The organism is Paracoccaceae bacterium, from assembly GCA_033344815.1.
GTDB lineage: Bacteria > Pseudomonadota > Alphaproteobacteria > Rhodobacterales > Rhodobacteraceae > Roseobacter.
The window spans coordinates 2,421,272-2,651,957 of the sequence record JAWPMR010000001.1; the positions used below are offsets into that span (position 1 = coordinate 2,421,272).

Sequence of the window (230,686 nt, forward strand, 5' to 3'; positions counted from 1 at the left end):
AGCCCCATCTTCCTTGCGGCAGTGATTATGAAGGCGGCCGCTGCGGCTTCACCGATCGACAGAGAAGTCACGCGTGCCTCGAGCGCATCTATCGTTGCTACCTTCTCAAAAGGCGATGAAAGCTCTGATATCTTCTGTTCGATTTGCTGATACGCCTCGGCCATGCTGATATCGAGCGCCTTCTCGGTCAAGCTTTTCAGATCTGGTCTTCCCAAACTATCAGGGTCGAATATGCGTGGATTGGGCCTTTTTAGCTCATCTATCAGGTCTTCCAGACGTTGTGCCTCTGGGGAGCGTTCTATTTCAGGAAGCCCCAGCCTATTCGGCAATTTCCCAGACCTCAGGAATTCCTCCATGTAGAGTTCGAAGTCGTTTGCTTTTAGCGCTTGTTCAAGCGCATTCGTTGAAGGACGCGCCAAGAGACGGGCCTTGCCCAACTCGACAAGCTTGGTGTTCCATTGCCCGGCGAACTTGGCTTCGGCCAGTTTCCTGAGCTGTGCGAGCCTGAGCGTCACATCCTTCTCGGCCTGACGTTCCAAGGTTTCGTGCCAAGTGCGGGTGCGTTCCAGAACCGTCTTTTCGGCATCCATTTGTTGGGCAACACGCTTTGCCTCTTCTTTCAAAGGCCCGGCCAAACGGACCGATAATTTTGAGCGAAGAGCAGCTACGCGATTCTGAATCCATGCATTTGCGCTTTCGGACTTGCCTTGCAGTACATTGAGCGGCAATCGAAGGGTCTCCCAATTGCGTTCTGTAGCCAGGTCTCGTGCAATGCTGGAAACTGCATCGATCAGCAGCGCGGATAGCGGCAGTTCCGCGGCTACAGACTCAAGAACTGTCAAGCGGGTTGGATCAAGGCTTGCCTCTGCAGATGTCTCAACCAATGCCCGGTAGAGGTACTCCGAAGGTTGCAGTGAAGGCGTCGGGATACTTTCCAGGGACTTTCGACTAAGCGGTCTGGTAGTCGCTTCCCCTTTCATGGAAGCGTTCAAGGTGTTGGCGGCCTCATATCTCAGGATATCGATCTCTGCATTTGTTGTTTCGGCAAGGGAACGATCCCTACCGCGCAAATCTATCCGAATTTTGCTTTCATTGTTTGACTGGGTTTGCACAATGACCGGATTGCGCAAAACGCGCTTTCGATCAGACACGTCGTTTGAGTGTTTTTGTCCAAGAGTGCGCTTAGATCGGTCTTCGCTCTCCTGCTCTCTTACCCACTCCAATACAGTATCCTGACTGCGTGCTTGTGGGGGCGGGACTAAATCAATCAGTTTTCTGATCTCAATGAATGGTTGCCTTGGCCCACCCGGCCGTTTTGACCACCGGCGAGGTTGTGGATGGCTTGGCGAAATCTCGTCCAATTCTTCATTGATCTCGGCCAAAAGTGCTATCCGAACCGCAATTTCCTCCAAAGCTTCATGTGCTTCGACGAGACCCTGGTCTGCGCGGGCAATTTCGGCTTTGGCGATATCGCTAAGGGGCGCCGCTTGCGTCCCAAGGAAGGTAAAGCTGGCGAGAACAAGAAGAATGATCTTTGCTTGCGAAAGTCGGCGCCGATATGTCCCGATGGCCTTTGCGATCTTCACAATAAAACTGTTGTTTGCGCTTCCCTCGGTGGCTGTCGTACCCGCAATAATCTGGCACAGCGTCATCGAAAAAAGCATTACGAAAACAGCAACGTAAACCCAAACACTTAGGGCAAATGATACGGCATATGCGTTCCATCTATCCAGCATGGCTTCAATTTCGATGATCTTTTGAATGCGTGTTTGAGAACTCGAAACGTAGGAGCTGATAGTCCAGTGAATGGCGACCAAGACTGCCAATGCAAGACTCACCGCCCCGAACAAAGAGGCCAGTTCATCCAGTACGATTTGTTTGTATCGCCCAGTTTTCGTGTCGATGTTGTTCGGCCAAAATCTGGCAAAACACCAGCAACCAACAAAAATCAGCAGAAAAAGAATCAGTGACATATACAAATCCTATACAAACAACCGGCAGGTGTCCTGTGACCGCGTTTCAGCGGCACTGGGCGGCTGGTGACTAAGCCAACGTCAAAGAAGGTAGCTGCTTCAATTTTGAAGCTTTGTCGATTGGGAAAACTAAGTTTACGGAACGGCCCGATCCGGAGGTTAAACTACCACTCAAGATGCTGCAGCGCAGCCCGTCATTGCTGCCGCTCGGCGCGGGGCGCACGCATGTCTAAGGAACACCCGCGACTTCAGGTCTTGTAACAAAAGTCGACGACTTCTGAAAATGCGGCTTCCTCACCTGACAAACGCGCTTCCAGTTCATCCAGCTGTTCTACGCTAGGCAATTGTTCGTTCGCTTTAACTCTCACGTCATATTGGGCGCTGAAATGCTTCCCAACTCGTGTAAGTTCCAAGCCCAACTGTTTCAGAATGTCGTCTCTGAGTATGAGTTGGTTACGACGAAATCGAATAAGTCGATGGCAATCGAAGAAATCTGAACGCTTAGACCCATCATGCTTTCGACCGTTCCATCCTGTTGCTCGCGTTGCTCGGTACAACGCAAGATCTTGAGCATTTCGCCAAACGCTAAAGTCGAAGTGGTTAGTCGGATTAGGATTTTCGTGTGTCGCCTGCGGATGCAGGTTGATTGTTCCGTGTTGATGTTTGTCCAGCACCGCCAACGTTTTGTTTTGCCTAAACAACATCTTGCGCAGCACTTTTGGCATTTTGAAGCGGAGGAGCTTGCGCCTATCGAGAAAACGGATTTCTCGCGACTTTTCTTCATCATCGCGGTCCCAGTGTCGTTCAGTACGGCGCGGCAACCACTGGAATGTTAGGCCGAATACCGTCGAAACACCACTAGGCCCAAATGAACTAATGTGAACATCGTCGGATTCCGGGTCCTCTCCAAGATGATAGAATGCTTTGCCAGCCCAGATAAGTGAGTTGGCAATTTCTTCTGTCCACTCGCGAATGGTCTCATCGAGGTTATGCGGTCCATATTGTGTGTGAACGTTTGCGAAAAGTCGCTCGGTCAAGCCTTCGTTGTTGGTGGTAAGTTGGAAGAGATCTCCTCCATTGCGGTTGGAATAATGAAAAATCATGGAAAAGTCTTCGTCAAACATTCGCCGATTGAAATCAGGCCCTTCCCTTTCGTTCCCAACGAAAATGCGATCAAGGAACCCGGTCTGCGCGTGGCTATTATGAAAATGAACTAGCGGTTTTGATCTAGTGAACTTCATCTAGGACCTCTTCATCTTCTTGCTCGAGGCGGCGAACAAGGCTGGCGATCTGATGCTCTACTTCGAAATCGGAATCGTCCAGGTCTGGCATGATGTGCTGAGCGAAGAAGAGATGTGACGCGTCCGCGTGCGTGTCTAAAAACGAACGTACTGTGTTGTTCGGATGTGGCTTCCCACAGCTCATCCCCATTCGACTTCCAAAACCATCTTGCCGCGCCATTCCTTCAAACAAGATTTTCCAGCTCGTACGGATCAGCCCACGAGGAGACGCACTCATACTGAAGGTACGAGGGTTGGAGATCAGCACCATTCTTCGGAGGTATAGCTGCTTGTCTTCGGCACGCGCTATCCACTCATCAAACTTAGCCAACGCGCCGTTGGCCAACGCATCATTCTCGAAATACGCGCCATAGAGAATAGCAAATCCCAAGACCGAGGTTAGGTCATTGATCACGGTGGAAATGAGATGAAGCCGAAATTCGTCGTTAATCTCCAGCGACGGATCAACAAACCTATGGTCCGCCGCCAAGAACGCGAGCGTCATGAACATTAGCAAAACCTTGTTCAATTTTGCTTCGTCATTCTGCTGAAGCGCATTGATACAAGCTTCAGCGAGTTCGAAGTAGATCTGGCCGAAGTGATCCGGTAGCTCTTCGCTTCCGGGCGGTTCAAAAATGTGTGCCACTGTCGCGCCGTCCGCAAGCGCAGCCAAAGCCTCTTCGTGTGCTGCCTCGATCTTCTTGACCAACTCACTAGGATCGGACTTAGGAAGCGAATATTGCTCTTCCTTATGGTGTTCAAACGCCTGGTAACGTTCCGCCAATGCAGCTATTTGGTCGAACCAACGTGGGAGTTTCCAGTGGCTATGCAGGCTTCCTAGAACGACCTGTGTTGCCGCCTCCGTCATTTTCAACTTCTTCAAAGCGGCGACGAAGTCTGGGATCATTTCGTGATGGAACTCACAGATTTGAGGCAAAATTTTCTCATAGTGTTGAAGCAGTTTCTGCACCGCCAACTGTTGAACATACTTGGGCTGGGAAAGACGCCGTCCTTCGACCGCGATTTCGAAATCAATTCGTTCGACTATGAACGCCAGATCCACTTGCAGAAATGCTGGAAGCTTGTGGAGCGCATCTTCACTCCAGTCATCTGCATCAAAGAAGCTTTTCAACTCCTTCTCAAAGGTGATCATCCGGCGAAGAGTCTCTAAACAGAGATTGCTGCCAAGAGCGGCCCATGTATCTGCAAGACCAATGCTTGTCATGTCCGCCAGCTTCTCGTCCCCCTCGACCGGTGCAGACAAAGCCGCCTCGATCAGAGACTTGAATTTCTTGAGCTCCCGCATGCCAAGGTGGAACTGAAATTGATCTGCGTAGGCAGATGCGCGTACGGCAAAACGGCCAAGCAAACGTAAGGCAAGATCGTAATCACGCACGATGAAAGCGGCCTCAACGTGGTCCGCCAGTTTCTCTACAATTTCGTTCTCCAACCACTCATGGTTGGTTTTTTCTTCGACCAACATTTGCTGGCTACTGGTTTGGAGTGCCATTGATGTTGCACTATCATCCGCGAAAAACCACTGCTTGTGGTGGCTTTTCCGTGGAAACCAATAGCTATCGCCATCAATTCTGTGCTTCTGGCCGAGGTAGTGCAAAAGCAGACTGGTGTAGTCGCTGGTCAGAGCTGGCAGATTGTCTTGAAGGCTTTGTCTGTCAGCCTTTACGCGATCATCAATATACGAAAGCTGTTCCAGCGATGTTCGAGCAGACATCGAATGATGATTTGCCAGAGATCGCGACTTTTTGGGGTTTGCTGCACCTTCGATGTGACGTGCGATATCAGGAAGTATTTCGCTGTGAACAAGTAAGTTGAGATCAAAGAAATTGAATAGCCGCTGCCCAAGTGGGAACAGCGCCATTGCACTTAGTAAGGTTAAAATTGTCCCAGCAATGTAGACAAATAACCCTGGCTGAAATCCAACCATAGGCAAGGTCGTTGCCGCCAAGCAGAACATCGCGGCCAACACAAGCACACGAGCATATACACTACCCACCTGCTCATTGGTGAGCATATAAATGATGTCGCGCCGTAGCTTGGTGTACCCCGCACTTAGAATGATTCCGATCGTTGCAAAATAGATCGAGAATATCGCGGTCAGTATCTGCGCATAAAGCCTAAGCTGTTCGATGTTGAAGTCTCTGTCATCCGAACTCAATGGGCGCAACCAAGTTCGACTGTTGCGGACGAAATCCTCAGTCGCTATCAATGCACCCAGAGCCAAAACCACCCAAAACAGGCTTTTGGCACCAATCCAAGCGAACGCCCCCAAGATACGGGTGTTGGCCGTCGTCTTGGAAATATTCACGCTTCGTTTGTAGGCGAAGCGCTCAATGAAGAAACTGAGCTTTCCAAACCTAGTCCGTAGCTTCCAGTACCACGGCTTCGAACCAGCCCAAATCTTAAATCGGTCTATCAAATTTACCCGCCTCTTGCCTCCTAAACACAACATATAGTTGTTGGATCGTCGAATTACGATAGGTCCTGTGCGATTGACTGCTTCAACATTAGTTAAGTTAAGCTACTCAGCGTGCAGTAGCGCGCAAGACTGACAGATTGAACGGACTGACTTCTTCATCGCTGCGCTTGCTTGCTTGCTTGCTTCGATGTCCGCTTTGATTACGATTTGGCCAAAGGATGCTGTTGCAGCGAATGACTGTTTTCCGCCCCTTGAGCAATAACCCCTGAGCCGCCTAGTTGCCGGACCGGTCAGGCACTCCAAAAACGCTCGAAAATCAGTCAATGGCCATAGTTAGTGACCCGAATGACCAAAAACTTGACCAAAATGGTCAAACATCACGAGTCGTCACAATAAGGTGTTATTGGTGAGCCCGTCCGGGTTCGAACCGGAGACCTACTGATTAAAAGTCAGTTGCTCTACCAACTGAGCTACAGGCCCACTAAGCGGCTTACTTAGAAAGGAGCAGTGGCAGGGTCAAGTCCTTATTGAGCATTTTTGCAACGTCGCACTGGATAGTTTCAACACATCAGCTTATACGGCCCGAATGTGCGCCAAGGATCATATCGGTTTGCCTTTCATGAAAATGCATGGGCTTGGAAATGACTTTGTCGTTCTGGATGCGCGTTCGGAAAGAATAGTTGTCACACCGTCACTGGCGCAGGCTTTGAGTGATCGACATCGCGGTGTTGGCTTCGATCAGATGGCTGTTATGGCGCAGGTCGAAGACGATCTGCATCTCACTTTCTACAATGCGGATGGTTCTTTTTCGGCAGCTTGTGGGAATGCAACGCGCTGCATTGCACGGCATGTCATGCAGGAGACAGGGCAGACCGCCTTGCGACTGAACACTGCACGCGGAGTTTTGCAGGCACGCGATGCTGGTGACGGCGCAACTTCTGTCAATATGGGGCATCCGCAGGTTGGCTGGAATGACATACCGCTGAGCGATGAAATGGACACGCTGGCCCTGCCCATAGAAGGGGCACCGGTCGCAACCGGGATGGGTAATCCGCATTGCACCTTCTTTGTCGACGACGTGATGGCGATTGATTTGACAGCATTTGGATCGGCACATGAACATCACCCACTCTTCCCTGAACGTACGAATGTTCAGGTGGCACAAGTCATTGAACCGGACCGTATTCGAATGCGCGTCTGGGAACGTGGCGTCGGTATCACGTTGGCTTCGGGTTCATCGAGCTGCGCCACCGCCGTTGCAGCTGCGCGGCTTGGGCTCACAGGCCGTACTGTTCAGATCGATCTCGACGGGGGTACCCTTCTTGTTGATTGGTGCGAGGACGGTGTTTGGATGACCGGGCCAACGGCGCATGTATTCTCGGGTACGCTGACACAAGATTTCCTGGACGGTTTGACATGAGTGTACCTGTCTTCTCCACAATGGGGTGCCGCCTGAACGCCTATGAAACCGAAGCCATGAAAGAGCTTGCGGCTTCAGCGGGATTGGAAAACGCAGTAGTGGTAAACACCTGCGCAGTCACTGCCGAAGCGGTGCGCAAGGCACGTCAGGATGTTCGCAGACTACGGCGTGCAAATCCTGATGCGCGGCTTATTGTGACTGGCTGTGCGGCGCAGACAGAACCTGAAACTTTTGCCAATATGGTCGAAGTTGATGCGGTCATTGGCAATACTGAAAAGATGACGAGGGGGACTTGGCGAGGACTGGCGGCTGATTTCATCGGCACGACGGAAAGAGTGCAGGTCGACGACATCATGTCCGTGACTGAAACAGCAGGCCACCTAATTGATGGGTTTGGCACCCGCAGCCGGGCCTATGTACAAGTCCAGAACGGCTGCGATCACCGTTGCACCTTTTGTATCATTCCATTTGGCCGCGGAAATTCCCGTTCGGTTCCGGCCGGTGTCGTGGTGGACCAGATCAAACGCCTGGTCGATACCGGATACAACGAGGTTGTGCTGACAGGCGTGGATTTGACCAGTTGGGGGGCGGACCTGCCCGCCGCGCCCAGACTCGGCGATCTCGTCATGCGCATCCTCAGACTTGTTCCGGATCTACCCAGATTGCGGATCAGTTCGATTGACAGCATTGAAGTTGATGACAATCTGATGTTGGCCATCGCCACGGAACCACGGCTGATGCCGCACCTGCATTTATCTCTTCAACATGGCGATGACATGATCTTGAAGCGGATGAAACGGCGGCATCTGCGCGATGACGCCATTGCATTTACACAAGAGACACGCAAACACCGCCCGCAAATGACATTTGGCGCTGACATTATCGCAGGTTTTCCGACTGAAACCGACGCAATGTTTGAAAATGCATTGAATTTGGTGACGGAATGCGACCTGACGTGGTTGCATGTGTTTCCGTATTCAGCGCGGGCGGGGACGCCCGCCGCCCGCATGCCGCCCGTAGACGGAAAATTGATCAAGGAACGGGCGAAACAACTGCGCGCGGCTGGCGCAGCGCAGGTCCTGAGACATCTAAAGCAACAAGTGGGGCAACAGCATCAAGTTTTGATGGAGAACCCCTTTATGGGGCGAACAGAACAGTTTTGCGAAGTCCGCTTCGAGCAACCCCAACGCGAAGGGGACATCGTTTCAGCTGTCATCAAAGGTCAAGCCGATGGCGTTCTATTGGTTTGATGCTGTGAAAAGCATTTAATATCAGCGTCCCAAGAGAGGCGGATTGGGCGGATGACCGCCCCATCCAGTCTGAGCCTCAGAGATATTGACGGGAAACCATTGTGATTTCTGTGTCGCACCACATCCTCTACGTATCGTTGTCCTTGTTGGAAAGCGTTATTCTCTGGAAGAACGGGGACTTGAAAGGTTTCCCGCATACTATTTTAGGCGGCTTCAGAAACCGAGAAGATGAGCCAAACGGGTGTTCAGATCCCTTTGGACCTTTGAAATAGCCGTTTCAATTGTAACCCTGTCATCGACAAGTTACTCTTACTGTCAAGCTTGATGGCCGCAACCGGAAGAGGGTAAGATGGAAACCGTAACACTGCCAAAGACCGGATTTTTGGCGCATGCTTCCAAAAATCTATCAAACCTCATGGCCTCGGTGGCAACTGAGGTAAAGCTCACCGAAGGCGAAGTGCTCTTCGAGCAGGGCGACAATGGTGACACACTCTATGCGATCATTTCTGGGTCGCTGGAGTTCAGCGTTTTGTCACGCGAAGGGCGTAAGCTGTCATTGGACGTCATGCGACCGGGCGCGCTCTTCGGGGAAATCGCTCTTTTTGACCCTGGAACCCGAACTGCGACTGTCACCGCGCTGGAACCGACGCGCCTGCGCGGTGTGAAAAACGCGGACATGTTGCGTGCCATTCGGGCAGCGCCAGATCTTGGCATCGACATGATTCAGCTGGCGGGTGAGCGTATGCGCTGGATGAGCAGCCAACTGAACGAGCAAGTGTTTTTGCCGATGCCGGCCCGGTTGGCGCGGAAGATCCTGTATTTGACGATAGATGGGTCAAAACAGTTATCGACCCTGACCCTTTCGCAAGCGGAACTGGCCGAATTTGTTGGCGCAACCCGCGAAGCTGTATCAAAGACACTCGCGCTCTGGAAACGTGCAGGGGTTATCGAAGCCACGCGTGGCGGCGTCCAGGTTATCGATCGGGAAGCGTTACAAGTGATGGCAGATTTACATCAGATTTAGAAGCGGCCTGTGAACAGCTTCACAGACCATGATTCGATTTTGCGTCATGTTGGGTGCATTCAAGGACACGCCGTCCAAACCTGACATCTCCAGTATTTTCTGGAAAAGACACGCAGAAAGCGCATCATTATGACTCGCGACAAGATACACGACGTCGACCGTTCGAAGACCTCTCAACCTACGTCCAAAGTAAGAGCCGTTATTGCTTGGCTCATTGAGGCTGATCGCGAATTTCGGGTCACCCAATCTCTGGTCGATAAAACACACAACCGGTTTTGAGGTCAGGCAAGTGGTTAATTACGCAAAACTCAGAATTCGGATCGGTTCCTTTGTGACGGAGGCCAGATTGGGATCCGTGCGTCAAAAAGAATGCGCGGCACCTGAAGCCAAATCACCAACCAATGTGATCCAGTTCACATACCGCGATTCGTTATTCATATAGTGTTAACTTATTAGTAGTGACCAATAACAAGTGACTGCCTTTTATTTTGAGGCAAACGATCTGGTAGAAGCAATTTTTACGGCAGGGTATAAAAAAGTTCACGGCAAAAGACGCTTTAGCTGCCAATTAACCGTGAGCCTATGGACCACCCTTTTCACACTCTCCCCAGGGTCTGTCATTAGCCTTCGTGACTGAGGCGCAGACAGAAAACCCCCCGCGCTGATGCACGGGGGGTTTTTTCAACTGTCGAAAACTAAAAAGATCAGCTGGTTTCTTTGCCTTTTACGGGTGCCCAGAGGCGTTTGTTCGTCAGATACAGCAGAACAGACAACAATGTCAGGAACACCACGCCAACAAAACCGGCTTGCTTGCGCGCCATCATCTTGGGTTCAGCGGTCCACATCAGGAAAGCCGAAACGTCCTCGGATATATGGTGCAGGTCATTTGCGTGACCATCTGCAAAATCCACGTCTTCCCCGTAAAGTGGCGGGGCCATCGAAATCCACCCGCCCGGGAATGCTGTGTTTTCGTAGAGCGTCACGCCCGCTTCTTCTTTTTCTTCACCTGTATATCCGGTGAGCAAAGACGCAATGTACTCCGGACCGCCGATGCCCTTGAAGAACTGGTTGATCCCCAATCCGTAAGGTCCATGGAACCCGGCCCGGGCTTTTGCCATCAAGCTCAGATCTGGTGCATTTTCGAGCCCAGACTCGGGGAAATGATCGGCCGGACGTGCCGTACGAAAATCGTCAAGTTCCGCGTCAAATACTTCAAAGTTCTCAGCATATGCGCGGATCTGATCCTCTGGCATGGCGGGGCCGCCCTCTTCGGACAACGACCGTATGGGCACGAACTTGAGACCGTGACAAGCAGAGCATACTTCAGTGTAAACCTGCAGACCGCGCTGCAGTTGGTTCTGATCGTACTTCCCGAATGGACCCTCGAACGAGAAGTCAAAGTCCTCGATGTGCGTGTCGTAGGCACCCGCTGCCAGACCCGCCGTGGCCAACCCGAAAGCCGCCACAGCACTAAGTGTGATTGTTCTGAACATAATCATTGGTCCTTTATTCAGCAGGCGTGGCGTCGGAAGTCTTGGGGTAATGCGACGTAAAGTCTTCTTCGATCGTTTCCGGTTGCGCTACTGGTTTCTCGAAAACTCCGAGAAGCGGCAAGACGACGAGGAAATACGCAAACCAATACGTCGACGCTATCAACGAAATTGTATTGTACGGTTCTTCGGCCGGTCGCGCACCAACCCACATCAACACAAAGAAATCGACGACCAATAGTGCAAACCACCACTTAAACATCGGACGGTAACGGCCAGAACGGACCGACGAAGTGTCCAGCCAGGGCGCCAGCGCCATCACAACGATCGCACCAAACATCGCCAAAACCCCAAAGAACTTGGCATCGATGATACCGGCGGTCACGAATGACGCAATTTGAACAACCCACACTTCGTCCGTGAAGGCGCGTAAAATCGCGTAGAACGGAAGGAAATACCATTCGGGTACGATGTGCGCCGGCGTTACGAGAGAGTTCGCTTCGATGTAGTTATCCGGGTGACCGAGATAGTTGGGCATAAATCCAACGACCGCAAAGAAAACAGCGAGGATCACGGCCAATGCAAACAGGTCTTTTATCACGAAATAGGGCCAGAATGGCAGGGTATCTTTTTCTGCCTCTTCCTTGGATGTGCGCCGCACTTCCACGCCTGTCGGGTTGTTGTTCCCGGTTGTGTGGAATGCCCAGATGTGCACGACTACGAGCCCTAAAATCACGAAGGGCAGCAGATAGTGCAGTGAAAAGAAACGGTTCAGCGTGGCGTTATCGACCGCCGGACCACCCTGCAGCCACGTCAAAAGCGTATCCCCAATGAAAGGAATGGCGCCAAACAATCCAGTGATCACTGTCGCACCCCAGAAGGACATTTGCCCCCAAGGCAACACATAGCCCATGAACGCGGTGCCCATCATCATTAGATAAATGAGCATTCCAATAATCCATGTGATCTCACGCGGCGCTTTGTATGAACCGTAATAAAGGCCACGGAAAATATGCGCATAGACGGCGACAAAGAAAAGAGACGCGCCGTTTTGGTGCAGGTATCGCAGCATATAGCCACCGTTCACGTTGCGCATGATGTGCTCGACAGACGCAAAAGCATGATCGACATGCGGCGTATAGTGCATTGCAAGTACAATGCCGGTGACAATTTGCAACACCAGTACAAAGGTCAGGACGATCCCCCAAATCCACATCCAATTCAGGTTCTTCGGAGTTGGGATCATCAAGGTGTCATACATCAAGCCAACGATGGGAAGACGGCGGTGTAGCCATTTTTCGCCATTGGTTGCCGGCTCGTAATGGTCGTGAGGAATTCCAGCCATAAGGTTTCTCCCTTAACCGAGTTGGATCGTGGACTCGTCCACAAAAACTGCTGTTGGTACGGGCAAGTTACGCGGGGCAGGCCCCCTGCGAATACGCCCGGACGTATCATAGTGTGACCCGTGGCACGGGCAGAACCAACCACCGAAGTCACCGGAGTTACCAAGAGGAACACATCCGAGGTGCGTACAAACGCCCATCATGACCAGCCATTCGCCAGTTTCATCCAACGAACGGTTCTCGTCAGATGCATCAGCATCCGCGCTGATATTCGCATTTTCCGCATTCTGATCTGGCAAATCGCTCATTTCCACATCACGTGCGGCAGAGATCTCTTCTTCTGTGCGGCGACGAATGAAAACCGGTTTCCCAAGCCATTTGACAGTCAACTGCGTGCCGGGTTCAATGCCGCTTATGTCCACGCGGATGGACGAAAGTGCGCGCACGTCGGCGGACGGGTTCATTTGGTTTACCAGCGGCCAAACGGCTGCGCCGGTAACGACGACCCCTGCGCCGCCGGTTGCATAATAAAGGAAATCCCTCCGGGTGCCTTCGTGATCTTCTGCGTGGGACACGGGTTTACTCCATTTTCAGGGCCGGTGATCGGCGAAAAAGATGTCTAGGCCACGCAAAGCGCAACCGAACTCTCTGCGGTATGTAGCGCCGTGCTGGCGCGCAGTCCAGTGAACAAACACGCGCAAACCGTCGCAGGCACACCAAGAATCAGCGTTTTCTATGCCTATGTTCCGTCTAAACCGTTAACCCCAGTCTTTTTTATGCCACTGGTGGTTTCGTCGCCTGCATGGAGGGGCGCGAATCAAACGCGCTATGCCACTTCGCCAGCGCGTCGTTTCCTGCACGCCAATTGCGCGCGCCATGACGCAAATCCACGTAGGAAAGCGCACAAGCCACAGAAACATGGCCCATATCCACGGGGCCAGACAAATGGCTGATCCAGCGGGCATTCAACACTGACAGGGCGCGCTCAATCTTGCTCCATTGCGCCTCGATCCACGGACCATATTGCATGTCTTCGGGGCGCAACCGGGCCTCGTAGGCCATAGAAACAGCGCAATCCATGATCCCGTCACCCGTTGCCTCAAGCGTCAGCGTTTCCCATCGTGAGGAGCCGCTTGGGTACATTTTTCCACCGTGCAAATCGTTCAGAAACGCCGTGATGACCCGACTGTCATAGAGGGTCGTACCGTTGTCGCGCACCAAAGCTGGCAGCTTTGCCAGAGGGTTGCTGGCAACAAGCGCGGGATCGGAGTCAAAGGCGGTCGTTGTGACGCCAACCAATTCAACCTCCTCGGCTTTTTCAAGCTCATGCAGCAAAACGACAACTTTACGCACGAAAGGCGAGGCAGGCGAATGAAACAGTTTCATCGTGATTTCCTTTTACGATTCGTCTCGAACCTAGCAGAGCCAGCCGCCCTGTCTATTGTGCGCTCCGCATCAGGGCGGCCAATACGGCAAGGTCCGTGCCCTGACCACAGGCCTCGACATGATCTGCCGCGCGCAGACGTACATCATCCGGCTTGTTCTGGTTGAGCTTCCAGGTTCCATCGATGCCGCTGACCGCCATTCGGCAGGGCACGATCGAACGCATCATTTTTTCCATGACGCCTTCCGACATTTTGGGTGTGGTCCAAGGAGGCTTGGGCAAGAGGCGTTCTTCAAAGAATGCGGTTTGGCGATCCAACACGTCGCGCAACTCTTCTTGTGGACGCAATTCCAGCGTTCCGGTCAAGTGAACCGCAACATAGTTCCAGGTTGGCACCTGATCGATCACGCCGTACCAGTCAGGGGACACATACCAGTCAGGGGACACATAACTGTCCGGACCAGACACAGCGATCCGTGCTGGCAGGGATACTTCTTTCAGCGCCCGCGCAATTGGATTGGATCGCAACAGATGCAACCAAAGTGTTTCGCCGTCCTCGTCCAATAGAAATGGTATATGAGACATCCACGGCGCATCGGACCCGCTCACGGCCAAAACCCCAAATGCCCGCTCCCGCGCATAGGCAAGATTTGTGGCATCTTCTTGTGTGTGGAAAACCGGGTTGGGATGCATCGTTTTGACCTTGAAATATGTCGCATTTCCTCTTGCAGCCTTTATCAGCGCTTGGCAAGTTGCACCTAATTCTCAGGGCGGGGTGAAATTCCCCACCGGCGGTATGAGGGCGTTGACCCTCGAGCCCGCGAGCGCATTAGGTTTCCGCGGGGAAACACGGTGGTCTAGCAGATCTGGTGAGATGCCAGAGCCGACGGTTATAGTCCGGATGAAAGAGAATGCGGATGCACGCGAGGGTCAAGGCCTCGTGCGCAGTCGTGATCGCCTTGGGTGGACGTGTCTGAACACCAAAGGAGATCACTATGACACACACCCGTTTCGCCTTCGTCAAAGCGCAGTGGCACGCAGATATCGTGGACCGCGCCTATGAAGGGTTTATCCAAACAGTACCATCCGCACAGGTGGATGTTTTCGATGTGCCAGGGGCATTTGAAATGCCACTCATGGCGCGCGATCTAGCCGCAACCGGTCAATATGATGCGGTCATTTGTGCCGCTTTCGTCGTGGATGGCGGTATCTACCGTCATGATTTCGTGGCACAAAGCGTCGTCGATGGGTTGATGCGCGCAGGTTTGGACACAGGCGTGCCAGTCCTATCCGTTTCCCTGACGCCGCACCATTATCAGGAAACCGATCATCACAACGCCATTTACCGCGCTCATTTCATCACGAAAGGCCGAGAGGCCGCAGATGCCGCCCTTTGCATCCTCAAGGCACGCACAGGGCTGCGCGCTCAAGCCGCCTAGCCCAGATAGGCTTGCAAGGCCGGTGGCGGGTTTTCCAAAAGCGCCGCCGCCGGTTGCGGGGCAGCGGCGCGCCCGCCTTCCACAAAGATCACATCATCCGCGATACGCCGGACATCTTGCGGATCATGCGTGACCATTAACAGCGTTGCGCCCGTCTCATCGCTCAAATCATGCACTAGATCCAGCATTTCATGACGCAGGGCAGGCCCAAGAGCCGCGAAGGGCTCATCCAGCAAAATAACTGGTTTATCCTGTACCAAAACCCGCGCCAAAGCCGCCCGGCTTTGCTGCCCACCAGACAACTCGCCCGGTTTGCGTTCGCCCATATCGCGCAGCCCGACGCGGTCCAATGCACGCTCAAGACGGGCGTGTTCCTCACCGGACAGTTTTAAGTCAGGGCGAATCCCCAAGCCGATGTTTTTCGCGATGCTAAGGTGCGGGAACAGGTTGTTGTCCTGAAACAGCATTGCCATCAGACGCTCCCCCGGCACGGCTTGCGTAATGTCGACATCCTCCCACAAAAGCGTCCCATCGCCCAGATCCAAAAACCCGCCGATCGCACCGAGCAGGGTGGATTTACCAGACCCCGAAGGACCGATAACCGCGGTTTTGCGACCATGTTGTATCTCAAAATCAGCCTTCAGCAGAAAGTTGCCCTGCGAAATTACGATGTCTTTAAGCTTCAGCACGCCAACGGCCTCCTTTGTCGCAGAGCCAGAACAGCCCAAGTGCCATCGCCAGCAACACCAAGGCCGCTCCCGCCGCCGCTTCGGTGCGATAGGCCCCCATCAGACGGTACATCTGGAGTGGCAGTGTCGCGCGATCCGGGTCGGCAAACAGAGCGATAACACCCAAATCGCCGACAGACAGCGCACCTGTCAGACCTGCTGTGAATCCAATTTGCGCGCGTAGACGCGGGATCACCAGCCAGCGCCAGGCCGTCCAGCCGCGCAACCCCAATGAGCGGGACAGTCGATCAAAGGTATTCAACACATCGCGCATGGGCGGCACCAAAATGCGCAGTGCGAAAGGCAAGGCCATCAGGGCATTGATCAGGGCGGTTACCGGCAGGGCCAGAGGCACGGGATCCGCGACAGGGTTGATCAGAATGAACCAACCGGTGCCGATCATCAGGGGCGAGGCAGACAGGCCAATCAGGCCGATCGCCTCGGCACCGCCGGCGCGGCGTGTGCTGATCCAGCCTGCCATGGGCAGCGCGACGGCCAGCAGGACGGCAATGCTCAACACCGCAACACCCAGCGAGTTACCCGCTGTCTTCCAGACCCCAATTGGCATTTGCGGCAAGCCATAAAGCCCCGCGAGCACAATCGCAAAAAGAGGCAACAGCAGAAAGGCGCTTCCCAGCGCGATCACCGCCGCATCCTGTACGCGTTGAAACCCACCTCGTGCGTCCCATCGGCGCAATTCACGATCCAACCCTGCACTCATAGCGATATCGGGGATGATCCACAAAGCAATCAGTGCGGCACCCCCGGCCAGAAACAATTGGACAAAAGACAAAAGCGCGGCGCGTGACAGATCAAAATCAAATCGAAAAGCCTGATAGATGGCCAGTTCAATGGTGGTCGCGCGCGGTCCACCGCCAAGCGTGAGCGCGACGGCGAAGCTGGTCAGGCAGATCACGAACACAAGCGCTGCCGCACCGGGTACGATCTGCAACAGCAAAGGCAGTTCCAGCGTGCGCTGCACCATTTTTGGCGGCAGATTGAGTTGTGCGGCCAGCCGGAAACGCTCTGCCGGGATGCTTTGCCAGCCTTGCAGCAAAAGCCGCGTCGCCAGTGGCAGATTGAAAAACACATGTGCCAACACGACCCCGTGCAATCCGTAGATCGACAGCGTTGGCAGGCCCACCGCCTCCAGGACCACGTTGACCCAACCAGATCGCCCGAACACGGTCAGAAGCCCCAGAACGGCGACGATAACAGGGAGGATGAATGGGGCGCCCAGCAGGGTGATCAAAAACCCACGCCCCAAGAATCTGCGTCTTGCCAAGGCACGGGCCAGAGGAATCGCGCAGGCGACAGAAATCAATGCCGAAAGCGCCGATTGTACCAGAGTAAATCGGATCGCGGCCCATTCGGCCGGACCAAACCCGCGTCCAACATCGGCGCGAACCGCGATGCCGATGAAAGCCAGCAGGACCACCGCAACGACGAAACCGCCTGCGATGATCCCAGTTTTACCGATTATTGGCTGAGCGCGTTGCGCCATGTTTCAATCGCTTGTGCCTTGAGGGCTTCGGCCTCGTCTTCAGAGTAAAACAACACCTTTTCCGGAAGCGGCAGTTGCGACCAACCTTCGGGCCACTGATCCGCTGGCAAAGCAGATGGCAGGGACCAGTTCGCCGTTGGGATCATCCGCTGGAAGTCGTTGCTAAGCACATACGCCATGAAAGCATCCGCCAGTTCCGGCACTTGCGTTTGGGCGATTTTGCCAACGGTTTCGACCATGAAATAGTGACCTTCCGGGAAGATTGCCGCCTTTTTGGTGAAATCTTCTTCCGCAAACATGTGGTAGGCGGGAGATGTGGTGTAGCTCAGCACCATATCGACTTCACCATCCGTAAACATGCCATAGCTCGCAGACCAATCCTTGGTCACGGTCAGAATACTGGGGGCGAGTTTTTTCCAGACATCGCCCGCCTCTTCGCCGTAAACGGCCTGCACCCAAAGCACCAAGGCGAGGCCTGAAATCGAGGTGCGCGGATCCTGAATGACAATCTTTACGTCATCGGGCAGGTCCAGAAGGGCATCAAAACTGGCCGGAGGCGCGTCCATTGTTGTTTCGTTGTAGATGAACGCGGTGTGCCCATAGTTGAACGGCAGGAACGTGTCATCCGTCCACTCAATCGGCAGCGTAAGGGCGGTGTTGTCCTGCCCATGCGTGGTGAATAGGCCTGTCTCGCGCGCCTTGGCAGTCACATCGGATGTCAGCCCGATCACGACATCAGCTTTGGTGCGTTCCCCCTCCAGAAGCAGACGAGGGAGAAGATCGCCCGTCGCAAATTGCAAATCACAGGCGCAGATTTCTTCGAACCCGGTCTCAATCATCGGGCCGGGGCCCCATTCGGATGTGAAATAATCGCCCGCATAAACGGTCAGCACGGGGGTTTCTGCCCCTGCCTGTGTGGCCAACAGCAGCGTGGTGGCAAATAGAGTTCTTCGCATGATCAATCCTTTCAAATGCGTCGAACGGCGAAAGAGGATGATCAGCTCACCTTCCCTCCGCCGGTCTTAACCGGTTCAGGTTCTACGGGTCCGTGTGCAACACATCTCAGCCGGAATGGCCCCCCGAGGTACGCGTAGCGATAATGGCCCAGGCAGGCCTTGGCAAGCGATAAGGTCTTGAGGCGACCCGCCTGCCCCGCTAAGCACCCTGCTCAAGGGAGCATTTGCAATGTCGATCAACAGCTTTGGCCATCTTTTCCGCGTCACCACATGGGGTGAAAGCCACGGACCAGCGCTGGGTGCGACCGTGGATGGTTGTCCGCCCGGTGTGGCCATTGATGAGGCGATGATCCAACAGTGGATGGACAAGCGTAAACCGGGCCAGAACAAATACACGACGCAGCGGCGCGAAGCAGATGAAGTGCGCATCCTTTCCGGTACGTTTGAAGGCGTAACCACGGGGACGCCGGTGCAGCTGTTGATCGAAAACACGGACCAACGCTCAAAAGACTACGGGGATATAAAGGACAAGTTTCGTCCCGGTCATGCTGATATCACCTACTTTCAGAAATATGGTATCCGCGATTATCGTGGCGGCGGCAGATCAAGCGCGCGCGAAACTGCGGCGCGGGTTGCAGCGGGTGGTCTTGCGCGCGCGGCACTGTCCAGCCTTGCTCCGGGCGTCGTGATCAAAGGGTATATGACGCAGATGGGTACTCATCAGATTGACCGGGGCCAATTTGATTGGGAACAGATTGATCAGAACCCTTTCTGGGTGCCGGATGCCACAGCCGCCAAAGACTGGGCAGCGTATCTCGACGGGTTGCGCAAATCGGGCAATTCGGTAGGCGCCATCATCGAGGTTGTCGCACGCGGTGTTCCTGCGGGCCTCGGCGCACCAGTTTATGGTAAACTTGACACAGATCTGGCAGCCGGGATGATGAGCATAAATGCCGTCAAAGGCGTGGAAATCGGTGAAGGCATGTCAGCCGCGATGCTGACGGGTGATTTGAACGCCGATGAGATCAGCATGGGGCCAGAAGGGCCGATCTATTCGTCGAACCATGCCGGTGGTATTTTAGGTGGCATTAGTACCGGGCAGGATATTGTCGTGCGCTTTGCAGTGAAACCGACGTCCAGCATTCTGACCACGCGGCGAACGATCACCAAGACTGGCGAAGACACTGAAATCATCACCAAGGGTCGCCATGACCCTTGCGTGGGCATCCGCGCGGTTCCGGTGGGAGAGGCTATGATGGCCTGTATTCTGCTGGATCATCTACTGTTGCACCGCGGTCAGGTTGGCGACAACCAAGGGCACATCGGATAGATCAAACGGTCAGGCAGGTTCCATCCCCAAAAGGTCGGCAACGCTCTGGACACTTTGCTCGACAATATCAAGCGACATGCGAGACCGCGCCAAAACCCGCAGACCGATGTATTGTGTGAGCAGCGTATTCGCCAAGGCGCGCAAATCATCTTTTGGCAGGCGTGCATGTGCCGGTGAATCGCGCAGGGCTGCTTCCAGCGCGTTCCGCATGGCGCGCATGCCTTTTTCCACCGCAATGGCGATGTCAGGGTCAGACATCTCAAATCCGGCTGCCGCAGAACACAAAAGGCATCCGCGCGTGTCCCCCGCCGCCACAGCCGCGGATAGCGCGTGAAAGAGACTGAGTATTCTGTCACGCCCATCGGGAACGCATGTGTTTGTCAAACGCGCCTGAGCCGCGCCGACAGCCTCTTCTTCGTAATGCGCCAAAACCAACAAATAGAGGTTTTTCTTATCCTTGAAGGCTTTGTATAAACTGCCCCGGGTCAAGCCCATCCCCTCCAGCAAATCTGGGAGAGATGCTTCCTGATACCCTTTTTCCCAAAAAACTCCGGTTGCCCGCTTAAGGGCATCAGCTGGGTCGAACTCTCTGGGGCGTGCCATATGCGTCTCCTATTTTGGGACAGATATAGTTCGGAACCAACTGTTACACAACTCACGCGAACGTGTATTGTACTGATCGGTTCCAAACCCTACATTGGCAGCATCAAGACACGCCAAACTCAAACAGAAAGACCGACCTCATGAAACTCCTCATCAATGCCTTCCTCGCTATCGGCCTCACCGTTCTTGCCACTTTTGGCGCATCCGCCGGAACCTCTGGCAGCTTCATCGGCAAAAGTGACCACATCACAACTGGCGGTGTGACCATCGTCAAAAACGCCGACGGCACCGCAACGGTTACACTGGACGAGAACTTCTCCCTGGATGGTGCACCCGATCCCCGTGTCGCCTTTGGCAAGGATGGCAGCTATGCGCCTGAGGCAGACCTCGGCGAATTGAAGAACCTGAACGGCAAACAAGTCTACACCGTGCCTGCATCCGTAAACATTGACGATTACAACGAAATTTACATCTGGTGCCTCAAATTCTCGGTTCCCCTTGGCGTCGCTGCCCTGAACTGAGCCCATTTAAAGAGGACGCGCGATCCACCCTGCGCGCTTGATCTTTCCCCGCCACGGGCGCAAGAAACGCTCATGGCCCAAGACCTTACCCAACACCAACCGGGCCGCGCAATTGCTTTGAAGCTTTGCGCGGTCTTTTTGTTTATGGTCATGGCCGCCATCATCAAAGGTGTCTCAGGCAAGGTCCCGCCCGGCGAGGCCGTTTTCTTTCGCTCGCTTTGCGCCATGCCGGTCATTCTATTGTGGCTTTGGCAACGGGGACAGCTACGTCAGGGATTGATCCCCTCCAACCTCATGGGCCACGTCTGGCGCGGCGTTTTTGGCACGACAGCCATGGGACTGACTTTCGCGGGCCTGGGTCTTTTGCCTTTGCCCGAGGTGACGGCAATTGGCTATGCTACGCCCATGTTTACCGTTCTGTTTGCCGCGCTTTTCCTTGGCGAACGTGTCCGAATTTTCCGCCTTTCCGCGGTTGCGCTGGGATTGATCGGCGTCATGATCGTCATGGCCCCGCGCCTGAGCATCGGAGCTGATGAGGTTTCGCAAGCCGCCACACTTGGGGCGGTCATGGTTCTGGTTGCTTCTATCCTGCGCGCGCTGGTGCAAATCCATGTGCGTCGACTTGTGAAGACCGATCACACCGCCGCAATCGTGTTTTATTTCTCAGCCACCGCAACATGTCTGGCGTTGCTCTCCGCCCCCATCGGCTGGGTCGTGGACCATCCTTCCTTTGTCTGGCTCTGGCCAGAGCCATCTATCTTGCTGTGGCTTGTGTCGGCCGGTCTGGTGGGCGGTGTTGCACAGATTATGGTGACCTCCTCCTATCGGTTCGGCGGGGCTTCCATGCTCGCACCCTTCGATTACGCCTCCATGATCTTTGCAGGCATCATTGGTTACGTCGCCTTTGATGAAATTCCAACCGGTCCGATTATTCTGGGCGCGAGCCTTGTGATCGCCGGCGGTGTTCTGATCATTTGGCGCGAACGTCAATTGGGACTGGACCGCAGCAAGTCAAAGCCCAATATGACACCTCCAGGGGCCCCATAATAAAGAGGATCATTCGATGAGCGACGCCAAGACATCCCACAAAGAAGACATGAAAAAAGTGCAGGCAAAGCACAGGGCCAAGGTTGCTGAAGCACAAGATCCGGAAAAAGGGCTGGTGCTGGTCCATACGGGCAACGGCAAAGGCAAGTCTTCCAGCGCCTTTGGTGTCGTGATCCGTGCATTGGGCTGGAAACAGAGCGTCGGCGTCGTGCAATTCATCAAAGGCAAATGGATCACTGGCGAAAAACGGTTTTTCGACCAGTTGGGTGATGTCACATGGCACACCATGGGCGAAGGTTTCACATGGGACACGCAAGACAAAGACCGTGATATTGCCGCGGCCGAGGCCGCTTTTTCCAAGGCCGTCGATATGATGAACAGTGGTGAATACGATCTTGTCGTGTTGGATGAAATCAACATTGCGCTGCGGTATGATTATTTGGATATTCATAAGGTTATCGAACACCTCGAAGGTCGCAACAAACGCACCGGCGTGATCCTGACAGGCCGAAATGCCAAACCCGAGTTGATGGAATACGCCGATCTTGTCACCGAGATGACCGAGGTAAAGCACCCTTACAAATCGGGGATCAAAGCCCAACGCGGCGTTGATTTCTAAGCCTCTGGTTTCCATTCCACCCGGCCATTCGTTTGGCCGGGTTTTCGTGTGTTTCAGATCGCAAAGAAACGTTGTAGTTGCTTGCTTGATGAAATTGTCAATGGTGGCGAAATTCGCCTCAGCCATTGCGGGCATCCTGGTAAAACGAACCTGCGCATGGTTGCAATCGCCCGTTTGCCCCCACAGCAATCTTACGGGTTGAAAAGGAATCTTCGGGCCTTGCGCGGTCGGTCTCGGGCCGCTCAAATCTCAAAGAAAGCTCAAAAGTAGAGGGAAGTACATCCGAGCCACCCGGACCGCTTCGTTTGGATCATCGGAATAGACAAAACAGGTCGATGAGGTGAGCTGAAACCTTTCCCTGCACCACAATTTGGATGTCACAAAAGCCAGGGACACATGCCAATCTGTATAAGCGCAACCCATCCGGTGCTTGTGTAAACGGGGACTGTCAAGGCTCAGAATTGCAACATGCCGCCCGAATGACGGGCGGCATGAACAGACAGACCAAATGCCCCGGTCAAAACGTCAGATTCCGGCGCCCTTTGGGTCCAGAGTCACCGTGTAGAGTTCTGTATCCGCGCGATCCATCAGGCGAACCTTCATCTGCCGGGTTTGCGCGTCGATGTCCACGAGGCCAAAAAATTGCAAGCCCATGGACGGTGGCAGATTGATACCTTGTTCCTCGCTTGGGGCTTTGACGAATTTCACTTCGGCGCCAAAGGTCGCATCCATCGCATTCGGCCCGAATGTCCCTGCATGCAGAGGCCCGGACACAAATTCCCAGAACGGTTCAAAATCCTGAAACTGCGCCTTGTCAGGATTGTAGTAATGCGCCGCCGTGTAATGCACATCTGCGGTGAACCAGACGGTGTTGTCGATCTTGGCCGTCTTGATGAAACGTAACAGCTCCGCAACCTCGACCTCGCGCCCCATTGCAGGACCGCTCTGACCGTCCGCGATCCCTTCCGCACCTGCCTGTTCGCGAAAGTTATCCCATACAATCAGACCGATGGGTTGATCCGAAGCAATCACCTTCCACGTCGCTTTTGAGGCCGCCAACTCGCGCTTCAGCCACGCCATCTGCGCGGCACCCAAAACGCGTTGGTCATCGGTGAGTTCCGTGGTTGCGGTTGCCGTATTCGGCCCGCGATAGCTGCGCAGGTCCAGGAAAAACACGTCCAGCATCGGGCCATAGTTGATCTTTCGGTACACCCGGTTTGGCTCCTGGGGCGTGATCCGCAACGGCGTCATCTCATGGAAGGCCCGTGTGGCCCGTGCCTGCAAAAGGTGCACGGATTTTTCAGTGTATCGATCATCGCCCGTCAGGTCCTTGCTGTCGGACCAGTTGTTCACCACTTCATGATCGTCCCATTGCATGAAGGTTGGCACGGTCGAATTCATTTCTTGCACGTGCTGGTCCAGAAGATTGTATTTCCATTGGCCGCGGAATTCATCAAGCGTTTCGGCAACCTTGCGCTTTTCATCCGGCAGAACGACATTTTTCCACAATGTGCCGTCTTTTAGTGCCACCTCATCCTGCATCGGGCCATCGGCATAGACTGTATCACCGGAATGGATGAAAAAATCCGGTTGATGCCGCGCCATGGTGGCATAGGTCGCCATGCCCTCATCATCAATGCCCCAGCCCTGCCCGGCCGTATCACCCGACCACGCAAACCGGATGTCGCGACGGGCCGTCGGGGCCGTGCGAAAACGTCCGACCAATGGATCTGAAACCGCGTTGATGTCGTTGAGGTCGGCGGCCGTGAAACGGTAGAAAATATCCTGATCAGATGGCAAATCCGCAACCAAGCGCTTGATCGCCATGTCACTGGAGGGGATCGCGTCCAATGAGGCGAGGCGGCGCGCATCGGAGAAGCTTTCGGTGGTGGACACCTCCATGGCGACGCGTGCAGGGCGATCTGTGCGGGTCCAGATCATGCCTGAAGATGTGTTCACATCGCCTGACTGGACGCCATGCGTGAAGGTAGGGCGCGACGCGGCGCGACTGATGGCGGGCAGGGCAAGGTTGGCGGCAAAGGCAGTGGAACCGGCCAGAACAGCGCGGCGGGTCGGGCGAATAAGACGTGTCATAAATGCTCCATGTGGCGTTTGGCTACCGCGACATAGGACTGTCTTATTGTAACGCTCTCTGAACACCCGTGTAACGGTAAAGACAAGGTTTTGTGACGCCCGGATTAAGCTTGGAGGCGTGTATCCGAGCCGCCCAGATGCGCTTGGGTGACGTAAGTGAGGGGGCTGTTTTCCAGCGCCAGGGAAAAACATGGCTTTTGATCAGAGCCTTCGGGGCCATTTCCAAAAGTACCAGTAAAGGCTGTGTCCCGATGCGGCTTTCACAACATCGAGACAGAAATCAACAGTGGCTGTGAAGAAACAGATCCGTTGGACAAACCCGCTCCTAGCGCTCGCATGAACCCCCATCGTGTTCCCGAATTGTCGCTAAGATCACTTGAAGCAACGCCATCGGATCAAACGCCACATCAGATGAAAACTTCAACTCGGCATGGGGCATGGCCCACCTCTTGGATCAGCTGCGCACCAGGGTTTCGTAGCCCTGCGCAATTTCTCGGGTAATGCCGCCAACCTCGAAGTTGAAATCGCCAATCTGGCCGACCGGCGTGACTTCAGCCGCCGTGCCTGTCAACCAGCATTGCTCAAACCCTTCAAGCTCTTCTGGCATGATGTGACGTTCGTGCACTTTGATTTGACGGTCCTTGAGCATGCCAATCACTGTCTGGCGAGTGATCCCATTAAGGAAACAATCCGGGTCAGGCGTGTGCACCTCACCGTCCTTGACGAAAAAGATGTTGGCGCCTGTCGCCTCGGCCACATAGCCACGATAATCAAACATCATGGCATCCGAACAGCCTTTGGCCTCAGCGGCATGTTTGGACATGGTGCAGATCATATAGAGACCCGCCGCCTTGGCATGGCTTGGGATGGTTTCAGGGCTGGGGCGTTTCCACTTGGAGATATCCAATCGCGCGCCCTTCATTTTAGCGTCCCCATAATAGGCGCCCCACTCCCAGGCAGCGATGGCCAGTTGGACAGGATTGCGTGCTGATGCGACGCCCATGTCTTCGCCTGCACCGCGCCAGGCAATGGCCCGCACATACGCATCCTGAAGACCGCTCGCGGCCAAAACTTCAACCTTCGCGGCTTCGATTTCATCCACAGTATAGGGGATTTGGAAATCAATCATCTCAGCTGAGCGCTTGAGCCGTTCGGAATGCTTCCGGCTTTCGAAAATCTTGCCGTTGTAGGCGCGTTCACCCTCAAAAACCGAGGACGCATAATGCATGGCATGGGTCAGAATATGGACATTGGCATCGCGCCACGGGGTCATCTGACCATTCATCCAGATCATGCCGTCGCGGTCGTTATATGCGCCTGCCATTGTTTTTCCTTCCCAAATACACCGTGTGCTTTTCAAATATTGCGCAGATTACGTCCGATACGGACATAAAGTTGCGCAAAAGATGCGATTCGATATCCCTTCGCTCTTGGAATGTCAACAACACTGACATATGCTGCCTCGGAACAAACTGAAAATACCTGAGGCATGTTATGGCAGACGGGCGCAGCACGACGGCCCATAGTGGTGAAAACCTTTTGTTTCTGACCGATGAGCAATTGCGGCAGGGTATTGAGGCGATGTTTTTTGCCTATCGCGGGTTTACGGCTGATCCGGACCGTATTTTGTCCGAAATGGCTTACGGAAGGGCGCATCACCGTGCTGTACATTTTATCAACCGTGCGCCGGGAACGACCGTCAATAACCTGCTCAACATCCTGGGTGTAACGAAACAATCTCTCAACCGTGTCTTGCGCACCCTGATCGAGGATGGTCTGGTAGAGAGCAAGGTTGGCAAGCTCGACAAACGCGAGCGCCATTTGTTTTTGACCGAGGAAGGCGAGGCGTTGGAACAGAAACTATCAGATGCTCAGCGTGCCAGAATGCGCATGGCTTTTCGTGACGCGGGACCCGAAGCCGTCGCTGGGTTCCGGCAAGTGCTTGAAGCCATGATGGATCGCGAAATGCGGTTTGCCTATACACGGCTGAAGGATGGCAGCATATGAGCGATATGGATGCGCACCTGCTGATTGTTGATGACGATGAACGCATTCGCACGCTGTTGCAGAAGTTTCTGATGCGAAACGGGTTTCTGGTCACCGCGGCGCGGGACGCAGATCATGCGCGCCGTATTTTGTCCGGTCTGGATTTCGACCTGATTGTGCTGGACGTCATGATGCCCGGCGAGGATGGACTGTCGCTCACCAAATCCCTGCGTGAAACGCGCAGCACGCCAATCTTGTTGCTCACGGCCAAAGGCGAAACCGGCAATCGCATCGAAGGTTTGGAAGCGGGTGCGGATGACTATCTGGCCAAACCCTTTGAACCCAAGGAATTGCTTTTACGCATCAACGCCATACTGCGCCGTATGCCCGAAACCACCGACGACCACACTACTCCCAAGGTGCTCACGCTCGGGACCATAAGATATGACATGGAGCGCGGTGAAATGTGGCAGGGCGAAGATCTTGTGCGCCTGACAGGAACGGAAATCCTGTTGATGAAGATATTTTCCGCAAGTTGCAATGAACCGATCAGCCGCGCCAAGCTTGTGGAAGAATTGGGGCGAGATCGTGGTCAGGCGCAGGAACGTGCCGTTGATGTACAAATCACGCGGTTGCGGCGCAAGATCGAAGATGATCCCAAGCAGCCACGTTATCTGCAAACGGTGCGCGGCGCTGGATATATGCTGGCACCCGAATAGATCGCGAGTGGTACAGGGGCTGTCCGGACCCGGCCCTGATGGGGCCTCCCCCGAGAGTATTGCCAGCCAAAAGAAACCGACTGCGGGCTGGCACAGCACTCGGAAAAAGACTAAAAGCGCCATGGTGGAACACAGGAAGTGACAGCGATGACCGACAGCCCCGTGGAAGAGATGAGTTTTGAACAGGCCATGGCGGAACTTGAAAAGGTGCTGGGGCAATTGGAACGCGGCGACGTGGCCCTGGATGAGAGTATTGCGCTTTATGAGCGCGGTGCGGCATTGAAGGCGCGCTGTGAAACCAAGCTGAAGGAAGCCGAGGAAAAAGTTGCCGCCATTACTTTGGATGGCGATGGCAATCCGACAGGTGCTGCGCCGGTCAAAGGGTTCTGAACATGTTTGCCGACCGTCTGAACGCGTCCGCTCAGACCATCCAACAGCATTTTGATACGGTCCTCGGAGCACTTGACGACCTGCCCGTGGTACAGGCGATGGCGCATGCGACCCATGGCGGCAAGCGTCTGCGCGGTTTTCTGGTGATGGAAAGCGCGCGTCTGCATGGGATTGATCCGTTGCACTCGATCTGGCCTGCCGCCGCGATAGAAGCCCTGCATGCCTATTCGCTGGTGCATGACGATTTGCCTTGTATGGATGATGACGACCTGCGCCGGGGACAACCCACAGTTCACAAAAAATGGGATGATGCCACTGCGGTTTTGGCGGGTGATGCTCTGCAAACGCTGGCCTTTGAGATGGTGAGCCGTCCGGAAGCCAGCCCTCATGCAGAGGTGCGCGCGAATCTTGCCCTGCGGCTGGCGCGCGCCAGTGGGGCGCAGGGCATGGTTTTAGGTCAGGCGCTCGATATCGCCGCCGAAACCGCAAAAACACCCCTGTCGCTGGAACAGATCACCGCTTTGCAACGCGGCAAAACCGGGGCGTTGATCGAATGGTCTGCCACTGCAGGAGCTTGCATGGCAAAAGCCGACACTAGCGCATTGCAAGCTTATGCGCGGGCATTGGGGCTCGCCTTTCAAATCGCGGATGATGTACTGGATGTGACCGGTGACAGCGCCACTGTCGGCAAAGCCGTAGGCAAGGACGCAGGCGCAGGCAAGGCGACCTTTGTTTCCCTTTTAGGCCTGGAGGCTGCGCGAAAACGCGCCGCTGAACTTGTGGAGGAAGCCTGCGACAGCCTGGCAGGTTACGCAGAGGACGGCGAGACCCTAAAAGATGCGGCACGCTTTGTTGTAACGCGCGCCCATTGAAAGATCCGAAAATGACGTCAGAAACGCCCCTGCTGGACACGGTGCATCGCCCCGCCGACATGAAGCACATGTCCGATCATCAGTTGACACGTCTGGCGCATGAACTGCGCTTGGAAACTATATCCGCCGTATCCGTCACCGGCGGCCACCTTGGCGCGGGCCTTGGTGTTGTCGAATTGACCGTGGCGTTGCATGCGGTTTTTGATACGCCGCGCGACAAAATCATCTGGGACGTGGGCCACCAGTGTTACCCGCATAAAATACTGACCGAGCGGCGCGACCGCATTCGTACACTGCGCATGAAAGACGGCCTCAGCGGGTTCACCAAACGCGTCGAATCCCCCTATGATCCTTTTGGTGCGGCGCATAGCTCAACGTCGATTTCCGCCGCTTTGGGGTTTGCTGTTGCGCGCGATCTGGGCGGTGTGGTGCCGGAAGGTCTCGGTGACGCCATCGCGGTGATCGGGGATGGTGCCATGAGCGCGGGCATGGCCTATGAGGCGATGAATAACGCGGGGCACTTGGGCAAACGTCTGATCGTGATCCTGAATGACAATGAAATGTCGATTGCCCCACCCGTCGGTGCGATGTCTGCCTATCTCAGCCGCCTCTATGCAGAAGAGCCATTTCAGGACTTCAAAGCCGCAGCGAAAGGCGCGGTCAGCCTGCTGCCTGAACCTTTACGGAAAGGTGCCAAGCGCGCCAAGGATATTCTCAAAGGCATGGCCGTGGGCGGCACCCTTTTTGAGCAGTTGGGGTTTTCCTATTTGGGGCCTATCGACGGGCATGACATGGATCAGCTGCTGCCCGTCCTGCGCACTGTCAAAACCCGCGCGACAGGTCCGATCCTGATCCACGTGCTGACTAAAAAAGGCAAAGGATACGCGCCTGCCGAGACCGCGCGTGACAAGGGACATGCCACTGCAAAATTCGATGTACTCACCGGCGCCCAGAAAAAATCGCCCTCCAACGCGCCCAGCTATACCCGCGTTTTTGCCGACAGCCTGCTGCAGGAGGCCGGCAAGGACGACAAAATCTGTGCCGTGACCGCCGCCATGCCGGACGGGACCGGGTTGAACCTGTTCGCAGAACGCTATCCCAGCCGGTGTTTTGATGTGGGCATTGCCGAGCAACATGGTGTGACATTCTCTGCGGCCCTCGCGGCGGGGGGGATGAAACCTTTCTGCGCGATGTATTCCACATTCCTCCAACGCGGATACGATCAAGTGGTGCATGACGTGGCGATCCAACGCTTGCCTGTGCGCTTTGCCATTGATCGCGCCGGATTGGTGGGGGCAGACGGCGCGACGCACGCAGGCGCGTTCGATATTTCCTACCTGACGAACCTGCCCGGATTTGTGGTGATGGCCGCAGCTGATGAGGCAGAGCTTAAGCACATGGTTGCCACGGCCGCCGCCCATGACGCGGGGCCCATCGCTTTCCGGTTTCCACGTGGTGAAGGTAAGGGGGTCGAACTGCCCGAACACGGTGAACCTTTGGAGATTGGCAAAGGTCGGATCCTCTCGCATGGAGCGCGTGTGGCACTGCTGTCCTTTGGTACTCGTCTTGCAGAAGTCGAAAAAGCCGCTGAGGCGCTGAGCGCGCGCGGCATCACGCCAACTATTGCGGATGCACGTTTCGCCAAACCGCTTGACCGTGACATGATCCTGACTCTCGCGATGGAGCATGAGGCCCTGATAACAATTGAAGAGGGCACTCTTGGGGGCTTTGGCAGCCATGTGGCACAGCTTCTGGCCGAAGAAGGCGTTTTTGATGGCGGGCTCAAATACCGCTCCATGGTACTGCCGGATATCTTTATCGATCAGGCAAGCCCTGCTGACATGTACAAAGTCGCTGGCATGAATGCCGCCGAAATTGAAACTAAAGTACTGGATGTTCTGGGCGTGGCGCAAATCGGCGAAGCAAGGGCCTAATATCAGCTTTGTCCAGATACTGTTGGACAAGTTGGTTGATTGGATCGTACAGCCCTGGTTCACTTGTTTTGAGACGGTAGAATTGGCGATGATAGGACCGTGGCAGGTGGCGCAAGGTGCGTTGTTTTATGAGTTTTCAATCGAAGAGTTTGTGCCGCAGGGTCATCCGATGCGTGGGATTGTTCGTTTTTGGATCTGACAAATGTGCGGCCTCTTCTGGCCCCGTGTTATAACGCGCATGGCCGCCATTCGATTGATCCTGAGCTACTGATCCGCATGCTGTTGTTGGGTTATTGTCAGGGCATCCGGTCCGAGCGGCGGCTTTGTGAAGAGGTACATTTGAACCTGGCCTATCGCTGGTTTCTTAAGGTGGGCATGTTTCGTCAACTCCTTTTTGTCTTCTTGGGATTTGGTTGCGCCCGAAAGGGTTCAGGCTTCTTTTCGTGCTCGACGCCTGACGACGTCGACGGACAGGATGGGGTATGAAGGGTCGGACGGCCTAGCTTTGCCGTGCAATTGGTAGTGAATTTCCCACCGTCGCAACCAACGATGCGGGCTCATCTGCCCCTCGCACCCTCCCGGGCGCAACGTTCCACCAGAAGGCGGATCTCAGTGTCGTGTATTTAGACGACTGCCATTGTGTGTTAGGCGATTGCGGGTCCGACCAGCGGAAGTCTGTGCCGTCAGACCACATGCAATGCATGACGACAGCCAGTTTGCGTGCGAGAACAACCTTGGCCGATTTCACGCTACGGCGTTTTGCGATCCGCATGGCCCATGCCCGCAATGAAGACCACCCGCCATGATGCATCAGGACATGTGCGGCCTGATAAAGCGCCGTCCGAACCATCTCGTCTCGACATCGGCTGATCCTCCCATCATAGTCAATTTGACCCGAGCTCCATCGTTTCTGGGTCAGTCCAACATGGGCGCCCACATCACGTGATCGTTTGAAGCGCTCCGGGGCGTCCACGCCAGTCACATAAGTAAGCGCGACAATCACACCCACTCCCGGAATTGTCATCAACCGCCGACAAGTCGGGTCACGTCGAGCAAGCTGGATGCAAAGACGGTCGAGGCGCTCAAACGCCTCTAGGATGGCACGTCTTGCACGTAGCAGCGGCTTCACAAGCGCAATCAGGCTTTGGTCACCCGTGACAAGTTCAAGGGTACGACCTTCAAAACCGCTCTTCGTGATGGCACCGGTTCTGAGCCCAAAAAAACTTTAGGGACCGGACTCTTGCTCACTTTCTGTGCGCTGCAATGCAGCTTTCGCCTTGCGGCCAGTCGTTAATCGCGCAGCATTTTCGCCTCGGCAGTGACTGGGTGGCGGGCGAAGCGGGTTTTCGACGCGGTTTAGTCAATGACCGCTTTCTTAGTGAAGACTGCAAAGGCATCGCTTGCCAGTTGTACCTGCCCTATTGTTGATCCAAGCCAAGGGATGCCACAAACATCTGCGCTGCCCTTCCCGGCATTCGATCACGAAAATGGGTTTTTAGATCGATTGAACCGAACTTGAAATCTGGCAGCACCTCGACCAATGCGCCACTGGCCAATTCAACCTCGACCGATCCTCGCATCACCATCACGGCACCAATGCCTGCGCGTGCCAAAGCCAATGCTGCGGCTCTGCTCGTCACCCGAAGAGTCTGGGTAAATCTCAACGGCAGCACTCTGCCATCCTGCGCTGTTGCGAGTAGTTTCCGGTCAAGCTGGCTATCGATCAACGGAATTGAGACAGCGCCAGTGGAGTCGACGTCAACTGCGTTTTTCGCGACAACAACAAGTGGCAGGTTTTCAGATGAGCGACTGCGTTCACCCGGCGCAATGTAGTCAGTTCGGATGGCGACTTCGATCATTCCGGCGTGCAAGTCGATCACCGTATCTGTAACGTCGATGTCAAATACAACTTTTGGATGGTCTTTTTGAAAGGCTAGTATCTTCTCTGGGAGCCAAAATCCGGCCAGTTCGACAGGCAAGGTGATCCCAAGTGTCCCGACCAGAGGTTGTTCTTCGGATGTAAGACTACTCAGACCGCTAGCCGTAGCCAGAATCTGTTGCGCCGCGGAGTGGGCCTGCACGCCAGCTTCAGTCAGGGCAAAGCGCCGTGTTGTTCGCGTTGCCAACGATATGCCCAACTCTTCCTCCAACTCGGACAAGGCTTCTGACAAGACGGGCACGGACAGGTTCAGCCGTAGTGCGGCCCCACGGATTGATCCAGCTTCTCCAATCGCAGCGAAATATATGAGCCGACGCAGGGTTTGATGGGAGATCATTTTATTAGATTTTTCCAAACAGTATATTTTGTCGTTCATATCTACCGAACAATCTATCCGTGGACCATCGTGAATTCATTCAAACCTGATGAGGACTTCACCATGAGAACATTCCCAACACTGATTGCTGTCACCGCGATCGCTTCAACCGTGGTTCCCGCATTTGCTGACAACATAGATACCGTGCGCAGTTTCTACACGGACTTGCTGACAACACCCGCAGATGCCACGTCAGAAGCCGTTCGCGCCGTTGTGGCAGAGGATTGGAAATCCACGCCGACACCTTTGGGCGGTCCGGGCGCGGAAGGCTTTCTTACCACGCTTGGCGCCTTTGGGGGGCTGATCCCGGACCTGAAGTGGGAGGTGCAGGAAATCTGGCAGGATGGTGATACCTACATTGTGCGGGGCATAGCCACCGGTACTCCGCAAGGCCCTTTCCTTGGCGTTGATCCGGCAACCGGCAAGAGCTTTGAGATCATGTCGATTGACGTCCACCGGGTAGAGGGCGGCCTTTTGAAAGAGTCCTATCATATCGAAGAATGGCTAACTGCAATTGGTCAGCTTACGGCCGAATAGACAACTCAATGCGTCCGAGCTATTGTCCCGGGCGCTCCCCCAAAATCGACATTCGCGGAGTGCGCAGCATCAGCTAATCTGGGCGGGACCCTCCTGCGGAAACTTCAATGCGCCATGCCGTCCAGAATGCTGACAGCAGCAGGAACCCGAGAAGGTTGAGGTTGAACTGGTCCGGCCACTCCATCTTGAGAATGTCACCAAAAGAAGCGGGCGGCAGGTTCTGGCCATGATTGGCGACTACCAAGGCCGTGTACACTTTGGCAATCGATACAATGGGCACGAGAAATATCCTGAATGCCGTCATCCTGTTTCACCGGCGATATTGCGTGCGATGGACGATCAGGCGTGAACGCCAAGCAAAAGCCTGCGTGGATCACCATTGCATTGGCCGATCAAATAGATCAGGTAGGGCGCGAAAAAGAGGATGCCCAGCGGTGGTGCACAAACACCAAGGACTACTCCTGTGCGTGTGAACCCGCTGCGCCAGGCCATCCAGAGGCCGGACAGAACAAGATAGGTTGCAAAATCCACGTTGAATTGACCCTGCCAGGTCAGCGCTAAGATGGGACTGAGAAACGGCGTGAACAGATTGAACCCCCCGTCCACAATTGCCGTGATCGTAAACAGGATGATGATGCCAGTCATGGCGATCAGAACAATACGGAGTCGAGCCATTCGTTTTCTCCTTTCAGGGTGTTTCTAGTCATTTGCCGGTCGCCACATCGGGCCGATGATCAGCAAAAGAACAAGGATATTCCAAAGCGCGTTTGGCCAGTGTCCCGATGTGATTGATCCCGCACTGTCCAGCACAAACCACGACAGCGTGCTGACCAGCAGGGTGCGTCGCACGCCTTCAGGGGCTTGATCGTAAACCCAGATCGAAAGGCACCACACCATGACGCCCCAACCCAACAGAAATCCACCAGCGAGTGCGGACAGAAACCAGATCTCTCGCGACCGGTAGGACGGGAAGCCATCAAGCGGCCATGACAGAAGATCCAGACCCCAACGCGCGGGTTCGTTCAGCGTCGGCATTGTTCCTAAAAACAGGACGGGTCCGAAGCCAGCGATGACGAGCGCTGAAATCTTGAGCCAGAATTTGTGAAAAGCCCTGGTTGCCATCCTCGTCGCCCTGTTTCGCTTCCTTTGTGTGAAGTGCTACGATCCGGCGCTGCACCAAAGCAATTACCTTGGAGGTAAGTGAAATCGATAAAAGCCCGTGCTAGAACGGGCCATGACCGAATTCACCGAGACTTTGAAATCCTGGCGCAAAATGCGCCGCTACAGCCAACTTGATCTCGCGATCGAAGCGGATATTTCGGGGCGGCATCTTTCGTTTCTCGAAACCGGTCGGGCGAGGCCAAGTCGCGGAATGGTGCTTCGGCTCAGTGAGGCGCTGCAATTGCCGCTTGATGCGAGCAACCAATTCCTGACCCAAGCCGGGTTTGCCGCCAAATACGGGGACCACAAATGGTCGGATGATCAAATGGCGCCAATTCGCCAAGCTGTTGAAAGAACACTGTCAAATCACATGCCCTATCCGGGCCTCGCCCTGAATCGCATGTGGCGCATCGTTCAGGCCAACGAGACGGCCACACGTCTCTTTGGTCAGTTCGGGTTTGGCGTCGGAGATAGTTTGATCGACCTTATGGTATCCGACATCCTACCTGAAATTGTGGAAAACTGGCCCGTCGTGGCGCAGGCTGCCGCCTCACGCCTCCGCGTTGAAAGCCTGGCCCAAGGGGGCGTTCCGGAATTCGACAGGGCGTCCGCACATCTCGCGCAATTCGGTACGCAGGCAGAGCGCGCCAAAAGCCCGGTGATCCCAACCATCGTCACCATCGGAGGTTTGCGGCTGTCTATGTTTGCGACCATCGCCCAGATCGGAACACCAGAAGACGTCATGCTCGACGACTTCAAGATCGAGCTCTATTTTCCGATGGACCACGAAACGGGCGCTGCTTTTGAAACAATGAGCGCAGGTTGATCATCATTGGGTTCTTTGATGGCTCAAGGGCGGGACAAACCTGCCATCCTGTCAGCTGTGCCTGCGCCCGCTTGCCTTGAGCCTTGCATTTGGACGCCTTTTTATTTCCGCTTTTGAAGGTCGCAGAGGGTGATACCTTCCCCAATCGCTGTGAGGGCGTCATCCATCTGGCGCTTCTCCGTAGGCGGCGTTTTTGCCGACATCACATGATTGGTGAACATGCGCTTCTTGCCGGCTGTCAGCTTGTCCCACCGCGCGCTCACCTGCGCATCGGCAAAGACCGCCGCTTCCAACGCTTTCGGGGCATCCACGAAGTCCTGGTCATCGACACGAAACCGCATCTCAACCTCGTCTCCAACGTCTAGACCGGTCTGCGCCTTGATCTCAGGCGAGACGATGAAGTATTGCCATCCGTCGCCGACCGGCATCCACGCACCGGAACGTCCGCGATTTCGCCTTCAACGCGCAGTCGAAGATATGTCTTGAACGGTAACTCGGCTTCAAAGCGTTACGGCATGAACAACACCTTGTAGGTGATGACGCGAGACTTCCCCACGCCATGCAGGGAAATCTCGCCACAAATTTCATGGGTGAAGTAGCTCATTCTTGGATCATGCGGCCTGCTTTTTGTGCTTGAATGGGTTTGTTCCTTGCGGTGGGCGACCCACGACCTGTCCGCTCATGTCCCGATAAGCGGGCCCAGAGAATGCCTTGAGGCCAGCTAAATCCTTGCGATGTATCTCCCGCGTCCATTTCGACAATCCGGTAAATTTCCAGATCGCATTGAACGGGCGGGGCAGTTCATTGACGAAAGAGGGGCCAGAACTTTCGTGAGATTTTCACCAATCGCCTGCAATTCAAAGGTCAGTCGCGGGTGATGGGGCAGGCCGGGACCGACGAGAGTGAGGGCGACCTCCTCGTTTTCCTTGAGGCTGATCCCCTCCAGATGCCCCACGCGATTGCCCTTGGTGAAGAACGCTGATTTCGCGCCGACCTGACCGTACGGTCCCTCAACGGTGCAGGTCGATTTGGTGTCTTTCGGCCATGTTGACCAACGCATCAGATGCTCTTGCAGGCGGATGTCATCATAGACATCCATGATCGGAGCATCGACCGTGATCCTTTCAGTGTATGCGACCCGCGTGGGCGCGATCAGAGACAAGATTCCGACCAAAACAACGAAAGCCAGACGGCTGTACACAATGCTTTCCATTCAGGAAACTTCTCGATCCTTGCGTTTCGCTGTGTGTTGCGTGACGATCTATATCAAGTACCTTGATTGCCAAGCTATTTTGGTACACATGACACAACCCAAAACGACACGAAACCGGAAGACCTTGTGGTGGCCTGTGAGCGGCTCTAAGTATCCATCGACCGGCTTGATACAAAGGCCGCAAATACGGTTGGCGTCAGCCGGAAAGATTTCAAATGTCTCAACATACTTGCGGAAGAGCCTGCGAAACCAGACATCATCGCCGCCGAGCTTGGACTCACAACAGGGTCTGTCACGACCCTCCTGGATCGGCTTGAAAAGCCCGTTTGGTGAAACGGGAACGGGATCCGACGGACCGTCGGGGTGTGGGCGTGCATCCAACCCCTTACCTGTCCGGGACACTTGGGCCGCTCTACCGTTCTGCTGCGGGCGAAATTGAACGCATTGCAGATACCTACTCTCAAAAGGAACGCTCCGCGGCAGTAAAGCACTTTCTGGATGCGTCATCGGCTTACGATCTGGCATTGGATTGTGAGCAGACGAGGAGCGGCCAGTCGTGCGGGTCGCGGCATTTAGCACTTTGGGCTCGAAACGGGCATCTATCCGTTGCCTTCACATCTCTCGCGGCCAATCGGGATGGAACTGGCGCAGGAATGCCCTAATCAATCTTTGACCCTTGAAGCATCATCCCCAGACCTGTCCGATAGTCTGGGTATTTCAACACCACGCCCAATTCACGCTTGATCAAATCGTTCCGCACTTTTTTGCTCTCGGCATAAAAACTGCGCGCCATCGGGCTCATATCTGCCGTTTCAAAATCAACCTCGGGGGGCAGGGGCAGGCCCAATAGCTCTGCGGCATAGGCAATGACATCCTGTGGGGGGGCCGGATCATCATCACAAAGGTTGTAGATCGCGCCTGGATTGGGTTTGCGTAGAGATGCCTCAAGCACCTGCGCGATGTCTTCTACGTGGATGCGCGAAAACACCTGCCCCTTTTTGATGATCCGGCGCGCGGTGCCATTGCGCACCTTGGCGAAAGGCCCGCGCCCCGGTCCATAGATACCGGCCAGACGGAAAATATGCAGATTGAGGCCCGCAATCGCCTGCCACTCCGCTTCGGCTTCAACCCGCGCGAGACCGCGTTTTGTGGAGGGCGTCAGCGGTGACGTTTCATCGACCCACCCGCCCTGATGATCACCGTAAACACCCGTGGTGGACAGGTATCCAACCCATGAAAGGTTCGGTGCCGCAGCAACGATTTCCGCGCGCAGGGCGGCAAGAGTCGGATCCCCCTCCGGCCCCGGTCCGGCAGAAACAAGCAGCGCATCGGACTGCGCCAGCGCCTCTGACAGGTCCGTTCCGGGCCAGATTATTGGCTCAACACCCGTCGCCATGATCTGGGCTGCCTTTTCATCGCTGCGGGTTGTGCCGATGATGCGCCACCCCTTTGGCAGCAAAAGCTGGGCCAAAGCACGCGCCGAAAATCCATGACCGATGGAGAGGAGTGTTTTCATTCCACCAAATTGGACGCAGCGACCGGGAGGTTCAAGCCCCGTGGCCTCTTTTGCCTTAGCGGCCCTTCCAGACGGGATCGCGTTTTTCAGCGAAGGCGCGCGCGCCTTCCAGTTGGTCTTCGGATGAATACAACCGATCCACCGATGCCAACTGGCGTTTTGTGATCCGGTTCATCGCATCCTGAAACTTGGCGTCCTCAGCATCACGCACGATTTCCTTGATTGCAGCATAGACGAGCGGCGGTCCCGAGGCGATCAGGTCGGCCAGCGCCCATGCCCGATCCATCAATTCACCGGCTCGGACGATTTCGTTCACCAGACCCCAGCCCTTGGCCTCGGATGCGTCAAACCAACGCCCCGTTAACAGCAATTCCATCGCAATATGATAAGGTATGCGTTTGGGCAGCTTGACGGAGGCTGCATCTGCAACCGTGCCTGATCGTATTTCCGGCAAGGCAAATGTGGCGTGATCCGCCGCCAATATCATATCCGCGCTCAGCGCCAGTTCCAGCCCGCCGCCACAGGCGATCCCGTTGACCGCGGCAATTACCGGCTTGTTCAACCCGCGCAGCTCCTGCAAACCGCCAAAACCCCCGACACCGTAGTCACCATCTACTGCATCGCCGTCGGCAGCGGCCTTGAGATCCCAGCCGGGGCAAAAGAACTTCTCGCCTGTGCCGGTCAGAATGGCCACGCGCAATTCGGGATCATCCCGAAATTCCGCAAAAACCTCGCCCATGATCCGCGAGGTCGCGAGATCAATGGCATTGGCTTTGGGCCGATCCAGCGTGACCTGCAAAATAGCACCTTTTCGACTGGTTTTAATCGGATCCATCTACATTTCCTTTTGCATTGAAGGGGCGGCCATCGTGATGAGAGCATCAGCAGCGACAGCACTGTCTGACGTGCAGATCAGCGGATTGATCTCAATCTCGTGAATTGTGTCTGCATGCGCAACGACACAAACCTGCAGCGCCAGAATCGCAGAAGTAATGGCCGCAATATCAGCGCGCGGTTTACCGCGATAGCCGGTCAGCAACGGATAGGTTCTGAGCTGTGCCAGCCCGTCCGCGACGTCCGCCGCCGTGACCGGCAATAACAAGGACACCGAGTCCTGCCAGAGTTCGGTCATCACGCCGCCGGCGGCGATCGTCAAAAGAAATCCATGCGCCGGATCGCGCGTGACCCCGACAAGCAACTCAGCAACCACCCCGAGAATCATTTCCTCAACCAGAAAACTTTCGGCTGCCATAGGCTCCGCTGCATGAGCAAGACAGTCATGCGACAGGTTTAACGCCACGGCACCCGCCTCAGACTTATGGGCAAGACCGCGCCCTTTGAGCGCCAGCGGCGGCGACAGATCGCCTGCCGGTCCCGGATCATCAAAAGAAGCCAATACAACGCCCCTGGGCACATGAACGCCATGCGCCTTCAACAGGTCCTTGGCCTCGGCTTCGCCCACCAATGCAAGGGGTCCGGCAGCCTTGGGAACTAAAAGCGGCAAACGATGTGGCGTGCCCATGTTTGCAGCCGCCTCCGCAGCCATCATGGCCTCACGCAACCCGCAGATCGGGGTCACGCCTGCCGCCAGAAAACGCGCGGCAACAGCGCGTGGCATCAATTCGGGCAGTGTCGCCACCACAGCAACGGGTCTTTCGCTGATCCGGCGCAATGCAATCGCGGCTTGGGTGGCGCAGTCCCAGGCGCTGGCATCGGTATGCGGATAATCTATGATCAGCATCACCAAACCAATGTGATCTGCGGCCATGGGCAACCATGCGGCCACCATCCGATCCGCATCACCCCAAATATAAGTGTGGTAATCCAGCGGGTTGGACAACGCAACCAAAGACCCCAAAGCATCATGGAGCGCGGCTTTCTGACAGGCGCTGAGCGATGGCAGACTAAGCGACAAACCCTCCGCCGCATCAGCGACAAGACTGGCCTCCCCGCCGGAACAACTGATGCAGGACATCGCGTTGCTCTCCAACGCGCCCGTAACGTGCAGCAGTTTCAGCGTCTCCAGAAAGCTTGGCAAATCATGCAGACGCGCAATTCCGAGCCTGCGCAAAAACGCTGAAGCCCCGGTATCACTGCCCGCCAGCGAGGCGGTATGCGACACGGTTGCCTGTCGCGCCTGTACCGACGCGCCAACCTTCAGCGCCACCAGCGGCACACCCTTGTTCCGCGCCTTGAGCGCCACCACATGCCACTGCGTCCCATCGCCAAATCCTTCGATGTGCAGACCAATCGCAGTAATGCGGGGATCATCCAGCAGCGCCAGCGCTATCTCTGCCTGACTTGTCTGGGCCATGTTGCCGCAAGTCACGACACAGGCAATGGGCAAGCCGCGCAGCTGCATCGTGAGGTTGATGGCGATGTTGGAACTCTGGGTAATTATCCCAACACCGCTTTCTACGGGCGCGCACCCATGCTGGTCCGGCCACAAAAGCACCCCATCAAGGGCATTTATGAAACCATAGCAATTGGGCCCAAGGATCGGCATGTGACCCGCTGCCTTCACCAGAGCGGCCTGCAAGTCAGATGCTGTTGCGTCTTCGCGTGACGCTTCGGCAAAACCAGAGGCAAAACAAACCGCGCCACCCGTACCCGCCTCGGCCAGCGCTGCAACGATGCCAACACTGAGATGCCGGTTCACAGCAACATATGCCGCATCCGGCACGCCGGGCAAATCAGCCACAGAAGGCACCGCGGCAATCCCCTCTATCGGGGCCGGGTCGGGATGCACGCGCCAGATATCACCGTCAAAACCCATCGCTTTCAACTGCACCACCACCTGCGCGCACCATGCACCTCCGCCGATCACAGCCACAGAGCGGGGGCGCAACAATCGGCTCAAATCACGGCTCACCTGGCGCCTCCGGCACTTCTTTTGGCTGGAAATACTCTCGCCGAAGGCATTTATCTCTTAAGCCCCCAAGGCGCGCAGCAAATCGCGGCTGATGATATGGCGTTGAATTTCTGACGTTCCGTCCCAGATCCGTTCCACCCGGGCATCGCGCCAAAACCGCTCCAATGGATAATCATCCATCAACCCCATCCCGCCATGGATCTGGATCGCCGCATCGGTCACGCGCGCCAGCATTTCAGAGGCATAGAGTTTCGCACTGGCGATTTCGCGGTTCGCAGGCAGGTCGCGATCCAACCGGTCCGCCGCCGCCAGGGTCAAAAGATCGGCAGCATCAATTTCCGTGATCATATCCGCCAGCTGGAAACTGACGCCCTGAAATTTGCCGATCTTCTGGCCGAATTGCTCACGCTCCGCGGCATAATCCAACGCGTAATCAAACACCCGTCGCGCGCGACCCACGCTCATGGTTGCGACCGTGATCCGCGTCGCATAAAGCCAAGTGTTCATGACATCAAACCCGCCATCCACGTCACCCAAAACCTGGGCGTCCGGCAAGCGACAATCGTCAAAATCGAGGATCATATTCTTGTATCCCCGGTGGCTGACGGATTTGTACCCATCACGAATGCTAAACCCGGGCGTGCCACGATCCACCAGAAAGGCCGTGATGCGTTTTTTCGGCCCTTTAGGTGTCTGATCCTCTCCGGTTGCAATGAACACAATGATGAAATCGGCGTGATCCGCGCCGGATATGAAATGCTTGGTGCCATTCACCACCCAATCCCCGCCGTCGCGCATGGCGGCGCATTTCATGCCCCGCACGTCTGATCCCGCACCGGGTTCAGTCATGGCCAGCGCGTCCATCCGCTCCCCGCGCACAGCTGGCATCAGATACCGTTCCACCTGCTCGCCCTCACAGGCCATCAGAATGTTTTGCGGGCGGCCAAAGAAGTGATTAAGCGCCATCGACCCGCGCCCCAATTCGCGTTCCACCAGCGCAAATTCCAGATGGTTCAGTCCCGCGCAGCCAACACTCTCTGGGAAATTGCAGGCGTAAAACCCAAGCTCAAGTGTCTTGCGCTTGATCTCATCCGCAATTTCCTGTGGCACCTCACCCGTCCGCTCGACCATCGCCTCATGAGGATAGATTTCGTTTTCAACAAAACTGCGGACCGTCTCCGCGATCATCTGGTGTTCGGCGTTCAGCCCAAAATTCATGTATACATCTGCTTTTTGCGCGCGCGGGTTTCATCCGTGGCGGCGGCTGACCCATCATGATAGCTGCCGAACCAACGATCCCATGGCATTTCGACGGTGCCATAGTTGCATTCGAAATAACGGTGATGCAGTTGATGGAAAAACACACCCATCTTGGCCTGCCGCTGGTCTTTGACCACAAGTTCCTCAAAACCGGAATGCGAAAAAACCGGGTGCGTGGATTGCACATATCCGTGAAAAAGCACGTGTATCGGGTGGCTTGGTACCACGAAGTGGATCAGGAAGTTGGTGTAAAACAACAGATGTTCGATCGGATGCATCGAGATGCCCGACCAGGGCCCCACATTGATGTTCCGGTGATGCAGGGAATGCGCCATTTTATAAAGCGGCGGCCAATGCAGCAGCCTGTGAATCCAATAGAAATGGAAGCTTGACCAGATCGGCACCAGCACAAAAAACGCCACAAACCACACCGGATTGCCCGGGAACAGCATCACCGGCGCATAGCCATTTGCCATGCCCCAGAACACCAGCACCTGGGCGGCGCTCCACAGCGTGATGCCGCTGGCGATATGCCAGAACATGTTGTCATGGACCTGATTGCCAAAGGTGAAACTCCCGTTATCGCGCGCCTGATCGCGCGGATCGTATTTCGTGCACTCCCCCTGACCTTTGCGCATGATGAGCCAGTAGTGCAGCGTGCCTGCGCAAATGACCTGCGGCACCAGATTGGCGATCCAGACCTTCAATACCCAACTCCAGGCCAGCACCTGCATCTCGGCGAGATCCGGCAAAATCACGAAATACGCGCCCAGCGCGATCACCAGACAAAGGGTTGTTGTCGATATCTCCAACCAGAACGCCGCATACCACTTGAAAATCGCGCGAGGCCGGGGCGGCCATTGAAACAACGGATTCTGCGCCAGCGGTGTCTGGGGTCGAAAGTTCCAGCGCCCCGCTTCGCGCGCCTCTGCATCATTGGGCATAGGTTGACCCTTCCTCGTCTAATATGGCTTTGAGTTCGGCCAGATGGCGCAGATCCTGTTCAGGGTATTCTTCGATTTCTCGGGCGGTCTTTTCGGCCACATCGTCAGGCAGAACACGCAAGGGTCGTCCGGTCTGCAGGGCCAGCAGATAGGTTTGGCAGGCGCGCTCGAAATAGAACATACGGTTAAAGGTATCCGCCACCGTATCGCCGATCACCATGATGCCGTGATTGCCCATCACCATGACTTTTTTCTTCGGATCATCAAAGAGTTGCGCACAGCGCTCGCCCTCTTCTTCAAAGGCCAGCCCACCGTAATGTTCATCTACAACCACCCGGTCAAAGAACATGCAAGCGTTCTGATCCACCGCTGGCAGGCGGCTGTCTGCCAAAGCCGCCAGTGCCGTCGCATAGGGCGAATGGACATGCATCGCGCAACGCGCATGGGCGCAATGCCGGTGCATCCCCCCATGCAGCCCCCAGGCGGTCGGGTCCGGCGCATCGGGCCCTTCCATCGCTGCCGGGTCATCCACATCCACCACAATCAGATCAGACGCCTTGATCCGCGAAAAATGCATCTGGTTGGGGTTCATCAGGAATTTCGTGCCTGATTCATTGATCGCAAGGCTGAAATGGTTTGCAACAGCTTCGTGCATATTCAGCCGGACGGTCCAGCGGAAAGCTGCCGCAAGATCGACGCGTTCCTGCCAGTTATCCAGATTGGGGCGCATTTCAGTTACGGACATCGGTCACTCCTCTGATCGGTTTGCGCGTATCACAACACCCCCGCCCCTTGTTTGACCAACAAAAAAAACGTAAGTCAGGCATAAGTTACACTAATGGATGAGTTATAGTGGCCGAGCTGCCCCCCCTGAACTGGTTACGCGCCTTTGAAGCCTCCGCGCGCAATCTCAGCTTCACTGGCGCGGCCCGGGATCTCAACATGACGCAGAGTGCCGTGAGCCAGCAGATCAAATCCCTTGAAGGATTTCTGGGGCGACCCTTGTTTCATCGCCGCGCGCGTGCGCTGGAATTGACCCAGACCGGCATCAGTTACCTGCCCGTGGTGCGTGATGCTTTTAGGACGCTGGCCCATGGCACCCGCGCTCTGACGCGCAATGAAAGTGATGTCCTGCAAATCCAGTGCAATCTGACCTTCGCCATCCAATGGCTTGCGCCCCGGCTGTCCCGCTTTCGCCACGCGCATCCCGGGGTTCAGATCAACCTCATGACGGAGCTCTGGGAAGCGCGCGACATGGCCGAAGGTGCTGATGTCGAAATCCGCTATTCGCTGCGTCCCTCCGATCAGGTGCACGCCGAACTTCTGGCAACGGACCACTATTACCCGGTCTGTGCCCCAAATTATGAGGTAACGCTCGAAACGCTTGCGGATCAACCGCTCTATGATTGCTCAAACATGATGGGCACCTGGGCGGTTTGGGCTGAAGAACAGGGATTAGAGTGGTCCCCGCCACCCGTTACCTATGCCACAACTTATTCCATTCCTCTGTCTGTTGCCGTGGCTGGCGGCGGCATGGCACTGGGGCATGACATCATTGTGCAAGGCTTGATCAAAGCCGACCATCTTGTCGTGCCGTTTGCGCACCGCGCTGAAATGCAGGAGGCCTATTACCTGATTCAATCGCCGCGTGCCCAGGCCATGCCCGCCGCTCAGGCATTTACCAATTGGCTTCGACAGGAACTCACCACAAAGGTGGCCTAAAGCCCACCCTACGATGGGCGCCGTAGGGTGGGCTTTACGCCACCTTTGCTTTCGCTCACAACGGACGACTCGGCACCCATGCATAACCATCCGCGCATAGGATGTAGGCTTCCCTCAGGCCGTGAGGTTTGTCCGTTGGGGCATGCAAGATCATCGCGCCCAGTGCTTCCGCCTTTGCTACGGCCTCCTCGGGATCGGTATCATAAAACCGGATCTCGATCCCGGCCCCGCGTGGCGGGTTTTCCGGTAGCAGCCCCAGCAGAGGGTTGGCTCCATAGGTGCCATCACTGTGCAGTTGAAACACCTCCGCACCGTAAGTGATGATCGCGAAATCCTCGCTGAGCCGGTGCACCCCCACATCGAACACGCCCGCCAGAAATGCGGCGGTGGCCCGCACATCCCGCACCAGCAGGTTCAGCCCGATACCACGCAAGCTTTTGCCGAAATCCTCTGCTGATACGGTTTCGTAGTCCATCAGATACTCTCCATACTTGAACATCCCCGAAACCCGTGGCACCTAGGGACATGACGATAGCTTCTTTTCCCACATGGCCCGATACCGCAGCGCAGCTCATCGCCGTTGCCACAGGCCGCGCGCCCGCTGATACCGTTATACAGGGCGGTAAATGGGTCAATGTCCATACCCGCGAGGTGCTGGACGCCCACGATATTTCCATTTTCGCGGGGCGCATTGCCTGCGTTGTGCCAGATGCCACCCATTGTATGGGTCCGGACACCCGCATCATCAACGCCCAAGGGCGCTATATGATCCCCGGCCTGTGCGACGGGCATATGCATATTGAGAGCGGTATGCTGACCCCTGCGGAATTTGCCCGCGCCGTGATCCCGCATGGTACAACATCGATGTTCACCGATCCGCATGAAATCGCCAATGTGCTTGGGTTGGAGGGCGTGCGCATGATGCATGACGAAGCCCTGATGCAGCCGGTCAATATTTTCACCCAGATGCCCTCCTGCGCACCCTCCGCGCCGGGGATGGAAACCACCGGCTTTGAAATCACACCCGAGGACGTGGCCGAGGCAATGGGGTGGCCGGGCATCATCGGGCTGGGCGAAATGATGAATTTCCCCGGTGTGTCAAATGCCGATCCCAAGATGCTCGCCGAAATCGCCGCCACCCAGAACGCGGGTAAAACCGTTGGCGGGCACTATGCCTCTCCGGATCTTGGCCCCGCCTTCGCGGGCTATGTGGCGGGCGGTCCTGCGGATGACCATGAGGGCACCTGCGAGGCGGACGCCATTGCGCGGATGCGGCAGGGAATGCGTTCGATGATCCGGTTGGGGTCGGCGTGGTATGACGTGGAAACCCAAATCACGGCCATCACCGAAAAGGGTCTGGATCCGCGCAACATGATCCTGTGCACAGACGATTGTCACTCTGGCACGCTGGTTAATGAAGGGCATATGAACCGGGTTGTGCGCCACGCTATAGATTGCGGGTGCGACCCGCTGATCGCCCTGCAAATGGCGACGATCAACACCGCGACACATTTTGGGTTGGAGCGCGAGATTGGCTCGCTGACACCCGGACGTCGTGCGGATGTGATCCTGACTTCTGACCTCAAAACCCTGCCCATTGAGACAGTGATGGCCCGCGGGCAGATCATCGCTGAGAACGGCGTCTGTCTGGTCGAATGCCCGCATTATGACTGGCCCGACACCGCGCGCCAGACCGTCAACATGGGCAAAACGCTTGTGGCGGATGATTTCGCCGTGCCTGCGCCCACCGGGGCCAATGCGGTGCGCGCCAATGTCATCGGTGTGGTCGAAAACCAAGCCCCCACGAAAGCGTTGCAATTTGAGTTGCCGGTGACCGAGGGCCGCGTTCAGGCCACCGGCGATGTGGCCCAAATCGCGCTGGTTGAACGTCATCGCGCCACCGGATCCGTAACAAACGCCTTTGTGTCAGGTTTTGGCTATGAAGGCCCGATGGCGATGGCCTCCACCGTCGCCCATGACAGCCACCACATGATCGTTGTCGGCACGGACGCCGTACACATGGCGATGGCCGCCAATCGCCTGAACGATGTCGGCGGTGGCATTGTGATCTTCAAGGACGGCGTGGAACTGGCCCTGGTGGAATTGCCCATCGCGGGGCTGATGTCCGACCGGCCCGCCACAGAGGTCGCTGCCAAAGCCGATCGGATGATGCAAGCCATGCGCGACTGCGGTTGCACGCTGAACAATGCCTATATGCAACACTCCCTCCTTGCCCTCGTGGTCATCCCTGAACTGCGCATTTCCGACCTTGGACTGGTCGATGTGCGCAGCTTTGAATTCATTCCAGTAATCGAGCCCCTGTCATGACCAATATCAACACACCTAATGCGCCAGCCACGGAACAGTTTCATGATGCGAAAGCTGCCGTTGCCAGGTTGGAAGAACTCTACACCCAGGCCACGCAATTCCTGTGCAAGCACTTCATCGAAGCCCTTTCCCACGGCGCCCCGGATGAGCGCATCCGTGCGTTTTACCCCGAAGTTCTGTTCAAAACCTCCAGCTATGCGCAGGTCGATACCCGCCTCAGCTTTGGTCATGTTTCAGCCCCCGGCAGTTTTCGCGCCACGATCACGCGCCCGGACCTGTTCCGCAGCTACCTGATCCAACAGATTGGCCTTTTGATAGAAAACCACGGGCAACCCGTCAGCATCGGCCCCTCAGATACGCCAATGCCGGTGCATTTCGCGGTCGCAACAGACGCAAGCATCACCGTGCCTCAGGAGGGCGCGGCTGAGTTCACCCTGCGTGATGTGTTCGATGTCCCGGATCTGTCCACGACCAATGACGACATCGTCAATGGCACCTATGTCTCCCCCGATGGCATCGGCCCGCTGGCCCCGTTTACCGCACAGCGCGTAGATTATTCGCTGGCGCGGCTGTCCCATTACACGGCGACGGATGCAACGCATTTCCAGAACCACGTGCTCTTCACCAACTACCAGTTCTATGTCTCCGAATTTGAAGCCTTTGCCCGGACGCAGTTGGATGACCCGGGCTCAGGGTATACCGCCTTTGTCTCCACCGATAATGCGATCATCACCGCCGGGGATCAGCCCCTGGCCGATCCAATCAAAACACCGCAAATGCCGACCTATCACCTCAAACGCGCCGATGGCTCCGGCATCACGCTGGTGAACATCGGCGTTGGTCCCTCGAATGCCAAAACCGCCACCGATCACATTGCGGTGCTGCGCCCCCATGCCTGGCTCATGGTGGGACACTGTGCCGGTTTGCGCAACTCTCAGGCGCTCGGGGACTTTGTGCTGGCCCACGCTTACCTGCGCGAGGATCACGTGCTGGATGATGACCTGCCGCCCTGGGTCCCGATCCCCGCTCTGGCCGAAATCCAGATCGCGCTGGAACAATCCGTGGCGCAGGTGACCAATCTGGAGGGCTATGAGCTCAAGCGGATCATGCGCACCGGGACGGTCGCCACCTATGATGATCGCAACTGGGAGTTGCGCGACCAATCCGGTCCGGTGCAGCGTCTCAGCCAGTCCCGCGCCGTCGCGCTGGACATGGAAAGCGCCACCATCGCCGCCAACGGATACCGGTTTCGTGTGCCATATGGCACACTTTTATGCGTCTCCGACAAGCCCCTGCACGGCGAGTTGAAACTCCCCGGCATGGCATCAGACTTCTACAGAACACAGGTTTCACGCCATTTGATGATCGGAATTCATGCCATGGAACGCCTTCGCACCATGCCGCTGGAACGCATCCACAGTCGGAAATTACGCTCCTTTGAGGAGACAGCCTTCCTCTGAGGGGCCAAAACCCAATAAAATAGGTTAATTTTGCACCTTTTTCCTTGCATTACTCTACTAATCGTTGTGTTCATACACAACATCCGGGTAGATTTCGGACATGAGGCCCTACTGTTCGGGCAGCGAAGGAGAATAAGAACATGGCAAAACCAATGACAAAGACACAGCTCGTCGCGGCCCTGGCCGAAGAGATGGGTAGCGACAAGAAATCCGCAGGCGCGGCACTGGAAGCAGTTTGCAACCTGATCACCACGGAAGTTTCCGGCGGCGGCGCGGTCACTCTGCCCGGAGTCGGCAAGATCTACTGCCGCGAGCGTCCGGAGCGTATGGTACGCAATCCGGCCACAGGCGAACAATTCAAAAAAGACGCGGACAAGGTGGTCAAAATGACCATCGCCAAAGCGCTCAAAGACAGCGTGAACGGCTAATCGCCTCTCATGCTAGACTTCAAAGGGTCGCCTTCGGGCGGCCCTTTTTTATGGCCTGAACCGGACCCTATCGCTGCGCTGTGAGCAATCGGATCGCAAGCGCCGCGAAAATACCCCCTGCAATCCTGTTCATCACCACCTGCGCGCGCGGCGTGCGTGCCAGCCATGCCCCCAGAAATCCAGCCGCCCAGGCAATCGCGCCAAACACCACCAGCGCGCATAAGATGAAAAAAGCCCCAAAGAGGAATATCTGCGGCGTCACGGCGCCCCGTGCGGGGTCAGCAAACTGTGGCAGAAAAGCCAGGAAAAAGATCGCGACTTTGGGGTTCGTGACATTCATGATGACACCGCGACCCACAAGCTTGGGATAGCTCATATCGAGCCCCTTTTCTGTGCCAATTGCCGACGGTTTCGCGCGCACCGCTTTCCACGCAAGATATAACAGATAGCACCCGCCCACGATCTTCAGGGCCAAGAACGCCGTCGCGGAGGTTTGAAAGATCACCGCCACGCCCAGCGCCACCAGCGTGGTGTGCACGGCCACGCCAATACACAGCCCCAAGGTCACCATCACACCCGCCATACGCCCATAGAGCGCAGATTGTGTCAGCACGAATATGTTGTCCGGCCCCGGTGCAAGCGACAAGGCAACAGACGCGGTAATGAACACAAACAAAACATCCGGTGCGATCATTTCAGGCCCTCTGATGGAATTTAATAACTGGCAAGCACTGCCTAACTGCCCGAAACACCGCTGACCAGTACCCGATTAACAATTACCAACCACGACAACACCGCCACGGCTTGCCCTTGCCCTGAATTTGCGAAAGGGTCGCGCCGAATGGGCAAGGCAAAGGCACGGGCATAAATGGACATACGCGCAATCCTTGCAGGCCTTGCTTTTGCGCTCATGTGGTCTTCGGCCTTTTCTTCTGCACGCATCATTGTCGCGGATGCCTCGCCCCTTGCGGCGCTGACGCTGCGCTACCTGATCTCCGGGTTGTTGGGCGTGGCGATCGCCCGCATGCTGGGTCAGTCCTGGCACCTGACGCCCGCGCAATGGCGTGCCACAATCGTCTTTGGCGTATTGCAAAACGCCGTCTATCTCGGCCTGAATTTTGTGGCCATGCAAACCATCGAGGCCTCGGTGGCGGCCATCATCGCCTCCACCATGCCCCTGCTGGTGGCCCTTGCCGGTTGGGTCTTCCTCAGCGAAACCTTGAAACCGCTCAGCATCGCGGGGCTTGTTGCCGGGGTCATTGGCGTTGGGCTGATCATGGGCGCCCGCATCACCGGCGGCGTGGATCTGTTTGGGTTGATGCTGTGCGGTATTGGCGTGCTGGCTCTGACCATCGCCACGCTATCGGTGCGCGGGGCCACGTCGGGCGGCAATTTCCTGATGATCGTCGGCTTGCAGATGCTGGTTGGTTGCGCAGCCCTTGCCATCGCCACCGCGCTCTTTGAAACACCGCGCCTCAACCCAAGCTGGCCTCTGGCGGCGGCCTTTGTTTATACCACGCTGGTGCCGGGATTGGCGGCGACATTTGTGTGGTTCTGGCTGGTCAACCGCATCGGGGCCACGCGTGCCGCGACGTTCCACTTTCTCAACCCGTTTCTGGGTGTTGCCATTGCCGCCTTGTTGCTGGGCGAAAGCCTGGGGGCGCGCGATGTCCTTGGTGTGGCAATCATCGCATTGGGCATTCTGGCCGTTCAACTGTCGCGACAATCCAAAGCATAGTTTTTACTATCCAATGCGGCACGTCTGTGGCTAGGGTCATGATCAGCCCGCCCAACAGCCAGCCTTGGACCTAGACCACATGACCTCACAGGACGCGCCGAAACCCTATGCATTTGTGCTGGTGCCCGGATTTTCGCAACTCGGGTTCGCCTGCGCGCTCGAAGCGCTGTCTCTGGCAAACCGGCATCCCGGCGCGGAGCCCTATTACCGCTGGCGGTTGCTCAGCGAGGACGGCGCGCCCGTGCCTGCCTATAATGGCGTGATCACACAGGTTGACGGGCCATTGGATACGCTGGAACGCGATGAGACCATAGTCATCTGCGCGGGCGAAAACGTCAGCACAAACGCCAGCAAAAAGCTCATCAACTGGCTGCGGCGCGAAGTGCGGCGCGGGATGGATTTTGGCGCGCTCTCCTCGGGCACCTATATCCTTGCGCTCGCCGGTCTGGTGGCGGGCAAGCGCGTCACGACCCATTGGGAGTATCGTTCTGCCCTCACAGAGATCCTGCCCGATGTGATCATGGAGGATGCGATCTTTTCCATCGACGGGCGGGTATTTACCACCGCGGGCGGTGCCGCGTCCATGGATATGATGCTGGAACGGATCAAGTCCGACTTTGGCACGGAACTGGCCACCTGGGTCGCCGATCAGATGGTCTATACCGACCCGCGTCTGCCCGATCACGCGCAGCGCATGACGCTGCAACGGCGCACGCAGGTGCGCAACGGCAAGCTCGCCCTGGCGATGCAGATCATGGACAACAACATCGAAGATCCACTGAGCCCGGACGAAATATCCGACATCGTCGAGATTTCCACGCGGCAATTGGAGCGGCTGTTTGCCAAATACGTCGGGCTATCGCCAAAACGTCACTACATGCGGCTGAGGCTGGAAAGGGCGCGCGATCTGTTGCGCCAGACCGACTTTTCGGTAACGGACGTTTGCGTCGCCTGTGGGTTCAAATCCCTGTCGCATTTTTCCAAAAGCTACCGCGCCGCCTTTGGCATCAGCCCCGGATTGGACGGTGGGTCCAGCAAATTGGTGTGGCGCGGCGGGATCTGACGCGCGCTACTGGAGCAGCGCGTCGATCTCGCGGGTGATCTTGGGCGATTGCGGTTTGGTGCCTGATCCCCATGTGCCCACGACCTCGCCTTCCGGACTGATCAGCACTTTGTTGAAATTCCAGCGCGGCTTGAACCCGGTGTCCGCCGCGACTTCGCGGTAAAACGGATGCGCCTCTGGGCCTTTAACGGGGGTGATATCCGTCATCGGCAGATCAAGACCAAAGTTCATTTCGCAGAACTCCTTGACCTCTTCCGCACTGCCCAACTCCTGGTTGAAATCATCAGATGGCACCGCCAGCACAACCAATCCCTGATCGCGGTATGTGTCATAAAGCGCCTGCAACCCGGCGTATTGCCCGGTAAATCCACATTGCGACGCGGTATTGACCACCAGCACCGGCTGCCCGGCCCAATCCCCTGTATTCAAGGTGCCGCCATCAATGGAAGGAAAGGAATGAGACGAGATGCCACCAGCCGCCGCTGTGGCCACCATCCCGCCTGTGAGCAGTGCAATAAGTCGTATCATGAAAATGCTCCTCTCTCGTTTGGCCGTAACATAGAGCCGTGCGGACCAAAGGCACGTGAACGTGACCACAATCGTTTTGCCCTTTTAATTGCCCGGATTTGTCCCATCTAATAGGCAAAGGTCAAAAGGAGCGTTTCATGCCCAAATATGAAAAAACCGATGCGGCGGTCTCAAAGCTGTCACTCGAAGAATATCGCGTGACCCAGCAAAGCGGCACCGAACGGCCCGGCACCGGCAAACTTCTGAAAAACAAAGAGCCCGGTATCTACGTGGACATCGTGTCAGGTGAGCCGCTGTTTGCCTCAGCGGATAAATACGAGTCCGGGTGCGGCTGGCCCAGCTTTACCAAACCGATTGAACCCGCGCATGTCACCGAATTGCGGGATGTGACCATGGGCATGGTACGCACCGAGGTCCGCTCGACCCATGGTGACAGCCATCTGGGACATGTGTTTCCCGACGGGCCACAGGATCGCGGGGGTCTGCGCTATTGCATCAACTCAGCGTCCTTGCGGTTTGTGCACCGCGATGACATGGCCGCCCAAGGATACGGCGATTACGTAGATCAAGTGGAGGATGTGGCATGAGCCATCAACGCGCAGTACTGGCAGGGGGTTGTTTCTGGGGCATGCAGGATCTGATCCGCAAGCGCCCCGGCGTGATCGCCACCCGCGTCGGGTATACCGGCGGAGACGTGCCGAATGCCACCTATCGCAATCACGGCACCCATGCCGAGGGGATCGAGGTCATCTTTGACCCTGCCGTGATCAGCTTTCGGGACGTCTTGGAACTGTTTTTTCAGATCCACGACCCCACCACGCTGAACCGTCAGGGCAATGATCGTGGTATGAGCTACCGCTCCGCGATTTATTATGTGGATGACGACCAACAGAACGTCGCGCGCGATACCATCGCGGATGTGGAAGCCTCCGGTCTCTGGCCCGGCAAAGTGGTCACCGAAGTCGAACCTGTCGGCCCCTTCTGGGAAGCTGAACCGGAGCATCAGGATTATCTGGAACGCGTGCCGGGGGGCTATACCTGCCATTTCCCGCGCGCGGATTGGGTCTTGCCGAAACGGGCCACGCAGGCGGCTGAATAGAAAACGATCGCGCGCGTCGCTCGCCCCTTTGGCAGGTGACGCGCGGTTTCTGCAGGAACCGCGCTGCGCCCCTTACCCGGTCGCGGCAACCCTCGGACGACCCGTGGCCTCAACGCTCACATGGGCTTCGATGAACACCTCACGCGCTTCTACGCCTGCCATGCGAACGTCCCGGCTCACGCTCACCTGAACATCCGCCGCGCCAGCTGCCACAGCCGCCGAACGTGCCGCTTGCTCCAACGTGCTTTCCAGCAGCGCCATGGCCTCCGCCTGTGACGCGAAATCCTGCGGTCCGGCCTCCAGATGCACGCGGAATTGCCCTTCGCCGGGGGATGTGACCGTGCCGCTGCGCCGCATCGTGACACGCCCGACAACCGCGCCAATCGCGTTGGCCACATCCGCGTGGCGCGGCAAAATCATGTCACTTCCCAGCGCTTCACCGACCTGCGGATAATAGCTCGACGCTGAGGCACCCAACCCAACCACTGGCACATTCAACCCGGTGTTGATCCGCACCAAGTCACTGTCTCCCGACAATCCGCGCTGCATCAATTCATGCCCGGCCAGAACCTCCGGCGGGTCCTCAAACGGTATGTCTTCTCCAGCGAATGCCGCCTCCAGCAGGGCCAGTTGCGTCTGGTGCCGCAGTTGCGCCACGACCTGTTGCGCCATCTCCTCAGCGCCCCCGGCCAAAGAGTTGCCAGACCCCGCGCGTTTACGTGCCAGAAGTTCCAGCGCCTTTTGCGCCGCAGCCCCGTCCCAAGCCTCGGACAATCCCAGGACATGACAGGCATCAGAGGGCGTCACGCCACTCACCTGCACCAACCCGCGCCCCACAAGCCGCGCCAAGGCACTATGCTCCAGACGGGCGCGCAAGATCTCCGCCAGCGGATGAACACCCGCGCCAATGCGTTCTAAAACCACCGTCTCGCGCGCATCAAGGCCCTCGCGCGACAGCCCCATAATGGCCCGCACGAACCGCGCATCAAACTCACTTGGCACCGTGTTGCGCAACTGTTTGTCCAAGGCCGCGTGCACCACGTCGGGGGCTTCCATCGCCATCAAGGACACCGGCAAAACCCGGCGCGGCCCCAGAACCAAGCCCCCTTGCAGCCCCTCGCTCACGGGGTGAACCTCGCTGTCTCCGCCCAGACCGGTGGTGCGCATGGCGACGGCCTCGACCATAGTGCGAAACCCGCCAACGCGCGCCCCACCCTGGTCAATCATCGGCTTGCCGTCCTTGAGCAGCGCAATATCCGTCGTCGTCCCGCCGATGTCGCTGACAAGCGCACGATCAGCCCCCGTCAACCAGCGCGCCCCGACGATGGAGGCCGCAGGACCACTCAGGATCGTCTCAATTGGACTCGCGCGGGCCTGCGTGGCGGAGATCAACGCCCCATCGCCGCGCACCACCATCATGGGCGCGCTGACGCCAAGGTCGATCAACACTTGCTCCGCGCGTCCGATCAACCTGTCTATCATACCAATCAGCCGCGCATTCAGCACCGCTGTCACCGCGCGTTTAGGCCCATTCAGGCGCGCAGACAATTGATGCGAGGCGGAGACCGGTCTGCCGATGATTTTGGCAATCAACGCGGCAGCACGCTGTTCATGCGCGGGGTTACGGGTAGCAAATTGCGCCGCCACGGCAAAACCGCTGACCCGGTCCCTTTGCGCTTCCAAAAAGGCGCGGATCGCAGATTCATCCAAAGCATGCGCTTCGCTTCCGGCATGATCATGACCCCCGGCGCAAACCAGATAGGGGTCGCCCTTCAGCGCATCGCTCAATCCTTGGGTGGCCAAATCGCGCTCGCGAAACCCGATATAGATCAGCGCCACGCGCCCACCCTGCCCCTCCACCAATGCGTTGGTGGCAAGGGTCGTGGACAGTGACGCCATGGAAATATCAGAGGCCGGGATTTCAGCAGCCTCCAGAACTGCGCGCACCGCACCGCCGACGCCAATCGCCAGATCCTCGCGGGTTGTGAGCGCCTTGGCGGATGCGATGACCTCGGTTTCATCACGGATCAGCACCGCATCGGTATAGGTCCCGCCCGTGTCCACGCCCAATAGAACCGTCATGATGCGTTCCGTCTTTCAGGTTTGCGGTGTCTGGTTCGTGGCTTGAACATCATGTCACATCCAATTGCGCCACGGCCCAACGCGCGGCATCCGCCACGACCGGGTCCGGATCCTCACTCAAACGCATCGCAACATCGCGCAGATCGGGCAGACCAGAATTGCCAATCGCATAAAGCACGTTGCGCACGAACCTGTCTCGCCCGATGCGCTTGATCGGGGAGCCAGAAAACAACGCGCGGAACGCAGCATCATCCAATTGCGCCAATTCAGCCAGCCGCGCATCTTTGAGTTCCGGTCGCGCAAGCAATCGGATGTCGCGCGCCGTTTCGGCGAACTTATTCCACGGGCAAATTGCGAGGCAATCATCACACCCATAGATGCGATTTCCCATACGTTTGCGTATGTTTTCCGGAACCACACCTTTGTGCTCAATCGTCAGATAGGAAACGCATTTACGCGCATCTAATTGATAAGGTGCGACAAATGCCTCTGTCGGACAGATATCCAGACAGGAACGGCATGATCCGCAATGATCAACCTCTGCAGCATCCGGGGCCAATTCAAGCGTTGTGAAAATCGCGCCCAGAAATGCCCAGTTGCCCCAATCCCGGCTCACAAGATTGGTGTGTTTGCCCTGCCAGCCGAGGCCGGCCGCAGCCCCCAGTGCCTTTTCCGGCACCGGGGCCGTGTCCACAAACACCTTGACCTGCGTGGCGTCCCCCGTCTCGGCAATCAGCCAGCGCGCCACCCGTTTCAACCGCTTTTTCACCACATCATGATAATCGCGCCCCTGCGCATAAACCGAAATCGCGGCGCGCTCAGGATGACCCAAAACCTCCAGCGGATCATGCTCGGGCGTATAGCTTTCGGCCAACATGATCACCGAACGCGCCTCCGGCCAAAGCGCTGCGGGATTGCCACGCCATGCCATGCGTTCCGCCAACCAACTCATCTGCCCGTGATAGCCCGCCGCGACAAAGGCCTCTAACCGCGCGGGCACCTCAGGCACTGCATCAGGGCGGCAAATCCGACAGGCCACAAACCCCTCCGCCAATGCCTGATCAACCAGCCGTGTCTTGAGCGCGGACGTCATGCTTCATTGTTCCGCAAATATGCATGCACGCCGTCCGCCTCAAAAATCGAGGTCATTATAATGCCGCGGCGGTGGAAACCCCGACACCTGATCGGCCAAAATCGACCGGAAGGCCGGGCGCGACTTGATCTTGGCGTACCAGTCCTTGACCACATCCGAACGGTTCCAATCCACGTCGGAAATATAATCCAGCGCACTCAGATGCGCAGCGGCAGCGAAATCAGCCAATGTCATATTGTCCCCCGCCAACCAGCGGCGGTGGTCCAGCAACCATGTCATGTAATCAAGGTGATATTTGATCGCCTTGGCCCCGGCCTTGACGTTGCCACTGTCGGGATAACCCTTGCTCATGACCTTCTTGTTGACCCGCTCATAGAGCAGCTTGGACGTCACCTCATGGTGGAATTTATCATCAAACCAACTCACCAGACGGCGCACTTCCTGCTTGGCAATCGGATCGCTTGGCATCAAGGCCGGGTCCGGGCGGGTTTCTTCGATGTATTCACAAATCGAACTGCTCTCGGCCATCATGATCCCGTCGAGCTTAAGCACTGGCACCTTGCCCGCCGGATTGCGGCGCAGGAAATCGGCGTCCTCTTCCCAATAACGTTCCTCGACGAGTTCGACCTCAATCTTCTTTTCCGCAAGGCTCAGGCGCACCTTGCGACAAAACGGCGATAGAGGGACATGAAACAGGCGCGCCATGGGAACATCCGGGTTATTCGAGGTCATCCTTCAATGCCCGCAACCGACATCAAATTCAACTCTCGAAACATCTCGATCGACCATCTTTGCTGATTGTTGCTGCCCCGGACAGAATGGCGCGGGTGCGTTTGCGCACAAAATCAGACGGGCGACTTGCAGAGCGCCCTTTGGGGTCAGGCAAAATCGCCGCCAGACGCGCGGCCTGAAGATCGGACAGCTGATCGGGGGAGACGCCGAAATAATGCTGCGCCGCGGCCTTCACGCCAAAAACGCCTGTGTCGAATTCGGCCACGTTCAGATAAACCTCGACAATCCGCCGCTTGGACCAGATCGCCTCCATCACCGGGGTCAAGATGGCCTCCAGCGCCTTGCGCGTGTAATTGCGCCCATGCCAGAGATAGACGTTTTTCACCACCTGCTGGCTGAGGGTGGAGGCCCCCCGGTTGCTGCCCTCGGCGATGGCCTGTTTGATTGCAGGCAGATCAAAACCCCAATGATTGCAGAAATTTGCGTCCTCTGCGGCCACAACGGCACGCGCCATGACCGGGGCAATCGCTTCCATTGCGACCCACTCCTGAGACACACCGCCCAATTGGCGCGATTGAGCGGCCATATAGGGCGTGGTCGGCGGGTTCAGCACCGCCCCCAAGGCGATCAAAACAAGCACGATAGCCACCACGGCCAACATCCCGCGCAGCAGATAGCGCCGCATTTTGCGCAGCCCTTCCCGCCACCGGGACGTCGTTTTACGAGACTTCTTTTTACTGCGCGCTGCCATATGCCAAGCTATAGGGCGACGCGGTCCTGTTGTGAACCAAGGATGATAAATTACGCAGACACCTGAACCGCCAAACCCGATGGCATCCGGGATACCACAGATAAAAAAGGGCCCCGCAGGGCCCTTTATCTATTCCGCAGGCATCGCCTGATTTTCAATCTCCAGAGGGGCTGGCAAATGCACCAGCATCTCCTTGGGGCATACTTGCAGGAAGTGGTGTTTCTCACTGTCCCAATGCTGCAGGATATCGGCCGCATGTCGGCTGCCCGTCTCGCGCAGATGCGCCTGCAGCAGCTCTTCAAGCTCCTGCATCCAGTGATCGACGGTGACCGGACAGGTGACCAGCGTCTCCATGTTCATCAGCGCGGGCGCTTTGCCCTCAGGGTCATAAAGATAGGCCATACCCCCGGTCATGCCGGCGCCGAAATTGGCCCCGATATCGCCCAGAATGACCGCCACACCGCCGGTCATATATTCACACCCGTTGGATCCGCAGCCCTCGATCACCACGTGGGCACCGGAATTGCGCACCGCAAACCGCTCCCCCGCGCGCCCGGCGGCAAACAGATATCCGTCGGTCGCGCCATATAGCACCGTATTGCCGATGATGGTATTCTTGGACGCCTCAATCGGCGAGGCCATGGGTGGGCGTAAAACGATCATGCCGCCCGACAGACCCTTGCCCACATAATCATTGGCATCCCCCGACACCTCAAGCTTCAGGCCCGGTGCAGCAAAGGCACCCAGCGATTGCCCGGCAGAGCCACTGAGTTTTACCGTCAGGTGGTCAGGCTGCAACTTGTTGCGCATGCCAAATTTCTGGACGATATGGCTGGAGGTGCGCGTGCCGACCGTACGATGGGTGTTTTGCACCGCATAAGACAGCTGCATCTTTTCGCCATCCTCCAGGAAGCGCGCCGCATCCCGCACAATTTCCGCATCCAGTGTGTCCGGCACGGGATTGCGCGACTTTGCCCGGTCATAGACGATGTCCGCCGCCCCATCCACGGTGATCAACAGCGGGTTGAGATCCAGATCATCCAGATGCGCTGACCCCCGGCTGACCTGCGCCAGCAGATCCGCTCGCCCGATCACATCGTCCATACTGCGCGCCCCGATCGAGGCCAGGATTTCGCGCACCTCAGACGCATAAAATGTGATCAGGTTGACCACCTTATCCGCATTGCCAGTGAACTTCTCGCGCAGGGATTCATCCTGCGTACAGACGCCCACGGGGCAGGTATTGGACTGGCACTGGCGTACCATGATGCAGCCCATCGCGATCAGGGCTGCGGTGCCGATGCCATATTCTTCGGCCCCCAGCATCGCCGCCATGACGATATCGCGCCCGGTGCGCAAACCACCGTCGGTGCGCAATGTCACCCGGCTGCGCAGGTTGTTCATCGACAGGACCTGATGCGCCTCGGTGAGACCCATTTCCCAGGGTAGGCCAGCGTATTTGATCGAGGTCGCAGGGCTGGCTCCAGTGCCGCCGTTATGACCCGAAATCAGGATCACATCCGCTTTGGCCTTGGCCACCCCGGCGGCAATTGTGCCGACCCCGGAGGACGCCACAAGTTTCACCGTCACCTTGCAGCGCGGGTTGATTTGCTTGAGGTCATAAATCAGCTGCGCCAAATCCTCGATGGAATAGATATCGTGGTGGGGCGGTGGTGAAATCAGCGTCACGCCTTTGGTCGAATGACGCAGCCGCGCGATCAGGTCGGTGACCTTCATGCCCGGCAATTGCCCGCCCTCACCGGGCTTGGCGCCTTGCGCGACCTTGATCTCCAGCTCCTCGCACATGTTGAGGTATTCCGCCGTGACGCCAAAGCGCCCTGACGCAACCTGTTTGATCTTGGCGCTCGGGTTGTCGCCATTGGGTTCCGGCACGAAATGTGCGGGATCTTCACCGCCCTCACCACTGTCGGATTTCGCCCCGATCCGGTTCATCGCCACGTTCAGCGTTTTGTGCGCCTCGGGGCTCAGCGCCCCAAGAGACATACCCGGAGTGACAAAGCGCTTGCGAATGGACGTGATGCTTTCGACCTCCTCCAGCGGGATCGATGTGCCCAGCGGTTTGATCTCCAGAAGGTCCCGCAGATGGATCGGCGGGTTGCTTTGCATCTTGGAAGAATACTGTTTCCACATCGCATAGGACGCCTTGTTGCACGCCATCTGCATCATGTGCATTGAGGTGGCTTCCCATGCATGGGTTTCGCCGGACTGACGTGCCTTGTAAAAGCCGCCGATGGGCAGAACGGAGGAGGCAGCCCCCCATGCCTTGGCGTGAACTTCCTCAGCCTTGCGCTGAATGCCGATCACACCAATGCCCGAAATCCGGCTGGTCATGCCCGGGAAGTATTCCGCCACCATCGCACGTGACAGGCCGACGGCTTCGAAATTGAGGCCACCGCGATAGGAGGAAATCACTGAGATGCCCATCTTGGCCATGATCTTGAGCAGACCCTGATCAATCGCCACGCGATAACGATCAATCGCTGTGGTCAGGCTCATGTCCAGCAAGCCCCGCTCAATCCGGTCCGCCAGAGAATCCTCGGCGAGGTAGGCGTTCACGATGGTCGCGCCGGCCCCGATCAGCACGGCAAAGTAATGCGGGTCAACGCATTCCGCCGAACGCACATTGATAGAGGTGAACGTCCGCAATCCTTTGCGCACCAGATGGCTGTGCACAGCCGATGTGGCCAGAATCATCGGCATCGCGACCTTATCTGCATCCGACATCTGATCGGTCAGGACGATATGCCCGGCACCGGAACGCACCGCGTCCTCGGCCTCCGCACGCAGGCGCTTTAACCCCGCATCCAACGTCTCTTGACCGGGCTTGAAGGTGCAATCGAGCGTCACCAGATCGGCGTTGAAGTGTTTGGTCAGCTCGGCAAACTGCGCATTGCCCATGAACGGGCTGTCCAGAGTCAGAATCTCGGTCTGGCTGCTGTTCTCATCCAGCACGTTCTTGAGGTTGCCAAACCGTGTCTTCAGGCTCATCACTCTGAATTCACGCAAGGAATCAATCGGCGGGTTGGTCACCTGACTGAAATTCTGGCGGAAAAAATGGCTCAGGGGCCGGTATTGCCCGGACAAGACCGCAGAGGGCGTATCATCGCCCATGGAGGCAAGAACCTCTTTGGCGTCTTCCGCCATCGGGGCCAGTATCTGCTCCAGTTCTTCAATGGTATAGCCCGCCGCCACCTGCCGCTTGCGCAACTCGGCGCCGGTGAAAATTGGCGCCTCGGTCACATCACCCAACGCCTCTTCGAGGTCGTTGATCTTGCCGACCCAATCGCCGAACGGCTGGGAAGCGGCCAGTTTGTTCTTGATCGCCTTGTCGTGGAACAATTCGCCCTTTTTCATGTCCACGGCCAGCAATTGACCCGGACCCAGCGCGCCTTTTTCAACGACATTTGCCTCATTGAGCGGCACCATTCCGGTCTCTGATCCCGCGATCAGCATCCCGTCATTGGTCACCACATAGCGCATCGGGCGCAGCCCGTTACGATCCAGCCCCGCACAAACCCAACGCCCGTCGGTCATCGCCAAAGCCGCCGGACCATCCCAGGGTTCCATCACCGAATTGCAATAGGAATACATGTCGCGCCAGGCCTGCGGCAATTCAATCGCCTGTTTCGACCAGCTTTCCGGCACCAGCATGGTTTTGGCCATCGGCGCATTACGTCCTGCGCGCACCAGCACCTCGAACACCGCATCCAAAGCCGCACTGTCGGATGATCCGGCGGCCACAATCGGTTTGATATCTTCAGCCATATCGCCAAAAGCACCGCTCGCCATGCGGATCTCGTGGCTCTTCATCCAATTGAGGTTGCCTTTAAGCGTGTTGATCTCGCCGTTATGCGCCAACATGCGGAACGGCTGCGCCAACCACCACTGCGGAAAGGTATTGGTCGAATAACGCTGGTGATAAATCGCAAAGGCGCTCTCGAACCGCTCGTCCATCAGGTCGGGATAGAATTCCGCAACCTGCTCGGCCAGCATCATACCTTTATAAATGATCGACCGGCACGACATCGAGGCGATGTATAATGTCGGGACCTGCGCGGCCAAAGCGGCCTTTTCGATGCGCCGCCGGATCACATAAAGCTCGCGCTCGAATGTGTCCTCATCCACGCCCTTGGCATTGGAAATCAGGATCTGTTCGATCTCGGGCCGGGTCGCATTGGCCTTTTCGCCGAGGCAGGAAATATCCACCGGCACATGACGCCAGCCATAGATGTAATAGCCCATGCGCAACACTTCGGTTTCTACTATGGTACGACATGTTTCCTGTGCGCCAAAATCGGTGCGCGGCAAAAACACCTGACCCACGGCGATCATCTCGCCTGTGCGCGGGTCATGCCCGGTCCGCTTGACCTGATTGTAAAAGAAATCGACCGGAATTTGCACGTGGATGCCCGCACCGTCGCCGGTTTTGCCGTCTGCATCCACCGCGCCCCGGTGCCAGATCGCCTTCAGCGCCTTGATGCCGTTTTCCACGACACCCCGGCTCTTTTCGCCGTCAATGGACACGACAAGACCCACACCGCAGGAAGAATGTTCCTCGGATGTGTCATAAAGACCGTTTTCAGCCATGTAAGCGCGTTTTGCTTCTTCGCGCGCGACCCATGCGTCATCATATGTGGTCATCAGTTATCTCCTTCAACGAATGGATGGGCCGCCTGCACATCGGCCCGCGTCTTGCGACGATGATCGCCTTTCAGGCAGACATAGTCCGGTGCGAGGTCGGTATAGATTTCAGAGATCAGCGCAAAATTGGCTGCCTCTTTGAAGCTGCCCGGAAAAAGCTCGATCTCTTCTTCATCGGGATCGGTGGACTTCAACCACACGGCGCTGCCGCAGGTTGTACAAAATCCGCGTTCCGAAAAGGACGATGACGCATAGCTCGACACCGGCCCCGTGACATGCACGGCCTCCGCCGCCGCGACGAATGATCCGAAAAGCATCCCGTTCCACCGCTGGCACATGATACAATGGCACGCTCCGATGGCCGCGACATAGTCTCCATCAACCGCAATTGTGACCTCTCCGCACAAGCAACGGCCTGACAGTCGGCCAGTCCGCTTGTAGGGAGCGATGATCGCCTCGCGGGCTGCGTCTTCGCTCATCCGCCCTCTCCCTCGAACATCGCAATCGTTTCGGCGGTGCTTAAACGGCGATGATCACCTTTGAGGCCGTAGCCTTGCGGGCATTGATCTGCGAAAAATTCCATTTTCATGTCACCACCGGCGGCGTTTTCAAACAATCCGGCGGCCAGATGGCGCGCGCCGTCATGTACGGTGCCATACCAAAGCGTTGATCCGCAGGTCTCGCAAAAGCCCCGTTCGGCCCACTCGGAGGAGCGAAAGCTCTTGGCCGGGCCTTCAATGATCATGCTGTCCTGTTCGGTATCGAGCGAAATGAACATACCACTGGTATGCTGGCGGCACATGTCACAGTGACAGGCGCGCAGACGCGGGTTGGGCGCGTGCGCTTTTACCGTGACCGCCCCGCAAAGGCAGCGTCCTTCAATCAGTGCTGCATCGCTCATGGCCTGTGCTGCCTCGGATAGGTCAGCGATGCCGCCCTATTGGCGGAGGCCCGTATTTGGCCGTGCACCAGATCAGTGTACAGGCTGTGTACAGGGTGTGTACAGGCTGTGCGTCTCATTCCGCGGCCAGTGCTGCGGCGCTAAATCGGCTCAGGATCGCATCTGCGCAGTCACGACCATCGCGAATGGCCCAGACCACCAGCGACGCGCCGCGCACAATATCCCCCACAGCATAAACCCCGTCGAGGTCGGTGGCTCCGCTGGTGAATTCCGCCTTGATCGTGCCCCAGCGGGTGACCGGCAAATCCGGTTCATCCCACAAGGTCGGCAGGGCTTCTGGCTCAAAACCCAGCGCCATGATCACGATGTCCGCGTCCTCGATGTAATCCGCACCTTCGATCACTTCGGGGGCCTGACGTCCGGTGGCATCGGGCGCACCGAGGCGCATTTTCTGCACCATGACGCCCGTGACCGGATCGCCAACAAACCCTTTGGGCGCGGAGAGCCATTCAAAAATTACGCCTTCTTCTTCGGCGTTTTGAACCTCGCGTTGCGAGCCCGGCATATTGGCACGGTCCCGGCGATAAAGGCATTTCACTGACGTGGCTCCCTGACGTACAGAAGTGCGCACACAATCCATGGCCGTGTCGCCGCCACCGATCACGACAACACGTTTACCTTCGGCGTTCAACTCGCCGGAGTCGAACTCAGGCACAGCGTCGCCAAAGCTTTTGCGATTGCTTGCGGTCAGGAAGTCAATGGCCCGTACAAGCCCTTTGGCACCGACACCCGGCGCTTCGATTTCCCTTGTTTTATAGACACCTGTGGCGATGATCACCGCATCATGTTTGGCGCGCAAATCGGCAAAACTGATGTCTTCGCCAACATTTGTGTTCAACTCGAACGTGACGCCGCCCTCTTCGAATTGGGCGTTGCGGCGCATCACGATGTCTTTTTCCAGCTTGAAACCGGGGATGCCGTAGGTCAGCAATCCGCCCGCGCGATCATAGCGGTCATAGACAGTGACCTGCACACCCGCCCGGCGCAAAACATCCGCCGCCGCCAGACCACCTGGTCCGGCGCCAATGATGCCAACCGACTCCGCGCGCTCCTGTGAAGGGGAGATCGGCAGCACCCAGCCTTTGTCAAACGCCGTGTCGGTAATGTATTTCTCCACCGCGCCAATGGTCACGGTGCCATGCCCGGATTGTTCGATCACACAGTTGCCTTCGCAGAGGCGATCCTGCGGGCAGATACGGCCACAAATCTCGGGGAACGTGTTTGTTGCCTGGCTGACCTCATAGGCCTCCTGCAAGCGCCCCTCCGCTGTCAAACGCAACCAATCGGGGATGTTGTTGTGCAGGGGGCAATGGCTCTGACAATAGGGCACACCGCATTGGCTGCAGCGGCTGGATTGCTCCTGCGCCTTGGCTTCAGCGTACTCTGCGTAGATTTCATTGAAATCTTCCCGGCGCATATCTGCAGATCGTTTCTCGGGCATATCCCGATCCACGGTCACGAATTTTAACATGGGCTGTCCGGACATCGATCAACTCCTCCACAAAAGTCAGAAACGCACCCTTACGCGAACCTAAACAGGAAATAAAGTCAGCAGTACTTACCTATATACGGAAATTTGCAATTGGGAATCGTCAATTTTTGAAATTTCACGGATTTTTAAATCCGATTCGGACCTATATTGGCGCTTTTCTTTTGATTCCCTCGCTTTATACCACAGAAACCTGCGCCATACCGGAGCCTTTTAGATGACGCTTTTCCAGCTCTTTCTCGTCGCCATGATACAGGGGCTTACCGAGTTTCTTCCGATCAGCTCGTCGGGGCATCTTGTGCTCCTGCCGGCTCTTACCGGGGGGGATGATCAGGGGCTGGCCATTGACGTCGCCGTGCATGTCGGAACGCTCTTTGCCGTGGTTGCCTACTTCTGGGCGGACGTCAAAATAGCGCTTTTGGGAACAACCCGTCTGCTGCGGGGGCGTGTGGATACGCAAGGGGCTTTTCTGGCCCTGTGCTTGGCGATCAGCACCGTGCCTGTGGTTCTGGCGGGCGCCGCCATTAAGTTGAGCGGACTGGATGAGGCCATGCGCTCTGTTACCGTCATCGGATGGACGATGCTAGGATTTGGTATCGTTCTCTATTGGGCTGATAAAACAGGGAAAACGGATCAAAAAGCGTCGAATTGGTCCTTGAAAGATGCGGTTCTGATGGGCCTTGCGCAGGTTCTGGCGCTGATCCCGGGCACATCTCGATCAGGCATCACAATCACTGCGGCGCGCCGCCTTGGATACGCACGCGAAGACGCCGCAAAACTTGCAATGCTGATGTCGATCCCAACCATTGCCGCATCCGGCATGCTGCTGGGCGTTGACGTAGTTCAGCAGGCGGACTGGAGCATCGCGCGCGACGGCCTCATCGCGGCGGCGTTCGCCTTTGTCGCAGCCCTCCTGGCGCTGACCCTCATGATGCGCCTATTGCGCAGCGTCAGCTTTACGCCCTACGTTATTTATCGGGTGGTATTAGGCATTATCTTGCTGATCTACGCCTATTCGTGAGCGCGGAGGTTTTCTGCTGATTTCTTGATCGCGTCATACTGACCTGACGGACGAAACCGCCACAGATAGTCAGGCAATACAGACGCCAATGATACTGGCGTTATACCCAGATCTTCAAAGGTTCTGGCACCATCGCTGACGATGTTGTCATTGGCAAGATTTCGCACCTGATCTCGTGTGATCAGAGAATTGCTAAACAGTCCGAGCGTCAGTGTTTGCAGCAAATCAAATCCGGCACCCATCAATCTGGCGACAAAAAATGGTGTGTTAACAATTAGCTTGCGCCGATGGATCACACCCAGCATTTGCTCCATTAGCGCTCGGAAACTGGCTACATCCGGACCACCAAGCTCAAAGACGCCCGCGTCGACATCGCCCGTCAATGCATGTTCCGCCGCTTGAGCGACATCATCTACATACACAGGTTGAAACAGCGTCTCCGCGCCAACAACCGGCAAGATTGGCCCCAGGCGGCTCATAGAAGCGAAGCGATTGAAGAACTGGTCCTCTGCGCCAAAAACGATTGAAGGCCGCAGGATTACAGCTTTCGGAAAGTGTTCCTGGACGCCTGCTTCGCCCAAAGCTTTGGTCTGGGAATAGTCGCTGTCTGAGTCAGGGTCCGCCCCGATGGCGGAAATATGCACAAGTTTGGAAACGCCCTGTTCACGGGCAATCCGGGCGATACGCGTGGCCCCTTCAGCCTGCACTGCGCCAAATTTATTCTTCCCCGATTCAGCCAAAATTCCCACGCAATTTACGACAGCGTCCGCGCCTGCCATCACAGCCTCGACTGAGGCATCGTCCCTGACATTGCACAGGACAGGCTCGACCTGACCCACAACACCGTATGGCTTTACAAATATCGCTTCATTGGGACGGCGCACGGCAACCCGAACACGCCAACCGGCTTTTGCCATCCGACGGGCAATGTATCGCCCGACAAAACCCGAACCGCCATAGATCGTGACCAGTTTTGACATAGCTCGCTCCATCCAATCGCCTGCAATCGATGTAGCGCTGCGAAGACCGTGAAACAAGGTACAATTACGAGTGCGCACGTTTCGCAAGGGGCAGAGTTGATCGCGGTACAGTGTGGAAAAATCTTTCAGCGAGCCCGCCAAAGACAAGCCGGAAATTCCTTCAATTTCCGTTTGACAGATCTCTAGCTTGGCCTTAAACGCAACGCTCACGACACCTGCCCAGGTGGCGGAATGGTAGACGCGCTAGCTTCAGGTGCTAGTACTCGCAAGGGTGTGGAGGTTCGAGTCCTCTCCTGGGCACCACTTATCCTTCAAAAATTCCTTATATAGCTGTTTTTACTTGCCTTATCGACTTGAGATGATGCGGTTTCACATACATTATCGCATACAAAGCACATACAATCACGGCTCTATCAGTGGAAATTAAGCACGTAACCAAACTCAAAAATGGCTCCTATCTGTTTCGACGCAGGCTTCCGGTTAAAGTCTTCAGAGCCACCGGGCATGAGTTCTTTGAAATTACAATGCGGAGTAAAGACCTGTCCTCTGAGAATTTCATGAAGGAACATGCCCTGCTATTGCGAGAGTGGAAAGCGCTGTCGGATACCTACAAAGCGTCCATAAAGGCGACAGAGCTTTCACCTCAGCAAGCCTACAATGAAGCTCTCAAGAAGCGCGCAGAGTTGCTGAATGGAGTTGTCGGCCTGTCGGAGGCAGACGCAGTATCGGTCATCCTCGAACATAGCGGAGATCAGTTCGAAAGTTTGACGCGGCGCGTATTGGCGGACCCAAAAGGCGCAAAGCCTGCCTACACGTTGGCAGACGCCTGCGTGAAGTATGTGAAGGACAAAGGCATTGGGTCCAATATCAAGAAGATGCAGCGCATTGACAGAGCCTTTGACCGACTGGAGGAAGCGATAGGTGCCCCAAAGGAAATCGCATTGGTGGACCTCAAGAAGAAACATGGAGAGAAGTGGTTAGATACTCTGAAGGATTATCGACAAGCTAACGGGCAACCCTATGCAGTCGACACCATGAAACGCATGACGAACGATCTGAAGGCCGTTGTGAATCATGCAATCACCTACGTGGACTTTGACAAACCAGTTTCAAACCCGTTCACGAAACTTCCCTTCCCCTCAGAGGAACAGATCAAGGCTGTAGAGCGAAAGGCATCTACGCCAGATGACATGATGCATTCAATAACTGCTCGAATAGCCCAGCGCGCCCGCGTCCCAGATTTATTGACAATATGGAAGATGCTCACTGTAACCGGATGTAGGCTCTCTGAGGTTGGCTTCCTCCAGATGAAAGACATCGACCTCGACGGAAGCCAAAGTGGAGGTATTCCAGTGGTTCATGTTAGGCCGAATGAATTCAGACGAATAAAAGACTTGGCCACAATGCGCACCTTGCCGCTTGTTGGAAGAGGCCTTGAAGCTGCACGCCAACACGAAGCCAAGAGGTCTGCTGAGGGTGCTGGACCGGGTGATGCTCTCTTTCCCGCATACGCAAAAGTGAAAAATGATGAAAACGCTACAGATACGGCGGCTTCTAATCTTTCACAAACGCTGATGAAGCACGTCCACGCCGAGAGCGGTGGTGATCGAAGGATTGTAGTTCACAGCTTGCAACACAGACTACTTGATAAGCTCCGCGATGCTGGAGCCTCAGAGGCCACCCGTGACCCGTTTGCTGGACATGCATCCAAGTCAACCGGAGACAGGGTCTACGGCAGCGTAGCGGCGCGCGTTCGGGAGTTGCACCGGTATGCCCTTAAAGCGGACCTGTGAAGACTGCAGGCTTACTCTTCGCTTGAACTTTTGGCGAGTTGTCCTTTGTCATGGCGATAGCCTTTCCGGCGTTCTACAAAGGCAATATCACCTTCGCTTCGAACGTTCACCAATGCTGAAGATACCCAAATCCGCTGACCATTTTGTAGTTCACGCTCGTGCGCACGTCGCAAATGCGGAATCGGGCTTGCATGAGAGCCTGAGGCGACAGCGTTACTTCTATTGCTGGCCCCAAGAGCCGTCAGATATTCTGCGGTTCCAACATCCCAGTGAGATGGTATAGCCAGCTTCCCGCGCTTCACTCGTTTTGCGTTGATAATACTTGGAGCGCGCTTTAGGTCGACACGACACCCACGAGTGTTCAGCACCGCAATGGCAAGCGGGTAAAGCGACAAACTTGCTTGCTCTGCATCCCTTCTTTTTCCATCTGCATTTCTGGCTTTGATAGTTGTGCCAGCTGGAGTGTGTTCGTAAATGAAGTAAGCAGTTCTGTGCAGACCTTTAGGCAAAGCAAACAATTGCGTGACAAATACTGCCCTATTCTTCTGAGGCTCGACGAGTTCAACGAATGTCAGTGGTTTTGGATCACCATTCTGCTTGATCGTCGACAGACGAACTATGGCGATCCATGGGTGCAACTCGAACGGTTGACCGATGTGGTCTTTCAAACCTTCTACAACATCAGTCACACGACCGTGCAACTCTTCGGAATTTTCAAACGTTCCCAACTCAAAAATTCGTCCCTCGTCAATGACACCTTTCGGGAAAATTTTATGGTCAGCCAGCCTGGACAGATTTTCAAATATTCGTTGCAGTTTCATTTCTAAGCCCAAACACACGCTTCATATACCAGCATCACTTGGCGCAAGTTTCGAGGGATATCAAGATAGGCCCTTGGCACACCCGCTTGGTTCCGGCGGTAGGAGGTGGTGGCTTCCTAGGCGATTATAAAAAATGTTTAATTACAGTGCTTTGAGGTCTTTTTGTAGAGTCGGTCAAACCCGAAAGTGTGTCGTAAGGGCCACGTTTTGTGTGTCGTATCGGGGGCAAAAGATAGCTTGCCGACTATTCTCTGTTTGGAAATGTGGTCAAGTCTATTAGCGACTTTCGATGCAACAATTTTTTTTTTGGCATTTTGTAGCATCAAAAGCAAATTGCCGAGAATATGAATTGACTAGTTCCGTTTTCGGAACTACCAATTGATTGGTTCCGAATTCGGAACAATCCCAAAATGGCAGACGGCACCGGGCCGCGCCTCTCAGGAGAGAAGAATACAGTGACCAATCACAGACGTGATGCCTCTTACGCGACAATGTGCTCTTACTTTGGACTTTCCGCCCGAGATTTGGCGGAGATCGGGGGTTTCTCCGATAGATTTGCACGCGATATTTTGGCCGGTCGAAAATCGTTTCCACAAGACACAAAGGTAGCTCTTTTTCAGCTACTCAAGGATTTCAAGAAAATAGTCGAAGCAATGAAGTCAGACGTTCGAGCGGGCGAACGCGTCGTCTACATATACCGAACAAATGAGCAGCTACGTGCTTCACCTGTTGGAAAAATCTGGCCAGCAATTGGTAAATCCGACGGAGGTTTCGTTGGTCCTTACAGGACAGCTGCATGGGAGGTTTACAGTAGGTCTGGCGACGTAACGCAGGGCCAAGGTCTCCCGGTCAACTTGGTCTTCGCTGAGATGCCTGACTCAACTTAACTTAAAGAGATCAACCTCCGAGACAACACCTTTGAAAGGCAAGTCGCCTCAAAGGGAACTGGATCGCGGCACCCACAGGAAACCGCCTGTTCGGTTCTCTGCCGCGTGCCAAGACACCAATACCAATATTGACGGTAAAACTATGTCAGACCTCTTTATCAATACCTTCACAGAAATCCGAACATGCACCTACAAAGACGACACTTACGACGTTAGAGACAACGGTGCGATACTACGCAGAAGACGCCTTAGTGGCAGGCACCGCAAGCTAGACAATTATTGGACCTTCGGGACCAAAAACGAAAAGACCGGCTATGCTAACTTTGGAAGTGACCCGGTCCACCGGATTGTCGCCACCGCGTTTCACGGTGATCCACCAACCAAGCAGCATATCGTTGATCACATTGATACAAACAGAATGAATAACCGGCCTGAGAACCTTCGATGGATTACAAAGCTCGAGAATATGTTACTCAACCCAATAACCCTTAAGCGCATCGTCGAAGCTTATGGCTCAGTTGAGCAATTCTTCGCCGACCCCTCGAGGCCAAAAAACCAGCCCTTGCCAGGTCAGTTTAATTGGATGCGAACGGTCTCGCGTGATGAAGCAGCGGCTAGCCGGACGAAGCTCGAAAGTTGGGCAAACAGTTCGAAGAAGTCTTCCGGTGGTAGCCTAGGTGAATGGTTATTTGAGCACCGCAATCAAGTAGATCCACCCAAGTTGCCTGAGATAACGAAGGCGCTTACGGATGGTGCTTTGCAAGCAAATTGGGTTACGCCATCAGAATTTCCACTCTGTCCGAAAGCGGGTGAAGGGGGGTCGCTTTCCGAATACGCGAGTGCTCTACGTTTCGGAGAGACATTCTCTAAAAACGAATATGGTCGATCATTTATCGTCGAGGGCGGCCACGATTTTAGAAGCAACTGTTTGGTTGTCGTGTGCCGAATTGAGAACGCGCCGATCAACAATTGGGGCATCACAACAATCTACCTGCACGAGGGGAATTTTATTCATGAAAACAAAGGAACCTATTTGACGCTGGTTGAGGCTGTAGAAATCTACGCAGCAGGGACAGGCGACAGTTTCAGTCCAGACGCGTTCGAACCAAACCTAGGACCAAGTTATGGAACATGATGGGGCGCGCCCGTAGCGGGTAAAGCAAAGCTGCGGAAATCATCCGCTGATGATGTTCAATTTCTGCGCGCTTGGTAGATAAACTCGCAAAGAGCGAGAAGCCCCGATTGACTTTTTGAGTTGTGACGCCAACCGTGAGCTAAAATCTTCGGAGAGGAAATTACTAAAATAAAATGCAAGATAGCAGATTTTTAGTAAGTGATGTCGGGAGAACGTATTTCGCTCCAATTCCATTGCAAGCGTGTGTCCGTCGTCAGGGTTTTTGGCACCAAAGGCGGCCTAAGCTAAGAGAGAGTTTGGCTCATCTGGTTGGTTTGATTATGCGGCGTGCTGGCGGTGATGCAAGCGTCGCGCTTCGAGTGTCTTTCGTTTGATCTTTTCGCGTTGTTTTAGAATGGCTTTGTCACTCCCGAAGTAGACGTCAGCAGGTGTGACGTTGTTGATGCTCTCGTGATATCGCTGATGATTGTAATGATCGACGAAGGCTTCGATTTGCGCTTCGAGGTCACCTGGCAGGAAGTAGTTTTCCAGCAAGATGCGGTTCTTCAGGGTTTGATGCCACCGCTCGATCTTGCCTTGGGTTTGCGGATGATAGGGGGCTCCGCGCGAGTGCTTCATGCCTTTGTCTTTCAACCATTCCGCCAGATCCCCGGAGACGTAGCTTGATCCGTTATCGCTGAGCAGACGTGGCTTGTGAACGACATGGACCTGATCACAGCCAGACGCTTGCAACGCGAGGTCCAGTGTATCGGTCACGTCTTCGGCCCGCATGTTCGTGCAGAGTTTCCAGGAGACGATGTAGCGACTGTAGTCGTCCAGAACCGTACTGAGATAGAACCAGCCCCAACCAAGGACCTTGATGTAGGTGAAGTCGGTCTGCCAAAGCTGATTGATGGCCGTGGTTTTGTCTTTGAACTCGCTGGCGGCTTTCATGACGATGAAGGCTGGGCTGGTGATCAGATCATGCGCTTTGAGCACGCGATAGACAGTGGATTCTGACACAAAGTAGCGCTCTTGATCCGTGAACGTCACTGCCAGTTCGCGCGGTGACAGCTCTGTCTCTTTCAAGGCGAAGTCGACAACCTTGCGCTTCACGTCGTCAGGCACGCGGTTCCAGACATGCTTTGGCTTGGGCGATTGGTCCTGCAGACCAGCCTCACCGCGTTGAAGATACCGGCCGTACCAGCGATAGAACGTGGTGCGCGGAATGCCGAGCTTGGCTAATGTCAGACGGGCCGACAGATGCGACCCCTCGACCAGCCGGATGATCTCAAGCTTCTCAGATGCGGGGTACCTCATTCGTGGTCGCCCCCATCTATTACCCGGCAGGTGAATGTCTTGCATTCACTGAGAGGGCCCGAGCATGCTTTTTTTGAGAAGACGCAGTTCGAGCGTTTGTTCTGCCACCACCTCTTTGAGCTCCTTGGCTTCGCGGCGCAGTTCCTTGACCTCATCAGTGTTCGCAGCGCGTGCTGTGTCCCCAGCTAGCCGCTTCTTTCCGGCCTCCATGAAGTCTTTCGACCATTTGTAGTAGATGCCCTGCGATATCCCTTCACGGCGGCACAGCTCAGCAATGCTGTTTTCACCACGCAGACCATCCAACACGATCCTGATCTTCTCTTCAGATGAATAGTGCTTGCGCGTTGCACGTTTAATATCTTTGACGATCTTCTCGCCAGGGCTCTTCGCTGTCTTTCTCATCGTCCACTCCTCGGTGGTTACGATGAGCAACAAACACTCCCTTAGCAAATAACCCTATTTGGATCCATAAGCGCTGACGTCAGACACTCCGCTCTTGCGGACTTCTACAGCTACACGGGCCGCCAATCGATTGATCCTGAATTGCTGATCCGCATGCTGCTGGTAGGATCCTGCTTCGGCATCCGATCCGAGCGGAGGTTGTGCGAAGAGGTGCATCTGAACCTAGCCTATCGCTGGTTCTGCCGCCTTGATCTGACAGACCGCCTTCCAGATCATTCGACTTTTTCCAAGAACCGGCACGGTCGGTTCCGTGAGAGCGACCTGCTAAGGCATGTGTTCGAGACAACCGTGGCACGCTGCATGGAAGAAGGGCTCGTCGGTGATCAAGGTTTTGCTGTGGACGCCAGTTTGATCAGCGCCGACGTCCAGAAACAGAACTCCAGCAACCCGGAGGACTGGGCAGCACGCGACACCGATCCGACGACAGCGCCACGAGCGGTGCGCGAGGACCTGGGTACCGTTGATGACGAAGCATTTGGTACAGCCACCACCGTCAAACCCAAGGTCACCGCCCATGCTGACCCCGCCAGTCAATGGACAGCTGCACGCAAAGGTCCCGCATTCTTTGCGTTTTCTACCTATTATCTGATCGACACCGATCACAGCATTATCGTGGCTGTGGACGCCAGTCGGTCCAACAAGACCGCTGAGGTCGGTGCTGTGCTCAAGATGCTCGATCACACGGAAGAACGTTTTCGTGTGAAGCTTGATTGGATTGCCGCCGATACGGCATATGGGTCTTCCAACAATCTGGTCTGGCTTGCACTCAAGCACTAAATCCTTCCCTTCATCCCCGTCTTCGACAAGGGCGAGCGAACCGATGGAACTTTCTCTCGATCTGACTTCACTTGGGATGACGAGAACGACCTTTAGGTCTGTCTGGGCGGCAAAGAGATGCAGCACACTTAGCGGACTTATTCCGATTCCAAGCGAAACGCGCCAGACTGGCGAGCCCGCAAGTATCAGGCGCGGAAGTCTCCAAATCAAGCTGCAAGCGCTGGCGGCACCAAAAGCGCTACAGGTGCGAGTTTTTAGCCGCTGCGGCGCAGCAGGAGAACCAGCCGTTGGTTCAAGACGCGGCGAATAAAGAGGACGCAGTTCACAGGTCACAGGTCACAGAACTTCTTGCCGTCGCGTTTCAAGCCAACGCCTCCAACGCAACTGTGCGGGTAGAATGGCCCGGTCAGACCACCAGCGGCGGAGCGGAGCGGCGTCGCACACATGGGTAAGCTAAATGCAGATGCCCTCTATTCTTGCCGAAAGTCTGCAAACAGAGGTGTGCGCAAAAAACTTTAGGCGCGCCTGAAGCACCGTAGCCCCAAAAGACCAAGGCCAGAAAGAAGCAGCCAAGCGGGAAGTGGTCCCGGAACCGGCGACGGCGTGGACTCGATGAACGCGAACGCCGAGGCTTCAAGCGAAAAGGACACGCTTGCGAACGGGTCGAGGTAGTCAATGGGTGTGTCAAACACATCCAGCAAATCGTCGTCGAACACGCCAAAGCAATCAAAGCCCGCAGAGCTGTAATCGGCATCGGTGCAGTCATACCTCCCGTTCGTGGAGGTAAAGGCCGACCGAAAGCCCAACTCGACAAACGCGTTCGAATCGTAACGCGCATCGCGGATCACCACACCATCCAAAAACTCTGTCGAGGACTGGCTCATAAGCTCGTATTCGACATAAAGCTCAAGCGCCTCACCAAGCGGGTTGGTGAAGGTTACGGTTGCGCTGTCGCTATCAGCATCCCGTCCGTTGGCGCTGTCCACGAAAGCACTGGCGCTGACCGAGGTGCGACCATCCACAATCAGATCAACCTGCTCAAAATCGGTCTCAAAGGTGGACGCAGTGATCGCGATGGACGCAAAGCCAAACGCAGAGCTGATCGTCGACGCGGCACCCGGTGACGCGGCGACGATCACTAAGGCAAGTGCATATCGTGCAGGTTGCATCTGAAATCTCCGAAATCCGTTTCTAGCCTCGCGCGTACGGCACGCCTCTGTCAACAAGTTATGAGCCCCGGCAGAATTCCGCCGCCCTTGCGCCGATACGCCTCTTACCTGTCCAGGAGAAGTCGAGGAGAACGGACATTGGTGCTGATGCACCGAGCTCACAGATTGTCCCGCGTTATACTTGTCTGACCAAGCTGCGGCGAAAGCACGGTCTCGGTTTCGGGCAAATCGACGCCGGAGAATGACCAGTCTGGCGACGTTGGTTGCAGCGCAGCGACAAGCGTACGGCAACTGCAAGCGGATGCTGCGTCAGCAACATGCCCTAACATCAATGTCGGAAAAGTCCGCGTTTCCGTCACTAACAAGATGTATTTCAAACAGCTGCTTTTGAACGTGCCCAACCTATCGGTACCGGTCGATGAACCCCAATGATTGTCGGCATCCAATTCTGCAGATGTCGCCATCGGGTTTAGGACCCTACAACACACCACCCTGCTGCAACTCTGCGTGTAAGCGGGTTACCACGTCGTGATGAAAGGCGTCCGCACGTTGATCTGGTTGTTGGCCTGTAATGCGCGCATACAAAGGGTCTTCGGCAACGATTTCGGACGCTGACATTTCTTCTAGCATCGCATGACCGTAGAAGGGCACGTAAAGCTCTGAATAGCCACCTTCATGCGCGGCAACCAGTTTGCCCCCAGTCACCTCCATCACTTGCCGTGTCATCTGTTTGTAGGTTTTGGGCGAACACATCATACGGGCCAATGGGTCAAACCCAGAGGCATCGAACCCGCAAGCAATGATCACCAGATCGGCATCAAATGCCTTGAGCTTTGGAACAACCAGTCTTTCCATCGCGTCGACATAGGCCTTATGTCCGCAGCCCTGTGGCAGCGGAATGTTCATGTTGAACCCAGCCCCCGGTCCTTCGCCGACGACATCTGTGCTGCCGGTGTCATGAGGGTAACACCGATCCTGATGGATCGAGATTGTCAGCACATCATTGCTATCGAGGAAAATCGCCTCGGTTCCATTGCCGTGGTGCACGTCCCAATCGACGACCGCAAACTTCTTCCCAAGCCCCGCCGCGCGCGCTGTTTCAATGGCAATCGCGATGTTCGCCAATAGACAGAACCCGTTTGGGAACTCCGGCAAACAATGATGCCCCGGTGGACGCGACAAAGCATATGCATTCCGCGCCTGACCGGTCTGCACCACCTCGATCGCTTTGGTCACAAGACCGGCAGACAAAGCAGCGATCTCGAACGCGCATGGTCCGAAAGGTGTGCGCGACCCGAGCTCTGCGCCACCATTGTCAGATTTTGATTTGAACGTTTCGAGATAGTCCTGCGGGTGCACGCGAGCCAAGTCTCCCATGCTGGCCCGCGGCGCATTCATCAAGTCAAGCTCTGCAGACAGGCCAGTTACATCCATAAGGTTCTTTAGGGGGCGTTTGGTCTCTGGGGCTCCGGCAAGCCGGCCGCACCCATTGGCTGCACCAATCCACCTACAGGTGCAAGAAGAGCATAATTACCACCGAAATGCCAAAAGCATTTCTCGCCCCAAACAAAGGCTGTTTTGTTAGTCATTTTGGTTTCCGTTGTTCCAGTTCAAACCGCTTCATGTGCAGCAAGCACACGGGCAGCAGTGCTAAGCGAACCGGAGCCGTGAGGTATGCTATGCGCGATCATGGCTGTTTCGATCGCGCCAAGCACACCCATCACCATGTGAATATTTAAATGGCCCATATGGCCGATGCGAAAATGATCTTCGACCTCATCCAAGGGAAACCCCAGAGAATTCCCAAGGGTCACCCCTGCTTCATCCTGGCACCAACGCCGGATCTTGTGGGCAACACCTGGTGCGGTATTGATCGTCGTAACACCTGATGCACGTTTCGTTGGATCTGTTATGTTCAAAGCAAGCGCACCCGCTTCTGACCAAACGTCGACTGCGGCGCAGGCGGCCCGGGAAATTGTGGCGTGCCTTGCCCAAACGGCCTCCATCCCCTCTTCATCCAGCATCATCTGGAGCGTTTCACGTAGGGCAAACATGTGGTGGCCCGGCGGGCTACCAGACCAACGCAGATACAAAAAACTTCGATTTGGCGCGATCAGTCCAATCCCAATACTGATCAGGATTGGCGTGGGTGCGTGCGGCATCAGCTTTTTCATTGAAGAACACAAATGATAGGCCAATTGGGTTCATCATTCCCTTCTGTCCCGCAGACACCGCGACATCAACACCCCACGCGTCCATCTCGAACTGGTCACACCCCAGTGACGCGATGCAGTCCACCATGAAAAGCGCAGCATGTCCCGCAGTGTCGATGGCCGCGCGCAAGGAAGGGATATCGTTTCGGACTGAGGATGACGTTTCGGATTGTACGGCTAATACTGCTTTGATTTGACCGTCTGTGTAGGCGCGCAGAACATCCTCTAATCGCGCGGCATCAGCGTCTGATGTCATTCCATAGTCAATATACTCGACTTCGAATTTGTGGGTGGCGGCCACTTCCCCCCATTTGTGGGCGAAAAATCCATTGCTAAGCACTACGATCTTGTCGCCCTCATTCAGTGTATTTTTGATTGCCGCTTCCCATGCCCCGTGCCCGTTCGCCAAGTAGATCGCCGCGTAGCCTTCTGTCCGGACAACTTTCTTCAGCTGTTCCAAAAGGTGATCGGTCATCTCGACCAGTTCACCTTCATAAATGTTGGCCGAAGGGCGATGCATCGCGTTCAGCACGCGTTCAGGCACAACCGTCGGTCCCGGGATGGCCATGATCGGGTGGCCTTTGTTGAGCGACATGTCGGGATCACCTTTCTACTTACGATTTTCTGTCTAAAGCGGCTGAAAGGCTGCTGAGCCGCCCTCGTCTATGAACACAAAATCACAAATGCATAAGTATATAAAATATAAACTTTGTTCGTATATCGCTACAAAATATATATACGCGAGCATCTGCGCTTATATATCAGATGTCACATCTCTCACAAATTATATATTTTATACTCTTTTCAATCTGTGCTCTTTTTCGTCAAAACGCAGGAGTTGCGACAATAAAAGACGCACGCAAATTCTACATCAATGGCAGCTGGGTATCCTCAAAAGGCGGCAACGAGGCGTTTCTTGTCAATCCCTCGAAAGAGGAAGCTTTTGCCACAATCACTCTTGGCAGTTCTACAGACGCAGATGCCGCCGTCGCTGCAGCTAAGGCTGCATTCCCCGCTTGGGCGGCTACGACCAAGGCCGAACGTCTCGCTCTTTTACGCAAGGTACATGAGGTTTATCTGAGCCGGCACGCCGATATCGCAGCTGCCATGAGTGAAGAAATGGGCGCTTCCATTGATTTCGCCAACGGTATTCAAACCGGCATCGGCGCAGTGCACCTTGATGAGTATATTGATGCACTGGAAGCTTTGGAATTTGAACGTTCCCTGAATGACGGCGCGCCAAACGATCACATCATCTATGAGCCAATCGGAGTCTGCGCGCTGATCAAGCCGTGGAACTGGCCAATGAACCAAGTGACCCGGAAAGTGGGGGCTGCTCTGGCAGCGGGCTGCACGATGATCCTGAAACCATCCGCAGAATCTCCGATGTCTTCGATGATCTTTGCAGGAATTCTGCACGAAGCAGGCGCTCCAGCCGGGGTGTTCAATCTGGTGAATGGGGATGGGCTGAGTGTCGGCACGCAGCTTTCTGGTCATCCCGATGTGGATTTCGTATCTTTCACCGGCTCGACACGGGCCGGCACCGCCATCACGAAAAACGCTGCTAATACAGTGAAGTGTGTGTCGCTGGAACTTGGCGGCAAAGGCGCAAACATCGTGTTCGCCGATGCAGACAAAGACGCGGTCCGCCGTAGCGCGTTGCACTGTTTCAACAATACCGGACAATCATGCAATGCACCGACGCGCATGCTTGTTGAGCGATCGCGCTATGACGAAGCCGTCGCACAAGCCGTTGCGATCGCCGAAGAACAAGGTGTGGATACCGCCGCCAAATCAGGCGATCATATTGGGCCTTTGGTCAACAAAGCCCAGTTCGACAAAGTTCAGGCGATGATCGAAACCGGTATTCGGGAAGGTGCCCGTCTTGTGACCGACGGTACAGGACGTCCTCAGGACATGAACCGAGGATATTTCGTACGCCCCACCATCTTTGCGGACGTGAACAACGACATGGACGTGATGCAGGAAGAAATCTTCGGACCCGTCTTGTGCGTCATGCCGTTTGACAGTGAGGGAGAAGCCATCGAGATCGCCAATGATACGCTTTGCGGTCTAACAAATTACGTACAGACCACAAACCCAGATCGCGACAATCGCGTCGCGCGCGCCTTGAAATCAGGACTGGTTGAAATGAACGGCAACTTCTGCTCCAAAGGCGCGCCATTTGGTGGCTTCAAACAGTCAGGGACAGGACGTGAAGGCAGTTTTTGGGGTCTCGAAGAGTTTCTCGAAGTCAAAGCTGTAGGTGGATGGTTTCCCGAGACCTAATTAGAAAGGGTGCGCGGAAACGCGCATTCCAAAGGCAATTTGGGAAATGACATGACCCTGACCAACGACCAGGTCACACAGCTTGCGTCTGCCTACGATGACGCCGAACGCACGCGTCAGGTTGTCCGAGCGCCAAGCGTCCAATACCTGAACTTCTCGATGCATGACGCCTACAAAGTGCAATCGGCTTGGGTGCAACAACGCTTAGCACGTGGGGAACGGGTCATTGGTCACAAGATAGGCCTCACAAGTCGCGCCATGCAGCTGGCTGTTAGCATCGACATTCCAGACTACGGCGTTCTGACCGATACTATGGTGATCGATGACGGTGCCGTCATTGCGCCTAATCGCTTTATCTTCCCACGCTTCGAGGTCGGACTTGGCTTCAAGCTGAAATCCGCGTTGTCAGGACCTGATGTCACCATTCTTGACGTTCTAGATGCGACCGAATGGGTGATCCCAGCAATCGAAGTGATCGATTGTCGCGCGCATCTCAACGACCCGGACACCGGTGCTCCTCTCAAGGTTATGGACTCAATCGCAGACAATGCGGCCAATGCCGGGATCATTTGGGGCGGCACTCCAGTCCGTCCCGATGAGATTGATCTTCGGATGGTGCCTGGCATCCTGTATCGCAACGGCAAGATCGAAGAAACCGGCGTGTCTGCTGGCGTTCTCGGGCACCCGGCTAACGGCGTCGTTTGGTTGACCCGCGAATTGCACAAACTGGGCGCATCACTGAAGGCTGGTGAGTTTGTCTTGGGTGGCAGCTTTACCCGACCAGTTGCAGGCGCCCCTGGTGACACAATCCAATGCGACTTTGGCACGCTTGGCCAGATCACCTACTCCATTGGGAAGGAATCCTGATGCCGGCGCCGAAGAACACATTCAAAGCGGCCCTCGAGGGCGACCGCCCGCACATGGGATGTTGCGTTGGTCTAGCATCGCAATACGCGGCTGAGATCGTTGGCACCGCCGGGTTTGATTGGCTCTTGATTGATGGCGAGCATGCGCCAAACGATCTGCGTTCAATTTCCGACCAAATTGGTATCCTCCAGGCTAGCGATAGTGATGTTGTCGTGCGCTTGCCAAGTGGCGATCGTGATCTGATAAAACAGGTGTTAGATGCCGGGGTGCAAAGCCTTCTTATCCCAATGGTCGATAGCGCGGATCAGGCGCGAGATCTTGTGCGTGCCGTATGCTATCCCCCGCACGGCATTTGGGGCGTTGGCTACGCCTTGGGGCGGGCCTCTCGTTTTGCGGCTAGGAATGAATGCAACAGATTCCCATGTGCGCAATGTACCTCTAGCAGATCATATCCAACATCCCGCGCAAGTTTTGCCGATTGCACAAACTCCTCTTGAATTACTCGAATGTCTTCAACACTCAACGCCCGAGGTTGCCGCCAAAGACGCGTGCCATCGGGATCAAATGCGTTATCGGTCGGGCCAACTGTCTCCCAAGCGGATGCATTCCCTGCATCCAAGTGACAGCCGCCTTCAAGTGCCGTCCCCGCGCTACCTTTGCGCCCTGAATGGGAAATTTGCGCGCCCGTTACTGCACCAAACGACTTTTGAAACGCGACAATTGATTCCAGGGCTTCGGCCTGTTTTTGATCCCAAAGTCCGGCACACCCGTTTGAAATGTGACCATTGGCGGAAACGGCAGTGCATTCAGCCATGATGAAACCCACGCCGCCAACGGTACGCGACCCCAGATGCACCATGTGCCATGGACCAGCGACACCATCGGTTGAACTGTATTGGCACATCGGGGACATCCCGATCCGGTTCTTAAAGGTGACGTCTTTGATACGCAGCTACGTGAACAATTCGGACATGGGACAGCCCCTTTTCAATACCAATTGTGGCCTAGCTTGCTGGGCGTGTTAGACCGACCTTGTGATGCCACCGTCAACGCGGATGTTCTGACCGGTAATATAGGCTCCGCCCTCGGACGCGAGGAACGCGACAACACTTGCGATCTCATTCAATGAATTGCCATAGCGCCCCATCGGGATCATCGAACGAAACTCTTCTTTTTCAGGAAGGCTGTCGATAAATCCGGGCAACACGTTGTTCATACGAATGTTTTCGGCCGCGTATTTATCGGCGAACAGCTTGCTGTAAGAGGCGAGACCCGCGCGCATGACGCCGGAGGTGGGGAATACAGGGTTTGGTTCAAATGCGGCGAAGGTCGAGATGTTGATGATCGTGCCGCCACCTTGTTTCAACATAATCGGCGTCACCAAACGCGTTGGGCGCACAGCATTGAGGAAATAAACCTCCATGCCTTCATGCCAGTCATCGTCCGTCAGTTCGAGCACAGGCGCGCGCGGGCCATGACCGGCAGAGTTCACCAGCACATCGATGCGGCCCCAGTGATCCATGGCGGCATCCACCAACTTTTGCAGATCTTCTTCGGATTTGTTGGTGCCGGTGATACCAACGCCACCAAGCTCCTTGGCCAAAGCCTCGCCCCTGCCCGATGATGACAAGATACCAACCTTGAACCCATCAGCGGCCAAAGCGCGCGCGCTGTCTGCGCCCATGCCGGACCCACCGGCGGTGATGAGTGCTACTTTTACGTCAGACATGTTTGGTCTCCTTTTAGGTTTTCTTGGTGTCGTCGACGATGTTCATCCTAGCGACCCCACTATTGCCAAGCTCTACAGCCGCGAACGGCCCACCGTGGCACATGTTGCCAGGATCCTGGGTATCCATAGGCTCGGTCTCGGCCAGAATGGCGTCGGCAAATTGCTCTGCATTGTCGGCTGGACGATAATCCAAAAAGCTGGCCTTGGCGTTATCAACGGGTACACGGTCATTGTTGGACACCCCGTAGACGATAGAGAAGCCAGTCACAGGCGCCTCGATGCTGCGCTGCACCAGTTGGATCAGATCATCGTAGGATAACCACGACCCAAGCGCACGCGCGTTGGTCACTTGGGCACAGGACAGAATGCGCATGTGCACGCTCTCAAGGCCCCGTTTGTCCCAATACATCGATCCCAGATCTTCTGCGAAGCATTTGGCCAGACCGTAGAATGTATCGGGGCGGTGGCGTACATCGGTGCCGATAAAATCGTTCTTTGGGTGCATCCCGACTGCATGAATAGAGCTACCGTAAACAACGCGTTTAAGGCCATGCTGATAGGCGGCCTCCCAGATGTTGTAGGCACCCACAAAGTTCGGGCCGAGCAGTTTTTCAAAAGGCCCCTCATCGGCATATGCGCCCATATGCACGACCATGTCGGCCCCATCCAGAACACGCATCATTTCCTCAAGGCTCGTCAGATCGCCTTTGGCATAGGTTTCGCCGCCATAAAGCGTGCCGATATCATCAACGATGTCCGTGGATACCAATTCATCGCACATCTTTGTCATCGGTTCGCGCAGGTAGGATCCAAGACGGCCAGCGGCACCGGTCAGAACAAGTTTCTTCAATTTCATTGCTCAGGTCTTTCTTTTGAGTTTGGCGACAGAGGTCGCGATACGGTCCATCGCTTGCCTAAGGACATCCGTCGAGGCAGCGGTTGAGATACGAAAAAACGGGGACAGCTCGTAGGCACTGCCCGGAACGGCAGCGATGCCTGCGTCGTTCAGGATATAGGCTGTGATTTCAGCGTCATCGGTCAGCGTGTCACCATCCACGGTTTGCGCCCCGATCAAATAAGCACAACCGATCAGGCCGTAAAATGCCCCGCCGGGCGGATCAAGCGTTAGCCCGTCGATCTGCGAGATGCGGTCCACAACCAAATCACGACGTTCTTCGAATGCGGCGCAGAAACGGCGCACGTCATCCTGCGGTCCGTTCAACGCAGTAGCGGCAGCAGCCTGCGCGATGGCACAGGCACCTGAGCAAATCTGGCTTTGCACCTTGGTCATTGCAGCAATCAACGGCCTTGGTCCCGCACCATAACCGATGCGCCAGCCGGTCATGGCATAGGCTTTGGAGACACCATTCACTGTGAGCGTGCGACCTTTCAGTAATGGATTGGCCGCGGCAAAAGACAGAAACGTGCGGCCATCAAATAAGATGTGTTCATAAATTTCATCCGACAGGATCAACACGTGCGGGTGGTTTTCCAGAATCGCGCCAAGGGCACGCAAATCTTCATCAGAATAAACCGCGCCCGCCGGGTTCGAAGGCAGGTTCAGCATGACCCAGCGGGTCTTGGTCGTAATCGCCGCCTCAAGCTGTGCGGGGGCCAACCGAAAGCCGTTCTCGGCAGGGCATTTCAGCGCCACGGCTTGCCCACCAAGGATCAGCACGATGTCCTTGTACTGCCCAAAATAAGGCGCGCACATCAGAACCTCATCGCCCTGTTCCAATGTGGCCATCATCGCATTGAACAACACCTGTTTCGCCCCGTTGGACACGATCACTTCGTCGGTCGCGTAACTCAGGTTGTTTTCGCGGGCGAGCTTATCCACCACCGCGCGGCGCATCTCTAGCGTGCCGCCCGTAGGCGGATAACGCGTTTCACCGCGCAAGGCGGCTTCATGCGCCGCCTCAATGATATGAGCAGGCGTGTCGAAATCCGGCTCGCCTAGCCCAAGGTCAATAACGTCTTCGCCGCGGACCTTGGCTTCTTTTGCGGCTTGGCTGACCCATGCAGAAGCGGAGGGTTTTACCGGGTCAAGTCGGGATGATGCAAACTTCATGACAGGCCATCTTTGACGGTGGCGAGCAGATGGTCTGATGCCTTTGCCAGAAGGCTTGCGTCCGTTCCACAGGCAACGAAAGTGAACCCTTCGTTAAGCAATTCGGTTGCAAATGCCGGATCAAGAACAAGCGTACCAACAGGAATTCCCTTCGCTATCAGCTTTTGTGCGGCGGGTTTGATCAACGCCCACACTTCAGGGTCCATCGGCATGCCAACTTTTCCAATGTCGGCAGCGATATCTCCGGGTCCAAAGAAGATACCATGAATACCGTCTACATCCGCAATCGCTTCGGCCTGCTCAACAGCGGCGCGTGTTTCAAGCTGCAAAAGGACGGTTGTTTCTTCTTCAATGCGCGCGACGTAATCCGTTACACGCCCGAATTTGGTGGCCCGTGTCGCACCCGATACACCGCGCACTCCGTGGGGTGGATAGCGGGTTGCAGCGACGGCCTTTTCAGCCTCCTCTACCGATTGGATCATCGGAAACAGAATACCCGGCGCGCCCAGATCGAGCAGGCGTTTGACCGCGACCGTGTCGTTCCATTCGACCCGCACAATCGCTTTCGTGTCACTGGCGGCAAAGGCCTGCATCTGGCTCAACACACTGAAATAGTCGTTGGGGCTGTGCTCCATGTCGATCAGCGCCCAATCATAGCCAGCGTGTGCTGTGACTTCGGCTACGAAATTGCTGCACAGGCTGATCCAGAGGCCAACTTGTTTGTCACCTGCGCCAAGCGCATGGGTGAAGCGGTTTGGCGCAAGTTTCATCAGATGATCGCCTTTTCGATGATCTTGCGACCTGCTGGGATACGGTCAAAATGGAATTGCGTCATGTCCAGCGTTTTATATGCGCCATGCACCATGAATTCGGCCGTGCCGCGCCCCATTGCGGGGGATTGCTGCAAGCCATGCCCCGAAAAGCCGTTGAGGAAGAAGAAGTTCTCAATTTCCATATGCGGACCTAAAATGGCGTTGTGATCAAAGGTGTTCATCGCGTAATGCCCACCCCATTCTGACTGGACCTTGATCGCTTCAAACTGCGGAATGCGCGTGGCAAGGATCGGCCAGACGTGGTTTTCCCACATGCTGTGATCCATGGCGAAATCGTCGTAATCCACGGCCGGATCAATATCGGAATGGCCGCCACATTGATACGTGCCGCCACCATTTTCGCGTACGTGGACACCCGAGGGGTCAATGGTCAGCGGCAGGTCACGATCCAGTGGTTTCTCAGCTGAGAAGATCCAAGAGAACCGTTTACGCGGCTCGACCGGCACATCGATGCCCGCCATTTCAGCTGTCCGCGCAGCGCGCGGGCCCGATGCGTTCAGCACTTGCCCACAAGCGATAAACTCACCCGATTTCAGCGTCACGCTTTCAACGCGCGTACCGTCAGCGTTCTTATTGATCGCAACGACTTCGTTCTCAACGTACTCCACACCCCGTTCGCGCGCAGATTTGCGCCACCAGTCGAACACAGCGGTAGCATCCCAAAATCCTTCATCAACGAGGTTGATCGACCCCAGAACGATATCGTCGACATTGTAGAACGGATAAGCGGCCTTGATCTGATCCGGTGTCATCAATTGCGTCGCGGCACCCGCGTTGACCTGTACCTGTTGGCTTTCGCGCAGCACGTCGGCAAAGGCGTCGTTATCGGCGAGATACATGTAGCCGAAGGACCGGATCGATAGCGCGGGCACACGATCATCGTTGCCCATGTAGCGCGGCAGGTTCTTGACGAAATCCGCTGCAAATTGGCTGATACGCACATTCAATTCGCCCGAGAACTGCTGGCGCATGCATGAATTTGTGTGCATGGTCGAGGTGTTTTCATAGCTCAGATCACGGTCAACAACTAAAACCTTCCCGTCGAAATCTTTGTCATCAGACAAGAACCAAGCGGCTGAGGCTCCCATAATGGCCCCGCCGATGATCACGACGTCATAGGATGTATTTTGCGGCGCTTGGGTTTTCATATCTTGTCTCCTCGCGCAACAGCGGCTTGGACTTCTGCGATGTCTGCCGCGGAGAGATTGTAGTCCTCGGCCGCGACCTCAGCCGAGATATAGCCGCGTGCCAGATCACGTTTCACGAGCTCAACGGAACGCTCGGATGGATTGCCGTAGCCCGCACCCCCGGGGAAGGCCATGATGACGCGCCGACCATGGGCCACGAACTGTTTTCCCTTGCCGCTCATCGCGCTGCCATCGTCTTGGGAAATAGTTGTGGGCGCTCCTGCACTGCCACCTCGACGGCCACGTGCAGGATAATCAACCCGGTCAAACATCGCTTGGATGTCGAATTCATGCCCTTCTTGCGCGCCGACTTCCATATATTGGCCAAGGCCGCCACGGGTCTTGCCTGCCCCTCCTGAGTCGGGCCGCAATTCCTTGCGCCAGATGATCACGGGGCCTGCGTGTTCTGTTGCCTCGATCGGCATGGTCATCACACCGGAAGGGAAGGCCGTCGCATTCAACCCGTCATGTTCAGGCCGCGCGCCGGAGCCGCCAGAGTTGAACGTCAGCACTTCGGACCGCCGTGCGCTCAAAGGGGCTGGCGCATCCGTGCGCGGGCGCAGCGACACCTGAAAATTGCACAGACATCCCGCTCCTTCGGCCGGCACGAGGCCCGGCACGATCTTGTCGAAAGCATTAAACACGGCGTCTGGCACGAAGTGACCCACGATATGGCGCAGTGCCACGGGGGCAGGGTGCAACGCGTTGACAATGGAGTTTTCGGGTGCGGTGATTTCAAACGGAGCAAGGGACGCCGCGTTGTTCGGAATTTCTGGCGCGATTGCAACTTTCAATGCATAGCAAGCATAGGCTTTGGCGTACACCAGCGGGCAGTTGATGCCCTTTTTGTCGAGCCCGGATGAGCCGGTGAAATCAGAGACGATCCTGTCACTTTCAACGCTCACCTTGACCTTGAGCGTTATAGGGCGATCAAACCCGTCCACTGTCATCTCACCTTCCGCGGATTGTTGTGGCAGAGCCGCGATCCGCTCAACCGTCGCGCGGCGCGAGTTGTCCAGGATGAAGGTGGCGATGCCGTTCAAGTCAGACAAGGCAAACTCCTCCATCATGTCGATCAGGCGGCGGTGACCGATCTCATTGCAGGTCGCCAGCGCATAGATGTCGCCGATCAGCTGATCTGGTTCACGCACGTTGCCGCGAATAATGCGGGTGAGGGTTTCATCGACTGTGCCCTTGTCGGCAAACTTCATGATCGGGATATAAAGACCTTCTTCATAGACGCTGGCCGCATCCGCACCAAAGCCTCGCCCGCCAATGTCCACGATATGGGCGGTGCAGGCAAAGAACCCGACCAGTGCGCCGTTGTGGAAAGAGGGCGTTACCATGGTAATGTCATGCAGGTGGCCGGTGCCTTCCCACGGGTCATTGGTGATGTAAATGTCTCCATCATGGATATTGTCACGCCCGATACGGCGGATGAAGTGCGCCACGGCGTCGGCCATCGCATTCACGTGGCCCGGCGTACCTGTGACCGCTTGGGCGAGCATCTGACCGTGGAGGTCATAGACGCCAGCGGACAAATCGCCCGCTTCGCGCACGGAAGTTGAAAACGCTGTGCGGACCAGCGCCTGAGCTTGTTCCTCAACGACGGAAATCAAGCGGTTCCACATGACCTGATAGGCGACTTTTGAATGCTGGGTCATTGCGCTGATCCTTTCAATACAATGTCGATGCAGCCATCTGGCTGGCGGATTGCATCCCGACTTGCAGGCACGATGATGGTGGTTTCATCTTCGACCACTGCGACTGGGCCCGCCGCGCGCTGACCGGTGGCCATGTCGAAACGGTTCACGACCTGCGCATCAAGGTATTTTCCGACCGCCGCATCAAAAAGCTGTCGATCCCCGTCACTTGCCGCAACACCGGAACCGTCTGTTTCATCCATGCGCGCCACCTTTTCAGGAGGTGTTGTGGCGTTCACCGACCAAACCGTGATCTCGATATCCATGCCCGCAACGGGGCGGCCAAACAGCTTGGAATAATCCTCGATGAAACGCGCCTCAAACGTCACCGCATCAGGGTTCATCGCCTGGTCTTCCGTCAGCTCAATGGGAATTTCCCAACCTTGGCCCGTATAGCGCATATAGACTTTGAACTCCGACAGGATCGGGCTGATCGCATCGCAGGTGCGGACGAACCCAGTGGCCTCAGCCTTTAGATCCGTGAGCAACGATTTAATCCGATCGCCATCGAAATCGGACAGCTTCATGTAAACCGAGCGGTTGGCCTCAAAGCTAAATGGTGCGCGCAGGAAGCCAATAGCCGAGCCGACTCCAGCCCCCGGCGGCACCAACAAACGGTCGACGCCCAGTTTTTCACACAAGCGCCCAGCATGCAGCGGCGCTGCCCCGCCAAAAGCAATCATAGTATATTCTGACAGATCCTCGCCATTCTCGACTGCATGAACACGGGCCGCGTTGGCCATGTTTTCATCAACCACTTCGGCGACACCAAACGCCGCCTCAACCGCATCCATATCAAGCGTATCGCCCACATGACCCAACAGCGCGGATTTGGATGCGTCGGGGTGCAGTTTAATCGAGCCGCCCGCGAAATTGTCGGGATCGAGTTTACCCAGCACCAAATCGGCGTCGGTGACTGCGGGGCGGGTGCCCTCGCGGCCGTAACAGGCAGGGCCAGGTTCTGATCCGGCACTTTCGGGACCAACACGGATCTGACGCATCGCATCAACATGTGCCAGAGAACCGCCGCCCGCACCAATTTCGACCATATCAATCACCGGGATCGAGATGGGCATGCCCGAGCCTTTTTTGAACCGATACGTTCGGGCAACTTCGAACACGCGGGACGTCTTGGGCGTTTGGTTCTTGATCAGGCAAATCTTGGCCGTGGTACCGCCCATATCGAACGACAGTACCTTGTCCAACCCGTAGCGCGCCGCGATATGGGCCGCAAACACAGCGCCACCTGCAGGGCCGGATTCGACCAAACGCACGGGAAAGTCAGCCGCATTCTGGATCGAGATGATCCCACCACCAGAATGCATCAGGAAGATACGGCACGCCACACCTTCGCCCTTCAGTCGATCCTCAAGGCGGCCCAGATAAGACGCCATCAGAGGCTTGATATAGGCGTTGGCGACGACGGTGTTGAACCGCTCATATTCACGCATCTGCGGCGAGACCTCGGACGAAATAGACACCGCAACATCCGGCAGTTTTTCGGCCATTACATCGCGCACCAACTCTTCGTGGGCGGGGTTCAGGTAGGAATGGATCAACCCGACGGCGACGCTTTCAAAGCCAGCCTTCGCAATCTGATCAACAACGGCTTCAACCTCGTTGCGGTCGATATCGATCAATACCGCGCCATTGGCATCCACACGTCCACCAACGGTAAACCGCATCTGACGCGGTAGCAGCGGGTCGGGCAAGTTCAGGTTCAGATCATACTGTTCAAACCTGCTTTCCGTGCGCATTTCAATGACATCGCGAAACCCTTCGGTTGTAATCAAGGCTGTCTTCGCCCCGCGCCGTTCGATCAGCGCATTGGTCGCAAGGGTCGTGCCATGGATGATCTGATCGACCTCGTTTGGGGCAACTCCTGCCTTGTCCAAGACCTGATGCATCCCGTCGATGATCGCATTTTCGGGCGCGGCATAGGTCGTCAGCACCTTGGTCGAGAAAACCTCCGTGCCTTTTTCCAGAACCACGTCGGTAAATGTGCCGCCAATGTCGACGCCAAGGCGGATAGAGGTCGTTGCCATCTGAGGCTCCTGCAATGAATTACACATGCAGATGGCCCGAGAATTTTCAAATAATCAAATCGATTAAATCTTTCACCCTGATCAATTTTAATGATCTACTGGGACCGTATTGCGATCTTTGCGATCTGAGCCGCTTTTTCAACGTAAAGGGCAGCACGTGCAGGAGCGTATCGTGCGAAGAACGACAAAGGCTCAGGATGCCAATCAGTATCTATTCTATGCAGATCCGAAGCAGCGACTTCTGCCTCCACAAGTCGTTCGGGCAATAGGGCGACGCCCAGCCCCTCAAGCACCATCGGGACACAGGCCGACAATGCGCTGGAATGGACAATCCGTTCGCGGCGCAAGCCTTGCTTTGCAGCCAGATTATGAAGCGCAGCACAGGCTTGAGTGTGTTTTGCATGCGTTAGAACTGTCAGCTCAAAGAGCTCGGACAGGGTAGGCTCAGTGCTGACGTTTTGGATCAAATCAGTGTTCGCAACCCAACAGTAATGCTCTTGACCCAAAGTCTCGCTTGCGAAGGCTTTCGATTTGAACGGGCCCGTTTGAAGGGCCAAATCAAGCTGCCCTTCCATCAATCGTGCATCAATCGTTGTTGAAAGGTCGACCTCCAGCTGTATGCGCAGCTTTGGGTAGGCCTCTCTCATCAACCGCAAGAAACTTTGCAACCAAGTGCAGGCCACAAGCTCTGTCACGCCCAGTCGAAGCGTTTCCTCAATCAGCTCCCGACGGCCAGCTTCCTCGATGAGCGCTTCTCCGGCCCACAACACTTCACGTGTTTTGTGAAGTAACCTCTCACCATTTACAGTCAAACGAACCGATCCGGCATCCCGTACCAACAACGTCTCATCAAGGGCGGATTCAAGCGCAATGATCCGTGCTGAAATATTGGGTTGAGTGGTTCCAAGCGCAGACGCCGCAGCACGAAATGTGCCGGTATCGACGACAAAGGCAAACGCCTCCAGCTGTTTGAGAGTGATCTGACTTTTGATCATTTTCGGCTCATGGATAGAAAATATTGATAGGCACGGTAGCTGTTCTTTTGAAGCGGACAAAGCTCTTTCGGAGCATTCACAGGTCTGACGTTAAAAAAATCCCCTACTTACTCCCAAGCGGGACGAAGCGCGCGAATGGCAGGTATCGCTGGTTCTGCCGCCTTGATCTGACAGACCGCCTTCCAGATCATTCGACTTTTTCCAAGAATCGGCACGGTCGGTTCCGTGAGAGCGATCACCACTCTGTCATGATGCTCAATGCCGATTGTAACGATGCCAACGTCATCAACGTGTTCGAGCCTGCGATCCTGCATATCGCGTCAGGCGACAGCGTCACTTTTGGGCCGATCAAGGCGGTCAGTTTGCCGGGGCGTAGCGGTGCGACGCAAGCGCCCGTCAGGATGGCGCGCGACCCGTAGGCAAAGCTGAGGTCGGTAACTTGAAGCGCGTTCATTGCCAGTGCCTTTTTCGTTGGCTGAGGATCAGCGAGACAAAAAATGGAATGCCGATAAGCGAGGTAATCATGCCGATAGGATAGACGACGCCGGGGGTGATGGCCTTTGAGGCGATAGAGGTACCGCACAGGATCAGCGCACCGGCAAGGGCTGAGAGTGGCAGGAAGCCGCGCTGGTCTTCCCCGTCAAGCATCCGCGCGATATGTGGCCCCACAAGGCCCACGAAAGCGACGGCACCAACAAAGGACACAGCCGCGGCCGAGAGTAGTGAAACGCCAGCCGGCAACCGCCAGCGCTACCACGAGAGCCTGAATAACGTCACGCCGGCCGATGCCTACTTCAGGCGTTACAAAGCCATTATAAAACAATGGGAAAGGATCAAAAGGAAGACGCTCGGAACGCGCCACTTGCATCACATCCAGCGCGCCGCATAATCAAACCAACAAGATGGGCTGAACTCTCCCTTAGTTTAGACTGCCATTGGTGCCAAAAATTCTAACGACGAGCAGGCCGCACGTTTCCAAGTGCCAATCCGGGTTGGGTGAACACCGTATTGCGTGGGCTACTCCGTCAGGCTTATCTCCTCGCGAAACGCTTCAAGTGAAACTTGGGCTTTGAACTCAGGAGAATGGATCTTTCGTTTCTTCATCGCAGATCACTTCTCTCGTCAGGCAGTCGACCTTAACGTTTGACCCTTACGTCAGCGAGCACTTCGGTATTGAAAGTGTCCAAACTCTGTCGTTGGGAAAAGATTTGGGACTCGATTGCTTCCCCCAGCGCTAAATCGTTGAGCGCTTTCCTGTCCCGGTCCGACAGGTCTTCAATCAGACGTTCTGCAGCAATGACTTTTCCATATGCTTGCCGAACTTGACGAATATGCTGTTCCTTTTCTGCCAAAACCAACGCCAATTTGGTATTCAGGGAAGCCTTTGCTCTGCCCACCCATCGCTTCCAAATGACATCGGCACCAATTGATTGCATGGATGGGACTACTGATTGGCGGGCAGTTTGAGCCTGTATATCAATGCGTCGTAATTCAGAGCGCAGGTCGTTTTCTTTCGCAACTATAGTTTGAAAAGCTTGTCGCCTGACTTCATACTTTGCTTCAACAAGCGCGCTGATTTCCTTTAAGTCTTTCAGATTCATCAGATTCTACCCTTTGCTTTGTTACGCATTGTTTCGGCAAACCGAATAGCGGCCGCTACGGCACGATAGTGGTCAGGCGAAATCTGTTCGCCAATGTCCGTAGTCGCGTGGATCGCGCGTGCCGTTGGCGGATCGCTATGGATTGGTACGTCACTTTCATTTGCAATTTCTCTGATACGCAATGCTATTTCATCCAAACCTTTGGCCACACATACAGGCGCTTGACCAGGTTTTCGATCCCATTTGAGCGCAACTGCGTAATGTGTAGGATTGACGATAATGACATCCGCCGAATGTACTTCAGACATCATTTGAGCGCTGGCGATAGCATGAGCGCGCTGTCGGCGCTCTTGCTTCATATGAGGGTCGCCTTCGTTGTTTTTTGTCTCATCCATGATTTCTTTGCGAGACATCATGTTTTTTCTCAGGTGCTCAAAATGCTGCCAAATGGCATCGATGAAACCAATCACGCCAGAAACAACAACTACCACCAAAAGAAACTTGAGGCAGATCTCTGCAAGCAAAGTAACGACAATGCGCGGATTGGTCTGCAGGACAGCGACCATCTCGTCAAGGCGAGCATTTATGAATAAGGCGAGGCACGCAGAATAAATCAATAGCTTTGAAAAACTTACGGCAAACTGGAAAAGGCCGGTACGACCATATTTGTTCTTGGCATTTGAAATTATTGAAATTTTCGATATTTTAGGCGCGATTTTATTTGGCGCAAAGACGATACCCTTCAGCGCGAGCAAACAAAGGATAACGGCCAGTGAAGGCAAAAGAAACAGCGGCGAAATAGACCAGGCAACAGCGCGAATTAGCCCTTGAGTCGGCGCAGCGGCAGCACCATCAAAGAATAAGGGAGCCAACTGCGCTGATTGTTCAATCAGCACCATCATTGAGGTGCCCAGCAGGGTCAATCCGCTACTGCCCGCAACCAAAAAAGCTATCAGCAGACCAGAGTACGCGCATGCCGTCAGCAGTTCAGTCGAGCGAGCAAACTCACCTTTCTTACGAGCTTCAAGAAGCTTCTGAGGCGTGGCATCGTATGTCTTGTCACCTTCCTCGCTCACGGCGTTGTCCCAAATGGATTTCTCAGGAAAACATCCATCGCATCTACCCAGACTGAGAGTATCAATGGAGCCGACATCAGCAACAAGAAGAGACCACCCGCTGTGATCAATGGAGCACCAACAAAAGCGACCATCAACTGCGGCATTGCTTTGTTTATAGCACCAAGAGCGAAATTATAGAGAACTGAGAGAATAACGAACGGCGCAGCAAGCGTGAACGCCAATGTGAATGCGCGAGCGACTTGTGCGACGCCCCAATCGGTGAGGACGGAGGCTTGCGTAAATCGACCCATCGGCATGAATTCATAAGACAAGATTACCAGTTGCGCAGCCTTGACATGTAGGCCGGTCATCACTGCCAGAGCGAGGCCACCAACAATCAAAATGTAACCCATTGCCGGCATCGGATCGACTCCAGAGCCTCCAAAAACCTGAGAAAGCGAAGTTGCGTTAGCAGCAATTGTGCCCGCAGTCTGAAGCGCCAGAACGAACAATCTGATCCCGATCCCAATCGCCAAACCCGACACTACTTCTGTAAAGATCAAAATTGACAGGTCACCGGTTCCTTGCGGGAAACCCACATTTGGCACAGCTGGCGTAACGATGATCGTAAATGCCAAAGCTACCGCAAGTTTTATGCGGACCGGAACTGACTGTTCGCCAAATGCTGGTAGCATGGAGGCCAGTGCAGCAACGCGCAGAAAGACTAAAAAGCCATGCCAAATTGCGCTGTTCAGCAATGGGGCTAGTTCAGCCAGTGCTGTCATGCAGCAACGACACCGACGAGGGATGGGCGCGCGTCCAAGCCTATTTCTTCAAAGGAAAGAACAGGGTTAGAAATTCCTTTTGCTCGCATCACAGTCCGCAAGAAACGCCGCCGGCGCGTATTGGTCACAATGGCCGCATTAATCCCATCCTGATTTGCAGCGAGCAGTTTTTCTGACATATTTTCAGCCAACAAATTGAAAAGGTCAGGTGGCAACGCAATGTCCAAGCCTCGATCAGCTTCGACTTGGTAGGTATTGAACGTGTCTTCCCACTCAGGTGCCAACTGAATGAGGGGGAGTGTTCCATCCTCGCGCTTCATATCTGCAATCAATTGAAACCCAAGACGCTGGCGGACGTGCTCACAGATGGCCTCAGGTTGCGCATTGTGCGCCCGTGCTTCCGCTGTTGCTTCTAAGATAAGGGGTAAATTCCTGATAGAAACCTGTTCGTCCAAAAGCAAACGCAATACAGCATGCAAAACGTCAATCGGTACCTTGTCCGGGATCATTTCATCCAGCAGTTTTCGGTTGGCTTCAGCGCGCGCCGGTTCAGAAACGTTCACCATTTCGGAAAGCAAACGCCGTAGCGACTTGAGTGACAGCAGGCGACTGAAGTTGCGTTTGACAGTCTCCAGCAAGTGCGTGGCTAGGATTTCCGCGGGAGTCACCAACGTCAGCCCATCAAGAGCGGCACGTTCCTGATCCCGATTGTTAATCCATCTCGCGGGAGCGCCGTACACGGGTTCAGTAGTATCGACACCACCTGGTAGAGACATGGAGTCCTCCGGAACAAGGGCGAGTATTTGATCCGGGTTGAGTTGTGCGCGCGCCTGTTCCACGCCCTGAATTCGAATTACATAGGTCCCAACCGGCAAAACTGCGTTGTCCGTCAAGCGAATCTCCGGAAGGATCAAGCCAAAGACTGAAGCGACATGCGTTCGCATATTCGATATTCGGGCATCCAAACCTGTTCCCGGATCTAGCACCATGTTGACCAAATCAGGCGCGAATTCTACATGGATGTCATCGAGTTCCAAGATGTCTCCCAGAGACTTTTCTTTTGGAAGATCGGTAGTGACATCATCTTCAATCTTTTTGACCATCTTCGTCTTAACTTTTTTATGCACCAGAAAGGCGACGAAACCCAATACTGCACCACCAAACAAAAAGGGCGCAAATGGCAAACCAGGGAACAGGGCAAACAAAATCATTAACCCAGACACGGTTGCTAGTGCGGAAGGGTGCTTACCTAGCTGACTAAACACCGCCAAGTCTGTAGCACCCTGTGCGCCGCCTCGTGCTAAAAGCAGGGCTGACGCAATGGAGATAACCACGGCCGGGATCTGCGAAACAAGGCCATCTCCAACTGTCAGCATTGCGTAAGTTTCAAAAGCCTGTCCCAATGGCATACTATGAACTGCAACGCCCATGATTAGCCCTGCAACCAAGTTAAGCAACGTGATCAAAAGTCCAGCGACCGCATCGCCTTTTACAAATTTCGACGCACCATCCAATGACCCAAAAAACGTAGTTTCTTGTTGCTCTCTCTCACGCCGTTCTTTTGCTTCTGCATGCGTGATGGCTCCGGCCGACATGTCACTATCAATTGCGAGTTGTTTACCGGGCATTCCGTCCAAAGCAAATCGAGCTCCAACCTCGGCCATTCTGGTCGCGCCCTTGGTAATGACCATAAAGTTAACGATCAGAAGTACGCAGAAGACCACTAGGCCAAGAAAAACGCTTCCTCCCATTACAAACTGAGCGAAGCCCTCGATAACACCGCCGGCCGCATCAGTTCCGGTATGACCCTGGCCAATAATGAGTTTGGTTGATGAAACATTTAACGAAAGCCGCAGCATCAATGATGCCAGTAGGATCGTTGGAAATGCCGAAAAGTCCAATGGGCGTTCGATAAACAAAGTAATCGTAAAAATCAGAATTGCTAAGGCGAACGAAGCCGCCAACCCAATGTCCAAAATCCAAGATGGCATAGGCAAAATCATCATCACAATTACGGCCATCAATGCAACCGCAAGCATAATCGTTGGATTGAAAAACGCGTTTATAGCAATCTTCTGCATTCCCTTTAATTTCCACTTCTTGAGACGAGGCTGCGCCTGTTTAAATTATCGTTTAATGGGACCAACGACCCACGCACTGGCCGCACGCTAGATTGTTGTAAAAGAGGGAACTGGTTTGCTTCTTGAATGCGCGCGCCTTTTTGCACAAACGACGGCAACTCATTCTGAAGATTTGCGTATATAGCAGAATATTTACTTTTGTACCGCTCTGAGATTTCGGTCGTTCTAGAATGGAATGCGCCAACGGCATCTGTCCAATCACCCTCTTCTAGGAAAAGTTGCGACAAAAACTCTGCCGCGTACTTAGCGTTTGTAAAGGGGTCGAACATGTCAGAAATTGAAGAAAAGGCGTCTCCATGCCAACGATAGTTCAATTGGAAACACCCTATATCAATATTCCTAATTCCATCGCTAACCTTTTCTTTTGCAACCCTTTCGGCTTCAGATCGGCTAGAAAGCCAAGCTCCTTGACCGCCTACATTAATTGACCAAGGCCACGGCTCCAAGCCGGCGCCGAGTGATCGCCCGGTTTCTGTTCGGGTAACAGCCAGCAACACCGAAAGTGGAACACTTGTTTCGTGCGAGGCAATCACAGCGGCTTGATCACACACATTTCCACTTGAAGGTGTAGCGTGTAGTCTAACAGCACCAAAAAGTAGGAAGAGCACAGCTATGAAGAATAATGCGGCCAGATCAATTGCTCTACAAAACGGCATTCAAAACCTTCATCAACTGTTTTCTACAGTCATTTGAAGTTATCCGATCAAGGTTTATTTTGAGTAACTACTATTCTCAAAATAAAATTTCTTTATCAACGGTTCATTGTGAAGTGACTACCAAATCTCTTAGAAGGTCAGCGACTATGGTTCTTGCTGAAGCGCTTTCATCCAAAGCATTCTGGGTTGCAGAGATCATTCCATCCTCAATTATTACTGGATCCACAGAGCCATTTGCCAGTTCGCGTATGTCTTCGAATGTATTAGACTGTTGTGAAACCAGTTCCACCCAATCATCAGATAGCCAAGCAGCACGTTTCGCCGTTTCCGACATGTTCGCAGCCTGAAAAAGCTGGATTGCACGGGCGTTTTCCCCAATCCTAAAGAGTGCTTGCGCGCGAATTAAGTCTGCTTCTTGCCCAAGGGTAGATTGCAGTATCTCCAGCGCCTCTGTTGGCTTGTCCAAGGCGAGTAAGACCTCAGCTTCTAAAAGTATAGCTTGCAAGTTTCTCTCAGTGTTATCTATGTCCGCCAATATGTCTGCTGCTGCACTCGCAAAACCCAGCGAGTTCATTCTCTTTGCAATAGCCAAAGCGGATAACGGCCGAATTGACCTGCTATTCTCTGGGAAATAGCCGAACGCGATATCCAAAAATTCTACATCGCTAGCATTTTTTGCCAAGACGGAGAAGACAGACGATCGCAAATCATCTAACGACTCCGCGTTCTGATAGAATTGATCTTTCTCGATAACATCAAAGGCCTTTTTAAATTGTCCGGACAACGCAGAAGCGATCGCGTGCGCGCGTGACAACTCGGGCGCAATTCTACTGTCTTGAAGTTCGAAAGCATACGCTTCTATCAAGAGAGAGGTATCTGGGTCGATAGGTGTCAGGTCAGCCAGTCTGTTTTCAACGTACAAAAGTAAAGCTTCCGGTGAATCGATACTGTTTGCGTTTGAAACGTTAGACAAAATCCTAGCCGCAGATGCATTATTGCTAGAATTTTGTTGAATATAGGCAGAGGCTAGTTCGGTGCTTGGTGCACTTTGATTGGCATCCAGATTGACCCGGCGAAGAGCAACCGACGCCGCCTCTGTCTTTCCAATTTCCGCGAGTCGCTTGCTTAAAATTGGTGCAAGATAGTCTCTCAATTGTGGAGGCAGTTTTACAAGCGCGCGAAGCGCTGCGCGATCGTCCGCAACTTGATCCTTGGAGAAGGTTCTCGCAGCGAGGATGCCCCACAAGGCTAAATCAGACGCGCAGTCAGCAAAATGATGAACAATCCGCGGATTTCGGACGAATCCAATGTCTACTATATCCGCTAAGTCCATAAGTTCAGGGTTTTCCAAAACTAATTTGTCGGACAACCGCAACGTTTGCTTCGCTTCTACACCAAAACCGAAAAAAATGTATGCTCGGGCTAAGTCAATGGCTACTTTTTCGTCCAACCGGCCAAGTTCGGAAAACAGAGACTGCCTAAGCAAGGAGATTTGGCTGTGGAATTTGGTCTCATCGCCCCAATTCGGAACATTGACCGAGATAGGGTCTGCGCAAACAACCCCGGATGTCGTCAGGTCGACTGTGTCGACCCGCCGGGGAACATCACGACTATTTGTAATCCTCAGATTAACGATTTCGTTAAATGTGGGCGAAACCATCTGATCAGATGAATCAAAAATAACGATTCCTGGCTCAGGCATTTCTTGTTTTACCGCCGCATCTAGGCTCGGTACTGATGGCTCAACCAAACCGCGCGAAGTTGCGTCTACAACACTTCTCAACAATTCTTGACGGGTAGTTTCTACGGTGCCGATTTCCTGAGAAGATAAACTTGAAACCGGAGCGGAGCCACTTTCTGACTCAGGGCTTTGTTGCTCTTGCGTCAAAAGAAACTGGTCGTCATCGCTGGTCGCGCTTGGCCAAAGCAATTCACCAAAAGCAAAATTTGATTGCGCCTTGAGGCTCTTGTAAGAGCCCTGTGTGGTAAGCGCATTTTTTGATAAAGGCGGGCCGTCCAGAATATCGATAACCAGAAAACTGCCTTTTTCGACGAAGAATTTCGTATCACAATCACACGAAAGTTCTAATTCGAGACGTGAGGGATACGTTTTTATTTCTTTTAGGTAGTCTCTCGGTATCAGGTTAAAAACGCGGCTGATATCGAAGCCGTCTTCATGGCCTAAAAACGAAATCACTTGGCTACCGGGTTGACCAGAGACTTCCCACTGCACTTCCGAAGGAAGCCGCATAACCAATCTTGTGAAGCCGGTATGATCACCAGATCTTACGCTGATTGGATCAGCTAGTGCAAAATTGCTCACCACACAAGCCAAGAGCCAAAAAACTATGAACTGCTTCTTCATGCGGCAGCCTGTTTTACCGACTTTAGAGCCTCTTCCAGCTCCGAAAAACTGGGACGACAATGAGAAGGCGTATTTTGACGACCGACTTCAATACAAATGTTCGTTGCATGCGCGTGGAGGTTAGCAACCAAAACTTCTCGTATCAGTTGATAGAAATGGCCATCTTCTTCGGTTACCGTTTTTACTTTTGCAGCAAACGGGCCAACAAATCCGTACGCTAAAAACACGCCTAGGAAAGTTCCCACCAAAGCACCGCCGATGAGTTTTCCAAGCACTTCAGGCGGCTGGTCGATAGAACCCATCGTCTTGATAATGCCCAAAACAGCGGCCACAATACCTAGAGCAGGCAAACCATCTGCTACTGTCTGGAGGGCATGACTTGAATGAAGTGCGTGATGCATGTTTGCTTCCATGCGTTTCTCCAAGACTTCTTCAACTTGATGAGGATCGTCGTAATTCATAGAAGCAGATCGCATCGTATCGCAGATGAGCGCTACAGCTTCCCCATCATTCAGAATTTTAGGATATTTGGTAAATATATCAGAATCTTGTGGTGCTTCGATATGTTCTTCAATGGAAACCGGATTTTGCCTGGCAAGACGGATCAGTTCAAAGAGCAGACATAGCAAATCGCGATAGTCATCGTGCGCCCACTTTGGACCTTTGAACACTCGGCCCATGTCTTTAGCTGTTTGCTTAACGGCCGACATACTGTTGCTTATGAGAAATGCGCCGACGGCAGCACCACCTATCATAGTCATTTCAAAAGGTAAGGCCTTGATGATGATGCCCATTTTGCCACCCGCAGCAAGATAGCCACCGAACACCATAACAAACACGACAATTATTCCAACGAATCCGATCATGTTTTTCCCCGGTTCAAATTACATCCGCATGTTCGCAAAAGGAGGTTAAAAAAACATCAGCAACTACTAGCCTTTCGGAACGTCCGCATTTCGGCCGGCCAAAATAACGCTAATTGAATAGGCGACCTGAGGTGAAAGGCCTGCCAAGATTCCCGCTGCAGCATCAGGTTTCATACGTCCCAAGAAACCAGCCGCAAATGCGGGTTCCATTTGCTCAAAAAGCGGTGCTGCTTCTTTCGGTTTCATATTTTCATACACTGTTGTTAGTCTGGCCAGGTCATCTTCGGCAGCAGTGTTTGCTAAAGCGAGCAAGCCTCTAAGGGAGCTTTCAGCGTCCTCCAATATGACAAGCCTTTTCTCGATTTGTTCATCAGCGACACTCAAAGCCTTCATGCGCATAGCAATCTGTTCTTCTTTTTTGACGAGCCTCGCTTCGCGTTCTTGAAAAGAGATCAGCATTTTAGACATTTTTGTTCTATCATCACCCGACAGAGAAATGGCTGTCTCTGAATCAGTGGGAGCCATTTGTGTATCAGCGGCAGGCAACAATGGATTTTCTGTTGCTACGGCCTGACCAGCGCCAGCACCGATGCGAACAACAGCGGAACCGACCAGCAATCCCGCTATTAGGATGATAGAACCGCGACCGTTTCGCGCCAGAAAAGCTCTTTTGGTTTTCATTGGTGTGTCTCCGCAGTCCGGTGTCGAACAAACATCGGTTCACTTGTTGTAGGTGGAGGAGTCGAAGCCGCGCGTTCTGGTGCCGTTTCAACCGAAACTTGTTCCGGAATGTCGTGCAATGACGCCATTTGTAGCTCAAGTTTCCGCGACATATCTTCTGCCCTGTCCGTAAGACTTGTCAGAGTCTCTGCGGAACCTGCCGCAGTATTTTGGGCGGACGACAACGTTTTTGTTAGATCATCGACTTGCGCCGAAAGGACTGCTACGGCGCCGCCGACTCCTTTCTCAAGATCGTTAAATCGGTTCAACCGGCGACCCAAGACGAAGCAGTAAACACCTGCGCCCAAGGCTCCAGCAGCCAAAAATATATCTGCAATAAGGTCCATTTGACCCTCCTAGTTCAGTACAAATTCCATGATGAGAAGATCATTGACATGATTGCGGCCTGTTGCGACCTGTACGCGGCGCAGCATTTGTGCGCGAAGGCGTGCCAAAGAAGATGGATCCTGAATGTCTCTCACTTCTATTGCTCGCAAATAAGTGTTCAGAACATCAACTACTCTAGGTATGTTTTGCTCTACTTCTGCGGCATGCTCAGGCGATACCTCTAGCTGAGCGCGAAACCGCAAGTGCTTTTGCTGACTGTGTTGTGGAAGAGAAACTGTAATCGGTTCAAGCGGGATAAAAGTAGTTATCGCCTGGGGGTCTCTTTCTTCTTCGACGTCTGCCACATCAACCGATTCGCTGCTCAAAATCATGCCACTCCACGTCGTGTAGAATCCTGCACCAGCCCCTAGCAGAAGCAGTACAATCCCAACAATTAAGGGCATTTTAGACGATTTTGGTTCGTCTGTTGGTTCGATTGCCGATGCGTCCGCCATGCTTTTTCCATCTGCTGTTGTGAAATTTCTTATAGACGCGATTGCACTAACCGATTGTTAAGCCAGTTCGTTCATTGCTGTTGCCATCACCGAATAGAATGTTCGGTTTGACGGAGGTGATTGTGCAGCAATTGTTAAACGCGTGGACCGGCCTAGAACTGCGCCGACAAATCATTGTGATTGTAGCTACCGGTGCGATGTTTTTTGGAATCCTGGCGATGACCAGAATGGCTTCGGCACCGTCCATGACACTGCTTTATTCAGGTTTGGAAAACGGTGCCGCTGGAGATGTTGTGCGTTCACTGGAGCAACGTGGGGCCATGTTTGAAGTGCGTGGCGGGTCCATTTTTGTGTCCTCGAAAGACAGAGATCAATTGAGGATGACTCTGGCCAGCGAAGGCCTTCCGGAGAATTCGAATCGCGGCTACGAACTGCTCGACACATTGTCGGGTTTCGGGACCACTTCTCAGATGTTTGACGCCGCGTATTGGCGTGCAAAAGAGGGCGAACTGGCCCGAACGATTGTATCCAGTCCACATATTTCCATGGCCAGAGTACATATCGCCAGTACCGGTTCAAACCCGTTTCAACGCGGCGTAACACCAAAAGCTTCCGTAGCCGTGACCCCATCGGGACCGGCAATTACAAGTCAGCAAGCTAAAGCAATCCGATTTCTGGTGTCTTCCGCCGTAGCAGGTTTGGCATCAGAAGATGTCGCCGTAATTGATGCAAATGGTTCATTAGTTGGTGCTTCCGATGAGGCGGCGCCATCCAATGGAGGCGATGACAAGGCGCAGCTCCTCAAAGACAAAGTTCAGAGGCTTTTGGAAGCAAGAGTCGGATTTGGCAATGCAGTCGTTGAGGTCAGCGTAGACACGGTGAATGAAAGCGAAGCCATCAGAGAGCGTTCCTTTGATCCCGAAAGTCGCGTTGCGATCAGCACTGACACCGAAGAAAGAACCAACTCATCTAATGAAGCTGGAGGAGGGGATGTAACCGTTGCCTCGAACCTTCCTGACGAAGAAGGCGGTGCGGGGGAAAATTCATCCTCTCAAAATAGTGAAAGCCGTGAGCGAATTAATTACGAGGTGTCAGAAACAGAACGCGAAATATTGCGTAGTCCTGGGGCGATAAAACGGCTGACTGTCGCCGTGTTGGTAAATGAAGCACAAATTACTTCAGAAAATGGTGATCAGACGTTCGCGCCTCGAGAGGAAGCTGAACTGGAAGCACTAAGAGACCTCGTTTCATCCGCAGTTGGTTTTGACGAGGCGCGGGGTGACATCATCACGATAAAATCGATGGCGCTTCAAAGCGTTTCTCCACAAGGCACCGCCGCGAGCACATCATTTTTTGATGTACTCAGTATTGATCTGATGTCCGCAATTCAAATGGCAGTACTCGCCGCCGTCACACTAATTCTGGGTTTGTTCGTGGTACGACCGTTGCTCATGAAACCAGAACAGATAGCCGAAACATCTGCACCCGCGTTGCTAGAATCCGGCGATCCAAACACAGAGGAAGCGGGTCTGACAGGCGAAGTTACTCCAGAAGATTTCGATATGCCGGAGTTGCCAATAATTTCTGGCTTTGGCGGCGATGAGATGGGTGGGTTGCCTGATCTGAATATGGCTGGTGGTGTTTCCGACGATCCAGTGGATCGATTGCGCAATATGATTGGTGAACGTCAAGAAGAAACAGTTGAAATTTTGCGCGGTTGGCTTGAAGACAAGGAGGAAAAAGTCTGATGTCCTTAGCTCATAGATACCGAAATTTCGGCGACGTTAAGGAAGAACCGGCGACCAACGAAAGTTTGCTTGCCGAGGGAATAGAAGACCAAAAATTGCAGTCATTCGAAGAAGGTTATCAAGCTGGATGGGACGACGCAGTGAAGGCCCAAACCGACGCTACAATGAAAGTCAGCACAGAATTTGGTCAAAACCTGCAGGACATGTCTTTTACCTACCATGAAGCTCTTTCAAAACTCACGCTTTCAATAGAACCAATGATGACGCAAATCGTGGATAGGCTTTTGCCTGCCGTTACCCGTCAAGCTGTTGGAGCGCACATAGCATCCGAACTGAATAACATGGTGAAAGCCGAAGCTGGCCAGCTCATCGAAATAGTCGTTGCACCAGAAAATGTCGAAACAGTCAAAGAGCTTGGCAAAAGTGGCCTGACTGAGGCATTTGAAATCATAGCAGAGCACTCCCTCGGCCAGGGCCAAGCGTATGTTCGCATCGGTTCGGATGAAAAAAGTATTGACGTTGATTCAGTAGTCCTCGGGGTTTCCGAAGCTTTGACCGCATTTTTCCATGAAGCCAAACAGGACCAAACAAATGAATGATACAACTAACGACTTGAAACCCGCAAAAGATCGAGCCAACCCTTTCACATCAGTTCCAATTGAATTGACTGTGTGCGTTGGCAAGGCGAGACCCCTAATAAGGGACCTGATTTCTCTGGGTGAGAATGCTGTTTTGCCACTGGACAGGTCTGTGGATGACCCTGTGGATCTTTATGTTGGCGATAGGTTAATTGCCCGCGGCGTGTTAGAAGAAAGCGAAGACGAGAAAAACAAACAACTAGTCGTTCGTCTTACAGAGATCGTTGATCTGCAAGCGAGCCTCTGATCAAAAATGTTGACCCGTGTTCTATTTGCAATCTCGATAGTGTTTGTTTTGAGCTTTCCGGCTGAGGTCAGAGCTCAAGACTTATCATTTTCGTTAGGGGACGGCGACTCAATCAGCGCACGCACGATTCAACTCTTTGTACTTATCACGGTTCTAAGCTTAGCACCCGGTTTGGCGATTATGGTAACTTGTTTTCCATTTATCGTAACGGTGCTCTCAATTTTGCGGCAAGCAATCGGACTCCAACAGTCCCCGCCAAACATGCTGATCGTAAGCCTGGCTTTGTTTCTCACCTTCTTTGTCATGGAACCAGTTTTTGTAGACGCATGGACAAATGGTATTGTGCCGTTGAATGATGAAATAATAGATATTGAGACTGCATTCGTCCGCACTGTTGAGCCATTTCGAATTTTTATGGCCGCTCGAATAGATTCAGAAACCTTTTTTGCCATGGCGGAATTGCGACCGGACACGATTGACACAAGTCTGTCGCCAGAAGCTCCACTATCCGTTCTAGTTCCAAGTTTCCTACTTTCGGAAATATCTCGAGCATTTCAAATTGGCTTTCTGGTTTTTCTACCTTTTTTGATAATTGACCTAGTTGTTGCCGCTGTTCTTATGTCAATGGGCATGATGATGGTGCCACCAGTAATTGTGTCGCTACCTTTTAAGTTGGCGTTTTTTGTAATCGCCGATGGTTGGAGCCTTATCGCCGGCAGCTTGGTAAAGAGCTACTTCTAGAAGCGATTTTTCGAGCCGGTCGATACAACCATGCGGATTTTCAACTGACAATCAGATTGTTATGATTATCCTGTCTTGAGTAGTGGAGCTTGAATGTTAATGCTCCGTCGAAATGTGAAATTCTGATCTACGCCCCCACCCTTGGAAATTTTTCCGCATAAGTTACGCTATTCTCTGCTCTCGCTGATCGATTTGGTTTAAATCGTTTCTCAGCCAAAAGATCATGGCTGGTGTTTTGCCGGTAACTGTGGAATTTGAGCATTCCATGTTTTGGAAATCCATCCAATTGATGATCCCCTCACGTGCCTCCAATCTGGCTCACCAAGCGTACAGATAGACGCATTCGTTTCTGAGAAATTGCCAAAGCTGTTCAACAAAGATGTTGTCGGGGAACCGGACCTTGCGTGAAAAGTCGAAAATCGAACAATTGGACCGGGCGGAAACAGCGCAAAAAAATCTCCTCCGAGACGGAGTGTCTGACGTCAGCGCTTATGGATCCAAATAGGGTTATTTGCTAAGGGAGTGTTTGTTGCTCATCGTAACCACCGAGGAGTGGACGATGAGAAAGACAGCGAAGAGCCCTGGCGAGAAGATCGTCAAAGATATTAAACGTGCAACGCGCAAGCACTATTCATCTGAAGAGAAGATCAGGATCGTGTTGGATGGTCTGCGTGGTGAAAACAGCATTGCTGAGCTGTGCCGCCGTGAAGGGATATCGCAGGGCATCTACTACAAATGGTCGAAAGACTTCATGGAGGCCGGAAAGAAGCGGCTAGCTGGGGATACAGCACGCGCTGCGAACACTGATGAGGTCAAGGAACTGCGCCGCGAAGCCAAGGAGCTCAAAGAGGTGGTGGCAGAACAAACGCTCGAACTGCGTCTTCTCAAAAAAAGCATGCTCGGGCCCTCTCAGTGAATGCAAGACATTCACCTGCCGGGTAATAGATGGGGGCGACCACGAATGAGGTACCCCGCATCTGAGAAGCTTGAGATCATCCGGCTGGTCGAGGGGTCGCATCTGTCGGCCCGTCTGACATTAGCCAAGCTCGGCATTCCGCGCACCACGTTCTATCGCTGGTACGGCCGGTATCTTCAACGCGGTGAGGCTGGTCTGCAGGACCAATCGCCCAAGCCAAAGCATGTCTGGAACCGCGTGCCTGACGACGTGAAGCGCAAGGTTGTCGACTTCGCCTTGAAAGAGACAGAGCTGTCACCGCGCGAACTGGCAGTGACGTTCACGGATCAAGAGCGCTACTTTGTGTCAGAATCCACTGTCTATCGCGTGCTCAAAGCGCATGATCTGATCACCAGCCCAGCCTTCATCGTCATGAAAGCCGCCAGCGAGTTCAAAGACAAAACCACGGCCATCAATCAGCTTTGGCAGACCGACTTCACCTACATCAAGGTCCTTGGTTGGGGCTGGTTCTATCTCAGTACGGTTCTGGACGACTACAGTCGCTACATCGTCTCCTGGAAACTCTGCACGAACATGCGGGCCGAAGACGTGACCGATACACTGGACCTCGCGTTGCAAGCGTCTGGCTGTGATCAGGTCCATGTCGTTCACAAGCCACGTCTGCTCAGCGATAACGGATCAAGCTACGTCTCCGGGGATCTGGCGGAATGGTTGAAAGACAAAGGCATGAAGCACTCGCGCGGAGCCCCCTATCATCCGCAAACCCAAGGCAAGATCGAGCGGTGGCATCAAACCCTGAAGAACCGCATCTTGCTGGAAAACTACTTCCTGCCAGGTGACCTCGAAGCGCAAATCGAAGCCTTCGTCGATCATTACAATCATCAGCGATATCACGAGAGCATCAACAACGTCACACCTGCTGACGTCTACTTCGGGAGTGACAAAGCCATTCTAAAACAACGCGAAAAGATCAAACGAAAGACACTCGAAGCGCGACGCTTGCATCACCGCCAGCACGCCGCATAATCAAACCAACCAGATGAGCCAAACTCTCTCTTAGCTTAGGCCGCCTTTGGTGCCAAAAACCCTGACGACGGACAGTAAATTCTGCGGTTGAAACTTTCCTCAAATCATGAAGACCATGCTGATCTGGCGCAGGCCGCGAAAAGCCCTAAAGCGATGCTTGGAGGCTTTTAAAAGTTTTCACAATCCGCGCCGCAAAATTCGAAACGTAAAGTGAAAGACCTCGTTGCTTTCGAATAGAAAGCGATTAACAAACCATGTAATTTGACGGATCAATAGTCTTGCCGAGCAATTTCAAAAATGAGAACGTCGTTTGCCACATCTGATCCCATTACCCTTTTCGCAGCTTCTCGCAAATCACTTCTAAGGACGTCAAGATTTTCGTTGTTGATGAATGATCCGGAAAATCCTCCAATAGTTGCATAGTCAAAGAGAACGCGCAGAAACTCGTCCCGCAACTTTGGTTCCTTATCAATTACTTCTGTTGAAGCTCCGGCAGCGACTTCCACACTAAGCGCCATTACGACCATGGCGGAAATCCGATCTTTTTCAACTAACGGCACGACAAATTGGTTCGGCAGTTTTACATATTCCATACCTTCTGCGGAACTCGCAGCGCCAGGTATATTTGCAGAAGCTTCAACCTCGTCGAGCTCTTGCTCAGATCCTATCGGATCTATCATCGCATTTTCTTGATCAACTGCCGTTGGGGGAGGTCGCATAAAAATCCCAGCCCCCACGCCAGCACCAGATCCGATCAAGAGCATGATAATAGGTAATAATTTCTTCATGTCCACATTCTCCTAAAAGGGCAACACTGCATCAAGAACTTGCTGACCAAGGCGAGGTTGCTGGACATCAGATATTTGCCCGCGGCCACCGTAAGAGACACGAGCTGTCGCAATTTTATCGTAAGTGATTTCGTTTTGGCGGGATATATCCTCGGGTCGAACGTAACCGGTAACAAGCAGTTCTCGCATTTCAAAATTAACACGTAGCTCTTGACTGCCTGCGATCGAAAGCACGCCATTGGGCAATACATCCACAATAGTTGCCGCCACTCTGAGGGTAAGTTTTTCATTTCTCTTGACTGACCCATCTCCCGCAGAACTGCTGTTCGAGTTGATTCCGACCGCCTGTGCCGAGGACGCGCCTTCTGGCAATCGCTCATCAATCCGCTGCGGCAAACCAAAGAGTCCGGAGATACTTAGACTTTCCGAACCTGATCGGGATCGGTCGGTCGCATTTGAAATTTCAGCCTCTTCGTCAATTTCAATAACAACAGTAAGTATATCGCCTTGCTGCACAGCTCGCCTGTCGCCCAACAGCGATTGACGCGCACCAGACCAGAGAGACGCTTGCTCAGTTGGGCCTTGCGCGTCAGCGCGCAACGGCAGTCCTGGTGAGAGCATCGCGTTATGCTCATTTGTTCCCCTAGGAGAGGTGAAAGATGGTGCTTTGCCAATATGATCAGAACGACCGCAAGCGGTTATCAAAACCAAACAAAGTACTGTAGAATAGCTTCGAATTTTCATAAAAACCCCTAGTCTTTAACGTGTACAGAGCCGTCGGCTTGAATATGCCCAAACAGCGTCGCTCGGGAATCCATGTTCATAATTCGAACGCGGTCACCGATCCCGCCTCTTTCCAAGGATCGTCCTTCCGTTGTGATCGAAAGGCCTGCGGTTTCGAAACGAAGCATGACAATTTGATTGCGCGTCACCAAGGCGGGCGGTCCAACGTCATCAAAAAGTATTGGACGGCCCGCATATAGGGTCGTTTTCGCCTCTTGACCAACTACGTCCAATGTCCGATCAAAACCATTTTTCGTCAGACCTGCCTTTGTTGTCACATCAAGCTCACTAATGATTGCATTTGCCCGGATTGTCCGTGTCGGGACAACCGACTCTGCCAAAACGTCAGCGCCAATACACATCATCAAGAAAGGAAGTATGAAACGTATCATCGGATTTGCGTCGTTGCGCCCAACATCTGATCAGCCGCAGAGATTACTTTTGCATTCATTTCGTATCCTCGTTGGGCTTCGATCAGTTCGGTTATCTCGCGTACTGCATCAACTGAACTATCTTCCAAATAACCCTGACGCACTGTGCCAAGGCCATCCTCTCCCGGGGTCGAAACAAGTGATGGTCCGGACGCTTCCGTTTCAACAAACAGGTTGCTTCCCAGAGCCTCTAGGCCTTTTGAGTTCGCAAATCCTGCCATGTTGAATTGACCCAACAATTGGGCTTCAGGAGCGTCTGCGAAATAGGCGTAAACTTCGCCCGAAGCATTGATCGAAACACTTCGAGCATCATCCGGAATGACAATTTGCGGCTCGACGGGAAACCCATCGGACGTGACGATCAAACCTTCGCCCGTTCTTTTTAACCCCCCATCACGCGTATATGCGGATAGCCCAGAGGGAAGTGTGACCTCCAAATAGCCCTGGCCTTCGATTGCCAGGTCCAAATCACCGCCAGTGGCGCTGAGAGAGCCTTGTTGCAACTGAACGGATATTGCGGCGGGTCTAACACCGAGCCCCAACTGGACACCCGTTGGCATCACCGTGCCATCGGTGGCGCTAATTGTCCCGGGGCGGGTAAGCTGCTGATAATGCAAGTCTGCAAACTCAGCCCGCCGGGCATTATATCCAGTAGTGCTCATGTTCGACAGGTTGTTCGAAATCGTTTCGACCCGCATTTGCTGGGCACTCATTCCGGTAGCAGCGATTTTCAGGGCGCGCATTTGGCACCTCCTTCGTTGGTGTTTACTGTGACAGTGCTTTCAATGCTTGACGCACACGTTGGTCTTCTGCGTCCAGAAAGCTGGCGCCCAATTCGTAGGCCCGTTGCACTTCAATCATGCGCGTGATCTGCGTGATGGCATCGACATTGGAATTCTCAACAAACCGCTGCAACACGCGCGCGTTTTCAGCTGGTTCGTACCCGTCATCAGCGCGGAACATGACGCCATCCTCGCGGATCATCTCCCGTGCGTTCAGTGGTTGCACAACGCCGATTTGTCCAATTGGATTCCCTTCACTGGAAATCGTCCCGTCCGATGAAACGGCAACATCCGCCGCACCCGGCGGAACAAATACTGGAGCACCGCCAGCATCCAGAACGCGATATCCGTCAAACGTTACCAAGTCGCCCTCGGCGTTAGGTGAAAAAGCACCTGACCTTGTCAGTCTTTCCCCTGATGGTGTTTCCACCAGAAAAAACCCTTCCCCCTCGATGGCGAAGTCAAACGTACCACCGGTTTGGGTCAATGCACCTTGCTGAAAAGAAGTGTGGCGCACGTTGCCCTGCCCCATCGACAGGCTTGATCCACCATCAACGGCCTTCACAAATTCAGAAAAGACCAATCCTTCTTGCCGATACCCGGAAGTGGCTGTATTTGCGATGTTATTTGCCACTATCCGCATTTCCCGCATCAGGCCTGCTTGCCGCGTTAGTGTGGTGTATCCAGTGTTTTCCATCTTAACCTCCAGTAATCAGTGGAATGATGCGGTTGTGGAAGAATGACACGAGCGTCTGCGTCATGAAGCCCATCGAAATCCAGAAAACGATAACAATGGCGGCAAGTTTCGGAACAAACGTTAAGGTCATCTCCTGTATTGAAGTCAGAGCCTGAACCAACCCGATGGACACCCCGGTGATGAGTGCGGCCGTCAAGATCGGCAGCGAAATAATCACAGAAATCCATAGACCCTGCCGCAGTGTGTCAAAGAAGATAACCTCGTCCAGCATGTTAAACGGGCATCCGTAAAATTTCCTGATATGCTTCGACAACTTTGTTACGCACTGACACAGCCGCTTCGACAGCCAACTCGGTCTGAGCCAGGGCTTGAACCAGCGCATGCGGGTCCGCATCGCCAATCATCGATTGCTTTGCGGTCTCTTCGCTTTGCGCAAGTGTTTCCGCAAAATCGAGCGCAGCGGTGCTTGCAGACTGTATGATGCTGGGTTCTTCTGGTGTTGGCTCAGTGGCCGGTCGAGCCTGCACATAATTGCTTATGGCCGTTGTCGCTCTCGCGTCGGCAAACTTTTGAATTGCTGAAACAGCTTTCATATCCATTCTGGATCTCCTTATCGTCTTACGGTAATTTTAACCGTGTCGGTTGTGGTTATTTGCGTAGTAAGTCCATTAAACTACTGGACATCTTTCTCGTCTGTTCGAACACCTTCAGGTTCGCTTCGTAACTGCGCTGAGCTTCTCTGGCATCGCCAAGTTCAATCATCAGATTGACGTTCGAACCATCAAAATAGCCGGAGTCATCTGCCATGGGATGTGATGGATCATAGACCCGTTCCAATGTTGACTTGTCTAGACGCACTCGGCTTGTCTCGACTTCGGAAACACCGCTGGTGCCGTTATATGACGTTTCAAACGCAACGAGCTTCCGGCGATAACCGGGTGTATCAGCATTTGAAATATTCTCCGAAAGATGGCGCAGACGTGTGGCTTGCGCCTTGAGGCCACTCGATGTCACGGAAAGAGCTTTTGCAAAATCGTTCATGATACGTTCCCCAATTAAGATCGTTTGAGCGTCGCGCGCAGAATGGTCAGTGACGATTTATAAATGGCCATCGCACGATCGTGCTGACGCTTTGCGCCAAGCGATTTCAGCATTTCATCCTCTAAAGAAACCGTATTGCCGTTTGGCGATGCTACGGATGATTCGTCTACTATTGGTGCTGCAATTGAACCAGATGGTGCGCCATGCAAATGTTTGACACGCGTGGAGCGCTGACCTGATACGTCGCGGTTCGCCATATTGTCTTCGTAGGATTGTGCAAAAGGGGTTACGTCGCGCGCCTTATATTCAGGCGTGTCAGCATTTGCGACATTCTGCGCAGCAACAGCTTGCTTTTGTCCGGCATGCACCGCCATCGCATGAGAAATCTTGAAGACTTCTAAATTTTCAAACATCAGGGCTTCTCCCTTGTGTGGTTTCATCAAGGCTTAACCCTGATTCCTTTAGAAAGAGTTTGCGACCACCAAAGGATTACAATGAGCCAGTCTCTAAACTTCGAAGGCGTGACCTCACAGATCAAAGATTTGGAACCTGTCCACGATGTTGGGCGCGTGACCCGAGTAGATGGAGGCGTGATTCACGTCACCGGCCTTGCGGGCAAGGCACGTATTGGCGATCTGATTGTTGTCTATCGTCAAGGTACACCTTTGTCCGGCGAGGTATTGCAACTTGATGGCAATATACTGGTTTTACTTCCCGATCAGGCGCCAGATGGCGTTGCTCTGAACGATCGAGCGGCTTTGTTGGAAGCCCGTGGCATAGCGCCTGCTGACTCTTGGATCGGGCGGGTTGTTGATCCATTTGGCAAACCGTTGGATGGTTTGCCATTGCTCAAAGGCCCACAAGACAGACCGTTGAAACGAGCACCACCTGATCCGGCTATGAGGCGCGGAATGGGAGATCGCCTGAATACTGGTATGGCTGGCATGAACACAATGTTGCCAGTCGTGCAGGGGCAACGAATCGGTCTTTTTGCGGGATCGGGTGTTGGGAAATCCAGCTTATTGGGACATTTGGCGCAGAATATGACGGCCGACGTTGTCGTTATCGCCATGATAGGTGAACGGGGCCGGGAACTGCGACATTTCATTGAAAATGTGTTGGGGCCAAAAGGCTTGGAACGAGCGGTTGTCGTTTGTGCTACGTCGGATCAGTCTCCCTTGATTCGGCGACGCTGCGCATGGGCCGCAATGTCTGTTGCCGAACATTTCCGCGATCAGGGCCACTCGGTTCTGCTGTTGGCAGACTCTGTAACGCGGTTTGCCGAGGCGCATCGCGAAGTGGCGGTTGCGGCTGGTGAAGCTCCAGTACTTCGTGGCTACCCACCGTCCACTGCACATTTAATCATGTCACTTTGTGAACGCGCAGGCCCCGGCCAAGGTGTGCAGGGTGACATTACAGCTGTGTTCACCGTTCTTGTGGCCGGATCTGATATGGATGAGCCAATTGCTGATATCTTGCGCGGTGTTCTGGATGGACATGTCGTATTGGATCGTTCGATTGCCGAACGCGGCAGATATCCTGCGATCGACGTGCTACGGTCGATTTCTCGCAGCCTACCAGCGGCGGCCACTGAGGAAGAAAATGTACTCCTGGCAAAGGCTCGAAATTTGTTAGCAGTTTATGACCGCAACGCAATGATGATTAGAGCTGGCCTGTACTCTACCGGAAGCGACGCAGAGATTGACGCGGCAGTTCAAATCTGGCCCGAGCTGGACGCTTTTCTCGCGCGAGTCGAGACGCAAAGTGTGAGAAACAGCTTCACTCAACTAGAGTTGATACTCAGGAGAGTTCGTGGCACAGGGCCATCCAACGGGCATATCCGCGCCAACTCGACTGCCTGAAGAAGTTCTGCTTCATTAAACCCATCTAGCCTCTTCCCTTTCACAATGGGACGTTCTGGGATTGTACGTCCTATCCCGCGATTTCAGTTTACGCGCGCGTCTTGCGCGGCGCTTCACGTTGCCCCAGCGTTCTGAGCAGTTTTGCTGATGTTTTATCTGTCCTCAGATGGATACGGCCTGACTTGCTTGTAATCGGGTTGCCAGCGCGGCAGTTTTCGACAGGCGTCGTTCCGGCTGTCGAACAGGTTCTCGCTCAGCAATCCCGCCTTTTGCGACAATGTTTGAGCGTTCAAAGCTGGAATTGTGCTGACACCAGCGATCACGCAGGTGTTCTCGCGGCAGCTTTCGTCGTGGGCCGCAAGAACTCGATGTGATGTGATGCACCAAACGTTCTCCCATGAAATCAAATGACAAATCAGCGCCGGGCTAAAGCGCGATTGATTCAGATGAGCGTATACGCCCCCGGCGCACACCCAATTTTTCCCTTGCGCACAATCAAGACAGCGTCTTAGACCTGACGATCATACGTTTCCACTTCAGCATCGCACGGATCCACCGATAACCAAACCGTCAGCGCCGCGGGCGATAGCCATCATCTCTAAACTGGCTTATGACTATCTGGCGGGCAAGCGCACCGGATAGTGTTGGAAACACAGACAACGAGATGGCAGATCGGGCGCGGCAAGCCATCATGATCCCGCATCGCCTCAAACCTTGTCTTTTGCCACGAAGTCGGCGTTTTCAACTCTTTCCCAGCACCCTTGAAAGGACAAAACTGTCGAGCATTTTACCCCCCACAAGGGTTCGGCCGCAGCGCGCTTTCATAGGTGACAGCAAACAACTTGGCCGCTCCTGTAACCTCTAGACCGCCTTACTTCGAATTCAACTTGTGGGGCTCTCTTGGGCCAACGCCATAGTTGCAAACACGTCCGACATGGAAAGCCTTGAATCCGAATTCCTGCGATGCACCGCCTGAAAAGAACCATTTGAAAGATTTTGAGACACACCGCGCAACTAGGAAAGAGTATTTCTAAAACAACGTGCCCGGCGTCTGCCACGAATTCGTCTTTGTCGTTGGTCTCTCCACGAACGAAGAAAGACTGTCGCCCCACCACACGGCGTCAATTTAAGAAAGGGCAACCGGCCCAGGATAGCTCACAAACAAGACCTCAACACTTTTTAAAATCATCTGATTTTAACCAGAGTCTCGAAGGGTCCTGATACTTGCAAAACCGAATACTATATCATTGCAATATTACCGGTAGCGACCGCTGCTCCAAAGATCAGAGCGTTCGCTGCGCTGTGGGATACAATCGCATCTGTGATATTACCACGTCGCCACGCAACCCATGAAAACAAAAGCCCCGCGACGAAAGCCTCAGCCCAGCGGCCGTGCAAGGCAGCGAACAAAACAGCCGAACCAATCGCGGCGATTATGATCCACAAAGGCCCCGCACGCAGACGTAAGCGCTTTTCAAGGTAACCGCGAAAAAACACTTCTTCGATTATTGGGATGAGGACGATTGTGCCAAAGCCACGGGCAATGAACCACCCGACCAAAGCTGCACCTGCCAGTTCACCATAAGGTGGCGGGTCGTCTGTAGCTGCGACTGGGATCAAAATCCAGTAGGCGGCAATGAATGCCCCAACGCCAACTGCAACGGGATCCACGCGCCATGACAGGCGACGGTAGTAAGGCCAGACCATCATTAACACGGCGATCATCACTGCCACGCGGATCGGATATACTGCCGATGGTGTTTGGCTAAGCGTAGATGCAACGAGTGCGCTGAACATGAACACAATAAATGGTAAAATTTGCGCCACCAAGGGGTCTTGCCAAAACGGTGGGACAGCATCAGGCGTTTGTTTCTGGGTGTGAGTGGAGGATTTGCGCAGCGCGGGGACGGTTTGTGCCAATGCGATCACGCCAAGCGCCACCAATGTGAACATCATCCAACCTGCATGGCTGTGAAAACCGCCGACGGCGAGTTCGGGATTCCCCTCAAGCCCGATGAACAACAGGATTGAAATGCGCAGTATATTGAAAGCTACGGATGTCGCGATCCCAATCGGATAAAGCAGGAATGCCAGAGGGAAGCGCAGGTCGTTGCGAAACAGCCATAAGTAAAGTGTCACGAACAAAACGACGAGCGCAATGCCTTCGATACCGGAGCATACATTGGCGACCGAGATGAAAAAATCTCCGGCACCGATTACTTTTTTCACGGGGTCAACATAGAGTTCATAACCCACGCCGCTCATTAGCCAAGCAACTGCATTGAACGTCTGACTGGCGATCCAATCGATTGACCAGATGGGTTGCAGGCGTACAGATAGCCATGGGGCCGCAAGAGCAGCAAGCGCTGCGGGCACCAATGCCGTCCATTCACTGGCGACGTAATCGCGCCAAAGTGGGAGCGGTGCGATGCAAAGAGCTACACCCGCGAGGATCAGGCTCATGCCGATGACCCAAAGAGACAGGGCAGGAAGGACGCTCGACCCGCCAGTGGCGCCATTGAGAAGGGCGAGTGGGATCAGTGCGATCACAAAACCTGCAGCATTCATAATGAGAGGCCGGAGGCGTTTACCTGCTGTTTGAGTTAAGGTCGCTATCGGGGTGGGACGCAACATAAACAACAAGACGGCCACGCCTAGCAGGCAGTAGATCGCGACGGTCGCCAGACTGGAACCTCGGCAAGCCCAGCTGGGCCAGTTCGCGAGACATTCAAAATCTATGAGATGTTTGAACAATGTACCAATGACCGTCAACTCAACCAACAACAATGCCGCAATCAGAACAAGCGGCAGAGCAGAAGACTTAATGTTGGTTTGCGAAGTATGTTCAGTTGTCATAGCCATAGGTCTCGCACCTCTTATGGTTAACGAAGGGTCTAAAAGTGGAACAGGCCCGCCTCCTTGAACCGGAAACGGGCCTGATCTTGTTGTTTTTGGTTTACGCAGCGCGGCGGCTACGCTCCCAAACCAGCATCACAACAGCAGCAATGGCTGCAATTGCAGCGGTGCCTTCGAGGGCGCTGATTTCTGGCACTGCTGTACAGACTTGGCCGGGAGGGCAGCTCACAGCAGCCAATGCTGTGTCAGCCAAAACGACCAGTGCGGTCGCGGCAAAAGCGATTTTTTTCATCAATTTTCTCTCTGTTGTTTTAACGGTTACATCAGGGTCACAAAATTTTGCCTGATCGGCGGGGGGTCCGCCTAGGTCAGATGCCCGAGCTTCGGGCACCAGCCATTTCTAAGACTGCCTAACAGATGCAGTCGTAATCTTCAAAGTTGATCCCAATGATAAACGGTTGCGCATTCGTGGATGTCGCAGGGTTAGGATCAAGGATCACGCCGAGGATATCACCAACACCAGCCTCAAACCCTTCGCCATTCGCTAGTGCTTGGCTAATGATGAAATCGACGTCATCGATCTGGCCAATTTCCGGCGCAACGTCGAAAGTTACATCACTGCTGATACCATTGGTGAGTTCCCAAATTGCGAACTGAACTTCCCAACCCGTGAAATTGCCGTCCACGGACCCCGTACCATCGTTTTCATAATCCTGGTTGAGGATATAGTTAATGAGGTCGAGGTTGTCGGCGGCGGTTTCACCATTGATGCCGACTTTGTTGTTCTCAAACACCGAGGCTGCTTCGGCTTCGTTTGCGCCGAACAAATCTGCGGTGCTGATCGGGCTGTCATCCAAAAGACGCGCACCCGCGGCAGGATCGAACAGATCGAGGCAATAGGCCTGCTCAAAAACAACGCCTTCGAAACGGGCATCGCCACCTGCATCCGTGATGCGGATGTCATAGCCAAAATCACCGAATGGTGCGCTTCCCGCAAAACCGTCCGCAATCTGGTAACTGACAACCGAGGAAGGCAGGCTTTCGCTCAGGCTGGCTACAGAATTCGCATCCCCCTTGAACGTCATTTCCACGTTTGCTGTGGCTGTACCGCCTTGGCCGTCATCCACCGTGTAGCTGATATTTTCGACCGCGCTTTCAGTGATATCCAGCGCTGCATAAGCTGCTTCGCCATCAAACACCAACTGCCCACCGACAAGCGTGACAACCGTGCCGGCACCCGTCGTGACGGAATTGCCTTCACTGATCGCCTGACCGTCAACTTCGGTGATGCTCAGGATGTCGCCATCCGCATCAACAATGTTGCCAAGCCCGTCTGCGGTCCCGTCGTTGGCCAGAACGTCGACCGTTACTTCGTCGTCCGCGCAGGTGATGCCTGCGTCGTCCTGAGGCTCAGGCGTGTTGTTTTCAGCAACGATACCTGCATCCACGGTCAAGTTAACTTCACCGATGTCCAGCGTGATTGTATCCGTCCGGCCAGTCTGTTGGTTTGCGTCACTGTCCGTGACATCGGGTCCCGTGTCAGCCACGGTGAAGTCGAACGAGTCCACTTCCTCAAAGCCCACGGTGTAATCACCCGCCCTGAGACCATCGAACAGGTACATACCACCATTCGCTGTGCTTGTCGTACCCGCAACGTTTCCGTCCGCGTCAAACAGTGTGACTTCCACACCGTCAATGCCGACTTCACCGACATCCTGCTGACCATTTCCGTTGGCGTCGATGAAAACCTTGTCGCCAAGAGCTGCTGTGCCGGGATCTTCGACACCCGCGTCATTGTCAGACGAGGTTTCTCCGATTTCCAAAGTTATGCCAAGGATAACGCCGTTATCATCAACATCGCTGTCATTGGTGTCGTCGCCATTCCCATCAGGATCGTTTTGCGCGACGAAGGTTTTGCCTTCTGCATCTGCAGCGAACAAAACGCCGTAGGTGCCAGCCAACAGCCCAGTAAACGCATAATTGCCGCTAGAGTCAGTTGTTGTGGTCACAGGATTGCCGTTCACGATGACCGGGTTTCCGGTGGCATCTAGCAACGTGACAGTTGCATTGGCGATTCCGGGCTCATTGTTGTCCACGTCATCGAAATTTTCATCGCAGAAGTAACGACCTTCGAGCGCCGCAGTGCCGGGATCTTCAACACCCGCGTCATTGTCTGGTGTGTCCGCGCCCGCATTTACAACAATGCCTGTGATCTCCGACATTCCATTGTTCAGGTCGATCGCATCGCTGTCGATTGTGTCATCACCACCAACATTTGCTTCAACCAGAGCCGCGCCAGATACGGTGTCGGTAAATTTGACCCCATAGGTTCCCGCTGGCAGATCAGCGAAAGAGTAGTTGCCATCTGCATCGGTTGTGGTCGTAACCGGCGTGCCACCGTCCAGAACCGGATCGCCGTTTTCATCCAACAATGCAACGTCCACACCAGCAATGGCATTGCTTGCGTCATTGTCCAGCCCGTCACGGTTCGTATCAAAAAAGTAGCGCCCCGAAAGAGAGCCCAAAGGTTCAACGCCCGGCACATAGCAAAGATCATCAATCGCGCCAGAGCCGTTCAGCTGAACATCCATGCTCACCACGTTGTCCACATCCATGACCACCTGGCCCACACCACCATTTACAAGGTTCGGAATGTCGAAGGTTTCGGTGGATCCATCCGCCAAAGTAAGAGTGATTGTGCCGCCTTCTTCCGTGTCGATGACCTTGAGGTCAAAAACAGAGGACGGCGTGTCGAAGTCAAATGTAATCTTGCCGCCGATTGCATCGTCTGGGTCAGAGCTGTCACCGTCCTCAGAAACGATCAGCACATTGCCCAATTGCGCAACTTGTGTTTCCAAATCGCCGTCACCGCCTGTTGGGTTTTGGCTGTCGAAGATCATCGCGTCGCCGGATCCGCCCATGGCAGAGATCGTGACCCCGTCGATCTGTGTTCCAAGAATATCGCCTGCGCTGAATTCGTCAAAGCCGAGTTTAATGGCATCCGGATCATCGCAAACTTCGAACTTAACCTGCTCGAACTTGATCGCATCGATGCGGACGAATTCGCCATCGTCACGCCAGGCGCGGATTTCGACAGTGTCGCCTTCAGCAATTTCAAGCCCTTGAAGCGTGACTTCAGAGAACACGCCGTTGTCGGAGCCACCGCCATCGGTGTTTTGGTCAAGCCGGATTGTTTGCTGCAGTTCACCGTTCACATAAACCATCAGCTTTGAATTGCCGTCGCACTCATCCTGCGCACATATCGTCATGTTGTAGACGCCGTCAGTTCCACCAAAGTCTGTAGAAATCTTTCCGTCATGGCCAGACAGTTTTACAAGTTCGCCACCGGACGCCTGATCGCCGTGCACAACTTTAAAGCCGTTGAGGTCCCAGGATTCGGCCTCGACCGTGTAAGTGCAGGTGTCGTCGTTGAATTCCCAAGGATCATCTGCCGGTTTCTCGCCTGCATCCAAACATTTGAAATCAACCCAATTGCCGCTCACATTGCACTGGGAACCCACTGTCAACTCGGCACCCTCAGGTGGGACAGTATAGTGTCCGCCGGTGTAGAAGGTGACGTAATCGACGCTGGAGCCTTCCTGCTCAATCTCGATCATCACATAGCTGTTGCCGTGCTGGTCGGTTACCCAGTGATAGCTTTCGGCATAAATCTGATGGCCATTGCCCAATTCCTGGCCGTCATCCCCAAGGATGGAGGCCGATTGGCCATAACCGTCGTTCGAATTCTCGTTGTGCCTGGTATCGCCGCTCAAAAAGCTGTCGTTGTCTGTGACCTCAACGCAGACTGTGGCGCCACCCGGCATGGTGAAAGACTCACCCTTATTCACGCGGCTGCCAACACCCAAATCGGTAACCGCAAAAGCCGTAAACTCAAAGGTTTGCATATTATTTGTCATCTTAAAACTTCCAATTCATTGTGAGCAACAAAGGGGAAACTTCGATGAAACCAGCCGTACGTCTTGCACTATTGCGGTACCTTGTCGGTACAAAAAAATCAGATGACGATTCTCCGCAGGAAAAAGAGTGACAAAAACACTTTAATTCTCAAATCGACGACTTAATTGCCGTCTTACCGAATACCACACCAAAAATTTTCGCGATAATGCTGAACTGACTAATTTATCCCCTGAATTACCTGTCTCTTCCTACAAAGGAAAATTACACTCAAAATTTACCGAATGTTAACGAAAACTTGAATTTTTCGTTAATTTTGCAACTCGCTCCGTGAAATTCCCCCCAAATAACCCCCTATGGTTGTTTATCTGATGTGAATTCAATTTTTGGGTGGCGCTCTGTTGCCGCCTCTCCCTTCAAGCGAGTAATTACGCGTTCATCAAGGTTTCTTACAGAATCAATGCGTGAACAGTTTAAGCCTTCAGTTCAAATGCACTGCAAAACTTGTGCGGCGAGTACATTTATCCGTTTTTTACTTCGTATTTCAGGAATCCCTTGAACAAGCTACCAATGCGACCTTCGCCAGCGACCACTCCTTGATTCGAGAAATTTTCCGAGACAAGTTCGACGAGTCCTCACATTGAGCAAGAAAGTATCTGTTGGGCTCATCACGCTTGAAGAGGATTACAGATCCGCCGCCTTACCCTCATCCGACGCTACCGGTCAATCACTCCCATGAGGCGATTTCGCTTAGAATACCCGGTGGGTGTCTGAAATCTGAAACTCTTCAGTTGTGAGAAATCTTTCAAGGCATTTCAAACCGTTTTTTTTCAAAAATAATGTATTTGAAAACTGGTTTTGACTGGAAGGTTACCTATTTCAAAAAACATCGCGCGTATTGCAGATTCACTTGCCTGACACGGTACGAAGAAGGACTGGACATGGTCGCTGTAGCCTCAAGAACCGCACGAGACGAAGACTTCGGAACGGTTTGACGCCCCTTCTCATAGCACGCTTGATGGGCGTTGACGGTTTGAGCAAAGCCTACAATTGAAAAGCGAGTAAGAAAGAGTTGTTAGATGCGTCTAATTATTGGCAGAGACTTATGCTCAGTCGTCTGGCCGAAGTGCAAAATTTGATATGATGCATGCGAATCGAGACGAAACGTCCGTAACTTTTCTAGTAGTCTCGTGTGAACTGTTCGCTGTTAAAATGACTTAGTGCTTGGTACAAATTCCAAAAGTTAATATTGTTAGATCAGGGCAAGAGTTTCGTTTTACATGCCACTAGGATCCACTTTGTGTACGTTTTCTTTTGACGTTACAATTTTTAGTATTTGTCAACGATTCTTGACCGCAAGTATAACTTGGTTCTGTGTTGTCAGTGATCCAACATATGGCGGATAAACTTGGGTTTCCGGTTTTACACCGCTCATCGACATGAACGCCAGTTCGCCAGCGCAAGTACTATAGGTGGCATTAGTGTTTATGACAAACAGCCGCAATGCATGATGAAACAAGTGTTTAGGGGATCTATTGAGGATTTAATTCTTGAGAAGGTAATACCCTTCAGAAAGTACTAGACAGTAGCGTAACTGTTGTTAGAACCAGTCTGGCAATCGCGGCTTAGCGCAGTCTTGCACACCGGTAGAAATTTCCGACACGTTTAATCAAGACAAATTACTGTGGTGGCAACTAACTAAGACTTCCCGGCAGAAAGCAGTCTGTCTTCTCGAGGCAACAGAGCGCGAAGGGCTTTCAAGGCACGATAGTGCTGTTTTTCAACTAACCCACGAGTCGCGTCTGAAAGGACGTTTCGGCTATCTGAATCTGTAAAGACTTGGCTTAATTCTTCTAGCTGGCGCAAAAGTGACAAATGAGCGTCGTCTGGATCTTTGTCTCCCGACAATACTAGTTGCATGGCAAAGCACGCTCTACGTACAGGTGTCTTAGCATCTTCCGGGTGAATTGCATCTCGGAGACGCAAAATGTTAGCGCCAGGCGTCATAATTGCGAGCCGACTTCTCCTGTCGCCATTTTCGATTACAACGCCGTTGATCAGCACGCGCTCTTTCGGGCTCAACTTTAGCACCAATCCGCTCATTTTTTTGTACCTTCTTGTTTCAAACCCCTGAGAATCGACGCGTTAATCTCTAACAGTGGAATAGCCGTCTCTTTCTTTTGGAGTACCTTCGCCGTGTGCTGTCGTGTAAAGTCAGCGAGATATACAATCCGGGCTCTAAGGCTGTCTGGTAGCAAGTTGTTTTCGTCAATTGCGTCCATCGCCAAAGCAGTCCATACCTTGTTATTTTCATAAAGCGCAGCCGCCATTGCAGGGAAATCCTTGTTCTGAACTGCTTTTTTCAGTCTGTGCGAAATGCGTGCGATAACTTCATATTCAGCGCTGCGTGCGGTTCTGGTTGGGGAGCCTGCTGGCGCATATGAGCGCTGAGCCATTGAGTATGCGTTCACAGTTTTACCTTTATTACTATACAAAGCGCCGCTTAAAAGAGAATAGGGGCGCGCTTCAGCGCGCCCCTAAAACTATTGCTATTAACGGAACAGAGACAGGATCGTCTGCGGTGCCTGGTTCGCAATGGACAGAGCCTGAACGCCCAACTGCTGCTGTGTCTGCAAAGCCTGAAGCTTGGCAGATGCCGCTTCCATGTTTGCATCGACCAAAGTACCGATACCGGAAGTAAGCAAGTCTGACAGTTTCCCAACGAACTCAGCCTGCGTATCGATCTGACCGCCGCTGGAACCCAGGGCCGCTGCGGTGTCGATCGAGGATTGGATCAGGCCTTCGATGGCAAGCAAAGCATTGCCAGCACCAGCTTCTGTCGATACGTCGATCTTGGTCAGGTTGTTGAGCTTACCAGCCGCAGTATGCTGGGCTGCCGCTGTCGCGTTCGCAGGACCGTTCACCGACACGTTTGCCGTGATAGCATTGAGTGTGGCACCGTCATTGCCTGATACGGTGACATCAAGGTCATTCCCGTTTGCCTTGATCTGCAGCGCATCTTCTGCGCCAAGGTCGATATCATTGTCCATGGCATAGCCAATCCATGCGGCTTCAAGCCCTTTGGCGATATCCGCAGCGGTGTCACCTTCAGACGCCACATAGGAAATCTCTGTCGTAGTAGCAGCGACAGTTTTATCACCCGTTGCTCCGTAGTCACCCGCACCAGCAGACAACGCGAGCGCAAAGGCAACGCCGTCGACGGACCCACCGGCAGACACGAGCGTAGTGCCGTCACCCTCAAGAATTGTAAATCCTGTTGTGGCCGTTGCACCACCTGCACCTGCCGTAGTAACGGCGGAAGCTGCACCACCATTGGCACCGCCGGCAGTCTGAGCCGTATCGGCCAAAACAACATCGTCTGAAGTCAAGTTGCTACGCGCAACAGAGATTTCGCCGGAAGTCACAGAACCTGTTGCGGAGCGGTCCAGCGACGACAGGACATCGACGTCAGCAGTATCGGCACCGTTAAGCAAGTTAAGACCATTGAACTGCGCAGCACCAACGATGGAATTGACCTGGTTGGTCAGGGCTTCGATATCGGTTTGAATTTTACCGCGATCAACATTGGATTCTTGCGACGCAACAATCTTGCCTTTGATTTCAGTCAGCAAGTCTGTCACGCTTTCCGATGCGTTCAGCGCCACGCCAACTGTTGCTTGGCCAAGTGCCAAAGAATCGGAGATTGCGTTAAAACCGGCGACATCTGATTCCATGACTTTGGAGATCGCCCAAACAGCAGCGTTGTCCTTGGCGGTGTCAACAGTTTTACCTGTGGAAATCTCGCTTTGAACCTTGCTCAAGTTCATGTTGATGGATTGCAGCGTTTGCAGCGCAACCATTGCGCTGTTGTTGGTAAGAATGCTTGACATTAGCATGTTCCTTTGATCATTCACGCTTTGCGTGGATTATGCTCTCCCGTGTTCACGGAGGAGCGAAACTGGCTTTCTGACCAATGCGATCACCATTGAATTGATGACGCGCCACCCGACATCGGATGCAAAGCTAACATGCACTCCCAAAGGCTAATGAGTGCTTAAACCAGAATAGTCCAGTCTGGCAGTTTTTAGTCAAATGCCATTTCATGCACGCTTTTCCACAACGCCATCTGGCGTAATGTCAATTGTATGGCGTGTGCCGTTCTCGTCGTATGTATCAAGTGAGCTGCGAACGCGACGCATTGCTGCCAATCTACGCGCAACAGTCCGAATTCCTGCCAACGCCTGGTCGAGCAAAGCCTGGTTACGAATGACTTTCGAATTCAATCCTTCCAGAGGCTCTGGAGAGGAAAATTCCAGCCGCGACAGATCGTCGATAAGTGTTTCCTTGCGTTCCAGTAAGCGCCCCACTTCATCCAGGTTTCCAATCAGTAGTGCGTCACGTTCCGCTTCCAACACGTCATCCAGCGCGTCAATAACGTCTTCGAATGCTTCATGCGTCATTTTGTTTCTCCTTCAAGGCTTGAAATAGCGATTCGCTCAATCCGATCCCACCGGCCTTCACCATTTGCATGGCTTGCTCTTGTAAGAGAAAAGACCCAAACTGTTCCTCTCCCGCACCGCCACCAAAATGGTCACTTGTTTTACCTAAACCTGCGGATTTCAACATTTCTGCTAGAAAACTTGCTTCAAGCTTTTGCGCCACATCCCGCAAAGCCTGATCTCTTTTCATTGAGATGGCCTGGCCGCTGACGGATTGTATTTCTGACATTTCAAGTGTCTCCAATTGCAAATACTTTTCTCTAGCATGCGCGAAACCGGTAAAGATGCGGTAACCAACAGATGCCATAAAGATGGAATAACGCGGAAGAACTCCCGGAGAAGCCTGTGCCTGATATTCCTATGTTGCAACCAGCATCAAAAACTGAGCGTAGTGGCGCAACACCCACAAAAGAAACGACGTCAGGAGCGGAAAAAGACGCCTCCACCGCTGATTTTGACGCTGCTTATTCGTCCGAAGCCGAAGGTAAGACAGATCAGTCAAGTGTTGCCAATTCTAGATCGCCTGAAGAAGTGGCTGAAAATGTTTCCACGCAACCCGCCGATCCAGAAAACGAAGCCAACTCCACTAAGGACGCAGATGACATCGCAATGAGTGGTAGCGCCCCGACCTTGGTCGACGAAGAGGCGCTTGCTCCGGATGTGGCCATGTTGACAGACCAAGACACTCTCGAACAACCTGGCATTGAGAAAGCCAAGACGGATACCAAAACGTGGGCTTTTTCCCAACTGCTGACCCGAAATGTTTCCCCTGCCTCTCCCGAACAAAGTATCGGCATATCTGGAACTGAAACCAGATCTATTGAACGGAGCTTTGAGGCATCAAGCTTACCAGGAAGTATTGGCGGAATCACCGATTCAAATTCAAAAAAACTGTCTCAAAATTCTGAGATGACCCAAAAAATAAATTTGGCAACGCCACTTTTGGAGGACCGTGACACTTTGACGTCTCAATTGGGTCGAGCCGTTGAAACTATCTCGCAAACGGCCAAACAGGCAACAGCAGCATCTGCTCAATCGCAGCAACAACAGCTTTCAACATCGAAACTGGTTCTTCATCCAGATGCCGAGAAGTCATCCGAACGCACGGTGCGACACGACATCGATGAAGCCTCCAAGTATTCTGCCGAAACAACCACCCGTATGAACCCAAAAGCTGCGATGGCGTTTCAAGCGCCACTGACTGCGCCATCCATCACGTCGCCTCAGAATGTAATGCCACTTAGTGTGCAAAAGGAAGCTTTGGGCCTCGACACCGCCTTAACTGCTGTAGGGGATGCTGAGGCGCCTGTCGCGTGGGACGCTCGAGCTTCCGCACCTCCTGCGACACTTGCACAGACAATTGCCCGACCAGACACGCCTGCAATGATAGGACGGCAAATGGCAGAAATACTTCAAAGGATGCCCGACCGCCCCGTAGAATTGATGTTAAATCCCGAGGAGTTGGGCCGTGTTCGTATGAGTATATCTGCGGGTGACGCAGGTATCACAGTTAGTGTGCTTGCCGAGCGTCCTGAAACGTTAGACTTGATGCGACGCCACATTGATCAACTGGCACGAGAATTCCAGGCGCTAGGCTATGCCAACATAAACTTTGCCTTCAACGAAGGGCAATCTGACCAAAGTGCACAAGGTAAAGAAAGCCCTCCGGACGGGAATGGATCCAAGCACTCGGTACCAGATACTGCTGTCGAAGCAGTAGATCCTATCAGACTTGTCGCTTCTAGCGGCGTAGATTTGCGACTTTAAGGAGACTCCAGTGGAAGTAACAAACACACAAGCAGCTCAGAATGCTGTCCGCGCGGCCGCTGCACCTGCGCAGTCCAATGCAGTTCTTTCGTCTGATTTTGAAACATTTTTGCAGATGCTGACCGCCCAGGCAAAATATCAGGATCCGCTGGAGCCAATTGATTCATCCGAATATGCGGCGCAACTTGCACAGTTTTCAATGGTCGAGCAACAAGTCCTATCCAACGACTTATTGCAGGCATTATCCGGGCAAATCGGCGCTGGTTCCATTGGGGAAATCGCGGGCTGGATCGGAATGGAAGCACGCACAACGGCGCCGGTGAAGTATGACGGTTCACCAATTACTGTTGTTCCAAAAATTGAGGCCGGGGCAGATCAGGCCATCCTTGTCGCATACAATGCCCGCGGCGACGAGGTTCAACGGCAACCAATCTCGACGGGTACTGAGCCTATCGATTGGACTGGTTTAGCGGTTGACGGCACACCGTTTGCCACAGGTCAGTATAGTTTCAAAGTCGAAAGCCGATCACTGAATCAAATCGTCGGTACTAGTCCAGCCGAAGCTTATTCGCGCATTACAGAAGCACGGCGGGAGGGTGAAGCAACGATGCTTGTTTTGGATGGTGGTGCGACCGTCAAAACCGAAGAGGTTAGCGCACTGCGAGAACCTGGGTAGAGAAACGCCGCTTTAGAAATCCTCGAAACCAAGACCAGCAGAGACAAATGATACAATGGGCCTTGGCCACAGCGCCAAAAAAGGAAACTTCAATAAAGGACGACGCATCGCTTCAGGGCAAAGCCGAAATAGGCAAACTTGCAAGGGGTCCGCGGTGAGTTTGCGAACGATGCCGTTCCCATAGAAATATGTAGTAGTCCGCAATTTGGGATGCCCGATATTGCAACGACCAAGGGCTCGCGGCATCGTGCAAGGCATACCATCCCGGACCATTCATGCATTTTCTCAACGTCGGCCCAAGCCGAGAACATCGTTTTGAAATCACGCAGCACGAAACGACGTGCTGGTTTATGTGAATAGGTCCCGCCCAACTGACCGCAACGCTCGCCAAACATGGAACGGCGATCTGGCAAAAAAGCAAAAATAGCGCAGCAGGTTGCGGGTATCAAAACCAATCTGTGTACTGTGCCAGCCTTGCAGACTGATTTCACGCTCCACAAAAAGGTCGCGTTACCAGGACATTTGACCGACCCGGTGAGTATAGCCCCGCTAGAACTACAGGAAGATCATCAGATGCAAATCCGTTGGTCGCCAGATCAACATGAGCAGCAGGGATGTTACCGTTTTTACACACCAGTTTTGCAACATTGGGGGCGGTGGCAAGTCGCATCACTTGACTGTCGTGAAACACTTGCAAACGGGCCTTTTCGACCGCCAAGGCGATGCTATTCAACTACTTCACAGGATTGAAGCCAAACCCGGTTAGCGTGGTCAGACCTCTACAAAACCGGACCCATCATCCCAGCGCGAGGGAGCTCAGGTTTCTGGATAATCTGCGGCGTAACACCATGTTTGTCTCGGACCTCACGCGCCCTGGCGTGCAGAGCTATTACTATCTTTGGCTCAATTCGCGAGCCAGGTTTCACCATTGCAATGACGGTCAACTTCCCGTCCCAACGTATCAATCAAATTTTCAACCAATTCCTCATCGGCGCGCTCGATAGCCCTGAATAATACCCAAATCAACAATTCCGTATTGCGCATTCAAGGTTGCATTGTTCGCCATACCGCCACCCAAACAACAAAAACCGCCATTTCTGCCAGAGGCTCCCCATTCCACGAGATCGGTTTCCGATAGGGTGATTTTTACACCGGCTTAAGCCAAGTACATCGCAGCGGAAATACCCGTAAATGCATCTCTGACGATCAGAGGTGATTTCGGGGTGGTCATCGGTCTCAAATGTTTTGGATCACCAGAAACCGTCTCGCTTGCCATCACCATAGCACTAGTCCGAAACGATACGCATCATGCAGCGCGGGCTGCTGCCTGTTCGTCTTTTTGTTGCTTGAGGCTGTTTCGTTTTGACACAAGAGACGCGCTGATCACCCCGAGAGCTACGATTGCAATCATGATCGTGGACAACGCGTTGATCTCTGGTGAAACACCCAAGCGTACGGCAGAGAAGATCTTGATGGGTAAAGTTGTGGCCGACGGGCCCGCGGTGAATGAGGCGATCACCAGATCATCAAGGCTTAACGTGAAGGCCAAAAGCCAACCGGAAATCACGGCGGGCGCGATAATTGGCAATGTCACAAGCCGAAACGCATCGAAACCGGAGCAGCCCAAATCTTGAGCGGCTTCTTCCAAAGACCGGTCAAATGTCATCAGGCGGGAAGAAACCACGACTGACACGTAACACATTGAGAATGTGGTATGCGCCAATACGATCGTCAAAACGCCGCGGTCCAGACCGATTCCGATGAAGAGCAACAGCAGTGACAAACCGGTTATGACTTCCGGCATCACCAATGGCGCATAGATCATGCCCGAGAATACAGTCCGCCCAAGAAACCGCCCGCCACGCACCAGGACATAGGCAGCCATTGTCCCCAGGACTGTGGCAAGCGTTGACGAAAAGACCGCAACCTTCACGGTGACCCATGCTGCATCAAGGAAGGCCTCGTTTTGGAGAAGCTCACCGTACCATTTCGTCGAAAATCCCGCCCAGACGGTCACCAGTTTGCTTTCGTTGAATGAATAAATGACCAGAATGACCATCGGCAAATAAAGAAAGGCAAACCCAAAGGTCAGCGACGTTACGTTGAACCAGCTCAGCCTGTTCATGCCTCATCCTCCGCCTGTCTTCGCTGGTTACGCTGGAACAGAATGATCGGAATGATCAGAATTAAAAGGAGGATCACCGCGACCGCGCTGGCAACGGGCCAGTCCCGATTGTTGAAGAATTCCTCCCACAACACCTTGCCGATCATTAACGTACCGGAGCCGCCAAGCAGCGACGGGATCACAAACTCGCCAAGCGCAGGAATAAAGACCAGGAAGCTACCCGCGATGATACCATTTTTCGAGAGCGGGATCGTCACCAGCCAGAAAGCCTGAAACCGCGAGCAGCCGAGGTCTTCCGCTGCTTCGATCAAAGAGCCATCGAGACGGTCAAGCGCAGCGTAAATCGGCAGGATCATGAAGGGCACATAGGTGTAGACAATGCCGATGTAGACCGCAGACGTCGTGTTCAAAATTGTAAGGGGTTCGGATGTTAATCCGGTCCAGAGCAAAAACTGATTGAGAAAACCCTCCTGGCTCAAAATGCCCATCCAAGCATAAACACGGATCAGAAAAGACGTCCAAAATGGCAAAATCACCAACATCATGAGCGTGGCGCGCCATTCTTCAGGCGCGCGCGCCATTGCGTAGGCAATCGGGTAGCCGATCAACAACGCAAACAGTGTCGAAACAAGCGCGATCCGCAAAGAGCTGACATAGGCTTTCCAGTAGAGATCATCAGACGCCAGAAAGACGAAATTCTCAAAATCAAGAGCCGCGAAAAACGTGCCAAAACCGTCATCCAAAGTCGGCGTATAGGGCGGGATCGCCAGCGCAATATCCGACAGCGATATTTTAAATACGATAACAAAGGGGATTAGGAACAGGGCCAAAAGCCATGCATAAGGCATCGCGATCAGCGCAAATCTTTGCATCAGATTGCTTCCTTATGGTGTGACAGGCTCATCGCTCCAACAGGACTCCCGCAGTGGCTGCCCACGAGATCCACACGGTATCTTCCCATGTAAAACTGCGACGCGAGATGCGACGCGTATTTGCTGTTTGTGCTTTGATGATTTGCCCCCCCGGCAATTCCACATGGTATGTCGACAGGTTACCCAGATAGGCAATGTCCAGAACTTTGCCTTGTACAGTGTTGTCCGCGTCGCCCGGTCGTTCAGCAGTGATCGCGATCTTTTCGGGCCGCACTGCCAAATGACAGGTTTGACCATCAGACAGCGTCACCTCTGATGCCGCGGTGAAAGGGGCTTGGCCTTCCGCCCAATGAACCTCAAATACATCGCCTCCGATCTGTTTGGACGACCCTTGAAGAATATTCACATCTCCGATGAAATCCGCAACATAGACACTATTGGGAGCTTCATAGATGCGCTCGGGCGTTGCTACTTGCATGATACGTCCTTCGTCCATAACCGCGACCCGGCTGGCAACGGTCATTGCTTCTTCCTGATCATGGGTCACGATTACAAAAGTAGTCCCGGTCTTTTCCTGAATATCCATCAGCTCAAACTGAGTGGCCTGTCGCAGTTTCGCATCAAGCGCACCGAGGGGTTCATCCAGCAACAACAGTTTGGGTGCTTTGGCTAAGCTTCGCGCAAGGGCCACACGTTGCCGTTGACCACCCGAAATCTGATGCGGCTTGCGGCGAGCGAATTTCTCCAACCGCGTCAGCTTGAGCATTTCCCCAACGCGATCATCAATATCGTGCTTGGGCATATTTCCGCGCCGCAGTCCGAATGCAATATTCTCATAGACGGACAAATGCGGGAACAGCGCATAGGACTGAAACATCATGTTGACCGCGCGCTTGTTGGGCGGGACTGGTGCCATGTCTTGTCCGGCAAGCTCTATCTTGCCTTCAGTCGGGGACTCAAACCCGGCCAACATTCGCATCATGGTGGTCTTGCCACATCCGGACGGGCCCAGAAGGGCAAAGAACTCTTTCTCAAAAATGTTCAGGGTCAGATCATCAATTGCCGTAAAATCACCAAACCGTTTGGTGACGTTCTCAAAACGGATCAAAGGCTTCTGAGCCGGATCATCCCATGGGGCAAAGACGGTTTGATTCACGTCATGTCCTTTATTTACCCGCCGATCGGGCCAAAACAAACGGGCGGAACCTCTTGGCCCCGCCCGTCTTGCAAATCCGCATCAGGTTCCGGATTTGATCTTGGTCCAAAGCCGCGTGACGGTTCGCTGCACCCGTGCCGGATACGGTGTGGTCGTGTAAAGGTTTTCAAGTGTTGCTGCATCAGGATAGATCGCCGGATCGCCGATGACGTCTTCTTCCAGAAGAGGTTGGGATGCCACATTGCCGTTAGCATAGTAGACGTAGTTGGACGCATCGGCCATGTTCTGCGCATCCATGATAAAGTTCAGGAAAACATGCGCAGCCTCGGGGTTCGGCGCGTCAACCGGGATTGCCATCTGGTCAAACCACATCAATGCGCCTTCGGATGGCGCATTATAGACAATTTCGACACCGTTACCTGCCTCGGCTGCACGGTCGCGCGCTTGCAGAATATCACCGGACCATCCAAACGCCACGCAGATATCACCGTTGGCCAGCGCATTGATGTATTCCGAACTATGGAATTTCTGAATATACGGACGCACACCGGCGAGGACTGCTTCGGCCTTGCCGATGACCTCTGGATCATGACTGTCGGGATCCTCGCCGATGAATTTCAGTGCGGCGGGGATCATTTCTGACGGCGCATCGAGGAAATGAACGCCACATTGAGACAGTTTTTCCATGCTTGCCGGGTCAAAAATCAAATTCAACGATCCTATTGGAGCATCAGCTCCCAATAGTTCCTGAACCTTTCCGACGTTCGCCCCGATGCCGGTCGTGCCCCACATGTAATTGATCGAATAAGCATTCTCGGGATCATACTGAACAGTACGGGTTTTGACCGTATCCCACATATTTGCCAGATTTGGCAGCTTGCTTGCATCCAGTTTCTGGAAGGCTCCCGCTGTGATCTGTCGCTGCAAAAATGTTCCAGAAGGGACGACGACATCATACCCGGAGCCGCCTGCCAGCATCTTGGTCTCCAGAACCTCATTGCTGTCGAACACGTCATAGATCAGATCAATGCCGGTTTCGTCTTCAAATTTCTGCAACAAGGCTTCGTCGATGTAGTCGGACCAATTATAAACACGGACCTCATCGGAGAAGGCTGCTGTGGCGCATAGCGCAACAATTGCGCTGCTCAGCAAAAGCTTATTCATTTCATACTCCCGTTGATATTGGCCGGGTTTGCCCCGGCTCAACCGAATTTGATCAATTTTTGCCTCACTCGGCAAGATGCTTTATGCTTTCACGCGATAGCAACCTGCGCAAGGCATCGGGTCGCTTTCCACGTGAACACCGAGGACGGACCATGCAATTGCTCACAAATCCAGCACCCGCTGATCCATACATAGAAAGAAAACTGCCCGCCCATCAACACGTATACGAGCAGCTCAGAACACGCATTCTTTTTGGTGATTTAGCACCAGGTCAAGCCGTCACCATTCAAGGCCTTGTCGATGATCTAAGTGCCGGTATGACGCCAGTACGTGAAGCGATCCGGCGCCTGACCTCTGACGGCGCATTACGCATGATGGGCAATCGGCGCGTAATCGTTCCGGTTTTGACGGCTCACTGCATCGAACAGCTTGATTTTATGAGACAATCCTTGGAGCCACAACTTGCCCGATTGGCTACGGCACATGTGAAGGGAAGTGTGTTAAGCGCATTGCGAGCGGAGGATGACGCACTAAATCAGGCAATTTCCCGTGGAGACATTTCAGGCTATTTGACGCGAAACTATCGCTTTCATAAAACGCTCTATGAGGCCGCAGAAGCCCCTATTCTCAGCGCCACTGTTGACAGGCTGTGGCTGCGATTTGCCCCCTCCCTGCGTGTTGTGTGCGGCCGATACGGAACGCTTAATCTACCCGACAAACATGCAGATGTATTGAGTGCTCTTTCCGAGGGAAACGCAGATATGGCGGCCCGCGCCATGGCCGAGGACGTTCACCAAGGCATGCGGCAAATTCGGGATGCGCTGGACTCTGACACCCGTTGATCCCGATTCGATTGACTCTGAATAATTTGATCATATTCTCATCGCCAAGGCGTTAGACCGCCATATTCTTGCCCCCAGGTGCTGTCATGTCTGCAATCACAAACCATATGCCCACTGCCGAATTGCAAGCATTGGACTCTGCTCATCATATGCATCCCTTCACGACCAATGAAGAATTGGCCGAGAAAGGCGCACGTATTATCACCCGGGCCAAAGGGGTGTTTCTAACGGACAGTGAAGGCAATCAGATCCTTGATGCGATGGCTGGCTTGTGGTGTGTAAACATCGGGTATGGGCGCCCCGAAATGGCAGAGGTTGCCGCCCGGCAAATGATGGAACTGCCCTACTACAATACCTTTTTCATGACCACGCATGTCCCTGCGATCGCTCTGGCTCAAGAAATAGCCAAACTAGCGCCCGAGGGTTTGAACCACGTGTTCTTTGCCGGGTCCGGATCTGAAGCAAATGACACCAATATCCGGATGGTGCGTACGTATTGGGCGGAAAAAGGCAAGCCATCCAAGTCGCATATTATAAGTCGCAAGAACGCGTATCACGGCTCTTCGGTTGGATCAGGCTCGCTTGGCGGTATGACGTATATGCACGCACAGGGTGGTCTGCCTATTCCGGGTATCCATCACATCAACCAACCTGACTGGTGGGCCGAAGGCGGGGATATGACGCCTGAGGATTTTGGCCTTGCCCGTGCGCAGGAGTTGGAGGCCAAAATCCTCGAACTGGGAGAAGACAAGGTTGCTGCCTTTATCGCGGAACCTATTCAGGGTGCGGGTGGCGTTGTTGTGCCACCGATGACCTATTGGCCGGAAATACAGCGTATTTGTGATAAATACGAGATCCTGTTGATTGCGGACGAAGTCATTTGTGGGTTCGGTCGCACAGGGAATTGGTTTGGTAGTCAGACCTTTGGTATCCGCCCAGATATTATGACCATCGCAAAGGGCCTTAGCTCTGGGTACCAACCGATTGGTGGTTCCATCGTTTGTGATGAGATTGCGGAAGTCATTGGCGCGACTGAATTTAATCACGGATATACCTATTCCGGCCATCCGGTTGCCGCTGCCGTCGCACTGGAAAACCTGCGAATTTTGCAGGAGGAAAATATCGTGGAAAGGGTCCGCACTCTGGGCGGCCCAGCGTTGCAAACAGGACTGGAGACGCTCAAGGATCATCCGCTCGTTGGTGGCATCTCGATCAAGGGTATGATGGCATCCATACCACTCACTCCCGATAAGGAAAGTCGCGCGAAATTTGCGACAGATGCAGGCACCGTTGGATACATGTGTCGCGAGAGGTGCTTCGCAAACAATCTGGTCATGCGACATGTGGGCGACAGGATGATCATTTCGCCACCTCTGGTGATTGAACCAGAAGAAATCGACCTTTTGGTTGCCCGTGCAACGAAAGCTCTGGATGAAACTTATTCTGAGTTAAGAGAGCAAAACCTGCTCAATGCGGCGTCTTGAGGGTGCAAATCCAAGACTTTATGAACCTCACGCAGCACTAAACCCACGGGAGATTCGCTTATCTTGAACCGGTTCTTCAGAGATTCCGCGCATATTTCCGGCGCTATGCGGCAAAATCGCCTTGAATCGCACCTGTTACCAATTGTTCTTTGTTAAGCGTTTGCACCCTGCCGGGACAATCGTGTTACCTTTGTTCCAATCAGTGCGGAAAACCGCCGGTCCAAAAACGGGGAGCCACTCTTGGCCGATACAACAAATGCTGACGCGTTCGTCGAGTTCGACCGCGTTCAAAAGAGCTATGATGGCGAGAATCTGGTTGTCAAAGATCTGAACCTGTCAATGCCGAAAGGTGAATTCCTGACAATGCTCGGACCGTCTGGGTCTGGCAAGACAACCTGCCTCATGATGCTGGCGGGATTTGAAACCGCAACCCATGGCGACATCCGCCTTGATGGCGTTTCAATCAACAATATCCCACCGCACAAACGTGGCATCGGCATGGTCTTTCAAAACTATGCGCTTTTCCCGCACATGACCGTGGCAGAAAACCTCTCTTTTCCGCTGGAAGTGCGTAAGATGGGTAAGTCTGAACGCGAGAAAAAGATCAAGCGGGCATTGGACATGGTTCAGATGGGCGATTTTGCCGGGCGACGCCCCTCGCAGCTTTCAGGTGGTCAGCAACAGCGGATCGCCCTGTCTCGCGCCCTGGTATTCGAACCGGAACTCGTTCTGATGGACGAGCCGCTCGGCGCACTGGACAAACAGTTGCGTGAAACGCTCCAGTTCGAGATTACGAAACTGGCCCATGATCTTGGCATTACAGTGGTCTACGTAACCCACGATCAGACAGAAGCACTGACGATGTCGGACCGGGTGGCGGTGTTCGATGACGGGCGCATTCAACAATTGGCGCCGCCGGACAAACTCTATGAAGAGCCCGAAAACAGTTTCGTGGCGCAATTCATCGGGGAAAACAATACGCTCGAAGGTATCGTTAAAGAGATTAAGGGCGGCTCGGCGCTGGTGGAACTGGACGGTGGTGAAATGATTGACGCCAAGCCCGTCAATGTGGCCGCCGCCGGGGACCGAACCCGCGTTTCGATCCGGCCTGAACGGGTGGAATACAACAAGGATCGCCTGAGCGCGGATGCGCACACATTGAAAGCCGAAGTTCTGGAATTCGTCTATATGGGCGATATATTTCGGACTCGCTTGCGCGTGGCCGGAACGGACGAATTCATCATCAAGACCCGGAATGCACCTGATGTGGAACGCCTGAGCCCGGGACAACAGATTGAGATCGGTTGGCTACCGCAAGATTGCCGTGCATTGGACGCCTGATGCGCGCGAGTTGACGTGTCCCTGCGCGGGCACGATCAAAAGAGAGGCGGCGATCAAGCCTGTTGTCGCCAGCCTCTGGACACGAAACGGGCACATAAATGGGAGACTATCAATGAAACTGAGCAAAACGCTTTTGACATCCACCGCACTGACCGTTGCGGCTGGTATGTCTTTCGCTGACGGCCATATGGCCAACGAGATGACCATCGTAAGCTGGGGCGGCGCCTATTCGAACTCGCAGCAGCAAGCCTACCACAACCCATACGCCGAGAAGACTGGCGTCAAGATCATCAATGACGAGTCCTCTGCCGAGGCTGTGGCCAAATTGCGGGCGATGAACGAAGCTGGCAACGTCACATGGGACGTGGTCGACGTGGTGGCCTCCGACGCGATTCGCCTGTGTGATGAAGGCCTGGCGATGGAAATCGACTTTGACGAACAGCTCGCTGCGGCACCTGATGGCACGTCAGCTTCCGATGATTTCGGCGACCTGTTGGTATCTGATTGCTTCATACCACAGATCGTTTACTCGACGACCTTCGGCTACCGCACCGATATGGTGGGCGATACGCCGCCAACGTCAGTTTGCGCAGTCTTTGACACGGACGCATATCCAGGCAAGCGCGCCCTTGAAAAGCGCCCTATCAACAACATGGAATGGGCGTTGCTCTGTGACGGTGTTGCCAAGGACGAAGTTTATGACGTTCTGGAAACCGACGAAGGCCAACAACAGGCTCTCGACAAGCTCGCGACCATCAAGGACGACGTAATCTGGTGGTCAGCCGGTGCAGACACGCCGCAGCTGTTGGCGGATGGCGAAATCGTTATGGGCTCAACATACAACGGTCGTTTGTTCTCGGTGATCGAAGAGCAAGACCAGCCCGTTGCAATGCTTTGGGACGCGCAGGTGTTTGATCTGGACGGTTGGATCATCCCTGCCGGTCTGAGCGACGAGCGTAAAGCCCGTGCACTGGATTACATCTACTTTGCGACAGACACACAGCGTCTCGCGGATCAGGCCAAATATATCAGCTATGGTCCTGCGCGTGCATCTTCTGCGCCGCTAGTTGGCCAGCACGCTGATCTGGGCATCGACATGGCGCCACACATGCCAACCGATCCCAACAACGCCAAGAACACGTTCCTCTACAACTACGAGTTCTGGGCTGATTATCGCGACGACATCGACGCGAAATTCCAAGCCTGGTTGGCACAATAATCCCAATTAGAGACTGATAAAACTGGCAGGGGCCTTGCGCTGGCCCCTGCCAAACAAACAAAGGACACATCATGCCCAAAGGCTACATCGTCGCCCATGTCACCGTGACGGACCCGGAAGCGTATAAGGAATACGTGATCAAGGACACGCCCATACTGGAAGGTCTTGGAGGGCGTTTTGTTATCCGCGGTGGACAATCCGAAGTGGTCGAAGGCGAAAGTTTCGAGCGGCATGTTGTCATTGAATTCCCATCATATGAAGCGGCTCAGGCCGCCTATAATGATCCCGCATATCAAGAGGTCGCTGAAATTCGGCGGCGCACGGCCAAAAGCACGATCATCGTAGTGGAAGGTGCCTGAATGACGGACGCGACACAAAACGCAGGCCCTATGATGGCCGCGGACGGCACCACGCTGAAATCAAGCCTGAATCGCGCCCTGAGGCGCCAGAAATTGCGTGCGCTGATGTTGATCGCACCCTTGCTGATCTTTGTTCTATTGACGTTTATCGCGCCGATCGCCGACATGCTGTTTCGTTCTGTCGAAAACCAGATCGTTGCGGAAACCCTGCCCGAGACAACGGATGCATTAAAGGATTGGGATGCCGATCTTGGCGACATCCCATCTGCCGACACGTTTGAAGCACTGTACAAAGACATTTTCGTCGCACAGGAGCGCAAGCTGCATACCCGTTTGGGGTCGCGACTGAATTATGAATTGACAGGTGTATCCTCGCTGTTTCGCAAGTCGGGCCGACGCGTTGAAGATATGGGAGAGGTCTATCAGGATCAGTTCGAAGATTTGGATCCATTTTGGAAAGACAGTGAAAACTGGAATGCCCTGATGGGAACAGATAGTTGGGTGACGGCCCAGAACGCATGGGATCCCAAGTCAGCAGCGGCACAACCGCTCTTCGAAGCAAGTACGGAAATCGCAGCCCTGCTCCCAGAAACAACCGCCAGTTTTGAAGCCTTTGCGGATTTCGTACAAAACGAAGACGAGAAAAACCTGGCAACGCAAGACCCCTGGGCCCTTGTATACTCGGCACTTTATAACGACTTGAAAACCGGGCCTGATTTATCCTCCTTCGGGGGCCCGGGTGCGGCAGAATTGCTGGCAGCCCTCGGCGCGGTAGAGGCTTTCGAGACAGTCGACTACACGGCGGCGTTCGAGGACATCGATGAGGACTGGCATGATATCGAGGTCTGGCAGACCATCCAGACATACAGCCCTGCGTTCACCTCCGGGTATTTCCTGAATGCGGTCGATATGAAGAAATCGCCTGACGGTCCAGAAATGCGCCCGGAAAACGAACAGCTCTACATAAAGCTGTTCATTCGTACGCTGATCATGTCCCTGGTGATCACCGGCAGTTGCATATTACTGGGCTATCCCGTGGGTTGGATTCTTGCAAACCTGCCGGCCCGAACCGCCAACTTGCTGATGATCCTCGTGCTGCTGCCATTCTGGACATCGCTGCTGGTGCGCACCTCCGCGTGGAAGGTGATGTTGCAGCAACAAGGCGTGGTGAACGATACACTGGTCTGGCTGGGCGTGGTCGCGGATGACAGCCGGCTTGCGCTCATCAACAACCAAACGGGCACGATCATCGCGATGACGCATATCCTGCTGCCCTTCATGATTCTGCCGCTCTATTCAGTCATGAAAACGATCCCACCGACCTATCTGCGCGCTGCCAAATCTCTGGGCGCAACGAATTGGACCGCGTTCTGGCGGGTCTATTTCCCGCAATCCGTTCCCGGTATCGGCGCTGGTTCCATTCTCGTGTTCATCCTGTCGATTGGATATTACATCACGCCCGAACTGGTAGGCGGCACCACCGGGACGTTTATTTCTAACCGGATTGCCTATCATATATCCAGCTCCCTGAACTGGGGTCTGGCGGCGGCGTTAGGGGCGATCCTCCTCGCCGTGGTCCTTGGGCTCTATTGGGCTTATGACCGCATCGTCGGCATTGACAACGTCAAGTTGGGAGGCTGAACATGGCTGCTTTGACCCCTATTTCCCGCACACCGGTTTCCTTTTACGTGCCCGTGGTCGCAGCAGCCGGTGCCTTTGCCGGGCTCTTGGTTGGCACCGCGCAGGGCAATTCTTTGCTTGGCATCATGATCGGTGCCGTCCTGATGGGCGCTCTTGCCTATGGGGTCACCCAGATCGTCAAATTGGAAAAACCTTCCCGCTGGGCTTTGGTTGTGCTGCTCGCCGTCATAGGTTTCGCCTTGAGCGGGCTTGCGGCAGGCATCATCGGGGCAGCGTTTGGATGGTTTTTCGGGTGGTTCACGTTCTGGCTTTATGAGGGTCGATACCGGGCATATGTCGCGCCATACCTTACCCCCGGTCAGGTATTGTGGCACTACACCTTCCGCGTAATTTGTGGCGCGATTCTGGTGTTTCTCATCACACCGATCCTTGTGGTTATGCCGCTGAGCTTTAACGCACAGGATTTCTTTACCTTTACACCGGAAATGCTGCGCTTTGATCCTGCGGGCTATTCGCTTAAACACTATGAAGACTTCTTTACAAACGATGACTGGCAAAACGCGCTGGCCAACTCGGTAAAAATTGCGCCCATGGCGACGATCCTGTCAGTCAGCTTCGGCACCTTGGCCGCCATCGGCCTCAGCCAGCAGCACGTACCATTCAGACGCGCTATCATGGCCATTCTGATCTCACCGATGATCGTACCTTTGATCATCTCAGCGGCCGGTATGTATTTCTTCTACAGCCGGATCGGTCTTCAAGGCACCTACATCGGTGTCGTTCTGGCGCATGCAGCTTTGGGCATTCCCTTCGTGATTATTACAGTCACTGCAACACTTGTCGGGTTTGACAATTCTCTAACCCGCGCGGCTGCGAATATGGGCGCCGGACCCGTCACAACCTTTTTCCGTGTGCAAATGCCACTGATCCTGCCGGGCGTAATTTCGGGTGGCCTCTTTGCTTTCATTACAAGCTTTGATGAGGTAGTGGTCGTTCTCTTTGTCGGATCTGCGGGGCAAAAAACCCTGCCCTGGCAAATGTTCACAGGTTTGCGTGAACAGATCAGCCCGACGATCCTCGCCGTGGCCACGATCCTTGTAATCGTGTCAATTGCTTTGCTGACCGTGGTCGAATTGCTCAGACGCCGTTCCGAACGGCTGCGGGGCATGTCCCCCGCCTGACCGCGTTTTGGCTTTGAAATTGCATAGAGCCCCGATCCTACAAGATGGATCAGGGCTTTTTAGCGGTTAACGCAGACGCTTCAGCAAATTCAGCGAGGCATATCCATCCGGTGTCAAACCCTGGCTGCGTTGAAATCCGCGCACTGCATCGATGGTCTTGGGCCCTATTTTGCCATCCACACCCTTTGTGCTGAAACCTGCCCGCGTCAGGCGTCGCTGCATCTCCTGACGCTCCGCAAAGGTTAACGCGCGATCATCGCGTGGCCAGCGCGCCTTGATTGCCGGACCACCCTTGATGCGATCGCTCAGATGACCGACACCGATCACATAGGCATCCGCTGTATTGTAACGTTCAATGACGCTGAAATTTTTGAAGATCATAAAGGCTGCGCCCTGACTGCCAGCCGGCAAAAGGATCGCCGCTTTGCCATGGTTGGGCACTGACCGACCCGCCATATCAACCACGCCGAGACGCGCCCATTGTCGCGGTGATTTCGTGGTCTTGCGGTTGGCGAGGGTAAAATCAAACCCTTGCGGCAGTTGTACTTCAACGCCCCACGGTTGGCCCGTGACCCACCCAAACCGCGACAGGTATGCGGCCGTTGACGCCAATGCATCCGATGGATCATCCGACCAGATATCGCGCCGGCCGTCGCCTGTAAAATCCACCGCATAGTCAAGGTAAGACGTCGGAATAAACTGTGTATGCCCCATCGCACCCGCCCAACTGCCGGTCATATTACGCGGGCTGGTATCGCCGTTTTGCAGGATCTCAAGCGCCGCGATCAGCTGTTCCTCGAAGAACGCGCCGCGCCGACCATCATAGGCCAGGGTCGCGAGAGATTGAACGATATCGTTTTTGCCACGAAACGTACCATAAGCACTTTCCAGCCCCCAAACCGCGACCACGACTTCCTTCTCAACGCCAAAGCGCTTTTCAATCGCATCCAGCTTACGGGCGTGTGCCTGAAGCGCAGACTTGCCATTCGCGATCCGCGTGTTTGATGCAGCGCTATCGAGATAGTCCCATATTGTCTTGGTAAATTCCGATTGATTGCGGTCCCGCTTGATGACGTCCGGATCATATTGAACACCGTCGAAAGCCGCGCGCAGCGTGTCTTTGCGAATACCTGCGGCGCTGGCCCGGGGTTGAAAGCCTTTGACCCAGAGGGCAAAACCATGGTTCGCCACCGCGTTTGACACCGCTGGTATTGGTGCGGTTGGCAAATTGGACGGCCTGAGTTTCGGTCGCACGGCATACACGGTGATGATCCCATTGTTAACTTGAAGGGTCTCCGTTCCCGGTCTAATTTCAGGTCGCAAAGCTTGCAGCGCGCTCGTCGCGCTTACATCATTGCCGATCACTCCGGTTGCCAAAGCAACCACGCCCAACGCTTTCCACCGCATGATTTGCCCTATTACTGCTCTATTTTTGTTTGCAGCGAGTGTAGCGCTTTTTGCCCGTTTTCGAAAGAATTCAATCTTCGGTTATGCGATCATTTGCCGATTCTTCCATTTGGCAGCGGATAATCTCGAGATGTTCGCGCAGCATCGGCACACGGCGCGGCCGGAAACTGGTCTCTGTGCGGCACAGATTTCGCATCCGGTCCAACCTGAACGTTCTGAAATCCTTGCGAAGATGACACCAGGCCATCAACACGTTTGATTTGTCGAAATAGACCAGTCCCAAGGGATCAACCCGCCGTTCCGTGTCGGTACCATAGCGGTCACGATACTGAAATTGAATGGTGAACTCGTCCCATGTTGCGACGCGCAAAGCTGCCACGTCGATACTGATCTCAGGTAGTTTGACAAACCGATGTGCGTCCAGCACCGCGTGTTGCAATCTGTGCGCCTGACGGGGTGGCACGCGTGCTTTGATCTTGGCCAAAGCGGAACGCGCCGCCTTGGCAAGAGAAGGGTCACCAATCACCGCAACATCACGCAGCCCCAGAACCAAAGCTTCCAATTCATCATCCTCAAATCCAAGGGGCGGCAAGGCTGCATCCTCGATCAGGGTGTAACCAAACCCTGCTTCCCCATCGATCACCGCGCCCATACTGCGTAGCGCGTCAATGTCGCGGTAGATTGTGCGTTCGGACATGTGCATTTCGTGCGCCAATTGACGGGCCGTCACAGGTGGCGACAACCGACGCAGCATTTGCATCATTTGAAACAGGCGATGTGTTCGACTCATGAGGTCACCTTATCGCAGGTAGTGACAGAAATTGACAGGAGGGGTCTCTATTGATGCCTTCAAATCAAAGGAGCCCCAATGATCGCACTGCTGACCTACCCGCCTGCTTTCGGCCAGTTTTCTGGCAGCCCGTTTTGTACGAAAGCTGCGCTGTTTTTAAACACCTCAGGACTGCAATGGCAGCGAGAGGACACGCTGGATCCTCGTCAGATGCCGCACCAAAAGCTACCCGTCATTCGCGCTGACGACCAGTTGATCGCAGACAGTGATATGATCCGCGCCTACCTGGAATCCAAGGGCGCTGAGTTTGACAAAGGGTTGTCGCAGATCGACAAATCGACTTCTCGGGCGTTTATCCGCATGGCCGAAGAACACATTTACTTTCATGTCCTGTTGGATCGGTGGGGTAACGACGCCGTATGGCCCGACATTCGGGATACATATTTCATCGCCATGCCCAAGATCCTAAGAGGGCTAATATCCGGCAAAATTCGCAAAAATGTCCTGCTCGGGATGCAGTCTCAAGGCCTGGGTCGCTTGAATGAAACCGAACGTTTGACCCGCTTAGAGCCTGATTTGGCAGCGATCACGACCCGGTTGTGGCAAAACCATTTTCTTTTTGGGGATCACCCCACGGCGGCCGATGCCTCTGTTGGGCCCATGCTGAGCGCTGCTGTCGCGACGCCCTGCGATACCCTGTTGTCGCGCCGAATACGGGATGATGACGTCCTGATGGCCTATATCAAAAGGGTCGATGACCTTTTGACCTAACGCCTCGTGCGTTTGACCTTGCGCTTGGTCTTATCCGCTTTGCGTTTCGCCTTCGCGCCCCGGCGTTTGGGCGAGCGCCCGGCGGGAGACCTGCGCCCTTGCGGAATGGCATCCCCCTCAAGCGCCAGCAATTCCAACGCAATCCCACCTGTCACGGGGGCGGCCTCAGCCAGACGCACAGTGACACGTTGACCAAGGCTGATCATCATGCCGGTGTCCGACCCCATCAGGGTGCCGGCCTCTGCGTCATAGTGGAAGTATTCCCGCCCAATCGAGCGCATCGGAATGAGCCCGTCCGCCCCCGTCTCATCAAGTTTCACAAACACACCAAACCGTGCGATTCCACTGATCCGGCCCGAGAATTCATTGCCAACCCGCTCACTCAGGAAGGACGCCATATAGCGGTCTGTCGTATCACGTTCAGCGATCATCGAACGCCGCTCAGTATCGGAGATATGTTCTCCAATCTGATCAAGGTCGTCATAATCCTCAGGGCGTAATCCATCCTTGCCCCACCCATGCGCCGCAATCAGCGCACGGTGCACAATCAGGTCTGCATAGCGGCGGATGGGCGAGGTGAAATGCGCATAGCGTCCCAAGGCAAGTCCGAAATGTCCCAGATTTTGCGGTCCATAGTAGGCCTGTGTCATCGACCGCAGTGCCGACATATTGATCAATTCAGCCTCATCAGAGCCTGCAGCCTCGTTCAACAGACGATTCAGGTGCGCAGTCTTCAAGACTTGTCCTTTGGCCAGATTGAACCCGCTTGCCTTTGCCGTCTCACGCAGTGCATCGAGTTTTTCCGGGCTGGGCTCTTCGTGCACGCGAAACAGTAGTGGAACTTTCTTGGCGATCAGTGTTTCGGCTGCGGCAACATTTGCCAGAACCATGAACTCTTCGATCAGGCGGTGCGCATCCAAACGTTCCTTGAAGTTTACTGCGGTGACCTTCCCATCGGCGTCCAGTTCGATACGACGTTCGGGGAGATCCAACTCCAGCGGCTGACGCCTTTCGCGTGCCGTCACCAAGGCCGCGTAGGCCGCATATAGTGGCTCTAATACGGGCTCTAACAAAGACCCACAGCGATCATTCGGTGCGCCATCCATCGCCTGTTGCACTTCTTCGTAGTGCAATGAAGCCGGCGAGCGCATTAATCCACGGTGAAAGCTGTGCGCAAGTTTGTTGCCTTCTGCATCCAATTGCATTCGCACCGCGATACAGGCGCGGGGCACGCCTTCATGCAAGGAACACAAATCGCCCGACAATCGGTCCGGCAACATCGGCACAACCCGATCAGGGAAATAAGTGGAGTTACCGCGCTTGCGGGCCTCTCGATCCAGCGCAGAACCGGGGGTGACATAAGCCGCAACATCGGCAATCGCGACCCAGACGACATGCCCGCCTGCATTCTTCGGATCCTTATCCGCATGCGCACAACAGGCGTCATCATGATCGCGCGCATCAGACGGATCAATGGTGATCAGCGGAAGGTCCCGTAAATCCTCTCGTCCTTTAAGCTCAACGGGTTTAGCACGATCCGCGTCCATGATGACCTCATCGGGAAATGCATCCGGGATACCGTGCTGGTGAATTGCAATCAGCGAGACAGCTTTGGCCGCCGATGGGTCCCCAAGCCGCTCGACGATGCGCGCGCGCGGCAAGCCCATCCGACCCTTGGGCCCGGCTTGTTCGGCCTCAACCAATTCACCGTCTTTGGCTCCATGCGTGGCGTCCCCCGCGACGTGCCATTCCTTGTCCGAACCCTTGTCGATGGGTAAGATGCGTCCGCCCTCCGCAGTCTTGCGGAAAACACCCAGCACACGGCGCGGATTGGTGCCAATTCTGCGGATCAGGCGCGCTTCATAGTGATGATCCTCGCCCTTGACCAACGTCAAACGCGCTAGAATACGGTCACCAGGTCCCAGTGCCGGATCAGACGCGCGCGGAATAATCAGAACGATTGGTTCGAACCCTTCGCCCTGCCATTCCATTGGCTTGGCGAATAAGTCACCGTCCTTGTCCGGGCCTGTGACCTGCAACACGCTGACGGGCGGCAAACGGTCCGGGTCCTGATAACTGCGCTTGCGCTTTTCCAGATGCCCCTCTGCTTCAAGCTCTTTGAGCACGCGTTTAAGATCAATGCGCGCGGCACCTTTGATGCCAAAAGCCTTTGCAATGTCCCGCTTGGCTGTCAGCGCAGGGTTTTCGCCGATCCAATCGAGGATTTCAGTTTTTGTGGGGATGCGGGTCATGGACCTCAGGTAACACGCACGCTCGGTGTCGTCATGCGCAAATCGCATGCGCGGTCCACATCCTGCAAGGTATCGACAAAGGCGACGCGCGCCTCTGGCAGCGTCGCGATGGTGTCCGCCAAAGCATGTTCTGACGACCAGCGTACACCTTTGAAAAGCCGCGGTGAAACAGCCCGTACCCGCTTCATTCCGACCAACCAGTAACCGCCATCGGGTGCCGCGCCGAAAACGGCATCTGATGCGCCCAAAACCCGGAAAGCACGTGCGATATGAGCTCGAGAAATCTGGGGAATATCCGCCCCAATGATACAGATCGGACCCGGCCTCGGCAGCGACAAAAGCCGCGCCATGCGATCCCCCAGATCACCATGCCCCTGTGGGACCCGTGCAAGATGTCCTTGCCACACTCTGCTTTCGAGGCCCTCAACGTCCGGGCTTACAGCCAAAACAACCTGCCAGCGGGGATCTTCAATGCGCGCGATCAGCCGCCGCGCTTGATGTCGGAACCACCATGCGGCAGGCACCATGCCAATGTCCCGCCCCAGACGCGTTTTGACACGGCCCGGGCGCGGCTCTTTGAGCATTACGACCAGCGTCCGTTTCAAAGGTCTTGCTCCATGTCGCGATGATCAATGCCAGCGTCATCATAGACCGGGCCAAACGGGATGAACCCCAGTTTCTGGTAAAAAGCCAAAGCGTGCAGTTGTGCGCCCAGTTTTACTCGCCGCACGTTGGGTTGGTTTCTTGCGATCTCAACACAGGCCCGGATCAAAGCGACTCCAAGACCGGTCCCGCGCCAGTCTGACAACACGCAAACCCGACCAATCTTGACGGTATTGCCCTCCATCACGAGCCGTGCTGTGCCAACCGGGTAATTCTCTACGCGGGCCAACAAATGCAAGGCATCCGCGTCCTGATCATCCACCTCGTCGGTCTCCGAGACACCTTGTTCCTCGATGAATACGGCGCGGCGCAATGACAGGCATGTCGTGATGTCTTGGCTGAGCGCGATGTCAACGTTCATGCAAAATAGTCTTTCAGGATCCGGGAATAGATCGCTTTGAGTTGATGGATGTGCTCGACCCGCACGTGTTCATCAACTTGGTGCATGGACTGTCCCACAAGGCCAAACTCCACCACTGGACAGTGGCTCTTAACGAACCGCGCATCCGACGTGCCGCCGGTCGTGGACAGCACCGGGATGATCCCTGTTTCCGCCTCAACGGCCTTGGCCACCAAATCAGAAAGCGGGCCGGGTGGCGTGATGAAGCTCTCTCCGGAAATCTTTATCTTGACCGCGATTTGCACACCAAATTCAGTTTCGATCCGCGTCACTTCTTTCTTGATCCACTCAGACAGGGAAGCACCGCTATGTCTGTCATTGAACCGAATATTCACCGCGGCACTGCATTCTGCTGGGATGACATTTGTCGCCGGGTTCCCGGTATCAACCGTCACAATTGCCAGCGTGGAGGGGTCAAAATGATCGGTTCCCTGATCCAGTTCGTGGCTTGCCAGTCGATCCATCAAGCGCATCATTGCAGGCATCGGGTTCAACGCCCGGTGCGGATAAGCAGAATGTCCCTGCTTTCCGGTCACCGTGACCCAAGCGGTCATTGAACCCCGTCGCCCGATTTTCATCATTTCGCCCATGGTATCGGGGCAGGTCGGTTCGCCCACGAGGCACACATCCATGCGTTCGCCCGCGTTTTCCATATGCGCCAAAAGGGCGGTGGTACCATCAAGTGCGTCGCCTTCTTCGTCACCCGTAATGGCGAGGATGATGGCTCCGTCTGGCGCTGTCTCTTCGACGAAATCGACGGCGGCACAGGCGAATGCAGCAACGCCGGATTTCATATCCGTCGTGCCGCGACCAAAAAGAATGCCGTCTTCGATGAGTGCGCCAAATGGCGGTTTACGCCACGCCGCCGCATCCCCGATCGGGACAACATCCGTATGCCCGTTAAAACCAAAGGTTTTGGCATGACCTTTTGCGCCCCAACGCGCAAAGAGATTTCGGATGCCGCCGCGATCTGCCCAAGCACATGCAAATCCTGCATCCGACAACACATCGTGCAAGATCTCGAGTGCGCCGTCATTTGCGGGCGTCACAGATGCACATCGCACAAGATCAGCGGTCAGCGATACAGGGTCGAGGCCGGTCATCAGGCGTTCCTTTTCAAGTCGCGTTTGGGTCGCCTCAAAGTTTGTGGCCAAAGCGTAGGAATGCCAAGGGGCTGGTGGTCAAAAGGCGGATAAACTACGCTAAACGTGCCTCGGTTTATGAGACTGCAACATCTGGACCAATCATTGCAGGTTAATCTGCTTCCGCTTCCGGATGCGTCCCAAAGAATGGTTCCATTTGTGCAATGATCACGGCATTTTCGTCCAGGGCCCGTTGCATCAGCCCTCGCTCTTCATCGTCGATATCATGACCCTCTGCCAAACGCTCTTCCAGGGTACCGTAGCCAGTCACATCCAATGGCGCGGTTTCGGCCTGTTTTAGAACGGCGACGGTTTCTCTGACTGCCTCAGCCTCATCAATACCACTGGCAAATACCACCAGACCGGCCCCGGTAGCCTTTTCCGGCAAACCGTCACCGGTTTTACGCCCGATCTGAACGACGAGCGTGTAAACTTGCTGACGAGAGGGTTTCTTTTTCTGGCTCATGTCCTGTTTGTTAGTTCTTGGTGCTTTGCTTCACAACGGCTTTTTCTGGTGAAAAGGCCGCCCGCGCCATCTGCACCCGGTTGGGAGCAGATATGGCGATTTGGGACTTGAAAGCCCCCGCAATCGAAAATCGAAGGGGCTTTGCGCGGCAAAACGGTCAGACTAATCCTGCAAGAGTCAATCGCGCAGCAATTCATTAATCGACGTCTTGGAGCGCGTTTGCGCATCGACCTTTTTGACAATCACGGCGCAATAGAGGTTCACACCGTTTTTGGACGGCATCGAACCAGCGACCACAACAGATCCGGCGGGCACTTCGCCATAGGTGAATTCACCGGTTTCACGATCTACGATTTTGGTCGATTTGCCAATGAACACGCCCATGCCCAGGACCGATCCTTCGCGCACAATACAGCCCTCAACCACTTCGGAGCGAGCACCGATGAAGCAATTGTCCTCAATGATAGTAGGTCCAGCCTGCATTGGCTCCAAAACACCGCCAATGCCCACACCACCCGACAGATGCACGTTTTTACCGATCTGCGCGCAGGAACCAACAGTCGCCCATGTATCGACCATGGTGCCCTCATCAACATAGGCCCCGAGGTTCACGAACGATGGCATCAATACTACGCCCGGTGCGATAAACGCGGATTTGCGCACCACACAATTTGGCACCGCGCGGAACCCCGCCGCCTTCCACTGGTTATCGCCCCAACCTGCAAATTTGCTGTCGACCTTATCCCACCAACCACCGTCTTGCGGTCCGCCGCCCTGACGTTCCATATCCTTGATGCGGAACCCCAACAGCACGGCCTTTTTGGCCCACTGGTTCACATGCCAGTCACCGCTCGCCTGTTTCTCCGCGACCCGCAACTTGCCACCATCCAACGCTGCCAACGTATCTTCGATTGCCTCGCGGGTCTCTCCTGTTGTGGCAGGCGTGATGTTGTCGCGCGCCTCCCAGGCGGATTCGATGGCGGTTTCAAGCTGTGCGTTGGACATAAGGCCCCCAAAAGGAAAAGAATGTTAATGCACGGCCTATACAAGCGCTGGACAGGGCGCGCAATCATTCACAATTCAGATGTGTGCGCCAAAGCCATTGCATCTTGGGGCACAACATGGCCCCCTGACCAAAATCGAGTTTCCGGAGTTATCCCAGATGAATAAACCCCGCCACCCTTTGCGCGATGCCCATACAGACCGCGACGCGATCAAAGAAGTACCGGACACGCCCCAGACCCGCGCGCCGGCGTATCGGCTTGCATTTGCGGACGAGGATTTCATGTGTCGCGAAGAATTGCGGCCGGTGCGTTTGCAGTTGGAATTGTTGAAACCGGAAATGATGCTGGATGCGCATAGCATTACCAGCACCATCGTATTGTTTGGCGGTGCGCGCATTCCAAGCCCCACGAACAAGCACAAGGCGCGTACCAAAACTCTGGCGGATCTGTCCCATTTTTATGATGAGGCAAGAGAATTTGCGCGGCTCATGACCCTGAAAAGCCTGCAAAGCGAAGGACGCGAAAACGTCGTGGTTACGGGCGGCGGACCGGGCGTGATGGAGGCCGGCAATCGCGGCGCGATGGAGGCGGGAGGGCATTCAATTGGCCTGAACATCGTGCTTCCGCATGAACAGGCGCCGAACGAATACGTCACGCCGGAGCTGTGTTTCAACTTTCATTACTTCGCAATCCGCAAGATGCATTTCCTGATGCGTGCGCGTGCGATCTGCGTCTTTCCCGGTGGATTTGGCACAATGGATGAACTCTTTGAGGCCCTGACGCTCATTCAAACCGGACGCATGCAACCTGTACCCGTTTTACTCTTTGGACGCGCGTTCTGGGAACGCATTCTGGATTGGGAAGCCTTGGCAGATGCGGGCACCATATCTGACGAAGACCTTTCGCTTTTCCGCTTTGTGGATTCCGCCTCAGAGGCAATGCATCTTATCGAAAACTGGGAGGACCTGCCAGCACGCGACAAATTACCCGGACGCAATTAAGGGAACAATTTCGAACCCAACGGTGTTGACCCTCCGAAATGCCCATCACGTACCAGTTCTGGTCGCGAGGGCTAACTATGGAGAATAAAATGGCACAAGCACGTACCAATGGAAAAGCCGACACCGCCGACGTGACAGCACAAATCGACACCATCAAGGATGACATTGCGGCCCTGACGGCCCTGATGTCGGAGATGGCCAAAGACAAGCGCGACGAGGCAAAAACGCAACTCAGGAAAACAGCATCTTCTGTCAAAGAGTCCGCGTCCGATACCATGGACGTTGCCCAACTCAAAGCGATTGAAAGCGGTGAAAAGCTCTATTCCGAGGCGGAGGCAGCGTATCACAAAGCCGAAGACTCAGTGCGGCAGCAGCCCGCAATGGCTGTTGGCATCGCGGCTGGCCTCGGCTTTCTCGTCGGTATGATGACCGCCCGCAGGTCGTAATATGCTCGAACGATTGCAGAATAAAACGCGCAAAACTGCTCAGCGTATCGCGCTGAACAGTTTTGGAGCGCTCATGGTCCTTGCTGGTATTGGCTTTCTAAGCGCTTCAGCACTGTTGCTACTGTTGACGCTGACGGATGCAATAACTGCATTCGCCATCATGGGCGGTGCTTTCCTCGGGGTCGGCTTGCTGGTTGTTTATTCAGCCAAACCAACGAATCCCAATTTGGAAACGGATCGCCTTGAGGCAACACAGGAACCGATGCCGCCCATCGCAGCCGCATTTATGCAGGGCATGACACAGGGCATGGCGGCCCGACGGTACAATTGAAAGTCCCGAGGGGACGACCTGCCACACTAAACGGAACAGTGGTGCACCTGATTCTTGCTTTCCAGCGCAATTAATCGCGACAAGAATCTTTCAGGCAAAGCACCGACAACAAGTGTGCGCCCGACCATAAGAGCGGGCGTGCCCGGAACGCCTAAGGCACGGCCCAAGGCGAGAGCGTCTTCAATCTGGTGACCCATTTGCTCGGCTTTCGCAGTTTCCATCATCTGCGCGGCATCCAGATTATGGCGTTCGGCGACGTCGCGGATACCTGCAAAACCGGGGCGCAAAACCCGTTGCATCATGTCCAGATGTATCGCCGTATGATCGCCCTGCTGCGCGGCGGCAAGAGCAACACGCGCCGCCCAGCGAGAGCGCTCACCCAGAAGCGGTAATTCGTGGAACCTCACATCAATCAAAGCGCCCTCTGTTTCCAGATCGGCCAACCTCTGGTCGAGAATTGCGCAAAAAGGGCAATAATAGTCACTGAAAACGGCAATCGGGACCCGCCCCGGCGTGGGGGGAGTCGGGAAAACCAAGGGACATAGACTTTGGGGCAACCGGGCGGATGCTGCGGTCTCCTCGGGCGTTTGAAGGCCTGCAAAGCTATCAAATGCCGGGGTGATATCGCCGCGTTCTAACCTGCGAAACCCCGGCATTCCCGGCAATTCAGAGAATACCATGTCATCTGATCGGTGGCGCAAAATCGGCGGGATCGCTATTGCGATGGCAAAAATGCCCCCGATGACCAAAGCGTCTCTGCGGCGCATTATTTCCCCGTAAGACCAGTTTCTGCCTCGATCTGGCGACGTGACTTTCGCGCCCGTTCTGTCGCTGATTTCAGTTGACCACAGGCTGCCATAATGTCTTCACCCCGCGGTGTGCGTACGGGTGACGCGTAGCCAGCATTGTAAATGATATCGGCAAACGCACGAATGCGATTATTGGACGAGCGTTTGTACGGTGCACCAGGCCATTCATTGAACGGGATCAGGTTAATTTTGGCCGGAATACCCTCGATGAGCTTGATAAGACGATGCGCATCCGCGTCGCTGTCGTTTACCCCGTTCAGCATCACGTATTCAAAGGTGATCCGCTCTGAATTTGACACTTTTGGATAACTGCGCAGCGCGTCCAACAAAACCTCAAGGTTCCACTTTTTGTTGATTGGAACGAGTTTGTCGCGCACCTCATCGGTCGTCGCATGGAAGCTGATCGCAAGCTGGCACCCGATCTCCTGCGCCGTGCGCGCAATTTCCGGCACGACGCCCGATGTGCTCAAAGTGATACGGCGGCGGCTAAGTTGAATGCCCTCTGGGTCCATTGCAATTTTCATCGCATCGCGCACGTTTTCGAAATTATAAAGCGGCTCACCCATGCCCATTAGAACAATATTGCTGAGCAAACGGGCTTCGTAAGTGCGTGTTCCCGTCTCTGGCCATTCACCCAGATCGTCGCGCGCCATCATGATTTGCCCGACGATTTCGGCTGCGGTCAGATTGCGTACCAGCTTTTGCGTGCCCGTGTGACAGAAAGAACAGGTCAGCGTGCACCCCACTTGCGAAGATACGCAGAGCGTTCCGCGTCCCTCTTCCGGGATATAGACGACTTCTACCTCATGACCGCCGGCGATACGTACAAGGTATTTGCGCGTGCCATCTTCGCTCACCTGCTTTGACACAACCTCCGGCACCTCAATGACAAAGCGTTCCTTTAGATCCGCGCGCAACGCCTTGGACAGGTTGGTCATGCTATCAAAGTCACGCACGCCCCATTGATAGATCCACTGCCAAATCTGCCCAACACGCATCTTGGCTTGCTTTTCCGGGGTTCCAGCCGCGATCAAAGCATCCCGCATGGCTTCGCGTGTGAGCCCGACAAGGTTTGCGGGTCCCTCCGGCAATTTGCGCGGCATGGTGTGAACATCTTGCGTGATCGGCGCGGAGGCAGACATAACGATTCCTAACGTGGCGAAGATTGGCCTCTATATAGAGGATTGCACCAAGATCAAAAGGAAAAGCCCAACGCCTTGCCTAGATCAACTGGCGCAACGCTTTTCTGCTTCTTCAAGAGCCGCGGTGAATCCCCGCAAGGAGAACGTGTCCTTGGTTCGTGTGCCGCGCGTGGAGACGCCCGTGACGACAGCATCAGCGCCCCGTTTCATTGCGGCCACAATCTTGGCGTCCTCCGCTTCGTTTTCTGGCCAGGCCCATTCACCGTCAGTAAAGAGACCAAATTCGCTCCCACCGATGCTGATATTCACCTTGGACCCACTGGCGAACGGGTACCCTCCATTGAAAGTTACCTGCGCATTCGCGTTCGCGGCCGGGCGATAGAGCACCATCAACAGGATGTCACCGCGCGTCACAGCAACGACCCGACCATCACGCGTGTTCACAGTCTCGTCAGGGACTGCAACACCCCAGCATTCCTTGGGATCTGTGTCCTCAAAAACGCTCCAGTCTGTTTTTTCGGCAACGAGGTTGCTGCTTTGCTCCTGGGCTTGTGCCGTCAGTCCTGCAAGCGCCAGCGCCGAAATCAATCCCACAAAAAATCCGTAAATACGCATATCTAACAGCCTCCAGCCGTCCTTAGCCTCAATAATCCTGTGATCCGCCTGGCGCGCCTTTTTCGGTGCGCTCTCTTGCATGACCAGTTAATCTTCTCGACAACTGGCATAGTAACGCAAAATCCGCGACCCACGAAAGAGCGATTAGCAGGTTTTTGCCAGAATATTGAGGGATAAAATGACGCAAGCCGCTTCAATGGTCGAAATATGGCGCGGGGACTTTCTGGAAAGTGCGCATTCCGGCCATGCCGTGATCTGTGATGCATCTGGTGACATCGTTCAGGCATGGGGTGATCCGGAGCAGATCGTATTACCACGCAGTTCGTCCAAGATGATTCAGGCGATACCGCTGATCGCATCGGGTGCCGCGGATCAAGCACGCCTGACAACACAACATCTTGCTCTGGCTTGCGCGTCGCACAATGGGGCCGCAATCCATACAGAGCGCGTTGACGCGTGGTTGAAGGCGATTGATTTGAAGGATGATGCACTAAGGTGTGGACCGCAGATACCCGATGACCGGGCTGCGCGCGAAAAACTGATCTGCGATCACGAGAGTCCCTGTCAACGCCACAACAATTGTTCAGGCAAACATACTGGATTTTTGACTCTGGCCAAACACCTTGGTGCCGGCCCTGAATACATTGATCCTGACCATCCAGTGCAACGGGCTTGTCTGGAGGTATTTGAGGCCTGTACGCAAGAGACATCACCCGGCTATGGCATTGACGGCTGCTCAGCGCCAAACTATGCCGCAACCCTTCATGGTACCGCGCGAGCCATGGCGCATTTTGCATCGGCGCCCGCTGACAGCCCTGAGGCGCGACTGCATGAAGCTATGCGTCTGCATCCTGATCTCGTTGCGGGAGAAGGACGCGCATGTACCGAATTAATGCGCGCGATGAACGGAAAGGTAGCCATCAAGACTGGCGCAGAGGGGGTTTTCATCGCCATCCTACCGGAACAGAAATTGGGTCTGGCTCTTAAGATCCTCGATGGGACCACGCGTGCATCAGAATGTGCCGTTGCGGCCATTCTGGTCAAACTGGGTGTTTTAGAACCTGATCACCCAGCGACGCGCAAGCGGCTCAACGCTCCGATCACAAACCGGCGCGACATCCAAACGGGCTGGGTCAGACCTGCGGCAGATCTGGCATGAGGCGGGATCGATTCTAGCGATGTTGCCGTCACGCGGCCACGAAATCGCTTTTCGGATAACCTTGCAGATACAACAGAGCCGTCAGATCCCCGTGATTGATGCGCAGGTCGCACTGCGCAGCAACAGTAGATTTGGCATGCAGCGCCACACCCATACCTGCCTGTTTCAACATACCAAGATCGTTGGCACCATCCCCTACTGCAAGTACTTCCTTGTCTGAAAAACCAAGGCGCATTGTGATCTCCTGCAAAGCATCGACCTTGGCCTGTTTGCCCAGTATCGGCATGCCGACTGTACCGCTCAGAATGCTGCCTTCAGACAGAAGCGTGTTGGCGCGATCCTCGTCAAATCCCAGCTTTGCGGCTACTGCCTTCGTGAAATCCGTAAACCCCCCCGATACCAACGCCGCATAGGCACCGTTTGCTTTCATAGTGGCCAAAAGCACGTCGCCGCCGGGCATGTAAGTGATGCGTTCGTTCAAAACTTTCTCAATCGTTGTGACCGGTAAGCCCGCCAGAAGGCCAACACGTGCCTTCAATGCCTCTTCGAAATCCAATTCACCGTTCATCGCGCGCGCAGTGATGTCTTTGACTTTGCTTCCAATACCGGCCTCATCGGCCAACTCATCGATGCACTCTTGTTCAATCATGGTACTGTCCATGTCCGCCAAAAGCATCCTTTTGCGACGGTTTTGAGCGGGAATCACCGCAAGATCGACACCTTGTTCTTGAAGGTCTTGCCATACATTCCAACGATTTTCGGGAATATGACCAAGTGCGAATTCTGCGGCTTCTCCTGGGGCAAGCCAAACCGCCTCAGTGCCACCCCAAGCACTGCGCAAAGCCTCAACCAGAACAGGATCAAGATTTCGAAGGGAAGGTGCCGTCAACAAAGTGGCAATATACATTTGCGTAGTTTCCGATCGGCTCTTGTGTGTCGCAAAAAGATGTATTTGCGGCGTTCTAGCCGCGTTTTAGCCATTGCACCAGACCATGACCCACCATAAACCCGACGATGGGACACCCTTCCCCAACGAAGGGCGCTTATCTGGAAGGATAGCATCAATGGCTATACAACAATCGACGTCGCACGCTGGCGTGCGCAAACCAATTACGCGACCTCAAAACCCGCGTTTTTCATCCGGCCCCTGCGCCAAACCCCCCTCTCATGATCTGTCAAAGCTGGCATCCGCGCCACTGGGGCGTTCTCACCGCGCAGCTCCAGGCAAAGCCAAATTGCTGCAGGCAATTGAAACAACGAGAGAAATCCTTGGTGTTCCAGCGGAGTATCGCATTGGCATTGTGCCAGCTTCCGATACGGGCGCCTTTGAGATGGCCATGTGGTCGCTTTTGGGGGAACGCCCAGCGCAGATGGTGGCTTGGGAAAGCTTCGGCGCGGGTTGGGTTACCGATGTAGCCAAACAGCTGAAAATTGAACACACCGTTCATACGGCAGAATACGGCGAAATCGTCGAAATGACGGCGTTGAATTACGACAATGATGTCTGCTTTACTTGGAACGGCACGACCTCCGGAGTGCGTCTGCCATCGGGCGACGTCATACCAACGGACCGCAAAGGGCTGACGCTTTGTGATGCAACCTCCGCAGCATTTGCTGTGGATCTGCCGTGGGACAAATTAGATGTCACGACCTTCAGCTGGCAAAAAGTACTCGGGGGAGAGGCCGCGCATGGCATGCTTATCTTGTCTCCGCGCGCAGTCGAGCGCCTGGAAAGCTATACGCCCACATGGCCGCTGCCCAAAATCTTTCGCCTGACCAAAGGTGGCAAGCTTATTGAGGGCATTTTCAAGGGTGAAACCATTAATACGCCGTCGATGCTCTGCGTTGAAGATTACTTGCAAGCACTCGATTGGGCCAAATCTGTTGGTGGTCTGCGAGGTTTGATAGCCCGTGCTGATGCCAATACGGCCGCAATTGGGTCTTTTGTCGAAGATCATGATTGGATCGATTTTCTTGCCATCGATCCCGCGACGCATTCGAACACATCGGTTTGCCTCAAATTCACCAATGCGCAGATCGAGGACGGGGCCGCATTTGCCAAAGCTGTGGCAAAACGGCTCGCGGATGAAGGTGTTGCGCTCGACATCGGCGCTTACCGCGATGCACCTGCAGGCCTGCGCATCTGGTGTGGAGGAACGGTCGAAACCCAAGACATCGAAGCAATGTTGCCTTGGCTCGCCTGGGCTTTCGAATCCGAAATCGCATCCTGAAATTACAAGGGACCTGAAGCCCGTCTTATCCGCCTTCCCGTAGGGTGGGCTTCAGGCCACCGCTCCCAACACATATCAAAGGACCAGAACATGGCCCCCATAGTACTCATCTCCGACAAACTCTCCGAAGCGGCCGTACAGATCTTCCGTGACCGCGGTATTGATGTCGATTTCCAACCCGAAATCGGCAAGGATAAGGAAAAACTGGCCGCCATTATCGGGGACTATGACGGCCTGGCGATCCGGTCGGCCACCAAAGTCACCCAAAAAATCATTGATGCGGCAACCAACCTTAAGGTCATCGGCCGTGCAGGCATTGGCACCGACAATATCGACAAGGACGCTGCATCGAAAAAGGGCGTGATCGTCATGAACACGCCTTTCGGCAACATGATCACAACGGCGGAACACGCGATTGCGATGATGTTTGCCGTCGCGCGCCAGATCCCGGAGGCCTCCGCGTCCACCCACGCCGGTAAGTGGGAAAAATCCAAATTCATGGGTGTTGAACTCACCGGTAAAACACTGGGCGTCATTGGTGCCGGCAACATTGGCGGTATCGTTTGTGACCGCGCCCGTGCACTGAAAATGAAAGTTCTGGCTTATGATCCGTTTTTAGGTGACGAAAAAGCTAAGAAAATGGGCGTTGAAAAGGTTGAGCTCGATGGCCTTTTGAGCCGTGCTGATTTCATCACGTTACATGTGCCAATTACGGAGCAAACCGCGAATATCCTGAGTGCTGAGGCCATTGCCAAAACCAAACCCGGCGTGCGCATCATCAATTGCGCGCGGGGTGGATTGGTTGACGAAGACGCGCTCGCAGAAGCCCTGAAATCGGGCCATGTGGCCGGTGCCGCCTTTGATGTTTTTGCCAAGGAGCCTGCCAACGAAAACCCTCTGTTTCACTTGCCAAATGTTGTGTGTACGCCGCATTTGGGGGCCGCAACGACAGAAGCGCAGGAAAACGTGGCCCTTCAGGTGGCGGATCAGATGTCGGATTACCTGTTGACTGGCGCCGTGACCAACGCGCTGAACATGCCATCCGTCACCGCCGAAGAGGCCAAGGTCATGGGACCTTGGGTGAAACTGTCCGGGCATCTGGGCAGTTTCATTGGCCAAATGACCGATGAACCAATAAAAGCCATCAATATCCTGTATGACGGCGCCGTGGCCGAAATGAACCTGGAGGCGCTCAATTGCAGCGTAATCGCCGGTATCATGAAAATGGTAAATCCGGATGTGAACATGGTATCAGCGCCGTTTATCGCAAAAGAACGTGGCATCCAAATCTCCACAACCAATCAGGACAAATCCGGCGCTTTCGATGGCTATGTCAAGGTGACGGTGGTAACGGCCAAGCGCGAGCGATCAGTGGCTGGGACGGTTTTTTCTGATGACAAACCCCGTTTCATTCAGATCAAAGGCATCAATATAGACGCCGAAATCGGTGAGCATATGTTGTATACCACCAACGAGGATGTGCCGGGTATCATTGGCACACTCGGTCAGACGATGGGCGATAATGGCGTCAATATTGCCAACTTTACCCTTGGTCGCAATGTGGCGGGCGGCGAGGCGATTGCATTACTTTATGTGGATGACGCCGTTCCCGCGGAAGCGCGCGCGAAACTCGCCGAAACCGGTATGTTTACACAGATCAAACCGCTGCAATTTGACGTGGCGTGAGTCTCTGTTATCTGCTTCGGAGTGCTGCCCGATCATGGGCGGCACTTGGATTTTGGAAGGTCCGATATGCGCACACCGATCTACGCCATCGGCGATATTCATGGTCAGATTGACGAACTTCACCGAGTCCTGGGGCTGATCGAAGCGGACGGTGGCCCGGATGCTAAAGTTGTTTTTGTTGGCGATTATGTGGATCGTGGGGAAAACAGCCGCGCGGTGTTGCAGTTTTTGATCGATGCGCAGAAAGCCAGATGTAACTGGGTCATGATCAAGGGAAATCATGACCGTTACCTTGAGCGTTTTCTGGATGACATGACGATCCTCGACCCAGCCACCCGGCCGGATCTTTTTTGGTTTAACCCCCGTTTAGGGGGCGACAAGACGATGGCCTCCTATGGGGTAGTAGCGAAAGAAGGAATGCCTGTTGATCTCATCCATGCCGCTGCCATCAAAGCGGTTCCGCAAGACCATCGAGACTTTCTGGCGGCGTTGCCATTAATGCACAAGACGGATGATCTGTTGTTTGTTCATGCTGGTATTCGACCGAAGGTGCCGTTGGACAAACAGGTTGAAGAAGACCTGATCTGGATCAGGCAACCATTTCTGGATTATCACCGATCACACGGACCGCTGGTTGTACATGGCCATACCGCTTTGGATTACCCAGAACACTATGGAAACCGCGTAAATCTTGATGCGGGGGCCGGGTATTTTAGACCCTTGCATGCCGCGGTTTTTGAGGGCCGCGATTGTTGGCTGTTGTCAGATGCGGGGCGTAAACCTTTGAGGCCTTAGAGCGGCCAGCAGCGAGAACCATCCCAAGATGCCCTGCCCATGATGGCTGAGGTTCTTTTGGTCTGCGAACACCAGCAACTTGATGATTTTTTGAGGGCTAGGAGGTGACTGAAGCACCCACTGCAGCGGCAATTCATCCAGTAACAGCCAATAATAACCGTAATACACCTGCGGCGATAACCAGACAAAAAACCAAAATAGGACGAGTGCTATTAAAATGCGCGCGGCCCCGTTGTGACCGCGCGTTAGGCATCTGACCAAGACAGTCATGGCGACGCAAAGCAGCACAGACAGGACTCCCAGTCCAATCTGTCCCGGCAATGAAAGCGTGAAAAAGCTGTCCTCTGCGTAGATATTGACTACTCCGTCCAGTCCAGCACGACCTTACCGGAACCGCCCGACTTCATTGCCGCGAATCCTGCCTCGAAATTATCCACGTCAAAACGATGGGTTATGACACGGCTGACGTCCAAGCCGTTCTGCAACATGGCAATCATCTTGTACCACGTCTCGAAGATTTCGCGCCCATACACACCCTTGATGGTGATCGCCTTAAAAACGATGCGGCTCCAGTCCACCGGGCTTTTGCCGGGTGGTATACCCAACATTGCGATCCGCCCGCCCATGGTCATGGCCTCGACCATCTGATCCAGCGCGTGCTGATTGCCAGACATCTCCAGACCCACATCGAAACCCTGCTTCATCTTCAAACCGGCGACGATTTCCGCCAATTCGGCCTCTGCAACATTCACCGGAATCACATCAGCCACGCGCGCCGCCAGATCAAGTCGTTCCGGGTTCACGTCTGTGATCACCACATGTCGCGCGCCGACATGGCGTGCCACGGACGCGGCCATGATCCCAATGGGTCCGGCCCCTGTGATGAGCACATCCTCTCCCACCAAATCAAAACTGAGCGCGGTGTGAACAGCATTGCCAAGCGGGTCGAGGATCGCACCGATATCATCCGAAATCTCATCCGGCAAAGGCACGACATTGAAAGCCGGCAGTTTCAGGTATTGCGCAAAAGCGCCTTGTTCGTTCACGCCGATCCCACGTGTTGCGGGATCAAGGTGAAATTTTCCGGCACGGCTTTGGCGGGAAGTTTTACCAATTAAATGCCCCTCACCCGAACAACGCTGACCTATTTCCAGATCGGTGACATTGCGGCCCACTTCAACGATTTCACCAGCGAATTCATGGCCGGTGATCATTGGCACAGGCACTGTCTTTGCCGCCCAATCATCCCAGTTCCAAATATGAATATCTGTGCCACAAATGCCCGTTTTGTTGATCTTGATCAGCACGTCATCAGGTCCGATTTCTGGCACCGGCGCATGGGTTAGCCACAACCCTTCACGGGCGTGAAGCTTGGAGAGGGCTTTCATTTCATTGCTCATCAGATCACTCCGCAGGCTTTGCCCGCCACTTCAAATGCCTTTAGCGCGCGGTCCAGTTCATTGCGCGTCAAGGCCGCGTTCATTTGGGTTCGGATCCGTGCTTGTCCCCGCGGCACCACCGGGAAAAAGAACCCGGATACAAACACGCCCTCTTCAAACAATCGCGCGGCCATGTCCTGGGCCAATTGCGCCTCGCCCAGCATCACCGGGATGATCGGGTGCTCGCCCGGCAAAAGATCGAAGCCCAACGTTTCAAGGCCTGCACGCCAGTACGCCGCGTTTTCAAATAATCGTGTGCGGAGGTCCTCGCCATTTTCGACAAGATCCAGCGCCTTGATCCCCGCTGCCACAATAGATGGCGGCAAGGAGTTGGAAAACAGATAAGGTCGCGCGCGTTGGCGCAACAGGTCAATAACAGGCTGTGGCCCCGCGATGTATCCCCCGATTGCACCGCCCAAAGCCTTGCCCAAGGTTCCGGTGAGAATATCGACGTCGACACCCGCATGGGCCGGGGTGCCAGCACCCTTGGGACCCATGAATCCGGTGGCGTGGCAATCATCGACCATGACCATAGCGTCGTATTTCTCCGCCAAATTGTGAATATCAGACAGGTTCGCAAGAGTGCCATCCATGCTGAACACGCCATCGGTTGCGATGAGGATAAACCTTGCACCTTCGGCGCGCGCGAGTTGCAATTGACCCTCCAGATCCGTCATATCGGAGTTGGCATATCGATACCTTTTCGCTTTGCAGAGCCTGATACCGTCAATGATCGACGCATGATTTAAAGCATCTGATACGACGACGTCCTCAGGCCCCAGCAAGGGTTCGAACAGTCCACCGTTTGCATCAAAGCAAGCCGCAAACAGGATCGAATCGTCTTTGCCCAGAAACGCGGCCAGCTTTTGTTCCAGTTCACGGTGAATGTCTTGCGTGCCGCAAATGAAGCGAACCGATGCCATGCCAAAACCACGCGGGTCCATCGCACTCTTGGCGGCGGCGATCAAATCCGGATGGTCTGCCAAACCCAGATAGTTGTTGGCACAAAGATTAATTACCTCGCGTTGACCAACAGAAATCTGTCCACCCTGTGGAGAGGTAATCATGCGTTCGCGTTTCATCATCCCATCCGCTTCGATTTGAGCGAGGGTTTCAGTGATGTGATCCAGATATTCGTGCGTCATGATGCGACTCCTTTGTCGCACATATCTAACATGACGGACAATAATCCGAAATAGGGGATTTTCATAATAGTGGAATTTTTCCGATATATCGGATTTTAAGCGTCCTGAACGACTAAAAACGCCCGCACTTCACCCCCTGCGGCCGTGATGCGATGCGGGACGTCAGCGGAATATCGCGCCGTGTCACCTGCGTTCAGGGAACTGGTCGCGTCGCCACTGGTGACGGTCAGACTGCCAGAAATCACCGTTAAATGCTCCCGCGCGCCCCGTGTGTGCGGCTGGCTGTCCAATAGCCCACCCTGCGCGATGGTCAGCTCATATACTTCATGCTTACCGGCATCTTCGGGTGGGGACAGAATGCGAATTCGGCATCCGGAACCAAGGTTATCAATGGTCGGCACTTCTTCAGCACGCAATGTTTCAATTTGCGCGATTTTGGGCGAACCGTCCAACAACCCCGCAAAATCGACCTGCAAAGCGCGGGTCAGGTTCCACAGGGTCGCAATTGTCGGGCTGCTTTCGCCCCGCTCAATCTGACTGACCATGGAACGAGACACGCCAGACAGTTTTGCAACCGCGTCGAGCGACAAACCCTGTGTCCGCCGCGCGTCTTTGAGCCGTGCAGGCAGTTGGGTCAATATAGTGTTGTCAACATCCGTCATGGCGGAGGCTTCGCCGATATGCAGGATTCTGTCAATTGGAATCGGCGTCCTGACGGTACGTCGTTGCTGACATCCGCGCAATCAGCCAACATAAACGGTACAAACACATCAGGGGAGATCGTCATGACCAAGGAAATCGTCATTCTGGACGGTGCGCGCACCGCAATCGGGACATTTGGCGGATCGCTCGCGGCGACGCCCCCTATTGAACTGGGCACCGTCGCCGCCAAAGCGGCTCTGGAACGGTCTGGGGTGGAGGGCGCGCAGATCGGTCATGTGGCCTTTGGGCATGTGATTAACACCGAACCTCGCGATATGTACCTAAGCCGGGTCGCAGCCATGCAGGCCGGCGTGCCCAACACTGTGCCCGCCATGAATGTGAACCGGTTGTGCGGTTCTGGCGTGCAGGCAATTGTTTCGGTGATGCAGTCCCTGATGCTCGGAGACGCCAATTTTGGGCTGGCCGGTGGCGCAGAAAACATGTCGCGTTCTCCGTTCGTAATACCCGACCAACGCTGGGGCGCCAAAATGGGGGATATCCGAACGCTGGATATGATGCTCGGCGCGCTGAACTGTCCCTTTGGCACCGGGCACATGGGGGTTACGGCCGAAAACGTCGCCAGTGAACATGGAATTACCCGCACAGATCAGGATAGCTTTGCCATCCAAAGTCAGACGCGCGCTGCAGCCGCCATAGATGCAGGTCACTTTGCGAGCCAGATCACCCCTGTTGAGGTGCGTGTGCGTCGTGACACGGTTGCATTTGATGTCGATGAGCACCCCAAAGGCACAACGCCCGACGCGCTCGCTGGATTGCGCCCGGTTTTTCAGAAAGACGGTTCCGTTACGGCGGGAAATGCCAGTGGCATCAATGACGGCGCGGGTGCGCTTGTTTTGGCTACAGCGGAGGCGGCTGAAAAAGCAGGGCTCAAACCCAAAGCACGGATTTTAGGCTATGCCCACGCAGGCGTCCGGCCAGAGGTCATGGGTATTGGTCCAATTCCAGCGGTTGAAAATCTGTTGAAACGCACTGGCCTCAGCGCAGGCGATTTTGATGTGATTGAAAGCAATGAGGCCTTTGCCGCGCAGGCACTGGCGGTCAGCAAGGCCCTTGGGCTGGATGGTTCAAAGGTCAATCCTAATGGCGGCGCAATTGCCTTGGGCCACCCGGTCGGAGCGACCGGTGCAATCATTACCATCAAAGCGCTCTATGAACTGGAACGGATACAGGGTTCAAAAGCGTTGATCACCATGTGCATCGGTGGCGGGCAGGGTATCGCGCTGGCGATTGAACGACTGTGATCAAAAAAACAAGTCCGCGATAATCAGACAAGCGGCCCCGCCAACCCCAATGAAGGTCCCCAATACCACGGCCAGAAAAACGCGTTCAGCCAATTGGTATTTCGCTGATGGCAGCGCGGGGTTGTTTTGTTTGATCAGCGCAGCCTCCACCATCCCTGGCAAACGTGGTCCAAAGCGTGCAATGACCCGCGCCGTATTGGCAAGATCTGTCAGAACGGCTTTGGGACCAATGGATTTGGAGATGTAATCCGTGACGATCGGGCTGGCGACCTGCCAGATATTGATCTGCGGATTCAGCGAGCGCGCCACACCTTCGACCACCACCATCGTGCGTTGCAACAGGATCAGTTCCGTCCGGGTTTCCATGCCAAAGCGTTCCGTCACTTCGAACAAATAGTTCAGCAAACGCGCCATGGAGATGTGATTTGCATCCATTCCAAATATAGGTTCACCCACGGCGCGCAACGCTCGCGCAAACTCGTCCACATCCTTGTCGGCGGGTACGTATCCGGCCTCAAAATGCACCTCTGCCACGCGCTTGTAGTCCTTGCGGATGAACCCAAACAGAATTTCCGCATAAACGCGACGGGTGTATTCGTCGATGTGGCCCATGATTCCAAAATCATAGGCAATGATGTTCCCATTTGGCGCAACCTTGAGGTTGCCCTGATGCATATCCGCGTGAAAGTAGCCATCGCGCAGCGCGTGTTTCAGGAAGAGTTGTAACACCCGTTCGCTCAGGGCGATGCGGTTGTGACCTGCCGCATCAATCGCGGCATTGTCTCCCATCGGCGCGCCGTCTGCCCATTCCAAGGTCATGACCCGACGCGCGGAGTATTCCCACTTGATCAATGGCAGCTGAAAACCGTCGTCGTTTTTGGTATTGGCAGCAAATTCAGAGGCCGCAGAAGATTCCAACCGCAGGTCCAGCTCGCCGCGCACAACACCATCAAAGTGTTCGATGACTTCCATGGGGCGCAGGCGACGCGATCCGGGCGAAAAGATTTCTACCATGCGGGCAGCGAGATAGAATGCATCAACGTCTTTGCGAAATGCTTTTTCAATGCCGGGCCTCAGAACCTTTACCGCGACCTGTTCATTGGTCGACGCCAACGTGGCCTTGTGGACCTGTGCTATCGAGGCCGCCGCGACAGGTTCGCTGAATTCAGAGAAAATCTGATCCACAGGCAGTCCAAGTTCGCTTTGCACGGCGGATTTTGCTTCTTCAACCGGGAAAGGCGGCAACTTGTCTTGCAAGACCCGCAATTGGATCGCGAGCTCATCGCCCACCACATCCGGGCGCGTGGACAGGATTTGCCCGAACTTGATGTAGGCCGGTCCCAGCGCGGTCAGCGCCCGCGTCGCAGGAGGCATGGCCGGATCCCCGGCATAGCCGAGCCATTTGAACGGCAGACCCAGCGCGCGCGCCACGAATCGCAATGCAGGCGGCGCTTCAAACGCGTCCAGAACAACACGCATCGCCCCGGTACGTTCCAGCGTCGCACCCGTTCTGATCAGGCGCCAAATATTGTGCGGGCCGCGCATATTAGAGCTTCCAACCGGAATGCAGCGCCGCAACGCCCATTGTCAGGTTACGATATTTGGCATTTCCAAAACCCGCATCGCGCACCATCTGCAAGAACGTCTCTTGATCCGGAAAATTGCGGATCGATTCCACGAGGTATTGATAACTGTCGCGATCATTTGCGATCATCTGCCCCATGCGTGGGATCACATTGAAACTGTAAAGGTCATAGGCCTTTTGCATCATCGCATTGGGCAATTGACTAAACTCCAGCACCATCAACCGCCCACCCGGACGCAAGACACGGAACGCCTCAGTCAAGGCTTCCTGTGGGCGGGTCACGTTTCGAATGCCAAAGCTGATGGTGTAAACGTCAAAAGTATTGTCCTCAAACGGCAGTGCCATGGCATCCCCGACAATCCAGTCCAGGCTGTCCTGCATCTGTTCGGCTTCAGCACGCTTGCGCCCCTCGATCAGCATGGGCTCCGTCAGATCCAACACCGTCGCATGCCCGGATCCCGCGCGTTTCAGGAACCGAAACGATATGTCACCGGTGCCACCGGCTACATCCAGCAGTTTCTGACCGGCACGCGGCGCGAGCCAATCCATCATCGCGTCTTTCCACAGACGGTGAACGCCGCCCGACATCACATCATTCATGATGTCATATTTACTGGCAACGGAACTGAACACACCCTGCACGCGCCCGGCCTTTTCGCCCTCAGGCAAGGTTTCAAACCCAAAGTGGGTGGTTTTGTCACTGTCGTCGCTCATGGGGTCTTGCGGTCCTTGCTGTTTCCCCATTGTTATAGGCTTCACGGGCGGATGCACAATGCGGCCCGATTGTCGCGGGGGGTTGATATCTTGGACGGGGTCGAAGAGGTTTCGAATGTCGCCAAACGACTGATGTCTTTTAGTATTTCCAGCAGTGATTTTGATTTCGTCGTCACAACGGGCATAAACGCCATCTTTGTCATCACGGTTCTCGAAAACGACCTGTCCTACTCTTTGCCAGCTTTCGCTATTCTTTTGACAATACTGTTATGGCATCAGTCACTCAGCCGGGTCGAGCGCTGGTCGGAATTCGGGATCAAGTCGCGCAACTTCGTAAGACAGCTTGTGAGCCACAAATGGAAAGACCTGCATACGGTGACAGGCCGTAGGAAATCTGGAAAGGCATTGATTTTCAAATACTTTGGTCGCATAGAGGTTATCCCGTTGAGTTATCAGAACTTCAGCCGTCTGGTGCCTACCGATTACGCGACAATCACGCGCCTTGCCGAACAAAAACTGGAAGCAAATGCCTGAGCTTCCTGAAGTCGAGACTGTCCGGCGTGGATTGAGCCCTGCTATGGAAGGCGCAGTGATTGCGCAGGCCGACGTGAACCGGCCCGACCTGCGCTGGCCATTTCCCGACGATATGGCGGCGCGGCTCACCGGCAAGCGGGTCGAACGCCTGCGGCGGCGGTCAAAATATATTCTGGCCGATTTGTCTTCTGGTGAAACGCTGCTTGTGCATCTGGGAATGTCAGGGCGCATGATGGTATCAGGCGATCCCCTCGGGCAGTTCGTGCACAAACACCCCGCACCCGAAAAACACGACCATGTTGTTTTTCATATGGAGAACGGCGCGCGCATCACGTTTAACGATCCCCGCCGGTTTGGCGCGATGGACCTCATGGAGACCGCGACCGCAGAAGCACATAAGCTTTTGGCGGTTTTGGGACCTGAGCCATTGGGCAATGATTTCCACGAAGCGCATCTGATATCAGCGTTCAGAAACAAGATGACTCCGGTCAAATCCGCGCTTTTGGATCAGCGACTCGTCGCGGGGTTGGGCAACATTTATGTCTGCGAAGCCCTGTTTCGCGCAAAAATCCGCCCCACTCAAAAAGCTGGCAAACTCTCTAAACCTAAGGTTGCGCGTCTCGTTCCGATCATCCGGGAGGTCCTTTCTGATGCCATTCAGGCAGGGGGGTCATCCCTGCGTAATTTCCGGCAAGCCGATGGAGAGCTTGGATATTTTCAGCACAGCTTTGATGTCTATGGCCGCGAAGGAGAGCCATGCAAAACATCGGATTGTACAAGCAAAATTACCCGAATCGTACAGTCGGGACGTTCGTCTTTCTATTGTGCGCAATGCCAAAGATAGCTTGAACCCCGCCAAACAGGTGTTATTGACTCGAAATTCCAGACAACAACCGAGAGCTTCTTTAATGGCCTATGAAACGATCATCGTTGATGTAGAGAACCATGTCGCCCAGATCACGCTGAACCGACCAGACGCCCTGAACGCCCTGAATGACGAATTGATGAAAGAACTGGCCGATGCGCTTACTGCGGCACAGGCCAACGAAAAGGTGCGCTGCATCATCATCACCGGTTCGGAAAAAGCCTTCGCTGCGGGCGCCGACATCGCCATGATGAAGGACAAGAGTTTTGTCGAGGCATTCTCCGGAGATCTGTTCACGCCTGAAACAGAGCAGATCATGCGTGTGCGCAAGCCGATTATTGCGGCTGTGTCCGGATACGCTTTGGGGGGAGGCTGCGAACTGGCGATGATGTGTGATTTCATCATCTGTTCGGAGACCGCAAAGTTTGGCCAGCCGGAAATAAACCTTGGCGTCGTGGCGGGCATTGGCGGCACACAGCGCCTGACTCGCATTGTCGGCAAATCCAAAGCGATGGATATGAACCTGACCGGGCGTTTCATGGACGCCGAAGAGGCAGAACGTTCCGGTCTCGTCTCCCGCGTGGTGCCGTGTAAAAAGCTGCTCGAAGAAGCGCAGAACGCTGCACAGAAAATCGCCGAGAAATCCACGGTTTCCGTTATGGTCGTCAAAGAGGCCGTGAACCGTGCCTACGAGGTTCCGCTGCGTGAAGGACTTCTGTTTGAGCGCCGTATGTTTCACGCGCTCTTTGCAACAGAAGATCAATCCGAAGGTATGTCTGCGTTCCTTGAAAAGCGTGAAGCTCAGTTTCGCGACAAATAGGACACATAACGTGTGTCGCAAACCCGGGTTGGCATCGCCCGCGGTCTAAAGATTTGAAGTCTTCTCTCCGGGTTTGAGGCGCTTGACCAATGATCCGCAGGTTTCGATGATACCTTTCAGCCGTTCTTCGAGGCGGGTCATTTCAAGCGTGGATGATTTCAGCGTTTCGCTTTGATCCCCTAGATCGGCCAGCTTGTTATAGATGGACTCACTAGTTTGTGTCTGGGCTTCGGCGTTCGAAACCACCTGCCGGAGGGTATCCAGCAAGTCCGTGGCCGCGGCGGTGTCGTCGATCTTTTCCAGGCTGTTGTCCAGATCCACGATCGAACTGCGTACTGCATCAAACCATTCGTTTGACAGGCGCGGTTCTTTTTTGGCGCTCAGCATTGCGTTGCGCTCCAATTGCCTGACACCGGACACCACGTTATCCACCGTCTGGCGCAAGTTGCCCTGCACAGCAATGATGTCATCATTCGCCACCACCACTTTGCTAAGAACTGTATCCAATTCAGAAACAATGCCGGTGATCCGGTCCAGAAAGAGGTTGAGGTCACGTGCAAGAACACCAAATTCATCCGATGTCCGAATTTCTGCGCGATGATCCAGCCGCCCATATGCCCGCGCCAGATTGCTGACAACTGATCTCAGTTCCAGCAACGGCTCCATCCGTGCGCGCAGGATGAGAAACAACAAAAGCGAATGAAGCAGGATTTTCCCGGTAGCAAGAATGCCGGTGAGTTGCACCTCTTTGAACCAGATAGCAAAGTCGCGGTACAGGTAATTGCGCACGGTCACGGTCCCCAGTACATCCCCCACCGTCGCCTGATAATGGCATGCGAGACAAAATTCCTCCGCGACGATGTCGATCTGATGGGCACGGAACCGACCCTCCGGCCAGTTGTCAGCAGGAATACCCTGCGGCGTAAAATCAAAGCCCTCTTCAATGGAGCGCACCGTTACGGGTGCAGGTTCGATGGCAATCGCGTATCCCAGTGCGGACCAGTTTTCCTCCAGGATGGGATACATCGTGCGGGCTGCGACCGGGCCACCTTCATTGCGCATGATGGATCTGACGTTATCCGCCAGGTCTTCAGCGACGGCTTCCGCTTCTTCAGCGCCGTCAAAATGATAGTTGTAATAGACCAGCCCCGCTTTCAAGGAGAACTCGACCACTGTGACAATCACCAGAACGACAAAAAAGTCACGGATCATGTGTACGAGGAAAGACTTGTCAAATCTGCCAATCGACGGGCTGTTCTGATCAATCATGCGGGCACCTGTTTTAAGACAAGTGACGACCTAGCGTTGTATCCTTCCATTTAAAGTAGCGCGTGATGCCACCACGCCTCCCAGAGCAATCCGCCCTAAACGCCCGGGTGGTCGGGCGGTCCCTTCAAAGTCCATCGCAATTTACTTTATCTCACAGCAAAAACACGTGACCCGACTTGATCGAAAAACTGCACGTGATGGTTTTTCGGTTAAGTGATCACGGTTGCTTTCTGAAGCGATCCACATCGTTCGGCAAGGAATGTGATACCGCCGTTCAGTCCATACATTGAACGCGTCGTTCTATTGCCAAAAGAAGTCGAAACACATCTTTCATGAACAAATGAATTGCGGTTTGCAATATCGTCAAAAATCTCTATACGCCTCCGCATACATGCGCGTGCAGCCCGCTTCGGCTAGAATCATCTTTGGTTGACCATCAACCGGATCGGCTTGGCATCGTGCTAAAGAGTTACAAACTGATCTGAGAAAAGGTTCCGCACACATGGCAAATTCGCCACAAGCAAAAAAACGCGCCCGTCAGAACGAAGCCCGTTTCCAAGTCAACAAAGCACGTCGTTCGCGCATCCGCACTTTCCTGCGCAAAGTAGAAGAAGCCATCGCATCCGGAGACAAGGACGCAGCTGCGGCAGCATTGAAAGCCGCACAGCCCGAGTTGATGCGCGGCGTCAGCAAAGGCGTTTTTCATAAAAATACGGCGTCGCGCAAAGTATCGCGCCTGTCTTCTCGCGTGAAAGCGTTGGGCTAAGCCAGCCACGCCCAAAGGTTAACAAGAGTGACCTAAAAGGTTAACAAAAGCGCTCCGACTGGAGCGCTTTTTTGCATTTTTGAGACACTTCCCGCCGAGCTCAGAGATTCTTTTCTGAAAAATCAGAGTCAAGAATGAAGTTCAGTTGCCGTGCCGCCAACGAACTTGCTACCAGTATAGGGCGATTCATTTCGCCTTGGGGGGACAGGCTCTGAATGTCATATTCGCGCTGCTGCGATCACTAACGGCATGAGGAACTGGGTGTTGCGTTTTGCGTGACACATTCAGTCTGCAAACGTTGCTACAACAGCGTTGCGCCCTGTCACAGTACATACGGACGGTGTCGTCTGACAAGATAATGGACCTCCTTTTCTTTGGGGTCCAATCGGTTGGATTTTGCCTAATCTGTAAATGTCGGTGGGTGGCATTCCGTTTTCTGTAAGGGGCGGGTGATGCACCTCATTGGCAAACGGAAAAAAACTCGGGACCCCAAAAATGGGGACTGGCTTGAACTGGGAACGCTAGAGGGAAAACAGGTCTAATATGACTAAAGAACAATGGGGGCAGTTGAGGCAACGACTGCTTAAGACTGTAGGGCAAAACAACTATACGAACTGGATTGAACCAATCGAGTTTCGCGCCAGCGCAGACGGGATCGCAACATTCGATGTTCCAACCAATTTTCTGGGGAACTATGTGAACCAGAACTTTGCGGACCTGATCCTGCATGAGTTGAAGGCCGAAGATCCTGAAGTACGCCGCCTGCGTTTCGCTGTTCCCGTTATGGCTGAAGCACATTCCGAGGCGGCTCCCGCCGCGCCTGAATCCGCGCGCCCGGTTCATCGGAACACGGGCAGTTCCATGGCAACAGCCCCTCTGGACAAGCGTTTCACTTTTGACACCTTCGTTGTCGGCAAACCCAACGAACTGGCCCACGCTGCCGCCCGTCGCGTTGCCGAAGGCGGCCCCGTCACCTTTAACCCGCTGTTCCTTTACGGAGGCGTCGGCCTTGGTAAAACCCACCTGATGCACGCCATTGCACATGAATTGCGCCAGCGTCGTCCCGACATCAATGTGCTGTATCTTTCGGCCGAACAGTTCATGTACCGGTTTGTTCAAGCGCTGCGCGACCGCAAGATGATGGACTTCAAGGAAATCTTCCGCTCCGTGGATGTGCTCATGGTCGATGATGTCCAATTCATCGCCGGCAAGGGCAGCACGCAGGAAGAATTCTTTCACACGTTCAACGCGCTGGTGGATCAGAACAAGCAGATCATTATCTCCGCCGACCGGGCGCCGGGCGAAATCAAGGACTTGGAAGATCGCGTAAAGTCGCGCCTGCAATGCGGATTGGTTGTGGATTTGCACCCGACGGATTACGAACTGCGCCTTGGGATTCTGCAAAGCAAGGTCGAGCAACAGCGCTTGAACTATCCCGGTCTGGAAGTTGAAACCGGCGTGCTGGAATTCCTTGCGCATCGTATTTCCACCAACGTGCGTGTGCTTGAGGGGGCATTGACCCGTCTGTTCGCCTTTGCCTCTTTGGTCGGCCGCGAGATCAACATGGAACTCACGCAGGACTGTCTTTCTGATGTGTTGCGTGCTTCTGAACGCAAAATCACCGTGGAAGAGATTCAGCGCAAGGTGTCGGACCACTACAACATCCGTCTATCTGATATGATTGGTCCGAAACGGTTGCGCAGCTATGCACGCCCACGACAGGTCGCGATGTATCTGTGCAAGAAAATGACCAGTCGGTCTTTGCCCGAAATCGGACGCCGTTTTGGCGGACGCGATCACACGACGGTCATGCATGGCGTCAAACGCATCGAGGAACTCAAGGTGCAAGACGGCCAGATCGCCGAAGATCTGGAGATGCTGCGCCGCGCGCTGGAAGAATAGTCACTCAAAAGACCCGCTGACCTTCAAAGTGGTCGCGGGTCTTGACGCCCCCATCTTTCCAACACACAAAACAACAAAAGTCTTGTGAAGTCGGTGGAACCGGGTAGTTTGCCTTTCCCGACTGGTGGGAAGGATGACAAAATCATGAAGATCAGTATCGAACGTGCCGCCCTGCTGAAAGCGGTGTCTCAAGCGCAGTCCGTTGTTGAACGACGCAACACAATCCCAATTCTTGCAAATGTGTTGATTGAGGCAGAAGGCAGCGATGTCACTTTCCGCGCCACTGATCTTGACATCGAGGTTGTGGATAAAGCTCCGGCTCAGGTGGAGCGTGCTGGGGCAACCACGGTTTCTGCCACAACACTGCATGAGATCGTGCGCAAGCTGCCTGACGGTGCGCTGGTAACACTGACAGCGGATGGCGCAACGGGACGGCTGACCGTTGACGCGGGCCGCTCGAATTTTTCTCTGGCGACGCTGCCAAAGGAAGATTTCCCGGTCATGGCCTCCTCGGAGTACGCGTCGAACTTCTCTGCATCTGCCCCGGTTTTACGACGGTTGTTTGACAAATCGAAATTCGCGATCTCAACAGAAGAAACACGGTACTATCTGAATGGGGTTTACATGCATGTCTCTGACGCGGACGGCGGTCAGGTCTTGCGGTGCGTGGCAACGGACGGTCATCGTCTGGCACGTATTGATGCCGATTTGCCGGAAGGTGCCTCAGAAATGCCCGGCGTTATTGTACCGCGCAAAACTGTTGGCGAATTGCGCAAGTTGCTGGACGATGATGACATGAAAATCGCCGTTTCGGTTTCCGAGACGAAGATCCGCTTTGCGACTCCCGACATCACGCTGACCTCAAAAGTTATCGACGGGACGTTCCCTGATTACACAAGGGTTATCCCGCAAGGTAACACCCGCAAGCTTGAGGTCGACGCAAGTGATTTCGCCAAAGCCGTGGACCGCGTTGCAACGGTGAGTTCGGAACGCTCACGCGCAGTCAAACTACAACTCGACGAAGATCGTCTCATTTTGTCCGTGAACGCCCCCGATAGCGGTGCTGCCGAAGAAGAACTGGCCGTCGCCTACAACGACGAACGTTTGGAAATCGGCTTCAATGCAAAATACCTGTTGGAAATTGCCAGTCAGGTAGATCGCGAAAACGCGGTGTTCATGTTCAACTCCTCGGGCGATCCTACTTTGATGCGCGAAGGCAATGACCTGTCAGCAGTCTATGTTGTCATGCCGATGCGCGTTTAACCCATCACATCGCCCACAACATTAAGGTGATGTCGTGACACTGGCGCTGACATCTCTGACGCTTTCGCATTTCCGGTCACACAAACTGGGACGTATATCTATAGATGCGCGCCCGGTTGCGCTGTTTGGGGCCAACGGTGCAGGTAAAACCAATGTGCTTGAAGCTGTTTCACTTTTTTCGCCGGGGCGCGGTTTGCGGCGGGCCAGTGCTGAGGACATGACACGACGCCCGGAGGCTCTGGGATGGAAGGTCACAGGCCTGTTGCACTCCTTGCACCAGATGCATGAAATCGAAATCTGGTCGGAAAACGGTGCTGCCCGTCACATCAAGATTGACGAAAAAACCGCACCGCAAACAGCATTGGGCCGAATTGCGCGGATACTATGGTTGATCCCCGCGATGGATCGGTTGTGGATCGAGGGCGCTGAAGGGAGACGGCGTTTTCTGGATCGTACGACCCTGAGTTTCGAGCCAGGCCATGCGGAGGCGTCTTTGGCCTATGAACGCGCCATGCGGGAACGCAATCGTCTGCTCAAGGATCAGGTACGGGACCCCGCGTGGTATAATGCGCTCGAAAGTCAGATGGCGCAGTCAGGCGCGGTAATAGACTTCAACAGACGGTCCGCCCTGGCCCAGTTGGCCGCAGCACAACAAGATGCCGAAACCGCTTTTCCCGCTGCCGATCTGACCCTCACCCATCCTGACAACGACTTGCCGGAAACCGAAGAAGACTTGCGCCTGGCCTTTGCGGAAAATCGAAACCGGGACATGGTTGCCGGGCGCAGCCTGATCGGGCCGCACCGGGCTGATCTTCTCGGATTCTACAGTGCAAAGGATGTCCCGGCCAGGGATTGCTCCACGGGTGAGCAAAAGGCGCTGCTGGTATCCTTGATCCTTGCCAATGCGCGGGCCCTGTCGCGGGATTTTGGCGCGCCGCCATTGCTGCTGCTGGATGAGGTCGCCGCGCATCTGGACGCAGACCGCCGCGCAGCACTTTATGATGAAATCATCGCGCTGGAGGCGCAAGCTTGGATGACAGGCACAGGTGCTGAGCTTTTCGACACTCTCAGAGACCGCGCGCAATACATTGAGGTCAGTGAGACCAATGGTATTTCACAGATATCAACGCCGCGATGACAATCACACTGTCTGATCTTCTGCTCTATTCCGGCGCTCTTGTGATCCTGTTTTTGACGCCCGGCCCGGTTTGGCTGGCGCTGATGGCGCGCGCTCTGTCGGGGGGATTTCAGGCCGCGTGGCCGCTTGCGCTGGGTGTCGCAGTCGGCGATATCGTCTGGCCCCTTGTTGCCATCCTTGGCATTTCGTGGATCTTGTCAGTATTCGATGTTTTCATGACCGTGCTGCGATGGGTGGCCTGTGGCGTTTTCATCCTCATGGGCGCGCTCTTGATCAAGCATGCGCACCAGAAAATCAGCGCCGACAGCACCCTGACCCGCCCCGGTCTCTGGCCCGGATTTCTGGCCGGAATGGTGGCAATTTTGGGAAACCCCAAGGCTGTACTGTTCTATATGGGCGTCCTGCCCGGTTTTTTTGATCTGCGCGGCGTGACCCTTCTGGACATTGGTGCAATCCTTGGTGTTTCGGTCGCAATTCCGATGATCGGCAACTTGATACTCGCGGCTTGTGTGGGCCATGTCCGCAGTATCATTACTGCGCCTGACACGCTCGCGCGCATCAATATCACCTCTGGCGTGCTCCTGATTGCGGTTGGTATGCTTATTCCCCTGATCTGACACAAAATATTGTGCCAACTGCGTGACAACCCCGCCCAAAAAACGTATAAATTGGCAAAAATACGAAGGTGTAGCGGCATGTCCGACAACGATCAGGCGCAAGAAGAATACGGCGCTGATTCCATTAAAGTTCTCAAAGGCTTAGAGGCAGTTCGAAAGCGTCCCGGAATGTACATTGGGGACACTGACGACGGGTCGGGCCTGCACCACATGGTGTATGAGGTGGTCGACAACGGGATTGACGAGGCGTTGGCGGGTCATGCGGACGCCGTAACGGTCACAATTCACGAAGATTCCTCGGTTTCTGTCAGCGACAACGGTCGCGGTATTCCTGTGGGAATTCACGAGGAAGAGGGCGTATCGGCCGCCGAAGTGATCATGACCCAGCTGCACGCGGGCGGCAAATTTGATAGTAACTCGTATAAGGTTTCTGGCGGGTTGCACGGCGTTGGTGTTTCCGTCGTGAACGCGCTCAGTGATTGGCTGGAATTACGTATCTGGCGCGGCGGCCAAGAGCATATCGCGCGTTTTGAAGGCGGATTTACGACGAAGCACCTCGAAGTCATCGGTCCAACTGAACGCAGCGGCACCGAAGTGCGGTTCATGGCTTCGACAGAGACCTTCTCAAATCTGGATTATTCCTTCGAGACACTTGAAAAACGGTTGCGCGAACTGGCGTTTCTGAACTCCGGAGTGCGCATCATTCTGACGGACGAGCGCCCGGCAGAACACCTGCGCTCAGAACTTTTCTATGAGGGTGGCGTCAAGGAGTTCGTTAAATATCTGGACCGTCACAAATCCTCCGTGATGCCCGAGCCGATCTTTATCACCGGTGAAAAAGACGACATTGGCGTCGAGGTCGCGATGTGGTGGAACGACAGCTACCACGAGAATGTGCTGCCTTTCACCAACAACATTCCGCAACGCGACGGCGGCACACATATGGCGGGCTTTCGCGGCGCCCTGACGCGAACCATCAACAACTATGCGCAATCCATCGGCATCGCCCGTAAGGAAAAGGTGAGCTTCACCGGGGATGATGCGCGCGAAGGTCTGACTTGCGTATTGTCGGTCAAAGTGCCGGATCCAAAGTTTTCGTCCCAAACCAAAGACAAGCTGGTTTCCTCAGAAGTTCGACCCGCCGTTGAGGGCATGGTGAACGAGAAACTGGCCGAATGGTTTGAGGAAAACCCCGCTGAGGCCAAGGTCGTTGTGGGCAAGATCATCGAGGCCGCACATGCCCGCGAAGCCGCGCGTAAAGCGCGCGATCTGACGCGGCGCAAGACGGCGATGGATGTGAATTTCCTGGCTGGGAAACTCAAGGATTGTTCCGAAAAAGACCCCTCCAAGACCGAAGTCTTTCTTGTGGAGGGTGACAGCGCCGGCGGCTCCGCCCAAACGGGTCGGGATCGGCAAACGCAGGCAATTCTACCTCTCAAGGGTAAAATCCTGAATGTAGAACGCGCGCGCTTTGATCGGATGCTGGGGTCGCAAGAGATTGGCAACCTCGTTATGGCGTTGGGTACCGGCATTGGACGCGATGAATTCAACATCGACAAACTGCGCTATCATAAGATCGTCATCATGACGGATGCCGATGTGGACGGCGCGCACATTCGAACACTTTTGTTGACGTTCTTTTATCGGCAAATGCCACAACTTATTGAGAACGGGCATCTCTATATTGCGCAACCACCGCTCTATAAGGTGTCTCGCGGGAAATCCGAAGTTTACCTGAAAGATCAGGCAGCTATGGAAGACTACCTTGTCCAGCAAGGCATTGACGGCGCCATGCTGAAACAAGGAAACGGTGAAGAGATCACTGGCGCAGATCTGTCCCGCGTTGTCGATCTGGCGCGTCAGATGCGCCGTGTGCTTGAAGCCTTTCCAACCCACTACCCGCGTCATATTCTTGAACAGGCCGCGATCGCCGGGGCCTTCACACCCGGTGTTGTGGATGCTGATCTTCAAGGTACGGCTGACAAGGTTGCAGCGCGCCTGAACCTGATTGCTGCCGAATATGAACGCGGTTGGCAAGGGCGGATCACACAGGATCACGGCATTCGGTTAGCTCGTATTCTGCGCGGTGTGGAAGAAGTGCGTACACTCGATGGCCGTATCCTGCGCGGTGGCGAGGCCAAACGCACCGGCGGGTTTACCCAGAGCCTGCAAGATGTTTACAGCCTGCCCGCGACGCTGGTGCGTAAGGATCGTACACAATCCATTCTGGGACCCATGGATCTGTTGGATGCGATTTTGCAGGAGGGCGAAAAAGGTTTGTCCCTACAGCGCTACAAAGGCCTTGGCGAGATGAATCCCGACCAACTATGGGAAACTACGCTGGACCCGGACGCAAGGACTCTATTACAGGTGAAAGTCGAGGACATGGCGGAGGCGGATGATCTGTTCACCAAGCTCATGGGAGACGTGGTTGAACCGCGGCGCGAGTTCATTCAGAAAAACGCGCTGAGCGTCGAGAATCTCGACTTTTAGAGACCGGCATGGATAGACGAAATTGCACATTTCAGGCGCGCATTTGACGGCTGAAAGCCTTTTCTTTCATAATATTGGGACGTTTTTGAACACCATCCATCGCCCCGGAACTTGAACGGGTTTTGCACTATTTGAGGTTGCTGTCACACGCTGTTTGAAAAACCATGGCGACGGCGTGAGCACACTCCTTTCACCAAAACCAACACTTATTTGATACCGCTGTATTGAGAAGACATCCCAAAAAGTGCGTTCTGGTAAAGGAAGGATCAGGCACCGATTCAATATATCACGCACCACCTCGGAAAAGAGAAAACCCCCACGGCGTGAACTTGAACGGCAGATGGAAGTGCTCATGCACTTTGTCGATGCCAAACCGGAAAACAGCAATTTCAACGAAAGAAGGCTCAGGCAGGCTGATACCGGCATCGCGGTAATAGTCGCCTACGTCGAATTCCACTTCGTACAGGCCACGGGTGACGTGTTTGCCTTGTGAAACCGGATGGTCAAACAACCCGCTGGAACTGCATTGGCCGGACGCGACGTCGATGCGGGTGTCTCCCAGCAGGATTAGTCTCAGCTTCAATCCCACGGCCGGAACGCCACGAGACACGTCAACCGCATGGATCGAAATTCCCCCAGGTTCGAAGGGTTCGGATTTGGTGTGCACACGCGTCTCCATGGTTGAAAACACTCCACATTTCGCACAGATCAGCGTTCTGATCCATGCTATAAATCAGGCCTTCCTATTTGAACAATTAGAATGATATCCAGATGCTCAACCGGGTTTTCTCAGAGGTTGAAACTGTGGCTCTAAAAATCGTTCCTCGCGCGCTCCATTACTTCGAACAGGTCGCACAATTGGGATCGATACAAGCGGCATCGCGAGAACTGGGGATTTCTGCCTCCGCAATTTTGCGCCAGATCACCACGATCGAGGAGGATATGGGAACGCAGATATTTGACCGAAACACCAAGGGTATGACGTTAACTCCAACGGGGTATCATCTTCTGGAACTCGCGCGTGACTGGCGCTTGGACAGTGCCCGCCTTTGGTCGACCGTGCAGTCTGAACGAGGGGTTGAGCAGGGCCACATCACCATTGCCGCAATGGACGGGATGGTGAATGGATTTGTGCCCGAACTTGTCAAAAGCATTGTTTCACACCTGCCACGTGTTCAGATCAGTATCGATATTACCAGCCCAATCAATGCTGCCAAAGAGGTCCTGAACGGTGATGTTGACATCGCTGCTGTCGTCAATGTTCCACCTGACGATAACTTGTTTTTTCACTGGAGCCGGGAATTTCCGCTTGGTTGTATCCTAACGCCGTCGCATCCCGCAGCGGAACTGAACAGCATTCGATTGAGCGAGTTGATCCAGCATCCAGCCGTATTTCAGGATTCGAGTCTGTCCATCCGGAAACTACTCGAAGCACACCACGGTTGGATTTTCGAGCAGGCGAAGGACACAGTTGTCGTGAACTCCATCCAACTCATGAAACAACTCGTGGCTTCCGGGCGGTATCTGGCGATAACCTCAGAATTTGATGCGGGTCCGGAACTGGAAAGCGGACAGCTCAAGTTCATTCCCATCGCTGATGATACGACTTTCAGTCAGACGTTCTCCGTCATTTCGAATCTCCAGATGCCCCGGACAGGGATATTCGATCAAATTGCCGAACTCACTGTCGACGTCCTCAACCATCGGGTCGGAAGAGGACACCCGAGTGTCTGAAACTTGGGCGCAGTGTTCTCAAAGCGAGCAGACAGAAAACAAGCGTTCCAATTTACGGTAATTCATTCTGTTTTTGGCAACAACAGCGTGTTTTTTATTCTATAGACAGCAACAAGTTCCGCCACTTACCCTCGGTATGATCTTGGGGGTTGTCGGCTTGGTTGATATTCGTGAACTCAATAATTGCGACGAAAAGCGCGCTTTGCAGCTTCTCGAGCCGGTCATCGAGCGCGCGCCTGCGGTTGTTATGCAAGTGCTGCGTCATCGGCCATTTGCAGATCTGGCGGATTTGATCTTGAGAATATCAGAGGAATTGTATGCTCTTAGCGACAGCCAACGCATGGATCTCTTTCAGGCTCACCCTGAATTGGCGACAGATCAACCGCAATCAATGACAATCGCGTCCCAGAAAGAACAGGGGCAATTTGGCTTGACGTCATCTGATAATGCCCACCGTACGCGGCTTGAAAAGTTGAATAGAGCTTACCGCGAAAAGTTCGGGTTTCCGTTCATCGTGGCGCTGTCCTCTCATACAAGCATGGACAGCGTCTTTGCGGAGTTCGACATCCGCCTCTCTGCAGACAAGACCTCCGAAATAAACCGGGCGCTAGAACAGATTTGCAGTGTCAGTGCGGAACGCGTGCGACGCACCTTTGGCGGGCCCGATGCAAATAATTCTGCGCCTGCTGACGCCCAATCTGAAGCCGTGCAATGATGACAGAGCCCGCTCAAAAATCTCCAAAACATCAAATGCCGTGGCGATGGCAGGGATTGATTGCGGGGGGAATATTGTGCGCTGGCAGTATGATCTTTATCGTAGGAGGGTGGCAGTTGGGGCTTGGGTCGCCGTTTCGCCTCGGCACGGGCGCATTCCCCTTTATCACTGGCTTCATCCTGATGATCTTGTCACTGGCCATAGCCGTTCAGGATGTGCGTTCAGAGCCTGCGCAAGAGGCTGCCGACTGGATAAGTCTTACTGCGATCGGGGCGGCGCTGGCAGTCTTTGCCGGCACTGCGGACAGGCTTGGTTTGGTTCCAGCGGTTTTCCTTACCATTCTTGTGGCCAGCGCTCCGGATCGCAATCTACCAATCGGGGGGAAAGTCGCCCTTGGTGCAGCCATATCACTCGCCGCATGGGCCATCTTTATTCAGGCACTGAATCTTCCGCTCAATGCCTTTGCGGGAGGGTAGCTTTGGACATTCTCGCCAGTTTTTACGCAGGTCTGTTGGTCGTGATGGAGCCGCATAACCTTCTGTATTGCTTCATTGGGGTCTTTGTAGGCACGTTTATCGGTGTTTTGCCGGGCATTGGCTCAATGGCTGCAATTGCTATGATCCTGCCACTCACCTTTTATCTGGAACCAACCAGCGCGCTCGTCATGATCGCCGGTGTCTACTATGGCGCCGAATATGGCGGCTCGATCGCTTCGATTTTGATGAATATCCCCGGCACACCTGCGGCCTCGATTACCGCAATCGAAGGCTATCCCATGGCCCAGCAGGGCCGCGCAGGTGTTGCGCTATTTTCGACTGCGACTGCCTCGTTTGGCGGCGGGATTATCGGAATGATCGTGATAGCCCTGCTGTCGCCAAGCCTTGCAAAACTCGCCCTGTCCTTTGGCCCGGCGGATTACTTTGCGGTTATCCTTCTTGGACTCATGGCTGCCTCCGCCGTCAGCAACGGTGGCGCTCTCAGAGGAATCGCCATGGTCGTTGCAGGCTTGATGCTTGGGACAATCGGGATCGATCTCACAACAGGTGATTTGCGCTACACCATGGGCATCCCCGAATTGCGCGACGGCATCCACATCGTGATCGTTGCAATGGGACTGTTCGGAGTTAGTGAGGTCATTGCATCGATCCGCGCCAACAAAGGCGGGTCAGCTACTCAGGACATCGACTATAACGATTTTTACCCCTCCAAAGCTGAATGGAAATCGCTTGCCGCTCCCATCCTGCGCGGGGGTGCCATTGGGTCATTTTTCGGCGCGCTGCCCGGAACAGGCCAGACCATTGCTGCAGCAATTGCTTATTCGGTTGAAAAACGCGTGAACAAACTCCGTTCCAAGTTCGGCACGGGTGTGGTGCCCGGTGTCGCGGTACCCGAAGCCGCAAACAACTCGGCAACGCAGACAGCCTTCATTCCAACGTTGACCCTTGGGGTGCCCGGAAGCCCGCCCATGGCGATCGTGATTGGAGCGCTGATGATCTACGGTATCACGCCGGGACCGCGCCTGATTACGGAAGAGCCAGATCTGTTCTGGGGCCTCGTCGCGAGCTTTTTGGTTGGAAATGTAATGCTGATTGTCCTCAATATCCCACTGATCGGGATTTGGGTGCGGCTGCTGAAAATTCCTTACAAATACATGTACCCAACGATCATAGTGTTGATATGCATCGGGGTATACAGCCTCAACAACAACGTCTTTGACGTCTGGTTGACGTTGGTCATTGGCGGGATCGGCTATCTGATGAAGCTGTTCCGGTTCGAGCCTGCCCCCTTGCTTTTGGGCTTCGTGCTCGGACCACTTATGGAAGAGCAATTACGCAGGGCCATGTTGCTCTCGCGCGGCGACCCCATGGTGTTTCTGGAACGCCCGATCAGCGCCACATTGCTGGCGCTCACTGCGCTCATACTGGCCTGCGCCCTCTTTTCGGCTCTGCGTTCACGCAGGCTTGCCAAACCAACCCCATTACAGAATTCAACAGAAGGAACGACCTCATGACCATGATGAAAACCGCATTTCTGGCAACGTCCTTTGTCACAGTTACCGCACTGGCAGCACCCTCTGCCTTTGCCGAACCAGGCGCCTGGAGCAGCGAGCCAGTGCGTATCGTTGTGACTTTCCCTCCGGGCGGAACCAGCGATCTGGTAGCACGCTTACTGGCCCAGCATCTTGATACGGATTTTGGTCAGAAAGCAGTTGTGGACAACCGCCCCGGGGCTGCCGGTACCGTCGCTGCGGACTATGTCGCCCAACAGGATCCAGACGGCACAACCCTTATTCTTGCCAATAATGCACCCTACACAATTGCGCCAACGCGCTTCCAGTCAATCCCCTACGATCCAGTTGCGGGGGCCACCCATGTTGCCTATATCGGCGCGTCCGCTCCGGGGCTTTTTGTTCAACCCTCATCGGGCATCACAAATCTCGATGAGTATATTGCGCACGTGAAAGGCACACCCATGACCTATGGTTCAAGCGGCGTCGGTTCAATTTCACATATTTTGGGGCAGGCAGTAGACGCGAAACTTGAAGTGGAATCGATTCACGTTCCCTACAAGGGCAGTTCACCCGCCATTCAGGATTTTCGTGCTGGCGTACTCGATTCCTTTTACGACATGGTCGTACAGAACAGTGACATGATCGAAGACAACGAAGCCATTGCGCTTGCAATCGCGTCACCAGAACGAAACCCACAACTGCCGGACGTCCCGACGTTTGTGGAACAAGGCTATGACATTGTCATAGAAAACTGGGTGGGACTATCCGCACCCGCTGGACTGGACCCGGCCTTGACAGCTCAAATCAATGAAACTGTCCTTGCTGTCTTCGCCACTCCCGAAGTGCAGTCCAGGCTCACCGAGCTTGGGATTACCCATACACCAATGTCCTCAGAGGAATACACGGGCTTTGTAACCAAGCAGATCGACGTTTGGGCACCCCTGATCGTTTCTGCTGGCATTGCAGAGTAGACGCTTCGGGTCTGAACAATTGGGGCCGCGCAAGTTTTGGGGGGGAGCGGATTTCAAGTGACCCCCGAAAACTGCTTTGCAGTCAGTCGAAAATCGACCGATGGCCGATGTGCATCAATTGCCCACAACACTAATGGTGAAATCGTCTCCAAAATACTGATAGTACAGTAAACTCCACAGATCTCGCGGAACGGAACATGATGGTCTCAGCATAAAAAACACCCTTCGCATCACTGCGAGAAATGACCACTGATCGACCGACGCTCGAAGGGTTGCACGCGAGACGCAAACAGATCCATTGCTTGCAAGTTCCAAAGATCTGAGGCGTTGCGGGTAAGAGGTCTTTTAACAAGACGAAACGCAAGACATCGCCTTTTCCTATCCTCGATTCCGTCCGGTGGGAGTTTACGTCGAATACGGCGACGGGTGTTTTACGTCGCCGACTTGCCGAACGATGGCGGCGATCTCCATCAGCTTCTCCGCCAGAGGGTTTGTTTTGCGCCAAACCATCCCAATGCTTCTGTCAGGGCTTGGCGGCTGGAAGCGGGCGACTGATACGGCAGCGAGCCTGGTTTCGAGAGGCACCGCCATCTCAGGGATAAGCGTCAAACCCAATCCGGCACCGACCATCTGAACCAGAGTCGAAAGCGAACTCCCCTCCATTAAATAGCGCGGGTTAGCCGTTGAAACCTCACAAAAGCTAAGCGCTTGATCCCGGAAACAATGCCCTTCCTCTAGCAGCAACAGCCGCATCTCTCCCAACATCTGCGGGCTCGGCACGGGTCTGTTCGCCTCGCTGATCGGGCGCACAAGCACGAAGTCTTCGTTGAACAACGCAAATTCCTGAAGCGCTGGTTCAGAGATCGGCAAAGCCACAATGGCCGCGTCCAGCTGCGAGTCCAGCAAATCTGTAATCAGCGACTTTGTGACGGATTCGCGCGGGTGAAGATCAACTCCCGGTAACCTCGCCGACAATGCGGCCATCACCTGGGGCAAAAGATAGGGTGCCACCGTGGGAATTATGCCGAGACGCAATTGCCCTGCCAGAGGCCCTATTGCCGAACGGGCAAGATCGTTTAACTCGCCAACCTGAACAAGGATCCCGCGGGCGCGCTCCAAAAAAGCGTCTCCAAGGTTTGTCAAACGGATGCGACGCGCACTCCTTTCAACCAGCGGCGAACCTAACATCGCTTCCAGATCCTTTATCTGTACCGAAAGGGCTGGCTGGGAAATGCCACAGGACTCTGCAGCGCGACCAAAGTGGCCATGGCGGGCAAGCGCATCGAAGTAGCGGAGGTGTTTTAGCGTCAAACCAATCATAAGCACAGGTTATCGTTTCGGTTAGAAGAATCAATTGGAGTGTATGAACATCACAGGTTAGAGTCATTCTAAACCGCGCGGGACGCGGCCTCACAGGACATGGAGTAGATGATGGACGGAAACAATGTGATACCGGGCGGCTGCCCCGTCATGCATGGCGGCAATACCGAAATGGACAACCACCCGACCAAGTGGTGGCCGAAATCGCTGAACCTCAGCATCCTGCACCAGCATGATGCGCGATCAAACCCGATGGATTCTGATTACAACCACCGCGAGGCCGTCAAAGCACTTGATTTTCAAGGTGTTTGGGACGACGTGGATAAATTGTTGACAGACAGCCAGACATGGTGGCCAGCCGACTGGGGCCATTATGGTGGCCTTTTCATCCGACTGTCATGGCACGCTGCTGGATCCTACCGCTTGGGTGATGGGCGCGGCGGGGCCGGCACCGGCAACATCCGCTTTGAACCGCTCAACTCATGGCCTGACAACGCAAGTCTTGATAAGGCGCGGCGCATTCTTTGGCCGGTCAAAAAGAAATACGGCAATGCCTTGTCCTGGGCGGACCTGCTGGTTTTGGCCGGGACCGTTGCTTATTCGAACATGGGTTTGAAAGTCTACGGCTTTGCCTTTGGGCGCGAAGACATCTGGGGACCGGAGATCGACATCAACTGGGGGAATGACAGCGAAATTCTGGCCCCCACAGAAGAGCGTGTAAACGATGTCGAGGACGCGACCTCGATGTATAATCCGCTCGCGGCATCTCACATGGGTTTGATTTACGTGAACCCAGAAGGTGTGAACGGCACGCCCGACCCTGCCGAAACGGCGAAATACGTCCGCATGACTTTCGCACGTATGGCAATGGATGACGAAGAAACCGCAGCCCTAACAGTTGGGGGTCATACGGTTGGCAAATGTCACGGCGGGCTTGCCGCTGAGGACGTGGGTCCCTCGCCTGCAGGATCGGATGTCGTGAACGCTGGCTTTGGCTGGAGCGATCCTGGTTTTGACGGGAATGCCAATACGGCCCATACATCCGGTCTTGAGGGGGCGTGGACGTCCAATCCGACCAAATGGGACAACGGGTATTTGGAACTGCTGTTCAAATACGAGTGGGAAACGAAAAAATCCCGCGCCGGTGCCTTCCAGTGGGAGCCGATCAATATTGCTGAAGAAGACAAGTTCCCTGATGCGACGGACGCTTCCATCACGCACAATCCGATCATGACGGACGCTGACATGGCGATGAAAGTCGATCCGGTTTATCGCGAGATCTGTGAACGCTTTCATAAGGACCCGGATTATTTGTCCGCAACCTTCGCGAAGGCTTGGTTCAAGCTGACACACCGCGATATGGGACCAAGAGCCAATTACTACGGTCCTTTCGTGCCCAAAGAAGAGCTGGTCTGGCAAGACCCGGTGCCTGCAGGTGCCACGGGCTACGATGTCGACGCCGTGGTTGCAAAAATAGCTGACAGCGGTCTGAGTGCCGCCGAGATGATCGCAACAGCCTGGGATAGTGCACGGACCTATCGCGGTTCTGATATGCGGGGCGGCGCCAACGGTGCCCGCATCCGCCTTGCACCACAAAAGGACTGGGTCGGTAACGAACCTGAGCGTCTTGCAAAAGTACTGGGCATTCTCGAACCCATCGCCGCTGAGGCAGGTGCATCGGTCGCCGACGTGATTGTTCTGGCGGGCAATGTCGGTATATCGCAAGCGATCAAGGCCGCAGGTTCGGACGTCACTGTGCCTTTCACGCCCGGACGCGGCGATTCCAGTGACGCTCAAACTGACGCTGACAGTTTCTCGGTACTTGAGCCTGTCGCCGATGGTTTCCGCAACTGGTTGAAAGAGGGCTATAGCGTTCCTGCTGAAGAGCTCATGCTCGACCGGGCGCAGCTTTTGGGCCTCACGGGTGCAGAGATGACCGTGCTGGTTGGTGGCTTGCGCGTGCTGGGCGTCAACTACGGCGGTTCCAAGCATGGAGTCTTCACCCAACGTGAAGGGCAATTGACCACCGACTTCTTCCAGACCATCACGAACATGGACTACAAGTGGGTGCCGGTTGAGGATGATGGCACATATCAGTTGCAAGACCGCGCCACCGGTGAAGTCAAATACACGGCGACGAGTGCCGATCTGGTGTTCGGCTCCAACTCAATCCTGCGGGCTTTCTCTGAGGTCTATGCGCAGGACGACAATGAGGCGAAATTCGTGCGTGACTTTGTTGCCGCTTGGACAAAGGTCATGAACGCGGACCGCTTCGATCTCTTGACTTAACCCCTATCATGGTTCGAGCAGGCTATAGCTTGCTCGAACTGCCTTAAGCGTCGAAGAAAGAGTGATACCAACAGATTTTGCGCAGGCGCGGACACGTAATTCAAACATTTTAGCCGTTTGCGACGCCTTGGTCGTGCGGATACGTCCAGCAAGTCCTTCAGAGTCCTACCAGCCGCTGTGACGACGCCTCAGCGCGACGACAACCGAAAGCACGCTTTTTTGTGGCATTGATGGCTCGGGACCTGTGCCAACAGACTTTGGCTGTATTGATGTGGTATTTGAAGGTTTTTGCAGTCAAGCTTGTCCGACGTTGCAAGCAGGGTTTTGCGCACCAAAATGCTTTTTGTTAAATGTCTCAGCTTTCTTGCCTAACTAACGGTCATCTCGGCGGTCCTGCGGGTGGGGCCCTTCTGTCAGCCGATTAGCCATCTCTCATCCACGTCATCCACTTGAAAAAAGCGCAAATCTAAATCTCCAATGCAGCCTGTGATGCAATGGCGTTCAAACCGGAATGCCCCTCCGGGCCGATCAAAACATAACGCGCATCCTGTGCACGCCATGACACGAAATCAAACCCGTTGATCGTCGTGTTATTGAACACAAGCTGACCTTCATGAGCCGATGAACTGCTCTGCAAACAAAGAGCAATAACCGTGCCGTCTTCCTGACGGTACATCAGTTGCGCCACGGGTTTGCCGTTTGCAACCAACAATCGACCCCCCTGAAAGGTTAGATTGAATTCGGATAGAGACGGAATGGAGAAAGTCGCACCAATTGTGTTGCCCAACCATTTCTCGATGTGATCGGACTCATCCGCGCCAACTTCGACCAGATGCCGTTCCTGTTCTGAATAGACGCTATGATAGTCGGCGATGTCAGCCAACCATCCAGCTGTCTGCGTCGGCGTGATCTGATCTTTTAACAGGAATCCACCGACCCCGCCCAGTGTCAGAGCCACAAGACTTGCCGCCATCGCCCCCCAAATCGGTCGTGCCGGGCTCGTCGCATCAGGGGATTGCGAGTCTTTGATTTGTCGGACCAGTGCCAAAGGAACCGGGTGCCTCAATTGTGCGTCAAACATATCCTGCGCGTCCACCTGCGCTTGCAACAGATCATCCAATTCGGTCTGCGCGACAGGGTCGCTCTCCAGGAGTGCTTCAATAGTTTCAGCTTCCGCAGGGTCTAGTTCGCCGTCCAGATACGCGCTTAGTTTCATTGATAAATCTGTCACTCTGCGACCCCTTCCAAGTCCGATAGTACGGCGATGACGGTCTTGCGAGCGCGATGGACCCGGCTCATCACAGTTCCAATCGGAATGCCCAGCAAATCTGATACTTCACGGTAGCTGTAGCCTTCGGAACACACCAACATCAGAGGCTGGGACAGATCGCTGGGTAATTCTTCTATTTTTCCACGCGCCTGTTGCGCCGCCAGCTGATCGACAGCGGTATCCTCCACACGCAGCGCGGACTCCTCTTCTGCCGGGACCTGCCCCTGTCCAACGCGAACCTTACGCTTGCGGATTTCTGATATCCAAAGATTTCGCAAAACTCGGAACATCCACCGATCAAGCGGTTGAGAGGGATCATATTGCCCCCACTTCTGGAGCGCAGTTGTGCACGCATCTTGCAACAGGTCATCTGCGTCGGGACCGGATCGTGTCAAACTGAGCGCAAATCGACGCAACCTCGGCAAAAGCTCGATCATCTGGGATTTAAATTGCTCGAACGTCATTGCGGTCCTGTCGCTATAATCTGCCCGCGCCATTTTATTGGCCTGATACTGTTCTCTCTCACATCAAAGCACTCGTTTCGGCGACATCTGCAAGAGGCTCCGTCGCGGTTTTTTTTGCGGCCTCCAAGCCTACATTCAGTCGGGCGCGCATTGGGAACCCATCCACCTTCTCCCATACCCCGTAATTGGTGCACAGCGTCCAGAACACTCAACACCTGTGATGCTATGCGCAAGACTGGCAGCCCACACCCAAAAGTAAAGCGCAACATTTTTTTCCGTCGCCAAAAGCGAAAACCAACCTGCAGCCTGGTACAGCCGGGTCTTCCAGTCCTTGCGTATGGCGCAATATTCACCTGCCAATTCCAAATCAGTCCTGTGCATTTCTTGGGGCAAAAAGAGAAGCTGCATTCAGTATCTGCTGAAACTACGTTCAAGGATGGATAATTATTCTTTCCAGGAAAGATTGCGCCCATTTTCCAACCATCAAGCGCAGAATTTAACCATCGTGTCGCGCTCAGGTTCAAAGCGATGGCGAAAGGCCATCACCTTGGCCTACTGTGCCTCGATGTTAGAAGCACGGCGCCTTGAAGCCCTGGTGCGCGGCCAACAAGCTGGACAACGGAAGACATGCTATCCTACCTTTGTGGCGTATTTGCATAATCACATCCGCGCCAAGAAAATGACGGTGACCTATGAATCCCAGCACCCCGTACGTCCGGCCGGTGGTTTCCTCAGAAACGCTCGTGAAATGGCAATACCTGGTAGACCAGATATCCGATATCGCAAAAGTTCCGGCCACGTTGATCATGCATACGCAAGACCAACAGCATGACGTCTATGTGTCCAGCGCGGGAGATGAAAACCCTTACGTTGAAGGCCAGTCGTTCCAACTTCACGACAAACTCTACTGTTACGGCGTCTTTGAAAACGATGGAGAGCTGTGCGTAGAGGACGCAACAAGTGACTCGCGTTGGCATGACAATGCCGATCTGGAATTCAGTATGAGCTTCTATGTGGGCCTTCCGCTGAAATGGCCCGATGGGGCTGTTTTCGGGACCATCTGCATGCTGGATCGGAACCGCAATGAGCGTGCGTTACAATTCAGGGCAGGATTACGCCAGTTTTGCCGGATCGTTGAAGATGATCTGGCATTGCTTCAGGAAAACGAGCACCGCAAAAAGGCCGAAGCGGATTTGAAGCGAGAACTGGATTCCCGCGAAGCTCTGATCAACAGACGGACACAGGATCTGGAAGACGCAAATACCGCACTTCGTGTTTTGTTGAAAAGTGTGGAAGCCTCCAAATCCGACATCGAAGAACGGATTGCGCAAGAAGTGAAAGAGCTGATTTTGCCCCATATCAGTCGGTTGCGGCAGCTAAATGCAGACAATGACAGGAGCCTGTCCCATCTGGAAATTGTCGAGGCGAACCTCAAAAACATCACATCGGCTTTCAGCGGCAAACTGGCGCAAACGCTCGAAGCTCTGACACCGACTGAGGCCGAAATCGTACAGTTGATCGTACAGGGTCGCAGCACCAAGGAGATTGCAAGTACATTGTCGCGTGGCACCAGTACGGTGGATTTTCACCGCAATAACATTCGGCAAAAACTGGGCCTGACGCATCAGGGAAAAAGTCTGCGCCAGCATCTGAGTTCCTTGGTTCAATAGGGGGAAATCCCCCATATTAGCCCCTTACTTTTCTATCAAGACGGTTCTGTTGTTTGCCTCTACTTTTTTCGCATGCCGCTGATCCTGCGGTGGGTGAAAACAGGGAAAAGCAACAATGGATAAGAAAGATCTAAAACCGATTAAGCTGAACGGGCAAAAGGACGATCTCGCGCCTGGTCTGTCGCGCCGTTCATTTTTCATGGCAGCAGGGGCCGTTGGTGTTGGCAGCGCGGCCAGCCTGCTGGGCACGGCGTCCGCGCAAGCGCAGTCTACTGACTGGACCCAACCGGGAAATAATAACCACGTGATCGAATTGCAAAACGCCTCAAGTTATCCTGATGGTGCGGTCACGGTCGAGTATTTCGGTCACTGCGCCTTTAAGATTACATCTCCGGGTGGGGCATCCGTTGTTGTAGATCCATGGCGGGATGATCCGTCCGGGGCCTGGGGGTTGTGGTACAAAAACAAATTCCCGGAAACGGTCACAGACATCACTCTGTCCACCCATACACATTTTGACCACGACGCGATTGATCGTCCCGTGTCGACCATGGTGCTGGATCGCATGGTGGGGTCATTCGAGTTTGCGGACCTGAAGATCACTGGTTTTGCAGACAAACACGTCTGTAAAGCGCCGGGCTACTACGATTGGACCAACGCGCTTGCTGAATTTGGGGTGGAGGCCTGTGCACCCAATAACGTGGGCCATATGGATATGGTGGTCTACCTGATTGAGACTGGCGGCATCCGCACCTTGATCTGGGGCGACAACCGCGCGGATCCCGGGCCGGGATTCTGGGAGGCCATTGGGACCGTCGATGTATTGACCCTTCCCGTGGATGGATCAGAGCACATTCTGTCTTACGAACAGGGCAATGCGATCGTTGATCGGTTGAAGCCCAAAGTGGTTATTCCGACGCATTATCTCAATGAAACAACGACTTATACGCTATCGACACTCAGAACAGCGGATGAGTGGGTTCAGGGTCAGAAAAGCTTCCAGATGCTGGATGCGGGAAGTGTTTCACTGAATGCAGCCGAGGTTGGCGGCATGGATCGTGAATTCATGTATTTCGGCCATAATGTCATGACGGCATAACATCAGGAAAAAGGACAAGGAGCCAGTTCATGGCTCTTTGTCGAACTTGAAAACACGGTGGCGCAACGGGCGCGCGGGTACAGACCTGTGATCTACGCAAACAGGTCGTATGTGCCGATATCTGCAGTCATCACGCCGATCGTTTCACGGACATGCGCCACCTCCGCGTCACTGGAGGTTTCTTCATCTACCCAAATGCGGGAGCTGTTTCCCAATGCATCGTACCGCAGGTTCGCCGTATCGCTGCCATTGAAGGTCTGCATCTGAGCAAACAATGCCTGCCCTGCGTTATGCGCAACGAGGGTAGGCTTATGCGTTACACCATTGATTTCACCTAAGGACACTCCGCCAGAATTCCCATCCTCGATCGCAATCCAGTCAAAGTCTTCCACCACATGGCCGCCTCTGCTTTCTTCTTCCTGCAAGCGAAAGCGAAACCCATCGGCATCGACCATATCCACGCGACTGGTCACTGTATCCCCGCCGCGGTTTGACGTCACCTGCGCAAACACCAGCGGGTCATCCTCAAAACCATCGCCAAGATCGACGCGCTTTACGGTGTCACTTGCCGCATCAGATCCCGCTGTGATGGTGCGCCCATCTGCCAACGCGTGCGTGCCTTCACTGGCGGCCATCCAGCTAATCGTTTCGGTGGTGTGACGGCCGTCAAGATATTCCCATTCCTCCATACGGAATTCAAATCCGGTATCAGTTACATTTTGCACGCGGATCGTGACAGGATCGCTGCCCTCACTGCTCGCGGGTCCCATCACAACAACGGCATCCTTGATCTCCTGATCGAATGTGACTTTGTGCCAGATGTCAGGAGAGGCCTGCGCGACAGTCTCAGCGCCGATTTGTAGTGTCGCACTGGGCGTAACCGGCACTTCGGGTGGCGTGTTTCCACCGTTGTCGATTTGCAAAGGTGCAGAGGTACGAGCAAAATTCTGCGTCACAAACAGACCGTCCCAGCCCTTGTATTCGCCGCGCTCAATACCGATGCCGATCACTTCGAGGTTCGGATTGAGGATGTTTGCGCGGTGACCCGGGCTGTTCATCAAGCCCTGATGCAGATCAACGACATCGTCCGAGAGTCCCGGTTGTCCACGCACGCTTTGCCAGGCGATATTTTCCGCCGACTGCCAGCTGCCAGTAAATTCAAAACCTGCATCCCGCATCCGTTCCGTGGACGATGATCCGTTGACGCCGGTATGACTGAACCGATCCGTATTGATCATCCACTGGCTGTGATCTTCCGCGGAATCGTTGAGGCGAAGCTCGAGTCGCAACGGATCCAAACCAATCGAGAGACGTTCTGTGTTGATCAGATCCAACATCTGGCGTTCGAGTGTATTTGCTTTCGACATAGTTCCTGCGTCCTTCCTGTTATTTGCCACGGCTCAAGCGGTAGAGAGACACAACGAACCTGGGAAGGCAGCTAGAGGTGCTGCGACTTCAAAAAGCAGAAAGTCGCGCAATGATGGGGAACACCGCCGAAAACAACTGATTTTGTCAATTATGATTCAAATTTTGATGAAATCAGGGTGGACGCGAAAAAAGGTTATCCGGTTATCGCGACAACCTGCAATTTAGCAAAACGACCAGAAGCCGGTCTTTGACAACACTTTCAACGGCTCTGTTGGAGTAGTGTGGCCGGGCGAAACAGTAGGCATCTGTTGCTTTGCTCACGCTGCTGGCTTGAGTGGATTTGCAACGAACACGGATCAGTCAAGGCACGGCCATTTGAGCCAATGAAAGATCAATGTGCAGGGCACAGTCCGTTCCTTTGAAAAGGGAGACGTAGAACAAAACCTAGTCTTTGAGTTCGGTTTCAACAAACGTCATTGGCTCGGTTCCACGATTGACGACGTTGTGCTTCACGCCCTTGGATCGGCGATACGCGTCGCCAGCCGCTACATCGACCTCGCGAGCAGAACCGCCAGGTTCTTCGAGGAGGAAAGCGCAATCTGTGACCGCCGTCACGACGTAGTCATGGCCATGCACATGCCAGCCTGTTTCAGCATCAGAGGCGAATTCGAACCGTGTTACCCTTACGCGCTCGTCGTCTACAAGGACTGTCGCTGTGGCCTGTGGTCTGTGCATTTTCCCGCTCCTTTATTATCCTATTCGAATGAACATAGTTGGGTGTGACGCTATTTGCGTGATCATGACCGCAATTTCAGTTCAAGGCGATGTTCCAAACCTATGCGCCCTTGAAAGACTGGTCCGCTATCTGACATGCCAAAGCCTCGATAAACTGCAAGTGCGGGGTCATTTCCTGCATCGACGGCAAGTGTCAGGGTTGTGGCTTCAGGCCAGTTGTTTTTTGCAAATGCGACGGAGAGGCCAAACGCGCGCTTTCCAAGGCCTTTGCCCTGATCGGTTTGTGCGATTTTGAGACCATGCAACGATATTGCAGGGAGAGGCACCCAAGGTGGCGATAGCGGTGGCCGTTTCAACAAAACCAGCCCAACCGGCCGCTCAGCCTGAAAAAAGCATACACCTAGAATGTCGTCCGGGTGCGCATCTTTCCATTCAGCAACAGAGGCTGCAAATGACCCGCCCAAGTCCTGTTGTTTCTCTGAGACCTTAAGCTTCGTCAGGACTTCCAATTTTCCTTCGCTGATCTCCCGAAAGTCTCTTGCTGTAAAGTCAGTCACGCACACCTCTATTTTGCGGTCTTGTTGGGCCGTCCAAGAACAAGCAACAAGCCAGCAGCGATTATCAAACCTGCACCGATGAGCGTCATCAGAGTGGGTACTTCCCTGAAGATCAGAAAGCCAATGATGGCGCTGCCTACCAGCTCAAGATACACCAACGGTGCCAGCGTGGACGCATCCGACAGCCGGAAAGCCAAGATGGTCAGGATATGCGCGATGGCTGAAAACAACCCAAGACCCAAGAATAGCCAAACAACGTCGATCTGGGGCAATTGAAATGCAAAGGCCGCCTGCGGGCTTAGCAAAACAGTGCCAGCAACACATTGGAACGCCAGCGTTTTGATGGGGTCGCTGTGCTGTGATGCTTGCCGCGTAGCGATAAGGTACAATCCAAAGAACAAGCCTGCGCCAAATGCCAGAATGACGCCTTCCTCAATCTGTCCTGATGGGCGAAGGACGACGATAGAACCCGCAAATCCTATCCCAAGGCTCAACACTTTGCGCGTTGTCAGTGTTTCGCGAAGGAAGAGGACAGAAAGAACAACCGCAATGATCGGCCCAACAAAGTATGCGGTGACGGCAAGCGCGATAGGAATACGTGCAATCGCCATGAAGTAGAGTGTCATTGCCGAGACGAGAAACGCAGTACGAACAAGATGGGCAAATCTTTGTTCGTCGGGAAAAAGTCGTGTGCCATGAAACCAATACGCCATTGGCAATACGAACACCGATGCGACTGCGTATCGCGCCCAACCTATGAACAGAGGTGAATGGCTGGAGCTCAGATACTTTGCGATGCCATCAACAACAGGAACCCCGAGCATAGCGACCGCCATAAGCGCGATGCCGCGCGCATTTGAATGTGCAGCCATCAAGTCTCTTCCTCACTCTCTTTTCGGTACCACAAAACGATGACAACACCGCTGAACCCTATCACAACTACGGGCAAAAAAGACCGCTGGGGGTAATACATCATTGGTCATTCTGGAATGGAAGGGGCCAGGATCGAGGGGACTATTGCATTGACGCGTGACAAGCTAATTTTGAGCAGCGCACAGGGCAAAGATGCATAGAAAACAGTCATTCGAACGATATCGCTACCCGACAATGACCCTCTTATCCGCCCTGCGAATGTACCTTCTTTATCCGCTGACCAACCTGAACATTGCGAATGTTCTCGATGATGTGGATGTTTAAGTTCACAAGATGCAAAATCTCCGAGTTATGAGGAAGACGGAGTTTAACACGATTGAATTCGCACAAGTTGCTCCAGACTTGATGGAAGGGAACAGAGTTTCAAATTTGCCTCACAGCCTCGGAACATGCCTTGCTGACCGTGTTGACTCTAAGGCACTGATCATCTCGGGAGTCCTGTCTTTTGATCTTATCAAGATAGCTTGCAAGAAGACAAAATGGTTCAAAATTCAAATTTACCGCGCCCGAACCTCACAGATAAAATCCTCGAGTGACCAGAGCCAGCCACACTGCGCATCGATGTAAGTGCTGTGAACTGGGAGGAGACGACGAGCTGCAGACTGGACGCCACCATCTGGTCAATCTGCGACTCTGAAATCGCCGGTTCCAGAGTCAATGAGTGCTTTCGGCTGATCTTCTCGGCTTCCGCTAAAACCTGCCGGCAGCGATCCTTGCAGGTGGATTTTGCCCCCAACATTGCCCTCGGCTCGTACAACTTGAAAAGTCTTCAGACCGGGAAACAGGTAATCCGGCTTGTGCTTGTGTTCTGTCACAGCACCTCGGATTTGCCTGATTTCGTGCGCCCTTAGAACAGCAGCTAGTTGGTTTTCCAGTGATTGGCCTATGCAGGACTTGCGCCGATTCCACGCACACGGGAAAAACTGATGAAGACGTCAACATTTGTGTCGCCGCCGTCAATGAACTCAGCCGCGATACGAGACGACACAATCTTGCACTCCAAGCCCCGGAACGGGTCTTCTTCATGGTCCAGTCACTTGATATGTGCAGCGTCCGGGTCGTCCTCGGCGCGGACCTCGGGCAGGGTTGGGCGGTCCAGATCAGAGAACTCAGCCGTATTCGGGAATGTGGTGTCAAACTTCTCGATTGTGCTGTCCAACTTGCCGGCTTCCGGTTTCTCAAACTCAACGCCAATCTCGTCGAGAATGAAGCGAGCCGCAAAATACAGCTCAGGTTCGTCGTCGGAGAACTCTCGCGAGACGAATTCCTCGCCTTCGGGGCGCAGCCCGAACAGCCAGAAAAGCTGCTGCTCGCTGGTGGATCCCTTCGGTTCCATAATGAACCACAAGATAGCGCCCTTGTCTTTTGCAATGAATAAGGATGTCGTCCGCCTTCATGGCCTCTTATGTGAGATTTGAGGGGAAGTAGTGCCGCGATTCGGCGGCGCGTGGTTTGTTGAGCCTTGTATCATAATGAGTGAACCAGCTTTCTTCGCTGATGCAATATTTTCAAGTTTCTTAGAAAAACTGTACCGCCGAGCCAACACGAAAAGGTAATCCTGCGAAACAGAGGGAAAATCGAGAAGCATTCAATCTGACGACGCCGCTTACAACACCTGAGATAAGCCACGCAGTCAATCGCGCTAATCAGCGAGAATTTCCGATTTCCAAGCCGCTGCTATGGCTCGTTTAAGTTACGACGGAGAATGTTTCAGATCCGGCACTCGCAACAGCAAGTGTCATGACAAAGCCGTTTGGAAGGAGGGGAAAGGTCTTGCCCGGAGCCATTCACGAAATCCGGCACCGGGCATTCTCTTCAAAAAATACTTTGCATACTCGTTAACTACTTGCTCGGGCGACAAACCGACGCCCCAAATTTTTCTCAGGTCCGGCACCCCTCAGTTGGGGATTGGGTGCCGGAGGGACGAATCGGCCCTGAAGTTCTTATAAGCGATTGGTCTTATGCACAGCGTTGTCATGACCGTTGTAATCGCGTTGTATTTGTATCCGCCGTCGTTGTAATTTGCCTGCTCCTCCACCACTTGTGACAGTGGCGTTGCCGGGCAACTCAACTTTTACCATCACGATATGGATTTTACCTTTGCCAAGGTCGCGCTAGACCGCAGCAACACCTTTGTTGTTGTACCGCTGGCCATGAATTTGCAGCGGGCCAGTGTCTCTTTCATAAAGAGAAACTGAAGCTGCCGTCTCCCAAGAGTGCGGCGCCGTGTTCACTTTGTTATCCTCGATTGGGTCCGTTGTGGCCACATTGATGAAGGATTCCACTACGGTTTCACCAGCCAAACACATGGAATGCAAAGTCTCTGTCGTTATTAGTAGGCTCGTTGCAGGCCACAATGCAGCTACCGCGTTGCAGAGCCCGTACAGCACCGTCCTAGATCTTGAGCGCGTCATTCCCAAAAAAATCGTCTAATGGTGTTGCCACCGGACGACATGAACCGCGACTCGAGCCGACCTCCCGTGTCGCTGTTACCGTCCAATACGTGCGGCAGCACGACGTGGCCAGTGGCCAGCGTGGTAGATTGCAGATCATCATCGCTGCCACGGGGTACACTACGCCCATGTATCACCTCGGCTTCCCGTGAATCCGGGGCTTGACGCAGCTTACCGCGTGAGAAAAAGGACGATGCGCCCCTCCTGCCAATCGAGTGGCCATCCAGCCATCGGTGCCCGCGCTACCGTTGAAACCCGTCGCAAAAGGTCGAGATGATCACAGGTCATGCTCTTTCATGAAATCCCGGATCGCATCCATCCCTACACGCCAGGCGGGTTCATAATCTACGAGCACATGATTGCGGCTCTCCAGTGGCACAAAGCGCGCGTCCGGTATGCCCGACGCCACCGCACGACCCTGCGCGAGAGGAATCCGCTGGTCCCCCTTGGCATGGAGAACAATCGTGGGGACTTTGACCAGACCTAACCTGTCGCGCACGTCGATGTCGCCGAACGCATCTTGAAAACGCGCGGCATTTTGAGGCGAAGTGGTCTGGCGCTGGAATTCGTCAAACCAGGAGAGATCATCATTTTCCGCGTCGGGCATGAACGTTTTGGAAAAGATATGCCGATACGCAGGATTTTCTGTCCCCCATCCGACCTCAGTCAGGTTACGTACTGCCTCGCGACGCGCCTGCTCTTCGGGGCTGGCAAGGTGTCGCCAACCTGCTGCGTAACTGCCCACGAGAATGAGCCCCGATACGCGTTCGGGATGGCGTACGGCATATTCTATCGCGACCGCCGCTCCCTGTGAGATGCCAATCAATGGAAACCGCTGCAGTTGCAGTTTATCGACAACAGCTTCAAGATCTTCCACGAATGCTTCAAAACTGAGGTTTTCCACGTCCCAATCTGACAGGCCACAGCCTCGTTCGTCGTACCGAATTAGGGTTCGATCCCGCGCGACCTCCGCGAAGCATTCACCCCAGATCGGCGTTGTCCAATCAAATTCAAGGTGATTGAGCCAATTCGCAGCTTTCAAAATGGGGCGTCCTGATCCAATCGACGCATAGGCAATCTTGGTCCCGTCCGCGGCATCGCAAAAGCCGATGCGTTGCGCGCGCAACGCGCTCGTTTGCCGAGGCAATCGCTGGTCCCGCGCTGCCGGCAAGTCAATCTCGCGCTTTCCTGGTCCTTCGAGGATATTCTGCGCTTCCGCGAAGCCTGGCTTCCCCCGCGATTCTTCAAAAGCCCTTGCATCCTCGGGCGCCAAATTATGCCACAGCCGCATCCATTTGCGAGTGTCGCCAGAGCGCATAGCAAGTAGTTGGAGAACCTTTTTACGGATTGCAAAGGCGTCGTCCCGCACCTCGGCCAACCATGACTGAAAAGCATCGCCGCCCGACTCGTCAAGACCTTCGAGAACGACCCCATCGAGGTTCATCGCCAAATCTTCTAACTCGACAATCGACAAGTGCTCATCACCGCCTCGCAGCCGTGTTTGAACGTCCAGAATGTCAATTCCCAACCCTTCAACATCGATGGCCACTCGTTCACGGTCCGCAACAACTCGAACGCGATCAGGTCCGTCGATCACTTTGCGCAGCTTGCTCAGTGACCACCGCAGAGCAGCTTTTGGATCATCCGGCAGATCCCAGAACAGCTCACACAGGCGCTCTCGTCGATGCGGGCGACCGGTTTCAACCAGGAAAGCCAACAAGGCACGGGTTTTACGCGAAGCCGGGAGTGAAACATCTTTACCATTTCGTGTCACCCGTAAGTCGCCAAAAAATGAAATTTCAAGACTTGAGGACATGTCCACTAACTCTGGTGATCTCAATGACAAATGGCGCACCTGCGAGAAAAATTTAACCCGGAAGACGATCATCAGTAGATGGTCGCAGATGAGGCCCTTCGCAATATTAGCATATGAGAAAACAGGAGACTTTACCAAGAGGTGTGTATTTGGGCAGATTTTCGCCTAAAACGGGTAGTGCCACAAACTCTTGGCCAGTTGCTGTCTGTTGTAGCATGCCGCTCCAAGGAACAGCCTTCCACAGCAAGGATTGGGTTTGACGCGTTGGTTGGTTTCGTTGGCACTGCCGCATTCGCCATCAACGGGGACAGAAGTTGAAGGAGGTTTCTATCCTAAGCTGCTGATTTGAAAGATCAGCAGGAAAGGCGATCTGGATTCGGTCGCCTGTTTCGATGTTGGCGAGTTGACCTTTCTTGATAGATCGGGCTGTCTCAATCCCCTTTAGTACTTTCTTGGCAGCGGTAAGTTTTCGGACGCTTCTTGTCGGCCGTGGAAACTGAATCAGGGCGGCGTGATCTGCCTCAACCCTATTGCTAAGATACTTGCGATCAACGTTTTGGGTCCAATCCTCCGGCCCATTCCCGAAATTCACCTCTTCGATTACTTCAACCCATCTATGGGCTTTATCTGTGACAATCGTGATGGGCTGATAGCGACGGACCGTCTCGCTCGGCGCATAAAAACCCTTGCCGCGCTGGCGTTTCTACGCGCTTCTCTTATCAATACTGCGCATTGATTGCGGCAATGGTTTGGCGGAAATCGATAAAGCGACCACAGCGCTCTACTGCGCGCCTGAAATAACATCATCAGCCGGTTTGCGGATTTCGGGGCCAAACTTTTGAACCCACAGATAGTTTGTCGCAGCATCCAACCGGATCTCACACTCAGCCGAAATCACTCAAATCGCGACATGAATGCGGGTAACGGCACTACTAACAAGATCATATCATTGGGAAGACAGTGCTGTTTGAATAGATCGCAGCGCGGCATGGCCACCCCCTAATTCAATTGACGAAACTGTCGCAGCAATCCCACGCTAATTCAGCAGAGCTTTTAGTCGTCCGCATGGGGTTTGATCGTGGATGGCAGCAGGTCACAAGGAATAGGTTACAGGGCGACAGGCAGCCGTTCAGTCATGCGAAGTCCGTCTCGATATGGAACTCCAGGTCCTATTTTTCGACCACATTATCGGTAATCTGCTCGTTCCCGTCTTGGATGGGCGAATGGCGTGCCGGGGCTGTTGACCGAATCGGAAAAACACTCAGGGTCGGGTTAACACTTTATCAATAGAGGTATTTAGAAATGGCGATCCCAATCGATTGGCTTGACGATTTTCTCGTGGATGCGGGCTCGACGCAGGCGGGTTTTCAGACAACTCCGAAGATACTCGGCCTTGCGAATGGTGGCTTCGTCGTAGCCTGGTTGGAAAACGGGTCTGATGTCATCGGTACAAGCACCGGCAGTGATGTACTGGCCAAGATATACGATGCTGAGGGAAACCTTCTCGAGGGCCCCTTTCAGCTGAATTCATTCGCAAATTCAGATGATGAGCGCAGCTTCGACCTTGCCGCCACGCACGACGGCTTTGCGATGATACTGATCGATGATGAGATTGCCGACTCAGACAGTACCAAAGTGGTTTTCGAGCGGTACGATTTCGATGGTGACCGCGTGCCGGGATTGGGCGGCGCGGCCACTCTGGCGGATGGAAACTCCGAAACCGGGTTTTTTGACAACCCTACCATCGCGGCAAATCTCATAGCTGGTATTGATGGTTTCTTGGTGGCCTATGAGCGTGGAACGGGCACAGATACCGATATTCTTGCTCAGGTGATCGACGAAACCGGCGCGCCCTCGTCTCAGTTCGACGCCGCGCAGAACAGTAGTGATTATGACCGGCTGGGGGAGATTAGTATCCTGAGCGATGGCAATTTCGTTACTGTCTACGAAGAAGATGACTCAGGCATAAACAGCCTGGAGTTCTCCATCCGAGGCCCGGATGGTTCCACGATTGGCCCCACTGCGTTTGCGCTCGCGCAGGAAGGAAACGATCCAAGTGTTGCCGCACTTGAAGGCGGTGGCTTCGTCGCGGTCTACGAGCTGGCTGGGGACATCCTGTTCCGCACCTTCGACAATGCGGGCACTCCCCGGGACAGTGGCACGGTTTTCTCCAGCTCTGATCGTCTGGACAATGCTGTTGTCGCTGGGTTGCCTGACGGCAGTTTTACAGTGGCCTGGAACAACGACAGCAAAGGTGATCTTTTTGTGCGCAGCTTGAACGCGGACGGTTCGCGAGACGGGCCCGCCCGACGGGTGGGCGAAAACCGACCGACCGAGATCGACATCAGCGCCACAGGGGATGGCCGCATCCTTTTGGCATGGCAAGCGCAAAGCGGAGAAATCTTCTCAACGATATTGGACTCGCGGGACCGGACAATCGATCCTGGTGATTTCGCTGTGGAAAGACCACATGTGCTGACCTCGAATGTCATCACGACGGGTCCAAGCAGCACGACCGTTCTGGCAGGCTCCAAAGGAGATACTGTGCTCGGCCAGGGGGGCAATGACGATATCTTTTCATCGGGCAGTGGCCGCTATTTCGGGGGCGCGGGGGATGACGATATCTACACGGCTGATCTGACAGGTGATGTGGATGTCGAAGTGCTGGACGGGGGCGCGGATCAGGACCGGTTGAACACAACTGCATTCTCGGGCGATCTGAGCATTGATCTGGTCACGGGCGAAGTCGGCTATAACGGGGCACCCGCCGCTGGTGTGAAGTCCTATGTCAATTTCGAGCGTGCCACGACCGGGGAAGGCGATGACACGGTCATCGGAACGGATGGCGATAACATCATATCCACTGGCGGTGGGAACGATACGATCTTCACCGGGGATGGCGATGACTCCGTTTTTGCCGGGGACGGTGATGACGTGATCGATGCGACCTGGACCAGCGGTGCCAACAGGATCTCTGCCGGGGCAGGCGATGATGTGATTTTCTCTTCAGGAGAGGGATCCATGTTCGGCCAGGGCGGGGATGATACAATTTTTGTTGGCCGCGGGCCAAGCGCGGTACTAGACGGCGGCACGGGCACAGATACGCTTAACACTACGGCCCTGAACGGCAGCTTTAGCATCAATCTGGCGACCGGGCGCAGCAGTTTTGCCGATAAAACCTTCCTTAATTTCGAGAACATCGTAACCGGGAACGGCGATTACACGTTGAACGGCACGTTCGGCGACAATGTAATCACGACCGGTTCCGGCAAGGATCGCATCCTGAGTCTGACGGGGGACGATATCGTCAACGCCGGCGCTGGCACGGATGTCATCTTTGGCGGGGATGGCAGTGATATGCTGAACGGGGAGGACGGCAATGATCAAATCTTTGGAGAGGCGGGTGATGACACTCTTGAAGGTGGCGCGGGAGATGACCTGATCTCTGCAGGTGATGGCGAAGACGTTCTCAACGGGGGCGACGGGAACGATATTCTGGAAGGCGGCGCAGATGCTGACAGGCTGTTCGGGGGCGACGGAGATGACATTCTGCGCGCCGGTTCGGGCTACGATCAAGTCGATGCGGGTGATGGGAACGACATCGTTTTCGGCGGCAGCGAGGATGATTTCATCGGGGGCGGTTTGGGCGATGATTTCATTTACGGGGGATCGGGTGACGATCTGCTGAATGGCCGCGAAGGTGACGATACTCTTGTGGGCATGAGCGGCTCTGACACGCTGAATGGCGGAGTGGGCAACGACATCCTGCGCGGTGGCGAGGGGAGCGACTTTCTGACGGGTAATGAAGGCGATGATCTGATGTTTGGCGGTACAGGGGACGATATCCTTTATGCCGGCGATGGCGACGACACGCTGGTCGGTGAAGACGGGGATGACAGCTTCCGCGGTGGTGATGGCGAGGATATCCTGCAAGGGGGAACGGGGAACGACTTCCTTGAGGGGGGGGATGGAAATGACATCCTCGCGGGGGATAATGGTCATGATTTTCTGGTTGGTGGGCTTGGCGCGGATACGATGAGCGGGCGCCAGGGCGATGACACCTTCCTTTTCTTTGATACCGAGGAGTCGACGCGACTTGCATCTGATGTGATCATGGGGGTCGAACGCGCAGGGCTGGAGGGCGGTGATATCATCGATCTGGGAAACATCGACGCGGATACGACACAAAGCGGGGGTCAGGCTTTCACCTTCCTGGGGGCGGTTACCAATGACATCGGATTGAACTTTGGCGCCGGTGGCCTGTGGCTCAAAGACTTCGGCAATCAGACCCGGTTGTTCGGCAATACCGATGATGACGATCAGATCGAGTTTGTTGTGCGGATCAATGATGGCGGTTCAATATCTGCGGTCGACTACATTGCTGGTGACTTTATCCTTTAGCGGCTTGGGGACCACAGGTGTTTTTCAGGACCTTGCAACTCCAATGGGTCACCTTGCGGACCTCGGGCATGAAACGGTTTTCATGATGTAGTACCAGCCGCTGGTCATGTTCGAGGGCCTTGATGAAATGAGCGACCTGCGCCAATTTTGCATACCTATGGCCGATGAAAGATGGACGACCCACGCGCACTATACCGGACAGCGGGGGATCAAGCGCGTTGCGCCGGCTCGTGACTTCAGTGATATCGCGCTGCCGTACCGTGTTCCCCAGCGGACTGTTGGAGCGAGCAGTCCGGATTGGCAGGGATGAGACTGTTGCATAAACTCGTGAGAAGCTCATTTTGAGCAGAGCGGGGGCAAAGGCTTATAGACAACAGCCGTTTGAACGTCACCGTTTTCCGTCATTAATCACCTTGTGCGTTGTGCGCATGTATCTGCGGTATCGGCTTTCCAATAAAGATGTGGTCGACCTCATGGACGATCGTGGCGTCGACGTTAATCGCTCAACAGTGCTCCGCTGCGTTCAGAAATTTGGCCAGGAACCGGCAAGGCGAACGGAACGGTATCTCCGCCGTACAAGTTAAAATTGGCACGTTCCTTTTCGGCAGATCAATGCGTGATCGCCTGTCGGGCGGGGGACGAAACCAGTATCAGCGTTGGCGGAGAGTGGCGACACCTAGAGCGAGCCATCTATGCAAAAGGCCAGTTGGTCGATTTTAGACTGACTGTGAGGCGTGATACAAAGGCTACCAACGCCTTTCTGAACAAGGACATTAAACTCGCGCGACTACATGGACCGATTTCGTTCTGCACCGCCTTTCGTGATATCGGCAAAGCTTCAGATCGTTCAGGGCTGCAAAAGCGACATTGTAAGGCATGGAGACTATCAGATTGGCCTGCTCGCCATTGAGTTCGCTAATTCATGTTAGCTCGGTTCAGGTTTTGGTCCTCTTTTGACCGGTTGACACATTCTGCTGGTGTCAGGCCAGCGCGACTGGAATTCGGGCGGTGGTGGTTAGAGGCGCTGCACCAGGCAACGGTCAGATGACGGGCATGCTGCGCCCAATTAAGCGAGAGTTTCATCGGTCCCATGGTCGATACAGGCGTCGAAGCCCATGGTGTCTACGATACAGAGCTTCCGTTGAAAACAAGGTGGATCATGAATTAACAATCGTCCTGGATCAGTCAGATCTGGCGAGGCACATGGTGCTGACCACTTTAGCGCCAGTGGCATCTGAATCGCCGGAGATGTGCTGTTTGGCGTCGCGCGCAAGCCCAGAGTTTTTGCTGGCCAGACCAAAAAAAATGTCCAAGACTAATCCGTATGAACAGAACCTGGTTGGCAGCATTCTTGATTGTCTGTGCGGCATCGTCCGTCGCAACGAGCGACACTTCGGCTACTGGTGCTGGAGAGAGCGAATGGGTCATGTACGCCCAAGAAGCGAACGGTGACGTCTATTTTTTCGATCCGTCACGCGTGGAAAGGACCAACACGTTACGTCACGTTTGGAATGGCGTCCGGTACAAAACGTCCGTCATGGGCGCATCCAGTTTTCTTAGCCTGTTGGAAATCGACTGTTCCGAGTGGACGGAGAAAGTATTGCAGAGTACTTTTTTCACAGACAAAGACTGGCAAAAAGCCGCCATGAAGACGGATACGACAGAAAAACCGAAGAACCCTATCGCGGGTGGATCTACGACGGAACGCCTGAGCAGAATACTGTGCGATTGATAGACTGATTGGTCGCCGGGAGTTTTAACAGTCCGAACAAAAAATGCCCGCGTTACCTTGGTACCGCGGGCACGTCGTTCGAGAGGTTAACCTCTGGCTTTCAGACTTACCTCATGCTTTCCGCTGAAACTTGGTAAATCTCACCGGCATCTGTTGTAACGTATAGCGCGTTATCCGGCCCCATGACCAAGCCACGGAATCGCTTCGAAAATTCGAGAGGCATGCGCGTGATACCATTGATACCCAAACCATCAGGAGTGAGGCTGATCAAGTCGATCCGTGAGCCGGCTGGCGTTCCACCAAAACCGATACCCATGATGCCGACCGCCAAACGGCCTTCGTAGATGCCCCAATTGCTGCCCTTGAGGAATGCGGCAGAGCCAGTTCCTTGCGAGAAGCCATTGTTGTTCCAACTTGCCGGCATCAAATCGTCAAAGCGTGTGTCGCTCATTGGAGTGTATGCAGCACGTATCGCCGGATCCACACCGTCCATCTGATTTGGCTCATAACCGCAGTACTGATCCGGGCATTCGCCTCGACCGGCAATTTTTTCCGCGGGGTCCCATCCGGCATTGCCACCATTTACAAGAGCGGTGATTTCATCGTTGTGCCAAGGACCATGTTCAGCTGTGAATGCCTTACCGTCGCTGGGGCGGAAATCGATGCCTTGGACATTTCTGTGTCCGTAGGTGTAAATGCGCTTGTCAAAGCCCTCGGGCGGATTGTTGTCCGGGTGTGCGTTCCCGTCCATATCGATCCGCAGCACTTTACCACACAGAAGGTTTCCATCCTGGGGACAGATCCCACGGTGACGATCCCCTCCGGCGACCCAGAGATAACCGCCAGGCCCGACGCGGATACGCCCACCGTTATGCGCGCCAGGTCCACCAAACGGCTGATCGGATTCAAATGGCTTATACTGAATGTCCGTCACGATATCAGACCGATCCGTGAGACTCATGAGATCGTCGCTGACCTTAAACGTCATGACGATGTTACCGTCGCATTTCTCAAAATTGGTCTTGCAGCCATCGCCGTGATACTTGGTTGACGACGAATAGACGGCAATGGTCCGGTTTTGCGCGAATTGCCGATCTGCGACCACGCCAAGCATACCGGCTTGTCCCTCGCAGAAAAGGTCATCGCCGCTATCGCTGTAGCCCGTGCTGTCCTTCATTCCATACAATGCATGTACGGTTCCATCAGGAGTTCTTACCGAAAGGCCTTTGCATTTTTCGGTGAAGAACATTGTGCCATCTGGCAAAAATGCCATGTCCCAAGGGTTTTCGAGCCCTGAGAGCACAACGGATGATGAGATCATGGGCACGTCCATACCTTGGTGACCATCGGCTTGAGCAGCCAACGGCAGTCCAAGGATCAAGGCACCGGCCATGACTCTCGAAAAGATCCTACTTGTTATTGTTTTCATGTCTTACTCCCAATTTAGTTATTGAACTTCGTATGTTGCGTCCTCCAAATACGCGGCTAGATTTTCGATTTCCTCATCGGTCAATGGCTTGGCCATCATGATCATCAGAGCTGAGTTCGGGCCTTGCTTTATGCCTTCTCTGTAAGCTCTCAGTTTTTCCATCGTAAATGAAACTTCATTGCCAGAAATCTTTGGATAACTGGCAGCGCCTTTTCCGGCTTGCCCATGGCAAGAAACGCAAGATTCTTTGTATCGGATTTCGCCTAATTCCTTGTCGGCGCCGAATCCGTAATCAGGAAAAGTCAAAACCAGAAAAAGAACTATGACCTTGGAAAATCTATACAAAGCGCTCTCCTCAATTCAATGCAATCACGCTACAGGAACCGTTGTACAATTTCCATCGACACAAAAGTGGGTGTTGAGGGATCAAGCAAACGACGCCGCCTATGCCTCTCAAATCTTTCAATAAATTGGGCACAACTCTGTCTTTATTGGGCCTCAGTGGGCAACAGAAATTGAAGTCAGCCCGAGGTCCGGCCAGCAAACAAAGCCAGTTATTTAACTCTGACCGTCCCCCAATGTAGACACCAAAAATGGCGAGGGTGGGTGTTGAATGTCACGTAAAACTGACCCGGCAGAGGTCGGAATTGTTCCTGAAAAAGGCCCACATGCGACCTTGCACCAAACCGGAAGTGTCGGGGCAATTGGATTGCCAAGGATGGGCTTTTTGAGAGTTTTCGAAGATGGTTACAGAGGGATAAGACGCCTGTTCGCGAGATTTCACGGCAGGCTGGGCTGTCTCGCTACACACCAACTGGAAGAACCTGCGGGCTGAAATCGCCGAGCCCAACTTCAGTACGCCGACGCGGCAAAGCAAGCGAGATCCATGTGCGGAAAAACGGGCTCTTTGCTGGGGCGGACACCGGCGTGGTGATCTTGGTGTCAATCGGCATTCAGCTTTAAGACGAAGTCAGTTCATTTCCGATGCAGCACCTGATTTGAGAATTCAATCATTGCCATTTTCAGATTAGTTATATCGGGCTCGCAAGCCGGGTAATCACTTGGTCCCTTGCTTCGATGAGCCGGTTTCTGTTGTGTCTGAAGGTGTGCGCCAAAGACATTTCTGGACCAGCCCGCTCGACGATAGCGGCGTCGATCAGAAGCATCGGTCGGATGTGCAGCCGGAGGATCGGCCTTTTGGGCAAGGCTGTGAATGACGTTGTCGAGATCGGGGATTAGGGCACCGAAAATTCTGTAACGCAGGCTCCGTTGGAGTTGTGTGGCCAGTTGAAACAGTTGGCATCAGTTGCTTTGCTTATGCTGCTGGCTTGTGCAGATTTGCACCAAAATCGATCTCGTTCAGCACGCTCGGTTTGTTACGTGCGACGTGGCGAATTTTGTTTGCTCTGTGGGCCTTGATGGTTTGCAGTGTGTTCTTGCACGCTATGAGCTTCAGACAATCGCGTTTCGGTCGTGGAGGCTGATTCAGCGCGGCGTGATCGACCTCTATCCTCTTGTTGAGATGCTTTCGGTCGACGGGTCGGATTCAATCGTCGGGCCCGTTTCCAACGTTCATTTCTTCAATCCCCTTTGCACGGCTATGGGCATTGCCAGTGCCCCTGTAACCTGCGTCATGAGCGATTATGACTGTAGGTCCACTGGCCGATCTCTGCTTGAATCTCTTACACCCATCTGACCGGCAAGGCATGTTTCAAAAATCTGAAAGGCGGCCAAAAGATCGCGCACGTCGCGGTTATCTTCGGTATCCGCGTGCGGCCAGCGGCATCACAGCCTTCGGAAAGCTGTGCTCTTAGAACATACTTTGACGGGACACAGCATTTTCCTGCTAATCAAATATCCCAATCTCACGACATCGCAGGCTTAATGAAACAGGGGTCCTATGATGCGCGAACCTGATTTGTTCGCAGTTCGACCCTCAATTCCAGTATTCCGAATATGCGTGGTCCGACAATCCATATCGCTGACCAAAAGCTCTTGGAGCATTGCAAAATGCGACAACCAGGTGGTCCACTTTAACGGATTGAAGGGCCGCGACAGTATCCCTTACGGCTGCACGCGGGCTGCGATCGTAGTCTGCCACCAGGACATGGGCGTTAAGGTGTATTGCAATTTTAGGTGCGTCGGGCAGGACCAAGACAGGTGGCGTGTCAAACAGGACAACGTCATAGCGTTCCCGCAAATATGAAATAAGCCGCCCAAACCGATCAGATTCCAGCAGATCAGCCGGATTGGTATCCGATTGACCACTGGGCAGCAAATCAAAACCCATCTCCTCAAGCGATACGATTGCGTTCGTCGGATCAAGGTCGTCAACGATCACTTCCTGCAAACCCGGCTGGCCCGCCTTGATACCAAGGTTTTTTGACAGAGTTCCGGCGCGCATGTCCCCGTCCACAACGATCACACGCCGGTCAATCATTGTGAAGCTTTGGGCAAGCCCGCGAGTCACAGTAGATTTGCCTTCGGTTGGCAGGGATGAAAAAATGCCCGCGACCAACGATCCCTGTCCAGCCTGAGAACTGGACATCAGCTGGTGCCGCAAAGAGCGGACACCCTCTTTGAAAGGGGCCATCTTGCGTTTGGAAGAGCCAAAATTCAAAAATTTGTTCTGGTTTAGCAAACCATTGTGGGCTGGTGGCAGCTGTACGACGCACTCTGATCCGGTGATCTCGATCAATTCGGATACTTTTCGAACGCGATCATTGGCAGCTTCGCGCAGCAAGACGTAGGCAATGCCAAAAAACAATCCGAGTACGCCCGCAATGGCGACCATCCGACGGCGGCCCTGCGCATCGGTGCGCAAGGGGGCTTCTGCCCGTGCAAGGATCTGCGCGCCGGCATCCCGCAGACCGGTTTGAATGGACAGTTCTTTCAGGCGGCCAAGCGAGGACTCGTAAACCTGCGATGTGGTTCCGACCTCAACTTCCAACTGTCGCAATCCAACGGTGAAGGCGTTGACCTCAGCGATGCGCGCTTCGATGGCCGTTCTGCCATCTTCAAGCGCATCGCGAAGCCGGACCAATCGCGCCCGCTCAACCTGCAATGCAGCTTCTATCGCCTGTACATCCTGCTCCAGCGCAGCCGCGTTTACAGGACGGCCCAGTGTCGATTGCTGTATGCGCAAGAGCGTTTCATTTCGGTTTATCTCTTCTCGCAGCAGTGCAATGCCGCCATCCCCAACGGCGCCCAGTTCACCAATCGCGGCCTCGACTACGACAAGTGCGTTTTCCGTCGCTGCCAGTCGAGATCGGATATCTACCGCCTCTCCCATCAAAGCATCAGCGGATTCCACCACACTGCTCTGCGCGCCGCCGCGAAAATTCTGCAAGCGTTGCTGATCGACTTCAAGTTGCAGCCGCAACTCATTTACTCTGGTTTCCAGAGCATCTGCCGCCCGCTCGGTTTCCTCCTGACCGCGCCTGACTTGGTATTCAAGGTATGAGTCCACATAAGCATTTGCGATAGCTGCAGATTTACCTGGCCCGGTCGTGGTTGCTCGTATCACAATTGCATTGCTGCCCGGCAGAATACTGACCCGCGTGATGGCCGCCAGCCAGTCAAGGGCGAGCTGCCGGACGACATTGTCGGGGTAAAATTCTGCCGGATCGGTCCCCTCAGGCAAGGAAAGATTCGGATTGATCTCCGGGTCAGAGGTCAGGTCCACCCGGTCAATTACCTGCAAAGCGAGACTGCGGGATCCAAGAATGGTCAGCGCATTGGTGATCGCACCCTGACTGACTTCAGTGCCGCCCGCGCTGTCAAACTCGACGATCTCAAGATTGCCGCGGGTCAGGAGCATTTGCGCCTCAGCCGTATAGATATCATCCGAGCGGAATACCAAAAGCGCTGTCAGGAATGCCAACGCAAAGGTTGGCACGAGAATGCGCTTCTTGTTGCGCCATAGCAGTTGCCAAAGCGCAACGATCCCGACCGGCGAGTCGTCTTGGTTCGGTTCGGCGGCAAAAGTATCTCGGGGCGTGTAGTTCATGTGGCCTGCTCATTCTGCGATGTGTTGCCAACAAAATCGTTCGTCCCTGCCGGGGAGCACCACGCTCACGGACAAACCCTCTCTGGCATGCCTTGTAATAGGGCTGTTCATGAGTGCATGAAAGGGTTAATCGCGCAACAGAGCGTTTGCCGGACACTGATACCAGCAAAGACATACAAGCGCACAGGATATCGGCAGAACGGCATTCTTGAATGCAGATTGCATCAAGTTCGCTTGCGCGTCACTGGGTTAACACTGTAAATCAACTGCGAATGGCGTCTTACGTCTCGACGAACAGGTGACATACCGATGATGCTCCCGAACTACTTTTATGGCGGCCCACCCAAGGCGGGTTCTTCGTGGATTTACAGCTTGCTGAGCGCTCATCCCGAGGTTTTCGTGCCGGAAGGGAAATACGTTCAGTTCTTTACGGATTTTTATGATCGTGGCATTGATTGGTATGCGCAAAACTATGCCGATGCCCAAGCTGGCCAAACCGCACGCTGTGATTTGACAACAGACTATCTGTTTGTGCCTGAAGCTGCGGAACGGCTGGCGCAGCTTATCCCGGACGCGCGGATTTTCTTTTCGCTGCGCAACCCCGCAGAACGCGACTGGTCGGCCTATCAACATCTGTTGCGCACCGGTCAGGCGCACGGTCCGCTTGAAAAGGAAGCGGATAGCGCACATCGGCTTTTATCCACATGCAGCGCATATTCAGATGCAATTGAGCGCGCCTGGCGTCTTTTTGGCAAGGAAAATACCCATATCCTCTGGTTTGACGACATTCGTGCGGAACCTCAGGCGGCGGCGAACTCGCTCTTTGAGTTCTTGCGTGTTTCACAGCGTGACATATCCGAAGCCGACGAGGGGGCAAAGAATGTGGCACGTGCCGCACGCAATACGCATCTGAACGGGATGCTCAAACAAGGTGCCATCGCTTTGCGCGCCGCAGGATTGAGCAACGTGCTTGGCAAACTCAAAGCGAACCCGCTGGTCGACAAGGTTCTTTTCAGCGCCGACCGCGTGCCAAAACTGCGTGATACGCCAGAGGCATGGGATTTCCTATCCGACCGTCATGCTGCAGAACTTGACCGGCTGGAATCGCTTCTGGACCGTGATCTTTCCGCGTGGCGGGCGCGCCCGTGACACACGCCGTGCAGACGGTCAGCGCAACAGACGCCGCCGGGGAAACAAGTTGGCGGATCTATGTTTTGGCCATCATGCTCAGCTTTTTTGTCGTTGTTGAGCCTGCACCCACCGATCTGGTTTTCATAATCGCCCTTGGCGTCTTTTGTTTTTCACGGCCTGTCAAAACAGCTTTCCTCAGCGGAGCAGCTCTGATCGGGGTATTCCTTTACCTTGTATTTTCGGTCTTATCGCTCGTTTTTGTGCAATATGTTCCGATATTTGCGGTGCGTGCCGTTGCGATTGAATTCTACATGATCGCGCTGTTCGTCATGACCGCATATTTCATGAAAACTCGGGGTGACCAGGCTTTCGCCACTGTATTGGCAGCGCTGACAATTGGAGGCGTGCTCGCCTCTTTTGTAGCCATAGCTGCACTGCTCGACCTCATCCCCAACAGCGATATCCTGTTTCGCGGCGATGGCGCGCGTTACCGGGTCAAAGCCACATTCAAGGACCCCAACGTATTTGGCCCCTTTATCGTGCCAAGCCTGTTGTTCGTCACGTGGGTGGTCGTCGAATCTGCGCGTTTCCGCTTGATTGCGCTCGGGGCTATGGGCCTGTTGCTCATCTCTCTGCTGTCTACCTATTCGCGTGGCGCCTGGGTTCACGCGTTTATCTCACTGTCTTTCTTCAGCCTCGCGCTGCTCATTTATCGGCCAACTGCGCGTCCAACGTTGACTGCCATCGTCTGGGTCATCATCTTGATTTGCGGGACAGTTCTGTTTTTCCTCGATCAGATCACCGCGCGGCTGACCGACTCTTTTCTGGCGCAGCGCCTTTCGCTGCAAAGCTATGATACATCGCGGTTTGGCTATGTCGCTGACGCGGCGCGACAAATCTGGGAACACCCGCTTGGGATCGGCCCTTTTCAAGCGCGCTACGTCTATGGGTATTTGCCGCATAATACCTTTGTGGCTTTCGCGATGCACAACGGTATCTTTGCGTGTCTCGGATTGATCCTAATCTATGGGTCCGCATCAATCCGCTGTATGGCAAAAATCATTGCGCAACGTCCTGGATGGACAAAATACGCACTGGTTTTCTCGATTCTTCTGGGGCTTCTTGTTTTGATGCAGGTTGTGGGCGCAATTCACTGGCGCCACCTCTATCTGGTTTGTGGGATGGCTTTTGGCACCTATACAACGGATCGCCTGCTGCCAGATCACATCGGCTGGTCAAAACGTAAACGGGCCCGCGCGCGCAAGAACTGGCAGCCCGCTCAATGACCCTGGTTAGGAACTGCCTGAAATGAAACGCCTTTTGCTTGGCAGCGTCTTGTCTGCCGGCCTCAAAGTGGTCAGCGCAGGACTGACCTTCCTTATGTTCATGTTTCTCGCGCGCGTGCTGGGCGCCGTAGAATACGGTCTTTTTGCATCCATGTTTGCGCTTGGCACAATTGGTGCGATCACCTCTTTGTTTGGACAACACACGCTCAGCATCAAAACTCTGTCTGCCTTGAGTGACGGACCGGAGGCCGCGGCCGACCGACGCTATGCCATGCGCCAAAGTTACCGGGTGGCTCTGTCTGGTGTCGTGGTGGTTGTAGCGGTCCTTTTAGGTGCCGGATTGATCGCGGGTTGGCTTGGGACCGACGTCGACATGCGCTACGTCTTTGGAGCCTGTGCGCTGGTTTTGCCTTTTGCGTTGGCAGAACTTGTGTCGCATCAGTATCGCGCTTTCGGAGCGATTTTCTGGGCGCTCGCCCCACGTGACGTGATTTGGCGCGGAGCAATCGTACTGGCCTGTCTGGCGGCGGCAAGCATACCATTCTTCTTTACCGATGCGCTGACTGCCATGGCCGCCATATCGGCGACCTTGATGGCAATTGTCGCGATACAGGCGATCTCCATGATTGCCATCCATCGAGACAGATTTGCGGCGCCCGCAGGGTCCCATTCAACGATCACCATGCCTTGGAAAGTTTCAGCCTGGATGTGGTTGGCCTCGCTCGGCACCATGGGCGCGAGTCTGAACTTGTCTGCGGCGGCCCTTTTCTTGCCACCCGATCAAATCGGTGCCTATTTTGCCGCCCAAAAGACATCTCAGCTTTTGCAACTCCCCATCATGGCGATCAACATCGCCGCGACCCCCGTGTTTGCGCGGTTGCACAGCCAAAACGACATCGATGGTCTGCGTAACGTCGGCCGCAAATTGGCGATGCTCATTGCAGCGCCTCTCGCGCTCGGAGCGGCAGTGATCATCTTTTTCGCACCGCAACTCTTGGCGCTGTTTGATCCTGCGTTTGCGTCGGCGGCATTGGCTCTGACGCTTCTGGCGGGCAGCTATCTGCTGATCGGATTAGGCGGACCGACACGACAACTCATGCTAATGAGCAACGGGGAACAGCAGGTCGTGCGTCTGACCTTGATTTCCGAAATCGCAGGTCTGGCGCTGATTCCCATTCTGGTGCCAATGTTCGGAATATTGGGCGCGGCAATTGCCGCCTGTGTGGCGCGGGTGTTGTTCACGGTTATGACGGTGTTTTGGTGTCGCAGAAACCTAGGTGTGGATACATCTGTTTTGTCGCTTTTGCCTGGCGTTTCGATGTCAAGATAAGGCGTTTCAGCGCATCGAGTACCCATAGCGGCCTGCGACCGGACCACAGATCATGGCGGCAAGTTTGCGATCCATGCGAGTAACGGCGTCGCTCCACGAAGTGTCAGGCTTCAAACGGACCTCGCCCAGATCAAACCGGGAAGGGTTACCGCTGATGGAATGTTGCGCATGCACGATTGCGGCGCGACCATCACCCGCCAGCGTGTCCTCTGGCGCTGGTTCGAAAAGCGCGCCGGCCCCGGATAGGAGTGCAGCGTGCCAATTGTCTGCAAAATCCTCGTAACGCACCTGAAAATAGCGATCCGGCGCAAGTTGCTCGAAACGTTCACAACGCGAATTCACGACGGCCCATTGCAACAGCGACCGGATCGAGGAATAGCGCGGGAACAGCTGATCATCAGAGCTGTCGCCGCGTTGCTTGGTCTTTTTCCACGAATAGAGAACTGCGCGCGGATCGCGCACCAGATGCAAAAACGCGACATCAAAAGGACGATCAGGATGCAACAGGTTGAGCGCGTAAAACGGGCTTTTTGAGGCATCTACCAGAACGCGGCTGTGGCTCTTCTCGAAAGCGGCTGAATAGAGCTCCATCAGCAGATCGAGATCGGCATGATTACGCTCAAAATAGGCGGCCCGTGACCGTGCATTGTGCAGGGCCGGGATCTGACTGCGCCGTGCGCCGCTGCCAATGAATTTTGTCAGAGCACGCGCGCGCTCTGGGTTCACATCGCCCAAACGCCCCGAACCCAGTTCAATACCAGGCCAGAAGTCACATTCGGAAAAGGGCTCTCCGCAACCGCAAATGCCGTTTTCCAATACCCCACGATCCCACAAATAGCGCACTTCGCCGAGTGACGCACTGCCAGGCATGGAACCCAGAATATTGGCAAGTATCGAACTGCCGCTACGACCCCAGCCCAATATATACACCAAAAGTGGACGTGGCGATTGTTTGAAGGCAAGAGAGGCGGTCGTGACCATGGGCGCTCCAAGTGACAACCGGAGAGTTTTGGCGGGCGGAATTCGCGATCCATTCAGGATCCCTTGAGGTCCGAGCGCCCTGTCCGGCGAATTACCCGATAGCTGTGCTGGAGGTCGTGCACCGGGTCAAGCCCTTCTCCAGAATTCAACGGCAGTATTTGACCGGTTGCCGCCAAATCGAGCGTATTATGATACAAAGCGGGAGTGACCTATTTCGACGGGCGGCTGTCTCTGGACAAAACTCGTGAAACCGGGTCAGTGTCTGCGCACGAAGCAAGAGGAAAATTTACGTATGGCGATCGGGTGTTTTGCAAATTTCCAAATAAGGTTTGCGCGAGGTTTTCGGCAAATGCTTGGGTCGATTATGACTCTCGCATTCATTGCCACCTCCGGGCATGCTCTGGCAGAGCCTTACCGGCTATCGCCGGGTGACCGTATTTTGGTGCAGATCATTGTTTTGAACAATCAATCCTACGTCGGAACCGTCGATACGGCTGGTGAAATTCGGCTGCCTTATCTAGGAACCCACAAAGCCGTAAACAAAACACTCGACGAACTGGCACAAGAGATCTCTCTTTCAGTTGCGGGCCGTCAAATACAGTCCGTCCGCGATGGGATCACTTCGGTAATCGTACTGGATGAGGAAGATATTTTCCTGGATATCGAAACCTACCGACCAATCACCGTCGTCGGAGCCGTCGCAGCGCCGGGCCGCGTTCCCTTTGAACCTGGTTTGAACGCACGAGCCGCCATCGGCTCCGCTGGGGGATCGGCCGTCGCCGGACAAACCGAGCGTGTGGACCAACTTGCGAATTTTCGAACCCGACAGGCGGAGTTGCGTGAAACAGAAGCCTGGCTGGCCTCCGAACTCTGGCGAATCGAAATATTGCTCTCTGGTGCGCCAAGCGACTCACCCATTGATGGCGAGTTCCAGATCATCGCTGATCGCCTTGATAGCGGGGACATTGAAGTGTTGAGGCAACTCGTTGAGGGCGCGCGTACTGGATTGGAACGCGAACGCGAAGACAATACCGCGCGCATTGCACTCTCCGAAAAGCGGGTCCTGTTCCTCGAAACTGCGCTTGAGCAGTTCGTCACCGCTTCTGAGATCGAAGAAGAGCGGTTACAGGACATTCTTCAGCTATCGGACCGTGGTCTTGTCACCGCAAATGCGCTCGACAATGCCCGCGAAGGTGCGTTGAATGCATCTTCCCGGCTTCTGACGACGCAGGCTGATCTGGCGGCCGCTGAGCGGGAACTGCAGTCGCTGATCATAGAAAAACAAAGCTTGGACGAAGACTTCGTACAGACACTTAGGGACGAGAGAGCACGATTCGAGCGAGATTATGATGAAGCCCGGGCACGGCTGAGCAGTCTCAACAGGGAACTGGCCCTTGGCGCGGTGAGCAACACCGAAGACGTGTCGATGGACATTCGGATCATCCTGCACCGCCAGAACGGAGACGAAGAGACCAGCACTGAAGTAGCGCCAAGCGAACTTCTCAAACCCGGTGATGTTCTCGAGTTGCTGTTAAGTTACAACTGATACGTCGTGAAATCCTAATCCCAATAGGGGCACGGCGCAGAGCGTCGTTGTTGTCCGTTAAAGCACCAATACCGTTCCAAAAATCGCCACCAGAAGACAAAATCATGCTGACCTCTACCTTGGCTTCTTTGATCAAACTAACGGTACAGCCCGGTCGAATGACGGCATGGGTTCAAGCACAGCCAATGGTATCCTCTTCAACCTGACTGATGCAGCTTTCATCAGGATGGCGATAAACCGCCATGCCAAACTCGGCCAAATCAACAACATGAAGGTTGATGACGCGAATGCCGTGCAGATTGGGGTGCAGCGGGTCATGATCAGCCTCCCGTATCGAGAAAAACCCGTCGCGAATGCCAAAGACCGCATTGCACTGAGTGACACTGTCCACAAGAATCCCGTCGCCAGAATGAACAGAATTGCCGTTGCGCGCGAAAACATGAGCTAAGTTGTCATGACGCATCGTTGCCGTCATGGACCGCGGCATCGATTCCTTGCTAACACGAAGCGAAGATTTAGGTGCTGCGGATCACAAACCCATTCGCGCGACAGAGCAAAAAGACTTCGTGATCTTTTTTTGGTGTGTTTGTCTTGGTAGCGTGATTGGCCTGAACCGAAACCTCAAACAGGCGGTATGTGTGGATCTGAGCGGTCAAACGCATGTCGATGTCTGGGGAAAAACTTCCCGTCTTGCGAATACCATTGCGGGAAAACCGTTCTCTAAAGGAGGAGAGGGAAATTCTAAAAGCCTCTCCAGCGCTAACCGGCAAGATTTTGCATAGCAACGCAGGAGAGGGATCTTCACGGGCCTAGCGCAATGAGCTTTAAGCTTGTGAACGCGCATCGAGATCACTTTCCCACCAATCGGCTTTTTCATATCGTGGACGTCGGCACGCGTGGATGACGGGTGTATCCCAGTCGTCCAGACAGCCGCGGTCAACGGTCTGGTTGAGGTTATGTCCAGCATATCAACAAATAGCCGCGCATCGCCAAGGGGTCGCCTCCTCTAGGTAGTTTTCTTCGCAATCGCCTGCCGCACAATGCATGCATGAGAATGGCATATCAATTGCGCGAACACGCAAATACAATGTAACGACCTACAGCGACCACAAGCTCCGAACCTACTCGACAGATATTTCAGCGCGGATGCGCCTAATAAGAAAGGGGCGGGCCCCTTTCGTATCATTGCTGCGCGATACAATGTCGGGCAATGAACATCAGCTATGTTTAGACTCGCGACAGCTGGTGTACTTGGCTGCGATCCTAGACTTTCATTCCGGGCGTGTGATCGGTTCGATGGTAACAAATCGCATGAAGCGGGACTTGCAATGAAAGCGCTGACCATAACCACCGCGTTCAGATCACCACCCGAGAGCCGCGTTCATTGTAAGGCTCGTGGCTACCAATACTGTTCCCACGACCATCAGAAAATCCTGAGCCAGAATGGGTTCAAGGTATTCATGACCGGCAAGAGAAATTATTGTGAAAACACGGCGGTTGAAGCGTTCTTTGATACCATCAAAGCTGAACTGATCTGGCGCAGGTCATCGGAAACACAGCGGCAAGCCGAGATGGCGATCTTCCCCTCTCATCGTTTGCAAGCAAACAGTTGCCGGACGCGGAATACAACAACGTCTTCTACGATCCACGTCCCAAACACTCAGCGCTGGACTGGAAAAGCCCCGTTACGTTCGAACGAAAAGTGGCCTAACCGAGCACATGGGGCGACGCAAAAGCGTGACAGGTCCAACAAGCTCAGAGGACAAGACGGCATTCTTGACTCGCGCGGGTCCCTCTTTGAGGGGAGCCACCACGATTTTGTTCCCAAACCCGCCTTTTCGTTGGCAATTTGCGGCTGGCTAAATGCGCGCGTAAGTGTCCCGCCTCCGAACCGCCGCACCTCAGACGCTAAAAACATGATCCCGCGTCAGTTGTCGGCGATTTTCAGCTTGTTTCGAAGTTCCAGAAAATGTGACGTAATCTCATCGTCATCCATATTCGTCTGGCCAAGGTTATTCAGTCTGTTCACACACCGCAGTCCCGCGCGCTTTTTCCCTTATGTAGAGGATTTCAGCTAAAAAACAAAAACGAAATGGCCTGGAACGGATGACACCCGCCTTTGCAGACGAGTTTCATCGGCAGGTCTTCGGGACGTGCAAAATAAATCGACAGAAACAATCAGCACAATCCATGCGCAATTGTGCATAATCCACTGGATGAATTGCAGCATTTGTACACCTTCGCTCTGGTAGGTTTCGCATGAGGGTCGTATCAATGGGCAACAGGTGCCTGACTGTTCGGCAAAAGCAATTTAACGCAGGATTTTTAAGCAGACGATGGATGCCAGCCTCAATACCGCGGAAATGCGCCTGCATATAGCATTTGCCAAGGTCCGTCTTTGTGACAAAGAAAGAAAGGCAGCCGAAGAATTCGCCCGTCAAATCACGCATTGGGACCGGTTCATCGAAACAGCGGCGCGAAATTTCAGTCTGCCCAACATCAGAATGCACCTGGCTCAGATGGACGAGAAATGTGTGCCACCGCAGGTCCACAAACAGTTGAATGAGGCCGCGAATGCGTCCGCCATACGCAATATGATGCTCATTTCAGCGCAACGTCAGTTCAAGGAAAAATGTGTCGATCCGCTCGGACAGGAAGCGGTATTTTTCAAGGGTATCACTCTGGTGGGGCAATACTATCCGGATCTGGGACTAAGGCCCTGCCGCGATATTGATGTGCTGGTCAGGCCAGACGCGCTGCGCGGGATTGTCTTACAAGCCATCGATTGTGGATATGAATTTGTCGTACCCGGTCAATCTGATCACCCCTTGGTTGAGCCCTCTGAAATTGACGCAGCACTGCATTATCGTAATGATGCCAGCCTTTTGTCACCTGAGGGCATGGCCATTGATCTGCAGGTCAAGCTGGACAAATATTCCGGGATTTTTGCGGATGTGGACGTGATGGCGCAAGCTGTGCCCGTCACTCTGGGAGGCAAAGAGTTTCTGACGATGCCACCCGTGTTTCTTTTCAATTATATCTGTCACCACCACGCCCGGCACGTATGGTCCCGCCTGCATTGGCTCAGCGATCTGGACGCGATGATCACATCTCCCGGTTTTGACGTCGATGCCACTATCGACATGGCCGGTCAACTGAACCAGCGCGGCACTGTCGAAGCCAGCTTTGAAATGCAGCGTCTGATGTCGCCTTGTGCTGACTGGGAACCGGCTCCTGACACCTGGCGGGGCCTGAAGTTTCTTGAATTGAGTCTGCGCAATCTTTCCGGTGATCTGGATCTGGAAAAGAAGATTGGGTTCAGCATGAAGGGCGGTGAATTCATGTTTGACTGGCAGGCTGGCTCCAGCCTGATCCGCCGTGCACGCTGGCAGCATTGGCGCAAGATCTTGCAACCTACCATCCGCCAATATACGCGCTTTCCTCTCCCGCGCGGCCTGCGGTGGCTCTATGTTTTTCCGCGCTTCGTGCATTTGATCGCCCGTACCCGAGACCGGGCCAGTAAAGAAGCCGACTGACCAGAGTTTTCCACCCTTGCGTCTGTACAATGGAGCACCAATCGAGATGTGCGGCATGATCAAACTCTTATGAAGGACTCCGCGATGCTGGATCCCCTAAAAATTGCGCTTGTCCTTGAAACATCGGGCGGCGGATCCGGGCGTCATGTTCTTGATCTGGCGCAGGGGTTGGCGGAACAAGGCCATGCGGTCACGGTGATCTGGTCGCCAGTGCGCGCACAGGAAGATTTTCGCTTGCAGCTCCTGAGTATGAAGCAGGTAGACAACCTACCTATTGCGATGCACAGACCTGTTGGCTTGCATGATTTCAAAAGCCTGCAAGCCCTTGCCACGACGCTGCGCGCGCACGGACCATTTGACGTCCTACATGGTCACAGCTCAAAGGCAGGGGCATTGATCCGCTTGCTGCCCCGCTCCATTCCGGGATCACGGATTTACACACCCCACGCATTTCGCACCATGGACCCGACGATGGGCCGGATGGGCGCGCTGGTCTATGGGACCATTGAACGTGTGCTTGCCCTGCGCGCAGATCACATCATCCCGGTCAGTTCTGCGGAAAAAGCGCATGGTATTGAGCTTGGAATCAAGGCGCAAAAGATGACGACTGTCGTGAATGGCGCAACCTTGCCGCCGGGGGCCGACCGCGTGGCGGCACGCGCCTTCATGGGCTTGGCAGCGGATGATTTCGCCGTGGGTTTCATTGGGCGTCTGGACCCTCAAAAAGCGCCGCTGCGCTTTGTAGAAGCCATTTTGCTAGCAGCCCGGGATGCGCCAAATCTGCGTGGAATGGTCATTGGCGATGGCAACCTGCGGGACGCGGCTGAGGCGAAAAATACGGGCGAAGTGGTCCGGTTTCTGGGATGGCAGGACGGCCCCGCTCTGTTCCCCGGGCTCGACGTCTTTTGCATGACCAGCCACTTTGAGGCGATGCCCTATACCCTGATCGAAGCGCTGCATGCGGGTGTCCCGATTGTAACCACTGCAGTCGGTGGCGTGCAGGAAACAGTACAGGAAGGCGAAAACGGCTTTGTATTACCAACCGATTGCGATCCATCGGCCATTGCCGAGCGATTGACAACCCTGGCGGCAAACCCGGACCTGCGCCAGGCGTTCAGCGCACGTGCGCAACTCCTTGCACGCGAACGGACGATCGAGAATATGGTCAGAGAAACGTTGGCCGTATATGAAGCGTCACGCTGAGTGCGTTAAAGATCGCGCGCCATCGCGCGATCTTCTTCCGTTCAAAATCGCCGGGGACTAAGGCTCCGTATGCGCTCCTGCGGTGCGTGTAACACCGCGCGGATGACCGTTGAAATCTGCTTCAAACGGGCCGATTGTCGCGGCTGCGTCAACCAACAGACCAGCCGCCGTTCCCGATGGCAGCGACAAGTCGGGTGGTGTTGCAGTGACATCTACAAAGGATGGGTCCACCCCGATCAGATTGTCCGCGACGGTGAAACCCGGTTTGTCCACAAAGGTGTTTGTCTGGCGAATTGACGCTGTGTCATTCCAAACGATATTGCCGACGAAATCGACGCCGCTCACAACGCCGGCAGCCTCAAAGTCGGGATCAGACCAACCTGACAGGTTCAGATCCCGCCCACTCTCCATGCGGTTGGCATTATAGACGGTGTTGAAGCGGATCCGGATATTGCTGATCACACCGTTTGGCCCGTCTTTCTGGGGATGCCGCTGACAGAAGATGCCGGCAGCTTCGATATTCCAGACAAGATTGTTGTAAATATCAATGTTGGCCAGCGTCTGGACAAATTCCGCGACGCCTTCCTGATCAGTAAACGTACCGTATTCCGTCGAGTTCGATCCTGCTTCGCGCGACAGAACAATACCAAGATGGCAATCCCACACCTGATTATTGTAAATGGCTACGTCTTCGACAAAACGCCGTCCTGCGTCCAGATAGATGCCATATCGTTCGACGTTCCAGACGCGGTTACCATAGATTTCACCCCCCTGAACGCCCGCTTTGTAATCAATGCCGTACTGACGAGTGTCATGCACATCGTTAAAACGGGTAACGATGTTACCCGCACTGGCCGCAACGCTGATGGCTTCTGCTACACCACCGGGCACGCCCTGCGGGTTGACAAGGTTGTTGTTGTAATCGGTGACAACATTGGTTTGCGAGACATCATTGTGTTCGATCAACACATCAACCGTGCGCAGTTCCGCCTTTTCTCCGAGGGGGATGATTGTGGCCGAACTGTTGCCACCCACGTAGATACCGGAACTTCCGGTCATGGAGATCGCATTGCCCGCGATTACATGATGTCCATGCTGTTCTTCCGGTACGCCGACGAAAAAAATCCCACAGCGCCAGACATTGCGTATCGTCAGATTGCGGATGTGAATGTGATCTTTTGCCTTGACGTAAATGCCATCCCTTGTCGCGGCACTCGAAGCGACTCCCTCACCACCATTCACGACATGCTGCATCAGATCACCTTCGATCACGGCCTGATGCTCTTCACCGGGCAGCGTCGTTACAGTGATCGGGTTTCCCGTTGTGCCGCTCACTAAAATCTCGAACGGGGCGTATGTGCCGGGCCGCAGATAAACAGTGTCACCCGGGCGTGCAGCGCCACAAGCGGCAGCAGGAGTGGCAAAGGGGGAGCCGAAAGCACCGGAGCCAAGATAGTCGTTGCCAGAGGGTGACACATAAAGGACGCCGGGGTCCGGCGTATAGATCGTGTTACGTGATCGCGCGCTGCCCGAGGACACATCTATCTGAATCTGACGCCCGGCAATGCCACCTGCCCTCCGGCAAGAAAAAGACCCGAAAGTCAGATCGCCATCCAAACGTGCAACTGCGTCAACGTCGCTGTCCTGCGCGACTAGCGTTACCGCGTGATGTCCGATGGCAGTCGGCAGTTTGGTAAAGGGAAACGGTGACCCTGCTCCTGCCGGGGTAAACAGAGACTTGGTGCCCGAATTGGACTTGATCTCATAGCGCAACGTGTAGGTTGTCCCGATTTCGAGCGGAGCATTGAGCGCAGACACTGCCACACCACTCCCCCGTATACGACCGGGTTCACGCGTGATGGCCATTTCCGGATAGGCAGATCCGGACGGCAGGTTCATATGCCATTCCGCCTTGCGGCAAGAAATAAAACCAAAGGTAAGATCCCCATTCACGCGCAGGATTGCGTTTGTATCAGTATCTTTCGCTTCCACGAGGATCTTGTGACGGCCAGGTGTAAATGCGGCCACAGTCGAATTCGGGAAAGGCGACCCGCCGCCGTCCGAGAAATACAGCCCCGTGGTGCCGCCATCCGCGATGATATCGTAGGACACGACGTAGAGAGCGCCGACTTCAAGCGGTCCTGTCAGGGCGGAAACGATTTTGCCATTGCCTTTGACGCGACCCGGTGTCGGATCAGCCGCAAGTTGCGGGCTGCTGGGGTGAACGACCTCTCCCAGAAAAGACTGGCCGTCGATGTCGAGAACATTCAATGCCAGCTCGTCCATTGCTGCAGATGGGATCCGCTCCATCTGCAGCCTGAGACCGGTTGCGGAGATGTCAGTTCGTGCTGTCAGCCTACGGGCTTGGTTTGGTGACCCGCTGGCCACCGCACCAATTGTGAATGCCCCCATCATCAGTAAAGCCCCACAATCCCGGAGGCGCTTGTTCCTGTTTGATGGACTTCTTTGCAACGAAGCGGGTACATCATGCCAGGCTGCACGGCAGTCAGGGTAACGGTTTGACCGTGGGCCATAGTAACGGTCAGATTGCCTTCACCGCCGACATAAATCGCGCGCGTGGTATGTGACAGTTGAGCTGTATCGTCTGGGGTGATCTGAAAAGCACCAAAGGCAGGTGCGTTGAGGCCGGGACTGTGTCGTTCAAATGGATCAGACATGTTCACTCTTTTTTTCAGGAAGGTTGACGTTTTCGGCGACCAGTTATGAACAAGATATGCTTTTGAAACCGCCAACAGGTCGCGCGACCCGTTAAGGTTTCTTTGTCATTTTCAACGCCAGTTAGAGAGACAAAATTCAAACGATCCAGAAACGCCATCTGGATGCAGACCGGTTTCCAGGGGCCGCGACGTCTAAAGGCCGTTTTATTGGTCCAGGTGTTTGATGTTATTCCGCAGTATGAAACACCTGTTCGATCTTTTGAGCAACTGCATCAAGCTGGGACAAATCCGCGGGAATCATCAGATCATAGACAGGTGCGTTGGCCACAACGGCTCCACACCGTTTAAGATGCCGCCCCAGATGGTCCCGGCCCAGACGCGTTTCGCCGTAGCGTGCCATGAATGTGTAACGCATCACCATCTGAAGCGCTTCGTGCGCGGGGCGCGGCACGACCGATGGTGCCATTACGTCTTCGCTGCGGCGCAAGACGAAAAGTGCGCCCAAGGGAACCGGTTCTTCGGCAAGCGGTGTCGGCATGCGTTTTTGCACCTTTGTCACGGAAGGATGGATCAGACGGTCACTTTCGTCCGCGTCCAACGACAAAGCTTCGACCGAATCTGGCCAGAGTTTCATACTTGAAAAGCCGGGCCATATAACCGGCGCAGGCACTTTTTGCAGTGTCCCATCCACTGCCACCAGATCATCGGTTATCGGTACGTGCCCGCGTGCAAGCAGAGCGGCATTGGTTGTGGATTTTCCAGCACCTTTGTCGCCCAGGAACAGGGCCGCGCGATTGTTCACCGACACCGCACTGGCGTGTAGGCAAAGCACCCCGCGCCGCTCCAGAACAAGCGAGATCACCAGACCCAGAAACGCCTGCGACACCAAATGGTTGGACACGTCATCCTGCGGCTCGATCAGAACGGTACTTGGGTCTTCGATAATGAAGGTGCCAACCGCTTTCCAATGAAAAAACTGACGGTCTGGTTGAATGTCAAAATACGGGTCGATCGCTGGCGGCGTTGTGGGCCGGATGCCCTGCGTGCGAACAACCCGTAGCAGATCTGAATCCGGATTAGGGACGATAGGGTCCAAGACTTCAAATTCGAAATCAGATGCCAGCGTCAGTCCGAATACCGAATAATAATGCAGTGTCATCAGATCAGCATCCCTTCGACTTGTGCGTCGCGCCAACGTTTCAATGCTTCAATCCAGTGGATCAGAACGGCCAATCGCCAAAGCGCACGAATTGCCGCCACATCCGTCACAGCGCCTGACACAACCCTTTCACGCAGATGATCAGCCGACGCGACATCTATGAAAGGCGCAAGGGTGACAAAACAATTGGCATCGGCATCTTTGAAAAAAGCTATGACAGTATCCTTAAGTTCGTTGCCAAACTCTGCCTTATCTACGCGGAGCCGGATACCATCCGGCAAAACACCGAGCATTGCCTCACGCAAAACCCAACGGCTGCGACCGTCGCGCAGTTTTTGATCCGCCGGCAGCGAAAGACAAAGCGACGTAACACGCCGGTCCAAAAAGGGGTATCGCGGCAGAACTCCGGCGGCCGTGGCTGAACGATGCAAAACTTCGAAGGACTGAACAATCAACGGCGTTGTGAGCGATTCCAGATGCGTTATCTGCGCGGCTTGCTGAAAATCCGATTCGGACTTGAGTATTGGATTGCGGGCATACCGTGTCCTTGCATCAACACTTGAACGTAAATCCGCCGCAATCAGAGAGTCCGCGTTCTCTGACCAGTTTGATACCAGCGAGCGTCGCGTCAGAACACGTGCGGCCTTCATTAATAGTCTGCGCAGTGGATGCCTGGGTCGCAACCCGCCATATTGTGCAATGTGACCCGCAACCAGCGCAATCAACGGGACGCCATGCACCCGCGCCGCGCCGCGGGCCTCGCGCAACAACGCGCTGAACCGCCGCGCGTGCGCCAACTCCACCAGACGCCCGTACCCGTGGGAAATTGCTTCATCGCCACCGTGGCCATCAATCAGCCCATTCAAGCCAAGCGCATGCGCTTCTGCGTAAATCTGTCTGCTTTTGGGCAAACCCGGCGCTAGGAAAAGATCCATCTGTTCCTCAACAACAGGTCCCAACGCATCAAGCGCCGTGCCCGCTGCTATGGGAATCTTGTGCGGGACTGTCTTGAACGCCTTATTCGCGGCGTCAATGTAACGTGTTTCATCGTATGCTTTGTCCTGACCATACACAAACGACAACGTTTGTAAGTCCGTCGTCTCTGCGGCCGCCAGTCCAACCAGTGACGTGGAGTCCAAACCTCCGCTCAACATGGCGCCCACTGGCCCGTTGACTTTCATGCTTGCGACTGTCGCGTTCTTTAGAGCTGTGCGCAGTTCTGCCGGGGCATCTGGCCCGGAATAGGGTTTTATTAGAGTTTCGAATTTCCAATACCGTTGCGCACTCACGCCCTCCGGTCCCGGCACAAGTTGATGTGCGGGCGGCAGACGAGACACATCTTTGAAAGCGGTGCGATCAACGTCAATATCGTCGCCGTGTATGAAATCGGCAACCCGGACAGGATCCGCGATGATCTCTCTGCCTGACAGATGCAAACACGCGCGCAGATCGGACGCACATGTCAGCGCGCCGTCAGATAGCGTGTGGTAAAAAGGATAAAGGCCAAAATGATCCCGGTAGGCTTCAAAAGTCCCGGTTTTGCGGTGGATAAAGACAACCGAGAAAGACCCAGCTATGTCGCGCACAAACTCGGAACCCAGCGTTGCGCGCAGGTGCAAAAAAAATTCCAGATCGGATTTCCCATCCAACGCGCTCAGTCCAAGTCGTTGCTGCTCGCTAGCGCGATCTTCCAGAAACGCGAGCCCGATTGCCATCCATTCAGCCGTCTCACACAAAGACGCCACACCTGAAACCGCCACATCAACGCCAGCGACGGGCTGCGATACATTCCAACCCTGATCCCGCATCCGTGACAGGCGTATTGGCTCGATCAATGGGGCTTTCTCGGTTCCGGCAAGCGGTATCCGCACAGAAAAAGAATGCATCATGAGGAGGACTGAACCGGCGTGGGTAAATCAAGGATTTTGGCAAAATCCACCAACGTGCCCTCATTTCCTTCCAACACGACCTGGTCGTGCCAGCTCAACCACGCGTGCGCTTTAAGAGCGCCGCCTTCGTCCTTTTTCAACCCCATCGTGATGGTGGACGGAATACCTTTCCAAGACAGGATGGCCTGGCAAGAAATGGTCTGGGTCAGGCAACTCGCATCAGGCACGAAGCGCGCGATATGTGCGACCGCATGCGTTATTCGGGCAACGGTTGCGCGCCTCTCAAACTGTGGGTCAACTGGGCAGGGCCGCACCAGAATCGCGCGAATCCGCTGATACTTGGTCGTCCAAAGCCCAATACGCACGACCAAGATAACCAGCGCGCTGATGGTGTATATCACTGCCCAGCGCATGGCACGCATAGGTTAACCGACCCCGGCCGGTGTGATGCCAATCACGTTTGCTTCCATCATCTGGCTCAGCAAAACTTCTATGTCGCCACGGCACTGATCTTCTGAGACTTCGAACTTTTCGGTCACGACACTAACGAGGTCATCCAGGTTTTTAGGCTCAGCCAAGGCCAACCACAAAGCGGATGCAGTGGCGTTCATAGTAAAATACGTATTCGTTTGTAGATGGAGCAATGCGCGATCTCCGCCGATGTCACAGTCAACAACATCTGGTTGCGCGCTATAAAATTGTTCAGATGACATAAACACTAATCCAATTTCGGCTCTTTGATCGTTAAGCCCAATAGTTACCTACACACTGCCGATCTGAAAATACACCACCTTAACTGCAAAAACTCAGGCGGCCATTCTGTTCAGTTGCTTCAAGACAAAACCGGGGTCCGGCATGACCGGACCCCGGAAATCTTTTCACGTTGCGAACAACCCAAGGGTTGTCGCAATCGCAATTAGGACAGAGTTACATCAGCGAAAGGTGTGCCGACTGGGAAGGCGGCGTCCAATGATGTACCTGTGGAACCACCTTTGGTCACAGCTTCGACTTTGCCGTGGGACCGAAGAACTGGTGCTTCATAAATAGCTTTAGTCATGACTTCTCCTTTTGCGTTAACCGTAATAGTTAAAACGTGTTAACCATATTGGCTTTTGGCGGGTTATCTCAAGGACTTTTCATGCCTTTTCGGCGATTTTTTGTTCAAAAATGGCATTTTGCCTGCTTTTTAGTCCATTGACTTTCGTTAATAGTTAAGATCGGTAGCTTCTGCCCTGGCGTTCGAACATTTCCGCGTAGCGCCCTCCCTGGCCGATGAGCGCCTCATGAGTCCCTTCTTCTACTATTCTGCCGCCATCCAGCACATAGGTATAATCCGCCTGTCTTATGGTGGACAAGCGGTGGCTGATGACCAGCGCGCCGCGTCCCTCAAGCTTGTCGCGGAACCCGTCAAACAACTCGGCTTCTGCATTTGGATCAATCGCGCTGGTGGGTTCATCCAGTATGATAAACTTTGAGTCGGGGAAAACTGCCCGTGACAGAGCGATTTTTTGCCACTGGCCTCCACTCAGCTCAACGCCACCGTCGAACATGCGCGACAAAACGGTTTCGTAACCGTTCGGCAGCGCTTCGAGCACATCATGCGCACCTGTCAGTTTCGAGACGTTTTCCAGCCGTGCGTCATCGCTTTCCTGGCCCAGATCCGACAAACGCATATTGTCTCGCCCGGAATAGGCAAACTGCGCGAAATCCTGAAATATCACGCTGAACTGCCGACGATAGGCGGTCGGATCAAATGAACGGACGTCGACCCCGTCATAGGTTACCGAGCCCTCCTGGGGGTCGTAGAGTCGACACAACAGTTTGATCAAAGTAGTTTTTCCGGACCCGTTGCCCCCAACCAATGCTGTAAACTGTCCCGGTTTGATGTTCAGTGAAACGTCTCGCAAGGCGGGGCGTTCTGCAGTCGGATATGAAAACGTCACATGATCTAAGACCACACCCTGTTTTGTACCAGACGGCAGGGTTTCAGCCTTGGCGTCAGGTTTCATGACCGGTTCCAGATCCAGAAAGGCGAACAGTTGGTTCAGGAACAACTGGTCATCATAGAGCTTTGACAGGCTCGTCACGAAATCCCGTCCAGCCGTCTCCGCACGGAC

At 54.3% G+C, this 230,686-nt stretch carries 207 protein-coding genes, 2 tRNA genes, 10 pseudogenes and 2 riboswitches (2 of these 221 cut by a window edge); of the genes and pseudogenes, 89 read left to right on the forward strand and 130 right to left on the reverse strand.

What is annotated here, in order from left to right; genetic code table 11:
- The 4 genes from R8G34_11205 to R8G34_11220 form a co-directional block, all read right to left on the reverse strand.
- Positions 1-1,973: the 5' portion of a hypothetical protein gene (locus R8G34_11205; GenBank protein ID MDW3223436.1), read on the reverse strand. Its footprint begins 139 nt before the window's first position; the window shows 1,973 of its 2,112 coding nt (coding positions 1-1,973); the start codon lies at positions 1,971-1,973; the stop codon falls past the left edge of the window.
- 248 nt (positions 1,974-2,221) lie between these two features.
- Positions 2,222-3,097 carry a hypothetical protein gene (locus tag R8G34_11210; GenBank protein MDW3223437.1) on the reverse strand — a complete coding sequence of 292 codons (876 nt, stop codon included), beginning with the start codon at positions 3,095-3,097 and terminating at the stop codon, positions 2,222-2,224.
- A gap of 103 nt (positions 3,098-3,200) precedes the next feature.
- On the reverse strand, positions 3,201-5,690 hold the full coding sequence (locus tag R8G34_11215; GenBank protein ID MDW3223438.1) for a hypothetical protein: 2,490 nt from the start codon (positions 5,688-5,690) through the stop codon (positions 3,201-3,203).
- Positions 5,691-6,094: 404 nt separating this feature from the next.
- A tRNA-Lys gene (locus R8G34_11220) sits at positions 6,095-6,170 on the reverse strand.
- A 106-nt stretch (positions 6,171-6,276) separates the two neighbouring features.
- Between R8G34_11220 and dapF the strand changes: the two genes are divergently transcribed.
- The 3 genes from dapF (at position 6,277) to R8G34_11235 (ending at position 9,384) form a co-directional block, all read left to right on the forward strand.
- Entirely contained in the window at positions 6,277-7,110 is an 834-nt protein-coding gene (gene dapF / locus R8G34_11225) for a diaminopimelate epimerase (GenBank protein MDW3223439.1), read from the forward strand.
- Positions 7,107-8,360: a tRNA (N(6)-L-threonylcarbamoyladenosine(37)-C(2))-methylthiotransferase MtaB gene (gene mtaB / locus R8G34_11230; GenBank protein ID MDW3223440.1), complete on the forward strand. Its 1,254-nt coding sequence runs from the start codon at positions 7,107-7,109 to the stop codon at positions 8,358-8,360. Before dapF ends, mtaB begins: the two co-directional genes overlap by 4 nt.
- Before the next feature lie 349 nt (positions 8,361-8,709).
- A complete protein-coding gene (locus R8G34_11235; GenBank protein MDW3223441.1) occupies positions 8,710-9,384 on the forward strand; it encodes a Crp/Fnr family transcriptional regulator in 675 nt (224 codons plus the stop codon).
- A 704-nt stretch (positions 9,385-10,088) separates the two neighbouring features.
- Here R8G34_11235 and R8G34_11240 read toward each other — a convergent pair.
- From R8G34_11240 to R8G34_11260, 5 genes are all read right to left on the reverse strand, one after another.
- Entirely contained in the window at positions 10,089-10,877 is a 789-nt protein-coding gene (locus R8G34_11240; protein ID MDW3223442.1) for a cytochrome c1, read from the reverse strand.
- A gap of 13 nt (positions 10,878-10,890) precedes the next feature.
- On the reverse strand, positions 10,891-12,219 hold the full coding sequence (gene petB / locus R8G34_11245) for a cytochrome b (protein MDW3223443.1): 1,329 nt from the start codon (positions 12,217-12,219) through the stop codon (positions 10,891-10,893).
- A gap of 12 nt (positions 12,220-12,231) precedes the next feature.
- Positions 12,232-12,792 (reverse strand): ubiquinol-cytochrome c reductase iron-sulfur subunit, encoded by a 561-nt coding sequence (petA, locus tag R8G34_11250; GenBank protein ID MDW3223444.1) that lies wholly within the window; start codon positions 12,790-12,792, stop codon positions 12,232-12,234.
- Positions 12,793-12,991: 199 nt separating this feature from the next.
- The gene (locus R8G34_11255) at positions 12,992-13,603 is read right to left on the reverse strand and encodes a glutathione S-transferase (GenBank protein MDW3223445.1); all 612 of its coding nucleotides are present in this window, start codon (positions 13,601-13,603) and stop codon (positions 12,992-12,994) included.
- A 52-nt stretch (positions 13,604-13,655) separates the two neighbouring features.
- Positions 13,656-14,294 carry an FMN-binding negative transcriptional regulator gene (locus R8G34_11260; GenBank protein ID MDW3223446.1) on the reverse strand — a complete coding sequence of 213 codons (639 nt, stop codon included), beginning with the start codon at positions 14,292-14,294 and terminating at the stop codon, positions 13,656-13,658.
- A 64-nt stretch (positions 14,295-14,358) separates the two neighbouring features.
- A riboswitch (FMN riboswitch) is annotated at positions 14,359-14,518 on the forward strand.
- 78 nt (positions 14,519-14,596) lie between these two features.
- On the opposite strand from R8G34_11260, the gene R8G34_11265 reads away from it, so the two are divergent.
- Positions 14,597-15,040, forward strand: coding sequence for a 6,7-dimethyl-8-ribityllumazine synthase (locus R8G34_11265; protein MDW3223447.1), 444 nt, complete (start codon positions 14,597-14,599; stop codon positions 15,038-15,040).
- On the opposite strand, the gene R8G34_11270 is transcribed toward R8G34_11265, so the two are convergent.
- From R8G34_11270 to R8G34_11280, 3 genes are read right to left on the reverse strand one after another with little or no spacing between them, the layout of a single operon-like run.
- Positions 15,037-15,729, reverse strand: a complete 693-nt coding sequence (locus R8G34_11270; GenBank protein MDW3223448.1) for an ATP-binding cassette domain-containing protein — start codon at positions 15,727-15,729, stop codon at positions 15,037-15,039. The two genes, R8G34_11265 and R8G34_11270, sit on opposite strands and share 4 nt — an antisense overlap.
- Positions 15,716-17,272, reverse strand: coding sequence for a thiamine/thiamine pyrophosphate ABC transporter permease ThiP (locus tag R8G34_11275; GenBank protein MDW3223449.1), 1,557 nt, complete (start codon positions 17,270-17,272; stop codon positions 15,716-15,718). Before R8G34_11275 ends, R8G34_11270 begins: the two co-directional genes overlap by 14 nt.
- Complete coding sequence (locus R8G34_11280) at positions 17,248-18,228, reverse strand: thiamine ABC transporter substrate binding subunit (protein ID MDW3223450.1); 981 nt, start codon at positions 18,226-18,228, stop codon at positions 17,248-17,250. The genes R8G34_11275 and R8G34_11280 overlap by 25 nt, the downstream gene beginning before the upstream one ends.
- Before the next feature lie 35 nt (positions 18,229-18,263).
- A riboswitch (TPP riboswitch) is annotated at positions 18,264-18,364 on the reverse strand.
- Positions 18,365-18,457: 93 nt separating this feature from the next.
- Here R8G34_11280 and aroC point away from each other — a divergent pair.
- Positions 18,458-19,558 (forward strand): chorismate synthase, encoded by a 1,101-nt coding sequence (aroC, locus tag R8G34_11285; GenBank protein MDW3223451.1) that lies wholly within the window; start codon positions 18,458-18,460, stop codon positions 19,556-19,558.
- A gap of 9 nt (positions 19,559-19,567) precedes the next feature.
- On the opposite strand, the gene R8G34_11290 is transcribed toward aroC, so the two are convergent.
- Positions 19,568-20,161, reverse strand: a complete 594-nt coding sequence (locus R8G34_11290; protein MDW3223452.1) for a TetR/AcrR family transcriptional regulator — start codon at positions 20,159-20,161, stop codon at positions 19,568-19,570.
- 140 nt (positions 20,162-20,301) lie between these two features.
- Here R8G34_11290 and R8G34_11295 point away from each other — a divergent pair, with 140 nt between their 5' ends.
- From R8G34_11295 to cobO, 3 genes are all read left to right on the forward strand, one after another.
- A complete protein-coding gene (locus R8G34_11295; protein ID MDW3223453.1) occupies positions 20,302-20,682 on the forward strand; it encodes a DM13 domain-containing protein in 381 nt (126 codons plus the stop codon).
- A gap of 72 nt (positions 20,683-20,754) precedes the next feature.
- Complete coding sequence (locus R8G34_11300; protein ID MDW3223454.1) at positions 20,755-21,729, forward strand: DMT family transporter; 975 nt, start codon at positions 20,755-20,757, stop codon at positions 21,727-21,729.
- A gap of 16 nt (positions 21,730-21,745) precedes the next feature.
- The gene (gene cobO / locus R8G34_11305) at positions 21,746-22,348 is read left to right on the forward strand and encodes a cob(I)yrinic acid a,c-diamide adenosyltransferase (protein MDW3223455.1); all 603 of its coding nucleotides are present in this window, start codon (positions 21,746-21,748) and stop codon (positions 22,346-22,348) included.
- Positions 22,349-22,873: 525 nt separating this feature from the next.
- Here cobO and R8G34_11310 read toward each other — a convergent pair.
- Entirely contained in the window at positions 22,874-24,442 is a 1,569-nt protein-coding gene (locus tag R8G34_11310) for an alkaline phosphatase D family protein (protein ID MDW3223456.1), read from the reverse strand.
- 454 nt (positions 24,443-24,896) lie between these two features.
- Complete coding sequence (locus R8G34_11315) at positions 24,897-25,766, reverse strand: branched-chain amino acid aminotransferase (GenBank protein ID MDW3223457.1); 870 nt, start codon at positions 25,764-25,766, stop codon at positions 24,897-24,899.
- Between the two features lie 170 nt (positions 25,767-25,936).
- Here R8G34_11315 and R8G34_11320 point away from each other — a divergent pair, with 170 nt between their 5' ends.
- The 6 genes and pseudogenes from R8G34_11320 to R8G34_11345 all read left to right on the forward strand — a co-directional run bounded on the left by R8G34_11320 (position 25,937) and on the right by R8G34_11345 (position 30,718).
- The gene (locus R8G34_11320) at positions 25,937-26,449 is read left to right on the forward strand and encodes a MarR family transcriptional regulator (protein MDW3223458.1); all 513 of its coding nucleotides are present in this window, start codon (positions 25,937-25,939) and stop codon (positions 26,447-26,449) included.
- Positions 26,446-27,147, forward strand: a complete 702-nt coding sequence (locus tag R8G34_11325) for a response regulator (GenBank protein ID MDW3223459.1) — start codon at positions 26,446-26,448, stop codon at positions 27,145-27,147. The genes R8G34_11320 and R8G34_11325 overlap by 4 nt, the downstream gene beginning before the upstream one ends.
- Positions 27,148-27,294: 147 nt before the next feature.
- Positions 27,295-27,537, forward strand: coding sequence for an exodeoxyribonuclease VII small subunit (locus tag R8G34_11330; protein MDW3223460.1), 243 nt, complete (start codon positions 27,295-27,297; stop codon positions 27,535-27,537).
- A gap of 2 nt (positions 27,538-27,539) precedes the next feature.
- Complete coding sequence (locus R8G34_11335; protein ID MDW3223461.1) at positions 27,540-28,409, forward strand: polyprenyl synthetase family protein; 870 nt, start codon at positions 27,540-27,542, stop codon at positions 28,407-28,409.
- 11 nt (positions 28,410-28,420) lie between these two features.
- On the forward strand, positions 28,421-30,343 hold the full coding sequence (gene dxs / locus R8G34_11340; GenBank protein ID MDW3223462.1) for a 1-deoxy-D-xylulose-5-phosphate synthase: 1,923 nt from the start codon (positions 28,421-28,423) through the stop codon (positions 30,341-30,343).
- Between the two features lie 88 nt (positions 30,344-30,431).
- Positions 30,432-30,718: pseudogene (locus R8G34_11345) on the forward strand (transposase).
- Between the two features lie 289 nt (positions 30,719-31,007).
- Here the strand turns inward: R8G34_11345 and R8G34_11350 are convergent.
- Both R8G34_11350 and R8G34_11355 read right to left on the reverse strand, forming a co-directional pair.
- Positions 31,008-31,379: pseudogene (locus R8G34_11350) on the reverse strand (transposase).
- Positions 31,380-31,761: 382 nt separating this feature from the next.
- A complete protein-coding gene (locus R8G34_11355; protein ID MDW3223463.1) occupies positions 31,762-32,619 on the reverse strand; it encodes a LysR family transcriptional regulator in 858 nt (285 codons plus the stop codon).
- Between the two features lie 102 nt (positions 32,620-32,721).
- Between R8G34_11355 and R8G34_11360 the strand changes: the two genes are divergently transcribed.
- Complete coding sequence (locus tag R8G34_11360; protein MDW3223464.1) at positions 32,722-33,195, forward strand: ester cyclase; 474 nt, start codon at positions 32,722-32,724, stop codon at positions 33,193-33,195.
- Between the two features lie 73 nt (positions 33,196-33,268).
- Here the strand turns inward: R8G34_11360 and R8G34_11365 are convergent, their stop codons facing one another.
- Genes R8G34_11365 through R8G34_11375 form a run of 3 tightly spaced genes read right to left on the reverse strand, consistent with a single transcriptional unit; the run spans position 33,269 to position 34,317 of the window.
- The gene (locus tag R8G34_11365; protein ID MDW3223465.1) at positions 33,269-33,475 is read right to left on the reverse strand and encodes a hypothetical protein; all 207 of its coding nucleotides are present in this window, start codon (positions 33,473-33,475) and stop codon (positions 33,269-33,271) included.
- Positions 33,476-33,534: 59 nt separating this feature from the next.
- Positions 33,535-33,870 carry a hypothetical protein gene (locus R8G34_11370; protein ID MDW3223466.1) on the reverse strand — a complete coding sequence of 112 codons (336 nt, stop codon included), beginning with the start codon at positions 33,868-33,870 and terminating at the stop codon, positions 33,535-33,537.
- A 24-nt stretch (positions 33,871-33,894) separates the two neighbouring features.
- Positions 33,895-34,317 carry a hypothetical protein gene (locus R8G34_11375; protein ID MDW3223467.1) on the reverse strand — a complete coding sequence of 141 codons (423 nt, stop codon included), beginning with the start codon at positions 34,315-34,317 and terminating at the stop codon, positions 33,895-33,897.
- Between the two features lie 112 nt (positions 34,318-34,429).
- On the opposite strand from R8G34_11375, the gene R8G34_11380 reads away from it, so the two are divergent.
- The gene (locus R8G34_11380; protein MDW3223468.1) at positions 34,430-35,182 is read left to right on the forward strand and encodes a helix-turn-helix domain-containing protein; all 753 of its coding nucleotides are present in this window, start codon (positions 34,430-34,432) and stop codon (positions 35,180-35,182) included.
- A 101-nt stretch (positions 35,183-35,283) separates the two neighbouring features.
- On the opposite strand, the gene R8G34_11385 is transcribed toward R8G34_11380, so the two are convergent.
- Both R8G34_11385 and R8G34_11390 read right to left on the reverse strand, forming a co-directional pair.
- Positions 35,284-35,610, reverse strand: coding sequence for a YdeI/OmpD-associated family protein (locus R8G34_11385; protein ID MDW3223469.1), 327 nt, complete (start codon positions 35,608-35,610; stop codon positions 35,284-35,286).
- 293 nt (positions 35,611-35,903) lie between these two features.
- Positions 35,904-36,395, reverse strand: a complete 492-nt coding sequence (locus R8G34_11390) for a hypothetical protein (GenBank protein MDW3223470.1) — start codon at positions 36,393-36,395, stop codon at positions 35,904-35,906.
- A gap of 329 nt (positions 36,396-36,724) precedes the next feature.
- Between R8G34_11390 and R8G34_11395 the strand changes: the two genes are divergently transcribed.
- Entirely contained in the window at positions 36,725-37,057 is a 333-nt protein-coding gene (locus R8G34_11395) for a hypothetical protein (GenBank protein MDW3223471.1), read from the forward strand.
- Here the strand turns inward: R8G34_11395 and R8G34_11400 are convergent.
- Genes R8G34_11400 through R8G34_11425 form a run of 6 tightly spaced genes read right to left on the reverse strand, consistent with a single transcriptional unit; the run spans position 37,054 to position 43,732 of the window.
- The gene (locus R8G34_11400; GenBank protein MDW3223472.1) at positions 37,054-37,911 is read right to left on the reverse strand and encodes an SDR family oxidoreductase; all 858 of its coding nucleotides are present in this window, start codon (positions 37,909-37,911) and stop codon (positions 37,054-37,056) included. The two genes, R8G34_11395 and R8G34_11400, sit on opposite strands and share 4 nt — an antisense overlap.
- A gap of 55 nt (positions 37,912-37,966) precedes the next feature.
- A complete protein-coding gene (locus tag R8G34_11405; GenBank protein ID MDW3223473.1) occupies positions 37,967-38,746 on the reverse strand; it encodes a carnitinyl-CoA dehydratase in 780 nt (259 codons plus the stop codon).
- The gene (locus R8G34_11410) at positions 38,747-40,783 is read right to left on the reverse strand and encodes an acetate--CoA ligase family protein (GenBank protein MDW3223474.1); all 2,037 of its coding nucleotides are present in this window, start codon (positions 40,781-40,783) and stop codon (positions 38,747-38,749) included.
- A gap of 57 nt (positions 40,784-40,840) precedes the next feature.
- Positions 40,841-42,001: an acyl-CoA dehydrogenase family protein gene (locus tag R8G34_11415; GenBank protein MDW3223475.1), complete on the reverse strand. Its 1,161-nt coding sequence runs from the start codon at positions 41,999-42,001 to the stop codon at positions 40,841-40,843.
- Positions 41,998-42,987 (reverse strand): sterol desaturase family protein, encoded by a 990-nt coding sequence (locus R8G34_11420; GenBank protein ID MDW3223476.1) that lies wholly within the window; start codon positions 42,985-42,987, stop codon positions 41,998-42,000. Before R8G34_11420 ends, R8G34_11415 begins: the two co-directional genes overlap by 4 nt.
- On the reverse strand, positions 42,977-43,732 hold the full coding sequence (locus R8G34_11425; protein MDW3223477.1) for a class II aldolase and adducin N-terminal domain-containing protein: 756 nt from the start codon (positions 43,730-43,732) through the stop codon (positions 42,977-42,979). The genes R8G34_11420 and R8G34_11425 overlap by 11 nt, the downstream gene beginning before the upstream one ends.
- Positions 43,733-43,839: 107 nt before the next feature.
- On the opposite strand from R8G34_11425, the gene R8G34_11430 reads away from it, so the two are divergent.
- Positions 43,840-44,709, forward strand: coding sequence for a LysR substrate-binding domain-containing protein (locus tag R8G34_11430; GenBank protein ID MDW3223478.1), 870 nt, complete (start codon positions 43,840-43,842; stop codon positions 44,707-44,709).
- A gap of 55 nt (positions 44,710-44,764) precedes the next feature.
- Here the strand turns inward: R8G34_11430 and R8G34_11435 are convergent, their stop codons facing one another.
- Positions 44,765-45,184: a glyoxalase gene (locus R8G34_11435; protein ID MDW3223479.1), complete on the reverse strand. Its 420-nt coding sequence runs from the start codon at positions 45,182-45,184 to the stop codon at positions 44,765-44,767.
- A 50-nt stretch (positions 45,185-45,234) separates the two neighbouring features.
- Here R8G34_11435 and ade point away from each other — a divergent pair, with 50 nt between their 5' ends.
- The 3 genes from ade (at position 45,235) to R8G34_11450 (ending at position 48,925) form a co-directional block, all read left to right on the forward strand.
- Positions 45,235-47,037: an adenine deaminase gene (ade, locus tag R8G34_11440; GenBank protein MDW3223480.1), complete on the forward strand. Its 1,803-nt coding sequence runs from the start codon at positions 45,235-45,237 to the stop codon at positions 47,035-47,037.
- Positions 47,034-48,497, forward strand: coding sequence for an AMP nucleosidase (locus R8G34_11445; GenBank protein ID MDW3223481.1), 1,464 nt, complete (start codon positions 47,034-47,036; stop codon positions 48,495-48,497). The genes ade and R8G34_11445 overlap by 4 nt, the downstream gene beginning before the upstream one ends.
- A 140-nt stretch (positions 48,498-48,637) precedes the next feature.
- The gene (locus R8G34_11450; GenBank protein MDW3223482.1) at positions 48,638-48,925 is read left to right on the forward strand and encodes an HU family DNA-binding protein; all 288 of its coding nucleotides are present in this window, start codon (positions 48,638-48,640) and stop codon (positions 48,923-48,925) included.
- A gap of 67 nt (positions 48,926-48,992) precedes the next feature.
- Here the strand turns inward: R8G34_11450 and R8G34_11455 are convergent, their stop codons facing one another.
- Positions 48,993-49,619, reverse strand: coding sequence for a LysE family translocator (locus R8G34_11455; GenBank protein ID MDW3223483.1), 627 nt, complete (start codon positions 49,617-49,619; stop codon positions 48,993-48,995).
- Between the two features lie 41 nt (positions 49,620-49,660).
- On the reverse strand, positions 49,661-49,801 hold the full coding sequence (locus R8G34_11460; GenBank protein ID MDW3223484.1) for a hypothetical protein: 141 nt from the start codon (positions 49,799-49,801) through the stop codon (positions 49,661-49,663).
- Here R8G34_11460 and R8G34_11465 point away from each other — a divergent pair.
- Together R8G34_11465 and R8G34_11470 are read left to right on the forward strand one after the other, a co-directional pair.
- Positions 49,794-50,663 carry a DMT family transporter gene (locus R8G34_11465; GenBank protein MDW3223485.1) on the forward strand — a complete coding sequence of 290 codons (870 nt, stop codon included), beginning with the start codon at positions 49,794-49,796 and terminating at the stop codon, positions 50,661-50,663. The two genes, R8G34_11460 and R8G34_11465, sit on opposite strands and share 8 nt — an antisense overlap.
- A gap of 79 nt (positions 50,664-50,742) precedes the next feature.
- Positions 50,743-51,726: a GlxA family transcriptional regulator gene (locus tag R8G34_11470; GenBank protein ID MDW3223486.1), complete on the forward strand. Its 984-nt coding sequence runs from the start codon at positions 50,743-50,745 to the stop codon at positions 51,724-51,726.
- A gap of 6 nt (positions 51,727-51,732) precedes the next feature.
- Here the strand turns inward: R8G34_11470 and R8G34_11475 are convergent, their stop codons facing one another.
- Positions 51,733-52,221: a glutathione peroxidase gene (locus R8G34_11475; GenBank protein MDW3223487.1), complete on the reverse strand. Its 489-nt coding sequence runs from the start codon at positions 52,219-52,221 to the stop codon at positions 51,733-51,735.
- A 170-nt stretch (positions 52,222-52,391) separates the two neighbouring features.
- Here R8G34_11475 and msrB point away from each other — a divergent pair, with 170 nt between their 5' ends.
- Both msrB and msrA read left to right on the forward strand, forming a co-directional pair.
- Positions 52,392-52,841, forward strand: a complete 450-nt coding sequence (msrB, locus tag R8G34_11480) for a peptide-methionine (R)-S-oxide reductase MsrB (protein MDW3223488.1) — start codon at positions 52,392-52,394, stop codon at positions 52,839-52,841.
- A complete protein-coding gene (gene msrA, locus R8G34_11485) occupies positions 52,838-53,353 on the forward strand; it encodes a peptide-methionine (S)-S-oxide reductase MsrA (protein ID MDW3223489.1) in 516 nt (171 codons plus the stop codon). The genes msrB and msrA overlap by 4 nt, the downstream gene beginning before the upstream one ends.
- Before the next feature lie 72 nt (positions 53,354-53,425).
- On the opposite strand, the gene R8G34_11490 is transcribed toward msrA, so the two are convergent.
- From R8G34_11490 to R8G34_11525, 8 genes are all read right to left on the reverse strand, one after another.
- Positions 53,426-55,435, reverse strand: a complete 2,010-nt coding sequence (locus tag R8G34_11490) for a hydantoinase/oxoprolinase family protein (GenBank protein ID MDW3223490.1) — start codon at positions 55,433-55,435, stop codon at positions 53,426-53,428.
- A 49-nt stretch (positions 55,436-55,484) separates the two neighbouring features.
- On the reverse strand, positions 55,485-56,528 hold the full coding sequence (gene queG, locus R8G34_11495) for a tRNA epoxyqueuosine(34) reductase QueG (GenBank protein ID MDW3223491.1): 1,044 nt from the start codon (positions 56,526-56,528) through the stop codon (positions 55,485-55,487).
- Positions 56,529-56,567: 39 nt separating this feature from the next.
- Complete coding sequence (locus tag R8G34_11500; protein ID MDW3223492.1) at positions 56,568-57,233, reverse strand: glutathione S-transferase family protein; 666 nt, start codon at positions 57,231-57,233, stop codon at positions 56,568-56,570.
- 55 nt (positions 57,234-57,288) lie between these two features.
- Entirely contained in the window at positions 57,289-57,945 is a 657-nt protein-coding gene (gene mtgA / locus R8G34_11505) for a monofunctional biosynthetic peptidoglycan transglycosylase (GenBank protein MDW3223493.1), read from the reverse strand.
- Between the two features lie 195 nt (positions 57,946-58,140).
- Positions 58,141-62,673, reverse strand: a complete 4,533-nt coding sequence (gene gltB, locus R8G34_11510) for a glutamate synthase large subunit (protein MDW3223494.1) — start codon at positions 62,671-62,673, stop codon at positions 58,141-58,143.
- Positions 62,673-63,152: a GFA family protein gene (locus R8G34_11515; protein ID MDW3223495.1), complete on the reverse strand. Its 480-nt coding sequence runs from the start codon at positions 63,150-63,152 to the stop codon at positions 62,673-62,675. Before R8G34_11515 ends, gltB begins: the two co-directional genes overlap by 1 nt.
- The gene (locus tag R8G34_11520; GenBank protein MDW3223496.1) at positions 63,149-63,574 is read right to left on the reverse strand and encodes a GFA family protein; all 426 of its coding nucleotides are present in this window, start codon (positions 63,572-63,574) and stop codon (positions 63,149-63,151) included. The genes R8G34_11515 and R8G34_11520 overlap by 4 nt, the downstream gene beginning before the upstream one ends.
- A 115-nt stretch (positions 63,575-63,689) precedes the next feature.
- Entirely contained in the window at positions 63,690-65,120 is a 1,431-nt protein-coding gene (locus R8G34_11525; GenBank protein MDW3223497.1) for an NAD(P)-dependent oxidoreductase, read from the reverse strand.
- A 220-nt stretch (positions 65,121-65,340) separates the two neighbouring features.
- On the opposite strand from R8G34_11525, the gene R8G34_11530 reads away from it, so the two are divergent.
- Entirely contained in the window at positions 65,341-66,144 is an 804-nt protein-coding gene (locus tag R8G34_11530) for an undecaprenyl-diphosphate phosphatase (protein ID MDW3223498.1), read from the forward strand.
- On the opposite strand, the gene R8G34_11535 is transcribed toward R8G34_11530, so the two are convergent.
- Entirely contained in the window at positions 66,135-67,124 is a 990-nt protein-coding gene (locus R8G34_11535) for a complex I NDUFA9 subunit family protein (protein ID MDW3223499.1), read from the reverse strand. The two genes, R8G34_11530 and R8G34_11535, sit on opposite strands and share 10 nt — an antisense overlap.
- A 217-nt stretch (positions 67,125-67,341) precedes the next feature.
- On the opposite strand from R8G34_11535, the gene R8G34_11540 reads away from it, so the two are divergent.
- Together R8G34_11540 and R8G34_11545 are read left to right on the forward strand one after the other, a co-directional pair.
- Positions 67,342-67,427: transfer RNA gene (locus tag R8G34_11540), tRNA-Leu, on the forward strand.
- Positions 67,428-67,540: 113 nt separating this feature from the next.
- A complete protein-coding gene (locus R8G34_11545) occupies positions 67,541-68,917 on the forward strand; it encodes a tyrosine-type recombinase/integrase (protein ID MDW3223500.1) in 1,377 nt (458 codons plus the stop codon).
- A gap of 11 nt (positions 68,918-68,928) precedes the next feature.
- Here the strand turns inward: R8G34_11545 and R8G34_11550 are convergent, their stop codons facing one another.
- Positions 68,929-69,738, reverse strand: coding sequence for a hypothetical protein (locus R8G34_11550; protein MDW3223501.1), 810 nt, complete (start codon positions 69,736-69,738; stop codon positions 68,929-68,931).
- 1,029 nt (positions 69,739-70,767) lie between these two features.
- On the opposite strand from R8G34_11550, the gene R8G34_11555 reads away from it, so the two are divergent.
- Positions 70,768-71,760: an HNH endonuclease signature motif containing protein gene (locus R8G34_11555; protein MDW3223502.1), complete on the forward strand. Its 993-nt coding sequence runs from the start codon at positions 70,768-70,770 to the stop codon at positions 71,758-71,760.
- Between the two features lie 318 nt (positions 71,761-72,078).
- Here the strand turns inward: R8G34_11555 and R8G34_11560 are convergent.
- Positions 72,079-73,461: pseudogene (locus R8G34_11560) on the reverse strand (IS3 family transposase).
- Positions 73,462-73,554: 93 nt separating this feature from the next.
- Here R8G34_11560 and R8G34_11565 point away from each other — a divergent pair.
- A pseudogene (locus R8G34_11565) lies at positions 73,555-74,391 on the forward strand (transposase).
- Positions 74,392-74,813: 422 nt separating this feature from the next.
- On the opposite strand, the gene R8G34_11570 reads toward R8G34_11565, so the two are convergent.
- The 4 genes and pseudogenes from R8G34_11570 to R8G34_11585 all read right to left on the reverse strand — a co-directional run bounded on the left by R8G34_11570 (position 74,814) and on the right by R8G34_11585 (position 78,275).
- Complete coding sequence (locus R8G34_11570; GenBank protein ID MDW3223503.1) at positions 74,814-75,467, reverse strand: hypothetical protein; 654 nt, start codon at positions 75,465-75,467, stop codon at positions 74,814-74,816.
- A 477-nt stretch (positions 75,468-75,944) separates the two neighbouring features.
- Positions 75,945-77,056, reverse strand: a pseudogene (locus R8G34_11575) (class II histone deacetylase).
- Positions 77,057-77,077: 21 nt separating this feature from the next.
- Positions 77,078-77,521, reverse strand: a complete 444-nt coding sequence (locus tag R8G34_11580) for a hypothetical protein (protein ID MDW3223504.1) — start codon at positions 77,519-77,521, stop codon at positions 77,078-77,080.
- A gap of 16 nt (positions 77,522-77,537) precedes the next feature.
- Positions 77,538-78,275, reverse strand: a complete 738-nt coding sequence (locus tag R8G34_11585) for an aminotransferase class V-fold PLP-dependent enzyme (protein MDW3223505.1) — start codon at positions 78,273-78,275, stop codon at positions 77,538-77,540.
- A 251-nt stretch (positions 78,276-78,526) separates the two neighbouring features.
- On the opposite strand from R8G34_11585, the gene R8G34_11590 reads away from it, so the two are divergent.
- From R8G34_11590 to R8G34_11600, 3 genes and pseudogenes are all read left to right on the forward strand, one after another.
- Positions 78,527-79,969 carry an aldehyde dehydrogenase family protein gene (locus R8G34_11590; protein ID MDW3223506.1) on the forward strand — a complete coding sequence of 481 codons (1,443 nt, stop codon included), beginning with the start codon at positions 78,527-78,529 and terminating at the stop codon, positions 79,967-79,969.
- Between the two features lie 51 nt (positions 79,970-80,020).
- Positions 80,021-80,836, forward strand: a complete 816-nt coding sequence (gene hpaH / locus R8G34_11595; GenBank protein ID MDW3223507.1) for a 2-oxo-hepta-3-ene-1,7-dioic acid hydratase — start codon at positions 80,021-80,023, stop codon at positions 80,834-80,836.
- Positions 80,837-80,889: 53 nt separating this feature from the next.
- Positions 80,890-81,183: pseudogene (locus tag R8G34_11600) on the forward strand (aldolase/citrate lyase family protein).
- A gap of 17 nt (positions 81,184-81,200) precedes the next feature.
- Here the strand turns inward: R8G34_11600 and R8G34_11605 are convergent.
- From R8G34_11605 to R8G34_11645, 9 genes are all read right to left on the reverse strand, one after another.
- Positions 81,201-81,740 carry a hypothetical protein gene (locus R8G34_11605; protein MDW3223508.1) on the reverse strand — a complete coding sequence of 180 codons (540 nt, stop codon included), beginning with the start codon at positions 81,738-81,740 and terminating at the stop codon, positions 81,201-81,203.
- Positions 81,741-81,857: 117 nt separating this feature from the next.
- Complete coding sequence (locus R8G34_11610) at positions 81,858-82,565, reverse strand: SDR family oxidoreductase (protein ID MDW3223509.1); 708 nt, start codon at positions 82,563-82,565, stop codon at positions 81,858-81,860.
- A 13-nt stretch (positions 82,566-82,578) separates the two neighbouring features.
- On the reverse strand, positions 82,579-83,415 hold the full coding sequence (locus R8G34_11615; GenBank protein MDW3223510.1) for an NAD(P)-dependent oxidoreductase: 837 nt from the start codon (positions 83,413-83,415) through the stop codon (positions 82,579-82,581).
- Positions 83,416-83,424: 9 nt separating this feature from the next.
- Positions 83,425-84,636, reverse strand: a complete 1,212-nt coding sequence (locus tag R8G34_11620; protein MDW3223511.1) for a pyridoxal phosphate-dependent aminotransferase — start codon at positions 84,634-84,636, stop codon at positions 83,425-83,427.
- Positions 84,633-85,406 (reverse strand): HpcH/HpaI aldolase/citrate lyase family protein, encoded by a 774-nt coding sequence (locus tag R8G34_11625; GenBank protein MDW3223512.1) that lies wholly within the window; start codon positions 85,404-85,406, stop codon positions 84,633-84,635. The genes R8G34_11620 and R8G34_11625 overlap by 4 nt, the downstream gene beginning before the upstream one ends.
- Positions 85,406-86,617, reverse strand: a complete 1,212-nt coding sequence (locus R8G34_11630) for an FAD-binding oxidoreductase (GenBank protein ID MDW3223513.1) — start codon at positions 86,615-86,617, stop codon at positions 85,406-85,408. Before R8G34_11630 ends, R8G34_11625 begins: the two co-directional genes overlap by 1 nt.
- Positions 86,614-88,320: a hydantoinase B/oxoprolinase family protein gene (locus R8G34_11635; protein MDW3223514.1), complete on the reverse strand. Its 1,707-nt coding sequence runs from the start codon at positions 88,318-88,320 to the stop codon at positions 86,614-86,616. The genes R8G34_11630 and R8G34_11635 overlap by 4 nt, the downstream gene beginning before the upstream one ends.
- Positions 88,317-90,404 (reverse strand): hydantoinase/oxoprolinase family protein, encoded by a 2,088-nt coding sequence (locus R8G34_11640; GenBank protein ID MDW3223515.1) that lies wholly within the window; start codon positions 90,402-90,404, stop codon positions 88,317-88,319. The genes R8G34_11635 and R8G34_11640 overlap by 4 nt, the downstream gene beginning before the upstream one ends.
- 95 nt (positions 90,405-90,499) lie before the next feature.
- Complete coding sequence (locus R8G34_11645; protein MDW3223516.1) at positions 90,500-91,399, reverse strand: LysR family transcriptional regulator; 900 nt, start codon at positions 91,397-91,399, stop codon at positions 90,500-90,502.
- A 143-nt stretch (positions 91,400-91,542) separates the two neighbouring features.
- Between R8G34_11645 and R8G34_11650 the strand changes: the two are divergent.
- A pseudogene (locus R8G34_11650) lies at positions 91,543-91,632 on the forward strand (transposase).
- Positions 91,633-91,634: 2 nt separating this feature from the next.
- Here R8G34_11650 and R8G34_11655 read toward each other — a convergent pair.
- Together R8G34_11655 and R8G34_11660 are read right to left on the reverse strand one after the other, a co-directional pair.
- A complete protein-coding gene (locus R8G34_11655) occupies positions 91,635-91,853 on the reverse strand; it encodes a hypothetical protein (protein ID MDW3223517.1) in 219 nt (72 codons plus the stop codon).
- Positions 91,850-92,104: an iron chelate uptake ABC transporter family permease subunit gene (locus R8G34_11660; GenBank protein ID MDW3223518.1), complete on the reverse strand. Its 255-nt coding sequence runs from the start codon at positions 92,102-92,104 to the stop codon at positions 91,850-91,852. The genes R8G34_11655 and R8G34_11660 overlap by 4 nt, the downstream gene beginning before the upstream one ends.
- 34 nt (positions 92,105-92,138) lie before the next feature.
- Between R8G34_11660 and R8G34_11665 the strand changes: the two are divergent.
- A pseudogene (locus R8G34_11665) lies at positions 92,139-92,288 on the forward strand (IS3 family transposase).
- 247 nt (positions 92,289-92,535) lie between these two features.
- On the opposite strand, the gene R8G34_11670 reads toward R8G34_11665, so the two are convergent.
- The 10 genes from R8G34_11670 to R8G34_11715 all read right to left on the reverse strand — a co-directional run bounded on the left by R8G34_11670 (position 92,536) and on the right by R8G34_11715 (position 102,433).
- Positions 92,536-93,000, reverse strand: coding sequence for a hypothetical protein (locus R8G34_11670; protein ID MDW3223519.1), 465 nt, complete (start codon positions 92,998-93,000; stop codon positions 92,536-92,538).
- Positions 93,000-94,076, reverse strand: coding sequence for a flagellar type III secretion system protein FlhB (locus tag R8G34_11675; protein MDW3223520.1), 1,077 nt, complete (start codon positions 94,074-94,076; stop codon positions 93,000-93,002). Before R8G34_11675 ends, R8G34_11670 begins: the two co-directional genes overlap by 1 nt.
- On the reverse strand, positions 94,073-94,843 hold the full coding sequence (locus R8G34_11680; GenBank protein MDW3223521.1) for a flagellar biosynthetic protein FliR: 771 nt from the start codon (positions 94,841-94,843) through the stop codon (positions 94,073-94,075). Before R8G34_11680 ends, R8G34_11675 begins: the two co-directional genes overlap by 4 nt.
- Positions 94,840-96,924, reverse strand: a complete 2,085-nt coding sequence (flhA, locus tag R8G34_11685; protein ID MDW3223522.1) for a flagellar biosynthesis protein FlhA — start codon at positions 96,922-96,924, stop codon at positions 94,840-94,842. The genes R8G34_11680 and flhA overlap by 4 nt, the downstream gene beginning before the upstream one ends.
- Before the next feature lie 5 nt (positions 96,925-96,929).
- Positions 96,930-97,640 carry a hypothetical protein gene (locus R8G34_11690; protein ID MDW3223523.1) on the reverse strand — a complete coding sequence of 237 codons (711 nt, stop codon included), beginning with the start codon at positions 97,638-97,640 and terminating at the stop codon, positions 96,930-96,932.
- Between the two features lie 103 nt (positions 97,641-97,743).
- Positions 97,744-100,005, reverse strand: coding sequence for a hypothetical protein (locus R8G34_11695; protein MDW3223524.1), 2,262 nt, complete (start codon positions 100,003-100,005; stop codon positions 97,744-97,746).
- Positions 100,002-100,871 (reverse strand): flagellar motor stator protein MotA, encoded by an 870-nt coding sequence (motA, locus tag R8G34_11700; protein MDW3223525.1) that lies wholly within the window; start codon positions 100,869-100,871, stop codon positions 100,002-100,004. The genes R8G34_11695 and motA overlap by 4 nt, the downstream gene beginning before the upstream one ends.
- A 66-nt stretch (positions 100,872-100,937) precedes the next feature.
- Positions 100,938-101,552 carry a hypothetical protein gene (locus R8G34_11705; GenBank protein MDW3223526.1) on the reverse strand — a complete coding sequence of 205 codons (615 nt, stop codon included), beginning with the start codon at positions 101,550-101,552 and terminating at the stop codon, positions 100,938-100,940.
- Positions 101,549-101,938 carry a hypothetical protein gene (locus tag R8G34_11710; protein MDW3223527.1) on the reverse strand — a complete coding sequence of 130 codons (390 nt, stop codon included), beginning with the start codon at positions 101,936-101,938 and terminating at the stop codon, positions 101,549-101,551. Before R8G34_11710 ends, R8G34_11705 begins: the two co-directional genes overlap by 4 nt.
- 9 nt (positions 101,939-101,947) lie before the next feature.
- Positions 101,948-102,433, reverse strand: a complete 486-nt coding sequence (locus R8G34_11715) for a flagellar basal body-associated FliL family protein (protein MDW3223528.1) — start codon at positions 102,431-102,433, stop codon at positions 101,948-101,950.
- A gap of 98 nt (positions 102,434-102,531) precedes the next feature.
- On the opposite strand from R8G34_11715, the gene fliF reads away from it, so the two are divergent.
- From fliF to R8G34_11740, 5 genes and pseudogenes are all read left to right on the forward strand, one after another.
- Positions 102,532-104,181: a flagellar basal-body MS-ring/collar protein FliF gene (gene fliF, locus R8G34_11720; GenBank protein MDW3223529.1), complete on the forward strand. Its 1,650-nt coding sequence runs from the start codon at positions 102,532-102,534 to the stop codon at positions 104,179-104,181.
- Positions 104,181-104,780 carry an ABC transporter ATP-binding protein gene (locus tag R8G34_11725; GenBank protein ID MDW3223530.1) on the forward strand — a complete coding sequence of 200 codons (600 nt, stop codon included), beginning with the start codon at positions 104,181-104,183 and terminating at the stop codon, positions 104,778-104,780. The genes fliF and R8G34_11725 overlap by 1 nt, the downstream gene beginning before the upstream one ends.
- Positions 104,773-105,066 carry a FliM/FliN family flagellar motor C-terminal domain-containing protein gene (locus R8G34_11730; GenBank protein MDW3223531.1) on the forward strand — a complete coding sequence of 98 codons (294 nt, stop codon included), beginning with the start codon at positions 104,773-104,775 and terminating at the stop codon, positions 105,064-105,066. Before R8G34_11725 ends, R8G34_11730 begins: the two co-directional genes overlap by 8 nt.
- Positions 105,067-105,072: 6 nt before the next feature.
- Positions 105,073-105,807 carry a flagellar type III secretion system pore protein FliP gene (gene fliP, locus R8G34_11735; protein ID MDW3223532.1) on the forward strand — a complete coding sequence of 245 codons (735 nt, stop codon included), beginning with the start codon at positions 105,073-105,075 and terminating at the stop codon, positions 105,805-105,807.
- 559 nt (positions 105,808-106,366) lie between these two features.
- A pseudogene (locus tag R8G34_11740) lies at positions 106,367-107,749 on the forward strand (IS3 family transposase).
- A 269-nt stretch (positions 107,750-108,018) separates the two neighbouring features.
- On the opposite strand, the gene R8G34_11745 reads toward R8G34_11740, so the two are convergent.
- The 9 genes from R8G34_11745 to R8G34_11785 are packed head-to-tail and all read right to left on the reverse strand — an operon-like array spanning position 108,019 to position 112,684.
- Positions 108,019-108,537, reverse strand: coding sequence for a flagellar basal body-associated FliL family protein (locus tag R8G34_11745; GenBank protein MDW3223533.1), 519 nt, complete (start codon positions 108,535-108,537; stop codon positions 108,019-108,021).
- A 12-nt stretch (positions 108,538-108,549) separates the two neighbouring features.
- The gene (gene flgH / locus R8G34_11750) at positions 108,550-109,281 is read right to left on the reverse strand and encodes a flagellar basal body L-ring protein FlgH (GenBank protein MDW3223534.1); all 732 of its coding nucleotides are present in this window, start codon (positions 109,279-109,281) and stop codon (positions 108,550-108,552) included.
- A gap of 8 nt (positions 109,282-109,289) precedes the next feature.
- Positions 109,290-109,712: a flagellar basal body P-ring formation chaperone FlgA gene (gene flgA / locus R8G34_11755; protein ID MDW3223535.1), complete on the reverse strand. Its 423-nt coding sequence runs from the start codon at positions 109,710-109,712 to the stop codon at positions 109,290-109,292.
- Entirely contained in the window at positions 109,709-110,494 is a 786-nt protein-coding gene (gene flgG / locus R8G34_11760; protein ID MDW3223536.1) for a flagellar basal-body rod protein FlgG, read from the reverse strand. Before flgG ends, flgA begins: the two co-directional genes overlap by 4 nt.
- A 22-nt stretch (positions 110,495-110,516) precedes the next feature.
- Positions 110,517-111,230 (reverse strand): flagellar hook-basal body complex protein, encoded by a 714-nt coding sequence (locus tag R8G34_11765; protein MDW3223537.1) that lies wholly within the window; start codon positions 111,228-111,230, stop codon positions 110,517-110,519.
- A 1-nt stretch (position 111,231) separates the two neighbouring features.
- Positions 111,232-111,501, reverse strand: a complete 270-nt coding sequence (locus R8G34_11770) for a flagellar biosynthetic protein FliQ (protein MDW3223538.1) — start codon at positions 111,499-111,501, stop codon at positions 111,232-111,234.
- Position 111,502: 1 nt separating this feature from the next.
- Positions 111,503-111,829 (reverse strand): flagellar hook-basal body complex protein FliE, encoded by a 327-nt coding sequence (fliE, locus tag R8G34_11775; GenBank protein ID MDW3223539.1) that lies wholly within the window; start codon positions 111,827-111,829, stop codon positions 111,503-111,505.
- Positions 111,830-111,878: 49 nt separating this feature from the next.
- Complete coding sequence (gene flgC, locus R8G34_11780; GenBank protein MDW3223540.1) at positions 111,879-112,271, reverse strand: flagellar basal body rod protein FlgC; 393 nt, start codon at positions 112,269-112,271, stop codon at positions 111,879-111,881.
- Between the two features lie 14 nt (positions 112,272-112,285).
- The gene (locus R8G34_11785) at positions 112,286-112,684 is read right to left on the reverse strand and encodes a FlgB family protein (protein MDW3223541.1); all 399 of its coding nucleotides are present in this window, start codon (positions 112,682-112,684) and stop codon (positions 112,286-112,288) included.
- An 81-nt stretch (positions 112,685-112,765) separates the two neighbouring features.
- Between R8G34_11785 and R8G34_11790 the strand changes: the two genes are divergently transcribed.
- Complete coding sequence (locus R8G34_11790) at positions 112,766-114,133, forward strand: FliI/YscN family ATPase (GenBank protein MDW3223542.1); 1,368 nt, start codon at positions 112,766-112,768, stop codon at positions 114,131-114,133.
- Positions 114,134-115,372: 1,239 nt separating this feature from the next.
- Here the strand turns inward: R8G34_11790 and xrtE are convergent.
- From xrtE to R8G34_11830, 8 genes are all read right to left on the reverse strand, one after another.
- Positions 115,373-116,995: an exosortase E/protease, VPEID-CTERM system gene (xrtE, locus tag R8G34_11795; protein ID MDW3223543.1), complete on the reverse strand. Its 1,623-nt coding sequence runs from the start codon at positions 116,993-116,995 to the stop codon at positions 115,373-115,375.
- Positions 116,996-117,089: 94 nt separating this feature from the next.
- Positions 117,090-117,281: a hypothetical protein gene (locus R8G34_11800; GenBank protein ID MDW3223544.1), complete on the reverse strand. Its 192-nt coding sequence runs from the start codon at positions 117,279-117,281 to the stop codon at positions 117,090-117,092.
- A gap of 118 nt (positions 117,282-117,399) precedes the next feature.
- Positions 117,400-120,906 carry an SdrD B-like domain-containing protein gene (locus tag R8G34_11805; GenBank protein ID MDW3223545.1) on the reverse strand — a complete coding sequence of 1,169 codons (3,507 nt, stop codon included), beginning with the start codon at positions 120,904-120,906 and terminating at the stop codon, positions 117,400-117,402.
- 1,696 nt (positions 120,907-122,602) lie between these two features.
- Positions 122,603-123,007: a flagellar biosynthesis repressor FlbT gene (gene flbT, locus R8G34_11810; protein MDW3223546.1), complete on the reverse strand. Its 405-nt coding sequence runs from the start codon at positions 123,005-123,007 to the stop codon at positions 122,603-122,605.
- Positions 123,004-123,360: a flagellar biosynthesis regulator FlaF gene (gene flaF, locus R8G34_11815; protein ID MDW3223547.1), complete on the reverse strand. Its 357-nt coding sequence runs from the start codon at positions 123,358-123,360 to the stop codon at positions 123,004-123,006. The genes flbT and flaF overlap by 4 nt, the downstream gene beginning before the upstream one ends.
- A 96-nt stretch (positions 123,361-123,456) precedes the next feature.
- Positions 123,457-124,794: a flagellin gene (locus R8G34_11820; GenBank protein ID MDW3223548.1), complete on the reverse strand. Its 1,338-nt coding sequence runs from the start codon at positions 124,792-124,794 to the stop codon at positions 123,457-123,459.
- A 210-nt stretch (positions 124,795-125,004) separates the two neighbouring features.
- Positions 125,005-125,364: a flagellar biosynthesis protein FlgN gene (locus tag R8G34_11825; GenBank protein ID MDW3223549.1), complete on the reverse strand. Its 360-nt coding sequence runs from the start codon at positions 125,362-125,364 to the stop codon at positions 125,005-125,007.
- Entirely contained in the window at positions 125,354-125,632 is a 279-nt protein-coding gene (locus R8G34_11830) for a rod-binding protein (protein MDW3223550.1), read from the reverse strand. The genes R8G34_11825 and R8G34_11830 overlap by 11 nt, the downstream gene beginning before the upstream one ends.
- Before the next feature lie 116 nt (positions 125,633-125,748).
- On the opposite strand from R8G34_11830, the gene R8G34_11835 reads away from it, so the two are divergent.
- Both R8G34_11835 and R8G34_11840 read left to right on the forward strand, forming a co-directional pair.
- Positions 125,749-127,170, forward strand: a complete 1,422-nt coding sequence (locus R8G34_11835; GenBank protein ID MDW3223551.1) for a flagellar hook-length control protein FliK — start codon at positions 125,749-125,751, stop codon at positions 127,168-127,170.
- Between the two features lie 10 nt (positions 127,171-127,180).
- On the forward strand, positions 127,181-127,846 hold the full coding sequence (locus tag R8G34_11840; GenBank protein ID MDW3223552.1) for a flagellar hook capping FlgD N-terminal domain-containing protein: 666 nt from the start codon (positions 127,181-127,183) through the stop codon (positions 127,844-127,846).
- A 1,306-nt stretch (positions 127,847-129,152) separates the two neighbouring features.
- Here R8G34_11840 and R8G34_11845 read toward each other — a convergent pair.
- From R8G34_11845 to R8G34_11860, 4 genes are all read right to left on the reverse strand, one after another.
- Positions 129,153-129,971, reverse strand: a complete 819-nt coding sequence (locus R8G34_11845; protein MDW3223553.1) for an ABC transporter permease subunit — start codon at positions 129,969-129,971, stop codon at positions 129,153-129,155.
- Positions 129,968-130,843, reverse strand: coding sequence for an ABC transporter permease subunit (locus R8G34_11850; protein MDW3223554.1), 876 nt, complete (start codon positions 130,841-130,843; stop codon positions 129,968-129,970). Before R8G34_11850 ends, R8G34_11845 begins: the two co-directional genes overlap by 4 nt.
- Positions 130,844-130,871: 28 nt before the next feature.
- The gene (locus R8G34_11855) at positions 130,872-131,999 is read right to left on the reverse strand and encodes an ABC transporter ATP-binding protein (GenBank protein ID MDW3223555.1); all 1,128 of its coding nucleotides are present in this window, start codon (positions 131,997-131,999) and stop codon (positions 130,872-130,874) included.
- An 81-nt stretch (positions 132,000-132,080) separates the two neighbouring features.
- Entirely contained in the window at positions 132,081-133,163 is a 1,083-nt protein-coding gene (locus tag R8G34_11860) for a polyamine ABC transporter substrate-binding protein (GenBank protein MDW3223556.1), read from the reverse strand.
- Positions 133,164-133,315: 152 nt separating this feature from the next.
- Here R8G34_11860 and R8G34_11865 point away from each other — a divergent pair, with 152 nt between their 5' ends.
- The 7 genes from R8G34_11865 to R8G34_11895 all read left to right on the forward strand — a co-directional run bounded on the left by R8G34_11865 (position 133,316) and on the right by R8G34_11895 (position 141,230).
- Positions 133,316-134,005, forward strand: a complete 690-nt coding sequence (locus tag R8G34_11865) for a GntR family transcriptional regulator (protein MDW3223557.1) — start codon at positions 133,316-133,318, stop codon at positions 134,003-134,005.
- Between the two features lie 86 nt (positions 134,006-134,091).
- Positions 134,092-135,489 carry an aspartate aminotransferase family protein gene (locus R8G34_11870; GenBank protein ID MDW3223558.1) on the forward strand — a complete coding sequence of 466 codons (1,398 nt, stop codon included), beginning with the start codon at positions 134,092-134,094 and terminating at the stop codon, positions 135,487-135,489.
- Between the two features lie 240 nt (positions 135,490-135,729).
- Positions 135,730-136,830: an ABC transporter ATP-binding protein gene (locus tag R8G34_11875; GenBank protein ID MDW3223559.1), complete on the forward strand. Its 1,101-nt coding sequence runs from the start codon at positions 135,730-135,732 to the stop codon at positions 136,828-136,830.
- Positions 136,831-136,942: 112 nt separating this feature from the next.
- A complete protein-coding gene (locus tag R8G34_11880; GenBank protein ID MDW3223560.1) occupies positions 136,943-138,049 on the forward strand; it encodes an extracellular solute-binding protein in 1,107 nt (368 codons plus the stop codon).
- A gap of 71 nt (positions 138,050-138,120) precedes the next feature.
- A complete protein-coding gene (locus tag R8G34_11885; protein ID MDW3223561.1) occupies positions 138,121-138,408 on the forward strand; it encodes a DUF1330 domain-containing protein in 288 nt (95 codons plus the stop codon).
- Entirely contained in the window at positions 138,409-140,049 is a 1,641-nt protein-coding gene (locus R8G34_11890; GenBank protein MDW3223562.1) for an ABC transporter permease, read from the forward strand.
- Between the two features lie 2 nt (positions 140,050-140,051).
- Positions 140,052-141,230, forward strand: coding sequence for an ABC transporter permease (locus tag R8G34_11895; GenBank protein MDW3223563.1), 1,179 nt, complete (start codon positions 140,052-140,054; stop codon positions 141,228-141,230).
- Positions 141,231-141,296: 66 nt separating this feature from the next.
- On the opposite strand, the gene R8G34_11900 is transcribed toward R8G34_11895, so the two are convergent.
- Entirely contained in the window at positions 141,297-142,637 is a 1,341-nt protein-coding gene (locus tag R8G34_11900) for a lytic murein transglycosylase (GenBank protein MDW3223564.1), read from the reverse strand.
- 70 nt (positions 142,638-142,707) lie between these two features.
- Positions 142,708-143,427, reverse strand: a complete 720-nt coding sequence (locus tag R8G34_11905; protein MDW3223565.1) for a YafY family protein — start codon at positions 143,425-143,427, stop codon at positions 142,708-142,710.
- A gap of 78 nt (positions 143,428-143,505) precedes the next feature.
- Here R8G34_11905 and R8G34_11910 point away from each other — a divergent pair, with 78 nt between their 5' ends.
- A complete protein-coding gene (locus tag R8G34_11910; protein ID MDW3223566.1) occupies positions 143,506-144,198 on the forward strand; it encodes a glutathione S-transferase family protein in 693 nt (230 codons plus the stop codon).
- Here the strand turns inward: R8G34_11910 and rnr are convergent.
- The 6 genes from rnr to dapD form a co-directional block, all read right to left on the reverse strand.
- Positions 144,195-146,450 (reverse strand): ribonuclease R, encoded by a 2,256-nt coding sequence (gene rnr / locus R8G34_11915; protein ID MDW3223567.1) that lies wholly within the window; start codon positions 146,448-146,450, stop codon positions 144,195-144,197. The genes R8G34_11910 and rnr overlap by 4 nt on opposite strands.
- 5 nt (positions 146,451-146,455) lie before the next feature.
- Complete coding sequence (locus R8G34_11920; GenBank protein MDW3223568.1) at positions 146,456-147,055, reverse strand: TIGR04282 family arsenosugar biosynthesis glycosyltransferase; 600 nt, start codon at positions 147,053-147,055, stop codon at positions 146,456-146,458.
- Positions 147,052-147,474, reverse strand: a complete 423-nt coding sequence (locus R8G34_11925) for a GNAT family N-acetyltransferase (GenBank protein MDW3223569.1) — start codon at positions 147,472-147,474, stop codon at positions 147,052-147,054. The genes R8G34_11920 and R8G34_11925 overlap by 4 nt, the downstream gene beginning before the upstream one ends.
- Positions 147,471-148,616 (reverse strand): succinyl-diaminopimelate desuccinylase, encoded by a 1,146-nt coding sequence (gene dapE, locus R8G34_11930; GenBank protein ID MDW3223570.1) that lies wholly within the window; start codon positions 148,614-148,616, stop codon positions 147,471-147,473. Before dapE ends, R8G34_11925 begins: the two co-directional genes overlap by 4 nt.
- A 151-nt stretch (positions 148,617-148,767) precedes the next feature.
- Positions 148,768-149,121, reverse strand: coding sequence for a hypothetical protein (locus R8G34_11935; protein MDW3223571.1), 354 nt, complete (start codon positions 149,119-149,121; stop codon positions 148,768-148,770).
- Positions 149,122-149,298: 177 nt separating this feature from the next.
- On the reverse strand, positions 149,299-150,126 hold the full coding sequence (dapD, locus tag R8G34_11940; GenBank protein MDW3223572.1) for a 2,3,4,5-tetrahydropyridine-2,6-dicarboxylate N-succinyltransferase: 828 nt from the start codon (positions 150,124-150,126) through the stop codon (positions 149,299-149,301).
- Between the two features lie 157 nt (positions 150,127-150,283).
- Here dapD and R8G34_11945 point away from each other — a divergent pair, with 157 nt between their 5' ends.
- The 3 genes from R8G34_11945 (at position 150,284) to R8G34_11955 (ending at position 151,903) form a co-directional block, all read left to right on the forward strand.
- Complete coding sequence (locus R8G34_11945; GenBank protein MDW3223573.1) at positions 150,284-151,126, forward strand: TIGR00730 family Rossman fold protein; 843 nt, start codon at positions 150,284-150,286, stop codon at positions 151,124-151,126.
- 89 nt (positions 151,127-151,215) lie between these two features.
- Positions 151,216-151,572, forward strand: a complete 357-nt coding sequence (locus tag R8G34_11950) for a DUF883 domain-containing protein (protein ID MDW3223574.1) — start codon at positions 151,216-151,218, stop codon at positions 151,570-151,572.
- A gap of 1 nt (position 151,573) precedes the next feature.
- Positions 151,574-151,903: a hypothetical protein gene (locus tag R8G34_11955; protein ID MDW3223575.1), complete on the forward strand. Its 330-nt coding sequence runs from the start codon at positions 151,574-151,576 to the stop codon at positions 151,901-151,903.
- Between the two features lie 26 nt (positions 151,904-151,929).
- On the opposite strand, the gene R8G34_11960 is transcribed toward R8G34_11955, so the two are convergent.
- From R8G34_11960 to R8G34_11970, 3 genes are all read right to left on the reverse strand, one after another.
- Positions 151,930-152,670, reverse strand: coding sequence for a DsbA family protein (locus tag R8G34_11960; protein MDW3223576.1), 741 nt, complete (start codon positions 152,668-152,670; stop codon positions 151,930-151,932).
- The gene (gene rlmN / locus R8G34_11965) at positions 152,670-153,854 is read right to left on the reverse strand and encodes a 23S rRNA (adenine(2503)-C(2))-methyltransferase RlmN (GenBank protein MDW3223577.1); all 1,185 of its coding nucleotides are present in this window, start codon (positions 153,852-153,854) and stop codon (positions 152,670-152,672) included. Before rlmN ends, R8G34_11960 begins: the two co-directional genes overlap by 1 nt.
- 84 nt (positions 153,855-153,938) lie before the next feature.
- The gene (locus tag R8G34_11970; GenBank protein MDW3223578.1) at positions 153,939-154,469 is read right to left on the reverse strand and encodes an invasion associated locus B family protein; all 531 of its coding nucleotides are present in this window, start codon (positions 154,467-154,469) and stop codon (positions 153,939-153,941) included.
- A gap of 178 nt (positions 154,470-154,647) precedes the next feature.
- Between R8G34_11970 and R8G34_11975 the strand changes: the two genes are divergently transcribed.
- Positions 154,648-155,628, forward strand: coding sequence for an asparaginase (locus R8G34_11975; GenBank protein ID MDW3223579.1), 981 nt, complete (start codon positions 154,648-154,650; stop codon positions 155,626-155,628).
- Between the two features lie 28 nt (positions 155,629-155,656).
- Here R8G34_11975 and serB read toward each other — a convergent pair whose 3' ends face one another.
- Positions 155,657-156,535 (reverse strand): phosphoserine phosphatase SerB, encoded by an 879-nt coding sequence (serB, locus tag R8G34_11980; GenBank protein MDW3223580.1) that lies wholly within the window; start codon positions 156,533-156,535, stop codon positions 155,657-155,659.
- A 157-nt stretch (positions 156,536-156,692) separates the two neighbouring features.
- Here serB and R8G34_11985 point away from each other — a divergent pair, with 157 nt between their 5' ends.
- The 3 genes from R8G34_11985 to R8G34_11995 all read left to right on the forward strand — a co-directional run bounded on the left by R8G34_11985 (position 156,693) and on the right by R8G34_11995 (position 160,340).
- Complete coding sequence (locus R8G34_11985) at positions 156,693-157,859, forward strand: phosphoserine transaminase (protein MDW3223581.1); 1,167 nt, start codon at positions 156,693-156,695, stop codon at positions 157,857-157,859.
- Positions 157,860-157,949: 90 nt separating this feature from the next.
- Positions 157,950-159,545: a phosphoglycerate dehydrogenase gene (gene serA / locus R8G34_11990; protein MDW3223582.1), complete on the forward strand. Its 1,596-nt coding sequence runs from the start codon at positions 157,950-157,952 to the stop codon at positions 159,543-159,545.
- Positions 159,546-159,611: 66 nt separating this feature from the next.
- The gene (locus R8G34_11995) at positions 159,612-160,340 is read left to right on the forward strand and encodes a metallophosphoesterase family protein (GenBank protein ID MDW3223583.1); all 729 of its coding nucleotides are present in this window, start codon (positions 159,612-159,614) and stop codon (positions 160,338-160,340) included.
- A 359-nt stretch (positions 160,341-160,699) separates the two neighbouring features.
- On the opposite strand, the gene tdh is transcribed toward R8G34_11995, so the two are convergent.
- The 3 genes from tdh to R8G34_12010 all read right to left on the reverse strand — a co-directional run bounded on the left by tdh (position 160,700) and on the right by R8G34_12010 (position 163,586).
- Complete coding sequence (gene tdh / locus R8G34_12000; GenBank protein ID MDW3223584.1) at positions 160,700-161,740, reverse strand: L-threonine 3-dehydrogenase; 1,041 nt, start codon at positions 161,738-161,740, stop codon at positions 160,700-160,702.
- The gene (locus R8G34_12005; protein MDW3223585.1) at positions 161,740-162,924 is read right to left on the reverse strand and encodes a glycine C-acetyltransferase; all 1,185 of its coding nucleotides are present in this window, start codon (positions 162,922-162,924) and stop codon (positions 161,740-161,742) included. The genes tdh and R8G34_12005 overlap by 1 nt, the downstream gene beginning before the upstream one ends.
- A gap of 95 nt (positions 162,925-163,019) precedes the next feature.
- Complete coding sequence (locus R8G34_12010; protein MDW3223586.1) at positions 163,020-163,586, reverse strand: XRE family transcriptional regulator; 567 nt, start codon at positions 163,584-163,586, stop codon at positions 163,020-163,022.
- Between the two features lie 123 nt (positions 163,587-163,709).
- Between R8G34_12010 and R8G34_12015 the strand changes: the two genes are divergently transcribed.
- Positions 163,710-164,888: an acetyl-CoA C-acyltransferase family protein gene (locus R8G34_12015; GenBank protein MDW3223587.1), complete on the forward strand. Its 1,179-nt coding sequence runs from the start codon at positions 163,710-163,712 to the stop codon at positions 164,886-164,888.
- Here the strand turns inward: R8G34_12015 and ubiB are convergent, their stop codons facing one another.
- Together ubiB and ubiE are read right to left on the reverse strand one after the other, a co-directional pair.
- Positions 164,889-166,433, reverse strand: a complete 1,545-nt coding sequence (gene ubiB, locus R8G34_12020) for a 2-polyprenylphenol 6-hydroxylase (protein MDW3223588.1) — start codon at positions 166,431-166,433, stop codon at positions 164,889-164,891.
- 1 nt (position 166,434) lies between these two features.
- Positions 166,435-167,187: a bifunctional demethylmenaquinone methyltransferase/2-methoxy-6-polyprenyl-1,4-benzoquinol methylase UbiE gene (gene ubiE / locus R8G34_12025; protein MDW3223589.1), complete on the reverse strand. Its 753-nt coding sequence runs from the start codon at positions 167,185-167,187 to the stop codon at positions 166,435-166,437.
- A 51-nt stretch (positions 167,188-167,238) separates the two neighbouring features.
- On the opposite strand from ubiE, the gene R8G34_12030 reads away from it, so the two are divergent.
- The 3 genes from R8G34_12030 (at position 167,239) to R8G34_12040 (ending at position 169,406) form a co-directional block, all read left to right on the forward strand.
- Positions 167,239-167,721: a hypothetical protein gene (locus tag R8G34_12030; GenBank protein ID MDW3223590.1), complete on the forward strand. Its 483-nt coding sequence runs from the start codon at positions 167,239-167,241 to the stop codon at positions 167,719-167,721.
- The gene (gene mutM, locus R8G34_12035) at positions 167,714-168,565 is read left to right on the forward strand and encodes a bifunctional DNA-formamidopyrimidine glycosylase/DNA-(apurinic or apyrimidinic site) lyase (protein ID MDW3223591.1); all 852 of its coding nucleotides are present in this window, start codon (positions 167,714-167,716) and stop codon (positions 168,563-168,565) included. The genes R8G34_12030 and mutM overlap by 8 nt, the downstream gene beginning before the upstream one ends.
- Before the next feature lie 64 nt (positions 168,566-168,629).
- Positions 168,630-169,406 (forward strand): enoyl-CoA hydratase, encoded by a 777-nt coding sequence (locus tag R8G34_12040; GenBank protein MDW3223592.1) that lies wholly within the window; start codon positions 168,630-168,632, stop codon positions 169,404-169,406.
- Between the two features lie 45 nt (positions 169,407-169,451).
- Here the strand turns inward: R8G34_12040 and R8G34_12045 are convergent, their stop codons facing one another.
- The gene (locus tag R8G34_12045) at positions 169,452-170,675 is read right to left on the reverse strand and encodes a methyl-accepting chemotaxis protein (protein MDW3223593.1); all 1,224 of its coding nucleotides are present in this window, start codon (positions 170,673-170,675) and stop codon (positions 169,452-169,454) included.
- A gap of 502 nt (positions 170,676-171,177) precedes the next feature.
- Here R8G34_12045 and rpsT point away from each other — a divergent pair.
- From rpsT to gyrB, 6 genes are all read left to right on the forward strand, one after another.
- A complete protein-coding gene (gene rpsT / locus R8G34_12050; protein ID MDW3223594.1) occupies positions 171,178-171,441 on the forward strand; it encodes a 30S ribosomal protein S20 in 264 nt (87 codons plus the stop codon).
- Between the two features lie 543 nt (positions 171,442-171,984).
- Positions 171,985-173,343, forward strand: a complete 1,359-nt coding sequence (gene dnaA / locus R8G34_12055; GenBank protein ID MDW3223595.1) for a chromosomal replication initiator protein DnaA — start codon at positions 171,985-171,987, stop codon at positions 173,341-173,343.
- A gap of 144 nt (positions 173,344-173,487) precedes the next feature.
- Complete coding sequence (gene dnaN, locus R8G34_12060) at positions 173,488-174,606, forward strand: DNA polymerase III subunit beta (protein ID MDW3223596.1); 1,119 nt, start codon at positions 173,488-173,490, stop codon at positions 174,604-174,606.
- 34 nt (positions 174,607-174,640) lie between these two features.
- Positions 174,641-175,744 carry a DNA replication/repair protein RecF gene (gene recF, locus R8G34_12065; protein ID MDW3223597.1) on the forward strand — a complete coding sequence of 368 codons (1,104 nt, stop codon included), beginning with the start codon at positions 174,641-174,643 and terminating at the stop codon, positions 175,742-175,744.
- Positions 175,741-176,361 carry a LysE family translocator gene (locus R8G34_12070; protein ID MDW3223598.1) on the forward strand — a complete coding sequence of 207 codons (621 nt, stop codon included), beginning with the start codon at positions 175,741-175,743 and terminating at the stop codon, positions 176,359-176,361. Before recF ends, R8G34_12070 begins: the two co-directional genes overlap by 4 nt.
- Before the next feature lie 78 nt (positions 176,362-176,439).
- A complete protein-coding gene (gyrB, locus tag R8G34_12075; protein ID MDW3223599.1) occupies positions 176,440-178,854 on the forward strand; it encodes a DNA topoisomerase (ATP-hydrolyzing) subunit B in 2,415 nt (804 codons plus the stop codon).
- A gap of 286 nt (positions 178,855-179,140) precedes the next feature.
- Here gyrB and R8G34_12080 read toward each other — a convergent pair whose 3' ends face one another.
- Positions 179,141-179,521, reverse strand: coding sequence for a hydroxyisourate hydrolase (locus R8G34_12080; GenBank protein ID MDW3223600.1), 381 nt, complete (start codon positions 179,519-179,521; stop codon positions 179,141-179,143).
- Positions 179,522-179,625: 104 nt separating this feature from the next.
- On the opposite strand from R8G34_12080, the gene R8G34_12085 reads away from it, so the two are divergent.
- The 5 genes from R8G34_12085 (at position 179,626) to R8G34_12105 (ending at position 184,285) form a co-directional block, all read left to right on the forward strand.
- Positions 179,626-180,588 carry a LysR family transcriptional regulator gene (locus tag R8G34_12085; protein ID MDW3223601.1) on the forward strand — a complete coding sequence of 321 codons (963 nt, stop codon included), beginning with the start codon at positions 179,626-179,628 and terminating at the stop codon, positions 180,586-180,588.
- A 136-nt stretch (positions 180,589-180,724) separates the two neighbouring features.
- Positions 180,725-181,303 carry a 2-oxo-4-hydroxy-4-carboxy-5-ureidoimidazoline decarboxylase gene (uraD, locus tag R8G34_12090; GenBank protein ID MDW3223602.1) on the forward strand — a complete coding sequence of 193 codons (579 nt, stop codon included), beginning with the start codon at positions 180,725-180,727 and terminating at the stop codon, positions 181,301-181,303.
- 35 nt (positions 181,304-181,338) lie between these two features.
- Positions 181,339-181,779: a tripartite tricarboxylate transporter TctB family protein gene (locus R8G34_12095; protein MDW3223603.1), complete on the forward strand. Its 441-nt coding sequence runs from the start codon at positions 181,339-181,341 to the stop codon at positions 181,777-181,779.
- Between the two features lie 2 nt (positions 181,780-181,781).
- Entirely contained in the window at positions 181,782-183,314 is a 1,533-nt protein-coding gene (locus R8G34_12100; protein ID MDW3223604.1) for a tripartite tricarboxylate transporter permease, read from the forward strand.
- Entirely contained in the window at positions 183,311-184,285 is a 975-nt protein-coding gene (locus tag R8G34_12105; GenBank protein ID MDW3223605.1) for a tripartite tricarboxylate transporter substrate binding protein, read from the forward strand. Before R8G34_12100 ends, R8G34_12105 begins: the two co-directional genes overlap by 4 nt.
- A gap of 405 nt (positions 184,286-184,690) precedes the next feature.
- Here the strand turns inward: R8G34_12105 and R8G34_12110 are convergent, their stop codons facing one another.
- Positions 184,691-185,605, reverse strand: coding sequence for a hydrogen peroxide-inducible genes activator (locus R8G34_12110; protein ID MDW3223606.1), 915 nt, complete (start codon positions 185,603-185,605; stop codon positions 184,691-184,693).
- A gap of 111 nt (positions 185,606-185,716) precedes the next feature.
- On the opposite strand from R8G34_12110, the gene katG reads away from it, so the two are divergent.
- On the forward strand, positions 185,717-187,894 hold the full coding sequence (gene katG, locus R8G34_12115) for a catalase/peroxidase HPI (protein MDW3223607.1): 2,178 nt from the start codon (positions 185,717-185,719) through the stop codon (positions 187,892-187,894).
- Between the two features lie 466 nt (positions 187,895-188,360).
- Here katG and R8G34_12120 read toward each other — a convergent pair whose 3' ends face one another.
- Positions 188,361-189,125, reverse strand: a complete 765-nt coding sequence (locus R8G34_12120; GenBank protein MDW3223608.1) for an anti-sigma factor — start codon at positions 189,123-189,125, stop codon at positions 188,361-188,363.
- A complete protein-coding gene (locus tag R8G34_12125) occupies positions 189,122-189,661 on the reverse strand; it encodes an RNA polymerase sigma factor (protein ID MDW3223609.1) in 540 nt (179 codons plus the stop codon). Before R8G34_12125 ends, R8G34_12120 begins: the two co-directional genes overlap by 4 nt.
- Before the next feature lie 304 nt (positions 189,662-189,965).
- Between R8G34_12125 and R8G34_12130 the strand changes: the two genes are divergently transcribed.
- The 3 genes from R8G34_12130 to R8G34_12140 all read left to right on the forward strand — a co-directional run bounded on the left by R8G34_12130 (position 189,966) and on the right by R8G34_12140 (position 192,397).
- Complete coding sequence (locus R8G34_12130; protein MDW3223610.1) at positions 189,966-190,460, forward strand: hypothetical protein; 495 nt, start codon at positions 189,966-189,968, stop codon at positions 190,458-190,460.
- The gene (locus tag R8G34_12135; protein MDW3223611.1) at positions 190,435-191,298 is read left to right on the forward strand and encodes a LuxR C-terminal-related transcriptional regulator; all 864 of its coding nucleotides are present in this window, start codon (positions 190,435-190,437) and stop codon (positions 191,296-191,298) included. The genes R8G34_12130 and R8G34_12135 overlap by 26 nt, the downstream gene beginning before the upstream one ends.
- A 115-nt stretch (positions 191,299-191,413) precedes the next feature.
- Positions 191,414-192,397 carry an MBL fold metallo-hydrolase gene (locus R8G34_12140; protein ID MDW3223612.1) on the forward strand — a complete coding sequence of 328 codons (984 nt, stop codon included), beginning with the start codon at positions 191,414-191,416 and terminating at the stop codon, positions 192,395-192,397.
- A gap of 92 nt (positions 192,398-192,489) precedes the next feature.
- Here the strand turns inward: R8G34_12140 and R8G34_12145 are convergent, their stop codons facing one another.
- From R8G34_12145 to R8G34_12170, 6 genes are all read right to left on the reverse strand, one after another.
- Entirely contained in the window at positions 192,490-193,764 is a 1,275-nt protein-coding gene (locus R8G34_12145) for a CAP domain-containing protein (protein MDW3223613.1), read from the reverse strand.
- A 445-nt stretch (positions 193,765-194,209) separates the two neighbouring features.
- A complete protein-coding gene (locus R8G34_12150; protein MDW3223614.1) occupies positions 194,210-194,500 on the reverse strand; it encodes a cupin domain-containing protein in 291 nt (96 codons plus the stop codon).
- Positions 194,501-194,562: 62 nt separating this feature from the next.
- Complete coding sequence (locus tag R8G34_12155) at positions 194,563-195,057, reverse strand: GNAT family N-acetyltransferase (protein ID MDW3223615.1); 495 nt, start codon at positions 195,055-195,057, stop codon at positions 194,563-194,565.
- 8 nt (positions 195,058-195,065) lie between these two features.
- On the reverse strand, positions 195,066-195,929 hold the full coding sequence (locus tag R8G34_12160) for an EamA family transporter (GenBank protein MDW3223616.1): 864 nt from the start codon (positions 195,927-195,929) through the stop codon (positions 195,066-195,068).
- 1,094 nt (positions 195,930-197,023) lie between these two features.
- On the reverse strand, positions 197,024-197,326 hold the full coding sequence (locus tag R8G34_12165; protein MDW3223617.1) for a hypothetical protein: 303 nt from the start codon (positions 197,324-197,326) through the stop codon (positions 197,024-197,026).
- Between the two features lie 1,394 nt (positions 197,327-198,720).
- A complete protein-coding gene (locus R8G34_12170; protein ID MDW3223618.1) occupies positions 198,721-200,259 on the reverse strand; it encodes an alpha/beta fold hydrolase in 1,539 nt (512 codons plus the stop codon).
- A gap of 1,302 nt (positions 200,260-201,561) precedes the next feature.
- On the opposite strand from R8G34_12170, the gene R8G34_12175 reads away from it, so the two are divergent.
- The 3 genes from R8G34_12175 (at position 201,562) to R8G34_12185 (ending at position 206,392) form a co-directional block, all read left to right on the forward strand.
- Positions 201,562-204,660, forward strand: a complete 3,099-nt coding sequence (locus tag R8G34_12175) for a calcium-binding protein (GenBank protein MDW3223619.1) — start codon at positions 201,562-201,564, stop codon at positions 204,658-204,660.
- 616 nt (positions 204,661-205,276) lie between these two features.
- The gene (locus R8G34_12180) at positions 205,277-205,570 is read left to right on the forward strand and encodes a DDE-type integrase/transposase/recombinase (GenBank protein ID MDW3223620.1); all 294 of its coding nucleotides are present in this window, start codon (positions 205,277-205,279) and stop codon (positions 205,568-205,570) included.
- A 414-nt stretch (positions 205,571-205,984) separates the two neighbouring features.
- Entirely contained in the window at positions 205,985-206,392 is a 408-nt protein-coding gene (locus R8G34_12185) for a hypothetical protein (protein MDW3223621.1), read from the forward strand.
- Positions 206,393-206,498: 106 nt separating this feature from the next.
- On the opposite strand, the gene R8G34_12190 is transcribed toward R8G34_12185, so the two are convergent.
- Both R8G34_12190 and R8G34_12195 read right to left on the reverse strand, forming a co-directional pair.
- A complete protein-coding gene (locus tag R8G34_12190; GenBank protein ID MDW3223622.1) occupies positions 206,499-207,821 on the reverse strand; it encodes a PQQ-dependent sugar dehydrogenase in 1,323 nt (440 codons plus the stop codon).
- Between the two features lie 18 nt (positions 207,822-207,839).
- Positions 207,840-208,166, reverse strand: coding sequence for a c-type cytochrome (locus tag R8G34_12195; GenBank protein MDW3223623.1), 327 nt, complete (start codon positions 208,164-208,166; stop codon positions 207,840-207,842).
- Between the two features lie 732 nt (positions 208,167-208,898).
- Here R8G34_12195 and R8G34_12200 point away from each other — a divergent pair.
- Positions 208,899-209,060 carry a hypothetical protein gene (locus R8G34_12200; GenBank protein MDW3223624.1) on the forward strand — a complete coding sequence of 54 codons (162 nt, stop codon included), beginning with the start codon at positions 208,899-208,901 and terminating at the stop codon, positions 209,058-209,060.
- 697 nt (positions 209,061-209,757) lie between these two features.
- On the opposite strand, the gene R8G34_12205 is transcribed toward R8G34_12200, so the two are convergent.
- Positions 209,758-211,830 carry an AAA family ATPase gene (locus tag R8G34_12205; GenBank protein MDW3223625.1) on the reverse strand — a complete coding sequence of 691 codons (2,073 nt, stop codon included), beginning with the start codon at positions 211,828-211,830 and terminating at the stop codon, positions 209,758-209,760.
- A gap of 309 nt (positions 211,831-212,139) precedes the next feature.
- Between R8G34_12205 and R8G34_12210 the strand changes: the two genes are divergently transcribed.
- The 3 genes from R8G34_12210 to R8G34_12220 are packed head-to-tail and all read left to right on the forward strand — an operon-like array spanning position 212,140 to position 215,577.
- Positions 212,140-212,979 (forward strand): sulfotransferase, encoded by an 840-nt coding sequence (locus tag R8G34_12210; GenBank protein ID MDW3223626.1) that lies wholly within the window; start codon positions 212,140-212,142, stop codon positions 212,977-212,979.
- Positions 212,976-214,247, forward strand: a complete 1,272-nt coding sequence (locus R8G34_12215; GenBank protein MDW3223627.1) for a hypothetical protein — start codon at positions 212,976-212,978, stop codon at positions 214,245-214,247. Before R8G34_12210 ends, R8G34_12215 begins: the two co-directional genes overlap by 4 nt.
- Positions 214,248-214,269: 22 nt before the next feature.
- Entirely contained in the window at positions 214,270-215,577 is a 1,308-nt protein-coding gene (locus R8G34_12220; GenBank protein ID MDW3223628.1) for a lipopolysaccharide biosynthesis protein, read from the forward strand.
- Between the two features lie 6 nt (positions 215,578-215,583).
- Here the strand turns inward: R8G34_12220 and R8G34_12225 are convergent, their stop codons facing one another.
- Positions 215,584-216,558, reverse strand: a complete 975-nt coding sequence (locus tag R8G34_12225) for a sulfotransferase (protein MDW3223629.1) — start codon at positions 216,556-216,558, stop codon at positions 215,584-215,586.
- A gap of 364 nt (positions 216,559-216,922) precedes the next feature.
- Between R8G34_12225 and R8G34_12230 the strand changes: the two genes are divergently transcribed.
- Complete coding sequence (locus R8G34_12230; GenBank protein MDW3223630.1) at positions 216,923-218,104, forward strand: polysaccharide biosynthesis/export family protein; 1,182 nt, start codon at positions 216,923-216,925, stop codon at positions 218,102-218,104.
- Positions 218,105-218,276: 172 nt separating this feature from the next.
- Here the strand turns inward: R8G34_12230 and R8G34_12235 are convergent, their stop codons facing one another.
- A complete protein-coding gene (locus tag R8G34_12235; GenBank protein ID MDW3223631.1) occupies positions 218,277-218,567 on the reverse strand; it encodes a hypothetical protein in 291 nt (96 codons plus the stop codon).
- A gap of 10 nt (positions 218,568-218,577) precedes the next feature.
- On the opposite strand from R8G34_12235, the gene R8G34_12240 reads away from it, so the two are divergent.
- The 4 genes and pseudogenes from R8G34_12240 (at position 218,578) to R8G34_12255 (ending at position 222,843) form a co-directional block, all read left to right on the forward strand.
- Positions 218,578-218,886, forward strand: a complete 309-nt coding sequence (locus tag R8G34_12240; GenBank protein ID MDW3223632.1) for a hypothetical protein — start codon at positions 218,578-218,580, stop codon at positions 218,884-218,886.
- Positions 218,810-219,815: pseudogene (locus R8G34_12245) on the forward strand (DDE-type integrase/transposase/recombinase). Before R8G34_12240 ends, R8G34_12245 begins: the two are co-directional and overlap by 77 nt.
- A gap of 625 nt (positions 219,816-220,440) precedes the next feature.
- The gene (locus R8G34_12250) at positions 220,441-221,640 is read left to right on the forward strand and encodes a nucleotidyltransferase family protein (protein MDW3223633.1); all 1,200 of its coding nucleotides are present in this window, start codon (positions 220,441-220,443) and stop codon (positions 221,638-221,640) included.
- Between the two features lie 84 nt (positions 221,641-221,724).
- Entirely contained in the window at positions 221,725-222,843 is a 1,119-nt protein-coding gene (locus R8G34_12255; GenBank protein ID MDW3223634.1) for a glycosyltransferase family 4 protein, read from the forward strand.
- A 57-nt stretch (positions 222,844-222,900) separates the two neighbouring features.
- Here R8G34_12255 and R8G34_12260 read toward each other — a convergent pair whose 3' ends face one another.
- The 8 genes from R8G34_12260 to R8G34_12295 all read right to left on the reverse strand — a co-directional run.
- Positions 222,901-225,258: a right-handed parallel beta-helix repeat-containing protein gene (locus R8G34_12260; GenBank protein MDW3223635.1), complete on the reverse strand. Its 2,358-nt coding sequence runs from the start codon at positions 225,256-225,258 to the stop codon at positions 222,901-222,903.
- Entirely contained in the window at positions 225,258-225,521 is a 264-nt protein-coding gene (locus R8G34_12265; GenBank protein MDW3223636.1) for a hypothetical protein, read from the reverse strand. The genes R8G34_12260 and R8G34_12265 overlap by 1 nt, the downstream gene beginning before the upstream one ends.
- A 226-nt stretch (positions 225,522-225,747) precedes the next feature.
- Positions 225,748-226,680: a hypothetical protein gene (locus R8G34_12270; GenBank protein MDW3223637.1), complete on the reverse strand. Its 933-nt coding sequence runs from the start codon at positions 226,678-226,680 to the stop codon at positions 225,748-225,750.
- Positions 226,680-228,569 (reverse strand): asparagine synthase-related protein, encoded by a 1,890-nt coding sequence (locus R8G34_12275; GenBank protein MDW3223638.1) that lies wholly within the window; start codon positions 228,567-228,569, stop codon positions 226,680-226,682. Before R8G34_12275 ends, R8G34_12270 begins: the two co-directional genes overlap by 1 nt.
- Positions 228,566-228,991, reverse strand: coding sequence for a lasso peptide biosynthesis B2 protein (locus R8G34_12280; protein ID MDW3223639.1), 426 nt, complete (start codon positions 228,989-228,991; stop codon positions 228,566-228,568). Before R8G34_12280 ends, R8G34_12275 begins: the two co-directional genes overlap by 4 nt.
- Positions 228,992-228,994: 3 nt before the next feature.
- Complete coding sequence (locus R8G34_12285; GenBank protein MDW3223640.1) at positions 228,995-229,282, reverse strand: PqqD family protein; 288 nt, start codon at positions 229,280-229,282, stop codon at positions 228,995-228,997.
- A 203-nt stretch (positions 229,283-229,485) separates the two neighbouring features.
- Positions 229,486-229,626, reverse strand: coding sequence for a lasso RiPP family leader peptide-containing protein (locus R8G34_12290; protein MDW3223641.1), 141 nt, complete (start codon positions 229,624-229,626; stop codon positions 229,486-229,488).
- 154 nt (positions 229,627-229,780) lie between these two features.
- Positions 229,781-230,686, reverse strand: partial view of an ABC transporter ATP-binding protein gene (locus R8G34_12295; GenBank protein ID MDW3223642.1) — the end only. Its footprint extends 918 nt past the window's final position; only the last 906 of its 1,824 coding nucleotides appear in the window; the start codon falls outside the window, past its right edge; its stop codon occupies positions 229,781-229,783.

Excerpts from the sequence above, each read along its gene's own strand:
- flaF (MDW3223547.1), bottom strand. The coding sequence starts at position 123,360 with ATGGCTCAGCGCTCATATGCGCCAGCAGGCTCCCCAACCAGAACCGCA.
- R8G34_12165 (MDW3223617.1), bottom strand. The coding sequence starts at position 197,326 with ATGGAACCGAAGGGATCCACCAGCGAGCAGCAGCTTTTCTGGCTGTTC.
- hpaH (MDW3223507.1), top strand. The coding sequence starts at position 80,021 with ATGACCCTGACCAACGACCAGGTCACACAGCTTGCGTCTGCCTACGAT.
- R8G34_11470 (MDW3223486.1), top strand. The coding sequence starts at position 50,743 with ATGACCTCACAGGACGCGCCGAAACCCTATGCATTTGTGCTGGTGCCC.
- R8G34_11295 (MDW3223453.1), top strand. The coding sequence starts at position 20,302 with ATGAAACTCCTCATCAATGCCTTCCTCGCTATCGGCCTCACCGTTCTT.
- R8G34_11335 (MDW3223461.1), top strand. The coding sequence starts at position 27,540 with ATGTTTGCCGACCGTCTGAACGCGTCCGCTCAGACCATCCAACAGCAT.
- R8G34_11705 (MDW3223526.1), bottom strand. The coding sequence starts at position 101,552 with ATGAAAACCAAAAGAGCTTTTCTGGCGCGAAACGGTCGCGGTTCTATC.
- R8G34_12205 (MDW3223625.1), bottom strand. The coding sequence starts at position 211,830 with ATGAACTACACGCCCCGAGATACTTTTGCCGCCGAACCGAACCAAGAC.
- R8G34_11770 (MDW3223538.1), bottom strand. The coding sequence starts at position 111,501 with ATGCTGGACGAGGTTATCTTCTTTGACACACTGCGGCAGGGTCTATGG.
- R8G34_12285 (MDW3223640.1), bottom strand. The coding sequence starts at position 229,282 with ATGTCATCTGAACAATTTTATAGCGCGCAACCAGATGTTGTTGACTGT.
- R8G34_11370 (MDW3223466.1), bottom strand. The coding sequence starts at position 33,870 with ATGGCTCGACTCCGTATTGTTCTGATCGCCATGACTGGCATCATCATC.
- R8G34_11745 (MDW3223533.1), bottom strand. The coding sequence starts at position 108,537 with ATGAAGAAATTATTACCTATTATCATGCTCTTGATCGGATCTGGTGCT.
- R8G34_11320 (MDW3223458.1), top strand. The coding sequence starts at position 25,937 with ATGGCAGACGGGCGCAGCACGACGGCCCATAGTGGTGAAAACCTTTTG.
- R8G34_11570 (MDW3223503.1), bottom strand. The coding sequence starts at position 75,467 with ATGCAACCTGCACGATATGCACTTGCCTTAGTGATCGTCGCCGCGTCA.
- R8G34_11970 (MDW3223578.1), bottom strand. The coding sequence starts at position 154,469 with ATGCGTATTTACGGATTTTTTGTGGGATTGATTTCGGCGCTGGCGCTT.
- R8G34_12240 (MDW3223632.1), top strand. The coding sequence starts at position 218,578 with ATGGACCGCGGCATCGATTCCTTGCTAACACGAAGCGAAGATTTAGGT.
- R8G34_11785 (MDW3223541.1), bottom strand. The coding sequence starts at position 112,684 with ATGTTTGAAAATTTAGAAGTCTTCAAGATTTCTCATGCGATGGCGGTG.
- R8G34_11360 (MDW3223464.1), top strand. The coding sequence starts at position 32,722 with ATGAGAACATTCCCAACACTGATTGCTGTCACCGCGATCGCTTCAACC.
- R8G34_11730 (MDW3223531.1), top strand. The coding sequence starts at position 104,773 with ATGAATGATACAACTAACGACTTGAAACCCGCAAAAGATCGAGCCAAC.
- tdh (MDW3223584.1), bottom strand. The coding sequence starts at position 161,740 with ATGAGCAATGAAATGAAAGCCCTCTCCAAGCTTCACGCCCGTGAAGGG.
- ubiE (MDW3223589.1), bottom strand. The coding sequence starts at position 167,187 with ATGAGCGACGACAGTGACAAAACCACCCACTTTGGGTTTGAAACCTTG.
- queG (MDW3223491.1), bottom strand. The coding sequence starts at position 56,528 with ATGACGTCCGCGCTCAAGACACGGCTGGTTGATCAGGCATTGGCGGAG.
- R8G34_12200 (MDW3223624.1), top strand. The coding sequence starts at position 208,899 with ATGAGCCGGTTTCTGTTGTGTCTGAAGGTGTGCGCCAAAGACATTTCT.
- mutM (MDW3223591.1), top strand. The coding sequence starts at position 167,714 with ATGCCTGAGCTTCCTGAAGTCGAGACTGTCCGGCGTGGATTGAGCCCT.
- R8G34_12010 (MDW3223586.1), bottom strand. The coding sequence starts at position 163,586 with ATGACGGATGTTGACAACACTATATTGACCCAACTGCCTGCACGGCTC.
- R8G34_11460 (MDW3223484.1), bottom strand. The coding sequence starts at position 49,801 with ATGTCCATTTATGCCCGTGCCTTTGCCTTGCCCATTCGGCGCGACCCT.
- R8G34_12150 (MDW3223614.1), bottom strand. The coding sequence starts at position 194,500 with ATGCACAGACCACAGGCCACAGCGACAGTCCTTGTAGACGACGAGCGC.
- R8G34_11490 (MDW3223490.1), bottom strand. The coding sequence starts at position 55,435 with ATGACGGTTCTATTGGGCGTGGACACGGGCGGGACCTATACCGATGCG.
- R8G34_11805 (MDW3223545.1), bottom strand. The coding sequence starts at position 120,906 with ATGACAAATAATATGCAAACCTTTGAGTTTACGGCTTTTGCGGTTACC.
- R8G34_11860 (MDW3223556.1), bottom strand. The coding sequence starts at position 133,163 with ATGAATAAGCTTTTGCTGAGCAGCGCAATTGTTGCGCTATGCGCCACA.
- xrtE (MDW3223543.1), bottom strand. The coding sequence starts at position 116,995 with ATGGCTATGACAACTGAACATACTTCGCAAACCAACATTAAGTCTTCT.
- R8G34_11580 (MDW3223504.1), bottom strand. The coding sequence starts at position 77,521 with ATGTTTGCCCTACGTGAAACGCTCCAGATGATGCTGGATGAAGAGGGG.
- flhA (MDW3223522.1), bottom strand. The coding sequence starts at position 96,924 with ATGCAGAAGATTGCTATAAACGCGTTTTTCAATCCAACGATTATGCTT.
- R8G34_12145 (MDW3223613.1), bottom strand. The coding sequence starts at position 193,764 with ATGTCGAAAGCAAATACACTCGAACGCCAGATGTTGGATCTGATCAAC.
- gyrB (MDW3223599.1), top strand. The coding sequence starts at position 176,440 with ATGTCCGACAACGATCAGGCGCAAGAAGAATACGGCGCTGATTCCATT.
- R8G34_11290 (MDW3223452.1), bottom strand. The coding sequence starts at position 20,161 with ATGGCACGCCCCAGAGAGTTCGACCCAGCTGATGCCCTTAAGCGGGCA.
- R8G34_12140 (MDW3223612.1), top strand. The coding sequence starts at position 191,414 with ATGGATAAGAAAGATCTAAAACCGATTAAGCTGAACGGGCAAAAGGAC.
- R8G34_11450 (MDW3223482.1), top strand. The coding sequence starts at position 48,638 with ATGGCAAAACCAATGACAAAGACACAGCTCGTCGCGGCCCTGGCCGAA.
- rlmN (MDW3223577.1), bottom strand. The coding sequence starts at position 153,854 with ATGTCTGCCTCCGCGCCGATCACGCAAGATGTTCACACCATGCCGCGC.
- R8G34_11455 (MDW3223483.1), bottom strand. The coding sequence starts at position 49,619 with ATGATCGCACCGGATGTTTTGTTTGTGTTCATTACCGCGTCTGTTGCC.
- R8G34_11800 (MDW3223544.1), bottom strand. The coding sequence starts at position 117,281 with ATGAAAAAAATCGCTTTTGCCGCGACCGCACTGGTCGTTTTGGCTGAC.
- R8G34_12230 (MDW3223630.1), top strand. The coding sequence starts at position 216,923 with ATGACTCTCGCATTCATTGCCACCTCCGGGCATGCTCTGGCAGAGCCT.
- R8G34_11995 (MDW3223583.1), top strand. The coding sequence starts at position 159,612 with ATGCGCACACCGATCTACGCCATCGGCGATATTCATGGTCAGATTGAC.
- R8G34_11945 (MDW3223573.1), top strand. The coding sequence starts at position 150,284 with ATGAATAAACCCCGCCACCCTTTGCGCGATGCCCATACAGACCGCGAC.
- cobO (MDW3223455.1), top strand. The coding sequence starts at position 21,746 with ATGAGCGACGCCAAGACATCCCACAAAGAAGACATGAAAAAAGTGCAG.
- R8G34_11910 (MDW3223566.1), top strand. The coding sequence starts at position 143,506 with ATGATCGCACTGCTGACCTACCCGCCTGCTTTCGGCCAGTTTTCTGGC.
- R8G34_11325 (MDW3223459.1), top strand. The coding sequence starts at position 26,446 with ATGAGCGATATGGATGCGCACCTGCTGATTGTTGATGACGATGAACGC.
- R8G34_11690 (MDW3223523.1), bottom strand. The coding sequence starts at position 97,640 with ATGCCGTTTTGTAGAGCAATTGATCTGGCCGCATTATTCTTCATAGCT.
- R8G34_11670 (MDW3223519.1), bottom strand. The coding sequence starts at position 93,000 with ATGAATCTGAAAGACTTAAAGGAAATCAGCGCGCTTGTTGAAGCAAAG.
- R8G34_12070 (MDW3223598.1), top strand. The coding sequence starts at position 175,741 with ATGACAATCACACTGTCTGATCTTCTGCTCTATTCCGGCGCTCTTGTG.
- R8G34_12170 (MDW3223618.1), bottom strand. The coding sequence starts at position 200,259 with ATGTCCTCAAGTCTTGAAATTTCATTTTTTGGCGACTTACGGGTGACA.
- R8G34_11520 (MDW3223496.1), bottom strand. The coding sequence starts at position 63,574 with ATGAGCGATGCAGCACTGATTGAAGGACGCTGCCTTTGCGGGGCGGTC.
- R8G34_11425 (MDW3223477.1), bottom strand. The coding sequence starts at position 43,732 with ATGTCCGTAACTGAAATGCGCCCCAATCTGGATAACTGGCAGGAACGC.
- R8G34_11900 (MDW3223564.1), bottom strand. The coding sequence starts at position 142,637 with ATGCGGTGGAAAGCGTTGGGCGTGGTTGCTTTGGCAACCGGAGTGATC.
- R8G34_11500 (MDW3223492.1), bottom strand. The coding sequence starts at position 57,233 with ATGGCGCGCCTGTTTCATGTCCCTCTATCGCCGTTTTGTCGCAAGGTG.
- R8G34_11240 (MDW3223442.1), bottom strand. The coding sequence starts at position 10,877 with ATGTTCAGAACAATCACACTTAGTGCTGTGGCGGCTTTCGGGTTGGCC.
- R8G34_12280 (MDW3223639.1), bottom strand. The coding sequence starts at position 228,991 with ATGCGTGCCATGCGCTGGGCAGTGATATACACCATCAGCGCGCTGGTT.
- motA (MDW3223525.1), bottom strand. The coding sequence starts at position 100,871 with ATGATCGGATTCGTTGGAATAATTGTCGTGTTTGTTATGGTGTTCGGT.
- R8G34_12255 (MDW3223634.1), top strand. The coding sequence starts at position 221,725 with ATGCTGGATCCCCTAAAAATTGCGCTTGTCCTTGAAACATCGGGCGGC.
- R8G34_11985 (MDW3223581.1), top strand. The coding sequence starts at position 156,693 with ATGGCTATACAACAATCGACGTCGCACGCTGGCGTGCGCAAACCAATT.
- R8G34_12040 (MDW3223592.1), top strand. The coding sequence starts at position 168,630 with ATGGCCTATGAAACGATCATCGTTGATGTAGAGAACCATGTCGCCCAG.
- dapF (MDW3223439.1), top strand. The coding sequence starts at position 6,277 with ATGTGCGCCAAGGATCATATCGGTTTGCCTTTCATGAAAATGCATGGG.
- flbT (MDW3223546.1), bottom strand. The coding sequence starts at position 123,007 with ATGAGCGGATTGGTGCTAAAGTTGAGCCCGAAAGAGCGCGTGCTGATC.
- uraD (MDW3223602.1), top strand. The coding sequence starts at position 180,725 with ATGATCTTGGGGGTTGTCGGCTTGGTTGATATTCGTGAACTCAATAAT.
- R8G34_11445 (MDW3223481.1), top strand. The coding sequence starts at position 47,034 with ATGACCAATATCAACACACCTAATGCGCCAGCCACGGAACAGTTTCAT.
- rpsT (MDW3223594.1), top strand. The coding sequence starts at position 171,178 with ATGGCAAATTCGCCACAAGCAAAAAAACGCGCCCGTCAGAACGAAGCC.
- R8G34_12175 (MDW3223619.1), top strand. The coding sequence starts at position 201,562 with ATGGCGATCCCAATCGATTGGCTTGACGATTTTCTCGTGGATGCGGGC.
- R8G34_11405 (MDW3223473.1), bottom strand. The coding sequence starts at position 38,746 with ATGGATCCGATTAAAACCAGTCGAAAAGGTGCTATTTTGCAGGTCACG.
- R8G34_11265 (MDW3223447.1), top strand. The coding sequence starts at position 14,597 with ATGACACACACCCGTTTCGCCTTCGTCAAAGCGCAGTGGCACGCAGAT.
- R8G34_11605 (MDW3223508.1), bottom strand. The coding sequence starts at position 81,740 with ATGTGCCAATACAGTTCAACCGATGGTGTCGCTGGTCCATGGCACATG.
- R8G34_11625 (MDW3223512.1), bottom strand. The coding sequence starts at position 85,406 with ATGAAACTTGCGCCAAACCGCTTCACCCATGCGCTTGGCGCAGGTGAC.
- R8G34_12250 (MDW3223633.1), top strand. The coding sequence starts at position 220,441 with ATGGATGCCAGCCTCAATACCGCGGAAATGCGCCTGCATATAGCATTT.
- R8G34_11550 (MDW3223501.1), bottom strand. The coding sequence starts at position 69,738 with ATGAAACTGCAACGAATATTTGAAAATCTGTCCAGGCTGGCTGACCAT.
- R8G34_11955 (MDW3223575.1), top strand. The coding sequence starts at position 151,574 with ATGCTCGAACGATTGCAGAATAAAACGCGCAAAACTGCTCAGCGTATC.
- R8G34_12275 (MDW3223638.1), bottom strand. The coding sequence starts at position 228,569 with ATGATGCATTCTTTTTCTGTGCGGATACCGCTTGCCGGAACCGAGAAA.
- R8G34_12105 (MDW3223605.1), top strand. The coding sequence starts at position 183,311 with ATGACCATGATGAAAACCGCATTTCTGGCAACGTCCTTTGTCACAGTT.
- R8G34_11610 (MDW3223509.1), bottom strand. The coding sequence starts at position 82,565 with ATGTCTGACGTAAAAGTAGCACTCATCACCGCCGGTGGGTCCGGCATG.
- R8G34_12005 (MDW3223585.1), bottom strand. The coding sequence starts at position 162,924 with ATGACGCACGAATATCTGGATCACATCACTGAAACCCTCGCTCAAATC.
- R8G34_11725 (MDW3223530.1), top strand. The coding sequence starts at position 104,181 with ATGTCCTTAGCTCATAGATACCGAAATTTCGGCGACGTTAAGGAAGAA.
- R8G34_11375 (MDW3223467.1), bottom strand. The coding sequence starts at position 34,317 with ATGGCAACCAGGGCTTTTCACAAATTCTGGCTCAAGATTTCAGCGCTC.
- aroC (MDW3223451.1), top strand. The coding sequence starts at position 18,458 with ATGTCGATCAACAGCTTTGGCCATCTTTTCCGCGTCACCACATGGGGT.
- R8G34_11695 (MDW3223524.1), bottom strand. The coding sequence starts at position 100,005 with ATGAAGAAGCAGTTCATAGTTTTTTGGCTCTTGGCTTGTGTGGTGAGC.
- R8G34_12265 (MDW3223636.1), bottom strand. The coding sequence starts at position 225,521 with ATGTCTGATCCATTTGAACGACACAGTCCCGGCCTCAACGCACCTGCC.
- msrA (MDW3223489.1), top strand. The coding sequence starts at position 52,838 with ATGAGCCATCAACGCGCAGTACTGGCAGGGGGTTGTTTCTGGGGCATG.
- R8G34_11255 (MDW3223445.1), bottom strand. The coding sequence starts at position 13,603 with ATGAAACTGTTTCATTCGCCTGCCTCGCCTTTCGTGCGTAAAGTTGTC.
- R8G34_11655 (MDW3223517.1), bottom strand. The coding sequence starts at position 91,853 with ATGAACGCGCTTCAAGTTACCGACCTCAGCTTTGCCTACGGGTCGCGC.
- R8G34_11475 (MDW3223487.1), bottom strand. The coding sequence starts at position 52,221 with ATGGTGGCCACAGCGGCGGCTGGTGGCATCTCGTCTCATTCCTTTCCT.
- fliP (MDW3223532.1), top strand. The coding sequence starts at position 105,073 with ATGTTGACCCGTGTTCTATTTGCAATCTCGATAGTGTTTGTTTTGAGC.
- R8G34_11870 (MDW3223558.1), top strand. The coding sequence starts at position 134,092 with ATGTCTGCAATCACAAACCATATGCCCACTGCCGAATTGCAAGCATTG.
- R8G34_11925 (MDW3223569.1), bottom strand. The coding sequence starts at position 147,474 with ATGAACGTTGACATCGCGCTCAGCCAAGACATCACGACATGCCTGTCA.
- serA (MDW3223582.1), top strand. The coding sequence starts at position 157,950 with ATGGCCCCCATAGTACTCATCTCCGACAAACTCTCCGAAGCGGCCGTA.
- R8G34_11400 (MDW3223472.1), bottom strand. The coding sequence starts at position 37,911 with ATGAAAACACTCCTCTCCATCGGTCATGGATTTTCGGCGCGTGCTTTG.
- R8G34_12110 (MDW3223606.1), bottom strand. The coding sequence starts at position 185,605 with ATGATTGGTTTGACGCTAAAACACCTCCGCTACTTCGATGCGCTTGCC.
- serB (MDW3223580.1), bottom strand. The coding sequence starts at position 156,535 with ATGTATATTGCCACTTTGTTGACGGCACCTTCCCTTCGAAATCTTGAT.
- R8G34_11310 (MDW3223456.1), bottom strand. The coding sequence starts at position 24,442 with ATGACACGTCTTATTCGCCCGACCCGCCGCGCTGTTCTGGCCGGTTCC.
- R8G34_11950 (MDW3223574.1), top strand. The coding sequence starts at position 151,216 with ATGGCACAAGCACGTACCAATGGAAAAGCCGACACCGCCGACGTGACA.
- R8G34_12125 (MDW3223609.1), bottom strand. The coding sequence starts at position 189,661 with ATGGCGCGGGCAGATTATAGCGACAGGACCGCAATGACGTTCGAGCAA.
- R8G34_11960 (MDW3223576.1), bottom strand. The coding sequence starts at position 152,670 with ATGCGCCGCAGAGACGCTTTGGTCATCGGGGGCATTTTTGCCATCGCA.
- gltB (MDW3223494.1), bottom strand. The coding sequence starts at position 62,673 with ATGACCACATATGATGACGCATGGGTCGCGCGCGAAGAAGCAAAACGC.
- R8G34_11635 (MDW3223514.1), bottom strand. The coding sequence starts at position 88,320 with ATGACCCAGCATTCAAAAGTCGCCTATCAGGTCATGTGGAACCGCTTG.
- flgC (MDW3223540.1), bottom strand. The coding sequence starts at position 112,271 with ATGAACGATTTTGCAAAAGCTCTTTCCGTGACATCGAGTGGCCTCAAG.
- R8G34_11315 (MDW3223457.1), bottom strand. The coding sequence starts at position 25,766 with ATGGCAGGCGCATATAACGACCGCGACGGCATGATCTGGATGAATGGT.
- R8G34_12190 (MDW3223622.1), bottom strand. The coding sequence starts at position 207,821 with ATGAAAACAATAACAAGTAGGATCTTTTCGAGAGTCATGGCCGGTGCC.
- R8G34_11820 (MDW3223548.1), bottom strand. The coding sequence starts at position 124,794 with ATGTCAAGCATTCTTACCAACAACAGCGCAATGGTTGCGCTGCAAACG.
- R8G34_12160 (MDW3223616.1), bottom strand. The coding sequence starts at position 195,929 with ATGGCTGCACATTCAAATGCGCGCGGCATCGCGCTTATGGCGGTCGCT.
- R8G34_12260 (MDW3223635.1), bottom strand. The coding sequence starts at position 225,258 with ATGATGGGGGCATTCACAATTGGTGCGGTGGCCAGCGGGTCACCAAAC.
- R8G34_11210 (MDW3223437.1), bottom strand. The coding sequence starts at position 3,097 with ATGTTTGACGAAGACTTTTCCATGATTTTTCATTATTCCAACCGCAAT.
- R8G34_11865 (MDW3223557.1), top strand. The coding sequence starts at position 133,316 with ATGCAATTGCTCACAAATCCAGCACCCGCTGATCCATACATAGAAAGA.
- R8G34_11905 (MDW3223565.1), bottom strand. The coding sequence starts at position 143,427 with ATGAGTCGAACACATCGCCTGTTTCAAATGATGCAAATGCTGCGTCGG.
- R8G34_12135 (MDW3223611.1), top strand. The coding sequence starts at position 190,435 with ATGCATACGCAAGACCAACAGCATGACGTCTATGTGTCCAGCGCGGGA.
- petB (MDW3223443.1), bottom strand. The coding sequence starts at position 12,219 with ATGGCTGGAATTCCTCACGACCATTACGAGCCGGCAACCAATGGCGAA.
- rnr (MDW3223567.1), bottom strand. The coding sequence starts at position 146,450 with ATGACCCGCATCCCCACAAAAACTGAAATCCTCGATTGGATCGGCGAA.
- dxs (MDW3223462.1), top strand. The coding sequence starts at position 28,421 with ATGACGTCAGAAACGCCCCTGCTGGACACGGTGCATCGCCCCGCCGAC.
- R8G34_12290 (MDW3223641.1), bottom strand. The coding sequence starts at position 229,626 with ATGACTAAAGCTATTTATGAAGCACCAGTTCTTCGGTCCCACGGCAAA.
- R8G34_11715 (MDW3223528.1), bottom strand. The coding sequence starts at position 102,433 with ATGGCGGACGCATCGGCAATCGAACCAACAGACGAACCAAAATCGTCT.
- R8G34_12095 (MDW3223603.1), top strand. The coding sequence starts at position 181,339 with ATGCCGTGGCGATGGCAGGGATTGATTGCGGGGGGAATATTGTGCGCT.
- R8G34_11710 (MDW3223527.1), bottom strand. The coding sequence starts at position 101,938 with ATGGACCTTATTGCAGATATATTTTTGGCTGCTGGAGCCTTGGGCGCA.
- R8G34_11280 (MDW3223450.1), bottom strand. The coding sequence starts at position 18,228 with ATGCGAAGAACTCTATTTGCCACCACGCTGCTGTTGGCCACACAGGCA.
- R8G34_11465 (MDW3223485.1), top strand. The coding sequence starts at position 49,794 with ATGGACATACGCGCAATCCTTGCAGGCCTTGCTTTTGCGCTCATGTGG.
- R8G34_12220 (MDW3223628.1), top strand. The coding sequence starts at position 214,270 with ATGAAACGCCTTTTGCTTGGCAGCGTCTTGTCTGCCGGCCTCAAAGTG.
- dapE (MDW3223570.1), bottom strand. The coding sequence starts at position 148,616 with ATGACCGGCCTCGACCCTGTATCGCTGACCGCTGATCTTGTGCGATGT.
- R8G34_11260 (MDW3223446.1), bottom strand. The coding sequence starts at position 14,294 with ATGCATCCCAACCCGGTTTTCCACACACAAGAAGATGCCACAAATCTT.
- R8G34_11620 (MDW3223511.1), bottom strand. The coding sequence starts at position 84,636 with ATGAAGTTTGCATCATCCCGACTTGACCCGGTAAAACCCTCCGCTTCT.
- R8G34_11790 (MDW3223542.1), top strand. The coding sequence starts at position 112,766 with ATGAGCCAGTCTCTAAACTTCGAAGGCGTGACCTCACAGATCAAAGAT.
- katG (MDW3223607.1), top strand. The coding sequence starts at position 185,717 with ATGGACGGAAACAATGTGATACCGGGCGGCTGCCCCGTCATGCATGGC.
- R8G34_11275 (MDW3223449.1), bottom strand. The coding sequence starts at position 17,272 with ATGGCGCAACGCGCTCAGCCAATAATCGGTAAAACTGGGATCATCGCA.
- R8G34_12130 (MDW3223610.1), top strand. The coding sequence starts at position 189,966 with ATGGCGCAATATTCACCTGCCAATTCCAAATCAGTCCTGTGCATTTCT.
- ade (MDW3223480.1), top strand. The coding sequence starts at position 45,235 with ATGACGATAGCTTCTTTTCCCACATGGCCCGATACCGCAGCGCAGCTC.
- dnaA (MDW3223595.1), top strand. The coding sequence starts at position 171,985 with ATGACTAAAGAACAATGGGGGCAGTTGAGGCAACGACTGCTTAAGACT.
- R8G34_11585 (MDW3223505.1), bottom strand. The coding sequence starts at position 78,275 with ATGTCGCTCAACAAAGGCCACCCGATCATGGCCATCCCGGGACCGACG.
- dnaN (MDW3223596.1), top strand. The coding sequence starts at position 173,488 with ATGAAGATCAGTATCGAACGTGCCGCCCTGCTGAAAGCGGTGTCTCAA.
- R8G34_12185 (MDW3223621.1), top strand. The coding sequence starts at position 205,985 with ATGAACAGAACCTGGTTGGCAGCATTCTTGATTGTCTGTGCGGCATCG.
- R8G34_11640 (MDW3223515.1), bottom strand. The coding sequence starts at position 90,404 with ATGGCAACGACCTCTATCCGCCTTGGCGTCGACATTGGCGGCACATTT.
- R8G34_11895 (MDW3223563.1), top strand. The coding sequence starts at position 140,052 with ATGGCTGCTTTGACCCCTATTTCCCGCACACCGGTTTCCTTTTACGTG.
- flgH (MDW3223534.1), bottom strand. The coding sequence starts at position 109,281 with ATGAAAATTCGAAGCTATTCTACAGTACTTTGTTTGGTTTTGATAACC.
- mtaB (MDW3223440.1), top strand. The coding sequence starts at position 7,107 with ATGAGTGTACCTGTCTTCTCCACAATGGGGTGCCGCCTGAACGCCTAT.
- R8G34_12045 (MDW3223593.1), bottom strand. The coding sequence starts at position 170,675 with ATGATTGATCAGAACAGCCCGTCGATTGGCAGATTTGACAAGTCTTTC.
- R8G34_11765 (MDW3223537.1), bottom strand. The coding sequence starts at position 111,230 with ATGGAAAACACTGGATACACCACACTAACGCGGCAAGCAGGCCTGATG.
- R8G34_11355 (MDW3223463.1), bottom strand. The coding sequence starts at position 32,619 with ATGATCTCCCATCAAACCCTGCGTCGGCTCATATATTTCGCTGCGATT.
- R8G34_11645 (MDW3223516.1), bottom strand. The coding sequence starts at position 91,399 with ATGATCAAAAGTCAGATCACTCTCAAACAGCTGGAGGCGTTTGCCTTT.
- R8G34_12210 (MDW3223626.1), top strand. The coding sequence starts at position 212,140 with ATGATGCTCCCGAACTACTTTTATGGCGGCCCACCCAAGGCGGGTTCT.
- fliF (MDW3223529.1), top strand. The coding sequence starts at position 102,532 with ATGTTCGGTTTGACGGAGGTGATTGTGCAGCAATTGTTAAACGCGTGG.
- R8G34_11555 (MDW3223502.1), top strand. The coding sequence starts at position 70,768 with ATGTCAGACCTCTTTATCAATACCTTCACAGAAATCCGAACATGCACC.
- R8G34_11330 (MDW3223460.1), top strand. The coding sequence starts at position 27,295 with ATGACCGACAGCCCCGTGGAAGAGATGAGTTTTGAACAGGCCATGGCG.
- R8G34_11385 (MDW3223469.1), bottom strand. The coding sequence starts at position 35,610 with ATGCCGGTCGGCGACGGATGGCAATACTTCATCGTCTCGCCTGAGATC.
- R8G34_11680 (MDW3223521.1), bottom strand. The coding sequence starts at position 94,843 with ATGACAGCACTGGCTGAACTAGCCCCATTGCTGAACAGCGCAATTTGG.
- R8G34_11890 (MDW3223562.1), top strand. The coding sequence starts at position 138,409 with ATGACGGACGCGACACAAAACGCAGGCCCTATGATGGCCGCGGACGGC.
- R8G34_11300 (MDW3223454.1), top strand. The coding sequence starts at position 20,755 with ATGGCCCAAGACCTTACCCAACACCAACCGGGCCGCGCAATTGCTTTG.
- R8G34_11420 (MDW3223476.1), bottom strand. The coding sequence starts at position 42,987 with ATGCCCAATGATGCAGAGGCGCGCGAAGCGGGGCGCTGGAACTTTCGA.
- R8G34_11415 (MDW3223475.1), bottom strand. The coding sequence starts at position 42,001 with ATGAATTTTGGGCTGAACGCCGAACACCAGATGATCGCGGAGACGGTC.
- R8G34_12225 (MDW3223629.1), bottom strand. The coding sequence starts at position 216,558 with ATGGTCACGACCGCCTCTCTTGCCTTCAAACAATCGCCACGTCCACTT.
- R8G34_11235 (MDW3223441.1), top strand. The coding sequence starts at position 8,710 with ATGGAAACCGTAACACTGCCAAAGACCGGATTTTTGGCGCATGCTTCC.
- R8G34_12235 (MDW3223631.1), bottom strand. The coding sequence starts at position 218,567 with ATGCGTCATGACAACTTAGCTCATGTTTTCGCGCGCAACGGCAATTCT.
- R8G34_11630 (MDW3223513.1), bottom strand. The coding sequence starts at position 86,617 with ATGAAAACCCAAGCGCCGCAAAATACATCCTATGACGTCGTGATCATC.
- R8G34_11935 (MDW3223571.1), bottom strand. The coding sequence starts at position 149,121 with ATGAGCCAGAAAAAGAAACCCTCTCGTCAGCAAGTTTACACGCTCGTC.
- R8G34_11885 (MDW3223561.1), top strand. The coding sequence starts at position 138,121 with ATGCCCAAAGGCTACATCGTCGCCCATGTCACCGTGACGGACCCGGAA.
- R8G34_11825 (MDW3223549.1), bottom strand. The coding sequence starts at position 125,364 with ATGACGCATGAAGCATTCGAAGACGTTATTGACGCGCTGGATGACGTG.
- R8G34_12270 (MDW3223637.1), bottom strand. The coding sequence starts at position 226,680 with ATGACACTGCATTATTATTCGGTATTCGGACTGACGCTGGCATCTGAT.
- R8G34_11380 (MDW3223468.1), top strand. The coding sequence starts at position 34,430 with ATGACCGAATTCACCGAGACTTTGAAATCCTGGCGCAAAATGCGCCGC.
- R8G34_11850 (MDW3223554.1), bottom strand. The coding sequence starts at position 130,843 with ATGCAAAGATTTGCGCTGATCGCGATGCCTTATGCATGGCTTTTGGCC.
- flgA (MDW3223535.1), bottom strand. The coding sequence starts at position 109,712 with ATGATACGTTTCATACTTCCTTTCTTGATGATGTGTATTGGCGCTGAC.
- R8G34_11530 (MDW3223498.1), top strand. The coding sequence starts at position 65,341 with ATGACGCTTTTCCAGCTCTTTCTCGTCGCCATGATACAGGGGCTTACC.
- R8G34_11535 (MDW3223499.1), bottom strand. The coding sequence starts at position 67,124 with ATGTCAAAACTGGTCACGATCTATGGCGGTTCGGGTTTTGTCGGGCGA.
- ubiB (MDW3223588.1), bottom strand. The coding sequence starts at position 166,433 with ATGCGCGGCCCGCACAATATTTGGCGCCTGATCAGAACGGGTGCGACG.
- mtgA (MDW3223493.1), bottom strand. The coding sequence starts at position 57,945 with ATGCGGCGCTATCTGCTGCGCGGGATGTTGGCCGTGGTGGCTATCGTG.
- R8G34_11525 (MDW3223497.1), bottom strand. The coding sequence starts at position 65,120 with ATGTCCGGACAGCCCATGTTAAAATTCGTGACCGTGGATCGGGATATG.
- R8G34_12030 (MDW3223590.1), top strand. The coding sequence starts at position 167,239 with ATGCACAATGCGGCCCGATTGTCGCGGGGGGTTGATATCTTGGACGGG.
- dapD (MDW3223572.1), bottom strand. The coding sequence starts at position 150,126 with ATGTCCAACGCACAGCTTGAAACCGCCATCGAATCCGCCTGGGAGGCG.
- R8G34_11845 (MDW3223553.1), bottom strand. The coding sequence starts at position 129,971 with ATGAACAGGCTGAGCTGGTTCAACGTAACGTCGCTGACCTTTGGGTTT.
- R8G34_12015 (MDW3223587.1), top strand. The coding sequence starts at position 163,710 with ATGACCAAGGAAATCGTCATTCTGGACGGTGCGCGCACCGCAATCGGG.
- R8G34_11515 (MDW3223495.1), bottom strand. The coding sequence starts at position 63,152 with ATGAGCGAAGACGCAGCCCGCGAGGCGATCATCGCTCCCTACAAGCGG.
- R8G34_11880 (MDW3223560.1), top strand. The coding sequence starts at position 136,943 with ATGAAACTGAGCAAAACGCTTTTGACATCCACCGCACTGACCGTTGCG.
- R8G34_11830 (MDW3223550.1), bottom strand. The coding sequence starts at position 125,632 with ATGTCAGAAATACAATCCGTCAGCGGCCAGGCCATCTCAATGAAAAGA.
- R8G34_11435 (MDW3223479.1), bottom strand. The coding sequence starts at position 45,184 with ATGGACTACGAAACCGTATCAGCAGAGGATTTCGGCAAAAGCTTGCGT.
- flgG (MDW3223536.1), bottom strand. The coding sequence starts at position 110,494 with ATGCGCGCCCTGAAAATCGCTGCTACCGGAATGAGTGCCCAGCAAATG.
- msrB (MDW3223488.1), top strand. The coding sequence starts at position 52,392 with ATGCCCAAATATGAAAAAACCGATGCGGCGGTCTCAAAGCTGTCACTC.
- R8G34_11390 (MDW3223470.1), bottom strand. The coding sequence starts at position 36,395 with ATGGAAAGCATTGTGTACAGCCGTCTGGCTTTCGTTGTTTTGGTCGGA.
- fliE (MDW3223539.1), bottom strand. The coding sequence starts at position 111,829 with ATGGATATGAAAGCTGTTTCAGCAATTCAAAAGTTTGCCGACGCGAGA.
- R8G34_12085 (MDW3223601.1), top strand. The coding sequence starts at position 179,626 with ATGCTCAACCGGGTTTTCTCAGAGGTTGAAACTGTGGCTCTAAAAATC.
- R8G34_11975 (MDW3223579.1), top strand. The coding sequence starts at position 154,648 with ATGACGCAAGCCGCTTCAATGGTCGAAATATGGCGCGGGGACTTTCTG.